Raw genomic sequence first — 190,234 nt, 5'->3', positions numbered from 1 at the left:
TTTCAACCGAATACAAAGATTCAAGGAGGTGGTCGGCAACACTCTATCTACAAATTTAAGTATCTCATAAAAATAGATACTCTTGGGTTTATAGGTACATCCCGTCCCTAAAAAACCTAACTTAATCATACGAGGAGGTGTAATCGTATGGAATTTCTTTTGCAAATTTTGTTGGAAATTACAAAAACTATAGCTAGAGAAGGTATAGTTTTTGGATTTAAGAAATTAACGGCAAAAAAGCGCAAAAAGAAGACCACCCGTCTGCCTGCGAAGCGTGGGAAGTCTTCTAAGCGCAAATAAGCTTTAGTTGCAACCTTCCACCTTGCGGTAATTAGTTGCAGTGACGGGGTGTTGGAAGCACCTCGTCTACTTCATTTTATGCAAAACTTAGTTAGTTTATACTTCTATTTATAGTATAACAGTTTAGAAATGTATTTGTTAATAGTTTTATTTTTACTTTTACTTTTACTTTGTATAGTAGGGAAGTAGGTTAGTTTTGTCGGTAAGTCGATATATCTAGAAAATCGCTGATATAATTCGAGTTGCGCTGATATATTCAAAAAATCGCTGATATAATTTGAGTTGCACCGATATATTCAAAAAATCGCCGATATAATTTCATATACCGCTAAAACACCTCAAAAAAAACGATCCACACAATTTCAATTACCGAAAAACTCTCCCAGAAAAGAAAAAAAGACGCCACATAGCGTCTTTCCTACGAACGAAACGGAAATACAAGAATAATCGTCGTTCCTTTTCCGAGTGCACTATCAACGGAAATTGTCCCGTTATGAGCATGAACGAGCTGTTTTGTAATGGCTAGGCCAAGTCCAGTTCCGATGTTGCTTTCTTCTGTGTTTGTTCCGCGGTAATATCGTTCAAATAGAAGTTCTTTCGTTTTTTCATCCATTCCTTTTCCGTCATCTGAAATGGAGAGTGTAAAGGAATTAGCGTTTTGTGATAATTTTACGATGACAGTAGTTGTTTCGTTATTATGTTTTACAGCATTTACTAGTAAGTTTTCGATAATACGCTGGAACCATTTTTCTTCAATGAAATATTGAATTTTATTTGAGCTCGGTACGAATTCAATATTTTGATTTTGGAGTGTTGGATTGTTAATAAATTGCAATAACACTTTTTGAACGAACTGATTGATTTCAACGTTTACGTGTTGGGCAGGAAGGCTGTTATTTTTTAATTGATACGTTAAGCTTAAATCATCAATTAATGTCGTCATATATTGAGATTTCTCTTTCATAACACTACCAAATTGCTGAATATCACGATCAGTCCAGTTATATTGATTCGATTCGAGTAATAATGCGTAGCCATATATAGAGCTAAGTGGTGTTTTTAAATCATGCGTTAGACCGGTAATCCATTCTTCTCGTGTTTGCTGAAGTACTTGCCTCATCGCATCATTTTTTTTGAGTGTAATAGAAAGGTGTTCTAGTGAACTTGTTACATCTCTAAACAAACGGAATGACCATTTTTCTTTACCAGATCGCCGGAACCTGACAGGTTTTCCTTTTTTACTAATAGGTTCTTCATACTTTCCACCAGCAATATTTTTAAGCCAGCGCATCGCATGTAATAACGGTTTCCCGAATTTATTACCGTACCAAATAGAAAGAATGACTAAATAAACAAATACGATAAGAAGGATTAATCCGCATCCGATGAGAAACTTCTTAGTAAATACATCTTCAATTTCGTCATCTGGATAGTAGTGCTCATTTTTTGCAGTTACAACGAGAAGGTTGCCACTATTTGCATCGTAAAAGCTAGACGTGTTTTCTTTATGATTCCACGGTTCTTTTTCATTAAGGGCAATTTGTATTGCTGAAAATGTTTTTTTCTTTCCAGTTGGATAGGAAAAAACCTCTTTGCCATTTTGATTAAATATTTGAATTGTTGCTTTTTCTTTAGACAGTAACTGTTTTTCTTGATCTGTTAATGTGAACGAATCCGTCGTTAAAGAGGAGTGCTCCTTTTGAATTGCTGTCAGTAACGCATTGCTTTTTAACATACCACCATAAATAACAAGTACTTTCTTTTCTTCTAATTCAATTTCCCAATATGTAAATTTATAATTACTTTCGATATGATGTTGTATATATGCGACTAAAGATGTCTTTGTATAAGTATTCGGAACATCATTTGGTGTATTAAAGTGGTAGAGGATTTTTCCGTTTTCATCTACAACTTGGAGCCAATCATTTTTCTCCTTAATTAAATCTTGCACTTCAGATTGTAACGAAATATGCCCATCTTCTGAAGAGATGTATCTTGAAATTGTAAAACTATCAGAATCTGGAATGTTAGGTTCGTATAAAGTACTAGTAAGAAGAAAAATTAAATAAGTAAAAGCAGCAACTACAGCGATAAGTAATGTAACTAAAACAAAAACGTGTTGCATGATAAATTGAATAATAAGTCGTTTATTAAAATTCATATCGTCACCCTACTTTGTAACGAACTTATAACCAAGCCCGCGAACGGTTTTTATATATTCTGGTTTACTTGGATCGTGTTCAATTTTTTCACGTAGTTTTCGAATGTGGACCATAACAGTGTTGTCATCGCCATTATAGGCAGGTGCTCCCCAAACTTTTTCATATATTTCCTCTTTCGAAAATACGTAGTTCGGATTCTCGCAAAAGAAGAGTAGTAGTTGAAAGAGTTGAGCAGAACATTCGACAATGTGCCCATCTACTGTTAGTTCTGCAGAGTGCTGATCAATTTCAAATCTTCCAAATGAAATTGAGTGTGGTTTTTGTTCGTGTGGTACGGTTTGTTTCATATGTCTCCGAAGCTGTGCTTTCATACGTGCTACTACTTCTAATGGATTAAATGGTTTCGTAATATAATCATCTGCACCGTATGAAAATCCGGATATTTTATCTAAATCAGATGCTTTTGCTGATAGGAAGAAAATTGGACAATCTGTTTGTTGGCGAATGATTGGACAAATATCAAAACCAGATTGTCCAGGAAGCATTACATCTAAAATAATTAAATCGTAATTGTTTTGCTTAATTAGAGATAAAGCTATTTCAGCTGATGTTGCAGTTGTAATATGAGAAAAGCCTTCTTTTTCAAGAATGGTAGTTAGTAATTGTAAAATTGCTGTTTCATCATCAACGAGTAAAATATTTGCTTGGTACATAAATATCCCTCCTAATTTTCTCGAATATCATATCATCATTTTGTAACTTATGGAATTTTTAAGGAAATTTTAAGGTTTTCTTTCGCAAAAAATTAAGAATCAAATGATATGATAAAAGTAACATAGGGGAGGAGATGAGTGTGAACCCGTTTCAAGTGATGCGAGCTAGATATTTTTTAATTGTATTTGCACTATTAATTTTAATAGCGAGAAGTAGTGGCGATTTGCTAACAAGTATATTTCATATACAAAATTCTTCTTTTATAAATATCCTTATATTCTATATCCTTCCGATCGTATGGATTTCTTATGAGTATAGAAAGCACCACATTTCATTTTCATTATTTGTTAATAAAAATGAAACATTTAACTTGGTACAAGTTTTATACATTACGGTTATGTTATGCATGTTTAGTTACGGGTATCTTATTTTGTATATGTATAGTTTTGCATGGATTACACCGGACTTTATTATGAACGCCCTGCATGAACCGATTATAGATAGTACTGGGGGATATGTATATCAAGTCATTATGGTTGTATTCATCGCACCAATTATCGGGGAGTTTGTTTTTCGCGGATTTTTACTTCAACGCTTTGCAACAAAATGGGGAACGAGCATAGCAATCATCGCTGTAGCAATATTGTTTGCGTTGTTACATGTTGATTTCCTCGGTGCAGCCATATTCAGCATCGTACTGTCAATCGTATATATTCGTACGAAAAGTTTACTCATGCCAATTGCAATACATATGTTAAACAATGCATTTGTAATAGGTGCGTCTTTTCTAATAAGTAGAGAAAAAATTATGAGTTTTGCCGATTTCTCAAATTATACGACATTCTTTCCTGGACTTATTATTTTTATAACAGGATTAAACTTAGTACTTATCTTTTTATTTGTTAATCGTAAATATTGGAGTAAAGAAGTGCCAGTTATATATGCAGAGCAGGAAAAGAGCTTTTCAGATGTAGTCGGGAATAAATGAGATGAAGAAGACGGTTGAAAAAATATTAAAAGCCATTATAGATGCTACGTCTATTACAGATATGTGTGATAAAAGCGTTTTTCATTGGCTTCAACCGGTAGTAGATACGATTGTGTTTCCAGAGTATTACTTATTTTCTAGTACTCATTTAAAAGGAAATATTATTTCTCTTCTTATTGTGTTCGGGGTTTTACTAATATTTGGTCTAATTGTAGAAGAAATGATGAAGCGCATCTTCAGAAAGAATGAAGAGAAGTATATGTGGATTCATAAAGTATTCGAGAAAGTAATGGTGGCTTTCCTTTTGTTTTATGGTATAAAAACAATCATTTACTTTATAGCTTTGAAACATCATTAATTCGAAATTTGAAAGGGGTGTATAAAATTATATGAATGAAATGATATCATCAAATAAGTTTTTTTATTTGATTTTACTTAGTCTAGTGTTAATAACGACAGTGAATGTTATTTTGCGCTGGGAGGAAGCTTATTTTTTCATGTATTTAGCGCTCCATTTGTTGGGGATTTTATGTATAAGTGGTGGAGTCGTTACTGAAAAAAAGAATGAAGAAAGCGTTAACTATATGTGTGTGATCGGTCTTGTTTTACTTTTAGCTGTACAGGGTATTATGAAATATAGTTCTTTCTCTTTACAAGATTTTAGTTTATTAATAGATGTACTTCCTTAAAGAGGTTTTTTATGTTATCTAAAAAGCAAGTAGGGTACGTGTGTTGGTTTGTACGTGCGATCTTTATTCCGGATTATGAACTAAAGAAAGTGTTTAAAGATAGGGAAAACTCTTCTTATGTAGAAGAGTTTTTTTATGTAAATAAAAGGATCTCGAGCAATTCGCATAATAAGCTTGTTCTAATTTAGCGTGTACGAACTTACAATAATAATAGACAGGCAGCATAGAGGAGGGAATAGCGTGAGGAAGGTTATTGGTTGGTCGCTTTTTTTGTACGTTGGATTTGCGTTACTTATATATTGGTATTTATTTGGATGGAATCATGAACTTATTCCGGACATGTATAAGGGAACGAGTGCAGATCCAGAAACGTTTATGAGTGCGAGAGAGCTTACGCTAAGCCAAGATTATTCGCGCGTGAAAAATTTACTATACTTTTTAGCGACGCCTCTTGAATGGATTATTTTATTATTTGTACTTGTGCTAGGTATTTCAAGAAAGTTTGAGAAATGGTCGAAGGAAACGACTAAAATAAGTGTTTTGCAAGTTGCGATTTATTTCTTTTATTTATCATTACTGACAACAGTGCTTGCCTTACCGATGCAATGGATTGGCCGGAAAGTGTCCGTTGATTACGGCATTTCAACGCAAAGCACACAAAGCTGGATAAAAGATCATGTTATCGGTTTTTGGGAAAGTTATGCGACTATGTTAATCGTAGTTACCGTTCTATTATGGCTTATCCGTAAATTTCCGAAGAGATGGTGGCTAGCAGGGTGGGCGCTCTCTGTTCCATTTACAATCTTTTTAACATTCATACAGCCTGTCGTTATTGATCCACTGTATAACGACTTCTCGACGCTGAAAAATAAAGAATTAGAAACGAAAATTTTAGCGATAGCAGACAAAGCGGACATTCCTGCTAAACACGTATATGAAGTAAATATGTCAGAAAAAACGAATGCATTAAATGCTTACGTAACAGGAAGTGGCCCTAACGCCCGTATTGTAATGTGGGATACAACGCTTAAGCAGTTAAAAGATAAAGAGATTTTATTTATCATGGCCCATGAAATGGGGCATTATGTTATGAAGCATATATATTTTGGCGTTGCAAGTTATGTATTGCTATCGTTTATAGGTATGTTTTTAATTAGTCGTATTATAAATATGTGTATTCGCAAATGGGGAGATACATTGCAAATTTCAAAAGTAGCATGTTTCTCCATTTTACCTTTATTTTTCTTAATTTCTTCTGTACTCTCTTTTGCAGCACAACCAGCAACAAACTACGTTTCACGTATAGAAGAAAGAGCGGCAGATCAATATGCTTTAAATATGACGAAGGATGGGAAATCTGGTGTGAAAACTTTTCAATATTTATCAAAAACAAGTTTAAGCCAAGTAAATCCGCCTGCGTTAGTGAAATTTTTCTTATACACGCACCCGCCAATTTTTGAAAGAATTCATGCGTTTGAACAATATGAGAAACAAAGAAAAAAGGAGTAGCTATTATGCTACTTTTTTTTATAGAGATATAAGTTTCATATTGGGAATATTTATCATTGCTTTTTATTGCGATTTTGTAAATAATAAGCTATAAAATTCTAAAAATCTATATATAAAGGAATAAAGGTGAAAAAATGTATTTTTTACAAAATTTAAAAGTGAAATATAAATTATTAGCGCTTATTTCATTAGCAGTTTTAGGTATGATAATTATGAGCAGTGTAGCAATTAATTCTATTAATAAGATTAAGCACGATACAGAGGTTGTAGTAGATGATTATCAATATTCTGCAATTTTATTAGAAGGAATGCTTCGCACACAAAATTCACTAGAATATAACTTATTAGAGTTAATTACGGCATCACAAAATGAAGTGGCAAATAAAGAGGGAATAATTAATAATATTGAAAAGGATCTTAAAAAATATGATTCTTTATTAAAAGAATATGATGATGGTTTTAATTTAAGTAAGCAAGAGGATGAACTGTTTCAGAAGATGAAGAAATCTTTACCAAGTTATAAAGATACATATAAGAAATTATTTGAAAAGGCGAAGGCAACAAACGAGCCGCAAATGGTAAATGAATTTCAGAAGGAATTAAAACCGAAGGGAATAGAGTTAGCTGGTTATGCAGTGGATCTAGAATCGTATGTTTCAAATTTAGCTGACCAAGTATTTAAAGATTCGCAAAAAATGATTGATCGTTCCGTTATTACCTTTATCATTCTTGTAGTAGTTACTACAATCGTTATATGTATAGTAAGTTATATTATTAGCAAGCTTATAGTTGCTCCTTTACAAACGGTTAGTCGTATGATGGAAAGAGCGAAAGAAGGAGATTTAACTGTACATGGTGATTATACTGCTAAGGATGAATTAGGTGTATTAGTAAGTAATTTTAATGAGATGATTGCAGGGCTAAGAACAAATATGCAAGAAGTAGAGAATAATATTCAGCTTCTATTCCAATATGCAGACGGAGTAGCATCTGCGTCAGAAGTATCTAGTAGTGCAGCAAAAAAAATCACTATGGATATTGAAGAAGTCGCAAATGGTGCAGAGAGTCAAATGCAAGCAATGGAACAAACTGCGGGTGCGATGGAAGAGTTGACACAAGGAATGCAGAGTATAGTCAATACATCATCCTCTGTAAATGAATTATCTGCTCAATCAGCATTAGATGCAGAGAGTGGTAACAAATTAATGAAACAAATGATTCAACAGATGGATACAATCCAAAATTCGGTACATAGCGGTGTGAAACAAGTAGAGACTATGAAAGAACAATCAGAAGAAATTGTTAAAATCATTGATGTAATGCAAGGTATTACCTCTCAGATTAACTTATTAGCATTAAACGCCGCAATTGAGGCTGCACGTGCTGGTGAAAGTGGTAGAGGATTTGCAATTGTGGCAGATGAAGTGCGGAAATTAGCAGAACAATCTAGTGATTCTGCAAAACAAATTGAGAATCTTATTACTCAAGTTATGGGAACAACGAACCATACGGTACATATGATGGGGAAAGTAGATAATGAGGTACAGGCAGGTACACAAGTAGTAATGCACACAGAAAAAGTATTTGGAACAATTACAGAAAAAGTACAACAAGTATCTGAGCAAATTCAAACGGTATCTATGTCTACAGATGAAATTGCAGCGAGTAGTGAGGAAATCTCGGCTTCTGCAGAAGACATGGCTCAAATTTCCCAAAGATCATCTGACCGAACTGATAGGGTAAAAGAGTCTATTCAACAGCAAGAAAAATCTGTTCAAGAGATTTCGGTTTCAATTGAACATATGCATAACGCAGCAGGAAAATTAAAACAAATAGTTGCCCAATTTACTCTTCAAAAGTAGTAGCATATTTGAGTGTTAATAAATATAAAAAAAGCATCCTCTTTTAATAAAAAAGGATGCTTTTTTTATTGCTACTATTCATAGACTTCGGGCATTTTCAAGGCGATGATTTATACATACTAGATTTGTATATTACTTGTTTTTTGACAGTGTAAGAGGTTTATCGACGAGAATTATTTCTGTATTAGTGTTTTTAGATCCTGCTGTTGCCAAACTATTAGACCGGATTTAGATGCAAGTAATAAGGATTATCCTTATATTTGTAGGGATGGCACTAACTTTTCGCAAGGGAAGAGAAGGCGAGTTATCAGTGAAGGGGAATGCTAACTCTGAAATATAAATCATGAATATAGTAACCTCCATTAGGTATTTCCTTTACGCGCCAATAAAGGGAAGTTGTAAAGTGAAAAGGAGTTTATAAAGAGATTGTAGAATGTTTTAGTACATAACACCTTAGAGGTGACAACTTCCTTTTTGAAAAAGAAAGAAGGAGGCATAAAGCAGAAAGGAAGTGGAAATATTTCTTCTAGAAGATTTGCATTTTATCTTACATTCACCAAAAAAGAGTACTCCTGAAACAATGAAATTCATTTTATTTGAATGAAATAGGGAGAGAGGATAATGAAGAAAAAAATATTGGGTGTAATGATGATTGCGACAATGGCAGGAGGTATATTTGCAGGGACGAATGTGACGCCTGTAAAAGCGGAAGAGTATCCACAAATGATTGTGTTTGAAGATGTTCCATACGGATTTTGGGCATATGATGCTATTATGGATTTAGCATATCATAAAATTATATTAGGGTATGGAAACGGGAAGTATGGTGTTGGTGATCTTATAACACGTGAACAAGTAGCTGGGACTATTTACAGAACACTTGAGATAAAAGAAGAAGGATCAGTAGCGAATCCATATAAAGATGTTTCTGATAGTACAACAACTTTTAAAAAGGAAATTTTGGCGTTAACAAAACGTGGTGTTTTTACAGGGGATGGCCAAGGGAATTTTAGGCCGAAAGCACCAATCTCTAGAGCGGAAATGGCTGTCATTTTAAAACGAGCATTTAATTTTGAAACGAAACAAAAACATACATTTAAAGATATTCCAAAAGGCCACTGGGCAGAAGATGCAATTAGTGCGCTACAATCTAATAATGTTGTAAGAGGAACTGGGAATGGCATGTATGAATTAAATCGCCCTGTACCTAGAGAACAATATGCTCAGTTTATTAATAATGCGATTATTAATTATCATTTGAAAGAGGATTGGAAATAGAGTGAAATATGAAAGCACAAATAGAAATATTTGTGCTTTTTTGTTTGTTTAAAAAAGAATTATTATTCGTTTATTTGTATTTTTAATGTTATACATAAGCTTTATAATCAACCCCATAAAAAAGACATGATGTGTAATATGATTCACAAAACCGTCACGAAATGTGTCGAAAAATATATTGTCACTATACCATTTATTCTGTATATTTTTAAAAAAACATATACATATTGGGGAGATAATTTGATGAGCAAAAAATTATTAAAAACAGCTACAGCATTAACAATTATGGGTGGGGTGTTATTCTCAGCAGAGAGTAACAGTGTAAAAGCGGAAAGTGCACCGTTGCAAAAAACAAATACAATTGTATTTAAAGATGTACCAAAAGGACATTGGGCATATGAGGCAATTCATGAATTAGCGGAACAAGAAATTATTTTGGGATATGGCGATGGAATATTCGGTTTTGGGGATAATGTAACACGTGAGCAAGTTGCAGCTTTAATTTACCGTGTGTTTGATATGGAAGAACAAGATGAATATGAAAACCCATATGGAGATATTGATGAAAATTCAACAAGCTTTATCGAGGAGATATTGGCTTTAACGGAAATGGGAATTTTCCAGGGAGACGAGAATGGAAACTTTAGACCGAAGGCGACGTTAACGCGTGCGGAAATGGCACAAGTTCTTACGAATGCTTTTGACTTACAGGCCAAGGGATCTCATAACTTTAATGATGTTTCAGCAAATTCATGGGCAACGAATGCAATTAGTGCAGTACAAACAAATGGTATTACAATGGGAATCGGAGAAGGTAAATTCGGTCCGTCTATGAAGGTAACGAGAGAACAATACGCACAGTTTTTACATAGAGCAATATTGCATGATATGGAACAAGGGCAGTAATAAAGTTTAACTAGTCAAAGTGAAATTTAAAAATAATACAAAAAGGTCGTTGTTGTATAACAGCGGCCTTTTTTGTATGAAATAAAGCACGAAAGAATGGCGTTTTGAAAAAAAATGAAATGAATTTTCGAAAAAAACTTCCTTTTCCGAAGATTTGTTATATAATATAAAACATGAAATCAAATCTGTTATAAAACAGTTTAAGAAGGGGATGCTAATATGTCGACGCAAACTTCACGGGTTACACTCGTTGGAGAAATGTTACCAGCGTACAACGAAATATTGACACCTGAGGTGCTTAGTTTTTTGAAGGAACTACATGAGAATTTCAATGAGCGCCGCATAGAACTTTTACAAAAACGTGTAGAAAAACAAAAGAGAATTGATGCAGGGGAGTTTCCGAAGTTTCTAGAAGAAACAAAACACATACGTGAAGCGGATTGGACAATTGCCAAGCTGCCAAAAGACTTAGAGGATCGCCGCGTAGAGATTACTGGACCGGTAGATAGAAAGATGGTCATTAACGCTTTAAATTCAGGAGCGCATCTTTTTATGGCGGATTTTGAAGATTCGAATTCACCAACTTGGGAAAATGCAGTTGAAGGTCAAATCAACTTACGAGATGCAGTAAAGGGAACGATTTCACATGAAAATGATAAAGGGAAAGAATATAGATTAAATGAGAAAACAGCTGTACTCATTGTACGTCCAAGAGGATGGCATTTAGAGGAAAAGCATATGCAAGTTGATGGGAAAAATATGTCGGGTAGCTTAGTAGATTTCGGCTTGTACTTTTTCCATAATGCGAAAGCTCTTTTAGCAAAAGGGAGCGGTCCATACTTTTACTTACCGAAAATGGAAAGTTATTTAGAAGCGAGATTATGGAATGATGTATTCGTATTTGCTCAAAAATATATCGGCATTCCAAATGGAACGATTAAAGCAACTGTGTTACTGGAAACGATTCACGCTTCGTTTGAAATGGATGAAATTTTGTATGAGCTAAAAGATCATTCTGCTGGCTTAAACTGCGGAAGATGGGATTATATTTTTAGCTTTTTAAAGAGTTTCCGTAATCATAATAAATTCTTACTACCAGATAGAGCACAAGTCACGATGACGGCGCCATTTATGCGTTCGTATTCTTTGAAAGTAATTCAAACATGTCACCGCCGTAATGCACCAGCAATTGGAGGAATGGCGGCACAAATTCCGATTAAAAATAATCCAGAAGCAAATGAAGCAGCTTTTGAAAAAGTGCGTGCTGATAAGGAGCGCGAAGCTTTAGACGGTCATGATGGGACTTGGGTTGCCCACCCTGGACTTGTACCGGTTGCAATGGAAGTATTTAATCACATTATGAAAACACCGAATCAAATTTTTAGAAAACGTGAAGAAATATGTGTAACAGAAAACGATTTACTAGATGTACCAGTGGGAACGATTACAGAAGAGGGCCTTCGCATGAATATTAGCGTAGGTATTCAATATATTGCATCTTGGTTAAGCGGACGGGGAGCAGCACCCATTTATAACTTAATGGAAGATGCGGCAACTGCTGAAATTTCAAGAGCACAAGTATGGCAATGGATTCGTCATGAAGGTGGAAAACTAAATGATGGTCGTAATATTACGTTTGAATTAATGGAAGAGCTAAAAGAAGAAGAATTAGCAAAAATAGAAAGAGAGATTGGTAAGGAAGCCTTTAAGAAAGGGAGATTCCAAGAGGCGACAACTTTGTTTACAAATCTCGTTCGAAATGATGAATTCGTACCATTTTTAACATTACCGGGTTATGAAATTTTATAAAAAATGAAAAGGGGATGGAACAAATGAAAAACGAAAGAATCGAGAAATTACAAGAAAACTGGGAATTAGATGAGCGTTGGAAAGGAATCACACGTCCATATTCGGCAGAAGATGTAATTCGCCTGCGCGGATCGATTGATATTGAACATACATTAGCGCGCCGCGGTGCGGAGAAGCTTTGGACATCGCTTCATACAGAAGACTATATTAACGCACTTGGCGCATTAACAGGAAACCAAGCGATGCAACAAGTAAAAGCTGGGTTAAAAGCGATTTACTTAAGTGGTTGGCAAGTAGCAGCTGATGCAAACCTTTCTGGACATATGTATCCAGACCAAAGTTTATATCCAGCGAACAGCGTACCTGCTGTAGTGAAACGAATTAATCAAACGCTTCAACGTGCGGATCAAATTCAGCATATGGAAGGAAGCGATGATACAGACTATTTCGTACCGATTGTAGCAGATGCAGAAGCTGGATTTGGCGGACAATTAAACGTATTCGAACTGATGAAAGGTATGATTGAAGCAGGTGCATCAGGTGTGCATTTTGAAGATCAATTATCTTCAGAGAAAAAATGTGGCCATTTAGGCGGAAAAGTACTACTACCAACGCAAACAGCAGTACGCAATTTAATTTCTGCACGTCTTGCAGCAGATGTAATGGGAGTGCCGACAATTATCGTTGCAAGAACAGATGCGGATGCAGCTGATTTAATTACGAGCGATATCGATCCTGTTGATAAAGCATTTATTACAGGAGAAAGAACACCAGAAGGATTTTACCGTACGAATGCAGGTCTTGATCAAGCAATTGCGCGTGGTTTAGCGTATGCACCGTATGCAGACCTCGTTTGGTGTGAAACGTCGGAACCAAATTTAGAAGATGCAAAACGATTTGCGGAGGCAATTCATAAGGAGCATCCAGGAAAGCTACTTGCATATAACTGTTCACCTTCATTCAACTGGAAACAAAAACTAGATGAAAAAACAATTGCGAGCTTCCAAAAGGAAATCGCATCTTACGGTTATAAGTTCCAATTCGTAACGCTTGCTGGATTCCATTCATTAAATTACGGTATGTTTGAACTAGCACGTGGCTATAAAGAGCGCGGCATGGCAGCATACTCTGAACTACAACAAGCAGAATTCGCAGCTGAAAAACACGGCTACTCTGCAACACGTCACCAACGCGAAGTAGGAACAGGTTACTTTGATGAAGTGGCACAAGTGATTACAGGCGGAACTTCATCAACGACAGCGTTAAAAGGGTCTACGGAAGAAGCACAGTTTACGAAATAAAAGGAAGGGGCACCTTTTTGAAAGGTGCCCCTTGTTATTTCCTAAACGATTCGAAAAGAGAGATTGAGTTGTCGGCAAAAAACGATACTAACTTTCCTTTATTACTAAATCAACTCCACTCAGCCCTATGATCACGAATAAACTTCATATCTTTCTCATAATGCTCTAGATGTCCTTCATCGATCATTCTTTGGAAATTCAAGTCGCCTTCTTGCGCTTTTCGTTTCATATATGTACATAACCCTTCTAATCGAAGCAACACCATTCCTAAGTAATCTTCATCCATATTTTTATCATAGGACTGAACGAACAAATTCATTCTCTCTTTAATACAATCTGCATGTTGCGATGAGTCATAATGAACGGCTTCACCGGATTCTATATAATACACTCTACTTAAAGGCACACAAGTATAGAGTGTATAAGCGATATCCCATAGTCTTGGACCAGGAGCAGCAACATCGAAATCAATAATCCCTACTGGCTTCTCATTATTAAAAATAATGTTATATATGGCAAAATCATTGTGACATAAAACCTCAATGTTATTTGGGGTATGATCCATCGGTTTCCAATCATCTAATAACGGAAAATCACTTACAGCATCATGGTAAAGGCGAAGCATCTTTGCAATTTCTTTTAATACATCATTAGATCGCATATATTCTTTTAAAGGATAATTGCCAGCTTCTCCTTCAATAAAGGATAAAATCTCTCTATCCTTTTCATCTACACCTAAAAACTTTGGAGCATAATGAAATCCTTTGTTTTCTAAATGTTGCAATAGCTTATGAATCTTTTCACCGCCCGGCTTTAACTCTCGCCGAACAGTATTTTCAGAACGATATACGTTTGAGACGTTTCCCCCTGTTAGCCTTTCTTCTTTAGCGTAGTTTGACATGTGAAAATTCCCCCTGTGATTAAAAAATCCAATTCCAAATAGTAAATAGACCAATAATGGCAGAAAAGAGAAGGCAAGCAAGCGATGCTAGACAGCCAAAAGGAACTAGCTTATCTTGCCATGTTTCTTTATACTCATAAATTAACTCCTCTGCTACTTTCTTCTGCACTGAAGATAAAGATTGATCTTTATACAAACCTTTTATATGGTTAGAATCGCCTTTAAACTTTAAAGCACGTGCAATATGATGAGGATTATTTCCCATTGATTTTTCAAATAATAAACATGATTCATGCATAATATCTGTTTTATGCTCCTCTAGATACCAGTAACGTCCAGCCATTTCTGGATATTGTAATGTATAATAAATATCTCCGAGTTGTTTTCGAAGATGTAATTCATTTGGGTATGTAAAGATGAGGCCGTGCAATCTGTCTCTTGCTTTTCCAAGATTATTATTTTCAATATCCTCTTCGATTCTTTTTAATGTTTTTCTAGGAATTTTGTTGTTCATAAATTCCTCCTTATTTGGAATAGAGATAATTATATTTTATAAGAAATACTAAAAATTAGAAATTCCATTTTAGAAAAAGATTGTACATTTTATTTTAATGTGCTATGATGATGTCAGTTGAATAGTTAAATTAAGCAATCCATATGTTATCAAGTGCTGAAAACGAACGAGAAAAAGTATGTGAGAACTAGTTTATGTTTCGTATTTGATAATGTGTGGATTCTTTTTTTAGACAGGAAGACTAAAAAATTTAAAATTTGTATTTTCTTAGGAGGAAATAATTATGGCAGTAACAGGACAAGTAAAATGGTTTAACAACGAAAAAGGCTTCGGTTTCATCGAAGTTCCAGGTGGAAACGACGTATTCGTACATTTCTCTGCAATCGAAACTGACGGTTTCAAATCTCTAGAAGAAGGTCAAAAAGTTAGCTTCGAAATCGAAGACGGTAACCGTGGACCTCAAGCTAAAAACGTAATCAAACTATAATTTTATAGTTGATGATAAAAAAAAGGATGGCTAATGCCATCCTTTTTTTAGGTTGTGGAGAAAATTTTTCCAGAGCCTGTTTTTATATGTAAATCTCTTTTTTTATGTTAAAACTGGTAAAAAATTATCGGAAATGCGTAGTAGTTTCTGTAGAAGAGTTAGTTCAGCAAGAGTATTTGCTGCGTATGATAGTAAATAACTATAAATTTGTTTTCTCTGTTGAAATGGGGAAATCTTTTCTAGATAGACCTTGAGTAACATCTTTTTTGTTAGCATTGTTGTTGGAATTTTGTACGTTTTGAGATGATGTTTCTAACAGTTGTTCTTGTTCCTTACTAGGGGTATTCAGAGCATCTGAGGGAATGCTATTAACCTGCTGACTTAATAGATTTTCTTTATCCATAGTATACAGCTCCTTTTTGGAATTCGATAAAAAGCAATATAATTATAAATAGCCACTTATATATATTGTGTTTTTGAATGAAATTATATACAAAACTTATATTACAAAGTTAACTAATTAACGAATTGTTAGTGATGGATAAAGATGTACAAATTTGAAGTGTTTAATAAAAATTAAAAGCGGGTAACAAGTACAAATACTCTTTCTCATGTTTTATATAAGGATCATATTACAAATCAAAAAAGATGTAGAGAACCTTGAAAGAAAATATAGTTTTTTTAGGGTGAAGAAGAATAAATAAAATGATACTACAAATGTAAAAAGGCATTCCATAAAGGAAGGCCTTTTATTGTTCTTGCCCTGATTTTTTCTTCTCACGTTTTTTACATTCTGGACATTTTGATTTACGAAACGGTTTAGCAAAGAATAGCAGAATGAAAAATAAACCGAATATAATACTAGCTGAGTTTTTCACGATAATGACGCTGCTATTTTTCATTTGAATCGATGGTTGGATCTCTTTTTCCTTCATAGTGGCCCTCCATATATTGGATTTACATTTTAATTATAGCAAAGTTAATTGTTTTCATGATGTGAAAATAGGAAGGGATAATAAATATTTATAGGTAGTATAAATGCTGTTTTTATAACTTTAAAATTAAATCATTACTATATCGTGATTTTTTTTATTTAACAAATGTTTGATAAATGATAAAAAATTGTAAAAAAGCGGAACTTGTAAGCTATTTCCTTTTCATAGATGCTAAAATTGTATATGCAGCTGCTAATATAAATGGAAAAAAGGAGATAATGGAGTATGGAAAGTAAAGTGGAACGCTATGTCGAAAATTATGTTGTAACGAAAAATACGATGGCCTTACTTCCTGTTATTCTAAGTGAAAAGAAAATTGTTACGCGAGTCGTTGAAATGAATGATTCTTTTTTCGTATTTCAAAAACCTCTAGATATTATAGAAAGAAGTTGCCGCAAGCATGGCTCTAGTTTCTTAGGCAGAAAAGAAGGAACGAAAGAGTTAACTCATATTACACATAAAGCACCGATTGCGATTAGTCCAGCAGATCAACTTTATTTTTTCCCTACCTATTCTTACTCTAGAAAAGAGTGCGCTTGGTTGTCTCATTTTTATATTGAAAGTAATAAAGAATTAAAAGATGGAAATCTTATTATTAGATTTATAAATGGCTTTGCTGTGAAATTAGAAATATCAAAAACTAGTTTTGAAAATCAACAAAATCGTACAGCGAAATTACGTACTGAATATGAAGATCGTAGGAAAAAACAAGGGAGCCCTTGTTTTAAAGAGGTTGATAAAAAAGAGGAATCAACATTAAGACCCGCTTATGAGAGTGTGTATTTTGTGAAAGAAGGCGAGGTGTGAAAGAATGGGGGAATCCCCATTCTTTTTTTGTTTATCCCGTTATTTGTGGGCAGTAAGACCCCCACCTCAAAATTCAGCGAAAGCAAAAAAGTTAGGTGGGGGTCGGGCTGTATAGATAAAGCGATATATTTAGAAAATCACCAGTGTAATTTCATTTACCGATAAAAAATCGGAAAACCATCTAAATAACAAAACGAACGACATGTCCTGTCGAATATTGATAGATTATCATAGCTAAATAATGAAGGAATTCTTATGAAAGATATGGAAACTTTAATAAATGCATCTCCATATGTCGTATCTACCATTTCCTCTTTCATATAAGCGATGATACAGTAGGGATAGTATTTAGAGTAAAGGGGTAAAGTGTAGAATGGATTTTCAGACAATCAAAGAGTATTTTTCACCAGAAAATATGGATCATATTGTTGAGAGTTATAAAGCGTTCGGACCACTTCTTGGTATTGGTTTACCGATGATAGAGGCGTTGATTCCAGCATTACCGCTTATCGTATTTGTACTGGCGAATGCTGTTGCATTTGGCTTTTGGATCGGTTTTCTTTATTCATGGCTTGGATCAGTAATGGGTGCATTACTTGTCTTTTTCATCATCCGCCATTTTGGTCGCAGTCGTTTCTTTTCGTTTGTAAATAAGCATGAGAGAGTACGAAAAGCAATGGGGTGGATTGAAAGGAAAGGATTCGCACCGATTTTTGTTATATTTTGTTTTCCGTTTACACCGTCAGCGCTCATAAATGTTGTCGCTGGTTTATCCCGAATTAGTGTAAAACAGTTTGGTCTAGCGTTAGCATTCGGAAAACTTGTGATGATTTTTATTTTAACGTATATCGGTCATGATTTAATGTCATTTATTCATAACCCGGTGAAATCAGTCATTGTAGCGATTGGTATTTTTATTTTATGGTATGTCGGTAAGAAAATCGAAGTAAAGTTAGAACTACATTAAGAATAGTCTTCTTTGTAAAGGAAAGCTTCAGTATTAAAGGATAAGGGGAGAAGCAGATGAAGAAAACTTTGAAAAAAGAAGGCATAGAGTGGATACGAACAATTTTAATTGGTGTATTATTAGCTGTATTTTTTCGAACGTTTTTCTTTTCAACGTATGTTGTAGAGGGGAAGTCAATGATGCCGACATTGCAAGATGGCAATATGCTCGTTGTAAATAAGGTGAGTTATCAAGTTGGGGACTTGAACAGATTTGATGTTGTGGTGTTTCATGCGAATAAAAAAGAGGACTATGTAAAGCGAATTATCGGTTTACCTGGAGATCATATTGAATATAAGCATGATAAGTTATATATAAATGGACAATTTATTGATGAGCCGTATCTAGAGAAGTATAAGAAAGAGATAAATGGAAGGCAACTAACAGGCGACTTTACATTAGAAGAGTTAACGAAAGAAAAGCTGGTGCCACCCGGGTTTATTTTTGTAGTAGGTGATAACCGGCTCGGGAGCTGGGATAGTAGACACTTTGGCTTTGTAAAAGCTGATACAGTCGTCGGTAAAGTTGATTTGCGATATTGGCCAATTCAAGAGGTACAAACGAATTTTTCAAAAGGTTGATATAATGAAGTAGAAGTATAGAAAAGACAAACAACTCAGTTTGTCTTTTTTCGTGTACTATAATACAATTATAGTAGCAAACTAACGTTCGTTATGTAAGTGAAAGGTGGGGTTACATGTCACTTCGATTTGTGATTGGTAGAGCGGGAAGTGGAAAAAGTACACTTTGTTTACGTGAAGTGCAAGAAGAGTTAAAACAGCGCCCGAGAGGGAAAACAATATTATATCTTGTGCCAGAACAGATGACATTCCAGACGCAGCAGGCGTTAATTGGAAGTGAGGATGTAAGAGGTTCTATTCGGGCACAAGTTTTTAGTTTTTCACGATTAGCGTGGAAGGTGCTGCAAGAAGTTGGCGGAGCGAGTCGTCTTCATATTGATGAAGCTGGTGTACATATGTTACTCCGTAAAATTGTAGAGTCTCGTAAAGATGGATTATCGGTGTTCCAAAAAGCAGCGGAGCAAAATGGTTTCTTTGAACATCTTGGCAGTATGATCGCGGAGTTTAAACGTTACAATGTAACGCCATCTAACGTATATGAAATGTGGCAACAATTAGATGCGCATAGTAGCAGTGCCGAACAAAAGTTACTAGCGAATAAAGTGTATGATTTACAGTTACTATACGATGATTTTGAACGTGCTTTAATTGGAAAATACTTAGATTCAGAAGACTACCTGCAATTGCTAGTGGAAAAGCTTCCGCAGTCTGAATATGTAAATGGTGCGGAAATTTATATAGACGGGTTTCATTCATTTTCCCCGCAAGAGTTAGAGATTGTAAGACAGCTTATGATTTGCGGAGCGAAAGTTACGATCCCGTTAACGATAGATGAAAAAACGTTAGCACAGCCAGTAAATGAACTCGATTTATTTTATGAAACGACGTTAACGTATGAAAAAATAAAACAAGTAGCGCGTGAAGAGAAAATAGAAATTGAAAAAACAATTCCACTTATGGAACAGCCGCGTTTTCATTCTCCAGCATTAGCGCATTTAGAAGCTCATTATGAAGCGCGTCCGAATGAAAAATTTAACGGTGAAGCGAGTGTAACGATTAGTACAGCTGCGAATTTACGAGCGGAGGTAGAAGGTGTTGCTCGTGAAATTCGTAAACTTGTTGCGGATGAAAAATATCGTTACCGAGATATTGCAGTGCTTCTTCGTAATGGGGAAAGTTATTACGATGTGATGCGAACGTTATTTACAGATTACAATATCCCGCACTTCATCGATGAAAAGCGCCCGATGTCACACCACCCATTGGTAGAATGTATTCGTTCTGCACTCGAGATTATTAGTGGGAATTGGCGTTATGATGCGGTGTTCCGTTGCGTGAAAACAGAGCTTTTATATCCATTAGACGTAAGAAAAGAAGTGATGCGTGAAGAAATGGATGAATTTGAAAATTACTGTTTAGCGTACGGTGTACAAGGAAAGAGATGGACTGCTGAAGATCCATGGATGTATCGCCGTTATCGTTCTCTTGATGATACGAACGGGATGATTACAGACAGTGAACGTGAAATGGAAGAGAAAATAAATAGGCTACGTGACGTTGTAAGAACACCTGTTATTCGCATGCAAAAAAGGTTAAAGCGTGCAGGAACAGTTATGCAAATGTGTGAAGCAGTTTACTTGTTTTTAGAAGAACTGGATGTTCCGAAGAAACTAGAAGAATTACGTATACGTGCAGAAGAAAGTGGAGATTTCTTATTTGCGACAGATCATGAACAAGTATGGGAAGAAGTAATGAGCCTTCTTGATACATTTGTAGAGATGCTTGGGGAAGAGAAAATGTCTCTTTCTATGTTTACTGACGTTATGTCGACAGGTCTTGAGGCACTTCAATTTGCTAACATTCCGCCGTCATTAGACCAAGTGTTAATTGCTAATATTGATCACTCCAGGTTATCTGACGTGAAAGCAACGTTTATTATAGGTGTAAATGAGGGTGTCATTCCAGCAGCACCTATGGATGAAGGTATGCTTTCTGATGAGGAAAGAGAAGTTCTTGGTGCGGCAGGGATTGAATTAGCGCCAACGACGAGACAAACTTTGTTAGAAGAACAGTTCGTTATGTATCAAATGGTAACGAGAGCATCTGAGAAGTTATACATTTCATGCCCGCTTGCAGATGAAGAAGGAAAGACGTTACTTGCGTCTAGCTTTATTAAGAAAATAAAAAGAATGTTCCCTAATGTGAAAGATTCATTTATTACGAATGATGTAAATGATTTATCACGTTCAGAACAAATTTCATATGTAGCAACGCCAGAAGTAACGTTATCTTACGTTATGCAGCAACTACAAACGTGGAAGCGATACGGATTTGAAGGAAATTTAGACTTTTGGTGGGACGTATATAATTTCTACGTAACTTCAGATGAATGGAAACAAAAAAGTAGCCGCGTCTTATCAAGTTTATTCTATCGAAATCGTGCGAAGAAACTAAGTACAGCAGTAAGTAGAGATTTATACGGAGATATAATTAAAGGAAGCGTCTCTCGTATGGAACTATTTAATCGTTGTGCATACGCTCATTTTGCGCAGCACGGTTTATCGCTTAGAGAGCGTGATATTTTTAAGCTTGATGCGCCAGACATCGGCGAATTATTCCATGCGGCATTAAAGAAAATTGCGGACAAGTTATTGCGTGAAAACCGTACTTGGGCGGATTTATCTATAAAAGAGTGTGAGCATCTTTCTGTTTTAGTAATAGAAGAAATTGCGCCGTTATTACAACGACAAATTTTATTAAGCTCAAACCGTCATTTCTATTTAAAACAAAAACTACAACAAATCATTTTCCGTACGTCAATCATTCTTCGTGAACATGCGAAGTCAAGCGGATTCGTACCAGTTGATTTAGAAGTGCCGTTCGGTATGGGTGGTACAGGATCACTTCCGCCGATGGAATTCTCATTACCAAATGGTGTGAAGATGGAAGTGGTCGGCCGTATTGACCGTGTTGATAAGGCAGAAGATGAAAACGGGACGTTCTTACGTATTATTGATTATAAATCAAGTTCAAAAGCGTTAGATTTAACGGAAGTGTATTACGGATTAGCACTTCAAATGTTAACGTATTTAGATGTCGTTACTTCGAATGCACAGACGTGGATGAAAAAAGGCCACGCAGCATCACCAGCTGGTGTATTGTATTTCCATATTCATAACCCAATCGTTGAGATGAAAGGTGACGCATCTGAAGCTGAAATTGAAAAAGAAATTTTAAAGAAATTTAAAATGAAAGGACTCGTATTAGGAGATGCTGACGTTGTTCGTTTAATGGATAACAAACTTTCAACAGGAAGCTCAGATATTATTTCTGCTGGCCTGAAAAAAGACGGTAGCTTTAGTGCGCGTTCAAGTATTGCAAGTGAGCAAGAGTTTAACGTACTGCAAAAATATGTACACCATACGTTTGAAAATATCGGAAAAGATATTACAGAAGGTGTTATCGATATTGCTCCTTATAAAATGGGAAATAAAGCAGCATGTACGTTCTGTAACTTCAAATCTGTTTGTCAATTTGATGAGTCACTTGAAGATAATCAGTTCCGATCGTTAAAAGATATGAAAGATAGCGAAGCGATGGAGAAAATAAGAGAGGAGGTTGGCGGAGAATGATAGAAAATTGGCCTAAAAAACCAGAAGGTAGTCAATGGACAGATGACCAGTGGAAAGCTGTTGTAGCGAACGGACGTGATATTTTAGTTGCGGCTGCAGCTGGATCAGGGAAAACAGCAGTATTAGTTGAACGTATTATTAAAAAGATTATTAATGAAGAGAACCCAGTCGATGTCGACCGCCTGCTCGTTGTAACATTTACGAATGCAGCAGCGCAAGAGATGAAAAACCGAATCGGGGAAGCGTTAGAAAAGGTATTAATTGATGAACCAGGCTCTCAACACGTAAGAAAGCAGCTGAGCCTATTAAATAAAGCTTCCATTTCAACAATTCACTCATTCTGTTTACAAGTTATTAGAGGATATTACTACATGCTTGATGTTGATCCTCGTTTCCGTATTGCGAATCAAACAGAAAATGAATTGTTAAAAGAAGAAGTGTTAGATGACATATTAGAAGAAGAGTATGGCATCGAAGATAATACGATATTCTTTGAACTCGTTGATCGTTATACGAGTGACCGTAGTGATGATGACTTACAACGTATGATTTTAGCGCTTCATACAGAATCAAGAGCGCATCCAAATCCGGAAAAATGGCTTGATAAATTAGTAGAAGCATATGACGTAGAAGGAAAGACAATTGAGGATTTAGTATATGCTTCTTATTTATTAGAAGATGTGAAATTCCAGCTTGAAACAGCGGAACAGCATATTCGTAAGGCAACTGAACTCGCGATGCTTCCTGACGGTCCAGCGCCTCGCATTGAAACTCTGCAAGCAGATGTAGTTTTACTTGGAACGCTATCATCAGCTGCTCGTGAGTCGTGGACAAGTTTGTATGAAGCGATGCAAAACGTATCGTGGCAAACGTTAAAGCGTATTAAGAAAAGTGATTACAATGAAGATGTTGTAAAACAAGTAGACTCTCTTCGTAATAAAGCGAAAGATGAAGTGAAGAAATTACAAGAAGAGTTATTTAGCCGCAAACCTGAAAGTTTCTTACGAGATTTTCAAGATATGCACCCAGTATTAGAAAAGCTTGTTCAACTTGTAAAAGTATTTACAGAGCGTTTCCAAGCGATGAAGCGAGATAAAGGAATGGTCGATTTCACAGATTTAGAGCATTTCTGTTTACAAATTTTAAGTGAACAAAGTGAAAATGGTGAAATGAATCCTTCAGCAGTAGCGCTTCAATATCGTAATAAATTTGCTGAAGTGTTAGTCGATGAATATCAAGATACGAACTTTGTACAGGAATCCATTATTAAATTTGTAACGAAAGATTCTGAGAGTGAAGGAAACTTGTTCATGGTTGGCGACGTAAAGCAGTCAATTTATCGTTTTCGACTAGCCGAACCAGGCTTATTCCTAGGAAAGTATAAACGCTTTACGCAAGAAGGATCGGGCGGCGGAATGAAGATTGACTTAGCGAAAAATTTCCGTAGTCGTCATGAAGTGCTAGCAGGAACGAACTTCATCTTCAAACAAATTATGGGCGAAGAAGTTGGGGAAATCGATTACGATGCTGACGCTGAATTAAAGCTAGGTGCTAGCTATCCAGAAGGTGAAGATGTAGCGGCAGAGCTATTATGTATTCAGCAAACGGAAGAAGAAGTAATAGACGGTGAAGAAGGTGCAGAAGTCGAAAAAGCACAGCTAGAAGCTCGTCTTATGGCGCAGCGTATTAAAGCGATGGTTGATTCAGGTTATGAAGTGTATGATCGTAAAACGGATAGTATGCGCCCTGTACAATACCGTGATTTCGTTATTTTACTCCGCTCGATGCCGTGGGCGCCGCAAATTATGGAAGAGTTAAAATTGCAAGGAATTCCAGTATATGCTGACCTTGCGACGGGTTATTTTGAAGCGACAGAAGTAAATATTATGATGAACGTATTCCGCGTTATTGATAATCCGATGCAAGATATTCCGCTTGCAGCTGTACTTCGTTCACCGATTGTGGGACTAAATGATGAAGACCTTGCGACGCTTCGTGCTCATGGGAAGAAAGGGTCATTTTATGAAGTAATGAGCTCGTTCTTAAAAGGAGCACCGCTTGAAGAAGAGCAAGAACTTCATGATAAATTAGAGTGGTTTTATAATTTACTGCAAGGATGGCGTGAATTTGCCCGTCAACAATCCCTTTCTGATTTAATTTGGAAAGTGTACGGTGAGACAGGTTATTACGACTTCGTTGGCGGTTTACCAGCAGGAAAGCAAAGACAAGCAAACTTACGCGTACTATATGACCGTGCAAGACAATATGAAGCAACATCATTTAGAGGATTATTCCGCTTCTTACGTTTTATTGAACGTATTTTAGAACGCGGTGATGATATGGGTACGGCGAGGGCTCTCGGTGAACAAGAAGACGTTGTTCGCATTATGACGATTCATAAAAGTAAAGGGTTAGAGTTCCCAGTTGTATTTGTAGCTGGACTCGGTCGTCGTTTTAATACACAAGACTTAATGAAACGTTTCTTATTGCATAAAGATTTCGGTTTCGGTTCGCAATTTATCGATCCGCGTAAACGAATTAAATATACAACATTATCACAGCTTGCGATTAAGCGTAAAATGAAAATGGAATTAATTGCGGAAGAAATGCGCGTACTATACGTAGCATTGACGCGTGCGAAAGAGAAGTTAATTTTAATCGGCACAGTTAAGGATGCAAATAAGGAAATGGAAAAATGGCTTGATGCGAGGGAACATAGTGAATGGTTATTACCAGATCACATACGTGCTGGAGCGTCTTGTTATTTAGACTGGATTGCACCTTCATTATATAGACACCGTGATAGTGAAATGCTTCTTGAATTAGGACAAGGAAGTATTCCGGATGAAATTTACGGGTATGACACTAGCTGGAAAGTAGAAGTTGTGGACGGTAACACGCTTCTTGCACCAGAGCCAGTTCAAGAAGAGAAACAAGAATTGTTAGAAGCGCTTCGTGAGAAAAAGGCTGTTCCCCTGCAAAGTGAACGGAAAGAAGAAGTGTACGACAGATTACTATGGAAGTACGGATATGAGGATGCGACATCTCATCGTGCGAAGCAATCTGTTACAGAAATAAAGAGAAATTATCAATCTGAAGAAGGTAGCGATAACGCCTTTATTAAAAAACTACGTGTACCAATTAAAACACGTCCGCGCTTTATGGAGAAAAAAGGGTTAACGTACGCAGAGCGTGGAACAGCAGTCCATGCCGTTATGCAGCATGTAGATTTGAAGAAACCGATTACGGCCGAAACGCTACAAGAACAAATCGCGGGAATGGTAAATAAGGAATTATTAACATTCGAGCAGGCGGAAGAAATAGCAATTGAAAAAGTAATTTCATTCTTTGACAGTGACTTAGGTAAAAGGGTATTAGCGGCAAAAAGTGTAGAGCGTGAAGTACCATTTACGATGATGCTTGCAGCAGAAGAAGCATATCAAGATTGGCAAGGGAAGAGTGAAGAAACGATTCTTGTTCAAGGGGTTATCGACTGCATGATTGAAGAGGAAGATGGCATTACGTTAATCGACTTCAAAACAGATACGATTGAAGGGAAATTCCCAGGCGGATTCGAACAAGCAAAACCAATTTTAGAAGATCGATATAAAGTGCAACTTTCGTTATATGCAAAAGCACTCGAAAAAAGCTTACAACATCCTGTGAAAGAGAAATGTTTATACTTCTTTGATGGTAATCACGTTGTAAATATTGAAGAATAGAGGGGCTTGAAAATGGTAACGGAAAAAACGTTAAGAACTTGTGAACAGGGACACGAGTACTATAAAAGTAGCGATTGTCCAACTTGCCCAACCTGTGAGAAAGAGAGAAAGCCAAAAGAGGGCTTTCTCTCTCTTCTTTCAGCGCCAGCAAGAAGGGCATTAGAACACCATGGAATTCAAACTGTAGAAGAACTCTCAAAATATAGTGAAAAAGAAATTTTAAAATTGCATGGTATGGGACCTGCGTCTTTGCCGAAGCTTAGAAAGGCTTTGGAGGAGAGCGGGTTATCATTTAAATAAAACGAAATAGTGTCTCTTCACTACTTACTTGTTTATACTACTATTTGTGGACAGTAAAGCTCAAAATTATTAAAATTTCATTTTAATAATTTTGAATTAGATAAAAGAAAAAAGTAGGAGAATATCTCCTACTTTTTTTAAGCTGTTCCAATCTGATCTTGATCTGCCACATCAGAATCAAACGTATTTGTTGCACTAACACCGCTAAAAGTATTCACAACAAACCCAACATTGGAAGCTCCAGATCCATTATAGGCTTTCGTGTTTTCTTTCGGAGACACGTTATAAAAATCTCCTAAGTTGAAAGAGCCGTTACTGTTTTGAACGACGAGATTTCCTACAACCGAAGGCATACCATCCACCTACTTTACTAAGCTTTTTAATTACTATATGAATTATTGTGCGGAAGGTTCATCTGTAATATATTGGCGGATTTGCATAATACGAGAGTTATTAAAAACATAATCAACATTTCCAATTTGAAAGCAACCAGAATTTAAAAGTGTCCGTAATTCAACGTTATTAACTTCAATAAAAGGGCATTCATTTACAATATTTAATTTTACATCTGTCGTTCGTTTTGGAATTGTAATGTGTTCATCTGTAAAGATTTCAAAAGCATCAAAACGACCTTCTCCCCTTATATAACAAGGAATTTCACGGTGGACGGCAAGAGCTCTACTTTTTAATTCCATTTGGTTTGCATCTCCAACTTGCAATACGGCAGTAATCCCTAAAGAAATAATAGAAACATTTTGGACAATGGACACATGATGCAACATAATTTCTCAGTCTCCTTAACCTGGAGTAGGAGGGACATCTGTTACTAATGGTACAAATGGACCCTCTGTAACTGTTTCAAATGGTGTATCGAGAATAGAAGATAGAATGAGGAGATTTGCATCTCCAATTAAAAAGAGTGCGGACGATGATACACCGTTCATTTTAATCTGTCCGACTTTTAACTCACGGTTTACAACGTTAAGGTTCATACATACTTACTCCTTTCGGAAATTTCCCGGTATGTGCTGAATAAAGGAGAGAAAGGCTTTGTCAATATCTTGTTTCATTGCCTGAATAATGATATCTCGTAAATAATCTGGATCTGTTGAAATACCTTCATATGATTGAACTTGTGATAAATAATAAGGGAGTCGATGCTCCATCTGTTTTTTTATGTCATCCACCATCATTTGTCGATACATTTCATCAAGCGGTGTTCTCTCTTCTTGTTCAAAATGTAGAATACGATTATATGCTTCTTCATCTAAGTATCGATGCATTTCTTGAAGGATACCTTGATAAAAGTCTGGGTTTGTTTCGGTTTCAGGATTTACCTTCAATGTTTCTGTATCAACTTGAAAATCTTCAATTTGTTGTCCTTTTGCTGAAAATGGATTTAAACCAATATTTAAAGTACCATTTAAGTTTTCGACTTTTAATTGATCGAATTTGTATTCCACTTTTCCTACAGAAGAGGAGGGGCGATTTTTTAATTCGTTAAGCTCTTCTTGGAGTTGTCGCACTTGATCTTCTAAATTCAGGATGGCTGCTTGTTGTGTTTGAAGAGCTTGTTGGAGTTGGTGTAAGTAAGTATATATATCTTGATTCATTTGTGAAACCTCCTTTTCAATAGGGAGGGTAAAAATATTCCTGCTATATATTTATGACAAGGATGTCTTAAGAAGAACTAGTTGATGGTTTGATAGAAATAATTTGTCCTTTTGCCTGTAATGGGCGAAGTGGCTCCGTAAATCCGCCTGTATTTGAAAATTTAGATAGGGCTTTAATACTTCCGGCAGTACCAATTTGGAATACAGAAGAGGTTGTGATGCTATCAATTTTAATACTGTTGATGATGATACTTTGGTTTACATAAAAATTCAATTCAATTGCCTCCTTTAAGTTGAGCCAATTATCGCTTGATCGATTACATCTGAATCATTGACAGTCGTTGCACTTTGATAATTGTAGACAGAAACATTATCTCCAACGTTGAAAGAACCGGCCCCGGCGAAAGCACGTGAGTAACTAATAGGCCTAATCGCAAATACATCTCCAATATGAAAAATACCACTTGATCCAATATTGACGATACGAATATGTCCGACCATAGCTGGCATACAAAACACCCTTCGTTTTTAAAATTTTCTTTTCTACTATTGTATGGGCGTTTCCAATAAAATGTGTGTTTTTTTGAAATAAAAGAAACACACGCGTTATTGCGTGTGTGTGTTGAACGTTTGAGTAGGGTGTAAATCCGTATGTACATGACAAATTACATTTAAGAGCCTGTCCAGTTCTTGGCTACAATCCACTGTTCTTTGAGAAGTCATTCCATAGCGTTCAGCAAAATAGATCATTTTTTCACGTTTTTTTTCAATAGCTTGCTCAAACATTGAAATCGGCTCCATCTCTAAATGAAATTTTTAGTATATATGTAGTACATATTATACAAAAAAATCATAAAAAAGAAATGCCTTCGCTAAAAAAAGTAAAATTTCTACATTTTATGCTAAATAATGAATAAGTAACGAATAAGATGCGAGAAGAATATTGTAAAAATTAGCGTGCATGAGAAGGTTTTTTTCTTGCGGATGCGAATACAATTAAAGGGCATGAGTTTTAGGATGGAGAGTGGAAATATTGCGTTTTGTAACGGCGAAGAAAGAAGAAAAGGTATTTGTAGGTATTGTGGATGAAGAAGAAGAAAAGGTATTACACTTAAGAGAAGCGCAAAGACAAAAAGGGGAAAAGGTTACAATCCCTATTACAATGTTAGAGTGTATTGAAAGAGGGACTGAATGTTTTGAGAAAGTATGTGAAATTGTAAATTGGGCAAAAGAGAACGGAGAAGCGGCGTATTATCCGTTAACAGAGGTGAGAATATTAGCGCCGATTCCAAGGCCAAGAAAGAATATTTTGTGCGTTGGAAAAAACTATCGTGAGCATGCGGTAGAAATGGGCGGAGTAGAGTCTATTCCAGAAAATATAATGATCTTTACGAAAGCACCAACAACAGTTATTGGCATAAATGAGCAAATTAATGGTCACCCTCACGCAACGGACGAACTAGATTACGAAGGAGAACTAGCTATCATTATTGGTAAGCGAGGGAAGCAAATTAAAAAAGAAAAAGCGCTTGAGCATGTTTTTGGTTATACGATTATAAATGATGTAACAGCTCGAGACATTCAAAGAAAACATAAACAGTTTTTCCTTGGGAAAAGCTTCGATACATTTTGTCCGATGGGACCGTATTTAATTCATAAATCGGTGGTTGAAACGCCGAATGCATTACACATTGAAACGGTAGTAAATGGAGAAGTAAGGCAAACTTCCAACACAAATAAAATGATTTTTTCAATAGAAGAAATTATTTCAACGATAAGCAAAGGAATGACTTTAGAACCAGGCGATATTATCGCAACAGGAACGCCGGCTGGTGTCGGAAAAGGTTTTACACCACCGAGGTTTTTACATGCTGGTGATGAAGTGGTCATTACAGTGGAAAGAATTGGTACTTTGCGAAATGTAGTGAAATGAGAAAAGAGCTATCTTGTATAAAGATAGCTCTTTTCTATGGTCTCGGATTATAGAGATAATCGATAACGGCAAAAGTGTAAAGACCAATTAATGCAAGTGTACAAATGCCAAATAATATAACCGCAAGTGCGCTTTTTTCTCGTCCAAATCCAATAATAGTAAGAATAACAGCAGTCCAAAATGATGCTTTCAGTAGTGTGAGTGTAGTAGGAGTTGAGTAATGAAGCCATGTTGTGGAAAGTAGGAAACTAAAGAATGTAACTAAAATAAACGCTGTAGCTAAATAGTTAATATGTTTACCATATCTTAGTAGCATATCGCACCTCCTTTATGAATTTAAAATACAGAAAATTGCAATTTTATCTTAATATAATTGAATATAAAAAGAAAGAGGTTGTCCCAACATGTTGGACAACCTCTCTATTATTACGATAATACAGCTTTAATTTTTTGGAATGCCCACTCTAAATCTTCTTCAGAGATTACTAGAGGTGGTGCGATACGAATTACGTTTTCGTGTGTTTCTTTACATAGTAGACCAGCTGCTTTTAGTTGTTCACAGTAAGGACGAGCTGGCTCGTTTAATTCGATACCGATGAATAAACCTTTACCGCGAACTTCAGTGATCATTGGGTTATCAATTTCTTTTAATTGCCCAACTAATTTTTCTCCTAATTGAAGAGAACGCTCTGTTAATTTTTCTTCTTCTAAAACTTCAAGAGCTGCGATAGAAACAGCACATGCAAGTGGGTTACCGCCGAATGTAGAACCATGAGAACCTGGCTCAAATACACCTAAAATGTCGCGGTTTGCTGCAACACAAGAGATCGGGAACACACCGCCACCAAGGGCTTTACCAAGTATGTACATGTCAGGAGTTACATCGTCCCAGTCACAAGCGAATACTTTACCAGTACGGCCTAAGCCTGTTTGGATTTCATCTGCTACGAATAAAACGTTTTCTTTTTTACATACTTCAAGAGCTTCTTTTAAGTAACCAGCTGGTGGGATGTTAATTCCTGCTTCACCTTGAATTGGCTCTAAAATGAATGCTGCTGTGTTTGGTGTAATTGCGGCTTTTAATGCTTCTAAATCACCGTAAGGAATTACAACGATGCCAGGAAGCATTGGACCAAATCCACGCTTGTACTCTTCATTTGAAGACATAGAAACAGAACCCATTGTACGTCCGTGGAAGTTATCTTCACAAACGATGATTTCAGCACGGTTTGCTTCTACTTTCTTCACATCATAAGCCCAGCGACGAACTGTTTTAATTGCAGTTTCAACAGCTTCAGCACCTGTATTCATTGGAAGTACCATTTCTTTATTAGTTAGTTTCGCAACTTTTTCGTACCAAGGACCTAATTGATCGCTATGGAAAGCACGAGAAGTTAACGTAACACGATTAGCTTGGTCAATTAAAGCGTTAATAATTTTCGGGTGACGATGACCTTGGTTTACTGCAGAATATGCACTTAATAAGTCCATATAGCGGTTTCCTTCAGGATCTTCTACCCAAACACCTTCTGCTTTAGAAATAACGATTGGAAGTGGGTGATAGTTATTTGCTCCATATGTGTCTGTAAGTTCGATAATATCCTTAGTTTGAATCATGATTGTTCCCCCTTTTGTTATTACAAGAAGTTTGTAAATACTCTAAATATTATAGCATTTAAATGTAAAAAAGCGAAACATTTCCTGAAAATAAATGAACATGTTATCATATAGAGTGAAAAAGTGTGAAAAGAGGAGGTAAGGGATACGATGGTACATATGCATATTACAGCATGGGCGTTAGGTTTAATTTTATTCTTCGTTGCGTATTCACTTTATTCAGCAGGAAGAAAAGGTAAAGGTGTACATATGGGGCTTCGCCTAATGTATATCATCATTATTGTGACAGGCTTCATGTTGTACATGAGTATTGTGAAGACAGCAACAGGTAGCATGCACATGTGGTATGGCTTAAAAATGTTAGCTGGTATTTTAGTTATCGGTGGAATGGAAATGGTTCTTGTGAAAATGAGCAAAAACAAACCAACAGGGGCGGTTTGGGGCTTATTTATTGTTGCGCTAGTAGCAGTACTATACTTAGGACTGAAATTGCCACTTGGCTGGTACGTATTCAAATAAAAATAAAACCACCTTATAATCTCAAAGACTTGGGAGATAAGGTGGTTTTTATTTTTTATGTCGCATCGATATGCAACTCTTCTCCATTTACTTTCGTAAAACGGAACATGTTTTTATTGGATGTAGTGTGACGGACGAAATGATGCTGTAGTGTACAGATCATCTCTTCGTTATCAAACAAAAGAATATTTACTCCTTCGCGTGACTCCTCTTTCGGTAAGAAAGATAAATAATTATGACAATACATGCAATCATATAAAGAGTAGTGAAGTGATTGCAATGATTCGGTTAATAATGTGAACACAGAGTCAGGTAATTCCTCGAGCCATTCATTATAGCTAAGAAGTAATTTTTTTCGAATACGTATCATTTCACCGTTTTGCAGGTGGTGCTGTTCGTTGGCGATTTGTAATATATCTTGTTCATAGAAACGAGCTGGTAGCCAGTTGTTGTTATATAAAATCTCAAAACCATCTTCGGCAATATCTTCTAATAAAAATGCTTCATCATTTTCATCATCAAAGAATACCCATTCATTGTTTATATATTCTACATTACCGACTGTATGAGCGCGGGGCTGGTTATATAAAATATGGTTACGTTGTATCATACATGATTTCTCCTTTATAAAAAGTAGTTATTCCTGTTATAGACAGTTCGTGCATTCTTTATAACTAGACACATCTAGACATAGGTGGGCATACAATAAAACACGTTTTACTGAGTGAGAATGCTATTCCATATGTGGATAGTAGGTTATCGTCAAGTTTTCCATTTTTTGATCCGCACTCTTAGGGTGGGGATTACTGCACGTTCAAGAAAAGAAATAAGATGGAAGGATGATTTATATGTGCGGGATTACAGGATGGGTGGATTATAAACGCTCATTAGAAGGAGAAAGAGATGTCGTTACGAAGATGGCTGAGACGTTAGCCAAACGTGGGCCGGATGATAATAAAGTTTGGATTAAAGGCAATGTCGCATTTGGGCATAAACGTTTAATCGTTGTGGACCCTGAGGGCGGGAAACAACCGATGACTTGTTTAAAAGATGAAACGAATTACGCCATTTGCTATAACGGTGAACTTTATAACACAGAAGACATTCGAAAGGAATTATTAAGAAGAGGATATACGTTCAAAGGTCATTCTGATACAGAAGTATTATTAGCTTCTTATATTGAATGGAAAGAAGAATGTGTCGATCATTTAAACGGTATATATGCGTTTGCTGTATGGGATGAACAGAAAGAACAAGTATTTATTGCGCGAGATCGACTAGGTGTAAAACCGCTATTTTATAAATATGATAGTGGGCGATTACTATTTGGTTCAGAGTTAAAAGCGATACTGGCTCATCCAGATGTGAAGGCGGAAGTAACGTTAGAAGGGTTATCCGAAATATTCGGCCTCGGACCGTCAAGAACGCCTGGCCATGGTATTTATGCTGGTATAAAAGAATTACGTCCAGGTCATGCGATGACATTTTCAAAGAACGGTTTATGTATATGGAGATATTGGAATGTAGAAAGTAAAAAACATGAAGACTCTTTTGAAGAAACAGTAGAGAAAACGCGCTTTTTATTACAAGATGCCATTACAAGACAGCTTGTTTCTGATGTACCACTATGTACTTTTTTATCAGGTGGTGTAGATTCGAGCGCTATTACAGCTATCGCAGCGAAAGAATACGAGAGATCAGGAAAAGGGCAATTACACACGTATTCTATTGATTACGAAGATAATGACAAATACTTTAAAGCGAATGCGTTCCAGCCAAATTCAGATGCTCCGTTTATTAATTTAATGACTGAGACATTTCAAACAACCCATCATCGCTGCGTCATTTCGAATGAAAAATTAGCAGAGTATTTAACTGAAGCAGTACTCGTTCGTGATTTGCCTGGTATGGCAGATATCGATTCGTCATTATTATGGTTTTGTCGTGAAATTAAACAAGATTTTGTCGTCGGTTTATCTGGGGAATGTGCAGATGAAATATTTGGTGGATATCCGTGGTTTTATAGAGAAGATGATTTACAATCGAGTGCCTTTCCGTGGATGCGCTCTACAGAAGCACGTGAACAACTGCTAAAGAAAGAATGGAGAAATAAATTAAATTTACAACAATATGTACAAAGGCGCTATGAAGAGTCGATTCAAGAAGTTCCTATTTTAGAGGGAGAAAGTCCGCTAGAAGCAAAAAGACGCCAATTATTTTATTTAAATATGGTATGGTTTATGACAACATTATTAGACAGAAAAGACCGCATGAGTATGGGGGCAAGTTTAGAAGTACGTGTTCCATTTGCAGATCATCGCCTTGTCGAATATGCGTGGAATATTCCTTGGGAAATGAAAATGTATAAAAACCGCGAAAAAGGTCTATTACGTAAAGCGTTAGAAGATGTACTTCCACATGACATCTTATATAGAAAGAAGAGTCCTTATCCGAAAACGCACAATCCACACTATACAAAAGCAGTAACAGTATGGCTTCAAAATCTATTAACGGATAAAGGTTCAATTTTACACGAATTGTTTGATAAAGAGCAGTTGAACGGATTAATTCAGTCTGGTGGCAGTGCATTTCAAACACCATGGTTTGGTCAATTGATGACTGGGCCACAGCTTTTAGCTCATTTAGCACAAATTCACGTTTGGTTTAAAGAATATGGGGTAAATATTAAGGAATAAGGGAAAAGCGGCTTACAATTATGTAAGTCGCTTTTTATTAAAGAAATTGTCATATAAAATTCAAAATCACCTTATAAATAATACTTAATTAGAATTATTATTTTGACGTACTTATTATTGCTTGTTATAATTGGAAACAAACGTTCTGAAAAGGATTCTCATTTATAAAATTGAGGTGTTATATAGATGACAAAGAAAAAAATAGGTTTACTCGTAATGGCGTATGGAACACCAGAATCATTAGACGATGTAGAGGCATATTATACACATATCCGTCACGGGCGTAAGCCGTCAGAAGAAGCGCTTGAAGATTTAATTGAGCGCTATAAAGCGATTGGTGGAATTTCGCCGCTTGCAAAAATTACGAAAGAGCAGGCGCATAAATTAACAGATTCAATGAATAACATATTTACAGAGTATGAATTTACTTGTTACTTAGGTTTAAAACATACTGCGCCATTTATAGAAGATGCTGTAGAGGAAATGAAGCGAGATGGAATTGAGCAGGCGATTAGTATCGTATTAGCACCGCACTATTCTACATTTAGCATTAAAGCGTATAATGATCGTGCTATTCATCTTTCAAAAGAAATCGGTGGTCCTGTTATTGAACCAATTGAACAATGGTATGATGAACCGAAATTTATTTCGTATTGGGCAGACCGAATAAAAGAAACGTTTACAGAAATTGATGATAAAGAGAAAGCAGTCGTAATTTTCTCAGCGCATAGTTTGCCAGAAAAGATTATTGCAGCAGGAGACCCATATGTAGAACAACTAAAGCATACGGCAGATTTAATTGCAGAAGCTGCAAATATTCAAAACTATACAATCGGTTGGCAAAGTGCTGGGAATACTCCTGATCCATGGATTGGTCCAGATGTGCAAGATTTAACGAAAGATTTATATGCAGAGCATGGGTACGAATCTTTCATATATTGCCCAGTTGGTTTTGTAGCGGAGCATTTAGAAGTTTTATATGACAACGATTATGAATGTAAAGTTGTAACTGATGAATTAAATGCCAAATATTTTAGACCAAGTATGCCGAATGCACAATCTGCATTTATCGACTGTTTGGCTGAAATTGTTTCAAAAAAAGTGAAGGAAATAGTTGACAAAGGTTTAGTTTTGAATAATAATTAGTTTATAATGATTTTAAATAAATAATAATTACTATGAAAGAAAGAGGAGGATCCCCCTAGATGAATCCAAATAATCGCTTAACAACAAACCAAGGTGCTCCAGTTGGAGATAACCAAAATTCTCGTACAGCTGGTCGTCGTGGACCAGTATTATTAGAAGACTATCATTTAGTAGAAAAACTTGCGCACTTTGATCGTGAACGTATTCCGGAGCGTGTTGTGCATGCACGTGGTGCAGGTGCTCACGGTGTATTCGTAACGAAAAATAGTATGAAGCAATATACGAAAGCGGCATTTTTACAAAATGAAGGAACTGAAACGCCTGTATTTGTTCGTTTTTCAACGGTTATTCATGGTCAAGGTTCTCCTGAAACAGCACGTGACCCACGTGGGTTCGCTGTTAAATTTTATACAGAAGAAGGAAACTACGATATCGTAGGTAATCATTTACCGGTTTTCTTCATTCGTGATGCAATTAAATTCCCTGATATGGTACATTCTTTAAAACCAGCACCTGATACGAATATTCAAACGCCAGATCGTTACTGGGATTTCATGACGTTAACTCCAGAATCTACACACATGATGACATGGGTATTTTCTGATTACGGTACACCAGCAAGTTATCGTGAAATGGAAGGTTTCGGCGTCCATTCATTTAAATGGATTAATGAAGAAGGTAAAATTGTTTATATTAAATACCACTGGAAACCACAGCAAGGTGTACGTAACTTAAATGCGAAAGAAGTGCAAGAAGTACAAGGGAAAGACTTCAATCATGCAACTCGTGACTTGTTCGACGCAATCGAAAAAGGAAATCACCCGAAATGGGATTTACACGTACAAGTTATGCAATTAGATGAAATGGACTCTTTAGACTTTGATCCATTAGATCCAACGAAAGTATGGCCAGAAGATCGCTTCCCATTAATGGAAGTAGGGACGATGACGTTAAATCGTAATCCGAAAAATTTCTTTGCAGAAGTAGAACAAGTAGCGTTCTCTCCAAGTGCAACTGTAAATGGTATTGAGCCATCGGAAGATAAATTATTACAAGGTCGTTTATTCTCTTACCCAGATACACAGCGTTATCGTCTTGGTGCAAATTACTTAAAAATTCCTGTAAACTGCCCATACGCAGCTGTTCATAATCAACAACGTGATGGTGCGATGCAAGTAAATCAAAACCCATCTACAATCAACTACGAACCGAGCCGTCATGCAGAGAATCCGGTTGAAGACAAAGCTTACCGCGATTCAACTATGAAAGTAGAAGGCTATGTATCTCGTGAAAAAATCGAGAAACCAAATGACTTCAAACAAGCAGGCGAGCGTTACCGTTCATTCTCTAAAGAAGAGCAAGATAACTTAATTGCAAACTTAACAAATGATCTAAAAGACGTAAATGAACGCACAAAATTATTAGCTGTTTGTAACTTCTTCCGTGCAGATCAAGAATACGGTATGCGTTTAGCGCAGGCATTAAATGTTGATATTACGCAATATGTAGGAAATGCTCCGAAATAAATAGGAAAAGACGACTGTTATGAAACGGTCGTCTTTTTTATGTGTAAAGTTACACGCGGGTATTCTTCAGTTTCGTTATGTCGGAATTTGTTGGTAAATCGATATCTTGTGTCGAAACGTTGATATATTGAAAGAAACAATCGATATATTTGAAAAATCATTGATATATCCAAAAAACCGTTAATATATTTCCAGTCATACTAGGTGGGGTATGTTGCCCGGTGCGCAAAAAAGAGATGCAATCTATTACTAATAGATTGCATCTCTTTTTTAGTTTGCTCGCTCTGCATGTTCATAAGCTTTCTCACCATGCATCGAAATATCAAGTCCCATATGTTCCTCGTGCTCATCTACCCGAACAGGGAGGAAGAAGTTAATAACTTTAATAATGGCATAAGTCATTATTATTGTGAATGCATATGTTGCTCCAATTGCTACCAGTTGTTTAAACAGTAAAGCGGCATTTCCGTAAAATAATCCGTTTGCACCATCTCCGTTTATGGTAGTGGTTGCAAATAGTCCTGTTGCAATACCGCCCCAAGTTCCTCCGATGCCGTGGCATCCAAAGGCATCAAGTGTATCGTCATACCCGAATTTTGTTTTTAAGAAGAAAACGGCGCCAAAGCATAATATACCACCAATTGCTCCGATAAGAAGAGCGGAGAAAGGTGTAACGAACCCGCAAGCTGGTGTAATAGCGACTAGACCAGAAACAACTCCGCAAGCAGCTCCCATCGCAGTCGGTTTTGATTGGAAGAACCATTCAGAAAGCATCCAAGTTAGAGCGGAGGCAGCAGCGGCTATATTTGTATTAATAAATGCAGTTAAAGCTACGTCGTTTAAGGATAATGCGCTGCCGACGTTAAAACCGAACCAGCCAAACCATAATAAGCCTGCGCCTAACATTGTAAATGGCAAATGGTGAGGAGAAGAACCATTTATGTTTTTTCGTTTTCCAAGGAAAATAGCTAATACAAGACCAGCAACTCCGGAAGTGATGTGAACGACGTTTCCGCCAGCGAAGTCTAGTGCCCCAAGTTCCCTTAGCCACCCGCCGACGCCCCATACCCAATGAGCGACAGGATTGTAAACGATCGTTGTCCATAGAAGGATAAAAATAAGAAAGGCAGAAAATCGCATTCTTTCAGCGAATGCACCTGAAATTAAAGCTGGAGTTAAAATGGCGAACATGAGTTGAAACATCATGAATAAATTGTGAGGAATAGTAGATGAGTAGTCTGGATTTGGTGCGTAGGTAACTCCGTTTAGACCGAACCAATCAAGTGTACCGATAATCCCGTGCCAATCTGGTCCGAATGATAAAGAATAGCCGATAACAATCCATTGAATCGAAACGATAGCCATTGCGCTATAACTATGCATCGTTGTACTGAGTACATTTTTGCTGCGAACCATACCTCCATAAAAAAGTGCCAATCCTGGTGTCATCAACATGACCATTACTGTCGTCACAAACATAAAAACCGTATCTCCCATATTCATGATTTTCCCTCCTATAATGTTAGAAAAAATAACATCATTTTGTTATGTTTCATATCATATTTGAAATTGAACTAAAAATCAACTAAAAATTCAGAAAAATATATACGTGATGTTAGAAAACCTAACATGTATTATTTTGTGAGGGTTGAAATCGACATATGCGTTTCATTCGGAAAATTGGTATAATATTCTTACAATTAAAAAACTTGGGGGATGCGTGTGGGAAAAATACGGACTAGGAAACTATTAATTTGTTTTTGCTTAGCTGTTGTTTTGTTTGTACCAATACATACTTTTGCAGACGAAAAAAGAGAGTGGCGAGACGAAGTTATCTATTCCATTATGATTGATCGCTTCAATAATGGAGAACCGAAAAATGACAAACAGTTAGAAGTTGGTAATTTAGAAGGGTATCAAGGTGGGGATATAAGAGGAATTATAAAAAGGTTGGATTACATAAAAGAAATGGGTTTTACTACCGTTATGCTTTCGCCGCTTTTTGAAAGTGGAAAGTACGATGGAGTAGACGTGCGAAATTTTAAAAAGGTAAATGAACATTTCGGGGCAGACAATGATGTGAAAGAACTTGTAAGAGAAGCTCATGCAAAAGGAATGAAAGTTGTATTTCAATTTCCGCTTGGAGAAAACGAACAACAGGTAATTGATGCAATGAAATGGTGGATAAAAGAAGTTGATTTAGATGGAAGTTATGTTATACATAGTGAAAAAAAGCCGCGTTCCTTTTGGGATAACGCGCAAAAAGATATGCAAGTGATAAAGAAAGATTTTCGTATTATGACAAAGGAGGATAGTGAATACAACGAAAAAATAGTAGAATCGTTTTCCAAAGCGGATGTATCGGTGAAATCGTTATACGATGTGAGTAAAAAAGAAGGGGAATTTGTTACGTTTTTAGATGATCAAGAAACAAAAAGATATGCGCGTATTGCAAAAGAAAATATGTATTATCCGCCATCACGTTTAAAACTGGCGCTTACATATTTGTTAACATCACCTGGAATTCCGAATTTTTATTACGGAACTGAAATTGCATTAGATGGAGGAAGTGTACCTGATAATAGACGATTAATGGATTTTAAGTCAGACGAAAAATTTATGCAGCACATAACAAAACTAGGTGAACTTAGACAGGCTAGACCGTCTTTACGACGCGGTACGTTTGAGCTACTGTATGATAAGAGCGGGATGAGCATACTAAAACGAAAATATAAAAATGAAGTAACTTTAGTAGCAATTAATAATACGAAAGAAACACAAAAAGTCTCCTTACCTGCAAGTACGATTGGTGAAAAACAAGAGTTAAGAGGATTGTTAGAGGATGAAATTATAAGAGAGGAAAATGGGGAATTTTATCTCGTTTTAAAGCGTGAAGAATCAAACGTGTATAAAGTTAACGGAGAAACAGGTGTGAATTGGTTATTTATCTCCTTAATCGTTGGTGTGAATGTATTATTTATTGCGTTTTTAATTGCAGTTAAAAGGAAACGTAGATGAGATGAGAAGTTACGCACTCTATATTCATGTCTTCTTATTGGATTTGTAAGTTTGTTCGGTGGGGCCAGGTTAGGGAGAAAGTCTTCTTCCTAGCCTGTTTTTGTGTCAATACGGATAGAGAAAGACCTTTGAAACAAACAATAATTGCAACTATATTAATTTTACATTACATTAAAAGTTAGAGAATACTCTTATACTAATATAGTACTAAATAGTAGGTGGGAAAATGGAATTTTACGATTTGGGTATTACCATTAAAGAGCTTAGAATTAAAAAAAATATATCACAATCCGAATTATGTCATGGAATATGTTCGCAAAGTCAAATTAGCAAAATAGAAAAAGGTATGATTTATCCATCTAGTATATTGTTATATCAATTATCAGAAAGACTTGGTATTGACCCAAATAATATATTTGCATTAACTCAAAACAAAAAGTTAAAATATGTAGAAAATGTAAAATGTGTAATAAAAGATTGCTTAAAGCAAAAACAATATAAAGAACTTTATGAAATCGTGAAAAAAGAGAAAGATGAAAAAAATTTTCAGGCAAAAGAAGATAAACAATTTCTCCTATGGCATGAAGCAATTGCTGTATTTGAGGTGAACAGATCCATAAAAACTGCTTTAAAGCTTTTAAATAATGCATTAAAACTAACTTTAACCAATGTTGATTTTTTATCAGAAAGAGAAATAGATATTATGCAGACAATGTCTATATTTTATGCGGAAAATAAAGAATATGATAAAAGTATTACTATATTAGGAAGATGTTTAACTAATTTTAATAAGTTAGATTTTCCGAGAGATAAAGCGATTAAATTAAAAATCATTTTTAATTTAGCGAAATGTTTAGGTATGACCTATCAATATGAAGAAGCGGTAAAATACATTGATAAGGGCATCAAATTAGCTATTAATCTAAATACTCTATACTTATTAGGTGAACTTTACTATTTAAAAGGATGGAATTTATTAAGATTTAAACAACAGAATGAAGAAGATATTGCAAATAACATGAAAAAAGCATTATTTATATTTGAACTAACAGAAAAAGAAAATCTGATAAAAATGGTTAAAGAAAAATATTTTGAAAACCAAACTGAAAAAAGCCACTCATAATACATTTGGAAATCACTTGAAATATAATAAAACCTACAGGGGAAATCCCTGTAGGTTTTACACTTATAAACTTGCTTCTAAAATATTAGTGTTTAATATAAATTTTTGAATAAGAGTTTACTTAGTGTACTTTTTATTTTGAAGTCTGCATCTTTATTAACAATTTATGCTTCTTTTTAATCACATCCAAATATTGTTAAGATTGAGATGATTCAAGTCGGAGGAAGGCACTTTGAGGTGTCTTTTTTTTATGACCTTTATCATTAACTATTTAATGTTTTTTTAAATGATTACATGACATATTTTTTTGTACCAAGCTTTGTTGATACAGTTAGACTTATCCGTTAGTGTATTCGTATTATTAGAACATCCTACAGTATTTAGGGAGAATGTGGCCAATAAAAACCATAATATTAATTTCTTCAAATAACCACTTCTAACTCTTTTTTAATTAACATTTTTTAAAATACTTATTAATTTTACATTACATTAAAGGTTGGAAAATATTCTTATACTCATAAATTGTTACGTTTCGGCGAGGAGAGGAATTATGAGTTATAGCAATTTTTAAGATGACTTTGGCCTAGGATGTAATTGCTAAGAAAAGTAATTCAAATCGAAGGGAAAACGTCTTAAGGTGTCTTTTCCTTATTTTCAATTTACTTAGCGATTTTTACCGCACATACCCTTTTTTCTATGGTTTGTTCTTGTAATATTGTCTCTACAAGACAAAAAGAAAACTCCTCTAATTAAGAGGAGTTTTCTTTTTAGCGGTAGTTAATGAACTGTACGTCGATTGGTAAATCAGCGCTACGAACAGCTGCGATTACGGCTTGTAAGTCATCACGGCTTTTCGCTGTAACACGTACTTGATCGTCTTGTACTTGTGTTTTTACTTTTAATTTCATTTCTTTAATGATGTTGTTAATTTTTTTAGCGTTATCTTTATCGATACCTTGTTGAAGTGTTGCACGTTGGCGAACAGTGTTGCCAGTTGCAGCTTCAACTTTTCCGTAATCTAAGTTCTTAATTGGAACGTTACGTTTTACAAGTTTAGAAATTAAAACGTCTTTTACTTGGTCTAATTTGAACTCGTCGTCAGAAGTTAAAACTAGTACTTCTTTTTCTAATTTAATATCACTTTTACTTCCTTTAAAGTCATATCGGTTTTGGATTTCTTTTAATGCGATATTAATTGCGTTTGTTACTTCAGGTAATTCTACTTTCGAAACGATGTCAAAAGAACTATCTTTTGCCATAGTTAGCACCTCCAAATAAATTTCTAATCTTGTTATGTACTGTACATACTAAAGTATAGCTGAAAACGAGTCTAGACTTAAGTGTTTTTGTACTTATATTCATGGAACCTCATTTTATTATAGTGAATTTTGGGCAGTTGGACAAATACAGGAAAAATCATGTTATAATTAACTTTTGTTTGGAATGATAAAAAAGATAATTTTATATATATAGAAGGGAATTAAAAAAATATGTATTTGCAAATAGGATCGATTGAACAGGTAACTGTTTTACGCGAAACGGAAATCGGATATATGGTTGGGAATGAAGAAGAAGAAATTTTCCTACATAAAAACGAAGTAGCTGGAGAAATTGAAGAAGGCGATACGATTGATGTATTTTTATACCTTGATCACCAAAATCGTATTTCAGCAACAATGAAGGAACCGATTATTACAACGTATGATTGGAACTGGGTAAAGGTTGTAGAAGTTATTCCTAGTTTAGGTGTGTTTGTTGATATTGGTGTGTCAAAAGATATACTAATTCCAGCTGATGAGTTCCCAATTTATATGCCGGTATGGCCAGAAGTAGGCGACGAATTATATTGTACGTTAAAATTAACGAATCGTGATCGTTTAATTGCTCTTCCGGCAAGAGACAGTGATATGCAAGAAATTATCGTAGATGCAACGCCATCTATGCGTAATAAAAACGTAAATGGACGTGTATATCGTTCGCTTCAAGTTGGTTCATTCATACTAACTGATGAGCATTTCCGTGCTTTCTTACACCATACAGAAAGAAAAGAACAAGTCCGCATCGGTGAGCGTGTAACGGGCCGTATTATTGACGTGAAAGATGATGGTACAATTAACATTTCACTTCTTCCTCGTAAAGAAGAAGGAATGGAAGACGATGCGGCAGTAATTTATGCATATATGGAAGAACGAGGCGGAGCAATGCCGTTTTGGGATAAGAGCCATCCGGAAGATATTAAAGAACGCTTTAACATGAGTAAAGCTGCATTTAAGCGCGCACTTGGTAAATTGATGAAAGAAGAAAAAGTTTACCAAGAAGAAGGTTGGACTTACTTTAAGAAATAAGATAGAAGATTAAAAAGCACAACCTTATGTAAAAAGATAAGGTTGTGCTTTTTTAATTTCCTTGCGGTGAAACAAGAGTAAATGTATCTTTCAAATCACTATCGTTTATTTTAATATTCGCCTTTTTTAATTCCTCTTGTAATAATTTTTGGCTGAATGCAGGATCAGCAGTACGTTCTTCCTCTAAGTTTTTGCGAATAGAGTTTTTTACCTCATCGTAAGGTTTTAGATCTTTTTTATCAGTTAATTTAATAACGTGATAACCGTTTGATGATTTTACGGGATTGCTAATTTGTCCAACATTTAGTTTGTAGGCAGCGGTTTCGAATTCAGGAGCCATTGTACCTGAATTGAAGTATCCAAGGTCTCCACCTTTATCTTTTGATAGTAGATCTTGTGATTCTTGTTTTGCTAATTCTTCAAATGAAGCACCAGCATCTAATTTACTCTTTATTTCTTTCGCTTCATTTTCGTCACTTACTAAAATGTGACTCGCTTTAATTTCTGGCTTATAGTGATCTTTTACGTCTTTTTCTGTAATGCTTTTCTTAATCGCTTCATTCATAGCAAGTTTGAACTTAATTTGATTTTTGAAATCCTCTTCATCTTTTAAACGATTGTTTTCTAATACTTTTTTGAATTGATCTCCATATTGTTTTTTTACTTTTTCTATTTCTTTATTTACCTCTTCATCAGGTACTTTATATTTTTTTGTGATGACGTCTTGTGCCATCATTTCGTATAGCATGTCTTTTCCGTAACGATCTTTCAATTGTTTTTCGAAGTCGTCCTTCGTAACAGTCGAGTCTGTTGCTGTGGCGACTGTAGCTGATCCGTTTTTTTGTCCGCAAGCAGATAGCATCAATATACTTATTAGTGCAGTAATAATGAAAATATGTTTCCCTCTCATGCCAACACCTCATCCGAATATGTTATCGCTATTGTAGAATATAGAAGTGAACATGAAGTGAATTTTTAATGTTTTTTCCTTTAAAATGTAAAAAAGTACATCAACATAATTGTTGATGTACGATGGAATCAAAGGTGATCGGTCTTTTTAGAGTATGCACGTTTACCTTGCTGAATATTTTTTTGCTCTTGCTCATTTTTTTGTGTGCGTTTTGCATTATTATCGCGTGCTTTTTTGTCGTTATCACTCGTATGTGGCATATGTATCAACTCCATTTCTAAACGTTGTACGTTTATCATTTCCTTTTTCGTAAAGACTATGTATAGCGGTGCATTTATGAAGGGCAAAGGTGGATTCGAAATGGATTTGAAGTTGAATTATACTGAACTTATAAAGAAGTTAATCGTTGTAATCATCGCAGGTTTATTAAACGCGATTGGGATGAATTTATTTTTAACGCCAGCGAAAGTGTATGCGAGCGGCTTTGCTGGATTGTCTCAATTATTATCACAAATATTAGGTGATTTTTTATCGATTCACATATCTACGGGAGTATTGTTTAGCTTATTTAATATTCCTGTCGTTATTTTAGCGTGGAAAAAGGTTGGAAAGGCCTTCACCCTTTTTAGTTTTCTTTGTGTTATATTTATGACTTTGTTTCTAGAAATCATCCCTGTTAGAGCGGTTTCGAATGATATCATATTAAATGCGATTTTTGGCGGGATTATTTCGGCAATTGGAGTAGGGATTGCTTTAAAGTGGGGTGCTTCTACAGGTGGATTAGATATTATCGCCATGATTTTATCAAAAATAAAAGATAAGCCTGTCGGTACATACTTTTTCTTTTTTAATGCAATTATCATTATCGCTGCTGGCTATGTATATGGATGGGAAAAAGCGTTATATACGTTAGTGACTTTATATGTATCAACGAGAATTATTGATGCAATTCATACTCGTCATGTAAAGATTACAGCATTAATTGTTACGAAGAATGGGGCGGACGTAAGAAAGGCGATTCACTCGCGATTAGTAAGAGGAATTACAACGATACCAGCAACAGGTGCTTATACGAATGAAAATAAAGAAATGTTAATGATGGTTATTACCCGTTACGAGTTATACGAATTGGAGAGGATTATTAAACAAGTGGACCCAAGTGCATTTACAAATATACTGCAAACAGTTGGGGTGTTCGGATTGTTTCGGAAAGATTAAAGAGGACCAAAGTTGGTCCTCTTTTTTAATGTACATTCGTAATGTTTTGCAATTGCTCTTGCATTTCACGGAGCTGAACTTTTTCAGCAGTTGAAGAGTTTGCGTAAGCGGATTGCAAAGCATTTTTTGCTCTATAGACGAGATCTTGTTGCTCAGTACCACTTGAACAAGATACGGCATTTTCAACAGCATCTCTAGCTTGTTGGAATAGTAAGTTCCCCATTTAAACCCCTCCAAAAGAAGAGTTACTTCTTGCCTTTTCTGCCTCAGCTAATGTACCTCTGTACGGGAATCTTGCATCATGCTTCATAACAGCATCGGCTCCTTGTTGGATAAAACGCTTTGATTTGTTCTTTTTACCCATTCGAAAAACCCCCTTTATTTAGCTGAAAACAATCGACGCGATGTCTCTTGCGTCTACTTATAGTATGGACATTTGGCAGGAAACTATAAGTAGGGAATTTTTAGATTACAACCCAAGAACCTCTTCTAAATATAAAGCAATACCATCTTCTTCGTTCGTTAACGTCGTATGGTTTGCGAGTGATTTTAATTCAGGGATGGCATTCCCCATTGCGATGCCGTGACCAGCAAATTCAATCATTTCAAAATCATTATCTTCGTCACCGAAAGCGATAATTCGCTCTTGTGGAATGTTGTAATGACTAGAAATTTTTTGTAATCCAACCGCTTTATTTAATCCGCTTTTCACAATCTCAATAATCGGCCAAGGTGCGCCCCATTTTCTATGATCGATTACTTCCGCGTGCATATCCGTTAAATGTTGACGAATTGCAGTGGAATGCTCGTCATGTGCATCAATTAATAAGCAAGTTGGATGATCGTTTAAAATATTTAATAAATCTCCCGTAAAAATCTTAGGAGAGCCGAATTCAAAAATATGTTTTTTATCTTCATCAATTTCACGAACATACACATCGTCCATTACTTCCGCGTATATATTTTTTACGCCGAAATCAAAGCAAGCTCGTACAATTTCTTGCGCTGTTGCTAGCTCAAGAGGAGAGTGGTGTATTCCCCAGCTTGAATCAAGAGGATGATGTACGTAAGCACCGTTAAAGTTTACGATAGGTGTGTTAAGAGCAAGTTCTTTATAGTAATCATAACTAGCACGGAATGGACGTCCTGTTGAAATAACAACAATATGTCCCTGTTCCTTTGCTTTTGCAATTGTATGTTTCGTTCGAGTGGAAATTATTTTGTTGTCTGTTAATAAAGTACCGTCTAAGTCTAATGCGATTAAGTGTTGTTTGTTCATAATTTCACCTCTTATAATAATTTTTTTGTATCTATCTGTATTTCCGTTTTTAATATGCAGAAATAAGAGGTTAGACTCGGTGAAATCACCATAGATGGAAATTTCACTATATATCCATCTTACGTCTCAAAGTGCTGCGGTGTCTACTATTTATCGTTGGAAATTAAGAAAAGTCAACATCTTTTTAGAAAGTTCAAACAATGTTTCTTTCATTATGTACAAATTGTGAAAAGGGTTACATTGCTCGTGTGATGAGACTTATAATGAACATGTAATCTTCTCGTATATGTTTGACTCTCCTTTGAAACTAGCCTAGAGTAGGTTGGTTTCTTTTTTTTTCTACAAGTAGGAAAGAAATCCCTGCTTACGCTTGTATCATTCATATATATGTACAAGGACGAGATGTAGTACTGTTTCCTAAACATGACAGAAAACCTTTCTTTTAAAATGGATATACTAATGAGGCAAAGACGTCATGGAAGGAGAATGAAAATGGGACAAAATCGCAGGTTTCGTTCTGGACAAAAAGCGCCGAATGATGGTATTTATGTAGAAATTGGTGAAACGGGAAGTATGGTGAAAAATCCGCAAATGGTACAATTAACTGCCGGTGAAAAGTTTCCGGATAACACGAATCATAACCGTCAGTGGACATATAAAAGAAAACCGTAACAGAAGCCGCAATCGTTATTGCGGCTTTTTTGTCATTACACATTATAATTTCATTTACCATATTTTTAAAACAGTATAATGAATGCTTCCTTTTTCTTTTTCCAATAATAAGTTTGAAAATACATAGGCAAAATTATTGTATAAAAAAGTCAGTTGGCGTATAATCAAATCAAAGGTCAAAGAAAGTCAAACTTTTGGAGGGCTGTAAAGATGGACTTAAATCAAATGACAACAAAAACACAAGAGGCGATTATGAGTGCCCAATCTTTAGCGGTATCTCATCATCACCAAGAGGTGGATACTGTTCATCTATTACTTGCATTATTAGAAGAGCAAGATGGATTAGCAGTACGTATATTTCAAAAAATGAATGTTGATATAGAAGCATTAAAGCAAAGCGCTGAAAGCTTAATTAAAAAGAAACCTTCTGTAACAGGGAGCGGTGCAGAGGTTGGAAAATTGTATGTAACGAGCGCTCTGCAACAATTGCTTGTAAGAGCAGGGAAAGAAGCAGAAAAACTGCAGGATGATTACATTTCAGTCGAACATGTATTGCTTGCTTTTTCCGAAGAAAAAGGCGATATAAATCAATTATTTGCAAGATTGCATATTACGAAAGATAACTTATTACAGTCTTTAATGACAGTTCGGGGGAATCAAAGAGTGACTAGTCAAAATCCAGAAGCAACTTATGAAGCGTTAGAAAAATATGGCCGTGATTTAGTGGCAGAAGTGAGAGCTGGGAAAATTGATCCTGTTATCGGCCGAGATAGTGAAATTCGACGCGTTATCCGCATTCTTTCACGTAAAACGAAAAACAATCCTGTTTTAATTGGTGAGCCAGGTGTTGGTAAAACAGCAATCGTTGAAGGATTAGCACAGCGTATTGTGAAAAAGGATGTACCTGAAGGATTGAAAGATAGAACGATTTTTGCGTTAGATATGAGTGCGCTCGTAGCAGGTGCGAAATTCCGTGGTGAGTTCGAAGAGCGTCTGCAAGCTGTATTAAATGAAATTAAAAAGAGTGAAGGACGCATTTTATTATTCATTGATGAACTTCATACAATCGTTGGAGCTGGTAAAACAGAAGGTGCGATGGATGCAGGAAATATGTTAAAACCGATGCTTGCTCGTGGTGAACTGCATTGTATCGGGGCGACAACATTAGATGAATATCGTAAATATATTGAAAAAGATCCAGCACTAGAAAGACGTTTCCAACAAGTATTAGCAGAAGAACCAACTGTTGAAGATACGATTTCCATATTACGTGGATTAAAAGAACGCTTTGAAATTTATCACGGTGTAAATATTCATGACCGTGCGATTGTAGCAGCGTCAGTTTTATCAGATCGATATATTTCAGATCGCTTCTTACCGGATAAAGCGATTGACCTTGTTGATGAAGCGTGCGCAACAATTCGTACAGAAATTGATTCTATGCCTACAGAATTAGATGAAGTAACGCGTCGTATTATGCAGCTGGAAATTGAAGAAGCGGCTCTTGGAAAAGAAACGGATCGTGGTAGCCAAGAGCGTCTAAAAACATTGCAACGTGAATTATCGGATTTAAAAGAAGTTGCAAGTGGTATGAGAGCGAAATGGGAGAAAGAAAAAGAAGACATTCACAAAGTTCGTGACTTACGTGAACATTTAGAACGTCTGCGCCGTGAATTAGAAGAAGCAGAAGGTAATTACGATTTAAATAAAGCAGCCGAACTTCGTCACGGGAAAATTCCTGCAATCGAAAAAGAATTAAAAGAAGCGGAAGAAATGGGCGCGCATAATAAACAAGAAAATCGTTTATTACGTGAGGAAGTAAGTGAAGAAGAAATTGCAGATATTGTTTCACGCTGGACTGGTATTCCTGTTGCTAAACTTGTTGAAGGCGAACGTGAGAAATTACTACGCTTAGAGCAAATCTTATCAGAGCGTGTCATCGGACAAGAGGAAGCAGTAAGCCTAGTATCAGACGCGGTTCTTCGTGCACGCGCTGGTATTAAAGACCCGAATCGTCCAATTGGTTCCTTCATTTTCTTAGGCCCTACGGGTGTTGGTAAAACAGAACTTGCAAAAACGTTAGCGCAGTCTTTATTCGATAGTGAAGAGCAAATGATTCGTATTGACATGTCTGAGTATATGGAGAAACACGCTGTGTCACGCTTAATTGGTGCGCCTCCTGGATATGTAGGGTATGAAGAGGGCGGTCAATTAACAGAAGCGGTAAGACGTAAACCGTATTCAGTTATTTTGTTAGACGAAATCGAAAAAGCACATCCAGAAGTATTCAACATTTTATTACAAATGTTAGATGATGGACGTATTACAGATTCACAAGGAAGAACAGTAGACTTTAAAAACACAGTTATTATTATGACTTCAAATATTGGATCTGCTCATTTACTAGAGGGATTAGAAGAAGATGGTTCGATTAAAGAGGAATCAAGAGACCTTGTAATGGGGCAATTAAGAGGACATTTCCGCCCTGAATTTTTAAACCGTGTTGATGAAATTATTTTATTCAAACCTCTTACAACGAATGAAATTAAAGGCATTGTTGATAAAATTGTAAAAGAACTACAAGGCCGTCTAGCTGAACGTCACATTACAGTAGAATTAACAGATGCAGCAAAAGAATTTGTTGTAGAAGCTGGTTTCGACCCAATGTACGGAGCTCGTCCATTAAAACGATACGTACAACGTCAAGTGGAAACGAAATTAGCAAGAGAATTAATTGCAGGAACAATTACAGACAATAGTCACGTAGTTGTTGATGTAGAAAATAACGAATTAGTCGTTCATGTGAAATGAAAATAAAAAAGAGTTCGGATAAAATCCGGACTCTTTTTTTAGTGTTGTTCTACTGGCTCGTTTGGAATTGCAGCTGAAATTGCGAGTACTAATACAGCAAGAACAACTGAGAAAATAGACGCTTGGTTAAAGTCGTATGTACCGCCAGTCATAGAGCCAATTACGTAGCTCATCATATGTACAAGTAAGAACGACCAAATTAATGCCCAAATGAAACGCATATTTTACACCTCTATTCGTTCAATCTGTCCTTATTGTAACACAATTGAAAAAAGAATATAGAAAAATATTTGTAGATTTTTCAACGCAAATTTGCATTCCGTTCATACATTATAAAAGAGTGGTTTTATATGTTTAGAAAATAAGGCGGGGGAAAAATGAGTATTACGGAACGTTTTTTTTACTTAGAAAAAGAACCATGTGTCATTTATTTACCGGAGAAGCCAAATGGATTTTCTGTTATGCTCCTCGGTGATTATAACTACTTTATTGAGAATGGTACAAGTTTATGGACACAACATGCGGGTAAATCTTATTTCTTACATGGTCTTATTGAGCAAGGCTACACGGTCTTTTCCTCTAATTTATACGGAAGACATTGGGGGAACGATCAATCTGTTCGTCTGGCAAAACGTTTATATGATGTTGTTTTGAGAAAAGAGACGTTAAATGCGAAGATGCACATTATGGCAGATGGTATGGGAGCGCTTGTGGCACTTGAAATGATGAACAAATATCCTGAATGTATTCGTTCTGTTGTTATGTTAAATCCGTGTTTAGATTTACCAGAATATGTGGGTTTTGAGAAAGAGCATAAGTTTTTTTACAAGAGACTCGTGAAGGAATTAAGTTTGGCGTATGATGCCAAAGAAGAAGAATTAGATTTAAAAATAAATAAGAAATCATTTACGCTTCTTCCATCTTGTGTACCTGTTAAAATTTTCGTATCAACACAAGAAAAAAGAGGAAGAAAACAGCAGTTGCGGAGATATGAGAAAATGAGGCAATTAAATCAATGTGATACTTCTGTCTTATTCCATCTGCAAGATGTGAAATATAAAATGGTTAGGCAAACGACCGATTTCTTTAAAAAATATGAAGAAGAATTGTGAAGCTCCCATATACATAAATGAGGAGCTATTTGTTTCAAAGGGAAAGGGTTGGTGGTATGGAACGCGTGCTGATAATAGGTGCACTTACGTTTGTAGGTTATCACCTTGTGAATAAAATGATCGCAGAAGAAGTAGAAGTGTATGGTCTTGATTTTGATGAATTCGATAGTATGACCAAAATTAATGAAGAGAAGTTATTGTTAATTGGGCGAAATGCGTTATTTACGTATTATTCGATAAGAGATGAAGATGGATGGAGATCGGTAGAGGAAGAGAGATTCGATACTGTCTACTTTTGCTTATATGAGCCAAATCAGCAATGTGGATTTCGGAATGAAAGAGTCATATTACAATATTTAAAGCGAATTATAAGAATGTGTGAAGAACAAAAAGTGAAGTTAAATTTAATTTCTTCTATTGAAGTAAGTAGTACAGGTGAATCCGAAAATAAGCGACTATTTTTGAAAGTAGAAGAAGGGTTGAAAAAAGGGAATTTAAAATATAGTGTATTTCGAGTTCCTACATTATATGGACCGTGGCAACCATCCTTTATGATGTATCATCAGCTCATTTTATCAGAATTAGACGAGAAAGAGTGCCGTTGTACGAGTGAGGAAAAAGGAAGTGATTTACTTTACATTGAAGATGTATGTGAATACTTATGGGAAAATGGAACGAACGGGGCGCATCTTGGTATATACAATTTACTTAGTGGTAAACAGTCATTATGGGAAAAAGGTATGAATCTTTTACGCGCGGATGATAAAGTAAATAAAAATAATAATGAAATAAGAGATGAGGCTATCGAGGTAATTTCGATAAAAAGAAATACCCCGTTAGAATACGGTTTAAATAAGCAACTGGCACACATGAAAAAATATAAAGAGTTATACGAAGAGTAGCACGCGTGTTACACTATTGTATGTGAAAGTTTTAATGGAGAGGAAGAGTATAATATGAACGAAAAAAGCATGCAGTTTTTACAAATCGCAATGAAGCATTTACCGGAAGCAAAGGCAATTTTAGATGATAATGGAATTGCACTTGATATGGAGAAAGCACAGCCGGTGTTAGAGTTGTTAATGAAAGTTATGAACGAAGCTTATGAGCTTGGGAAAGCAGATAAAGAATAAAATCCTTCATTTTTGATGGAGGAGAGGCTCGAATCGTGAGTAGAAGCGGTTCGGGCCTTTTTATTTGGAATGAAACACGAAAAGGTATGATTCTGTTTCTTTTAATGAAAAATAAAGTGGATAATGCGTTAGCTTTCTGTTTTATGCGAAATATATTCTAGACAAAAATACATTTATGTTTTAAAATTAGTACCAAGTCATAATAATTGATATAAAACGGAGGGCTGCGATGTGAACGTGGGCATTTTAGGGATCGGAAGATATGTGCCAGAAAAAGTAGTCACAAATCACGATTTAGAAAAAATAATGGATACATCCGATGAATGGATTCGTACGAGAACGGGAATTGCAGAAAGACGCATTGCCGATGATACAATAGATACTTCATATATGGCCGTAGAGGCTGCAAAAAAAGCACTTGAAGATGCAGGGGTTAGCGGAGAAGATATCGATCTTATTTTAGTGGCGACAGTAACACCAGATCGTGCGTTTCCAGCAGTAGCTTGTGTCATTCAAGAAGCGATTGGAGCGAAACATGCAGCTGCAATGGATGTAGGTGCAGCATGCGCTGGTTTTATGTACGGAATGATTACAGCGCAGCAATTTATTCAAACGGGGACTTATAAAAACGTATTAGTAGTTGGTAGTGATAAGCTATCTAAAATTGTAGACTGGAATGATCGAAATACAGCGGTATTATTTGGAGACGGAGCCGGTGCTATCGTAATGGGAGCAGTTTCAGAAGGAAGAGGCGTTCTATCTTTCGAATTAGGAGCAGACGGAAGCGGCGGTAAGCATCTATATCAAGACGAGTATGTTATGATGAATGGCAGAGAAGTCTTTAAATTTGCCGTTCGTCAACTTGGTGAATCTTGTCTTCGCGTGCTGGATAAGGCTGGTCTTACAAAAGAGGATGTGGATTTCTTAGTACCGCATCAAGCGAATATTCGTATTATGGAATCTGCAAGAGAGAGGTTAAATTTACCACAAGAAAAAATGAGTATGACAATTGAAAAGTTTGGTAATACATCAGCTTCTTCAATTCCAATTGCAATGGTAGAGGAATTGCAAAATGGACGTATTCAAGATGGTGATTTAATTATACTTGTTGGTTTTGGCGGCGGATTAACATGGGGAGCAGTCGCTCTTCGTTGGGGTAAATAAGGACTGAGAGAAAAAAAGGAGTGTATTTTGTATGGAAAAAAAGAGGGTCGTAATTACAGGACTAGGAGCTGTTACACCGGTCGGAACAGATGTTGAAACAGCATGGGAAAACATTAAAAAGGGTGTATCTGGAATCGGGCGACTTACAAGAATTGATCCAGAACTATTTCCAGCAAAAGTAGCAGCGGAAATTAACGACTTTGAAGTCGAGAAATATATTGATAAAAAAGAAGCGCGCCGTATGGACCGCTTTACACAATATGCAGTAGCAGCAGCGAAAATGGCAGTTGCAGATGCAAAGCTTGAAATTACAGAAGAAAATGGACCTCGAATTGGTGTATGGATTGGATCTGGTATTGGCGGTATGGAAACATACGAAGAACAATTTAAGATTTTTACTGAGAAAGGCCCGCGCCGCGTGAGCCCATTCTTCGTGCCGATGATGATTCCAGATATGGCAGCAGGTCAAGTATCAATCGCAACAGGAGCAAAAGGAATTAACACTTGTTCTGTAACGGCTTGTGCATCTGGTGCAAACTCAATTGGTGATGCATTTAAAGCAATTCAGCGTGGTGATGCTGATGCAATGATTACAGGCGGAGCAGAAGCGCCGCTAACAAGTATGGCATTCGCAGGATTTAGCTCAGCGAAAGCATTAACATTTAATGAAGACCCAGCAACGGCTTGCCGTCCGTTTGATAAAAACCGTAGCGGTTTCGTAATGGGTGAAGGTTCAGGTATTTTAATTCTTGAAGAATTAGAGCACGCATTAGCTCGTGGTGCTCACATTTACGCGGAAATCGCTGGTTACGGTGCAACTGGTGATGCATTCCATATTACAATGCCTGCTCCTGGTGGTGAAGGCGGAGTGCGTGCAATGCGTCAAGCTTTAGCTGATGCAGGCCTACAGCCAGAAGATATTGATTACATTAATGCGCATGGTACAAGTACGGATGCGAATGAAAAATATGAAACGATGGCAATTAAAGAAACTTTCGGTGAGCACGCGTATAAAGTAGCAATTAGCTCAACGAAATCAATGACAGGTCACTTATTAGGAGCAGCTGGTGCTGTTGAAGCGATTTTCTCTATTAAATCAATTACAGACGGAGTAATTCCTCCAACAATTAACTATGAGACACCAGATCCAGAATGTGACTTAGATTACGTACCGAATCAAGCGAGACACCAAGAAGTAAACGCAGTATTAAGTAACTCATTAGGATTCGGTGGTCATAACGCAGTGTTAGTATTTAAATCGTATAAATAATAGATAAAATAAGGAGTTTTTCCGCATTATATTGCGAAAAAACTCCTTATTTATTTTTACGTCTTTTTCTCCTGTAGCATATACATAAGAAAAAGGAGGGATAAAGATGGGGATTGTTGAAACAGCTGAATGGCTACATTTATATTATGGACGGCCAGAAAAACTTTGTGAGAAATTTACGAAGTATATTCCGTTGCCAAAAGAAAGGTTGTATCGCTTTTTAATTTCAAAAGGGATGTATCGCCCGATCATGCGCGGGGAAAAGGAAATTAAAGAATTAGAGGAAAAGGAAATTTGGAAAGAGTTGAGCCTGGAGTATGATAAATTGAAAAATTGGTTGAAAGGTCCGGATGTCCCTGTCTTTATTTTATTATCAGATTCCTATAATCGAACTGTGCAAGAAGAGTATAACGGTAGGGCTGGATTATCTATGCGTCATGTTATTTTCTTATTCGTATGTGGACGGAATTCGGTAGAAGAATTAAAAGTGTTATTGGCGCATGAATACCATCACATATGCAGGTTACATCAAATTGAGACGAAAGAAACAGAATATACATTACTTGATACAATGATTATGGAAGGGCTAGCTGAGCAAGCAGTAACAGAAAGGTATACAGAAAAAAATAATGCACCGTGGACGAAGTATCTTTCAAAAGAAGAGGCTATTTATTATTGGAAAAATGTTGTACATGAAAGAATAAGTATAAAACGAGGAACAAGGGAACATGACATCTTATTAAATGGCTTTCACTCTTATCCGAAGATGCTTGGCTATGCGCTTGGATTTCATATTGTCAAAGATTGTGTAACTTTGGAAGGAGAAGATACACTTTCTTTATTATCTATAGATGCAAAAGAAATATTGAATAAAGCAAATACATTTCATATATAAAAAAACAGGGGCTCTATTTCCTGTTTTTTTTAGTATTAATAGAAGAAAAAATAATAATTAGAATATATTTCCTCAAGTGGAATAAAGTTAAGCAAAAATGAACATAATGATTGGTACAAACAGTAGTGAAGTGAGGGGTAGTGAATGTTATATCTACATGATGTATGGGTAAATTGGTTTGAAGGTGAAGAGAATGGGTATAACGTTTGTCATTTTTACGAATGGCGGAAAGATGATACGATTGAGCTATTAGATCAAGTGCCATTATTAAAAGTAGATGCCACATTATATCATTACATCGAGAACGAATTGTTAGAGCTTCCGCAAAAAATGCTGGAAGACGTACATCATAAGGCTTATATTCGTAAAAATCATGAACGTTTGCAGCAAGAGTATTGCTTTGTTGTTACAGATGGAAAAGGAATTATTGCGATTGACACAATTGGTTACAATGTACCAATTCGCAAAAGCAGACTTATACCACGCCAAGAGCAGATGGTATATGAGATGGTAGAAAACGTACAAGCAGAAAAGTATGAGTTCCAAGTAGAAGAAACAGAAAAAGAACACCACATTTTATCACCATCGCCTTTCATTATGAATGGCTTGACTCGTAAAGAAAGACAGCTGAAACAATTATTATTTATGGCGTTAGATCAATTACATACAACTAAAAATACAGCGGAGATTCGCTATTGGTACACTGAGTGGGATCCATCAGCATATGGAACGGTTCAACATATGGAGTTCGAGGATATTTGGGCTAGACTGTATGATGAAGCGAAAGCTGGCTGGTCTGAGAAACATGAACAATTATGCGAGCGTCTCGTAAAAGGACAGCCATTTTTTGAAAAGTTATGGGAAATGGAAAATGAGCAAAAGGTAAATTAAAAAACCGCCAATTGGCGGTTTTTTTAATTTTGTAGAAATCAAGCTCCAGCGAACATTCTAAACGAGCCGCCTCCGCTTTATATGTTACCTACGTTTTCTACTTAACCCCATTGCATTTTCTACTTTGCGTAGTTGTTTGAATGCAACGCGGTTTGCTTTTTCTGCACCTTTGTCTAGAATTTCGTCTAGTTCTGGTGAGCTGATAAGTTCGTTATATTTGTCTTGGATTGGACGAATTGCTTCTACGACTACTTGCGCTAGGTCGCCTTTGAAGTCGCCGTATCCTTTTCCTTCGTACATTGCTTCAATTTCTTCAACTGTTTTTCCAGAGAATGAAGAGTAGATTGTTAATAAGTTAGAGATACCAGGTTTGTTTTCTTTATCAAATTTCACAATACCTTCAGAGTCAGTAACAGCACTCTTAATTTTCTTTTCAATTGTTTTTGGCTCATCAAGCATACTGATCATTGATTTTGGATTCGGATCAGATTTGCTCATTTTTTTCGTAGGTTCTGTTAATGACATAACGCGAGCTCCTACTTTTGGAATACGAATTTCAGGCATTGTAAAGATTTCACGGTAACGTTTGTTGAAACGCTCTGCTAGGTCACGTGTTAATTCGATATGTTGCTTTTGATCATCACCAACCGGCACGATTTCAGTATTGTAAAGTAAAATATCAGCAGCCATTAATGGTGGATACGTAAGTAATCCAGCTGGAACTGAATCTCTACCAGAAGCTTTATCTTTATATTGCGTCATACGCTCTAATTCTCCAACGTAAGCAACAGATTGCATGATCCAACCTAGTTGAGCGTGTGCTGGTACTTCTGATTGTACAAATAAAGTAGCTTTTTCAGGGTCAATGCCACATGCCACATAAAGTGCAGCAAGACTGCGGATGTTTTTACGAAGTTGTACGGGATCTTGAGGTACTGTAATCGCATGTTGGTTTACAATACAGAAATAACAGTCGTGTTCATTTTGAAGCTCTGTAAACTGCTTCATTGCTCCTAAATAGTTTCCAAGTGTAATCGTTCCACTTGGCTGAATACCAGAAAAGATAACTGACATAAGTAATTCCTCCTAAAATTGAATGCGTGATGGGGGGAAGAGAAGGCAAACAAAAAAGCCCATTCATCCCAAAAACTATAGGGACGAATGGACCGCGGTACCACCCTAATTATTTCACTACTGTGAAATCTCTCTAATCCATAATAACGTTTGGATGTAACGCCAAAGCCTACTACTTTCGGTTCGGTTTGGTGCTCAAAAGCCCATTCCATACTGTACAATTACTTGTTCACACCGACCACAAGCTCTCTGAAATTGCCTCAATATGTACTCTTCTTTATCATCGCATACATATAAATTTATTTATTGTTACTTGAGCTCTTTTAATATGAAAGAACTAAAGTTTTATAACAAAATGTTTTGCTGATTATTATATCATATGGGATAGTGTTTGCAAACTACATCAAAATAGTAAAGCTAATAAGGGTCGAGAACAACCCAAGAACGATACCTGTAATACAAATTGGATATGTCCATTTGAATGAATATGTTTTATAAATACGTTCTTTCTTATCTGTAGGTTCCTCGACTTCTTCAATTAAAGAGTCAATCTTTTTATTCGTACCAAATACTCTTTGAAACGCGTAAATGGTTACATTGAAAAAACCATTTTGAAATATGTATAAAAAACCGCCGATAAGAATAAAAAACAGTGCAATATAAAACAAGATGTTGACAAAATTCAACAAAAATTGCGATGAAATGAGGAATGCGCCAATACTAGAAGCGATTATCGCTATGAAAATTAGTATACAAGTATGAAAAAAAACTTTATTCAAAATGTTCCCCTCCGTCAAAATATTACTAGAATTATTATACTATAAAAGCTATAATATGTACTAGAATTAATTTTTTGAAAATTATACGCAATTAAAGGTCTGATTTCAAGATGATGGTAGCAATGTTAACGTATCCCTTTACAAAAAAATAAAAATATAAACATTTTATTAAAAATTTTAACAAAAAAACAAAAAACTATATTCACAATTGTTATATTATATGTATAATGAAAATTGTAGAAACTTGGAGATTATTCTTTCAATTCTACTTTTTAACAAGTGAGGGTACAGGAAGTGCAATTAGGGGAGGCAACACAACATGAAGAAAAAGATACCGTTATTACTTGCATCGACTTTAACTGCAAGTATGTTGCTGGGTGCGTGTAGCTACCAAAAAGATGACGCAAAAGCAAAAGGGAAAGAAAACACTACGAGTAGTAGTAACGGAAAGCAGGTTCTTAATTTAACAGAGTTATCTGAAATTCCGTCAATGGATGCATCGCTAGCATCTGACTCTGCATCTTCTACAGCATTAAATAATACGATGGAAGGTTTATATCGTATCGGCAAAGATCAAAAGAGAGTGCCTGGAATTGCAGAAGATGTTCAAAAGCTAGATGACGGAAAGAAATACATATTTAAATTAAGAAAAGATGCAAAATGGTCGAATGGGGAGCCTGTAACAGCAAAAGACTTTGTGTATTCATGGAAAAGAGCAGTAAATCCAGATACAAAAGCGACGTATTCGTACATTATGTTTGATATTAAAAATGCAGAGAAAATTCATAAAAAAGAATTACCTGCTGACCAATTAGGTGTAAAAGCGATTGATGATTATACATTAGAAGTGGAATTAGACAATCCAGTTCCTTACTTTGTTGATTTAACAGTTTATCCGGTATTTTACCCACTAAATGAAAACTTTGTAAAAGCACAAGGTGATAAGTTTGGGTTAGAGGCAAATACAACATTATATAATGGGCCATTTGTTATGAGTGATTGGAAACATGAGCAAAGCTTCCAGTTTAAGAAGAACCCATCATATTGGGATAATAAAACGGTTAAAATCGAAGAGATTAACTTTAATATTGTAAAAAATACGTCAACTGATGTAAATTTATATGAGACAAACTCGATTGATCGTGCGGCTCTAACTTCAGAATTTGTTGATAAGTTTAGACAAAGCTCAGAATTCCACACAAGAAAAGAAGCAGGGGTTGCTTACCTAAGATTTAATCAAAGTAATCAATACTTAAGTAATAAAAACTTAAGAAAAGCAATTTCAATGTCCTTTGATCGTGATAACATTGCGAAAGTTATTTTAAATAATGGTGCGATTGGAGCTTATGGATTTGTTGGAAAAGATTTCGCTGAAGGTCCGAATAAAAAAGATTTCCGAGCTGAAAATGGAAAGCTAGTTGAAACGAATCCAAAAGAAGCGAAAAAGCTTTGGGAAACAGCGAAGAAAGAGCTTGGCACTGATAAAATCGAACTAGAATTCTTAAACTTTGATAATGAAGATGCAAAAAAGGTTGGTGAATTCTTAAAAGGTGAGATGGAAAAAAACTTACCTGGTTTATCAATTAAAATTAAACAGCAGCCATTTGCACAAAAAAATAAATTAGAAGATTCTCAGCAATATGATATTGCGTTTGGTATTTGGGGCCCAGATTTCCCAGATCCAATCTCATATTTAGATATGTTTGTTACAAATGGTTCTCAAAATAAAACAGGGTATTCTAATCAGAAATATGATGAGCTAATTCTAAAAGCTAAAACAGATACAAAAGATTTACAAGCACGCTGGAACAACCTTTTAGAAGTAGAGAAGATGTTAATTAAAGAGGATGCAGTTATCACTCCAATCTTCCAAAAAGGTTCAGCATATATAGTAAAAGATGCTGTAAAAGATATTATACCAATCAACTATGGTGGTAGATTAACTTACAAATGGGCATCTGTTGAACAAAAATAATCTTTTTTTCCATCGTTTACAGGGGTATATGCCTATGATGGGCATATGCTCTTATTTTAAAAAAATAAAAGTAAGAATATTTTAAACTATCTTATTGCTTTTGAGAAAAACGGGGAGGTGCTTGACTATGGGACGTTATGTATTAAAACGTTTCGTGTACATGGCTTTGACATTATTTTTAATTACTACGCTGACTTTCTTTTTGATGAAATTACTTCCGGGTTCTCCGCTTAAAAACCAGGAGAAGCTATCACCGGCACAAAAAGAAATCATTCTTGAAAAATACGGATTGAATGATCCGGTACCAGTTCAATACGCACGTTATTTAGGTAACTTAGCAAAAGGTGATTTAGGGGTATCATTCCAATATGATAACCGTCCAGTAACAGATATGATTGTGGATCGTATTGGACCATCAGCACAGCTTGGTTTACAAGCGATTATATTAGGAACATTTATCGGTTTAATTTTAGGAATCGTTGCGGCACTTCGTAACAATACGTGGGTCGATTATGGAGCGACAATTATTTCCGTACTCGGGATGTCGGTACCATCATTCGTATTCGCCGCTTTACTACAATATTTCGTAGGGGTAAAACTTGGTTGGTTCCCAGTAGCGTTCTGGAAAGGACCAGAGTTTACAGTAATGCCTACAATTGCTTTATCGATGGCAGTTATCGCAACAATCGCACGTTTCTCTCGTGCAGAATTAATTGAAGTTATGCAAGCCGATTACATTTTAACAGCAAAAGCGAAAGGGATTAGCCAAGGCGTTATCATTGTCAAACACGCACTTCGTAACGCATTAATTCCAGTAGTAACAATTTTAGGACCAATGGTTGCGGCATTAATTACAGGAACACTTGTTATCGAGCAAATTTATGCTGTACCAGGACTAGGGGAACAGTTCGTTAAATCTATTACAGTGAATGACTATACAGTTATTATGGGAACTACGATTTTCTATAGTGCGATCTTCATTTTAGTTATTTTCATTGTCGATATTTTATACGGAATTATTGATCCTCGTATTCGTTTAGCGGGAGGGAAAAAATGATGAAAGATGTACAAAAATTATCTCCAGATTTATTTCAACAAGCCAATCAAAATAATGTTGATAATGAAGTCATTGCCCGTCCAAGCTTAACGTTTTGGCAAGATGTAAGAAGACGTTTGTTCCAACATAAAGGTGCGATGATTGGTTTCGTATTATTAAGCCTTATTATATTACTAGCGATTTTTGGACCGATGGTAAGTAAACACTCGTATAAAGAGCAAGATTTAGGTCGTGCGAAAATGCCACCGAAAATTCCTGTTATTGAAAATGTTCATTGGTTACCATTTGACGGTACAGATCAATATGGTGTTGACCAATATGAAAAACGTGATATTAAAGAGTACTTCTGGTTTGGTACAGATGATCTTGGTCGTGATTTATGGACAAGAACATGGGAAGGTACACGCGTATCATTATATATCGCTCTTTTAGCAGCAGCAATTGACTTAGTAATTGGGGTTGCATACGGAGGTATTTCAGCCTTTTATGGCGGCAGAGTAGATAATATTATGCAACGTATTATGGAGATTATTAACGGTATTCCATACTTAATCATCGTTATCTTAATGGTAATCATTATGGGATCTGGTATATGGTCAATTACACTCGCAATGGCAATTACAGGTTGGATAGGGATGTCGCGTATCGTTCGTGGACAAATCCTGAAATTAAAAAACCAAGAATATGTATTAGCATCTCGTACATTAGGTGCAACAAATACACAATTAATTGTGAAACATTTAATTCCAAACGTAATGGGACCTATTATCGTAATGACAATGTTTACAATTCCATCAGCGGTGTTTGGTGAAGCGTTCTTAAGTTTCATCGGTTTAGGAATTCAGCCACCATTTGCGTCACTAGGTTCTCTTGTAAATGACGGTTATAAATCTATTCAAACGTATCCGCATATGATGTTCATCCCTGCGGTTGTCATCAGTATATTAATTTTAGCGTTTAACTTAATGGCAGACGGATTACGCGACGCGTTAGATCCAAAAATGCGTAAGTAAAAGAGGGGAGAGGCAAAGATGAAAACATTGTTAGAGGTAAAAGATTTACAAGTCTCCTTTGATACACATGCAGGTGAAGTACAAGCTGTACGCGGCGTTACTTTTGATTTGAAAAAAGGAGAGACATTGGCGATTGTAGGAGAATCTGGTTCAGGGAAATCAGTTACTTCTAAAGCTTTAATGGGATTAATTCCGAATCCTCCTGGACGCATTAAAAATGGTGAGATTGTATTTGAAGGTCGTGACTTAACGAAATTAACAGAAAAAGAAATGCAGCAAGTACGTGGTAAAGATATCGCGATGATTTTCCAAGATCCAATGACATCATTAAACCCAACGATGACAATTGGAAATCAAATTATGGAAGGCCTTATTAAACACCAAGGGATGAGTAAAGCAGATGCACGTAAAGTTGCTTTAGAATTAATCGACCTTGTAGGTATTCCAAATCCAGAAGCTCGTTTAAAACAATATCCTCACCAATTCTCAGGTGGTATGAGACAGCGTGTAGTTATTGCGATGGCGTTAGCTTGTAACCCGAAATTATTAATTGCCGATGAGCCGACAACAGCGCTAGACGTTACGATTCAGGCACAAATTTTAGAACTTATGAAAGACATTCAGCAAAAAACAGAAGCGGCAATTATTTTCATTACGCATGACTTAGGTGTAGTAGCAAACGTTGCTGACCGAGTGGCAGTTATGTACGCTGGTAAAGTTGTTGAAATTGGAACTGTAGATGAAATTTTCTATAATCCGAAACATCCATATACTTGGGGCTTAATCGCATCTATGCCAAGTTTAGATGGCTCAGAGGAAGAGTTATATGCAATTCCTGGAACGCCTCCGGATTTATTAAAGCCGCCAAAGGGTGATGCTTTTGCACCACGTAACCCACAGGCACTAAAAATTGATTTTGAAATGGACCCACCTTTATTTAAAGTAAGTGATACACACTATGCGGCAACTTGGTTACTTCACGAGCAAGCTCCAGAAGTAAAACCGCCGGCAGTCGTTGAAAAACGTATTCTTCAAATGAAAGCAGGTGAACAACATGACTAAACAACGTGAGAAATTAATTGAAGTAAAAAATGTAAAGCAGCACTTCGACGTGAGTGGTGGTGTTGTCAAAGCGGTTAATGATATTTCATTTGATATTTACCGCGGAGAAACATTTGGTCTTGTAGGAGAATCAGGTTGTGGTAAATCAACAACTGGAAGAACGATTATTCGTTTATATGATGCAACTGCTGGTGAAGTATTGTTCGATGGTGAAAACGTACATGGTAAGAAATCACGCGCAGAATTGAAGAAATTTAACCGTAAAATGCAAATGATTTTCCAAGATCCATACGCATCATTAAATCCTCGTATGACAGTAGGGGATATTATCGCAGAAGGTATTGATATTCATGGATTAGCGAAAAGTAAAAAAGAGCGCATGGACCGTGTTCATGAATTATTAAACACAGTTGGTTTAAATAAAGAGCACGCAAACCGTTTCCCGCACGAATTCTCAGGTGGACAACGTCAGCGTATCGGTATCGCTCGAGCGCTTGCTGTAGAACCAGAATTTATCATTGCGGATGAGCCGATCTCAGCACTTGACGTATCGATTCAGGCGCAAGTTGTAAACTTACTGAAAAAGCTACAAAAAGAAAAAGGTCTAACATACTTATTCATTGCCCATGATTTATCAATGGTAAAATACATTAGTGACCGCATCGGTGTAATGTACCGTGGTCAAATCGTTGAGCTAACAACAAGTGAAGAGTTATATGCGAATCCAGTTCATCCATATACGAAATCACTATTATCAGCAATTCCGCTACCAGATCCAGATTATGAGCGCAATCGTAAACGTATCGTATACGATCCATCGCAGCATGATTACGGTAGAGAAGTGCCAACAATGCGTGAAATTCGCCCAGGACATTTCGTACTATGTTCTGAAGCAGAGTATAAGAAATATAAAGAGATTTATCAATAATAAAAAAAGCCATTCTTCCATTAAGGAAGGATGGCTTTTTTCTATACTATATAAATGAGTTGTCGGTAAGTCGATATAAATTGCATTTATTAATAACTACATCATGATCAAACAAGTACTACTGTGCCTGAACAGAACCAATCTCGTCTTGCTCTTCTGGTTTCACAAGTGCGTAACGTTCCCACGCCCTGCTTTTCCAGCGGAAGAACATAATAATGGCACGCGTCCATTCGTCGATGGCGATCGCTAGCCAAATACCAACGAGCCCCATATCTAAATGAAAGGCGAAAAAGTAACCTAGTGGTAAACTCATTAACACCATAGAGAATGCACCGATTAAAACAGGATATTTTGCATCACCAGCTGCACGAAGCGAATTAATGATGACGATATTCATCGTACGTCCCGTTTCAAGTAGTACACTTAGTAAAAGAACACTTGCGCCTAACCCGATAATGTGCGGATTATCTGTAAACAGTCCCATTAATTGTGTACGGAATGTAATAACGAGAGCGACCATACATAGAGTTACACCAATCGCCCATTTTACACTTTTCCATAAGCGTTCGTATGCTTCATCCTTTTCGCCACCACCAACAAGGCGGCCAATAATAATGGCTGTTCCCATACCAATCGCAATTGCAAATAAATAAGTGAACATGGAAATGTTAGTAGCGTATTGTCTAGCAGCTAATGATTCCGTTCCTAAGTACGTTGCGTAATAAAGGAAGACGATTTGACAAGCTTGATACATCACTTGTTCAAATGCAGATGGAATACCGATTTTTAAAATTTTCCCAATGTATTCTTTGGATAAAGTGAAGTAATATTGTAATTTCACGCGATATTCCATAACGCGGTATAGTAACCAGAAGAAAACAATAAGTGCGATCAATCGACTGATAGCGGAAGAAATTGCAGCCCCTTGTACACCGAGCTCAGGGAAACCAAATTTCCCGAAAATGAGTACGTAGTTTCCAGCGATATGAATAATATTCATTCCGAGTGAAATAAACATCGCTTGCTTTGTAAAACCATGTACACGGATGATTGCGGCTAATGAGTTAATGATAGCTTGCAGGAAGATAGCCCCTCCGACGATAGATAAGTAGTTTTGCGCATACGTTAGTACATCGCCTTGTAAGTTCATTGCGAGCATCATATGTTTCGAAAATAAAAGAAAACCAGCGCTTATAACGAGCCCAACTATTAAATTTAATGTGACGGCTAATGCTGATATTTTAGATGCTTCCATAAAGCGTCTGGAACCGAGGTATTGAGATACAACGATAGCAGCGCCGTTCCCGATGACTTCTAATACCAAAATCGCAATATGGAGATATTGATTCGCTGCACCAACCCCAGATACAGCATCGTCTGATAATGCACTTAACATGAAAGTATCAGCGATCCCCATCAACATAAAAAGAAAAACTTCTAGAAAAATAGGCCATGTTAATAAGAATAAACTTAATTTCTCTGTCGGCCCATTTTTTTCCTGAATTGCTGTCATGTCCGTCCCCTCTTTACCGATATCTATTTTTAGCAAAATGTATCGTAACATACTTTCTTATCCTTTGCACTCATTTTAGCCTACATATTTTTAATATGAAGGGACTGCTATTTTATGTTAAAAAGGTTGGGATAATTATACATAAAGTATTATAAAATATAAAATTTATTTTTCCCTGATAATTTAGAAAAATATAAAATTAATTATTTTTGGTACTTTAGTAAAGATAATCAGCAATATAAAACGTTTACAAAGATATATTTTTTTACAGAAAATTTTAATGAAATAGAAATATAAATATACAAAAAATATATTTGTGTGTATAATATGAATTATTAGAACATATATATATTTCTTTCTGTTTGAAAATGAAAGGGCTAACATTTTTTTGGAGGGTGGAAGTATGAAAAAAAAGATACCAGTTTTTGTAGCATCAACAGTAGCGATGAGCATGTTGTTAGGGGCATGTAGCTATCAAAAAGATGAACCGCAAGCAAACGCAAAAGGGGATAGCGGGAAAAGCGGTGCGAAGCAAGTTCTTAATTTAATTGAAACACAAGAAATACCAACAATGGACCCAGCATTATCAGCTGACGCAGTTTCTTCAAAAGTAATGAACAACACGATGGAAGGTCTATACCGCCTTGGAAAAGATGATAAGTTAGTTCCAGGTGTAGCAAAAGAATTTAAAAAGTCAGAAGACGGTAAAAAATATACATTTAAATTACGTGAAGACGCGAAATGGTCAAACGGTGAGCCTTTAACGGCGAAAGATTTTGTATACGCATGGCAAAGAGCGATCAATCCAGACACAGCTGCGAAATCAGCATACATTATGTATGATATAAAAAATGCAGAGAAAATTAATAAAAAAGAGATGAGTCCTGATCAATTAGGTGTAAAAGCAATTGATGATTACACATTAGAAGTAGAATTAGACAATTCTATTCCATATCTTGTAGATTTAATGGTATATCCAATCTTTTATCCTGTGAATGAGAAATTTGTGAAAGAGCAAGGTGCGAAGTTTGGTTTAGAAGCAAATACAACACTTTATAACGGACCGTTTACATTAAGCGATTGGCAGCATGAACGCAGTTTTAAAATGACAAAGAGCTCATCATATTGGGACAATAAAGAAGTGAAGCTTGAAGAAGTAAACTTTAATATTGTAAAAGATACATCTACGCCAATTAACTTATATGAAACAAATGCAATCGATCGAGCGACGTTATTAGCAGAGTTCATCGATAAATATAAAGGAAAACCAGATTTCAAAACAGTAGAAGAGACATCTGTATTTTTCCTACGCTTAAATCAAAAAGATCCAGCTTTAGCAAATAAAAATATTCGTAAAGCAATTTCACTTGCTTTTGATCGTAAGCCGTTCGTTGATACGTTATTAAACAACGGTTCTAAGCCAGCAACAGGATTAATTCCTGATAACTTCATTAAAGGACCAGATAAAAAAGATTTTCGTGCTGTAAATGGGGATATTGTAAAACCGAACGTAAAAGAAGCGAAGAAATATTGGGAAGCTGGTAAAAAAGAACTTGGCAAAAATGAAATCGAATTAGAATTATTAAATGAAGATGTAGAGTTATCAAAGAAAACTGGTGAATATTTAAAAGGTGAATTAGAAAAAAATTTACCAGGTTTAACAGTGAAAATTAAACAACAACCATTCGCACAAAAACTAAAATTAGAAGATGCGGGTGATTATGTCATGTCATTCTCTGGATGGGGGGCAGACTTCCCAGATCCGATTACATATCTTGATATGTTTGTAACAGATGGGTCACAAAATAAGATGAAGTACTCTAATCCGAAATACGATGAAATCATTATGAAAGCGAAAAAAGATGGAAGCGATGTAGATGCTCGCTGGAAAAACTTACTTGAGGCAGAAAAAATGTTACTTGATGACGCTGCGATTGTTCCAGTATACCAACGTGGTAGAGCATACTTACAAAGAGAAACAATTAAAGATATGTACAACCATAAATATGGCCCCGATGTGAGCTTCAAATGGGCATCCCTAGGAAAATAAAAAAAGCAGGCTAACCACCTGCTTTTTTTAATACGTTCGTTTCTTATAAATGCCTTTTCCACCAACTTGGTTCCAGCCGGATTGTACATCCAAACTTTTGTTAACAAACTTCATTTTTTCTTTTCCACCAAAGAGCTTTTCACCGATGCTATTTGTAATGACACCAATCAATGCTGTTATTCCGATGATGAGGGCAGCAACCGTAATAAAATCAATAAAAAAAGCAATCATTTGCAAACTCCCCCTTTGCCTGTCTGTATGTTTATTGTATGAGATAAAAAATAAAAAAGAAAGAAATGTCAGAAAATATTTAATTTACTTTAGAAATCGTGTAGACAGGAGGGAGAATGTTTGTTAAAATGAGAACAAATGTTCCTTTTTATTCTCATTTGTATAGTCTTACATTTCTTAATTGATTTATCAAGAAAAAGTAAGAAAACGTTCTCTTTTTCATAGGGAAGATTATAGATAAATAACTATATATTATATGAAAAATTTAGAGGAAGTGAGTATTAAAGGGGTTGAAAGTTATTGTTCAAGTACAGCTAAATTGAGCGTAATCATGTTACATAGCAGTGGAATACACGGAAGAGTTTTCTCAACTAGCAGGAAATTTGCTGTATATTTCTTGCAAAATCTATTGTATAATGATTATAGAAGTTACTTATTAAAAGTAATTGTTGTTTATTATAAGTTGTTGCTTACATGAAATGCGATTTTTGTACTTTTCAATAAGACAAGTTATCGCGAAAAATTGCTGAAGTTAGAAATTAAAACTGTATTTAGTACAGAATTTGTACTCTTTAAGGAGAGTGAGCTTTGTATGGTAACATTATATAGTTCTCCAAGCTGTACGTCTTGTAGAAAGGCGAAATTATGGCTAGAGGAAAATCATATTCCCTATACAGAACGTAATATTTTCTCAGATCCATTAACGATTGAGGAAATTAAAGAGATTTTACGTATGACAGAAAGCGGAACGGATGAGATTATTTCTACTCGTTCGAAAGTTTTCCAAGAATTGAATGTAAACTTAGAATCTTTACCACTTCAAGATTTATATAAGATGATTCGTGACTATCCGGGGATTTTACGTCGTCCAATTATGATTGACGAGAAACGCCTTCAAGTTGGTTACAACGAAGACGAAATTCGCCGTTTCTTACCACGTACAGTAAGAACGTTCCAATTACGTGAAGCACAACGTCTTGTAAATTAATTATAATAATATGAAAACCTTCTACCTATTATATAGTAGAAGGTTTTTTTTAATGTTTCACATTGCGTAATCGAACTTGTTTTACGATAAAGCCGATGCATAAAATAGTGAAAATGAACAAATAAGGAATGCTTGCAGTGAAACTTGGGTTGTTATGAAAAAAGGTTGCAAGTCTGTCTTCATGTGTAACCATTTTCCCTGCAGTATAGGCAAGAATTGCTGCACCGCAATAAATGAGGAATGGAAATCGTTCCATAAGTATTAAAATAAGTTTACTGCCCCAAATAATAATAGGGATAGAAATGAGTAAGCCGATTATGACGAGTAAAAATCTCCCGTGAGCTGCACCTGCAATGGCAATAACATTATCAAACCCCATAACGAGATCCGCGAAAACAATTGTTCGCACAGCTTGAAATAAAGTTGTTTTTCCTTGAATGGCAGAAAGGTCGTTGCTATCATCAGTTAATAAATTGACTGCAATTAATGTAAGTAAAACCCCGCCAATCAATTGTAGAAATGGAATGTCGAGTAAATAGACAGCTAGTATAGTAAGGACAATTCTTAGTACGATTGCTAAAAGAGTACCGATCAAAATAGCTTTATTTCGTTTCGATTCAGGTAAATTTCGGCTAGCTAGTGCGATGACGATTGCATTGTCACCACCTAATACAACATCGATACCGACAATCATTAGTACGGATGTTAAAAACTCTAAGTCCATTCGTCTGCCTCCATTTATGATGTTTTAATAAGCGAACTGTATGTATGTGATGAAGAAAGTTGTTGTTAAATAATCTCTTCTAATAGAAGTTTCACCTTATTACAGTGTACGGGGGAATGTGGAAATGTATGTCCAAATTTTTTGTAAGTAAGAAATCGCTATAATAATATATTTATGTAGTTGATCGAGTAAAGATAGGCATATAACTATTTTTGTAAAATAAATCGATTTTATTTCCATTCTGGAGAATCTTATCATAAAATGAGAGTACAAGAATCTATTGATTTGTCATATGAGTGGGGAATCCCTTCATAACAATTCTAAGCAGGAAGGGAGAGTTGTATTTTGGATATTGAAAGAATTAATGATCATACGATGAAATTTTTTATTACGTACATTGATATAGAGGATAGAGGATTTAATCGTGAAGAAATTTGGTATGATCGCGAACGAAGTGAAGAGCTCTTTTGGGAGATGATGGACGAAGCTCGTGATCATGACGATTTCTTTATTGATGGGCCGTTATGGATCCAAGTGCAAGCAGTCGATAAAGGGATTGAAGTACTTGTCACGAAAGCAGAGCTTTCAAAGGATGGGCAAAAGCTGGAACTACCGATAGGGGTAGACAAAATTATAGATATTCCTCTAGATGAAGGCATTGAATCATTATTCCAACAAGAGTTAGTCGAAGAGGTAGAAGAACAAACAGGAACAAACTTTAATGAAGATGGTACGTTTGGCTTTTTAATTAAATTTAATGATTTTGAAGATGTCATTTCATTAAGTCATCGTCTTATCTTTGAAGATATAAAAGATGAGCTGTATTCATTTGAGGACCGCTATTATGTATATGTGGAATTCGATGAAGTGCTACATGATGAAGAAGAAATCGATCGTATTTTAAGTATTGTTTTAGAATATGGGGAAGAATCAACTTTAACAATTCATCGTGTAAGTGAGTATGGAAAACAAATTGTGAAAGAGCATGCGCTTGAAACGATTCGCAATAATTTTCCTGCTAAAACGTAGGCCGATTTCTGTAGTATGAAATCGGCTTTTTATATGAAGAATAGGAAAGCTTTCTTAGTTAGGAGGTAAGAGATGAAAAATACGTTAAAGCTGATTTTCTTTATCTTGCTATTGTTCGCATTATTTGTTTCGTTACGTATGTTTATTGATGTAGCATTTTATTCAGATGTGATTGGGATAAAAGATGTTTCGATTTTAGGTATTATTAGTATTTTATTTACAGTATCTGCGTTTTTAATTGGTTGCGTTATTTTCTTAGAAAATCGCCACCCATCTAAAACACTTACATGGTTAATTGTGTTAGGGATTTTTCCTGTATTTGGCTTCTTTGCTTATTTATTATTTGGACAAAATTTTCGGAGAAAAAGAATGTTTCAAAAGAAGGCGTTACTTGATGAACAGGCGTTTTTACAATATAAAGGGCATGAAGATTACGAAGAACGAATTTTACGCAATCATAAGCATCAAGAACTGTTATTTCGTTTAGCGGATCGATTAGGTGCTTTAAATATTTCATTTCAAACTGAAACGAGGACATTAACAAATGGAGATGAAACGTTTCAGGCCATTTTAAATGGGTTAAAACGAGCGAAACATCACATTCATATGGAATATTACATTGTGCGTGATGATAAATTAGGAACAGAAATTAAAGATATTTTAATACAAAAATCAAAAGAGGGCGTTGTTGTTCGCTTTTTATATGATGCGGTTGGAAGTTTTAAGTTATCGAAATCGTATATTGAAGAATTAAACGATGCAGGTGTAGAAATGATTCCGTTCTTTCCTGTGCGCTTTCCGATTTTAAACGATAAGATTAATTATCGAAATCATAGGAAAATTGTTGTGATTGATGGGAACGAAGGGTTTGTAGGTGGATTAAATATCGGTGATGAGTATTTAGGGAAAAGTAAATATTTTGGCTTTTGGCGAGACACTCATTTGTATTTACGTGGTGAAGCGGTTCAAAGTTTACAGCTTATTTTCCTTCAAGATTGGTTTTATATGACTGGAGAGGCTGTGCTAGCTCCTGAATATTTACAAGCAAAAGCAGTTGAGGGTGATCATTGGGGAGGAGTGCAGCTAGTTGCAGGCGGCCCCGATAATAAGTGGGAAACGATTAAGCATTTATATTTCGCAATGATCGCTTCTGCTCGGAAATCTATTTGGATTGCAACGCCGTATTTTATTCCGGATGATGATATTTTATCCGCATTAAAGGTTGCTGCACTTGCTGGTATTGATGTCCGTTTGTTGATGCCGAGTAAACCTGATAAGCGCACTGTCTTTTACGCATCGAGATCGTACTTCCCAGAGCTTTTGGACGCAGGAGTAAAGATATATGAATACGAAAAAGGTTTTCTTCATAGTAAAATTGTCATCGTTGATTCTGATTTAGCTTCAATTGGGACAGCTAATATGGATATGAGAAGTTTTCATTTGAATTTTGAAGTAAATGCCTTTTTATATGATACAGATAGCATTAAAAGACTTGTTCAAGACTTTAAAGACGATTTAGAAGAATCCAGTGAAATTCACGTCGATCGTTTTCATAAAAGGCGTCTGCATAGACGAATTGTTGAATCAACGTACCGGTTATTATCGCCATTATTATAAAAAGAGATGTCCGAAATTGGGACATCTCTTTTTTAAAAGGAATTTGTAATAAATTGTAGAATATAAGGAGCTAAAAGGGTGTGATTCCGATATTTATAGCTAAAAGAGAAAACGGAGAAAAAATTCATTTACTCTATAATTGTAATGAAGAGCTTTTGCGCCGTATGCGCCAACAGGAACGATTCTTTTGTGTAGCTTGTGGAAAGGAAGTGCAAATGAAATTAGGGAAACAAAAAAGTTGGCATTTTGCTCATAAAAAAGTGGATTCATGTCTTGCCTTTTATGAAGCGGAATCAACGTATCATATGCACGGTAAAGAATTGTTATATAGATGGTTCAAACGTCAAAACTTTCAGGTGGATATTGAGTACTACCTTCCGGAAATTAAGCAACGACCAGATATTTTTGTAGAGAGGGCGGGCAGAAAAATTGCAATTGAATACCAATGTGCAAACCTTGCTATAGAGCAGCTGTACAAAAGAACCTATTCATATTGGCGAGCTGGTATACAGGTCATTTGGATCGTTGGTGGAAATCAATTGAAAAAGCAATCGGCATATTGGATGAAATTCTCCTCACTTATGGCTTTCTCCTTACAATCTTATCCTCAACCATTTCTTATTTTCTTCTGTTCGAAAGAGAAATCATTTATGAAATGTGCATTTGTCACTCCATTTTCTACAAACATCTTTTTCGCGCATACTGTATATTTACCAATCGATAAAACTACTTTTGAAATGCTTTTTTCTCCCGTTCCTTTCGAGAAAGAGATACTAAGGGAAGAGTGGAAGAAGAGAAAGAACTACTTCCGCAAAAATGCCCTGCCGATTTGGAATTATAATTATAAGTCATTATTACGCCTCTTATATCAATTTAAATGTACCCCAGCGAGTTTTCCTTCTGAAATTGGTGTTCCACTCCCTTCTGGATTTGCTTTTCAAACAAACCCATTTATATGGCAAGCTTTTCTATATATGAAGTGTATAGGGGGGCTTGCAGTAGGAGAGTGTATTTCTCTTCAATATGTGTGTAGTTATGTAAAAAGGTATACGAAAAGGCGGATACTTCCGTACTTTTCACAGCACACATGGAAAGTGGCAGTTACTGAATATATGACATTTTTATGCTATATAGGTGTATTGCATAAAGCGGGAAGTTATACGTACCGAAAAATAAGGGATGTAGTGATGTTAAAAACAGAGGAGGAAATTATGAAACATGATGAGATTTGCTTAATACATGCGCTATCTTTATTTGAGGCAAATTTTAACATGAGAGGAGGAAAAGGGGATATAATAAAGAATGATTGTGAAGGAATTACATAAGAAAAAACGAATTGTACTTAAGTAGAGATATTTAAAGGAGGGCTTAAAGAATGTCTGAACAAAACAAAGCGAAAGCATTACCAGATCGCAACGAGATTGAAGAAGCAAGTACGTGGCGATTAGAAGATATTTTCCAAACGGATGCAGAATGGGAAAAAGAATTCCAGGCTATTAAAGAGCTATTACCGAAGTTAACTGAATTTAAAGGGAAACTTGGTGACTCTGCGGACAATTTACTTGAGGCATTGCAATATGAAGATGAAATTTCAATGCGATTAGGTAAGCTATATACATATGCTCATATGCGTTACGATCAAGATACAACAAACTCTGTATATCAAGCATTAAATGATCGCGCAACAAATTTATATTCACAAGTATCTAGTAGCACAGCGTATATTGTGCCTGAAATTTTATCGATTTCAGAAGATACAATGCAAACATTCTTGAAGGAAAATAGAGATTTAAGTGTATATGAACATGCATTAGAAGAAATTACACGTCAACGCCCGCACGTATTATCAGAAGCTGAGGAGGCTTTATTAGCGGAAGCATCTGAAGTAATGAGTTCATCAAGCAATACATTCGGTATGTTGAATAACGCGGATTTAAAATTCCCATCTATTAAAGGTGAAGACGGAGAAGAAATAGAAATTACACATGGCCGTTACATTCAGTTTTTAGAAAGTGATAATCCTCGTGTTCGCGAAGATGCATTTAAAGCTGTATATGAAACGTATGGGAAATTTAAAAATACATTCGCAAGTACGTTAAGTGGAGCAGTAAAACGTAATAATTTCAATGCGCGTGTTCGTAAATATGATTCTGCTCGCCAAGCTGCACTGAGCAATAATAATATTCCGGAAGCAGTATACGATCAACTCGTTGAAACGGTAAATGACAACTTACATTTATTACACCGTTACATCGATATTCGTAAGCGTGCATTAGGACTTGATGAGCTTCATATGTATGATTTATATACACCACTTGTACCAGAAGTGAAAATGAATGTGAAATACGAAGAAGCACAAGACCTTTTATTAAAATCTTTAAACGTACTTGGTGATGAATATGTTGATATTTTGAAAGAGGCATATGAAAATCGCTGGGTAGATGTGTATGAGAATAAAGGAAAACGAAGCGGGGCATACTCATCTGGTGCATATGGAACAAATCCGTATATTTTAATGAACTGGCATGATAATGTAAATAACTTATTTACACTTGCTCATGAGTTTGGTCATTCGGTGCATAGTTACTATACAAGAAAAACACAACCGCACGTATATGGTGATTATTCCATCTTTGTAGCAGAAGTGGCATCTACTTGTAATGAAGCGCTTCTAAATGATTATTTATTAAAAACGACAGAAGATAAGAAAGAGCGTCTATATTTATTAAATCATTATTTAGAAGGGTTCCGTGGTACTGTATTCCGTCAAACGATGTTTGCAGAGTTTGAACATATTATTCATAAGAAAGTACAAGAAGGACATGCTGTTACGCCAGATATGCTAACGGAAATCTACTATGATTTAAATAAGAAATATTTCGGTGACGCTTTAGTAATCGACGAAGAGATTGGTTTAGAATGGTCTCGTATTCCACACTTCTACTACAACTATTACGTATATCAATACGCAACAGGATTTAGTGCAGCGACTGCTCTATCTAAACAGATTTTAGAAGAAGGACAACCAGCAGTAGAACGTTATATTAACGAGTTCTTAAAAGCAGGAAGCTCTGATTATCCAATCGAAGTGCTGAAAAAAGCAGGAGTAGATATGGCATCTCCTGAACCAGTAAAAGAGGCACTACAAGTATTTGAAGAGAAATTAAATGAATTAGAAGCATTATTATTTGAAGAAAAGTAATGAAAAAAGACGAGGGATTGTATCCTCGTCTTTTTTTGAATAGATTAAATGTCGATATATGTCGAAAAAACAAGATAGATTTCTTTGTTTTTTCTAACTGAAAGGATAGTTTTACGGCTGATTTTTGAAATTAAAACCCTTTGAATCGTTTTTTATGATTGAAATAAGAGAGAGTGATAACAATGATTACGAATAAAAGAGGTAAGGCAATAATTTTAGGGAAAGCTTGTAGTAGAGAGAGGATGTACAAGAAAAAAGAAACGATGATAGCTAGAAAGAGAAGAGCAATATAAGATTTTTTCATAAATAAACCCCCTAAATGACCTTTTTTATAGCTTATTCAAAAATGAAAACGTTTAGAATGTGACAAAAGTGTGAAATTCGACAAAAGGGGTTGTCATCTGACGTCGAATCTTGTAATATAATAAGCGTGAACGAATTCACATACAAACATATACCCCTTTGTTTGAACGTGAAAATTTCTCCCATCCCCTTTAATATTTTTATAAGCCGTAAAGAAGAAGACCTGGTGTTTACACCAGGTCTTTTTCTTTTGCTATCCATTTCCAATAACGTTGGCATTTTACTTCTATCATTTGTACTTTTCGTTTCAGTTGTAATTTTTTAAGTTCGCGCTCAATTTCTTGTTGCGAACAGTCATAAATAAATGCTACTTCTTTTGAAGATATAAATTGTGTTGCTTCTAGTAGCACTTCTAAAGGTGGTAATGGTTCTGGCTCAATTTCACATTTTACAAGTTCTTTCAATAATTGTACGTATACATCGTAGGAATAATTTCCAGCGATTTTAATACCTTCTTCATCTGAGTTCGCATGAAAAAAGACGAGGGAGGGTATTTCTGTAATATGCATTTCATTCGTGAATTTCAAGTCACATTGGAAAGCTTTTTTTGCACTAGCAGAATGTAGATCTTTTTTAAATTCTTCTACATCAATATTGCTATCTTTCGCACATGCAAGTAATAGTTCGCAGTCAGGGCTTGATACATTTTCAAGGAAAATGTATTCTTGGAGTTTTCGCAAAAACTTCGAACCTGCTTTTCGGCCTTGCAACTCCGCTGCCTTAATTGCCATCGAAACTAAATATGGTGTTGACGATGCTTCTTGCATATGTACCTTTCCATCGCATGAAAAACCTTGTAAACTTGTTGTCTTTTCCCACACAAATCGAATATTAGCAGGTTTATTCCATTTGTGTGAGGAAGCGTTCGTTCCATCCACTTTTCCTGTTACGATATGACGAATAGAGAAGTATTTCCCGTATTCAAGCCATAGTTTAATAATAAAAGGCTCAATTTCCCAGCAATCTTTACAAAGTGGATCAATAAATAAATATGCTTCTACAGACTTATGCTCACATGCGGAAGGAGATGGCATATTTATATGCTTTGCTTCCTGCTTATCCATTACACTTCACCTGTTTCGTTTGGAGTATTAACCATATGCTGAGCGGTTAATGCTAAACGTTCAAAGACAAACTCTCTTATATGACCATGCACTCCAGTATCATCCATTGCTTGCTCCATGCATGATAGCCAAGCCTCTGCTCGTTTTGGAGTAATCTCAAACGGAAGATGGCGTGCTCTTAACATAGGATGACCATGTTCTTCAGTGTACAAATTAGGACCACCTAAATATTGTGTTAAAAATTGCTTCTGCTTCCTAGCGGTTTCTGTTAAATCTTCCGGGAAGATGGGAGATAAGTCAGGGTGTTTACTGACATAGGAATAAAATGTATCTACTAATATTGCAATGCATTGTTCACCGCCAATTGCTTCAAATGGTGTCATCGGTTGCTTGCTCATCCTTTATAAACTCCTTTTTCCATGAAATGTATATCTATTGTAGCAATGGAATGTTCGAGAGGGCAAATAAACAGCCTTCTCAAAGATTCTTTGCTTATTCTACGGGTGTAAACTTTTTTAGTGAGATGTATCCACTAGTGAAACATATTCACTAGTGGAATTTTCACTTTAGCGTGCTTTGTTTTGTTTGGCAAGGAAAAAGCGTTTTACTTTGTTATTTGTATGGCGAACAGGTATGTTATGTTGCGTTAATAAATGAATAAATGCGGCTTTTCCTGTTTCTTCATCTTGTACTTCAAATTCAATTTCATAATCATCGTGATTGTAATAGAAACTATGATCAAAGACAAGCGTTCCGCCTTTAAATAATGTTTCTGCTCTTTCTGTTGTTAAACTACCCATATATGTTAAAGCAGAAACAGGAATTTGTAATTTGTGTAATTGATCTACTACTGCTCCTTGAATGATTGTGTTTGATTCCATCATCATTTTTGCTTCGTCTTCTGTTACGACTTGATGCGTTTCTAATAAACCGATTTCTGCAGGTTGTTTCAACGTTAACGTATAAGTTTCTCCTTTATGACGAATACGAAGTGCAGAGCCAGCTTCTTTTAACGAGAAGTCAGGTGTTTCAAAGTAGTGATTCACTTGTTTTGTAAATGCTTCAATAGAAAACGATTTACATAATGTATCGAATTCTTCTTTTGTAACGATATTTTTGAATTCAATTTCAATTTCTTGTGTCATTGTATAATCTCCTTTTGAAAAATAATTCTTTACACATTATCGCTTTTTCATAAATTTGGTTCAATGTTTTATTTGTTTGCGTCCATGTTATGATACAATAATACTGTTAAGTAAGACAGGAAGTTGAGATGGAGGAGTTAGAGCATGCAAAATAAAATCCAAGTTAAGAGCGTAGAAAAGAGAGAGAATGCTCTTATTTTTTGTGCGGAAAATAGTGAAATAGAGGTAAAGGAGTTAAGTGCACGTAATCACGTACTTGTAGACTCAGACAATTTATCATTTTTATATATCTTAGAAAATGAATCATCTTTCATTTATGTAAGTATTCCGCACACATGCTGGGAAGCAATGCATGAAGCGATGAATAACGATGTGGTTATGTTCGTTAGCGTGAATGACATTGAAATGGAATTAGAAGGATTAAAAGAAGAAGTAGAATATTTAGTTGAAAATATTGAAGGTAATGCAAATTACGGAGAAGAATTAGTAACTGCTGTAGAAAAAGTATTTCTATAAGCAAATGGATTGATTTTGGTGGTGGTTGAAATGAATCGAAATTGGGAAGAATTTTTAGCACCTTACCACCAAGCGGTGGCAGAGCTGAAAGTGAAACTAAAAGGAATGCGTACTCAATTTGCAATGTTAACAGAGCATTCTCCAATTGAGTTTGTAACAGGAAGGGTAAAGTCGGTTGCAAGTATTATTGATAAAGCGGAGAAGAGAAATGTACCGCTAGACCGATTGAGAGAAGATATGCAGGATATTGCTGGGCTTAGAATGATGTGTCAATTTGTTGATGAGATTAAGCCTGTTGTAGAATATCTTCGAAAACGAAATGACTTTGAAATTGTGGAAGAACGTGATTATGTTACGCAAAAGAAAGATAGCGGTTATCGTTCTTATCATGTTGTCATTAGTTATCCTGTTCAAACGATTCAGGGTGAACAAAAAGTATTGGTAGAAATCCAAATACGCACGCTAGCAATGAACTTTTGGGCAACAATTGAGCATTCTTTAAATTATAAATATAGTGGACGTTTTCCTGAAGATATTAAAATACGCTTGCAACGTGCAGCTGAAGCGGCGTTTTTATTAGATGAAGAAATGTCTTCTATTCGTCTTGAAATTCAAGAAGCGCAAAAGGCTTTTTCAAGAAAGCAAGAAACGAAAGATTCCGAATCATAAACTAAAGGGTGTTGGGCGATGAAATTTACAATTATGTCAAAGGGAGATCAATCATCAGATACACTGGCAAGCACGATGAAAGAGTACTTGCTAGATTTTGGATTTATAATGGATGAAAAGGAACCCGATATTGTAATTTCTGTTGGGGGAGATGGAACGCTTTTGTATGCGTTTCATCGTTATTATAATCGATTGGATGAAACAGCATTTGTTGGTGTACATACAGGACATTTAGGTTTCTATGCAGATTGGTTACCGACAGAAGTAGAGAAATTAGTAATTGCGATTGCAAAAACACCATTCCAAGTGGTGGAATATCCGCTTTTAGAAGTTATTATTCGCTATGTGAATGGAAGTAAAGAGTCACAGTATTTAGCGATGAATGAGGCGACTGTAAAAAGTGCAGAAGGTACATTAGTAACAGAAGTAGAAATACGCGGAGAATATTTTGAAACATTCCGCGGGGACGGCCTTTGTATTTCTACTCCTTCAGGAAGTACTGCGTATAATAAAGCGCTTGGCGGAGCAATTATTCACCCATCTATTGAAGCGATTCAAATTGCAGAAATGGCGTCCATTAACAATCGTGTGTTTCGTACTGTAGGATCGCCACTCGTATTGCCGAAGCATCATACATGTGTGTTAAAGCCGGCTGCAGGAATGAACTTACAAATTACAGTGGATCATTTAACAATGGTCCATCAAGATGTGAAATCAATCCAGTATCGCGTAGCAAACGAGAAAGTACGATTTGTTCGTTTCCGCCCGTTCCCGTTCTGGAAACGAGTTCGTGACTCGTTTGTTGCAGATAAATAGAAAGGGTTATATATTTGAACAGATTTACATTGAAATGGGATATAGGGCTGGCTGAAGAGGGAACTTTAGTTAGGGAATTTTTGAAAACGAAAGGTATTTCTAAAGCCGCTTTAACGGATATAAAGTTTCACGGCGGGGCAATTGAAGTAAATAGTCAACATGCGAGTGTTCGTCATCAGTTGCGCGCTGGTGAAGAATTAAGTGTCTTTTTTCCAGTGGAGGAAAGAAGTGAAGGGATGATGGCAGAAGATATCCCTTTATGCATTGTATATGAAGATGATGCGGTTCTTATCATTGATAAAGAGGCGAACATGTCAACGATTCCATCTAGAGAACATCCGACAGGGAGTGTTGCCAATGCGATTTTATCTCATTATGATAAGCAGCATCTGGCAAGTACAGTACACATTGTAACACGGTTAGATCGTGATACTTCAGGGCTTATGCTTATTGCAAAAAATCGTTTCGTGCATCATCTTTTATCTAAGCAGCATCAACAAAAAGCTGTGAAACGAACTTATGAAGCAATTGTTCACGGTGAGATGGTAGAACGAGAAGGAATGATTGATGCACCAATTGGTCGGAAATCTGATAGCATTATTGAGCGAACGGTTTGTGAGGATGGACAAAGGGCGGTTACTCATTTTAAAGTAATTGATAGTACATATGATAAGACACATGTAGCGCTGGAGCTTGAGACAGGAAGAACGCATCAAATTCGTGTGCATATGGCTCATATAGGACATCCATTACTTGGTGATAACTTATATGGAGGAAGAAGGGATGAAATGAAACGGCAAGCACTTCATAGTAAATCTTTGACGTTTTATCATCCTATTTTAGAGAAAGAAATGTCTTTCACTATAAAAATTCCAAGCGATATGCAAGAGCTACTTAGGAATGCTTAAAAAGGGAACAAAATTCTTATATTATAAAGAATTTTGTTCCCTTTTTTCTTAGCGGAATAATATTAAAATTTGGTTTTCACCCGTACGCTTTATAACGAAAAATCCACTTTCGGCTTTTGTAGCAATGCCATTGTCATTTGGACGACAATATCCATGAGTTTCGCAAGTGCTGTCATCACGTACTAACATTTGCCCAATTAATCCGACAGGAAGCCACTCGGCGCGATCTTTTCTTGCTACATATTTGCAAGCTGGATCCCATTCTGTATTTAAAAGAGGTTGTATTTCTTCTGTTTCCGTCCATACATATTGGCGTTTCCCAAAGTTATCTGTTTTATAGCGTTTTTGCCAACTTAAAGCCCCGCTATTTCCTATAAGTGCAGGGGTTGCACTAGATATTCCTAAAATGAACGAATCGTGTGAAGTAGCTACCCGAATTTTTTCTTCGCTACTAAATGTAACGAAATAACCGACATCAATAGGTTTATGACCTTCTGTTTCAAACATTTGCGCAAAATCCGTTCCGCTTGCATTGTAAGACGCGCCCTCAATGTACATTTCTCCATTATGTGCAAGCCATTTAGCACCGATATTATGGTCGGTGTCGTTTACACCATTTGCAATAAACCAAGAATAAGCTTCTTCTGCAGTGCCGAAGCGCCCCATAATATGGCTACCTGCAAAATGAGCTGTTGATGTATGATGACCTTCCGCATGAGAAGAGGAGCCGTTAGCGATAGTTGCGGTTCCTTCTGCGTGTGCTGCTTCGCCTAAAGCAGTCGTCTGTTTACCCTCTGCATGAGAATAAGCACCGCCTGCTGTCGTTTCACTTCCCTCACTATGCGAACTATGTCCAGTTGCTTTTGAGTTTGATCCTTCTGCATGAGAGAAAGAACCTTTTGCGTGCGTTAATAAGCCTTCCGCATGTGCTGCCATGCCTTCCGCATGAGAGTGAAGCCCCTCCGCATATGCATATCGGCCGCCCCTTTTAACTTTTGTATTTTCAGGTGTAGGTGTCTCAATTATGAGTGGTTTTTCAGTTTGTATATCATTCGATGAAGCTAATGCTTCTTTTATTTTTTTTACTTTGTTTATAATAGCAGCTGGAATTTCTGGTACCACTTTTTTATTTATTGCTACAGAAATATTTTCTTCCGCCTTTTCTTCTGTTTGGTTAGAATGTAGTACCTGTTCATCTTGATTTGAGAGCTGTTTATTTTTTTGTTGCATCTTTATTTTTTTACGATCGATTATGCGGCTCATCACAGCATTTTCTAAAGAGACATATGTTGGTTTTACTTTGCTTTTTTTTGATGACTCTTGTTCTTCCAGTTCTTCTATCGCTGCAGCTCGAATACTACACCAGTTGTTAATTCCGTACATGGGCAGATATAAAGGGGGGAATTTTCTTTTTTGTTTAGAAGATTTTTTCTTCATTCTGTCACCTCCTGCGACATTATATGTAGGGTAATTAAAAAAAGATGCACTTTATTGCATCTTTTTTTAATTACTTTACCCAGTTTTATATGAAATCTGCCTAAATAATGCTAAGTAAGGTAGTTATGAAATTGGACGGAATTTCTCAGCGACAAAAGGTAACGAAGAAGGGACAGAGATAGTCTCCATTTCAGGATAACGTAATCCGGTTAATTTGCCACCAAATACAGCACCAGTATCAATATTGACTGTCTGATTGACGAATCGAGGTTCTGCTACTGGTGTATGTCCATATACAATCCAAGCTTGCCCCTTGTATTCTTGCGCCCAATCACGACGGACAGGTGAGCCATCGGCATGCTTTTCTCCTGTAATATCGCCATATAATACAAAGGTTTGTACTTTTTTATCTCGTCTTCCTATGTAATCTTGCCGAATCCCAGCGTGACATACGATTACTCTTTTTTCATCTAGTATGTGGTAGAGCGGTGATTGTTCATAAAGAGTGGTAAACTTTTCTTTTATAATGTTTTGCTTACGAGAAGGAAGTGCTTCATATTCAGCAACAGTTGTTTCAAGTCCGTGAGCGACTGTTACATTACGTCCAAGGAAAAATCGATATAGTTTATTACAGTGATTTCCAGGAGCGTAATAAGCTTCTTTTTTATGTATGACAAGTTCCCATACAATTTCGATCATACGTAATGAATGAGGACCACGGTCTGTAATATCGCCAACGAATGCAAGTTTACGTTGGTCAGGGTGAACCGGTAGACCGCTACTCCAGTTATATCCTAGCTTCTCTGTTAAATTTTGAAACTCTTGGAAGCATCCATGAATATCTCCTATAATGTCATATTTCATATTTAAACCTCCATCGTATTTTTCATTAGTATATCTAAAAAAGGATAGAGATAAAAATATAGCGTTTTTTTGTTGTTCATTTAAACATAAAGATTTTCGTTCTTGAGCGAACATTTAAAATGAATCCAATCGCAATCATGTATGTAAGTAGTGAACTTCCTCCGTAGCTCATAAGAGGTAATGTTATCCCTGTAATGGGAAGTAATCCGATTGTCATCCCGATATTTTGGAATACTTGGAAAGTAAACATTCCGATTGTACCAGCGCAAATGTAACTACCGAAAGGGTCATTACTTTCTAAAGCGATATGAATCATTCGAAAAATGAGTAAGAAAAAAAGTGAAATAATGACACTTGCGCCTAGAAATCCAAATTGTTCAGCGACATTAGTGAAAATAAAATCTGTATGTGGTTCTGGAAAATATACTTGTCCATTTTCCCACCCTTTTCCTTGCATTTCTCCGGATCCAGTCGCTAAGAATGCTTGTCTTAATTGATAGCCTTGTGCATCATATTTGTAAGGTGCTAACCATCCGTAGAAGCGATTTAGTTGATATTCTTTTAAAATGTGTGCTTTAAAGAAATCTGTGTGAGTAAAAAAAATATATATTAATGTAGATCCAGCGACGAAAGTACCTGAAACTAATCCGAAAATAAAACGCCATCGTATGCCAGAAACTAGTATCATTGCTGCAAGCATCGCTGAAATGACCATTGTGTTTCCTAAATCTGGTTCTTTTGCAATAAGTAGTAGTGGTGGCAAACTTGTCGCAAATATTTTTCCAAGTAATAAAAAATCGTCACGCATTGTTCGGGAAAAATATTTCTCATTATGATTTGCTATAATTCTTCCAATGACGATAATTAAAAACAATTTCATAATTTCAGAAGGCTGAAAATTTCCGATGCCTGGGAGCCTGTACCAAGCAGTAGCGCCTTTAATTGTAACGGCACCTGGTACTTGAAGTTCTAGTCCAATAAGTAGTACCATTGCAAAGCTATACAAATACCAAGCAATTTTTTGATAACGATCGAAATCGATAATCATAATAACACCAATGGCTATAAATCCAATGAAGTACCATTGGATTTGCTTTAGTACAAAATTGACGTTTTGTAAAAATGGTGGTAAAGAGGCTTGCGCACTTGCAATAGCACAACAACTAACAATCCCAATGGCAAATAAAATAAATAGTAATACGTAGTCTATTTGATATTGAGAATTTGGATCTTTCAATGTAGGTATTCCTTTCTACTGCTCTTTATAGTAATGGATTTTATAGTATGAGAAAGAATGTATGAACTATAAGAATGATTCACATATAGTCCATACACTTTTGATTTTGCAGAGTAGTTTAATTGTTTAACTCTTTAATAATTATATCCAAACAATGGGAAAGACGTACATGTGCGTCAGGAAAAATATCTAATTGATGAAGATAGTATTTTAAGGAACTTTTACACCATTGGTAAGCACTAAGTAGAGCTGCTCTATAGTCCGTAGTATTTTGTAAAAAGCCATATTCTTTTGCTGTTATAACGAGGTGTGTGAAATCTTCACAACCTTGAAGGAGCTTATTGTGTATTTGTTGTCCAGCATGGTAGCGAAATTGACTTAAAGGCTCAGAAATGTATATTGCATTTCCTTTAGAAAGTAAAGAAATCCATGAGGCCATATCAACACTACAAGAATATTGTCGCTCTTTAAGGGTACCAAAAGGATCAGTGAGCAATTCTTTTCGGAACAAAGTAGTTGTAGGCTCACCGATAATGTTGTGCCCACCTTTTAACATCCAATTACCTAAAAATATCCCGTTTAATGGAGTGTCTTCACTATATAACCTTTGTGTTGGATGGGAATCACCGATTAGATTTCCATGATCATCAATACGTACTCGATAAGAAGTAACAAGAGCAAGATTTTTATTGGGATCTTGCTCAAAATAGGCCATCATTTTTTGTATTTTATGCTTATAAAACACGTCATCGTCCATTAAAAAATTTATATACTCACCATTTGATTTTTCTATGAGCATAAGGTCATTGTGAAATTGTCCTAGAGTAGGGATATTTCGAATGTATGTTATATTTTTATAATTTGGTAAGTATTGTTCGCGTATTAAAGTTTCTGTTTCATCATTTGTGCTGTCATCTCCGATGATGATTTCAATATTTGAATAAGTTTGTGCCAATGCACTTTCTAGAGCGATTTTAAAATAATGAGGCCGATTATAAGTGGGAATAAGGATGGAAACGAGAGGTGGATTTTTTTCATTCATCATACATAACTTCCTTTCAGAAGCTTTTTTTTGTAAGAACAATATCTTGGTAACTTGTATATTCATTTCTGCCGCACCATAAACCGTAATGCGGCTTATTAATTATTTCTAGGCCGTACTTATTCAATAGATTGCAAATATCTGTCTCAGGATAAGCAACTGCAAAATTCGGAATATCTTTATTCACAACGTAGCAATTTTCAATTCGATGATAAAAACCTAATGTACTTTGTCCTGCATTTAAATAATAGGACGATTCAGGATTTATTAGAAAGAATGTAATGAAACATCTCCCATCTTTTTTTAATACACGTACAATTTCAGATACGTAATGTTCTAATTCTTTTGGGAGAAGATGCGTAAATACAGAAGTTAAAAAGATAAAATCGAATGTTCCGTCTTCATAGGGAAAACGATATTGAGAGGCATCTTCTTTTCCTTCTGGATTATAGAATTGATTGTATATGTCAACATGTTCAAAGTGAAAATTATTACGCATAGTTGAAATGTTATTTTGACACCAAATAATTCCATCTTTAAACAAATCAAATCCATAATACGCTCCATCATCATTTAAGTAATTCATTAATGGTACAGCCATTCGGCCGACGCCGCAGCCTACATCTAATACTTTTTCATTTGATTTTAAAGCGCCAATTTGAATAAAATGCTTTAGGAACTCTTTTCCAACCTTTTTGAAGTCGCCACCTACATATTGGACGAGTTCAGGAGGGGGGAGTAAAGTCATTTCTTTGTTAAGTTCGCTCATGAGTATACCCCTTTCTTATGTGAGAATATGCAGTAACTCTATTAATGAAATTTTCAATTTGTAGTGAGAGAACACAGGAAAACAATTGTTATATGTAAGGAGATTCCGAAAAAAATATTTTGTTGGATTAGAAGTGAGAGAAGGATGAGTGAAAATGGGATCTCCTATAGATTAAATCTTTTTTATTCTTTTCTCCAATAAACGCCAAATACATCAATTTTAGTAATAGGGGCTTTTAAATTTCGTTGCTTTCTAAAGTCTGTCACAGCCTCAGCGCATGGTGGTAGCCCGTAGTCATCGATAATTATATAGCCACCTTTAGAAACTTTATCATATAAGTTCACGAGACCATCCATTGTGGATTCGTACATATCACCATCAAGCCGTGCAATTGCTATTTTTTCAATTGGTGCTGTTGGTAAAGTATCTTTAAACCAGCCTTTTAAAAATTTTACTTGATCATTTAGTAAATCATATTTTTTAAAATTCTCTTGTACTTGTTCCAAAGAGACGCGTAAGTAATCGAATGTGTGTAAATAATCACCGTAATCTTTTGGATATTGTTCTAGATTCGGTGCTGGCAAACCTTCAAATGAATCTGCGACCCACACATTACGATTCGTAATGTTGTTTGCTTGTAAAAAACCATTCATAAAAATGCATGATCCTCCGCGCCATACACCTGTTTCAATAAAATCTCCTTCTATATTTTCACGAACAACGGTTTCCATTGCCTCTTGTAATTGGTTCATACGTTCTCGACCAATCATGCTATGTGCTGCTCTTGGCCAATCCATTCCATCATGACGTTCACTTTTTGAAACATTTGGTTTTACAATTTTTAAGTTATGGTTTTCAGCATATTGCTTAATGAATAAAGGGAGGGGGACTGTAACTGGTTCGAATTCTAGTTCTTTCGAAATATGTAGAGATGCGGGTAAGTATGCCTCATATTCCAACCATATTTCAAATAAAATTGTCTTCTTTAGCAATTCGAGATAAAGCTGAACAGCAGATTTACTTTCCATATTTGTGCCTCCTGCAAAATGTCATACAACAATATGATTATGTAGATAGCGAATGTTTCATGATTGAATTTAAAATTGAAAAAGCAGTAAAACTGATAACAGTTCTACTGCTAAGTAAAAAATTAAGCAACTTTTTCAATAATAATAGATGCATTTGTACCAAGAGCTAATGATAGCCCAAGTCCTGTAACGATTACTTCAACTAATGATGGAGTTGTCGTAATTTGCGTAATTGCTTGAACAACGATAGGTGCTCCAACTGAGATTAAAGTAGCCCCAGTACCTGGTACAGATACCCCATTTACTTGGATTGTAAGCCCCCCTAATACACTTATTGCCGCAGTATATACGATAACAGTGATTTTATAGAATCCAGTTTCAGCAATAACGAAAGTATCAGCATCTAATTGAGAAATTGCTGTACCAAACTGAGATCCAACAGTATTAAATGGTACTGGAGCATTAAGTCCAAGATCTAAAGAAATTCCAGCGGAGTTAAATGCATACAATCCTGCTGGAAGTCCTAGTCCGGATGGTCCAGTCGGTCCAGTCGGTCCAGTAGCCCCAGTCGGCCCCGTAGGTCCAGTAGCTCCAGTGTCACCAGTCGGCCCCGTAGGTCCAGTAGCCCCGGTGTCACCAGTCGGCCCCGTAGGTCCAGTAGCCCCAGTGTCACCAGTCGGCCCCGTAGGTCCAGTAGCCCCAGTGTCACCAGTCGGCCCCGTAGGTCCAGTAGTCCCAGTGTCACCAGTCGGTCCAGTCGGTCCAGTCGGTCCAGTCGGCCCAGTCGGTCCAGTTGGCCCAGTCGGCCCAGTCGGTCCAGTTGGCCCGGTAGGTACAGTCGGCCCCGTAGGTCCAGTCGGTCCAGTTGGCCCGGTCGGCCCAGTCGGAAGGGTAAACGGTGGTATCGGTGGTAATGTAGGTCCTACAAGATTAGGGTCAAATGCACTAGCTGATAAAGATTCATCGGGATTTAATCCATTTGAATAATTATTATTTGACATAAATTCACCTCCATAAAGCGTTCATTATATAGTAGATGCAAAACCGAAAGAAAATGACACGGACATTTGAATTATTGAAAAGAAATCTTAAACTACTTGAACAATTTAAAAAAATGGAAAGTTTAGTATATGTATAACATATGATTGATTTGGAAGAGGGTGATTATGTTGAACAAGCAAGGAATTACAATTAGTCTATGTATGATTGTTCGAGATGAGGAGGAGACAATAGCCCGTTGTTTAGACACAGTTGAAAAAATTGTGGATGAAATTATAGTGGTTGATACAGGCTCCGTCGATCGAACGAAAGAAATCGTAGAGAAATACACTTCTAACATATATGATTTCCAGTGGATTGATGATTTTGCAGCAGCAAGAAATTTTTCTTTTTCAAAAGCGACGCAAGAGTATATATTGTGGCTAGATGCAGATGACGTATTATTAGAAGATGCTCAAGAAGCATTGAAACTTTTAAAAAGAGAATTAGATCCTAAAATTGATGCTGTTTCGATGCCTTATCATCTTGCGATGGATTCTAACGGGAAACCTTTATATTGTACAAAAAGAAATCGACTTGTAAAGCGTGAAAAACAATTCCAATGGTTTGGAAAGGTTCATGAGTATTTAGCTATTTCTGGTGAGGTTTTTAGTAGTAATGTTGCTATTACACATAAAAAAGAAAAAAAAGTAACAAATCGTAATTTGAAAATTTTTCAAAATACTGTAGCGGCAGGAGAAGAATTGAGTCCGAGAGATTTATTTTATTACGCAAATGAATCTACGGATAACCAAAAATATGATGATGCAGTTCTTCTATATGAAACATTTCTTAATCAAGACGAAGGATGGTATGAAGAAAAAATTTATGCATGTGGTAAGTTAGGAGATTGCTATGCAAAGCTCGGAATGTGGGAGAAGGCAATCGAATCTTGTGTGAAGTCGTTTCGGTATGGCGTCCCTAGAGGAGAGAATTGTACAAGAATAGGATATATATATATGGAACAAGAAAAATATAATGAAGCGATATTTTGGTTTAAACTTGCAACGGAAGTACCAATGGCAACGGAAAGTCCTTTCCATAGTCCAGCTAGCTACACATGGCTACCCTATTTACAAATGTGTATTTGTTATAGCAGGTTAGGGGAGCAGGATAAAGCGTATTATTACAATGAATTAGCAGCTTCTTATGTTCCGAATAATGCTGCAATTGAATATAACCGTAAATATTTTCGGGGAGTTTTTGATAAACCATATAAAGTGTAATAGGTTTCGTTTTTTAGAAATGATTTATCGTTATTCTAACTCTAATAGATTGGTTATATATTAGAGTATCAGTAACGTAACCAATATAAATAAAAGGTTTTATACTACTATTTGTGGGCTAATAATCAGTGGGGGATGAACAAAATCTGCACTTTATAGAATTCATATGAGATTTATATTTCTAATTCAATTTGCATAAGGAGTGTGTGAAATGAGTCGCGAAAAAAGTTCTTTATATGAAGAAAAATCCGAGCATTATTATAATGCAGCGAATCCGAATTTATTAAAGCATATAAAAAAGGAATGGAAAGAAGTTCTTGATATTGGTTGCTCGAGCGGTGCATTGGGAGCAGCTATTAAAGAAAACGGTACACGTGTATCAGGAATTGAGGCATTTCCAGAGGCGGCAGAAAAAGCGAAGGAAAGACTAGATCATATTATTTTAGGGGATATAGAAAAAATAGATCTTCCTTATGAGGAGGGGCAATTTGATTGCGTCATATTTGGGGATGTATTAGAGCATTTATTTAATCCATGGGCTGTAATAGAAAAAGTAAAGCCATATATAAAGCAAAATGGTGTGATTTTAGCAAGTATACCAAACGTTGCTCATATTTCAGTATTAGCTCCCTTGCTTGCTGGAAATTGGACGTATACAGAATATGGTTTATTAGATAAAACACATATTCGTTTCTTTACATTCAATGAAATGCTAAGAATGTTTTTAAAAGCAGGATATTCAATTAGTAAAGTAGATCGTGTATATGTTGATCATAAAATGTATGAGCCGCTTATTGAGGAGTTATATGGAATTTGTAAAAAATATCGTCTTGGAAGTGGCTTCATGGCTGAGACAGTTGTATTTCAGTATATTATTGAAGCTGAAAAATCACAATTATGAGTGCTGCAGACAAAACAATATTATTTGTTACATGTATAAATGATCGGAAATTGTATGCAAACTGCGTGCGACATATATTGCAATTGTTAGTACCGCCAGGATATATTGTCCAATTTATGCCGATTCGAAATGCGAAAAGTATGACGAGTGGATACAATCAAGCCATTTCGCATCCAGCAAAGTATAAAGTGTATATACATCAAGATGTTTTTATTATAAATAGAGCCTTTTTATACGGATTACTTCAATTATTTGAGGAACATGAACATCTTGGTATGATTGGGATGGTTGGAGCGCAATATGTTCCTCCAACTGGTGTATGGAACGAAGGGCGTGGAATTGTAGGAAAGGTCATTGGTTATATGAATGATTTGTTTTATATGGCAAGTTTAGAACAACCGTATCATGAATCAAAAACATTTATTCCTGTAGAATGTATTGATGGTTTATTAATGGCGACACAATATGATGTTCCGTGGCGAGAAGACTTATTTGACGGATTTGATTTTTATGATGTATCTCAATCGTTTGAATTTAAAAAAGCAGGATATACAGTTGGTGTACCTGTACAGCGCGATGCTTGGTGTATCCATTATCATTTTGATGTGAATATGACGAACTATGAAAAGTATCGAAAAATATTTGTGGAACACTATATGTCAGATATAAATAAGGAAGAATAAAAGGGGGGACAAAAATGAAAGACCATACAATATTAGTCGTTGTTTGTGTAAATAATGAGGAGCTTTTCAAACAATGTGAGAGCCAAATAAGAAACATTTTTGTTCCCCCTGGTTATGTCGTACAAATTTTTCCGATACGAGATGCACAAAGTATGGCGAGTGCATACAACCGAGCCCTTTCATATCCAGCGAAATACAAAGTGTATATACATCAAGATACATATCTTATTAATCGAGACATGTTTTCTACACTTATATCTCTTTTTAAAGAAAATGAAAAGCTTGGTTTAATAGGAGTCGCTGGAGCTCAGTTTTTACCGAATAACGGGATATGGTGGGAAGGAAAAAATTTAGTAGGGAAAGTGATTGAGTATAGAAGACAGAATTATCAATTATTAAATTTAGATCAGGTTTTTTATGGTAATCAACCATTTTTGTCAGTTCAGGCAATTGATGGTTTATTCATGGCAACGCAGTATGATATTCCGTGGCGAGAAGATTTGTTTCAAGGGTTTCACTTTTATGATGTGTCACAGTCTTTAGAGTTTCAAAGGGCTGGTTATTTAATCGGTATCCCAAATCAAGCAAATTTATGGTGTATTCATTACAACGGGGATGAGTTTGATGCGGATACATATGAGAAGTACCGGAAAGTGTTTGTAGAACATTACAAAGATATATTATCTCCATCATAAAGGAGAGATGCAAAGTGAAAGGAATTATTTTAGCAGGTGGTACTGGATCTAGATTATATCCAATAACGAAAGTAACGAATAAACATTTACTTCCTGTTGGTCGGTATCCGATGATTTATCATGCGGTATATAAGCTAAAACAATGTGATATTACAGATATTATGATTATTACAGGTAAAGAGCATATGGGGGATGTTGTTAGCTTTTTAGGAAGTGGTCATGAATTTGGCGTGTCCTTTACGTATCGTGTGCAAGATAAAGCAGGCGGTATTGCACAGGCGTTAGGGCTTTGTGAAGATTTCGTCGGGAATGATCGTATGGTAGTTATATTAGGGGATAATATTTTTTCAGATGATATTCTTCCGTATGTTGAAGAGTTTGCAAATCAAAAAGAAGGTGCGAAAGTGCTATTGCAATCTGTAGAAGATCCCGAAAGATTTGGCGTAGCACATATTCAAAACCGAAAAATAGTTAAAATTGAAGAAAAGCCGAAAGAGCCGAAAAGTTCTTATGCGGTTACGGGAATTTATTTGTATGATTCGAAAGTCTTTTCTTATATTAAAGAATTAAAACCTTCTGCACGGGGAGAACTTGAAATTACAGATATAAATAATTGGTATTTAAAACGAGGGGTACTTACTTATAATGAAATGAGCGGCTGGTGGACTGATGCGGGAACTCATGCTTCGCTTCAAAAGGCGAATACGTTAGCACGGGGTATTAATTTTGGGAAACAGTTTAACGGAGAATAGGTGAGAATATGAAAGTTGTAGAAACAAATTTTACCGATGCAAAATTGTTAGAACCGAGGTTGTTTGGAGACGAGCGTGGCTTTTTTTCAGAGAGCTATAATAAGCAGGTGCTAGAAACATTAGGGATAACGTATTCATTTGTACAGGATAACGTATCTTATTCGGCTAAGGCAGGAACGATTCGGGGACTACACTTTCAAAAAAAACCGAAAGCACAAACGAAACTCATTCAAGTTATGCAAGGGGCAATTTATGATGTTATCGTTGATTTACGAAAAAAATCACCAACATTTAAACAATGGAAAGGATATATTTTAAGTGCAGATAACCATCGGCAGTTACTAGTGCCAAAAGGATTTGCGCATGGATTTTGCACGCTTGTCCCGCATACTATCGTTATGTATAAAGTAGATGAATATTATAGCGCAAAGCACGACTCTGGATTACTTTGGGAAGATAAAGATTTAGCAATTCCTTGGCCAGTAACAGATCCTATATTGTCCGATAAGGATCAGATATTGCCATTACTAGAGGAATATGAAGATAGTTTTTAAGTAGGAGAGTTGTTTATGAATATATTAGTAACAGGTGGGGCTGGATTTATTGGAAGTAATTTCGTTCATTACATGCTACAAAGTTATGAATCATATAAAATTATTAATTACGATGCATTAACATATAGCGGGAATTTAAATAACGTAAAATCTCTTCAGAATCACCCGAATTACTTTTTTGTAAAAGGAGAAATTCAAAATGGAGAGCTATTAGAATACGTTATAAAAGAGCGAGACGTAAAAGTGATTGTAAATTTTGCAGCTGAATCACATGTGGACCGTAGTATTGAAAATCCGATTCCTTTTTATGATACAAATGTAATTGGGACGGTCACTTTATTAGAACTAGTTAAAAAATATTCGCATATAAAACTTGTGCAAGTATCAACGGATGAAGTGTATGGCTCTTTAGGGAAAACAGGGAAGTTCACAGAGACAACGCCGTTAGCTCCAAATAGTCCGTATTCTTCAAGTAAGGCGAGCGCGGACATGATAGCTTTATCTTACTATAAAACATATCAATTACCGGTTATAGTAACGCGTTGTTCTAATAATTATGGGCCGTACCAGTATCCCGAAAAATTAATTCCGTTAATGGTTACGAATGCACTGGAAGGAAAAAAACTACCGTTATATGGTGATGGTTTAAATATAAGAGATTGGTTACATGTAACAGATCATTGCAGTGCGATTGACGTTGTGCTGCATAAGGGACGTGTAGGAGAAGTATATAATATAGGTGGCAATAATGAAAAAACAAATGTAGAAGTTGTGGAACAAATTATCACTCTTTTAGGAAAAACAAAAAAAGACATTGAATATGTTACAGATCGTTTAGGGCACGATCGTCGTTATGCGATTGATGCAGAGAAAATGAAGACTGAATTTGATTGGGAACCGAAATATACGTTTGAACAAGGATTACAAGAGACGGTGAAATGGTATGAAAAGAATAAGGAATGGTGGAAACCACTAAAAGACCAGTAAGGGGCATGTTACATGAAAGAGAGGGTTATCATAACAGGAGCAAACGGTCAATTAGGAAAGCAACTATTTGAAGAGTTAAACTCTGAAGAATATGATATATATCCATTTGATAAAAAGTTATTAGATGTGACAAATATATCCCGAATACAACAAGTAGTACAAGAAATAAAACCACATATAATTATTCATTGTGCTGCCTATACGAAAGTAGATCATGCGGAGAAAGAGCAGGATCTTGCATATAGAATAAATGCAATCGGAGCTCGAAATGTAGCGGTTGCTTCACAATTAGTAGGGGCGAAGCTAGTTTATATTAGTACTGATTATGTATTTCAAGGCGCCAGACCAGATGGATACGGCGAATTTCATAGTCCAGCGCCGATAAATATATATGGAGCCTCTAAGTATGCGGGGGAGCAGTTCGTCAAAGAGTTACATAATAAATATTTTATCGTTCGCACATCGTGGCTATATGGTAAATATGGAAACAATTTCGTGAAAACGATGATGCGATTAGGGAAAGAAAGAGATGAAATATCTGTTGTAGCGGATCAAGTTGGCTCTCCTACGTATGTGGCGGATTTAAATATGGTTATTAATAAGCTCATTCATACTTCTTTATACGGTACATACCACGTATCAAACAGAGGTTCATGCTCTTGGTTTGAATTTGCACAAAAGATATTTTCGTACGCCAATATGAAAGTGAATGTATTACCTGTTTCAACCGAAGAATTCGGGGCTGCGGCTGCGAGGCCAAAATATTCTATTTTTCAACATAACATGCTACGATTAAATGGTTTTTTACAAATGCCGTCTTGGGAAGAAGGATTAGAGCGGTTTTTTATAGAAACCAAAAGTCATTAACAAATTTCTGTTAATGACTTTTTTGTTTGCCTTTAAGCGGTTTTATGGTACTATAATTATAGTATCAGGTACTAATAACAAGTATAAGTATTTCTGGGAGGATATATCATGGAACTATTACAAGGGAAAACATTTGTCGTTATGGGCGTTGCGAACCAAAGAAGTATTGCATGGGGAATTGCTCGCTCTTTGCATAATGCAGGTGCAAAATTAATATTCACATATGCAGGAGAACGTTTAGAAAGAAATGTTCGTGAATTAGCGGACACATTAGAAGGACAAGAATCACTTGTATTACCTTGTGATGTAACGAATGATGAGGAACTTACAGCTTGCTTTGAAACAATTAAACAAGAAGTAGGTACTATTCACGGTGTAGCACATTGTATTGCTTTTGCAAATCGCGATGACTTAAAAGGTGAATTTGTAGATACTTCTCGCGATGGATTTTTACTTGCACAAAATATTAGTGCATTCTCTTTAACAGCTGTAGCAAGAGAAGCGAAGAAAGTAATGACAGAAGGCGGAAATATTTTAACGTTAACATACCTTGGCGGCGAGCGCGTTGTGAAAAATTATAACGTTATGGGTGTTGCGAAAGCTTCATTAGAAGCGAGCGTGAAATATTTAGCGAACGATTTAGGTCAACATGGTATTCGCGTCAACGCTATTTCTGCAGGACCAATTCGTACGTTATCTGCAAAAGGTGTAGGCGATTTCAACTCAATCTTAAGAGAAATTGAGGAGCGCGCACCACTTCGTCGTACAACAACTCCAGAAGAAGTTGGCGATACAGCAGTATTCCTATTCAGTGATTTAGCACGCGGTGTAACAGGAGAAAACATTCACGTTGATTCAGGGTATCATATCCTAGGATAAATATAATATTAATTTTTAAAGGACAATCTCTAAATGCTGAGATTGTCCTTTTTATTTGTTCTGAGAAAGAACGATTTTTAACGAAAGTTCTTACCACGTGATGAATATAACTATAATAGTACACGATTTATTCAGCTACGTATGGAAGTGGGAGGGACGAGTGTGAAGAATAAAAATAAAAGTTCAACAGTTGGAAAACCGTTGTTATATATTGCGCAAGTGAGTTTAGAACTTGCTGCACCGAAAATAAAAAGGATTATCCTGACAAACTTTGAAAATGAAGATCAAAAAGAGCAAAGTAATAGACAAGAAAATATTGTAAGCAGTGCTGTGGAAGAGGTAATAGAGCAAGAACAACAAGAAGAGCAGCAAGTGGAAGAAAAAATAGAAGAAGAGGAAAAAGAAGAACAGACAGAGCAAGAACAGCCAGAACAGCCAGAACAGCCAGAACAGCCAGAACAGCAAGAGCCAGTAAGAACTGTCCCATATAATAAATCATTTAAGGATATGAATAATGATGAAAAAATTCATTTTTTATTAAACCGCCCTCATTACATTCCGAAAGTAAGGTGCAGAATAAAAACAGCTACAGTTTCTTATGTTGGATCGATCATATCGTATCGTAATGGCATTGTATCTATTATGCCGCAAAATAGTATGAGAGATATTAGGTTGTCTATAGATGATATCCAATCGATTAATATGGCCGGCTTTTAAATATGTAAAGGTGGTAGAATGCTTCTACCACCCCAATAGTTTTTTAGTTTACTTTACGATAGAAACGTCGCGTAAGCATTGAATCGCACAGAAACAGCTTAAATCAACAGTAAGGCAAGTAGTTGTCGATATTAATCTTGCATTTGGTACAGCTAAAAACGTACAAATTGGATCGTCACCAGGTGGTACTGGAGTACCGTCACCTAATACTACAGTTAATACACGTAGCACAGCACAGCTATCATCATCTACGCTTTCCACACGGAAAATTGGAGATCGGCAGCTAGTAAGGCTTGCTGATGGTGCAAATGCTTCAAAAGGTTCTCCAGTTTTTGTGTATAAAATAAAAGGGCGTGTATTTGCTACTGATGCAGTATTATGTGCACCTAAGAATGGGATTTCACAACCAGATCCACATGTTGTTGTAGAACAATCTTGTAATTCATTGATGAATTTTACAACGTCAACTACACAATGAGAAGAGCCATGGTGTTTATTTTCGTTACAACTCATTAATGTCACTCCTTATCTTCTTGTTTGTATTTACATTAATAAGATATTGGAGTCGAGGAGATTTGGTCACAATCTCAAGACCTTTTTTTTTAAATAGGCGAAAGAGGATAAGGGAAGGTGGAATTATGCTGTTTACAAGCTGGCTTTTATTTTTTATTTTTGCGTTAGCTGCTTTTAGGCTCACTCGTTTAATTGTATATGATAAAATAACAGCCTTTTTGCGAAGACCATTTATTGATGAATTAGAGATTACGGAGCCGGATGGAAGTGTATCAACGTTTACAAAAGTTAAAGGTAATGGATTAAGAAAGTGGATTGGCGAATTATTAAGCTGTTATTGGTGTACAGGTGTATGGGTTAGTGCTTTTTTATTAGTTTTATATAATTGGATTCCTATCGTTGCGGAGCCGTTACTTGCATTATTAGCCATTGCAGGAGCAGCAGCAATCATTGAAACAATTACAGGATATTTTATGGGAGAATAATATATTTTCATAATACGAGAAAAAGCGGAGTTTAAAAGAATGAGGGAACGGAAATAAAGAGTTGTTCATATAGTAAATAGACAGAATTGACAGTAGAGGAGATGTTTGCTGTGAGCAATAATCCAAGGCAAAATTCATATGACCTGCAGCAGTGGTATCATATACAGCAACAACACCAAGCACAACAACAGGCATATCAAGAACAATTACAACAACAAGGATTTGTGAAGAAAAAGGGATGCAATTGTGGGAAAAAGAAGAACGCAATAAAACAATATGAAGAATGAAACACTCATGCTACTGTGAGTGTTTTTTATTATATATAAAAAGCGGTATTTCTGTATTAGAAATACCGCTTTTTACTAACTAATTTGTGCAACTGTTAATGCTGCTGCGCGGATGTCTACAGTTCCAATTAACTGAACTGGCACAATTTGAATTAAGTCACCAGGATTTAAGTTAATAAGAATAACACCACTGGATACATCTACTTCACCAGTACCAATAACGTTAGAACGAACTGCTGTACCTGATCCAGGAATAATGTTAGCTGGCGTATTTAATGATAAGAAGAAACGACCAGCTTCTGGTGCAACAGGTGAGTTATCAAGACTAATTGTTAATGTATAACTGATTTGATAAATACCAGCTCGTAGAATTCGAATGCCATCTCCGACACTTACTGTATCGTTGATTACAGGAACAGTAATATTTGGATTTGGACTTACGCTAGGTAATAATAGTGGTGTAAATAGTGAAGCAAACTGAGGTGCAGAAGCATTGAAAGCAAAACCAAAGGCAGGTAGTGTACTAGCTGGCTTCGCCTCACAATCGATTTTAGTAAATTCGCAATCAGAAGAGAACATGTTTTTCACTCCTTTATCTGTTTCTACTTTCAGTTAATGAAAAGGACAGGTTCTATGTTCTAGACAAGTTCCCAATTTTAAGAAATTTACATAAGAATACTCTTTAAGCATGGATTGGGTGGCAGAATTATCTGCCACCCAATCCATGCTTAACTCATTATTTAGTTTTAAATAGAAACATCGCGTAAGCATTGAATAGCGCAGAAGCAACTTAAATCAACAGTAATGCAAGTGGAGGTTGATATTAGTCTTGCATTTGGTACAGCTAAAAACGTACAGATTGGGTCGTCACCAGGTGGTACAGCGGTACCATCACCTAAAACTACAGTTAATACACGCAATACAGCACAGTCATCATCATCTATACTTTCTACGCGGAAAATAGGAGATCGGCAACTAGTAAGGCTTGAAGATGGTGCGAATGCTTCAAAAGGTTCTCCAGTTTTTGTGTATAAAATAAAAGGACGTGTATTAGCTACTGATGCATTGTTATGTGCACCTAAAAATGGAACTTCGCAACCAGATCCACATGTTGTCGTTGCACATTCTTGTAGTTCATGTATAAAACGAACAACATTCGATACACAGTTGAAATCACACTCATGTTGATGATCTTCATTACAATTGCAGCTCATTATGTTCACTCCTTCTCGTGAGTTCTGACATACACTATTACAATATGAGTGGGATATGGTTGATATTACGTTAATTCTTATGATAAAAATAAGGAATTTATATAGGAGGGATGTACATAACGCATTATAAAAAAAGACATCCTTATTTAGTGGATGTCTTTTCAGGTAAATCTTTTCGCACAGTATATAAAAAACGAGATATATCTAATTTCTTTCCTCTGAAAAATTGCGGAGAAGAAATGTAAAGTTCTTCTTTCGCACGTGTAATGGCGACATAAAGTAATCGGCGTTCTTCTTCTAATGCTTCAGAAGTTTCCGTAACACGATCATTTGCATCTTTTAAAGAAGAAGTATGCGGCAGGATCCCATCACTCGCTCCAAGTAAAAAGACACATGGAAATTCAAGGCCTTTTGCGTTATGAATTGACATAAGTGAAACGGCATCTTTTTGCGGCATTGTTTTTAATGCTTCCATTTCTTTTTGACCTTGAATCGCTTCGTCAATAAATTGTAAATAAGCTGGAATATCGGTGAAACGAGTTGCAGACTCCATTAATTCTTCCAACATTTCTTCTTGTATGTCTTTATGCATCGTAAAGGAAGAACGATCGTTACTTTGTAAGTACTCTAAATATTTTCCTTTACCATGAATGATTTCTTTTAATGCTTTTTTCGGTTCTAATTCTTTAATAAATTTAATAAAATCAATACGCTCATTTACCTTTTTCACTTGAAAAGGTTTTAAGCTCGGATTTAATAATAAGAAATGAAGAAGAGAAGGAAAACGGCCTTCACCATATTTCCATTGTTCACGCTCAATAAATGAAATACAATCATCACGTCCGATATACATCGTCGGCAATATGTTTGAAAGTGATTCTAGTCGAAACGGCTCAATCACGAGTCTTAAATGATCTAATACAGGCTTAATTAAAGAATGTTCATAAAATGATTGGCTCGCCCCGTGTTTAATAAACGGGATTTTATGAATGGTAAGCTGATCAAGTAACGAACGGCTTACAGAATGTGTGCGATATAGTAAACAAAAATCTTTATAGTTTCGTTCACCGCTATCTACTTTTTCTTGAATGAGCTGTAAAATTTGATTTGCTTCATCAAGAGTCGTAGCAGGTCTTGCATAAAAAGGTTGTACACCTTCCTCACGAACGGAGTATAGCTCTTTATCAAAACGTTCTTGATTTAATTTTATAACTTCATTTCCAAGCCCGACGATAAAGGGATTAGATCGATAATTCGTATTTAGTGCAATGATTGTTGTGTTATCAAATTCTTTTGGAAAAGATAAAATAATTTGGTGACTTGCCCCTCGCCAGCCATAGATAGCTTGATCATCATCACCTGCGATGAACAAATTATTTCTTGGTGTGGCTAACAATTTTACAATTTCATATTGTGCATACGATGTATCTTGAAACTCATCTACTTCAATGTAGTGAAAACGTTGTTGTAATTGAGTTAGTAAAGGAGCATTATTTTCTAACATATAATATGTTTCCAATAAGATGTCATCGAAATCAATATAATTGTATCGTTGTTTTACTTCTTCAAAACGTTCATATACTTCTTTAAATTCTTGTTCCACTGGTGTTTTCGCTTTTACATCTTTCGGACGATTTAATTTGTTTTTTTCAAGTGAAATCATCGCGAGTATCGTTTCCGCATCATAATCGTCTTTTAAACGCAATTCTTTTAAGATTTTCTTTATCATAATTTGTTTATGTTTTTCATTTGCTAAAATTTGCTGATTATACCCTTGACTACGAAGCAATTTTAAGAAAACAGAGTGGAATGTACCAGCAACAACATAGCTACTTGCTGCATGATTCATACCTGGTAACTTCGCAACACGACTTCGGATTTCTTCAGCTGCTTTTTGTGTAAATGTAAGTAATAAAATATTTCGTGGATGGACTTGTTTTACATTTACTAAATAACCAACGCGAGTTGTTAAAACAGATGTTTTCCCGCTTCCAGCACCAGCTAGTGTGAGAACAGGACCTTCTGTTGTGCGCACGGCTTCTAATTGTTTTTCGTTTAAAAAAACATTTTGTTGTTCGAGAGCGCGGAAATAAGCCGCATCTACATCTTCTTCCATAATTAAATGGGTAGATGTTTTCGGAATATGATATGTCGCACGCGGAATATCAGCGTGTGTTAACGATTTTTGTGAAAATTTTTCTTGTGTCATATGTTCACCTTCAAAACTATAGCATCAACATTTAACTTTAGCGGAAGAAAAAGAAAATAGCAATGTAAAAAACAGGAGGGGTCACCTCCTGTTTTCAAATTACAATTCTTTTATCATTACGACGTGCGGGATATTTGCTTCCATAAATACATCAGAACTCGTTACATAGCCAAGTTTTTTATAGAAATCTTCAGCATGTGTTTGAGCATGAAGTTTCAATTTTGGTAGCGAATTTTCTTTTGCATACGCTTCAAGCGCATCCATAACAATTTTTCCGATACCTTTTTTCCGATGGGAACTTAGCACGCAAATGCGTTCCATTTTCCCTATACCATCAAGGGTGCGAAAACGTCCAGCACCAACTGGAACATCATTGTCATATATAACAACGTGTGTTGAAGTTTCTTCAAACTCATCGTACTCTTCTTCAGCAGAGACACGTTGTTCATTTACAAACACTTGTTTACGTACAGAGAATGCATCTCTTAGTTGTTCGTCCGTTTGTACAATCTGTGCGTGCAAATTAGTTGTTCCCCTTTCCAAGGTGGAATGTTTCGTGTACAGTCCATGTTCCATTTTCTAATTGATATAGAAGATGGAAACGATCAATTGGTTGTTCATAATAGAAATCTTTCATACGTAATCGACCCAATACATCAGCATGCTCTGCATCTGATAAGCCTTGTCCGATTGTTAAGTGAGGTACGAAAGCATATTCGCGTTCTTGTGTGAATAACCCGCCATGCATTTCTTCATTTAAGAAAGTAAGTTCAGGTGTTTTTTCTACTTTAAAATAAAGGACGTTATTAACAGGTGCGAATGAACCAACTTTCCCAACATGAAGGGTGAACGGATTCGTTTTACCTGCGATTGTATGTAGCTCGTTTACAATCGATTCTAATTGTTCATCTTGCGTCTCAAAGGGTGTTTTCAATGTAATATGTGGCGGAACTAATGCGTAGTGCGGGTCATAACGCTTACGCAATCCGTTCGCTTTATCTTGAATCATTTTAGATGGAAAAATTACAATGCCTAATTTCATGTTCCAATTCCTCCCTTTGTAAGTCTAGTTAGATTTTGAGATAAATAAATCTCTTTATCTATTATATCAAATTATTCTGAATACTGCTCTCTATTATTTCATTGATAGAATATGAGAGAAGGCTTTCGGTAAATCAGTTTGCCAATATTTCCAAGTATGATTACCTTCAAACTCCTCGTAATGCGTAATGAAATTTCTATCTGTGAGAAGTGTATTTAACTCACGGTTTGGTTCTACGAAATCAGATACTTGTCCATCAGTACGCTTTACAGCCGTTTCTTCTGTACCAATGACGTGATACAGTTCTAATGCTTGTGGATCTTTGAAGTCTTTTGCTAAGTTCATCACTGTCTCATCCACAAATGGTGATTGCATAACGACTTTACCGAATGTATGCGGATACATAAGTGCAGTCATAAAGGAAACTGTTCCGCCAAGAGAATCACCAATTAAAACACGACCTTTTCCCATTTGGTACGTTGGATAATTTTCATCAATATATGGTGCAAGTTCATGAGCAAGGAAACGAATATATGCAGCATTTTTCACTTCACTTGGGAAATATTTTTCTTTACGATCCTGTACATTTTTATATGGAATACCGACAATAATTGTACGGTCAATTTCTTCAGTTTCACGAAGGCGCTCAATTACACGGTGCGCTTTACCAAGCTGAAAATAATCTCTACCATCTTGTGCAATTACAACTGTATGTTTGTGCAGTGGTGTGTAATTTACTGGCAAATAAACGAGAAGCGTAACGTCTTCTTGAAGTGATGCGCTATAAAATGAAATTTCTTCAATTCTCCCTATTGTTTGACTCATGTAGATCCCCCTAAATAAAAATTTACTGTAACGATTGTAAGAGCGATGCTTGTAGTGAAAAAGGAAATAAATATTCACTAATTGGTGCCTTAATTTCTATTTTACCATAATGGTACGAAGAATCTAAAAAATTAGTATTTAAGTTACGAAAGAAAACGGATATAATGAAGTGGGATTTTTGACAGGTGAGAGGGGAGACAGGATTTGAAACAAGAAAAATCAATCGCACTACCATTGGCTATTTCTATAATTGCTATTTCCTTTGCAGCAGTTTTTGTAAAGATGTCCTCAGCACCATCTTCAATATTAAGTATGTACCGCTTATGGATTATCGTACTTATTATGCTGCCTATCGTATGGAAAAAAAGAGAGGAATTTAATAGGATTCAAATGAAAGATTGGGGCTTTTTAATTGGATCTGGTTTCTTTTTAGCACTTCATTTTCTTTTATGGTTTGAATCTTTAAAGCATACAACAGTTGCTAGTTCAACAATTATTTTGGCACTTCAACCGATCGTATCTTTAGTTGGGGGGTTTTTTCTGTTTAAAGAAAGAACAACATATTCAGCCATTGCAACGATGGGAATCGCTATTCTAGGCGTAATGTGCATTGGTTGGGGAGATTTAGGTTTAAGTAAGCAAGCAATTTATGGAGATATATTATCCTTTCTAAGTGTAATAGCAGTTGTCGGTTATTTATTTATCGGGCAAACGACAGTAAAGAAAGTATCACACTGGATTTATAGCTTTACAGTCTTTGCATTCGCAGGTCTTTTTATGGGGATTTATAATGTCATATTGCAAGTACCCTTTACAGGTTATACGAAGTGGGATTGGACCGTTTTTCTTTTACTTGCGGTTGTGCCGTCAGTGTCACATGTAATTAATAACTGGCTATTAAATTATGTAAATGCAACGACAATTTCAATGAGTATTTTAGGAGAACCTGTTGGAGCATCTATACTTGCGTTCTTCTTACTTGGAGAAAAATTAAATGCAATGCAAATTATCGGTAGCATGCTCGTATTGTTTGGTGTATCTGTTTTCTTACTGCAGCAACAAAAGCGAACAGCAAAAAATGTCGTAAACGAGCCGGTGTACACACAGGAATTATAGTGTTAGGGGAGAAAAGAGAAGTTGTGATACTTCTCTTTTTGTTTTATAGAAATATGGGCGTAGAAGGGGAAGGGAAATGGACTTTCCATCAAAAAAAGATACATGGTTATATCCAATTTTTTTTATTGTTTTGGGTGCTTGTTTTGCACCAATTTTTGTAGGGAGAGAATATTTTCTTTTGCTTTTTACAATTCCATTAGCAATGTTGTTTAGCTGGAGTTGTTTTTTGGCAAAATATATTGCCCGGGAAGAAATAATTACGATTAGATCGGGTCTCGTTACAAAACGTATTTTTATACGAGATATAAAACAAATTTCAAATACGAAAAATCCAATAGCAGCCCATGCATTATCATTTGACCGACTTGAAATTGTTTACGATACACATAAAACAGAAAGTATTTCTCCAAGAAATAAAGAACAATTTATTAATCTTGTAAAAAGTAAAAACTCAAATATTGAAATCAAGTAAAAGAGTGGCTACAAAGCCACTCTTTTACTTTGGATTTGTCATATAAGGTTGTACATGAATGACACATAGGTCACGGAATTTGCCTTCAGCAGTTGTGACAATTACGACTGCTCTACCTGCGCTTTTTCCAGTAATTGTCACGGTGTCGCCTTTTGGATATATGGTGATGATATCAGAATTCATATTTGACCAAATAAGCTCTTTATGCGTTGCTTGTATTGGCAAAATGGAAGCTGCTAACACAATGTTTTGTCCCGTTTTTATTTTTAATTTATGTTTTTCCATATGAACACCGATGACTGAAATAACAGAAGGAGCAATTGAAATTTTAGGCGGGTTAGGTTGCATGTTTAAACAAGACGCAGAAGTATTTGTGATAGGTGAAAATTTTCGTGTTTGTTGTTGCTGGAAAGCTGCTAACATGTTGGAGTCCCCTTTCTGTATAAGTGCTGATACTCATACTATAAAGGAGTAGTGTTATGTTAAATTTAACGAAACATAAAGAATTTGTTAAATTTGATAAGAAGATTGTCGAACTGTAAAAAATCTCTGCTGTTACGATAACAGCAGAGATTTTTTTATAAATTATGACGATGTTGTTTTTCGAAATCCTCAAATTGCTCTTCAACTTCTTTTGAAGGTTGTGTTAATAAACTAACAATTACGATGGCTAGTAAACTAATAGCGAAACCTGGAATCATTTCATATAAGAAATCTTTTAAGAATTTGAATTGAGTCCATATAATAACAGTAGCGGCACCAGAAATCATACCAGCAAGCGCGCCCCATTTCGTCATACGTTTCCAATATAAGCTTAATAAAATAGCAGGTCCAAATGAAGAACCAAAACCAGCCCAAGCGTACCCAACAAGAGCTAAAATCGTATCATTTTGTTTGAACGCTAAAGCGCACCCAACTAAGGCAATAACAAGCACAGCCATACGACCGACAAATACAAGTTCTTTATCAGATGCAGAACGTTTGAAGAATGTACGATATAAGTCTTCCGTTACGGCACTAGAAGTAACGAGTAACTGAGATGAGATTGTACTCATGATCGCTGCTAAAATAGCGGCTAATAAAAATCCAGTAATAAGTGGGTGGAATAAAATTTTTCCAAGTTCAAGGAAAATTGTTTCTGGGTTAGATAATGTTAACTCTTGTTGTGAATAGTAAGCAATACCAATAAGACCAGTAAACATAGCTCCAACAACAGAGAAAATCATCCAGCTCATACCAATTCTTCGTGCACTTTTAAGTTCTTTTACAGAAGAAATTGCCATAAAGCGTACGATAATATGAGGTTGTCCGACATAACCAAGGCCCCATGCGAATAGAGAAATCATTCCTAAAGTAGAGGCACCTTTAAAAATATCTAGACGTGTTGGATCTACAGATCGAATTGTATCAAATGCAGGTCCAAGTCCGTTCGAATTCATAATTGTTACGATAGGAACAAGAATAAGAGCGACCACCATAATGATTCCTTGTACGAAGTCTGTCCAACTTACTGCTAAGAAACCACCAAATAATGTGTAAGCGACAACAACGCCTGCAACAATGAATAATCCAACATGATAGTTCATGCCAAATGAATTTTCAAATAATACAGCGCCTGAAACTAATCCTGAAGCTACATAAAAAGTAAAGAAAATCATAATAACAAGTCCGGATACTAAGCGTAGCATATGAGATTTGTCGTGGAAACGGTGTTCCAAAAATTCTGGAATAGTAATAGAGTTGTTTGCAATTTCTGAGTAGGTACGTAAGCGAGGAGCGACATAAAGCCAGTTTGCATATGCGCCTAGTGTTAGGCCGATCGCAATCCAACTACTACTTAATCCAACGCTAAACATTGCACCGGGTAATCCCATTAAAAGCCAACCACTCATATCGGATGCTCCAGCACTTAATGCTGTTACTGCGGGGCCTAGTGTACGCCCGCCAAGCATATAATCTGTTAAGTTGGACGTTCGTTTGTAGGCGAAATAGCCGATTACTAACATCCCGAGCATGTAAATAGAGATAGAAGTTAAAGTTAACATCTGCGTACTCATGTAGTTCCCCTTTCTTTTGTCAGGTCTTTTGATGCGTTATGCATATTTATCCCGCATTAACGGGTAGCAAAACTCCCACCTTAAAATTGGCTGGGCAAGGAAGTTAGGTGGGAGATCAACTGTCCGTAAATGCCCGATTGGTTCAACTAATAATCAGTGGGGATGAACACCCCCCTACTGATTAAAGTTTCACTTTATAATCTATCATGATTATTCTGAAAAATCCATATAGAAATACGAATTTTCAGAAATGTAAGCGTTTTTTGATGTCATTTTACTTTTTTAATATATAATATTCATACAAAAAACCTTATTTTTAATAGAGTATTTATTATATTTACATAAAAAGAGGTTGTTTTGTCAATATAATATTGAAAGGAAAGAAAAATAAAATTTTTAAAAAAGTATTGACTTGTGAAAAAAGTCAGGTCTATAATGAGTGCAACTTAAAAAAATGCAAGCGTTGATGAAGAAGAGTACACATGATGAACATGTCAGAGAGCTGATGGTTGGTGCGAATCAGTATGGAATTGATGTGGAATGGGCTTCGGAGCTTCCAAACCGAAACGAAAGAAGTAGGCTTTGGCGACATGATCTCATCGATACAAGAGACACGTATTGTTTTTGATACGGTAAAGTGCGTTACATTTGTAACGAATTAAGGTGGCACCACGGGAGTACCCGTCCTTTCTATAGGATGAGTACTCCCTTTTTGTGTATAAAAAATTAAATAAATGAAATCGTCTAAGTAAGAAGAGTACGTATATTGGAGACGTTACAGAGAGCCGGGAATAGGTGGGAGCCCGGTACGGTGCCATATACGGAATGGGCTTACGAGAGGTATGCTGAACAATTATTTTTAGTAGGCAACCCGGGTTCCGCCGTTACAAGGATAAGGTATAAAATTTGTACCTGAACAAAGCGGGATGCTTTTGCATCCAACACGAGGTGGTACCGCGGTATATTTATCGTCCTCTACATATTTTCGATATGTAGGGGACTTTTTTATTTTTCAGAGTGAGGTGAAGGACATGATGACGAAAGAAGAATTTATAAAACAAAAAAGAGAGAGAAAGACATTTTTAGTAATTACTGAAGAAGAAGGAGATAGCATTACGCCAATTTCTTTATATAGACGTATGAAAGGAAAGAAGAAATTTTTATTAGAAAGTTCACAGCTTCATCAAGATAAAGGGCGTTATTCTTACTTAGGATGTAATCCTTATGGAGAAGTAAAAAGCGTTGGTACGGAAGTAGAACGAACGATTTTCGGCCGGGCAGAAAAGTTACAAGGTAACGTACTACAAGTGTTAGAAGAAATAATCGCACCATCACAAGTAGACAGCCCATTTCCATTTTGCGGAGGAGCAGTTGGTTATATTGGATATGATGTCATTCGGCAGTATGAAAACATTGGAGCGGATTTACACGACCCATTAAATATTCCGGAAGTACACCTCTTACTATATCGTGAGTTTATCGTTTACGATCATTTACGCCAAAGGTTGTCGTTTGTATATGTATGCAGGGAAGATGATTCAGCAGATTATGAGGAAGTATACGAAAGGCTACGAGTATACAAAGAGGAAGTGCTACAAGGAGAAGAAACTGAAGTAAATGCAATACAATCCACATTATCATTCACTTCTTCTATAACGGAAAAAGAGTTTTGTGGGATGGTAGAAATGGCGAAAGAACATATAAGAGCTGGAGACATATTCCAAGTCGTACTGTCACAGCGTTTACAAAGTGAATGTATTGGTGATCCATTCGCGTTATACCGAAAACTTCGAATTGCAAATCCATCACCATATATGTTCTATATCGATTTTCAAGATTATGTTGTACTCGGTTCTTCACCGGAAAGTTTGCTATCAGTAAGAGAGAATAAAGTGATGACGAATCCAATTGCTGGTACAAGGCCGAGGGGGAAAACGAAAAGGGAAGATGAGGAAATCGAAAAAGAACTGTTAGGCAATGAGAAAGAGCGAGCAGAGCATATGATGCTTGTAGATCTTGGGCGAAACGATATTGGTAGAGTGAGCGAAATCGGCTCGGTTACGATAGATAAATATATGAAAGTAGAAAAATACTCTCATGTTATGCACATTGTATCTGAAGTTTACGGAATATTGCGGAAACAAATGAGAGGATTTGATGCATTAGCGTATTGCCTACCAGCAGGAACAGTGTCGGGAGCTCCGAAAATTAGAGCGATGGAAATTATAAATGAGCTAGAGAATGAAAAAAGAAATGTATACGCCGGAGCAGTTGGATACGTTAGTTTTTCAGGAAATCTTGATATGGCGCTCGCCATTCGAACGATGGTCGTAAAGGATGAAAAAGCATACGTTCAAGCAGGAGCAGGAGTCGTTTACGATTCAGATCCAGTAGCTGAATATGAAGAAACATTAAATAAAGCGAGAGCGCTTTTGGAGGTTATGAAATGATTGTACTTATCGATAATTACGATTCGTTCACATATAACTTGTACCAACTGTTAGGCGAACATGAAGAAGAAATTGTAGTTGTAAGAAATGATGAAATAACGATAGAACAGTTAGAAGAGATGAATCCAAGAGGAATTGTACTTTCACCAGGACCAGGAAAACCAGAGGATGCTGGCATTTGTATCGACGTCATCCGCCATTTTTATAAGAACGTTCCCATATTAGGGATTTGTCTAGGCCACCAAGCGATCATAGCTGCATTTGGAGGAGACATTGTTAGAGCAGAACGTATTAAACACGGAAAAACATCGCGTGTGAAACATAACGGAACGTCAATCTTTTCATACGCTACACAGCCGCTAACGGCGATGCGCTATCATTCCCTTGTTGCAGAGCACACGAGCTTGCCAAAGTGTTTTGACATATTAGCGACAGCGATGGACGATGGAGAAATAATGGCAGTCCGTCACAATTATTATCCGCTCTTCGGATTACAGTTTCATCCGGAATCAATCGCAACAGAAGAAGGCGGAAAGTTAATACGTGCCTTTTTAACAGAAGTAAAAGAGGAGGAAAGAGTATGAATAGCTATCTTCGTAAATTAGTGGAGGGTCAACATTTAACAGAAGAGGAAATGTATAAAGCAGGACTACTTTTATTAAGTGAAAACATATTAGAAAGTGAAATTGCAGCTTTCTTAGTCTTACTGAAAGCGAAAGGTGAAACTGCAGAAGAAATATACGGTCTCGTTCGGGCTCTTCGCGAAAAGGCATTGCCGTTTTCGAACCATATACAAGGAGCAATGGACAATTGCGGAACGGGTGGTGACGGTGCTCAAACGTTTAATATTAGCACAACTTCAGCATTCGTACTGGCAGGAGCTGGCGTAAAGGTTGCAAAACATGGTAATCGTGCTGTTTCTAGTAAAACAGGAAGTGCGGACTTATTAGAAGAATTAGGTGTAAATATTAGCAGTACGCCAAGCGAAATTGATTATTTACTAGAGCATGTGGGCATTGCATTTTTATTTGCACCAGCGATGCATCCAGCACTAAGGCGCATTATGAAAATAAGAAAAGAGTTAAACGTGCCGACGATCTTTAATTTAATTGGCCCTTTAACAAATCCAGTGAATTTAGAAACACAATTTGTCGGTATTTATAAACGAGATATGTTATTACCAGTTGCGCAAGTATTACAAAAGTTAGGCCGGAAACAAGCACTTGTCGTAAATGGAAGTGGTTTTTTAGATGAAGCATCATTACAAGGGGAAAATCACGTAGTCCTTTTAAAAGATAATGAAATAGTGGAAATGATTATTGATCCAGAAAAGTATGGTTTTTCAAGAGTGAAAAATGAAGAAATTAGAGGGGGGAATTCAAAAGAAAATGCAAAGATTACAGTCGGCGTATTGAGCGGAGAAAAGAGTGTTTATCGCGATACAGTTTTATTAAATGCAGGTCTAGCTCTTTTCGCAAATGGAAAAACGGAAACGATTGAAGAAGGAATTAAACTCGCGGCACATAGCATTGACTCTGGAAAAGCATTAGCCAAATTAAACTTATTAATTGTAGCAAGCAACGAAAAATTAGAAAGGGTGAACTAAAGTGGGGACGATTTTAGATAAAATTGTAGAACAGAAGAAAAAGGAAGTTGCGGAGTTATATGAAATATATACACCAGTAAAAACAAAAAGAAAGACACATTCACTTGTAGAAGCGTTACAGCAGTTTACTGTCATTGCAGAAGTAAAGCGAGCATCACCATCAAAAGGAGATATCAATTTACACGTTGACGTACGAAAACAAGTGGGAACATATGAGAAATGTGGTGCAGGAGCAGTATCTGTTTTAACAGATGGTCAATTTTTTAAAGGATCGTTTCACGATTTACAAACAGCAAGAGAAGAAAGTAACATTCCGCTTTTATGTAAAGATTTCATAATCGATAAGATTCAAATCGATAGAGCGTATGAAGCGGGAGCAGATATTATTTTACTAATCGTAGCAGCGTTAACGAAAGAGAAGTTAAAAGAGCTGTATAGCTACGTGTTAGAAAAAGGATTAGAAGCGATTGTTGAAGTTCATGATGAACAGGAATTAGAAACTGCGATTGTATTAAATCCGCACGTTATTGGCATTAATAATCGTAATTTAAAAACGTTCGAAGTAGATTTAAGCCAAACTGAAAAGCTTGGAAAAAGATTGAATGAGGAGAAACTACTTTGGATTAGTGAAAGTGGCATTCATTCAAAAGAAGATATTATTCGTGTTAAAAGAGCTGGAGCCAAAGGTGTATTAGTTGGAGAGGCGCTTATGACATCATCTTCTATTAGTAGTTTTTTTGAAGATTGTAAGGTGAATATATGAAAGTGAAAATTTGCGGCATCACTGATGTGGAAACAGCGAAAAGTGCGTGCGAATATGGCGCAGATGCACTCGGATTTGTTTTTGCAGAAAGTAAGCGGGAAATCACTCCAAAGAGAGCGGAAGAAATCATTCAGGAGCTTCCAGCCAACGTGTTAAAAATCGGTGTTTTCGTAAATGAATCAGTAGAAGTGATCCAGAAAATTGCAGATGAGTGCGGGTTAACACATGTACAACTACATGGGGATGAAGACAATTATCAAATTAGAAGATTGAATATTCCGTCTATAAAGTCACTAGGAGTAACTTCAGAGAGTGATATGAAAAACGCCCAAGGGTATGAAGCGGATTATATATTATTTGATAGCCCGAAAGAAAAGTTTTATGGAGGAAATGGAAAGACATTTTCATGGGAGCTACTTAGAGATATGCCAAAAGAATTGCGAAAGAAAATGATATTAGCTGGTGGATTAAACGCTCTTAATATAGAAGAAGCAATTCGAACTGTTCGGCCTTATATGGTTGATGTGAGCAGCGGAGTAGAGACAGAAGGAAAGAAAGATGTAGAGAAAATAAAACAATTTATTATAAAAGCGAAGGAGTGTTCCAAATGAACTACGCATATCCAGATGAAAAAGGACATTACGGTATATACGGAGGACGATACGTTCCAGAAACGTTAATGCAATCTGTACTAGAACTAGAAGAAGCATATAAAGAAGCGATGCAAGATGAAGCATTTCAAAAGGAATTAAATCATTATTTAAAAACGTACGTCGGAAGAGAAACACCGCTATATTATGCTGAAAATATGACGAAGTATTGCGGTGGTGCAAAGATTTATTTAAAACGTGAAGATTTGAATCATACAGGAGCTCATAAAATTAACAATACAATCGGTCAGGCACTACTTGCAGTGCGAATGGGCAAGAAAAAAGTTGTCGCTGAAACAGGAGCTGGACAACACGGAGTTGCAACAGCTACTGTATGTGCTCTTCTCGGATTAGAATGCGTCATTTTTATGGGAGAAGAAGATGTAAGACGTCAAAAATTAAATGTGTTCCGAATGGAATTACTCGGAGCGAAAGTAGAAAGTGTAGCGGCAGGTAGCGGTACATTAAAAGATGCGGTAAACGAGGCGCTTCGTTACTGGGTTTCACATGTGCATGATACGCACTACATTATGGGATCTGTTCTCGGACCACATCCATTCCCGCAAATTGTCCGTGATTTCCAAAGTGTAATTGGAAATGAAACGAAAAAACAATATGAGGCGTTAGAAGGAAAGTTACCAGAAGCAGTCGTTGCTTGTATTGGCGGTGGTAGTAATGCGATGGGGATGTTTTATCCGTTCGTACACGATGAAGAAGTTGCTCTTTACGGCGTAGAAGCAGCTGGAAAAGGCGTTCATACAGAAAAGCATGCAGCAACTTTAACGAAAGGAAGCGTCGGTGTTTTACACGGATCAATGATGTATCTTCTGCAAAATGAAGAAGGGCAAATTCAAGAAGCACACTCTATTTCAGCAGGACTTGATTATCCAGGTGTTGGTCCAGAACATAGTTTGCTAAAAGATATTGGCCGCGTTTCTTATCAGTCGATAACAGACGAAGAAGCATTAGAAGCATTTCAATTATTAACGAAAAAAGAAGGCATTATCCCGGCGTTAGAAAGTTCACATGCTGTCGCATACGCATTAAAATTAGCGCCGCAAATGAAGACAGACGAAGGGCTTGTCATTTGTTTATCAGGCCGCGGGGATAAAGATGTAGAGAGTATAAAACGTTATATGGAAGAGGTGTAAAAAATGGGAGTAGAAAAAATTAAAGCAGCGTTTGAAAATGGTAAGAAAGCATTTATTCCGTACGTAATGGGCGGAGATGGTGGCTTTGAAAAATTAAAAGAAAGAATTCGTTTTTTAGATGAAGCAGGAGCGAGCATCGTTGAAATCGGCATTCCGTTTTCGGATCCAGTTGCAGACGGTCCAACGATTCAAAGAGCAGGGAAACGAGCGCTAGATAGCGGTGTAACAGTAAAAGGTATTTTTCAAGCATTAATAGAGGTAAGGAAAGAAGTGCAACTTCCGTTTGTACTCATGACATATTTAAATCCAGTACTTGCATTCGGAAAAGAACGATTTGTAGAGAACTGCTTAGAGGCCGGTGTGGATGGTATTATCGTTCCAGACTTACCGTATGAAGAACAAAATATTATTGCGCCGTTACTTCGAGAGGCAAACATTGCGCTCATTCCACTCGTTACCGTAACGAGTCCTATTGAAAGAATTGAAAAAATTACGAGTGAATCAGAAGGGTTCGTTTATGCTGTTACAGTAGCGGGCGTAACGGGAGTACGTCAAAACTTTAAAGAGGAGATTCATAGTTACTTAGAAAAAGTAAAATCACACGTCAACTTACCAGTAGTCGCTGGATTCGGCATTTCAACAAAAGAACATGTAGAAGAAATGGTTACAATATGCGACGGAGTTGTCGTTGGAAGTAAGATCATTGAGCTTTTAGAAACTGAAAAGCGAGAAGAAATATGTGAATTAATATATGCAACAAAACAAAAAGAAGAGGCGTAGTCTCTTCTTTTTGTTTTGCGTAATAAATGTTAAAATATACAGAAAATACATGTAATTTAGAGGGTGAGAAGACATGCTAAGACGGAAATTACTATATCTTCTTTTAACTGTACCACTATACGCTTGGCTCATTAGCATGACGAAAATAGAGTTGATGGCTCTATTTTTAGGATATGTATTTATCTTTTCCAACTTAAATCGCATTCAAGAACAGTCTATTTTAGAAATATGTCTATTTTCGATTAGTATAGAATTATTTAGTATCGTTTCGATTGTATTATTAAACGAATTATTTCTACGGATTCATTCATTTACATTAATGAAATTTTGGAATATTGCATTGCAAGCAATATGTACTTACATTGTGTTTGTTGTGTTGAAAAAAATAATCGGACAGCAGACAGTTTTTCAGGATAATAGAAAATGGGAGTGAATGAAAAGGGGCCGTTTGGCTCCTTTTTTAAATCTGTTTTAAAAACAATTGAAAATCACAACATCTGTTATATAATAGTTAAAAATTGTATTTTAAACGAAATGAGATGATAACATGGCCATATTGTTGGCACTTATCCCAATTATGATGATTTTCATTTGTTTATTTTTATTTAAACAAACGTCATTAAGGTCTGCGTTAATTTCTTATGCTGTATGTGTTGGAATCGTTTTACTCTCGCCAACGTTTCAATTAGGGATAAGTGAAACTGTTCACGCAACGATTAAAGGTTGGTTAATTTGTTTTATTGTTGGGTACGTTTTGTTTTTCGGTATTTTTTTATTTCACCTCATGAACAAAATGGGATACATCGATCAAGTAGCGCGTTTTTTAGAAGAAGTGACGCACGATCGTTTATTACAAATGCTCCTTATGTGTTTTGGTATTTGTCCGCTAATTGAATCAGTAAGTGGATTCGGAATTGGCTTCATGGTTGCAGCACCTATCTTTCTATCATTAGGTTATAAACCGTTTCAAGCTGTACTACTTTCATTTATTGGTTTACTAGCTAGTTCATGGGGCGCAATGGCAACTGGTACGATTATCGGTTCGCAGCTAATAAATATGCCTCTTACAACACTTGGTACAAATACAGCGCTATTAAGTATTCCGATGTTTGCTTACTTTGTTATTCTTTCTTTATACGTTGTTGGCGGCTGGCAAGCAGTTATAGAAAAGTGGAAAGAAGGAGTAGGATTCTTTCTATTATTTTCTCTCGGAATCTATCTTTCTAATGCGTACGTAAGTGTTGAACTAGCCGGGATATTAAGTTCTATCGTTACGATTACATTTGGTTTTCTTATCATTAAATTAAAAGGAAAAAGTGAACAAAATCTAATAACAGAGCATGCGGCTGCAACGGAGAGAGAAGTATCCATTATAAAAATTATTAGCCCTTATATATTTCTAACAGTTTGTATTTTACTTTCTCGCCTCGTTCCAGCATTACATGATTTGTTCAGATCATATGCGGTTCTTGATTTGAAATCATACTCTTACAAACTAGAGTTACTATATTCACCAGGATTTTGGCTCGGTATGACTTGCTTATTTACTATTATTTTCTTCCGCATCCCGTCTAATATTATTAAACAATCACTCTCGCAAACGATCAAACAATGGATTCCTTTTGCGATTACGACGACAATGTTTATCGCCATTTCAGAACTAATGGGTGCATCAGGCATGCATTCATTACTCGCAAAGACAGCTGGTGATACATTTGGAACATTTTTCGTTTTCGTTGCTCCGTTTATTGGCGCTATTGGTGGATTTTTAACAGGTAGTAACGCAGGATCAAATGCAATGTTTATAAAACTACAAATGCAAACCGCACAAAACGTAGCACTCCCGTGGCAATACGTCACAACACTGCAAAACACCGCATCATCAGTAGCGACAATCGCTTGCCCGTCACGGATTACACTAGGTGCTTACTTATGTAATATCCCTTACCGTGAAAATGAACTGTTAAAGAAGACAACGTTAATGATCTTTGGTGCGGTTTTGCTTGTAATGGTAGAAGTTATCGTTTGGTATATGTTGAGAAATTAAAAATCCTCCTAACATAGGAGGATTTTTTTTATGAGTGGATAATGATTTAAATATGAATAGCTTCTACTAAATGAATAGGAGATGAAATGTATGCCCCTAAAAAACTACGGTGTGTTAAAAGGTACAGTTATACAATCAAAGATTGGAAAAGGGAAAACACCTCATTATCAAGTTCATTTACAGGGCGAGACTGGAGTAGATTATCGTATTGCTATTAACGTAAAGTCGCAAAGTTATCCGTCAGAAGTTTTATATTTTGCGAGTAACAATATTAGGTCAGAGGCGATTCATATTTTACCGACATTACCATTTGGTTTTACGGAAGTAAAAAACAATGAACCGAAAGTAGCTTTAGATTATGTAAGAGGAAATCTATTTGACTCAAAACAAATGATTCCTTTGCCTCCCGAAAAAGCAGGAGCAGATAATGATTTAAACGAAAAAATAGAACGTTATATAAAGCGAGCGATGGAAGAAAAAGCAATTATTTATGCGTTTGGCGAAAGATGGGGACCAGAAGAAAACACACCAGATTCCTATTTTCATTTCAAACCAGGAAACGGTATACATGATATTCACATGAATCAAGGGAATGTAGAAAAATGGCAAGGTGATGATGGCATATGGCAAGATGGAGGAATACTTATTCACTTTGAAAAGGAAGAAGAATGGATCGGTATCTTTCTTGCCTTCCAATCACAGTCATGGTGTACCGATGAAGAGGGGCATGCTCGTGTGCCTGTTGAGCATTGTGATTATAAGGGGAATAATTAATAAGAAGAGGGCGTTCAAAAAGAACGCCCTCTTCTTATTTTATAAAACGAAAAACTAACGAGTGTAGAAAGACAAGAGAACAGCAGTGCCACACTAGAAAACGCAATGAGATACATATTATATTTCATAACCTGTCCAATTAGCTGATTACTGTCGTATTGAAACAGTCCTGCTATTATGTTGAATAAAAATAACACGATAAACATGACGACAACACCGTCTATTGATCCTTTAATGTCTGGTTTACTTAAAGCGATATGTGCGGAAATGCAAATGGCGATAAATAAAAATAACCAAAAGGAAGGATTCAATAAATTGCCGATTGTAAATAAGCTTTTCAATAATACAAACGTCGACAAGAGCATGTTTTGAATCATTTCTACATTAATAGAAGTAGAAGCAATCGTTTTTTCGAGAGTTGTATTAAATAAAAAATATGATTCTGGTACGAAATAGCGCATTAAAAGGATTAATGCAGTAATACCAGAAATAATAGGCCCAATGCCGATAAAGAAATTCCCAATTCGTTGATACACACTTTTTTGATTGTATTGATGTTGTATATAACCTAAAGCCCCTTGACTTGTATCTGTTGGGAAGAACTGAGTCGCCACAATTTTATGACGGAACAGTACGCACATAATGGCATGTCCAAGTTCGTGAATCGGAACACCGATCCAAGCCGTTAATAGGAATCCTTTTCTTCCAAAAGCTCTCGACCAATACATGCGTGTGAGAGATTCTAAATAGCCTAATAGAAATCCAATTACAATGATAACGCCAATTAAAGATAATAATTGGATTACGCTTGTAAGGAGTATTTGAAAAATTGAGTTTACCAATTCCATTTTCTTTCATCCAATCTGTTAAAAATATTATTTATTCTGTTTCATAATAGCATTTTTTTTCAAGATTGCTAGCACATATATTTTCTTTCGGAAGAAGGATTTCAGAATCTTTTTCTTGTAGTCATGTTTTATGTACAAATTCATATATTGAACTTGTAACACCCTATAAGGTATATGCTTAAGGAGGGATAAGAGAATGAAATGTCCGTCATGTCATACAAAAAATGCAGTAGAGGCAAAGTTTTGCGGGAATTGTGGACATTCGTTAACGGAAGAAGTAGTGGCAAGTAGTGGCCAAGAAGAAGGGCCGGAACAAGCAAAGGAAGCTCGGCCAAATGAAACGGTAGAGCAAGCGAAGCGGTTTGCGAGCGGCTATTTTCAATTTTTTAAACATGCATTACAAGCACCGACAGCGATTATGAAAAGCGGCGCTATTGAAGTGCGAAATGGAATTGTAAGTCTTGTTCTTATTTGTTTTTTAGGAGCATGTATTTTTTATAGAATGATGAGTGCAGCATCAGCAGTTACGAGAACATTTGCACCAGATATATCTACTCCCACGTTTTTTGGAGAATCTATAACGGTCTTTTTCTTTTTATTAATTTTAACTTTATTTGTCGGATTTATTATTTTTGTAAGTGGTAAGATGATGAAATCATCTTTTTCGTTTCTTGAAGTATTTGGTATATGGGGAACGATAGCAACGCCGGCTATTGTCATATTAGTTCTTTCTTTTCTTTTTAGTTTTTTATTAATCTTTTTCTTACCGATATTATTATCGGTAGTTGCAACTTATATAGGGATTAGTATAACTGTAGCCGTATTAAAACTAGACAATGGCGGATTAGATCTCGTTTACACACTTATTATTGCAAATGTTTTAATTGGAATTGCAACGTTCATTGTACTTTGGTCTTACATTAGCACGATAATTCAAGCCTTAACACAGGGAATAACTGGCTTCTAATGAAAAGGTGGTTGACTGAATGAATGTATGTACAAAGTGCGGAGTTCAGTTTGAAGATGGTGTGCAATTTTGTCAAAACTGCGGGATGAAGAGGGGAAGTCCTGTAGTAAAGAAGAACATGAGCAGTGGTACAAAAGTTGGCATTACACTGTTAGCACTATTTGTTATAGCGATTATTGGATTGTATTTGTACGGATCATCGTATTATACGCAGGTGGCACAAGTAGACCGGATGATTACGATTTTACAAGAGCGGGACGGAGAGAAATTAGCTGAGATCGTTACGGCAGATGATCCATCGGTTATGATAACGAGAGAGAATTTAACGCCTCTATTTTCATATATAAAAGAAAATCCAGCTTACGTAAATGAATTAAAAGAATATTTGAGACAAGGTGAAAAACAACGGGACGGAATAGAAAGAGCTGATTTTTCATTAACGAAAGACGGAAAGTATTTCTTTATATTTGATCGGTATAAATTGAAAGCGAAGACATACTATACAACTTTGCTTACAAATGAAAAAGGCGTAGCGTTAAAAATGAACGGAAAAGAAATTGATAAGACAGATGACAAAAAGTTTGAGAAGCAATATGGGCCATTTCTTCCGGGAAATCAAGTGTTTCAATCAGAATATAAAAATGACTATGTAAAACTATCTCGTGAGGAAAAGGTTGTACTTATGAAACAAAGCCAAAATAACGTAACGATAGATTTAACGTTGCAAGGTCAATATATTACAGTTCAAACGAACGCGCCTGGTGCAACATTGTACGTAAATCAAAAACCGGTTACAGCGCTCGCAGGAGAAGCAATTACATGGGGGCCTGTAGCGACTGATGGAAGCGCGAAAATTTATTTAGAACGAAATGGAGAAAATGGACGGGAAACGACAAAATTAGAGACGGTAACGGCACTTTCGTCTTATAATCTTCCATTCCAAACGAAAAGTGCAGAAAAAACAGTTGTTTATAATGTTACTCCAACGCCCGCGACTGGGTATGTATATAATGGTTTCATCTTTCCTGATAGTGATATTCGAAAATTAACGAGCACAGATTTAACCTATTTATCGAAAGAACAGTTGAAAATTGCTAGAAATGAAATATATGCAAGGCATGGACATATTTTTCAAACGAAAGATATGCAAGCGTATTTTGCAAAACAGTCTTGGTATAGAGAAAATCCTTACTTTACAGGAACGTTAACAGATATTGAAACTTATAATATTGAACTGATTAAATCAAGAGAATAGAACACATGAAAAAAGGTACGGTGCATAACTGTACCTTTTTTATGGTTTTTTTTTATCTGAACCAGGATCCCTTGAGAAAAAGATATGAAAGAGGAATGTGACTTTACTTGCTCCTCCTGATGTACTTGCTTGCACGTCAGATAATGCGTTAGATGTTAAAACACCTTCAGAATGAGGGGGTACGACTATTTTGAGAGTATCATCTGATTCTGATGATGCAGTAACTGTTATTGTATCATCAGATAAGTTTAAAATTTTTACAGTACCGATTGGTAAGATGGACTTGCCAGCGTGTGATGCTGAAGCAAAGCGAGAGCCTTTCCAAATCGTTTGTGGAAAAGTTTCATCATTAGATAACCAAGCACGAGCACTATAAATGGTTGCGTTAATAGAAAATTCTTGATCAAGCGACAAGGCGGGTTTTGGTTCTTTCGGTTCCTCTGGAAACTGAGCGAGAAGACCAGCGCACATGTATATTTCACCTACTTTCAATTGGTTACTGTTATAGCATATTAAACATGTTGTTTATAAGACACGACAGTTACCTATTCATACATAAGTTTGTGCACCAAATTTGAAGATGAAATTCTCTTTCTTTACAATGGAAGTAGGTGTTATTTCTATAAAATATGGAAAACGTAAAGAGTATGTAAAAAAGAAGGAGTGGTAAAGTGAACTATGTCATTATTGGCGGAGATGCAGCTGGTATGAGTGCAGCTATGCAAATTGTTAGAAACGATGAAAGTGCAAATGTTGTAACTTTAGAAAAAGGTGAAATTTATTCATACGCTCAGTGTGGATTACCGTATTTCATTAGTGGTGCTATCGCTTCAACTGAAAAGTTAATCGCGCGCAACGTAAAGACGTTTCGTGAGAAATATGGAATTGATGCGAAAGTGCGTCATGAAGTAACGAAAGTAGATACGGAAAAGAAAATGGTGTACGCAGAGCATACGAAGACGAAGGATGTCTTTGAATTTCCATATGATCGATTATTAATTGCGACTGGAGTGCGTCCTGTTATGCCAGAATGGGAAGGACGGGAATTACAAGGCATTCATCTTTTAAAAACAATTCCTGATGCTGAGCGCATATTAAAAACGTTAGAAACGAATAAAGTTGAAGATGTAACGATTATTGGCGGTGGTGCAATCGGACTAGAGATGGCAGAAACATTCGTCGAACTTGGTAAGAAAGTAAGAATGATTGAGCGAAATGATCATATCGGTACGATTTATGATGCAGATATGGCTGAATATATACATAAAGAAGCAGATAAACACAATATTGAAATTTTAACGAATGAAAATGTAAAAGCATTTAAAGGAAATGAACGAGTAGAAGCAATCGAAACGGATAAAGGTACGTATAAAGCAGATCTTGTTTTAGTGTCGGTTGGAGTGAAGCCAAATACTGATTTTCTTGAAGGGACAAATATACGTAAGAATCATAAAGGAGCAATCGAAGTAAATGCATATATGCAAACGAATGTGCAAGACGTATATGCAGCCGGTGATTGCGCAACACATTACCACGTTATAAAGGAAATTCATGATCATATCCCGCTCGGAACGACAGCCAATAAGCAAGGGCGACTTGCTGGACTGAATATGCTGGATAAACGAAGAGCTTTTAAAGGTACGTTAGGCACAGGCATTATTAAATTTATGGATTTGACGCTCGCAAGAACAGGGTTAAATGAAAAAGAAGCAAAAGGGCTACACATTCCGTATAAAACGGTCAAAGTAGATTCTACAAATATGGCGGGCTATTATCCAAATGCAAAACCACTTTACTTGAAATTACTATATCGCTCCGATACGAAACAATTATTGGGCGGGCAAGTAATTGGAGAAGAAGGCGTAGATAAACGTATTGATGTGATCGCGATGGCACTTTTCAATAAAATGAGCATTCATGATTTAGAAGATGTCGATTTAAGTTATGCACCACCATATAACAGCGTTTGGGATCCAATTCAGCAAGCGGCAAGGAGAGCAGAATAGCACTTTTTAAAGTGCTATTTTTTTGTTAAAGGGGAATTATCATTTTTGTCGAATGAAGAGGATCGGGAAATAGTTACATATGTGGAAGGGGAGTTTTTTATGATTGTAGCACTTCAAAAAGTTCAAGAATCAGAAAAAGAAATATTACGTAATTTGTATGCATTATATCTTCATGACCTTTCTAAGTTCACTATGAATATAACTATCGGAGCGAACGGTTTTTTTTGAATACGAAGATTTACACATGTTTTGGAAACATGACGGAATCACTCCGTATTTTATAAAGATTGATCATAGTATTGTAGGGTTCTTATTACTACTGGAACGTCCGTTTTTGAAGAAGGAAAATGATTTTGGTATTAATGATATTTTCATATTGAATCAATATAAAGGAAAAGGAATCGGTAAACAAGTTGTTGAGAATTTACTAGAAGAGAAACGAGGACAATATTTCGTTATCGAACTTCTAAAAAATGTACCAGCAGTTTCGTTTTGGAAGAAAGTATATAAAGAACTGAACATTGAATTTGATGAGAGAGAGCAGCTAATTGATGCTGAAGAATGCCTCGTTCAAACGTTTAAAATATAATGAAATTGGTGCTCCTTTTATATTACTTTGAAATTTAACTTTATCCCGCTATTTGCGGACAGTAAGACCCCCACCTCAAAATCCAGTGAAAGCAAAGAAGTTAGGTGGGGGATCAACTGCCCGTAAAAGCCCGATTGGTTCAACTAATAATCAGTGGGGATGAAGACCCCTATTGATTAAAGTTTCACTTTATTTTGAATATACCGTTCCCCCTTGAAAACATATTACTAATCGCTTATATTTTCATATAGTATTTATTTTTTAAACGAAGCAATGAACGAACCAGGGGGCGCAGTATGGCAATTAATATGAAAACAATCGAAGAATGGATTGTTGAATCAAATACAAGACATGAAGAAGACTTTGGACACGTTGTGGAAGAAATGAAAGAAGTATGTGTCGGACTTGATAACGCGACATTAATTTATACGAAAAATGTATTTTGTTTCGGTAAAAAAGTAGAAGTATTTTTCTTCTTCCAAGACCATGTCGTGATCGGACAAGAAAAAGACGAATATATTGAGATTGAAAAATTAAAGTATGATGATATTACAAATAGTAATTTAAAAACAAATGACAAAAATACAACGTTAGAATTAAAGTTTGCTAACGGACAATCTATTAATTTAGATAGTTTAAATGATAACTACGGTACGAAAAATTGGTTATTTGCTAGACAAATTAAGAGTATTTTTAAGTTAATTTAGTAAAAAGCAGGCCCATAAAGGTCTGCTTTTTTACTTATTTCCTATTACACAAAGGCACCCTTTTTCTTCATAACATTGCACTTTTGTAAATCCTGTCTTATAAAATAGGTTTATTAATTCTTCATTTGTTTTAAATTTCTCCATATGGTATTGAATTTTGAAAGTTTCAGCCACTAATAAAAAGGAGCCGTCTGGTTTTAAGACGCGAAATACTTCTTTTATATCTTGTTCAATATCAGGCCAAAAATAATGAGTTTGAAAGGCGGTAATGAGATCGAAGAAGTTCGTATGATGTGGAATAGAAGAAACGCTTGCTTGTTGAACAATTACTTTTTGTTTTTGAACATCTTTTGCATTTGTCTGTATAGAATTTTTCACAGCTTGATCGGAGTAATCAATCCCATATATTCCCCCAAGTGGAGTTCGTTTTGAAAGAGTGTGTATGGTTTTGCCTCCACCACAGCCGATGTCTAATACGACTGCATCTGTCTTTATATGTACTTTCTGTAATGCCCAATTTATTAATCTCGTATGTGCAGCGTTCATAATACAAAGCATGGAGGAACCAATTGTTCCGCTAGGATTTTTTGCTTGCTGAATTAATCGTTGTAAAATGCTCAAGTCAAACTCTCCTTTTATGTAAGAATATATACTCATTTCGCTTTTTATAAATTAAATCCTTTAAAAAAGCACGCCGATAGACGGCGTGCTTTTAATTATGCAAAGCCCCTTTTAACCAATTCCGCGCCCGATATGCCCCAACTGGAACTTGAATAAGAGACGTTTCATTCCCAGCATCAATTCCGTACAATTGATCACATGAATTTGTATCAAAACTTAGTAACGGATGCCCGCCCATCCCCATAGCAGTTGCAGCAAAAACGAGTTTATGAACGAGTATACCAGCTTCCATTTGATGAATACGGTATCCTCTATAGCCTAATGCACGTGTATAGTAATCTTTCTTTCCAACTACATGTAGGCAAAGTGGTACTTGAAAAAGGTTTACGTTATCCATCGTCATACTAGACTGAAGGGGATAACGAAGGTCTCCATAACGAATGGGTTGTATGGAATGTGTTTTACTGTTATAAGCGTAAGCCCCGTTTTTAATATTTTTCACGTTATAAAAACATCCATATAAGGAGACGCGTGCATTTTCATTTATATACTTGCCATCAAGGTCGTTGTAATAGAGGAAGGAGAGGCTCGCTTCTTGTAGTAAAGTAGCGAGCTCAGCTGCATCCCATTTCGTTAAAATAAAGTCCGCATCAGGAGAATATCGTTTTTTACAAAGTTGTAGGAAATCATACGATAACCGTTCTACTTTCGGTAGCTGTACAGCGTACGTATTATGTTGATAGTGCTCTTCATGATGTAGTGTTTGGAAGTGTTCTGTCGATTCAATCATAGAAGCTTCATTTATTTTTGTTATCATCGGATGTTCATTTACATGTTTTGAGCGAACGAAATGTTCATGTGCTAACGGCGGAATTTGTTGCAACAACTCATGAGAAGTAACTGTTTTATTTTCACGGTAATCATTGTGAAACCAATTAGTTTCTGATTCTGTACTTAAAGGAATAACGGCATACACACTTTCTTCACCTTCTGACAATCCGAGTAAATGGTTCAGTGCACGGTCTAGAAATTGAAAGTATACGCCGTTCGTATAACCGAACTGTTTTGCACATTCTAGTAATTGTCCAATGAGAACTCCGCTATCTAATCCTTGAAGTCGATATGAAAAATTATTGTATTTAAAGAAATTTTTCCAAAACATAGTGGATACGAATGCAGCACCGAAACAATCATGTATATTACAGCGATTACCGAGTGCGTCTGCTAAATAAGAATCGAAATTTCCTTCGCGAAGTAAAATAAGTCGGTGATGTGCGACGTCATAATGGTAAATGCCGTCTGGATAATCGTCAATTTTTAAATAGATATACAATTCATTCGGATATAAAGCGCCGCCTGAAGGAATGGATCTGCGTAATACATTTCTCTCGCTATTTAGCTGACATAATTGTGTTACACCAAATGAATACCAAAGGTAGTGACCAATCTCATCTAAAGTAGGTGTAGTAGAAGAGTTCGGCAAAGATAACGGGATTTCTAAGGAGAGCGGGATGGTAGGTACATTTCGATATAATTTATAAGGAAGCGGTGCGTCTTTCCAGTCCACCTCATGATTCGGCATAATTTCATCAATAGAGAAATGGAGATGATGTAAAAAAGTATCTAGCTGCATGAAATCCCTCCTTTACTATGGAAACGGATGTGGATGTGGATTTAACCTTTCATTCGTTAAAGGTTCGTCTGTATATCCAAGTGTCATTGGTACAGTATATACCCGGTCCAGTCCTGTAACCCGAGTAAGATGGTGACCGAACGTCATCGGTAGCATGCCTGGAATAATGACTTTTACACAGTGTAGTCCGTTCTTTTCTATAAGGGGGACGGTTTGATCTACAACGATTACTTCAAGTTCTGATTGATGCAAACGATTTAAAAGTTGGTGAAGATCGGATGTTAAATCCATATCAAATGATTGTGATACATTCATTTCTTGGAACGTTTGTACCGGTGCATTTTCTCGTAAAAGGAAGTGAAGACGTTCTTCCGTTTCTTTCAATCCGTACAGCATACTATGGTCTTCCATTTTATTAACGAAATAAGGATCTTGTAAGCATTTTTCGTAGTACTCTCTTTTGTGCTCGAGCTCATCGTCTGTTATAAGTAACATGCCTGCTATTTCTTGAATGGCACTTTTTAAAGCTCGAATAGGATCTAAATGAGCGCCTCCAGCACAAACAACGTTCATTCCATTTTCACGCGTATTTTTTGCAATTACCCATAAGCTCGGGATGCCGTGTTCCATCGTCGCGTTAAAAGCGTGTAATTCATACCCGGTAATCATACGTAACCGCTGGATCATTAATTGTAATTCCGTATCATTTGCTGAACTAAGATCAAGGCGGGGAAGAGGTAATTCGGCATACCAAGTGAGTAAGAAGGCATCACGCTCTACAATTTCTAAAATACCGTGAAAAATTGCTTCTTCTAAACTACCACCAATTGCACATCCATTTGATGTTTCATACACGAAAGCATCTCGATGACCGAGGCTGTAATAAGCAATTGATTCAGGAACTAAAAGCGGTCTGTTTTGTGATAAAGAATATCCCCATACCCAGTTTTGCTCATAATCAGGATCAAACGGCTTAAATGGAAAACTATCGCGATTGTAATGTTCATTTGTATGTACACCGAGTGTGAGGGGATTCAGTGCATGTTCCTCTAAATCATGAAAACTACCATGCACATTTGTCTTTTTCCCACGAGGCGACATACCGCAATATCGTTCTAAACCTTCTAAAATAGCAGTTGCTTCACTCACTGCAAATGAATGAGTTCGTCCCGCAACACCTTCATTTCCGAACATTAATGGCATGTTTATAATGACATCAGCAAATGGTAATAAAGAATGCTGCATTTTGCCGTTTAACATACCGACCCGATAATCTAAATAGTCTCTCGTTAAAAATGTGTTTAACTCATGAATGGAACGACAGCGATACGTTTCAGTACTTACTTTTAAGCTCGGTTGTAAAGAAAGTTCCGCCGCATCCGCAGTATCATCAGGTAAATTACTACATATAGGACAGAGAGGATCTGGAAGAAAAGAATGCCGCGTACATTGTAATGTTTGTAAGTTGAGTAAAATAAGTTCATTTTCTAAAGAAGAATGGTTATGAGTTAATATTTTCTCTGTTTCTACGCGAATAAGATGGCACATTTGTAACATTCCATTTTGGGTGGCGCGTACATCACGCCTCGTTACATTGTCGGCTTTAAAGGCGTATTTCCGCTGTAGTTCCCACATTTCTTGTTGATCGAAGCCAGCGATAAATCGGCGTCCATCAGAACAATGAGAACAGCCAGATGAAAGAGGATGAATGTAAGGACCGATAATACCTTCGCCAAATGAAGTGAAACCGCGAAGCCACGGAATATGATTTGAGCGAAAAATAAGTTCAGCATCATGATGAATAGTAGAAGGAGATCCGTCATGTAATACGAGAGCGAGGTGAATATTTTCAGGGAGTTCTTCTGTAATGGTATGTTGGCGAATGATGGAATATTGTTCGCATAATTGATCATGTACATAGTCTGCAAGTAGGCCATCTCCTATAAGCAATATATTTCGAGTCATAGACCATCCTCCTTTGCAATTAATACCCCATACACACCGTCTAAGTTTTCTTTCAAAAATGGTTCGATTGCTAAATCAAACACGAAAGGATAAAAATTATGTTCTTCTAAATGCTGTAAGGCAAGCTGTAAAGATTGCACATTTGGAATTTCTTCTTCTGGTTGTATTTCCACTCTAAAAGAATCAGTGTCATATAAAATAATAGATGAGTCATACAAAATATTAGCTCTGTAAGGAATCTCTTCATTTTGAATGTGAAAGAGTGCCAGTTGTAGTGCGTTTCGTAACGCTAACGTCATATTTATATTAGATGCACCGTACCATCTATCATTTATACCAATCCAAACGACAGGAAAACTAAGAATCTCTTCACTCATTGCTATTGTAGGTGTTTCATGGATTGTAGAGAGAGCATCGTAATAAAATCTACAATGCTTATCGTGAATGTCAGTTAAATCAATTGTTGTAAGTTCTTCTAGCGTATGTGACTGCCGTTCATACAGTTTATTGTTTAAATGTTGTTGTAGTGCGCGGTAAAAACCTTCTGTCATCGTTTCTCCAGCACCGATACCGATATCGTTATGTTCAGGAATAAGGCGGTGAATGATTTCTGCTACATATGTTTCAATTCCTGTTAAACCAGCTTCTCGGCGTGCCTCATTATGGGTCAATCCACTGCAAGTCATAAGAGGCAGGAGGGGAGCTGGGCCATCTGATAGTGGATTGGCTACTTGAATATAGCATTGTGATAACGGTAATTGATATGAATCTTGTTCATCCCATACATGGAATATACCGGCTTCTTTAGAAGTTAATGAATCGAAAAATTGGAATACATCAGTTGAAGTATGTTGGTTAGACCGATGCTCAAGTTTTTCAGAAAGATTCTCTATCGTATCAATTGTAAAACTTTCATCAGTTGCAAGAGGGTGTTTTATAAAAGGATGCCACGTTCCTTCGAGTGTTTCATAGTTTAATAAAAAGAATTGTGATCCTTTTTCCCGATGTGAATCATCCGCGACATGCTTAAATAATTCAAAAACGATTACATTTGCTAACATTGCAGATGTAATGGGTGAGAAGGAATCAGATGAATTTTCATTTTGCAAAGTCGTTTCATGTAGACGATGCCATGCAGATTCCCAGCATTCATCACGATTTTCCGTTACGACAGGTCCAGCTATACCGAGTGTTGATAAACAAATAGCTGGTATGAAATTCTTTTTCGCTTCTCTACAAATAGTGTGAACTGTCTTTAAACCGTCAATGTCTCCATTTTGAGAAACATATAAAATCCAATCAAAAGGTTCGAATACTTCATGCAAAGGACGGTCAATTGTAGTATCGATTTCTTGAAGGAGTACAGTGTTATCAACTTCATATGCACGTTCTATTAGCTCATGTATTCTGTCATAGTTTGTTTCATCCCGATCTGTAACGAGGTAATGAAATGTAGGTAAACCAGATTCTAATAAAGAAGAAACTAAGGAAGTAAGCATATCCCCAGAACCAAGTACAAGGACATTTGCCCCACGGTACGTTTCGAATTTTAAAGCACCCGAATGAGAATCAGCTTCTAAAAATTCAATTTGTGAAGCATATCTGTCGAGTAATGTACTGTTTAATTCATGAGGTTCATCTTGATTTGTATCGCGAACGAAACCATTTTCATATAAAATCTCTCCAATTTCAAATACGCGATTTTGATAGGGGAGAGGGAGACCATCGGTTATTTCTGCTAAAGAATAATTCCCGTTAAACATTGGCATTAGTTTTTCAATCCAGTCATAAATTCCAGCACCGTCCATGCGAAATGAACTGGCGTTATTTCGAAAATAGACACCCCCGTTTGAGTCGGGGAGGAAGAAAGTATCCTTATTTACTTTAAGTTTTGCATGAATTGGAAGGTTATTCATTTTAATCCTCCTTACGTTTAGGCATACATTATTACTTTATGTCATGAAATTTGTCCCGTATGAACAAAATAAAAAAAGGCTGTAGAATGATTCATTCTACAGCCTTTAATAGGTTAAAAATCTATCAACCTTCTAATAATAATGATTTTGGATCTTCAAGCATATCTTTAACAGCAACAAGGAAGCTAACTGCTTCTTTACCATCAACAATACGGTGATCGTAAGATAGTGCAAGGTACATCATCGGACGGTTTTCCATACGTTCTGCATCAATTGCAACTGGGCGTACTTGAATTTTATGCATTCCTAAAATACCTACTTGTGGGCTATTTAGGATTGGTGTTGACATTAGAGAACCGAATACACCACCGTTTGTAATTGTAAATGTACCACCTTGTAGTTCTTTTAATGAAAGTTTGTTATCGCGTGCTTTCATACCTAAATTACGAATTTCACTTTCGATTTCAGCGAAGTTTAATTGGTTAGCATCGCGTACAACTGGAACAACTAATCCATCTGGAGCTGCTACTGCAATACCGATATCATAGAATTTTTTGATGATAAGCTCGTCACCTTGAATTTCAGCATTTAATAATGGGAATTGTTTTAATGCTGCAACAACTGCTTTTGTGAAGAATGACATGAAGCCAAGACGTACATCATGTTTTTTCTCGAAAGCATCTTTGCGTTCTTTACGTAATTCCATGATCGCACTCATATCAACTTCGTTAAATGTTGTTAACATTGCAGATGTTTGTTGAACTTCTACAAGACGTTTTGCAATTGTTTGACGGCGGCGGGACATTTTCACACGCTCAACTGGTTTTTCGAATTCAGTTTTTGCAACTGGAGCAGGAGCTGGACTCTTTGGAGCAGCTGGTGCTTCTTTTGGTGCTGCAGCATGAGCTTGTACATCATGTGGTCTCACGCGTCCAAGTGGATCTGTGCTACGTACGTCGTTTAAGTCGATTCCTAATTCACGAGCCATTTTTCTAGCAGCTGGTGATGCAATAGGACGGTTCGTATTTGGTAAGCCTTGTAGACCCGTAGTTTGTTCAGCATTTGGAGCTGCAGCTTTCGGTGCTTCAGCTGTTTCTTGTTTTGGTTGCTCAGCAGCTGGAGCAGGTGTACTTACTGCAACTGGTGCTCCATTAGCATCTAAAATTGCGATAGTTGCGCCAACTTCAACTGTATCCCCAGGTTCGCCTAGTAACTTCGATACAATACCTGAATCTTCTGCAATGATTTCTACATTGACTTTATCAGTTTCAAGCTCAACAACGCTGCCACCTTTCTCAACTTTGTCGCCTACGTTGATAAGCCATTGTGAAATAGTTCCTTCGGTAATAGATTCTGCAAGCTCAGGTACTTTAATTTCGATCATTTTAAATGTCCTCCCCTTATTTGCCTAACGGTGTGTTTTTTCTTCTTTTGTCTTCGGTAATCTCCATTTGTTAGCCTGACCCTGGGCAGAATATCTGCCCGGGATCAAGCTAGAAACCGTCATTGTTACTTTTTAATTGCTGAAAACTTCAATTTCTAGTTTATCTTGACGGAAGTTATACTTCACATCTAAAGCGTGTGCAACAATTAGTTCTTGCTCAGCTTTGTGAGCGAATGGATCGCCGCCAGATGGGCTAGAGCGATCTGGGCGTCCAATGTAACCCGTTTTCACTTTATCTCCAGCTAGTTCGAACAGAATTGGAGCCATGTAATGCCATGCGCCCATATTACGAGGTTCTTCTTGAACCCAAATAATTTCTTCTAAGTTTTTAAAGCGTTTAATAATAGATTGAACTTTCTCAGCAGGGAATGGGTACAACTGCTCAATGCGAACGACATGAACCTCATCTAAGTTGTACTCATGTTTACCAGACTCAATTTCTGCTGCTAAGTCAATCGCCATTTTACCTGTACTTAAAACAAGACGTTTTACTTTGTTTGGTTTTGTGCCAAGGTTTTCTTGTTCTAAAGCAGGTTGGAAACGTCCTTCGCTTAACTGACTAGCAGTTGAAAGCGTAAGTGGGTGACGTAATAAACTCTTTGGCGTCATTAGTACTAATGGTCGAACAGCTTCGGTTCCTAAGATAGATGCTTGACGACGTAAAATATGGAAGTATTGTGCCGCGCTCGTTAAGTTTGCAACTGTCCAGTTGTTCTCAGCAGCTAACTGTAAGAAACGTTCAGGACGTGCACTAGAGTGCTCTGGTCCTTGACCTTCATAACCGTGTGGTAATAGAAGAACTAAACCAGATTTTTGACCCCATTTTGCTCTTCCAGCTGAAACATATTGATCAAATAATGCTTGCGCAGTATTTGAGAAGTCACCATATTGCGCTTCCCACATAACAAGAGTTTCTGGAGCGAATACGTTATAACCATACTCGTAACCAACAACAGCAGCTTCTGATAACGGACTGTTATGAACAGAGAAGGATGCATTAATGTTTGGTAAGCGGTGTAATGGTGAATATGTTTCATTTGTATCAGTATCGTGTAATACGATATGACGGTGCGCGAATGTACCACGCTGTGAATCTTGACCAGTTAAGCGAATTGGCGTACCTTCTTGTAAAATAGAAGCGAATGCTAATGACTCAGCAAGTGCCCATTCAATTTTACCGTTCTCTTCAAGAGCATCTTTACGGCGCTCAAGAATTTTCTTCACTTTCGGATATACGTTAAAGCCTTCTGGCCAAGATAATAGACCTTCATTAATTGCACGAAGTGAGTCAAGCTCAACACCAGTATCAATTGGCTGAATACCTTTTGCAACAACATCTGGCACTTTAACGTGAATTGTTGCATCGCTCGTATCAGCTGGTGGTACTTGTGCATAGTCAGATTTTAATTGCTCTTGTGTAAACTGTGTAATTGTTTCAATTTCATCTGCATTTAGAACACCAGCAGCTTGTAATTGATCTGCATAAATTGCTCTTACAGTTGGGTGATTTTTAATCTTTTTGTACACTTGTGGTTGTGTAACTGCTGGGTCATCCATTTCGTTATGACCATAGCGACGGTAACCAATTAAATCGATTAAGAAATCTTTTTTGAACAATGTACGATATTGAATTGCAAGGTTTGCAGCAGCAAGACAAGCTTCTGGATCATCAGCGTTCACGTGAACAATCGGAATATCGAAACCTTTTGCAAGGTCACTTGAATATTTCGTAGAACGAGAATCATAGCTGTCAGTTGTAAAACCAACTGCATTGTTTGCGATAACATGAATCGTTCCGCCTGTTTGGTACGCATTCAATCTGCTTAAGTTCAACGTTTCAGATACAATACCTTGACCAGGGAATGCAGCATCACCATGAACTAAAATTACGAATGATTTTGAAGTATCTTGTTCTGGAAGACCAGATTTTTTACGATTCTCTTGAGCTGCACGTGCGAAACCTTCTACTACAGGATTCACGAACTCAAGATGACTCGGGTTATTTGCTAAAGTAACGCGAGTGCTAACTTCTTCATTACTAACGACTTGTTCTCTACCTAAGTGGTATTTCACGTCGCCAGTCCAGCCAGCATTGGCTACTGCGCCTTCTATTTTTGCATGTTTGAATTCAGCAAACATGTGAGTATATGGTTTTTCTAATACGTGAGCAAGTACGCTTAGGCGACCGCGGTGAGCCATACCAATCATGACATCCTCTACGCCGTTCTTAGCACCTTCTAGAACAATTTCATCTAAAACAGGTACAAGCATATCAACGCCCTCGATAGAGAAACGTTTTTGCCCAACGAATGTTTTATGCAAGAATTGCTCGAAACCTTCAACAGCTGTTAAACGTTTTAAAAGAGCAGTTCGTTTTTTATTTGATAGTGGTTGACGCAATGAATTTGATTCCACCATTTGATGCAACCACGCGCGTTCTTCACTATCTTGTATATGAGAAAATTCATAAGCTAAAGATTTTGTATAAACGTCTTTTAATCTATGAATTACATCAAGTGCAGTGTGAATACCTTCTGGTGCATCTTGCCATACTGTTTTCGCTGGAATCGCTTTCAAGTCTGCATCGCTCAGTTCGTTCATTGCTTTCTCAAGAAGAGATTGTCCGTTTGCAGCATCTTCCATCGGGTTGATGTGAGCCAACGTATGCCCGAAAGAACGAATCTGTTCAACAAGTTGAACGACCTTAAGAATTTTTTCAATGTTACCTGTGTTTTGAGGAGAAAAATGTGTTGCTGTGTTGTCCCCTGTTACGACATCATCTTGAAACGAAGGAGCTCCAAAAATTTCAAAAAGCTCTTGTAATTCCGGATCAACAGAACCTGCTCCAGTTACGTAAAGATCATACTGTTCAATAACATAACCAAGGTTCGGACCGTGGAACTTGGCCCAAGGGTTTGTCGTTGTATTCTTCCTCGTCATTTGTTTAAACCTCCCAATGCATATAATCCTTTTTCCATACAAAGGTGCATTTTGCTCTTTTTCAATAAGTAATGAATCAATAATCAATGTAAATGTTTTCTTTACTCTTATGTTATTACAATAATTTACATAATACCAAACACTATTACTTATCTGTTTTGTAAAAAAACATTCACAATAACTTATCACCCAAGTTAATCTTTCACTTTATAAAGTAATTTTACAGAAAAATGGGGTGGATATATTTGGTATACCTACATTAAAAACTAGAATTGTTACATGTAAATATAAGTATAATCGTTGGAATGTTTTGATAAAAGTTGATTAGAATTATGTATATTGAAATAATAAGCGCTTTCATAGATATTATACAACAATATAACGGAATATAGTATAAAAAATAAAAAATTATGAATTTAGCGTAAACTTTATTTCGATAGTGTTAACTATCGAAAGGAAAATGAAGGATTTCCACAAAAAAAGTGGCTAAACATAAAAATTGCTTCATAACCCGTTAGTTTCTATAAATATGCCAAAAAACACCGTAAAACCAATAACGCATTTCATCTAATAAAGAAGAGAATGAAATATTTTAAAAGGATAAAACAAATATGAAGATATTAAATTTTAAAAAAGGTGAGGAGGAAATATAGTAACGATTACATACAGTGTTCCAGGTTTTATTACAAAATAGACGTGTTGAAATCGAACAAGTTTCTTCTATATAAATAGAGTGAAAAATGATTAAAAGGAATGTAAAGGAACCTTGACGTAAAGTTTACTTTACATATATACTCGATATATGGGAGGAGGGAGAAATTTCCTTGGAAAATAAAATGGTCGAATACCGAAAAAAATTTGGACTATCTCAAGAAAAATTAGCTGAGAAACTTGGCGTTTCAAGACAAACCATTATCTCAATTGAAAAAGGAAAATACGATCCGTCACTTCCGTTAGCATTTGAAATAGCAAAAACATTTCAAACAACGATAGAACATGTATTTATTTATGAAGGAAAAGAAGAGGGGGAATAGGGATGAATTATTCACAAAAGTACTTTGTAATTATGGGGATTATTTTTCTATTTATGAGTGGATTTATGATATTAACAGGTATAATGACGCATTCTGCACCGCCAAGTCCTACTTATACGTTACTTGCAATGATGGTTATGTGTTTCTGCCTTAGTTACTTACACCCGCAATTTAAAGAAAAAGATGAGCGAATGAAACTCATTCGTTATAAAGGAATGTTCTTCAGTTTTTTTGCGTTAACGGCATATTATCTTCTTTTCTCTATCGGCTTAAACTTAAAAATACTTACACTATCTGCTACTGAATTATTGAATATACTTATGGCACTTACGATGAGTACCGTCTTTATCTCATTTGTTGTTTTGGCAAAAAGATATTAAGATGGAAGAGAGAAAGGAAGATTAACATATGCAAATGATGTATGCTTTTGGCATTGGGCTTGTATTATTTTTAGCAGTATTCTTATTTATTCGTAAAGACGTTCAAGGCGGGACGTTAACGAAACGAGGATTTTATAAAATGATCGGCTGTTTAGTTATTATGTTTATTGCGATTATTGTAATGATTGTTTTAATAAGTCGGTCACTATAGAATGTAAAAACGGAACCTTACTTCGGTAAGGTTTTTTCTTTATTGTTCAACCTAAAAATTACCACTAAATCCATTTACTATAAATGACTTGTATTATATAATCCAATGAAATGATAGATAAGGAGTGTAGTATATGAATAAAAAAACTATCTTCTATTTATTAACTTGTCTACTACTTGTAGCTAGTACTACTTATATAATATGTAACAAACGAGAACAAGTGCCACCTATGTTAGTATGGGACGAACAAGAATACTATGTTACGAATGAATCTGCCAAAATAGAAGAAGTTGGGCAAAAACTTGGCGAAGTAACAAAGAAAATTAAAACAAGTAAAAAACCTACTAAAAATAAAGAATCTAATAAATTACAAGAGAAAACAGAAGTATTCACAATGATTGAGGAAGAAAAAAAGTGATTACCCGCCTTTAATCATAAAGGAAGCTTATAGTGATAAATATAGGGTAGTGAGGCCGATGTTGAAGCAAGTATTATGATGAAAAGGAGATTCATATGCAGACAGTAATTTCGTATCCGTGGGTGTTAAGAAAAACTTTTTCCTTTGTTTTATTTTGTCCCCTATCGGTGCCGCTTGCATTTTGATGAATAGAGGAGCAATACAAAAGAGAGATTTCATTTTATATTTATTATTTGCTGCTATGAATATATCACTTTGGTTATTGCTTATGATTTTTGATTGGAGTATGTGGATGGTAGTAGGGCATTATTTGTTTGGAGCAGTTGTTATTGTTTTTTCGAATATGAATAAGAGCTAAGCCAGCAACCTTAAAGTTGCTGGTTTTTATTTTGCTATTTATAATGAAGAAACAAATAAATCAATATGTAAAGAAGGAATGGTATAGATAAAAGTAACGCCTGAACGGTTAGAACAGACTGCAAAGACAGTAAATAACATCAGGCACTTCTTAGAATACTTACATAATGACTTATACAATCAAATTAAGAATATCGCTATACAATGGAATGGAGCGAGTAGAGAACAATTTTAACAGAGATTTAACGAAGTAAAACCAAAAATGTTTAATGTTTTAATAGAAGTTAAAAACTACAATGTTTATTAATGAAATCTAGTGGTAGACTTTCATTAATAAACATTGTAGTAAAACAGTTGGAAGATAGATTGAAATATTTGCCCGAAGGTTCACATCAGACTGTCGTGATAGATGTGAGAGGACCAGATGGAACGAGAGAAACATTGAAGTAAATAAGAGAAGAAATAAATCAAAGAACATTTGGACAGGCAGAAATTATCATTAAAAAGATACAAAAAAGTAGGTTATATTACAGAGTTAGCACAAATGCATAAGTTATAATTTCAAGTGCCATAAGGATAACCCTGAGGAGAAAAAAGACTTCTGATTTTTAAGATTATATAAAATATTCATAGTTGCAAAAACTCTATTGTGGTAAAATATTCTATATAAATATTTAAAAGGGGAATGGCTATGGGGGATATAAAAGTTACTCCTGAACAGTTGCGAAAAGTGGCAGGGACTATTAGATCAACTATCACGAATGCAACTGCAACACAGGAGCGACTAAAACGAGATATTGATATGATTTCTAGTAATTGGTTGGGCTCAACCTATATGAAATTTAATACGGATTTCCGTGATTCATCCTTTAAGATGGCACAATTTATAATCATATTGGAGCCACTTGAGAAGTTTCTTCTTGATTCTGCTAATAAATTTGAACAAGTAGATAACATGGATGTTGCTATTGCGTTGGCTTCCAGTATTTTAACTGGGAAACCTTTTAAAGGGGATTACGAAACTTTAACAGGTGATTTTAAATTAGCAGAAGGAAATCGAGTGGGAATGAAAGCAGAAGGTTCATTGATAAAAGGTGAATATGAGATTTCGAAAGGAACAAAGCTTACTTTTAAAGGGGGAAATGGCTCCTTAGAGACCAGTGTTCCAATGGATGAAAAGACATTTATTAGTGATGTTGCAGGAGGGGGGTTAGTAGGCTTTAAAGTTGGTGCTTCTCTTTTTGAGGACTCAATAGAAAAAGAAATAAATAGCGGTTTTGCAGAAAAAGCAACAGTTACACAAAAGTTTGCAGATGCATCTGCTGTTGTTGGAATAGATGAGTATACTTTTCAGTTAGGAGCGGAAGTTACAGCACAGAAATATGAAGTTTTATTTGAAAAAATTGATATTCCAGACTTTATCCCATTTTTTAAGGATCATGATTTAACAGTTCGTTTAGAATATGGGTTTGGTACTGGAGGGGCTAAAATACACCTCGGTCAAGAGATGGGTGCATACTTTGGTAAAGCTCATGGCGGAGGTTTTTTTGCTAAATTTGAGAAGAATACAAAGGAGTAGTATGATGATAAAAATTGCGAGAATCGTAATGATGATAGCAATTGTAATTGTAATCATTGCAGGGCTAATAGCTCCATTTTCATTAAAAGAAAAGATGGTACATACATTCGGCATGCTTGTTTATGGTGCAATCGGGTTAGGTGGACTTACTTTAATAGACTACATTATTAAAAAGAAAAGAAAAGGAGAATAACTATGAAACTTTTACCAATCGGAACAGTAGTTAAGCTAGAAGATATAGAACAAATTGTAATGATTATTGGAAGAATGGTTGTATCAGCAGATAAACGTGATTTTGATTACGTAGGTGTTCCTTACCCAGTTGGCTATCTTGGGGATGAAAAAGTATTATGTTTTAATCACGATAAGATTGTAGAGGAAATGCATAGAGGGTATATGACTGAGAGTGAATTGATTCTACGTGAGAAATTAGTAGAATTATAGGTTAGTTGGAAAATACATATAGATTTTAAAAATACGATAGGGGAAACAAAATGGGAAAGATAATGAGAGCTATTGTAATCATTGGCATACTTGTTCCTCCAGTGCTGCTGTGGAGTGCACCTGATATTCCGCTAAATGATAAGTTGCTATTTACAAGCATACAACTAACTGTTGGATTCATCACAGTAGTAGCGTTAGAGATTATATTTAGAAATCGGAAAAAGAAGAGGGCGAAATAGATATAAATTGTATAGAATGGCAGATAAGAATATTGGTGGCTAATCTTCTCAATAAAAGCAATTAACAGAAGCAGGGAGAAATCCCTGCTTGATTTTTGTATAGAAGTACTAATTAGGGTATCATTAAATTAGGATGTTCGAGTCGGCCCGGCAGGTATTATCTATTAAACGTATCGTTGTTTACCTCCTCAGTTAATTCGTCTAGATTAAAACTAAGAGTTTCAGAGATTTTTCCAGCTCGTATGCTAACTACAATTGTACGAGGGGGACAGATTAGCGAACTCTTTTTCCTCCTTGAAATTCTTCATAGCAAACTTAAGTAGCATTTTCTTTTCAGTCCTTTCTCAGTTTTATGGAAACAAAAAGAGGACTACCCCTGAGTCAGCTGGTTTGCTGACTAGAAGTAGTCCTCTTTTAACTTGTGGTGTCTGATGGAGACCTCCACAGTTTTAGCTTTTGAGAATACTCTCTCAAGCCTTGATACTATTAGGTTTTATGACCCCGGAGAGGCTCGAACTCACGACCTCCACCCTGTCAAGGTGGCGCTCTCCCTGCTGAGCTACGGGATCCCAACTATAAATATTACGATCAGCAATGTGTTTTCATTTCATTCATGTAATCGAAGGATTTGTATAATTTATTGAATATTTTAACATTTAATGTATTCCTATAATAACAACAAACTTTAATGGTGTAAAGATTTAATTTTCTGGATATTACCATTCCAATTTTTATATAAAAAATAAGCCCCGAAGAGCTTATTTTAATAATAATATCACCGCGATTATCAATGATATTTTCAAAAATACAATCATAAATAATGGGGCTCGTTCATGAGCTATCGTCCTGTAACTGTCATTCCTGCTGTGTAAATTGTATCTACAGAACCGTCAGCACTTACAACTTCAACTTTATAGCGATATGTTCCATTGTCTGAAATGTTTTCGCCATATCCTGTGAAAGTAGAAATTTCATCATTACTTCTAGCTGGAATCCATTGATTTTGCCAATGGAAGAAAGTATCATATTCTCTCCAGTTATCGCCATATTTTTTCTCGATGCTGACATTGTAATGAATATCTTCAGCTCGTTCATTTGTAATTCTTGCAATTACGTTTTGACCAAAGCTATATTCTGTAGCGTGTACTTGAACTGTAACACCATTCAACGTTTCGCTAGGACCACAAATATAACGACAGAACTCGCTTGCTCCGTCAGCATGTGCCTTTGGTGTATCAATGTTCATAGCTGTTAAACCGCCTAAAGCTAAAGCTCCTGTTAATAATACTTTACTAAATGTTTTCACTTGAAATTCCCCCTAAGTATATTCTCAATTCGTTCCATAGATATCACATTAAGTAGTTTTATAACATTAATCTAATCGAACGCTTTTTTCCTCGAGTGTATTCGCTATGAATCTTTCATCTTGTAGTAGTCTAACCTCTACATATAATTTCATAGTTTTGATTCCATTTATTGGCAAAACATTGATTTTATTATATACCATTATTATCTATTTACAAGAGAAAATAATACTGTATGCAAAAATGCATAATAAAAAACACTGCTTGTATTCTGAATTACAGAATACAAGCAGTGTTGAGTTTCAATTAATATTTGATTGGAACCTAATGCTTATTTTTTATGTTTAATAGTATACATATATCATCGTTTATTAAAGTCATAATTGATAAACCTTGTCCAGGGGACGCCCTTCCTGCTGAGCTACGGGATCTTCAAAAGGGAAAGTATAAGCGATTATGAGAGTAATGTATAAAGGGATAATGATGAGAAGCGAATTTAGTAGAAAGTAGTCTTTGGATGTAGAGGTTATATTATTTCCGATACCAATCCAAAGGACCTTCATCACTCAAATCAACAAGAAAAGGGAACAAGAAGTGTAAAGGTAAGCTTATAAGTTCTGGCATAGCATTCACTGTTTTCTTTGATAGATATTGCCTCCCAAAACAATACGGACAATCTTTTTCAAATGCCAAGAGTATCGACCATACGTCTTTTACTTTCCATTTCGTTTTACAATACGTACAACGCGCCATTGAGTTCCTCCTCAGTTTAAGGTTTTTTCTAATATATTCTACTTTATTGTACGAAAGTCATTTGAATTTGATGTGGTAAAATGCAAAACAAGCCTAACCCCATTCTACATTCAGGAAGGGGCTAGGCTTGTTTTAATTTCGATCAAAGTCCCTTTGTATCAGGCTGTTTATACATTGCCTAGATAACTTCGCGTTAAATTCGGGAGGATAATTTTTCTATTTTTACTGTGTTTTTCAAATAGCTCTGATAGGAGAAAAATAAAATTTTTATACTGTTCATCATTTTCTTTCGGAGCATAAGATGCTGATAAATTCCTTCCCAAAAACCCTTCATAATCAAAAAGTAAATCATTTTGATATTCTTTAAACTCATACTTTCCATCCTTAAAAAAGCTATTAAATATTTCTGGAGTTTCATCTATTCCACCGCTAAATCCTTTAAAGTTTGGACAGGTTTTCTGGCAAATTTCTGCGTTCTCTTTAATAAGTGGACTAGTTAAATCTCTACTATTCCAAACAAGAGCAACATTTGCTTTTTGTTTTAAAATTCGTTGGCATTCGATTTTGAAAGCCTCTTTATTAAACCAATGAAATGCTTGGGCAACAGTTACTAAATCTACACTATTTTCTTTTAAAGTGGTATGTTCAGCAGTTGCTTTTATGGATTGAAAACGAGAATATAGTTTTAACGATTGCTCAGCGATCTTCCTCATATCATCATTTGGTTCAACTCCAATAACATGTAAACCACTTTCAAGCAGCTGGTGGCTAAATATCCCCGTACCTGAACCAATATCAGCCACAATCCGATTCCCTTTCAGTTGGTTAGCTGAAAGCAAGTAATCAATATATTCATTAGGATAACTAGGGCGATATTTTGCATATATATCGGCCCTGTCAGTAAAATTTTCTGTTGTTTTCACAGTACTACCTTCTTTCTTACGATATTATGTACAGAAATAGAAATTAAATATGAATTCCGGCATCAGTCTCTAAGTCTACAATTTAAGAGTCCAGCTAAATAGAAAGCCTCAGTTTCTTTATTCAAATATCCTTTATCCGTTTAGTATACTATTTTAGATAATATCTTCCAAAAGACTAGAATGGCTTACTCAATTATGTTTTAAAGTGTATATTTTTATGGATTTATTTAATAATTTATGAGCGATTGTATGTCGTATTACGTTTACGTAGGTAAGAGATTTTCATTTTTGCTATTTAAATTGGCCAATATATCCTTTTTACAATTTACTGAAAATCATGTATAACAGAGATACATGATTATTTTATCTCGCTATTTGCGGGCAGTAAGATCCCTTACCTCGAAATTTAGCAAAAGTAAAGAAGTTAGGTTGGGGTCGGGATGGCCGTAAAAGTCCGATTGGTGAGGGTTGATGAAAGTTTCACTTTATAAATATTCAGAAGTAGAGGGAGAAAAGTTGTAATGGTAAGAAAAACGTTCAAGATGCGCGTGTCTAAAAATAGAACGATTTCGATTAATGGATCGATTCTTGATGTGGATGTTACACATGATGAATTTTTACAAGAGTTTGTTGAGTGGGTCGATTCTAAAGGTTGGTCGTTTATGGGGATAACCGATGAGATTACGCCCGAGGAAGCTAGTCAAAAGTTAATAGATTCGTTGATAGATGAGAAGGATAAGAAAGAGTAATTCCTTCTTATTTTTATTGTATATTTATGTTCTTTATCGTAAAAATATGATATAGTAAAAAATAGTGAAAATTCTTCCAGTTTAATACAAATTACATATGATTGGTAGATTTCTTATTTTGTTAGAGGAGTAAATGGAAAAGGGAGAGTCATATGGTAAATTTTAAGAAAATTTTGGTTTTTATTACAGTTATTTGTTTGTTTTTGTTGACACCTATGACATTGCGTGCTGAGACGAATATTGGAGTAAATCCAGAACAAGTTGCACCACCACCTGCAGAAGGACCGAATGTTTTTAGTCAGTTTGCAACGACAATTGATGCGAAAACAGGAGATGTTATGTATGACAAAAACGCATATCACCGAGCATATCCTGCTAGTACGACGAAGGTGTTAACAGCGATTTTACTCATGGAGCATACAAAGCCAGAGGATCAATTTACATTTTCACAATTAGCATTAGATCAAGAGAAGAGTAATTATCAAATTGAGTTTCAACCTGGAGAGACAATTAATAGAAATACTGCGCTTATGATTTTAATGGTGCTGAGTGCGAATGATGTGTCGTATGCGATTGCGGAGCGGATTGGCGGGAGTGTTGAGAATTTCGCTAATATGATGAATGAGAAAGCGAAGCAATTAGGGGCGAAAGATAGCCACTTTGTAACACCGAATGGACTGCATGATCCGAACCATTATACGACGCCGTATGATATGGCTATGATTACGAAGGGTGTGCAAAAGTATCCTGAAATTTTACAAGCGATGAATACGAAAAGAACGACAGTTACGACGTCTAGGCAGACGGTGTCTATTTTTAATAAATCTAATTTTTTTGAAAATCCATATAGCATTGGCGGTAAGACAGGGTTTACGAATGAAGCGCGTAATACACTTGTTTTATTAAATGAGAAAGATGGAAATCGTATTATAAGTGTAGTAATGGCTTCTCAAAGACCTGAAATTTATGAAGATTTGAAGCAGATGGCGGACTATTCTTTCGGTCAATTTACGAAGCAAACAGTGCTCGATAAACATAATTGGCATCAAAAAACAACATATTTAAATAAAGATGTTAGTTCTGAGTTGGAAAAAAGTGCAGAACTGATGCTTAAGAAAGATGAAGGGAAAAATGTGAAAACTATTTTCCGGGCAGCTTCATTAGATAAAGAATCTTTGTATCATAAAGGAATACATCGTGGTGAGGTAGTTGGTGCAGTTGATATTACGAAAAATAATCAAACAATTGCGACGGTAAATGTTCTTTCAACAGAAGATGTCACTTTTGCGATGCCTAAGAAAGATACAGTTGCATCTGAGGAAAAAGAGTCAAATGTGAAAGTAATAAGTGTTGGGATAGGCGCAATTGTATTATTTGGAGCCATTTTATATGTAGTGTTACGCCGTAATACAAAAGGGATGAAAACAGAAGAAAAATAACGTAGTAGTAAAAAGACTGTGGAGAGATTTTGTCACAGTCTTTTTTATATGCTAAAAAGATATTTAACTAATAATTGTAAATTTTCTTATTGCAATAACTTAAAGTTCGTTATATCATTTACTTGTGTTCTTGTTAAAGAACGTAATGGATATTGCATACTTCAAATAATATAAAACAACGGAGAGGGAGAGAGACGATGAAATTAATTTGGAAGGTAATTAGCAACGCGATCTCATTTGTTTTATTTGCATTGATGGTTTTTTTAGCTTTTGTAGTTATTTCTTCAAAAGCGAGCGGTGGTGATCCGACAGTGATGGGATATCAATTTAAGAGCGTTCTTTCAGGATCAATGGAGCCGACGTTTTTAACAGGATCAATCATTGCAATAGAACCAAACAAAGATGGTTCTAAATATCAAAAAGGTGATGTTATTACCTTTAAAGAGAAAGATCAAAAAATTATCACTCACCGTATTATCGGTGTGAAAGATACAAATGGAAAAGTAATGTATGAAACAAAAGGGGATAACAACAACGGACCAGATTTAGAGCCAGTACTTGCAGAAAATGTAGTTGGAAAGTATGCAGATATTACAGTTCCGTACGTTGGTTATTTACTGAATTATGCGAATTCAAAAGCGGGAGCAGCATTACTTCTTATTATTCCAGGAGTCTTTTTACTTGGATATTCCGCGATTTCTATTTTGGGGGCTATTCGTAGCATTGACGGAGAAAAGAAAGATAAAAAAGTAGAACAATCCGTCTAGTTCGTTTGGTTATACTTTCCGTTTAGGAAGTTAACAAATATATATATTAAGGGGATATGGACATGACTTTAAAGAAAAAATTAGGAATGGGTATTACATCAGCAGTACTAGGAGCAGCGTTAGTTGGTGGAGGAACATTTGCATTTTTCAGTGATAAAGAAGTGTCAAACAATACATTTGCGGCTGGGACACTGGATTTAGCATTAAATCCATCAACAGTTGTTAACGTATCGAATTTAAAACCTGGGGATACAATTGAAAAAGAATTTAAACTAGAAAATAAAGGCTCTTTAGATATTAAAAAGGTTTTACTGAAAACAGATTATAATGTAGAAGATGTAAAGAAAGATAATAAAGATGATTTTGGTAAACATATTAAAGTAACATTCTTAAAAAATGTAGATAAGCATGAGACAATTGTGAAACAAACTACTTTAGATAAATTAAAAGGTGACACACTTACAGCTGTAGATAATGATTTATCGGCTTGGTTCTGGGATGAAAAAGGTATTTCAGCAGGTAAATCTGATAAATTCAAAGTGAAATTTGAGTTCGTTGATAATGGAAAAGATCAAAATCAATTCCAAGGCGATAAGTTACAATTAAATTGGACGTTTGATGCACAACAAACAGCAGGTGAAGAAAGATAATAACAAAAAGGGCTATCACATGGATAGCCCTTTTTCTATTTTTCTAGTATTTGTCTATCAATTTTAATAGTTCTTTACTATAATATAGATAATGTTCTGTATAAAGAACGTAATGTTCGATGGGAGAGATTAAGATGCTGAAAAGACCGCGTAATTTTAAAAAGATGCTTATATTGCCGTGTATGTGTTCTATTACGTTTTATTTAGGATCTCAAATTATGACTCATACAGAAGCGGCGTTCATTCATGAAACGAAAGTAGAAGCGACGCTTTCTACAGCAATTATATTTCCGAAAACAGTTAATACGTTAAAAGAGCAATCTGAGAAACATAAACAGTTTATTGAGCGTGAGTATGGAACGATGAAGGGAAAATCGAAAGCAACTTCTATTGAAGAAATAAAACAGGCGATTTCTGTATGGCAACAAGGGCGTGAGAAAATTGTTGCTGAGAAGGAAGCTCTGCAAAATGTATATACTGAAATAGAAGCTCCTTATAATCAAATACAAGAAGAATTAAAGGTAAATAAAGATGAGTCGATGCAGCAAGTGTCCGTATATGTAAATGAAGGCTTTCGCAGTATCAAAGAGAAACGTGACTATATTGAGAAAGAAATTAGCTTGAAAGCTATTGATGAGCAAATTCAGGCTCTTCAGCAACAATTAAACGTTGCAATTGAAGCGGAAGGACAAAAGAAAGTAGAAGAACAGAAGAAAGTAGAAGAACAGAAGAAAGTAGAAGAACAGAAGAAAGCAGAAGAACAGAAGAAAGCAGAAGAACAAAAGAAAGCGGAGTAACTGCTTTAGTGAAACAGCCGGAAAACAAGAATGTGGTGTAAGAGAGTGTGAACGAATAAGCAAGACTAGTAATATTTATACGAGTGTGAGGGAAAGTTAGCCCTCACCTCTTTGTTTTGCTTTTTCTTATAGTATTAAATGATTTGAGTGTGAAAAAAGATATAAATTATCATTCGTTTTTCTGAAAAGTCTAAATAATATTGAGAAATAAAAATAACTGAAAATATTAATAAATATGTGTTGTGTTTATATAGGTTTGTTCGTTATAATGAACATAAGGTTTTTAAAAAAGAACACATATTAGCTAAGCTAATATAGTTTTCTTTACATCTCTTATTGAAAAATAAGTGATAAAAATATAAAAAAAAGCTAGGGGGAATTGATTGTGAGTCTGAAAAAGAAATTAGGTATGGGAGTTGCATCAGCAGCATTGGGGTTAGCTTTAATTGGTGGAGGAACATTTGCATTCTTTAGCGATAAAGAAGTATCAAACAATACATTTGCAGCTGGGACGTTAGACCTTACATTAAACCCTAAGACGCTTGTAGATATTAAAGATTTAAAACCAGGGGATTCTGTTAAGAAAGAGTTCTTATTACAAAACAGCGGTTCGTTAACTATTAAAGACGTTAAATTAGCAACAAAGTATACTGTTAAAGATGCAAAAGGTGATAATGCTGGTGAAGACTTTGGTAAGCACGTTAAAGTAAAATTCCTTTGGAACTGGGATAAACAAAGTGAGCCTGTATACGAAACAACTTTAGCAGACTTACAAAAAGTTGATCCAGATCTTTTAGCTAAAGACATCTTTGCTCCTGAGTGGGGAGAAAAGGGTGGATTAGCAGCTGGTACAGAGGATTATCTATGGGTACAATTTGAATTTGTAGATAATGGAAAAGATCAAAATATCTTCCAAGGTGATACATTGAATTTAGAATGGACATTCAATGCTAACCAAGAAGCTGGGGAAGAAAAATAATAAAAAAGCGGGTATCCCCCGCTTTTTTTATAAAGAAAAAGAAGTGCTACTTGTAAGCACTTCTTTCTATTTATTATTTTGCTTCCACTTTGTAAATTCAAGAAATTCACGAAATTGTTCTTTGGAGACACCAGAGTTCATTGCATCTTTAACGAGTTGTGTCCATTCGGAGTCTAGGTTAGTTTCCTTTGTTGTTTCATCATGAAGTAAAGTATCAACTGGAATTTGTAGAACTGCTGCGATCTTTTCAAGAAACTGAATGGAAGGGTTTTTTTGTAAATTTCGTTCTATAGAACTAATGTAAGATTTAGCAACGCCAGCTTTTTCGGCAAGTTCAGTTAATGAAATCCCTTTTTGTAAACGAAGGCGTTTTATACGTTCTCCAATCATATTTGCGCACCTTTCTATCAATATGTAGTTGTCTTATGATGTCATTATTATAACATAAACTTCGTTAAAAAGAACAAACCTATTGAGCCTGACTGGATGGCTTCATACGTTGGAAAAATTGCTCGATGTCTTGCATGGCGATACCAGCATCTAGAGCTTCAAGTATTAAATCAATCCATTCTTGATCCAGTGCGTCTGTCTTATCTTTGTACAAATGTAATTCCTCCCTAATTATCGGTCATAATTGCTGCTACAGAATACATGATAATGCAATCCGATTTTGTGTTTTATATAGTGAATTATCAAATATTGTGTAGATGAAACAAAGATAAAATCCCCATTAAACTCCCTCTATGGAAATTATAAATTGTTCGATAAAAACTTTCAATATTTTCAGAAAACATTGTTGAATTGTGATATATTCGTATGCTAACTATGAAATTTTTACAAATATATTAAAAATATTACATGATATGACTAAATATTGAAAAAATATTGAATTTTTAATAAAATTCAATTTGTAATACATATTATTTATTAGGGGAGGAAATATGGGATGAACAAGAAACCGTTCAAAGTTTTGTCATCAATCGCTTTAACAGCTGTATTAGGCCTTTCATTCGGAGCTGGCACTCAATCTGCATATGCTGAAACGCCTGTGAATAAAACAGCTACGAGCCCAGTTGATGATCATTTAATTCCGGAAGAACGTTTAGCAGATGCGCTAAAAAAACGTGGGGTAATTGATTCGAAGGCTTCAGAGACAGAAACAAAGAAAGCAGTCGAAAAGTATGTAGAGAACAAAAAGGGTGAAAATCCTGGAAAAGAAGCAGCAAATGGGGACCAGCTTACGAAAGATGCATCCGACTTTTTAAAGAAAGTAAAAGATGCGAAAGCAGACACGAAAGAAAAATTAAATGAACCAGCAACAGGGACACCTGCAGCGACAGGCCCAGTTAAAGGCGGACTAAATGGTAAAGTGCCAACTTCTCCAGCAAAACAAAAAGACTATAACGGTGAAGTTCGTAAAGACAAAGTACTCGTTTTACTTGTAGAGTACGCTGACTTTAAACATAATAATATCGACAAAGAGCCTGGATATATGTATTCTAACGATTTTAATAAAGAACATTATGAAAAAATGTTATTCGGCAACGAGCCATTCACATTAGATGATGGAAGCAAAATCGAAACATTTAAACAATATTACGAAGAGCAATCTGGTGGTAGTTACACAGTGGACGGAACAGTTACAAAATGGTTAACAGTTCCTGGTAAAGCTGCTGATTACGGTGCAGATGCTGCTACAGGTCATGATAATAAAGGACCAAAAGGGCCACGTGATTTAGTAAAAGATGCATTAAAAGCAGCTGTAGATAGTGGTATTGATTTATCAGAGTTCGATCAATTTGATCAATACGATGTAAATGGTGATGGAAATAAAAATCAACCAGATGGTTTAATCGATCACTTAATGATTATTCATGCGGGTGTTGGACAAGAAGCAGGCGGTGGTAAATTAGGCGATGATGCAATTTGGTCGCACCGTTGGACAGTTGGACCAAAGCCATTCCCAATTGAAGGTACACAAGCGAAAGTTCCATATTGGGGCGGAAAGATGGCAGCATTTGACTACACAATTGAACCAGAAGATGGAGCGGTTGGTGTATTCGCACATGAATATGGTCACGATTTAGGTCTTCCAGATGAGTACGATACACAATATAGTGGTCAAGGTGAGCCGATTGAAGCTTGGTCTATTATGAGTGGCGGAAGCTGGGCTGGTAAAATCGCTGGAACGACGCCAACGAGTTTCTCACCACAAAATAAAGAGTTTTTCCAAAAAACAATTGGTGGTAACTGGGCAAATATCGTAGAAGTAGATTACGAGAAATTAAATAAAGGTATCGGTCTAGCGACATATTTGGATCAAAGTGTTACGAAATCAGATCGACCAGGTATGATTCGTGTTAACTTACCAGATAAAGATGTTAAAACAATTGAGCCAGCATTTGGTAAACAATATTATTACAGCACAAAAGGTGACGATCTTCATACGAAGATGGAAACACCGTTGTTTGATTTAACGAATGCAACGAATGCAAAATTTGATTTCAAGTCATTATATGAGATTGAAGCAGGTTATGATTTCCTTGAAGTACACGCTGTAACAGAAGATGGTAAACAAACGTTAATTGAAAGACTTGGCGAGAAAGCAACTAGTGGAAATGCAGATTCGACAAATGGAAAATGGATTGACAAATCATATGATTTAAGTCAATTCAAAGGCAAGAAAGTAAAATTAACATTTGATTACATTACTGATGGTGGTTTAGCATTAAATGGATTCGCTCTTGATAATGCTTCATTAACAGTAGATGGTAAAGTAGTATTCTCTGATGATGCAGAAGGTACACCACAATTAAAATTAGATGGTTTCGTTGTATCTAACGGAACAGAAAAGAAAAAACATAACTACTATGTTGAGTGGAGAAACTATGCTGGGGCAGATAACGCGTTGAAATTTGCTCGCGGTCCAGTATTTAACACTGGTATGGTTGTATGGTATGCAGATTCAGCTTATACAGATAACTGGGTTGGTGTACATCCAGGACACGGTTTCCTTGGTGTTGTTGATTCTCATCCAGAAGCAATTGTTGGTACTTTAAATGGTAAACCAACAGTTAAGAGCAGTACACGATTCCAAATCGCTGATGCTGCGTTCTCATTCGACAAAACGCCAGCTTGGAAAGTTGTATCTCCAACGCGTGGAACATTTACGTATGATGGCTTAGCAGGCGTACCGAAGTTTGATGATTCGAAAACGTATATTAATCAACAGATTCCAGATGCAGGACGTATTTTACCGAAGCTTGGTTTAAAATTTGAAGTAGTAGGACAAGCTGATGATAATTCTGCAGGTGCTGTTCGTTTATATCGTTAATACAGTAAAACTACCGAGAGATTTTCTTTCGGTAGTTTTTTTGTGAGCAATGAATTTTATATAGCTGAAAAAGTCATATATAATGTAACTTTAAGAATAGAAATTTGTTATATATGAAGTCTATATAAATAATGAAAGAATTGGATAAAAATAGTGGGAGAAGGTGAGTGAATGAGTATTACCTCTATTGTAAGTAGGCAAAAGGAATATTTTTTAAAAGGGTGTACGAGAAGCATCGAAATGAGAAAGAATAATTTGAAGAAGCTTTATGAAGGCATTCAGCGTTTTGAAGAAGAAATATTTCAGGCATTGAAATTAGATTTAAATAAGTCAGTTCACGAGTCGTTTACAACGGAAGTTGGATATGTATTAAAAGAAATTTCCTTTCAATTGAAACATATGTCATCGTGGAGTAAACCGAAGCGAGTTCGAACAGCACTCACTCATTTTGGATCAAAAGGAAAAGTAGTGCCAGAGCCGTATGGTGTGACGCTTATTATTGCACCGTGGAACTATCCTTTTCAATTAGCAATTGCACCACTTGTAGGAGCACTTGCAGCTGGAAATACAATCGTTTTAAAGCCGTCAGAGTTAACGCCAAGCGTTTCAAAAGTGCTTAAGAGAATGTTAGGTGAATTATTCCCAGAAGAGCTTGTAGCGGTAGTAGAAGGTGGCGTTGAAGAGAGTACATCTTTGCTGAGGGAACCAATTGATTATATTTTCTTTACTGGTAGTGTTGGCGTTGGAAAAGTTGTAATGGAAGCAGCAGCGAAACAGTTGACGCCGCTTACGTTAGAACTTGGCGGGAAAAGTCCTTGTATTGTACATAAAGATGCAAAGATAGAGATGACAGCAAGAAGAATTGTTTGGGGTAAGTTTTTAAATGCAGGGCAGACATGTGTAGCGCCTGATTATATGTACGTGCATTCTTCCGTGAAAGAACAGCTAGTTGAGGCACTGCGACATGAAATCACAGAGCAGTATAGTAAAGAACCTTTGCAAAATGAAAATTACGTGCGTATTGTAAGTGAGCGCCATTTTGAACGATTATGTGGATTTTTACAAGATGGTCAAGTCGTAATTGGTGGAAACTATAAGAAAGATACATTACATATTGAACCGACAGTGCTAGCGGATATTACATGGCAAGATGCTGTTATGGAAGATGAAATTTTTGGTCCGATTTTACCAATCATAGAGTACGACAATATAGAAGATGTAATTGGCACAATCCAGCAACATCCGAAGCCGTTAGCGTTATATGTATTTTCGGAAGATAAAGAAGTACAAAAGAAAGTGACGAGTAATATTTCATATGGTGGAGGCTGTATTAATGATGTTGTCTATCATCTTGCCACGCCATATTTACCTTTTGGGGGTGTTGGAAGTAGTGGATTAGGGGGTTATCATGGGGAAGAAAGTTTTCGGACTTTTTCACATTATAAAAGCATTTTAGCCCAATCTACAGCATTCGACATGAAAATTCGTTACTCTTCTACAAAAAGTGCTTTAAAATTCATACGAAAGTTGTTAAAATGATGATGGTGTTTATCAGTAGGCGTAGCCGTATGATAATAGCCCCTTCGCGATGGAAGGGGTTTTTCTGTTCGACGTTATGTATCATGCGAAAATGAATCAAACATACTACATAAAGAATAGAAACGAACGCTTGCTAAATAACCATTTTTGTTTGGATCGAAACAAAAAATAGTCTATAGAACATAAATATTTATTCATGAATATAAAAATTTAAAATTTAAGGTAGATAGGACGGGAAAATGAAAAAGATTATTAAAGTTGAAGCAGTTGAAAAACATTTTGGAAATCAAGTGATTATCCCACCTCTTTCTTTAGATATTAAAGAGGGAGAGTTTTTAACAATTTTAGGGCCGAGTGGCTGCGGGAAAACGACTTTACTTCGTATGATCGCAGGATTTGAAACTCCAACTAAAGGGAATCTTTTATTAGATGATGAAAGAATTAACGATTTGCCGCCATATAAGCGTCATATGAACCTAGTGTTCCAACATTACGCACTATTCCCACATATGACAGTAGAGAAGAATATTTGTTTTGGTATGAAAATGCAGAAAGTATCAGCAGCAGAGCAGAAAGAGCGTGCTGAAGAGGCAATGCGTTTAACGCAGTTACTTGAGTTCCGTAATCGTAAACCTGCTAAGCTTTCTGGTGGACAACAGCAGCGTGTTGCAATTGCAAGAGCGATTGTAAATAATCCGCGTGTATTACTATTAGATGAGCCACTTGGAGCGCTTGACTTTAAGTTACGAAAAGACTTGCAACGTGAATTGAAAAACTTACAACGTAATTTAGGAATTACGTTTATATACGTAACGCACGATCAAGAAGAAGCAATGAGCATGAGCGATCGTATCGTCGTTATGAATAAAGGACATATCGAACAAATTGGAACGCCGAAAGAAATTTATAATAAGCCGAAAACATTGTTCGTTGCGACATTCATCGGTGAAAATAATATTGTGAAAAATGGGGAAGGCTATGTAGCAATTCGCCCTGAAAATGTGAAAGTACGTTCGGTTGAAGAACCAATTTTAAAAGAATACCATCTTGGACATATTGAAGATATCGAGTTTGTCGGAAATATGGAGAAGCTTTATGTACGTGATGAGAAAACATCAGAATTACTAATGGCATATCAAACTGCTGAAGAGGCAGTGCAGTGGAGCATTGGAGATAATGTATATGTAGGCTGGGAGCAAGAGGACGAGGTGACCTTAAATTGAAAAAAGGGAAATTACTCGCACTACCTACAGTCGCGTGGCTGTTAATTTTCTTCCTAATCCCGCTCGTATTCGTATTAGGATTCGCCTTCATGCAGCGCGGAGCTTACGGGACAGTAGAAATGCAATTTACGCTGGAGAATATATCCCGTGTGTTTGATCCATTGTACTTAGGAACGTTATGGGAAACTGTTAAGATTGCAGTTATTACTACAGTAATATGTTTATTAATTGGTTATCCATTTGCGTATACAATTACAATTGTTGACCGCAAATATCGTTCTATTCTTTTATTATTGGCAACGATCCCGTTTTGGATTAACTTTCTTGTTCGTTCATACGCATGGATTGTTATTTTACGTTCACAAGGTCTTGTGAATACGTTGTTATTAAAACTCGGCATTATTAGTGAACCGTTAAATTTATTATATAATACGCCTTCTGTAATACTCGGAATGGTCTATTCTTTATTACCATTTATGATTTTACCAGTGTATGCAGCAATTGAGCAGCTGGATAAGCGTAAGCTAGAAGCGGCTTATGATTTAGGAGCAACACCAATAAAGGCATTTTGGAATATAACAGTGCCGATGACAATGTCAGGAATTGCGACTGGTTCTATTTTAGTATTCGTTTCTTCTATCGGAATGTTTGTTGTATCAGACGTGATGGGCGGATCGAAAGTAGCATTAATCGGAAACGTTATTCAAAACCAATTCTTAGGTGCACGTGACTGGCCGTTTGGATCTGCGTTATCGATTATCGTTGTTCTATTCTCTGTTCTGTTAATTTACTTATATTATCGTGCAACGAAAGTATATAAATATAATGAGAACGGAGGGGAATAGGCAAAGATGAAGAAGTTTTTAGTTTCTTATTCTTGGTTAATTTTGTTATTCTTGTATTTTCCAATGATGGTTTTAATGGTCTATTCTTTCAACGACTCTCGCATTAATGCGGAGTGGGAAGGTTTTACATTCCATTGGTATACAGATTTATTTCAAAAACAAGATGTTATTGATGCATTTGTAAATAGTATTACGATTGCAGTTATAACAACGATTGTGACAACGGTACTTGGTGTATTCTTTGCGATTGCTTTACATCGTTATAAATATCGTTTCGAAGGGGCTATTAATGGCCTTGTATATTTACCAATTTTAATTCCTGATATTTTAATGGGATTATCTTTACTAATTCTTTTCAGTCAGCTAGGAATGGAACTTGGACAAACAACGATTATTATTGCACATATTACATTTAGTATTTCGTTTGTTGTTGTTATTTTAGCTGCGCGTCTTTCAAGTATGGGACGTGACTTAGAAGAAGCTGCAAATGATTTAGGAGCAACGCCTTGGCAAACGTTTCGTTTTGTAACGTTCCCAGCAATTGCACCGGGAGTTATTTCAGCAGCATTATTAACATTCACATTATCAATTGATGATTTTGTAATTAGTTTCTTCGTATCAGGACCAGGATCAACAACATTGCCATTATACATTTACAGTATGGTTAAGCGCGGAGTATCACCAGAAATTAATGCTCTTTCTACAATTTTAATTGTTTCTATCGTAGGATTAATGGTTCTATCTGAAATCTTCCGTAACAAAGGTGCAGATGGTGAAGAAAACTCTGGAGGACACCTTCCTTTATAATACGAACGATATAGAAAGTACGAGGGGGTAATAAACCGATGAAATTAATGAAAAGAATAGCTGGCGCAGCAATTAGCTTTAGCCTTGTTGCTGGTGTGCTTGCTGGTTGTGGTGAAAAGAAAGAAGAATTAAATATTTATAGCTGGGCTGACAATTTTGATGAGCAAGTGCTAAGAGATTTTGAAAAGAAGTATAATGTGAAAATTAACTATGATAAGTACGCAAGTAACGAAGAAATGCTTGCGAAATTACAAGCTGGTGGCGCAAAGTATGATTTAATTCAACCATCTGATTACATGGTTAAAACAATGGCAAAAATGGATTTATTAGCGCCGTTAGATAAAAAGAATATCCCAAATATCGAAAACATGGTTTCTAATTTCAAAACACCTGCGTTTGATCCAGAGAATAAATATTCTTTAGTGTACACTTGGGGTGTAACAGGGATTGCATACAATAAAAAGTATGTGAAAGAAGCACCTACAAGCTGGGCTGACTTATGGAATGAGAAATATAAAGGACATGTAACGTTATTAAACGATTCTCGTGAAGTATTAGGAGTGGGTCTTAAGAAGCACGGGTTCTCAAACAGTACAAAAGAAGATGCAGAGTTAAAGACAGCAGCAGATGATTTAAAGAAGCTGCTTCCAAACTTATTAGCATTTGATACAGATAACATTAAACAAAAATTCATTACAGAAGATGCTTGGATCGGAACAGTTTGGTCTGGAGATGCAGCATTTATCGCAAAAGATAATAAAGATGTAGAATACGTTGTACCAAAAGAAGGCGGCACAATTTGGGCTGATACGTTAGCAATTCCAAAGGGTGCAAAACATAAAGAGCTTGCTGAGAAGTTTATGAACTACTTACTTGATGAAAAAGTAAGTGTGAAAAACTACGAGTCAATTGGTTACAGTAATCCAAATGAAAAAGCTCATCCTCTTCATAGTAAAGAATACCGTGATAATCACATGATTTTCTTAACGAAAGAAGAGTTAGATCGTACAGAATGGCTTGTTGATGTAGACGATAAGTTAAAAGACTATGATCGTTACTGGACAGAGCTAAAAACAAAAGGTAAATAAGTAAGAAAATGCGGTTTCTAAAGTAGAAATCGCATTTTTTCATAGTAGGAGGAAATCGTTTGAAGAAGAAGTTACATCAGTATGAGGTAATATGTATCGGTTTATTATTTGCTGTATTTAGTATTGTTGCTTGGCGCGTACATGCAGGTGGCGTTACAGTAATGGATACATATGTCCGCGGATTAGTAAAAGGGCTACAAACGGAAAGTTCCCTTACATTTTTCTCGTACTTTACAAAATTGGGGTCAGCAATTGGGATAGCTGCTACGCTCGTTATAAGTTTGCTTGTTTTTTGGAAGAAGCGTTATTATGCTGCGATGATTGTGTATCCAATGGGAATTTTAATAACACATCTTGTGAATAAAGGGATAAAAGAGATTGTAAAGAGAGAACGTCCGTCATTAAATGAAGCGTTAGATGCACTTGGATATAGTTTTCCTAGTGGACATGCAATGCTATCGATTATGACATTTGGATTTCTTGCTTATATCATTGCTGCTAATTTGAAAAGCATAGCTGGGAAATGTGTCATAACGATTTTGATGGGTATAGTAATCCTATCGATTGGATTAAGTAGAGTCATTTTAGATGTACATTACCCAACTGATATTTTAGCTGGTTACTGCGTAGGTGGTATTTTGTTAGTTATCGCTATTTACTATCATCGTTTACTTACTGAGAGATTGGGGCTTAATAAAGAGAGATAGAAAAAACGCCTGGAAAAACTATCATTATAGTGTTCCTAGGCGTTTTTTGTTTGTATAAAGATATGATACAGTATAAGTGACAATTGAATTATTTAAAGTAGGTGAAAATGTGTGAAGACAAATGTTCATAAAGTTGATAAGTGGGGGAAGTTAGGAGCTTTTTTGTATCAATTTCGTTATACAGTAATTGTAGCGTTACTGTTGCTTGCAATCGCACTTGGGATTTTTGCTCCAAAGCTACCGGGAGTATTAGGTGGTGACGGTTTCCAAACGGAAGGAGACTATCAAAAAACAAAAGAAATTTTAGATAAAGATTTTAAGAAGTCTCAAGATACGCTTCTGCTCGTTTTTGAGAAAAATAAAGATGCTTCGCATGAGGAATTTAAAAAGCGAATAGATGAAATTGTAAAGAATGTTCAAGAGAAAGAGAACTATGAATCTTTCCATCACCCAATCCAAAATAAAGAAATGCTACAAGATGACATCGGTTATGCAACAATTTTATTTTCCGGGAAAACAAATAAAGAAAGAATGGAAAAGACATTACAATTTGCTAATGAGATTGAGAAAGAAAGTAATGTAGCATTAAAAGTAACACCTACAGGATTTCCGAAAATTAATCAAGAGATTAATGAAAGAACGCAAAATGATTTAAAAGTAGCAGAAATGATTGGATTACCAATTGCGTTTCTTGTATTACTATTTTCGTTTGGTAGCCTTTTGGCATCAATTTTACCGATTTTGAATGGAGCGCTTAGTGTTATTAGCACGATGGGTATATTGTATTTCATCGGTGTGGATAAAGAACTATCTATTTTCGTGTTAAACGTTGCACCGATGATTGGACTTGCACTATCTATTGATTTTGCGCTATTATTTGTGAACCGTTTTCGAGAGGAAGTTGCTAAACGAACGGTAAAAGAAGCGATAGCAATTACATATCAGACGGCAGGACGTGCAATTGTATTTTCAGGATTATGCGTATTTGTTGGGTTATCCGGTTTGTTTTTCTTTAAGATAGATTATATTCAATCTGTCGCAATTAGCGGAATGATTGTTGTGATTATGAGTATTTTATTCTCACTCACACTTCTTCCAGCGTTATTATCGTTAATCGGTAAAAAAATATTAAAAAAGAATCAAGTAGCACATACGCCGGCAAAAGCATGGCGTAAATTTGCACAATTTGTGATGAAACATCCAATTGCAATGATTGTTGTTGTTACAACATTTATTGTTATTTGCTTATTACCGTTACGTACAGCTAATTTGCAGTTCCCTAGTGTTGAAGCTTTACCTGAAAAGAGTGATACAAGGATTGCATATGAAAAGTATGAAGAAGCATTTAATAAAACTGTCAAAACACACGCTGATGTTACGTTAGTTGTAGAGACGAAAAAAGATATGAAAGAAAAAGAAAGTCTACAAAAGATAGAAGAAGTCGTTCAAACGTTAAAAGATGATAAAAAAGTACATGAAGTAAGAAGTTTATACGACGGGTTAACTGGAATGAAAGCAGATCAAGTTGCTGGAATATTGCAGTCGCCAGAAGCAGCAAAACTAACTCCTGTATTTGAAGCATACACAAAAGGGAATAAGACGACGATAGAAGTTTTTTTGAAAACAAAACCACGTACAGAGACTGCAAAACAGTGGGTGCGTGACTTTAAAAAGAACTATAAAGAAACGAATGTTACGTATTATCTAGGCGGAATGACGACGTTTCAACAAGAATTAGAAGATGAAATTAAAGATAAAGTTGTAATTGGTATGTCTGTTATATTTGGATCGACCTTTGTTATATTATTATTTGCATTCCGATCTATACTCATTCCAATTAAGGCAATTATTATGAATATACTTAGTTTGAGTGCAACCATTGGAATTGTTGTTTGGTTATTTGAAGGTGGTCATTTCGGTTTAGAAGCGAGTCCGGTTCTGTTTGTCTTACCAATCTTCATTTTTGGCCTCGTATTTGGGCTTAGTATGGATTATGAAGTATTTCTTATTTCACGTATTCACGAGCTCTATGAAGAAACAGGAGATAACGATCAAGCAACGTTAGAAGGGCTCGTTTCAACAAGTAGAATCATTACATCAGCTGCATTAATTATGATTGTTGTAACGGGTGCATTCGCATTTACTGATATTTTACCAGTAAAGCAGATGGGGCTTGGCGTGGCATTAGCAATATTTCTTGATGCAACAATTATTCGTCTTATGCTCGTTCCAAGCTTAATGAAGTTATTTGGAGACTGGAATTGGTGGTTACCATTTCGAAAAAAACGAGAAAAATCATCGTAAAAAAATGCTCATCATATTGATGAGCATTTTTTTATGAATAGCAAGACCTACATTTTGCAAATAGTATGTGATAAGAACATTACATACAAGTAGGTGAAGGCAATGTTTCGTTATTTTAAGTTTAAGTTAAATGATACAGTACAGTTTGCAGAAAACGATGGGCATATGTATCGCATTGTCGGTTATCGGTTAGAAAAGGGATTTTATCCAAAAGATGAATGGACTCATATCATTTATGAACTACTTAGAGAATTTGACGGGTATACGATGGATGCAGAGGAGGAAGAACTTGTAAAGGTCGTTCAAGTAGAGGATGAGTATTACAAAATACAAGAAGTATCAGGTTATCGTTATCCAGTAAAAATGAAACAAAAACAACAAGTGATGAAAATAGAAAGGATGGACGATTTATTAGATGCTTACAATGACTATAAAAGGTTGGCGGATTTCTTTAAAGATTTATCGTATGAACAAAAAGCTGAAGAAGTATTGTTAGAAATGAAAAGACTTAGAGCTTGAGGGGCAGTCTATTATAAGACTGTCCTCTATTTTTGACGGTGCAACAAAGTGTGTTTTCCGTTACAATGAGAGAATCAATAGAAATAAGGTGATAAACAGTATGGAAACAAAGAAAAAGGGCGAATGGTGTGAAATTACCGTTCCAGCTAAATGGAATGGTATAAGTATTGAATCGGTATTAAAAGTAGAATGGGAAATACCGAAAAAGCTATTACATCAGCTTCGTATGGAAAAAGGTGTTACGGTTAACGGAGAACAAAGAAGATGGAATGAGCTTTTAAAAGAGAACGATAAGTTACAAGTTCATATGTTTGCGGAGGAAGAGTACGGTGTGGATCCAGAATATGGTGAATTGCATGTAGTATACGAAGATGATCACGTACTCATCGTAAATAAACCAGAGAAAATGGACACACATCCTGCTGAAAAAGGTGGAACCGGGACGCTTGCAAATCTTGTTGCTTTTCATTTTCAAATGCAAGGTTTAGAGGCGAAGGTGCGTCATATTCATCGTTTAGATAAAGATACGACAGGTGGTGTCGTATTTGCTAAGCATAGAATTGCTGGTGCAATTATGGATCGTTTATTAATGGAACGAAAAATTAAAAGGACGTACGCAGCGCTCGTTGAAGGGAAAGTAAAGGGGAAACAAGGAACGATTGATGCTGCTATTGGAAGGGATCGCCATCATGCTACAAGGCGTCGTATTTCTCCAAAAGGTAACCAAGCTATCACATATTATAAAGTAGAAAAGTATTTTAAGAAGCAAAACACGACTTTCGTAACGTTACAATTAGAAACGGGTAGAACGCATCAAATTCGTGTTCATATGAGCCATAATGGTAATCCACTAGTTGGGGATGTATTATATGGTGGACAAACAAAATATATGTCCAGTCAAGCATTGCATGCGATGAAGATAAATTTCTTGCATCCAATTACGAAAGAAGCGATTGAAGTTGATGTGCCGTTTCCTACAAAGTTAGATAATAAAATAAGAGAATTTCAAAAAGAAAATGCGTAAAGTATAAGTTTTAATTTGAAAAAAGTAGATTTTTGCAGGGATTTCTCTAAAAGGAGCGAAGCCGTTAAGAGAAAAGAGAGGTGAGAATCACTTGATCAAATATAAGTATGTACTTGGAATATTTTTCGCTTGTCTTTTAGTTACTCTATGTCTCTATCCCTATTTACCAACTCGTATGGCAGTACATTGGAATGTAAATGGTGAGCCAAACGAGTTTATGAGTAAACAAGTTGTTGTAGCATTTATTCCTTGTTTTATTATTTTTTCATATGGATTTTTGTATATTATTTCACATAATATATTTAAGTTTAATGAAAGAGAGCATGGTATTATAGACGGATTTATAAAGAAAATTACGTTATTTATGTTGTTTATTCATATGCTTATCCTCTTTATTAATTTTGAGGATTTGATATCCTTTCAAACAGGATTAACGATTGGGATTAGTATGTTTCTTTTTATGCTGAGTAAAGAATTTAAGAAAATAAAAGGCAAAGAAAAAGACCCAATTAAATTACAAAAAATTCGTTTAGTAAGTAGACGGATTTTTCAAGTGATGGCATGTGGCATATTGTTTTCATTGTTTTTGAACTTAGAGTGGGGATTTTATGTATTGCTTAGTGTAATAAGCTGTGGATCTATGCTATTTATGTTATATATTTTCTATTCATACATAATAGAAAGTTATGAAACTTAAAAAAGAGTCTTCTCATTATGAGAAGACTCTTTTAATCTATTTACTTTGTAATAAATTGTTGTGTCCAGTAGTTGCCGCTTTCTACATAACCAACACCGATGTGAGTGAAGCCGTTATTTAAGATGTTTGCACGGTGTCCAGCGCTGTTCATCCAAGCTTGTACCACTTCTTCAGGTGTACGTTGGCCTTGAGCGATGTTTTCACCTGCAGATGTATAAGAAATACCAAATTTCTTCATCATGTCAAACGGAGACCCGTATGTAGGGCTGTTATGATCAAAGTAGTTGTTTTTTTGCATGTCTTCAGACTTAATACGTGCTACTTTGCTTAATTCAGTATCGATTTTTAGTGCTGGTAAACCTTGTTTTGCACGCTCAGCGTTTGTTAATTCAACAACACGTTGTTCGAATTCGCTTAAAGATTTTGCTTCTTCAGCAGGCTTTTGCTCAGCTGGTTTTTGTTCAGCAGGTTTTTGCGTATTGTTGTTTTCAGCAGGCTTTTGAGCTTCTGGTTTTTGAACTTCTTCAGCAGGCTTTTGAGTTTCTGGCTTAGCTGTTGGTTGCTCAGTTACAACATTTTCAGTAGGTTGTTGACCAGGAATGAAGCAGTTTGGTTGGAAGTTTCCTTGTTGCCATTGTGCTAATGATTCAACTCCCATAGATTGTAAGAATGCTTGTAGTTCTTGTTGGCTCATTTGCTTCATCATCACTTTTGAATGCTGAATATTTTGAACCTTTATGTTAGATGGTTGTACTGTTGCAGCTTGTGCATCTAGAGAAGATACTCCTAAAGTAAGAGCTGTTGCAGCAGCTACAGATAATAAAACACGCTTTTTCATGATGTGTGTCCCCCTATATAAAGTTTTAATTTGTTTTCACACGATTTGTTTTTGACAGCCTGTCTGACTGACAAATTCATCGTAGCATATAATTTGCGAGAAAAAAGATGGAAAAAAATTCATAGACTTTAAAATTACCTAATTTATCCTAAGAGAAGAAGGGAGCAAAAATAAGAGAAATATAGAGTATAAAAGGAATTTATAGTGTTTTTATACTTGGTTTTAAGAGGGGGTTTTTGGATAAAGTTACCTAAATAGAAAATGAAGAATCCTATTGTATCAATGGTTTGAGCGATTTTTTGAGGAATATAATGGATTGATTTTTACAAAACTGTAATGTTTCTGTTGTTCTTTTTTATAATAAAGTAACATATTTTTAATGTTGTAGCAGACAAAAAAGCGGCTATCTCTTTACATAGACGAAGGAGATAGCCGTTTTCCTATTATTACGTATGTTACGAGTTATTACGAGTTAGTTTCAATTGCTTCTAATAATAAATCCACAATGTGAATTCCTCTCATTTTATGAGAAAGCCCTTCTCGCTCAATGCCCAATTTCATTTGTAATAAACAACCTGGATTTGCAGTAACAATGGTTGCTGCGTCTGTTTCATGCACACGGTCCATTTTGTAATCTAGAAATTCCATTGATAACTCTGAATGAACAATATTGTAAATACCAGCAGAGCCACAGCAGCGGTCCGCATCTTTCATTTCTCGATATGTTGCACCTTGGATAGCCTCTAGTAACATACGAGGTTCAGAAGATGTGCGCATAACATTGCGTAAATGACAAGAGTCTTGATACGTAATAACCTGCGGCGTGAGTCGTAAGTCAGTTCGCTTATGGAAGTCTAGTTCTACTAGTATAGCAGTAATATCTTTAATCTTAGAAACAAACTGCTTAGCACGTTCAGCCCAATCCGGATCATCCTTTAAAAGATAATCATAGTCTACGAGGTAAGCTCCGCAACCTCCTGCATTCGTAATAATATAGTCGATGTTTAAATCTTCGAATGCTTTTATATTTCGCTTTGCTAATTCTTTTGCTCCACTCTTTTCACCAGCATGTCCATGCAATGCACCGCAACAACTTTGTGTTTTCGGAATAACAATATCACAACCAGCTAATTGAAGAAGTTTCATCGTTGCGTTATTTGTTTCTAAAAACATCGTATCCATTAAACAGCCTGCGAAGAATGCAACTTGTTTTTTCTTTGTACTTTCTGCAGGTAAAAATGAAGGACGATCTTTCATTGCTTTCATTTTAGGGACTTTTGGTAAAACGAGATCCATCGTTGCAAGTGTTTCAGGGAATAACTTCATAATACCTGTTTTATGTGTTAGCGTTTGTAAACCAGAACGTTGATAAAATCCGATTAGTCCGGTTAATGTTCGCATTCGATTTTGATGGGGGAATAATCCTTCAAAAACGACTTTTCGAACAGCTTTCACTGGCATTGAGAATTTTTTATTTTGATTAATAATATCTCGAGCCTCTTCTAATAAATGTCCATAATTTACACCAGATGGACAAACAGGCTCACAAGCACGGCAACCAAGACAAACGTTTAATGTATTTTCAACATCTTCATCTGGTTCGATTAAACCATCAACGACTGCTTTCATTAATGCGATACGTCCGCGCGGTGAATGTGACTCTTTGTATCCGGATTGAATGTAGGTAGGACAAGTAGGTAAACAAAAACCGCATCGCATACAGTTAAGTAGCTCATCTTCACTTAATCGTTCTTTAAATTCTTTTTGAATATTTTCTTTATTTAATGTGGTCATCGCTCAACCACCACTCTTTTTCGAGTGTCTTTCGCGAACATTTTTCCAGGGTTCATAATGTTGTTTGGATCGAAAGCCTGCTTTATTCCTTGCATAGCTGCAATACCTTCTTTACCTAATTTCATTTCTAAATATGGAGCTTTCATTGCACCAACACCATGTTCACCAGTAATTGTGCCACCAAGTTCAATTGCTTTCGCAAATATTTCAGCAAAAGCTTGTTCAGCTCGGTGCATTTCTTCTGCATTACGAGCATCTGTCATACAAGTTGGATGTAAGTTACCATCACCAGCGTGTCCAAACGTACAAATAGGAATATTATATTTTTTTGCAATGGCATTAATAGCTTCAACCATTGGAGCGATTTGTGAACGTGGTACAGTCGCATCTTCTAATATTGTAGTAGGTTTTAATCGTGCGAGCGCTGATAGAGCACTACGGCGAGCAGTACGAAGCGCATCTGCTTCTGTTTCATCTTTTGCAATGCGAACATCAACTGCATTCATAGAGCGGCAAACGTTAGCCATGTTTTCAATATCTCGATTGACTACTTCGGGCGGGCCGTCTTGTTCGATTAATAAAATTGCTTTTACGTCAGTTGGTAAACCGATTTGTGCAAACTCTTCTACAACTTCAATTGTCGGTTGGTCTAAAAACTCAAGGGTTGCTGGAATAATTTTATTTGCAATAATAGAAGAAACAGCACGTGCAGCTTCATTAATATCTTCATATAATGCAAGCATTGTTTTCTTTGTTTCAGGCATAGGAACAAGTTTTAATATAGCTTCTGTTACCACGCCAAGTGTTCCTTCAGAACCGATAAATAAACGAGTTAAATCGTAACCAGCTACATCTTTTGCTAATTTACCACCAGTGCGAATAATATCGCCATTTGGTAAGACAAGTTCAAGCCCCATTACATAATCACGTGTTACGCCGTATTTCAAACCGCGTAATCCACCTGAGTTTTCATTAATATTACCGCCGATTGTAGAAATTTTCATCGAGCTTGGATCTGGTGGATAAAATAAACCTTTTTCTTCTACCGCTTTAATAATATCAAGTGTAATGACACCAGCTTGTACAGTAATTGTTAAGTTTTCTTCATCAATTTCTAAAATATTGTTCATATGGCGGAAAATAAGGACGATACCGCCTTCAAGTGGACATGTTCCTGCGCAAAGATTTGTTCCAGACCCGCGCACATACACAGGAATTTTGTGAGTGTTACATACTTTTAACACTTCAGCTACTTCATTTGTATTACGAGGAGCAATGACTGCATCAGGCATTGCTTGGAAGTTTGGAGTGGCATCATAACTATAAGTTAAACGCCCCATATTGGATGTATCTACATTATCTTCGCCAACAATAGATACGAATGAATGAATAATTTGTTTTTCTAACATTGGAAATCCTCCTCAAACTGTTAACGTGCTTAGTTATAATAAACAACGTGGTAACAGTGCTTTCATTATAATGATAAAAAAGTCGAGGGATTCTTTCTATGTGTAATCATCTGAAGATTAATCTGTTTTATCGTTCTTTTTTGTATGATCATCTAATAGGAGGAGTGCGAAGTATAAAACGTTTAAGTCTTTGAATTGTTTTGGATCAAGTCCTGTATGTTCTTCAATCTTTTTTAGCCTGTAATGTAATGTGTTAATGTGTATATGTAATTGTTTAGCCGTCTGTTTATAAGATTGGTTATAATCGATAAATAAGCGCAAAGTATGCATAAGCTCAGGAAATGATAATAAGTTTTCGATGGTACGCTCTAGAAATTGTTCACGCGTTTCGGCAGAAATATCTTGTAAACACATTTCTAAACGTAAATCTTCATTAAATACAATTTTTTTCGTTTCCAATGATACAGAAAGAGCGCGTAATGCTTGTTCGTAACATATGTTCATATTGTTTGAGGTAACTGTTTGTCCAATCCCGATATATAAAGGAATAGAAAATAAAGTTTCGCAGTCTTGTTTTAACCGTTTTAAAAATTGATAAGTTTGCTCTTTGGAGCTCGTTGCTGTAAATAAAATAAAACGATCATTTCCCCAACGAACAAATAGATGCTCTTTTGTTAAAATATTACGTATGTGTTGCCATATTTTACGCTGGAGCATCGTGTCATTTTTGCCAATAGAAAACAAAATAAGTTGTTTTTTCTTATATAAATCAATGCCAAGTGTTTTGGCGCGATCAAGAAAACTCGGGGACCACTCTGTATTTTGAAGCCAATCAAAGACAAAAGCTTCATAAGAACGGTGCTCAAGTTCTAGTTGCTCTAAAAAGTAGTTTTCATGAATTAATAATTCGGTCATCTTACGCAATATTTCGCCGTAGCGTGAAATATTTTCAGGTTCTCCTGTAATTCCAATGACACCAATTACTTCATCATGAAATAATAAAGGAAGATTCATCCCAGCCTTTACACCTTGCAATCGCCTTTCATCTTCTTTTGTAATGATGACGGTTTTCTTTTGTTTGGCGCAGCGGAGTGCACCTTCATGAAATTGACCAATTCTTTCTGTATCTGTACTTGCGATAATAACGCCTTCTATATTAATGATAATAATATTTTCTGTAATTAGTCTGCGTACTTCTCGTACAATTTTATTCGCTAAATCAGGAAATAGCATAATTGACACACCTCAAATTCTATTTGTTGTACATTATATATGTAAATTGAGTAAGAAAGGAAAATTTCACACTTTCCACACATTTATTTGTTATTTTACAATTATAACGAAATCATCCGAAGATGGAGGGAATCTTTTGAGAAAGTATGTTTTTCTTCTCTGTTTTTTATTTCTATTAGTAGGGTGTCAAGGAAGTTCGTATACACCAATTGCTAAAGATAAAAATGTTATTATAACAACGAATATAAAAGAAGGCAGTATTAGTTTTATTGATAAAAAAGATAAAAAGTTAATCACGACATGGGAACTAAATGAGCCAATGGCCGGAATCACACTGCTTCCAAATGGTGAGGAAATACTTGTATACGGTAAGCAATTAGAATATATGTATGTATATTCACTAACGGAAGGAAGGCAAGTGGGAAAATATAAAACTGGAAAGGGCATTGTAAATGTGGTCGTATCAGAAGATAAAAAACAATTATTTGCTGCCGATCAAAATGTTCAAAAGGTAAGGTTCTTTACGATAAATGGGAAAGAGACAGGAAATGTTTCAACAGGCAAAGGACCTATAACGATGGTAGAGTATCATAATCGGTTATCTGTATTAAACTTTTATGATACGAAACTAACGACAATTGATACGAAGAAAAAAGAAGTTGTTCAATCCTTTATGATTCCACCAGCATCAACAGGAGCAACGATTAGTCCTGATGGGAAAGAAATATGGATTGGCGGACATGGTGATGGAAATCAAGTAAATGAGAAAGTGTTAGTATATTCTTTGCAGGATGGAGAAATGGTACGTTCTTTACATGCTCCATTTATGCCTGTGAATATAACGAAGGATAGTAAGTACGTATATGCATTAAGTCATGGGTCGAATACACTTAGAAAGTTTGATATTAGCACATATAAAGAAATAGCTTCTGTAGAAGTAGGATCAAATCCATTTGCATTTTTGGAGAGCGGAGCAGAAGGATATGTAGCCAGTTATGATAGTGATGAAGTGTGCGTTATGGATATGAAGAATTTGAAAATAAAACAAACAATTAAAGTCGGAAAAGGACCGTTTCAACTCATAGAGAGGGAAGGGAAGGACAATGAATAAATATAGAGTACTAGTTGTAGATGATGAAAGTGATATGAGGCAGCTTGTTGGAATGTATTTGGATAACTTTGGATATGAGTGGGGAGAAGCTGAGAATGGAAAAGAGGCTCTTAAAAAACTAGAAACGGATCATTATGATTTCGTTGTATTAGATATTATGATGCCAGAAATGGATGGACTTTCAGTTTGTAAAGAAATTAGAAAAACGTCAGATGTACCGATTATATTTTTAACCGCAAAAGGTGAAGAGTGGAATAGGGTGAACGGTTTACGTATGGGAGCAGATGACTATATTGTAAAACCGTTTAGTCCTGGTGAATTAGTTGCCCGTATGGAAGCTGTGTTAAGAAGATATACAAAACAAGAACAGCAAGAAGAGATTCAATTTGGACCAATTCTTATCAATGAAAAAAGTAGAAGAATCGAGGCGGATGGTGAGTCGATTTCTCTTACTGTAAAAGAGTTTGATTTACTATATTTTCTTTGCCAGCATACAGGACAAGTATTTAGCCGGGAGCAATTACTTGAAAAGGTATGGGGATATGATTATGCCGGAAGTACAAGAACAGTAGATACGCACGTGAAAACGATGCGCTTGAAGCTTGGAGAAAGTGGAAACTACATTCAAACTGTTTGGGGTGTAGGCTATAAATTCGAGGTGTAACGTATGTTTACAATGGTACAAAAACTTTGGCTTACAGTAGTATGTGCAGTATGTGTAACAGTGTCCTTTCTTTATTTCGTATCTTTATACTCGTATGAAAAACTATACGTTGATAATTTAAAAGGTTCATTAGTAATGGAAGGAAAAAATCTTGCTGCCCAATATGATAAGCACGAAGGAATATCAACTTTTGAAGAGAAAGTAAGATCGTTTGATCAAATATCTAGTTCAGACGTTATTTTCGTGTCTAATCCGCGTGATTTAAGTGCATGTTTGCCTTTTGATGTGCATCATCATTCCCTTATAAGTGAAGGAGATAGGCAAACGCTATTAGATGGGAAAACTGTGACAAAAATAGGATATGAAGAACATTTTGACCGTAATATTATGGGGGTTGTCATCCCTGTATTGGAAAATAAAAAATTAGTCGGAATTGTCTATTCGTATATTCCTTTAAAAAGTATAAAAGATTTAATCTATGATATGGGTCTTATTTTAGCACCGTTAGCAATTGCTATGATTTTAATTACTATATGGGTTGGAAGAAAAATTATAATTGCAATTACGAAGCCACTTTCGCAAATGGAACGGGTTGCAAATCATTTGGCTACGGGAGATTTCTCGGAGCGGATTACAGTTTCTTCAGAGGATGAGATTGGACGACTAGGAAAAGCATTTAATAAAATGGCCAATTCATTAGAAACAGAAGATGTAAAGCGTAAGGAATTTTTAGCAAATGTTTCGCATGAACTTAGAACACCACTTAGTTATATAAAAGGGTATAGCGAGGCTATTTTAGATGGCGTTGCCAAGGGACCGCAGCAGGAAAAAGTAACGCAGCTAATTCATAAAGAAGCAGGTCGTATGCAGCGTCTCGTTCATGACTTGTTAGACTTAGCACAATTAGAAGGTGAGCACTTTCCGTTAAAGAAGCAACCTATCGTTTTTTCACAGCTGATTGAAGACGTATTAGATACGTATGAGATTAAGTTTATAGAAAAGGAACTTCATATTTCAACCAATTTAAATCCAGAGATCATTGTCATGATTGATGAGGATCGTATGCAACAAGTGCTTCATAATGTGTTAGATAATGCGATACGGTATACAAATCAAAACGGAAATATCGTTATAACTTTAGAGCAAATCGATGATTACTGTGAATTGAAAATAAAAGATACAGGAATTGGCATTGATATAGAGCATTTGGAGAATCTTGGGGAACGCTTTTACCGAGTTGATAAAGCGAGAAGTCGTCAACACGGTGGAACAGGTTTAGGCCTTGCTATTGTGAAACAAATTGTTCATATACATGGTGGACATTGGAAAATTGAAAGTGAAAAAGATAAGGGAACAACGGTTATTATTAAACTGAATGTACAGGATGAGGGGGGCATGTTCTAATTTTTAGGACATGTTCTTTATATTGAAGAAAATATTTATCCCGCTATTTGCCGGACAGTAAGACCCTCACCTCAAAATTCAACGGAAGCAAAGAAGTTAGGTGGAGGCCCTGCTGTCCGTAAAAGCCCGATTGGTGAGGGCTAATAATCAGTGGGGGATGAACAAAACCCCTACTGATTAAAGTTTCACTTTATACGTAAAAATATAAATTAATATGTAATAAATATCGAAAATTTGACTATTTTATGAACAAAACATTTGTACTTCTTATCAATTCGGTCTAAAATAGTTATGATGCAAAGTTCTTATAAATCGTTTCAATTGTTGTTTGGAAGATACTGAGGTGATTTAACTGGAGTACAAATCTATTAAACCGAAAAAAATTTACGAAGAAGTATCTGAAGCTATTTTAACAATGATTAAAAATGGTACGTTAAAACCTGGTGACAAACTACTCCCTGTGCATCAATTAGCTGAGCAGTTTCAAGTTGGTAGATCTGCTGTTCGTGAAGCGCTAAGTGCGCTAAGAGCGATGGGCTTAATTGAGATGAAACAAGGAGAAGGTACATATGTGAAGAACTTCGATTCTTCTTCATTAACGAAATCATTAAACAATAGATTATTAATGAAGAAAGAAGATATTTTGAATTTATTAGAAGTACGAAAGGTGCTTGAAGTGGGGGCAGTTCGAGTAGCGGCGGCAAAACGTACGGAAGATAATTTACAAAATATGAAACATTGGTTAGATGAAATGGCAAAGAGCATTGGAGATGAAAAGGCTGGCGAAAAAGCCGATTTTCAATTCCATATGGGAATTGCAGAGTCTTCGCATAATAACATTTTGCTTGAACTCATGAATCATGTTTCAGAGATGATTGCTGAAACGATTGGTGAATCAAGACGCATTATTTTATATGGTGAACAAACGACATCAGAACGACTTATAGAAGAGCATCAAGTTATATATGATGCGGTGTTAAAACAAGATGTAGAATTAGCGCAGCAAGCAATGCTAGATCATTTAACAAATGTAGAACATATTGTCACAGGTAAAAACGATATAAATTCGTAATTTAATCTTTTAAAAATTTAATTTTCTGATAAAATAGAGAAAGATTAAGTAAGCGTTTTCTTTAGAAGAGGGAGAGGATAGGCCATGGTTGAGCCTATTTCTTCTCTACTCAGTCATCTGATGACCATATGTTTGTTGGCGAAGTTGTAAAAAGGGGGAGTAATAGTTATGAAAGTTACTTTATTTGTTACTTGTTTAGTCGATATGTTCGAAACAAATGTCGGCAAAGCAACAGTTGAAGTGTTGGAGCGTTTAGGTTGTGAAATTGAATTTCCAGAAGCACAAGTTTGTTGTGGCCAGCCTGCTTATAATAGTGGCCATGTAGAAGCAGCAAAAGAAGCGATGAAACATATGATTGAAACTTTCGAAGATGCAGAATATATCGTTACGCCATCTGGTTCGTGTGCGACAATGTTTCATGAGTATCCGCATGTTTTCAAAGATGATCCAAAGTGGGCTAAACGTGCACAAAAAGTTGCTGATAAAACCTATGAATTTACACAGTTTATTGTAGATGTTTTAAAAGTTACAGATGTTGGTGCAAGTTTACCAGGGATAGCTACTATTCATAAATCATGTCATATGACACGTATGCTCGGAATAAAAGAAGCACCAGGAATTTTATTATCAAATGTAAAAGGATTAACTGTGAGAGATTTACCAAACGTGCAAAATTGTTGCGGGTTTGGGGGAACGTTTTCAGTTAAGATGACTCCAATTTCTGAGCAAATGGTAGACGAAAAAGTAGATAGTGTAATGGAAACAGGTGCAGATTATTTAATCGGTGCAGATTGTGGGTGTTTGTTAAACATTGGCGGACGTATTGAGCGTTTAGGAAAAGAAGTAAAAGTAATGCATATTGCTGAGGTACTGAATAGTCGCTCATGAAGGGGGAACATAAGCTATGTCTATGAAAATCAGTGAGAAAAAATTTAATGATCGCGTTGGTGATGGAATTCAAGATTCGTTTATGCGCGGAGCAGTTTCTTCTGCACAAACGCGTTTATATACGAATCGCTTAAAAGCCGCAGATGAATTAGGAAACTGGGAAGAGTGGCGAGAACTAGGTGAACAAATTCGTCAACATACGTTAGAAAATCTTGATTATTATTTAATGCAGTTAAGTGAAAATGTATCAAAAAGAGGCGGACACGTGTACTTTGCGAAGACGAAAGAGGAAGCAGCAAAGTATATTCAAGACGTTGCCAAAAAGAAACAAGCGAAAAAAGTAGTAAAATCAAAGTCGATGGTAACAGAAGAAATCAGTATGAATCATGCGCTTGAAGAGATTGGCTGTGAAGTGTTAGAGAGTGACTTAGGAGAGTATATCTTGCAAGTAGATAACGATCCACCTTCACATATTATTGCACCTGCACTTCATAAAAATAGAACGCAAATTCGCGATGTATTTAAAGAAAAGCTAGGCTATGAAAATTCTGATGACCCGTATGAAATGACAAAGTTTGTTCGTAAACAACTTCGTGAGAAATTTATGGATGCAGAAATTGGTGTAACTGGTTGTAATTTTGCTGTTGCAAATACTGGCTCTCTTTGTTTAGTAACGAATGAAGGTAATGCAGATCTTGTTATGTCAATTCCGAAAACACAAATTGCGGTAATGGGTATGGAACGTATGGTTCCGACAATGGAAGAATTAGATGTTTTAGTTGGTTTACTATGTCGTAGTGCAGTAGGTCAAAAATTAACAAGTTATGTAACAGTAGCAGGACCAATTCAAGAAGAGGAAGTTGATGGACCTGAAGAATTCCACTTAGTTGTTGTTGATAATGGTCGCTCTCAAATTCTGGGATCTGAATTCCGTTCAGTATTACAATGTATTCGTTGCGCTGCTTGTGTTAATGTATGTCCTGTATATCGTCACGTTGGTGGACATTCATATGGATCGATTTACTCAGGACCAATCGGTGCGGTATTAACACCGCTTCTAGGTGGATATGATGATTACAAAGAGCTTCCTTATGCATCTAGTTTATGCGGAGCATGTACAGAAGCTTGTCCAGTAAAAATTCCATTGCATGATTTATTATTAAAACATCGTCAAGTTATTGTTGAGCAAGAAGGTCGTGCACCACTTGCAGAAAAACTAGCGATGAAAATGTTTAGTATGGGTGCTTCTTCAGCTGCTTTATATAAAATGGGATCAAAAATGGCACCAGCGGCAATGAGTCCATTTACATCTGGTAATCGTGTATCAAAAGGTGTTGGACCACTTAAAAACTGGACGGATATTCGGGAATTCCCAGCTCCAAGTAAAGAGCGATTCCGTGATTGGTATAAAGATCATAAGAAAGGCGGGGATAAATAATGACAGGATTAATTCAAAACCGTGATGCCTTTCTAGATAACATTGCAAAAGAACTTGGGCGCGCGCGTAAAACAGAAGGTGTAGAGCGACCAGTATGGAAAAGTAATGTGAATATAGAAACGTTAAAAGATTGTTCACAAGAAGAATTACTAGAAGTGTTTAAAAAGCAATGTACAAACATTCATACAACTGTAGTAGAAACGACAAATGACCGATTAGGTGAAGACCTTCAAAAAGTAATCATGGAAAACGGCGGTGGACCTATTTTATTATCAGCAGATGAGCGTTTTGATGCATATGGTTTAACATCTTTATTTAAAGAAGAACTTCCAAAGCGAGACGTTGAAGTAAACGTATGGGATCCAGAGAGAAAAGACGAAAATATGCGTTTAGCTGAAAAAGCGAATATTGGTATTGCATTTAGTGATTATACATTAGCTGAATCTGGTACAATTGTTGTACAAAGTCATAAAGGGCAAGGACGTTCTTTACACTTTTTACCGACTGTATATTTTGCTATTATTCCACGTGAAACACTTGTGCCTCGTATTACACAAGCAGTTCAGGATATGAACTTACGCGTAGAAAATGGGGAGACAGCGGCATCTTGTATTAACTTTATTACAGGGCCAAGTAACTCGGCTGACATTGAGATGAATCTTGTTGTCGGAGTACATGGACCATTAAAAGCAGTATATTTTATCGTATAAAAGAGGGGAAAGCAGGCCAGAAAATGGCCTGCTTTTTAGTAGAATAAAGGATAATATGAAGTAGAAGTTCTCTCCTTTTTTTGCTATGTTTTTTGGGAAAGGAGAGGAAGGGATGTTCACTTATTTATATGCACTGTTAGCAGGGATGGTGTTTGGTTCTTTTTTTATGCTAGTTGCGATGAGGGTTCCATTAGGTGCGTCTATTATTACCCCGCGTTCACATTGTTATTATTGCAAATATGTGCTAAGGCCAAAAGAACTAATCCCCATCATTTCATTTTATATACAAAGAGGCTGTTGTACGAATTGTAAGAGGAAAATTCCAATTATGTATGTAGCATTTGAATGTATAACAGGAAGTATATTTCTTCTTACCGTGTATATGATTGGAATAGAACGAGAGCTTATTATCATTTTATCCCTTTTTTCGCTACTTCTTATTATTTCAGTTACAGATTACTTATATATGTTAATTCCTGATTGTATTTTAATTTCGTTTGCCGTTTTACTCATTCTTGAAAGTGTTTTTGTACAATTAGTTACTTGGACAGATAGTATAGTTGGTAGTGGTGTTATATTCATTTTGTTATATTGCATGCAAAAGATATATCCAGAAGGGCTTGGCGGAGGTGATATAAAACTACTTTCATTACTTGGGTTTATAGTAGGAGTGAAAGGCGTTTTTATCATTTTATTTTTAGCATCTTGTTTCAGTCTTTGTTTCTTTGGGGTGGGTATCGTATTAAAACGTATAGAAGTACGAAAACCAATTCCATTTGGTCCTTTTATTAGTCTTGGGGCAATATGTTATGTATTGGCCGCATATTCAAATTAGAGAGGGAATAGAAAATGAACGTATATATGGATGATCAAAGAAGTTGCCCGTTCGGGTATGTGCCCGCAACTACAGTAGAATGTGCTTTGCAAATGGTTCGGGATTATGATGTGAATATTCTTTCCCTTGATTTTAATATGGGGTGGGGAGCAAAAAATGGACTGGATTTTGTAGAAGCTTTTTGTACAGATGGGTTATATGTAAATGAAATTCACCTTCATACGAATGATGTCATCGGTATGCACAAGATGAAACAGAGAATGGATAAGGGAAAGGAAGAAGGAGAAATTAATCCTCACTTTGTTGTTAAATACGTGGGAAGCTAAAAACTCCAAAGTAAAACTTTGGAGTTTTTAATGTTTCATATGTGCTTGTAAAGGAATAATCTCTTCTTGTTGAGCTGCTGCGATTTCAGTTTCTTCCTGTTGAACTTCAGGTGTTTTTTTTGTTAAGTAGTGGTATACCATACCGACAAATACTGATCCGCCAATAATGTTACCGATTGTAACAGGAATTAAGTTATGAATAGCACCTGAAAAAGAAATTGTCTCAGGATGTGGTGAAACTAAAGATAAAGCAAAGAGTGACAAGTTTGCAATACTATGTTCGTAACCAGATAAGAAGAATGTGAAAACAAGTAGCATCATGACCATTATTTTTGCCGTGTCGCCTTTAACCTGAGATGGTAAGAAGCAAGCAAGACATACGAGCCAGTTACATAAAATGGCTTTAAAGAATAACTGCATTGTAGGTGTGTTCATCTTTCCTTCAACGACTTTATTCATTAGGTGACCGTGATCAATTGCTTCAAAAATTCCAGTTGCGTAAAATAGTAAGGCAAAGAATAACGCGCCGGCTAAGTTACCTGCATAACAAGCAACCCAGTTACGAAGTGTATCAGAAATCGTTGTTTCTTTTCTTAAAGTTGCTACAGTAAAGTACATTGTGTTTCCAGTAAACAATTCAGCACCGCCATATATAATAAGTACGAGAGCAATCCCGAAAAACATAGAAGCAGCTAAATAAGTTGCTGGTGAATCTGCAATGTGAAAAAAGTTACCTAATTTAAAACATAGTACAATAATAAAACCGATATAAATACCCGCAAGTGCAGCACGAATGAAATATTGCATTGGGTTTGTATCTAGCATTTTCTTTTTGCTTTTAGCCAATTTGACAACATAATCTAGTCCTTGTTCTAGCATGAGTAATACGCTCCTTTAGTAAATCTTCTATAAATACTCCTTATATGAATAAAGTACATGGAATTGTTCTCACTTTCAATAAGTTTGTGCAATGTTTCACAAAAAGGACATACATACGTTAAGAAAACGTTTACAAAAGGTAGTATAATGGAATTTTTTCTGGACATTGAGAGGAAGAAAGGAAAAAGAAAAAGCGCTGTAATTACAGCGCTTTTTCGTCTAAATTCTTTTCTACTTTTACTTCTACTTCTTTTGAGAAGAACCAACCACCAACTGCGATTCCGACTAATACAATCCAGAATGTAAGCTTCCACGGAGTGGATTCTGGGAATGAATGTGGAATTACATTTAATGCAGGGTGTGCTAATGTATAAACTGCTAGCTTCACACCAACCCAACCTACAATTAAGAATGCTGCAGTTTCAAGTCCTGGTTTACGTTTTAAGATTTGCACGAATGCAGTTGCTGCAAATCGCATAATGATTAATCCGATAAGTCCACCTACAAAGATAACAACGAATTGCCCAGTATCTAGACTACCAATTGTACCTAATCCTGTTTTTGGTAAAGTCATTGCTAGTGCAACCGCAGCTAAAATTGAATCAACTGCGAAGGCGATATCAGCAACTTCAACTTTAAATACAGTCCACCAGAAGTTCTCTTGTTTTTTCTTTGCTTCTTTTTCTTCTGTTTCTTCATCTGTATTCTTTTTAACATATGTTTTAAATAAGTGATTACCAGCGATAAACATAAGGTAGATGGCACCGATTGCTTGCACTTGCCATACATCGACTAAGAACGAAATCATAAATAACGATCCAAATCGGAAAACAAATGCCCCCGCTAATCCGTAAAATAGTGCTTTCTTTCGTTTTTCTTCTGGTAAATGTTTTACCATAATTGCAAGAACAAGAGCGTTATCAGCCGCTAAAATCCCTTCAAGTGCAATTAGGATGAGTAATACCCAACCATACTCCAATAATAATGATACATCCATGTACATTCTCCTCTCATCTCTATAAGTTCTAAATAAGTGAAGAATTTCCCCACTATTTAGTTTCCCCATACTCCTGCCTATTAACTTTGGAAGAATTTGGAAATGAATACAAAAAAGACCTCTGCCGTTAATAGGCAAAGGTCTTGCTAGACATATGTAATAAAAATGCCAACAAAGCCGGAAGAACTAAGTTCTACGTAATGACGACTTTGTTTCCAAGAAATATTCTTGGACGCTACTCCCCTTTGGAGATATGTTATTGTATTCTCATTATATGGATAATTGATACGGTTGTCAACCTGTTAAAATATCTTCATTAGGATATTTTATTTTCCGGTTCTTTTTACGAGCAAATGAAAAAGCCAATGTTAAAGGCCCCATTTTCCCAAAAAACATCATAAAGATAATAATAGCTTTTCCGATTATAGTTAAGTGGGGCGTTAAGTTCATACTGAGGCCAACAGTCCCGAATGCTGAAAATACTTCGAAAGCACTCATCAATAGAGGAACTCGCTCAGTAATACTCAAAATTAAAATAGCAAAAAAGATAAATGAAATGGAAATAATAGTAATGGTTAATGATTTGACAATGAGAGTATCTTTAATGGATTTTTTAAATACGACAATATCCTCTTGTTCTTGTAAAAATTTAAATACGCCAAAAAATATGATTAAAAATGTTGTTAACTTAATCCCACCACCCGTTGAAGCACTACCAGCACCAATAAACATAAGGAGCATCATTAATAGGAGGGAAGGTTTTGACAATGTAGAAATATCAACAGTATTAAACCCGGCAGTTCGTGTTGAAATTGCTTGAAAATAAGAGGCCATTCCTTCTTCAAATGGGGTAAAACCTCTCATAGAAAGGGAGTTATGGAACTCGAATATAAAAATAAAAAGGGTAGCAATAATGTTGACGATTAGAGTAGAAGTGAGCATAAGTTTTGAATGTAGTGTAAGGTTTTTAAAGTTTTTCTTTCTTTTTATGTCTACAATTACTGTAAAACCAATTCCACCTAAAATGATGAGAGAGGAAATGACGAAATTGACAAGAATGCTATGAGAATGGGACATTAAATTATCGATCCACACAGAAAAACCAGCATTGTTAAAGGCTGAGATTGAATGGAAAAAACTATAATAGATCCCTTTGGCAACCCCATATTTGGGTACCCATTCAAAAGAAAGAATTAAAGTAGCGATACATTCGACTGTAAAAGAGAATAAAAATAATGCTTTGGCAAGACGGATAACGCCGCCGATATTCGTTTGATTTAATGCTTGTTGTAATAAAATACGGTTTTGAAGACCGATTTTTCTTCCGAGCATAATAGCAATTAAGACCGCAAAGCTCATAATGCCAAGCCCGCCAACTTGTATAAGCGTTAAAATGACACATTGTCCAAATAAAGTAAACACTTTTCCAGTATCCACAACACCAAGCCCAGTAACAGTACAAGCGGAAACGGTTGTAAATAAGGCATCGAGCCATGAAATGGACGTTGTCGTAGCAATTGGCAGTTTTAATAAGCATGTGCCGACAACTGATAATACAATAAAAGATAAAGTAAGAACGCGGGGAGGGCTCATGCTAATATTAATCCGTTTCATGTCACATATTGCTCCTTTCGTTTTGCTTTGATTAGTATGTGAAAAAGCACTATTATGTATGTTGAAAATAGAAAGAGGCAGATAATATCTGCCTCTAAGCCATATGTTATATAATTATCCACGTAATTGTTGTTGAGCTAAAGCAACAAGACGTTTTGTTACTTCACCGCCAACTGAACCGTTAGAACGAGATGCTGTATTAGAACCTAAGCTTACACCAAATTCTTGTGCAATTTCATATTTAAATTGTTCAAGCGCTTGTTCTGCACCTGGAACTAATAATTTGTTTGTTTTTACCATGTTGATACACATCCTTATGAGTAGTCCAGTTCAGCTAAGTTCTTATCTAAACTGGTAACGTTATTTTATGTGGAAATGACATACTCATACGCGGAAGTAATCGGTGCGATTAGAAGTTCTTGGATAGAAAAAAAGAGTAGCAACTTTGCTACTCTTTTTTTAGTATTGTCGCTGTTCCTTCCACGACAATATCATCTGATTGATTATATATGTTTGTTTGCAACGTAATGATTTTTTTATCGTCACGCTTCTTAATAACCTCTGCCACAACGCGAAGTGTATCACCGATTTTGACAGGGGCACGGAATGAAACATTTTGGGATAAATAAATCGTATTTTTGCCTGGGAGTTTCGTTCCAAGGATAGTAGAAATAAAACTCGAAACGAGCATACCGTGAGCAATACGTTCTTTAAACATTGTCGTTTTTGCAAAAGAATCTAAAATGTGAATAGGATTCACATCTCCAGTCAATTTTGCAAAATTAATAACATCTTCATCTGTAATTGTTTTTGTAAGGGATGCTTGATCACCGACTTGAATCTCATCATAACGAAGCTCCGGAACAGTTTGTGCTTCTTGAAATGGATTCATTTTGTCCTCCTTCTTTTCCATATCGAAAAATGTTAGCCATCTTGATGTAGTAGGAGGAAGAAAGAGTTTTGTTTGTGCTGCAGTTAGCTCCCACATTTTTCTTACTTGATGGAAGTAAATAGATTTTTTGAGTTTTCCTCGAACTTTTTTGCGAGTTCCAACTGTTTTGACTTGAACTCTTCCAAAAAACCCTCTAACTGTTTTTGAGCCTCTTCACGTTGTAATTGTTGTTGCTCAATAAATTGTTTTGTTGTTTCTTCAAATTGACCGCTTGTTTGTGTAAGAATTGACAAAGATGTTTTTGTAGGAGAAACAGTCAGCTGCTGCATATGAGCAGAAAGTTCTTTCCACTTGTCTTGCCACTCGTTAATTTGATCATTTAAGGAGTTACCAGTTAATTGTTTCACGTAATCTGTATATTGGTTATTGAACTGAGCAGTGATTTGTTGTAGTTCTTTTTCTAGTTCATCTACTCCTGATGTTAATTTATGCAAAGCGTCTTGTTGTTGTTTTAATGTTTCTAAAGTAAGTTGCTCTAATTGTTTCCCAGCTGAAGAAAAAAGGGAAAGTGATTGAGACCAGTTTTTCCAAAATGCATCGACTAATTCGTATGGTTTAGTTTCCATTGTTTGACCCCCAAATGTTTTTTTGCATATTGTGAACGCAGATTACTCTGCTGTACCACCAGGTGAAGATGAAGAATCCTTTTCATCCTTTTCTGGAGAAGTAGAAAATGGAAAGAATGCATTGGTGTATAACGTGAAAAACGTCCGCAACATATTTTGATAATGTTCAAAAGAAGTCGCACATGTTGTTAAATATTGCTCTCCATATTCAGTTAAAGAATAAATTCTTTTTGCCGGCCCTCCATCGCTTGTATCCCAAGTAGAAGAAATAAGGTTTTCTTTTTCTAATTTGCGTAGTGTTCTATAAACATTACCTTGGTCAACAGAAGAAAAGCCGATATCCATTAGCATTTGAATAAGTTTGTAACCATGAAGACTCCAGTCTTTTAGACAGAGAAGTAAGAAGGGAACTAAGAAGTTTTTTGGCATGGAGTTTGGTTGTTTCGCTTGGTTGTTCTCCAAACTTTCGCGTTGTTCTGGTTCATTTTGTAGCATGATTGTGCATCACCTCATGAATCAGTTAGATGGAATTTTTTGCTTATAAGTGCAATTTACACCTATCTGTTTTTAAAGTCAACACATTTGTTAGAAAATAGAAAAAAATAAAATATAGACTTGAAGTTTTATTCAGAATATTAGAAAATAGTGAATAGGTTGAATTGTTTCAAAAAAGAAAAAGGGAGTGTAGGTAAAGTGATTGATCAAAAATTCGATCCACTACAAGCATGGAAAAATGCTTATGAACAAACCGAAACATTTTGGGGAAAAGCGCTCAATGAAACAATTAAAACAGAAGAATATTCTGCTTGGATGGGCAGCGTTCTAGATTTGAATTTGTTTTATCAAAAAGCATTAAATGATACGACAAAAAACTATTTAGAACAAGTAAATGTGCCGACGAAAGAGGATATCGCAAGAGTGGCTACGCTTGTTATTAACTTAGAAAATAAAGTAGATAACATTGAGGAGTTTCTAGAGGAGAAAGTAGATTCTTTAGGACAAGCTCCTACATTAAAGCGTGATGTGACAAAAGTGAAACAAGATATTCGTACGCTTGAAACAAAAGTAGATCAAATTTTAGAATTGCTAGAAAAGCAAAATGCAGTACTAGCTAAACTACAAGTACCTGTAAAAGAAGAGATAAAGCCTGCGAATAAGCCGGAAAATAAAAAATGATAAAAGCGCTTGTTTATAACAGGAAAAAGAGAGAGGGAGAATCTCTTTTCACATGTAAACGGCGAAACATAATTATATAGGGACTCTACAGTATGAGTACCAAAATGATTCATAACAATCGTTCACAAATTCATTTAAGGGGGAAAAGAAATGGTTCAATTAAATGGCAAAGTAGCAATCGTAACAGGTGGAGCAAAAGGGATTGGAAAAGCAATTACAGTAGCTTTAGCACAAGAGGGCGCTAAAGTTGTTATTAACTATAATAGCAGTAAAGAAGCAGCTGAAAACTTAGTAAATGAACTAGGAAAAGACGGACATGACGTTTATGCAGTGCAAGCGGATGTTTCAAAAGTAGAAGATGCAAACCGACTTGTAGAAGAAGCTGTGAATCATTTTGGTAAAGTTGATATTCTTGTTAATAATGCTGGTATTACAAGAGATCGTACATTCAAAAAGTTAAATCGTGAAGATTGGGAGCGCGTAATTGACGTGAATTTAAGTAGCGTATTTAATACGACAAGCGCGGTTCTTCCATACATAACGGAAGCGGAAGAAGGAAGAATTATTAGCATTTCTTCTATTATTGGTCAAGCAGGTGGATTTGGCCAAACAAACTACTCAGCAGCAAAAGCGGGTATGTTAGGATTTACAAAATCATTAGCGTTAGAACTTGCAAAAACAAATGTCACTGTAAATGCAATTTGCCCAGGATTTATTGATACTGAAATGGTAGCAGAAGTGCCAGAAGAAGTACGTCAAAAAATCGTTGCAAAAATCCCGAAAAAACGTTTTGGTCAAGCTGATGAAATTGCAAAAGGTGTAGTATACCTATGCCGTGACGGTGCGTATATCACAGGTCAGCAATTAAACATTAACGGCGGATTATATATGTAATGAAGTAAGAAAAAAGTGCATATCCATAGCAGGAATGCACTTCTTTTTTAAGAAGGAAATCGACCAAAAAGGAGATAAAAAAATGACTACATTCGCAACAGAATGGGAAAAGCAATTAGAGCTATACCCAGAAGAGTACCGAAAAGCATACCGCCGAGTGAAAAGGGCGAGTGAAATTTTATTACGTGAACCAGAGCCGCAAGTAGGATTAACGCCGAAAGAGGTTATTTGGACGAAGAATAAGACGAAGCTTTATCGCTACATTCCAAAACAAGAAAAAACACAAAGAGTTCCAATTCTGTTAATATATGCTCTTATTAATAAACCATATATTATGGATTTAACTCCTGGAAATAGTTTAGTGGAATATCTAGTGGATCGTGGTTTTGATGTGTATATGCTTGATTGGGGCACATTTGGTTTAGAAGATAGTCATTTGAAATTTGATGATTTCGTGTTTGATTATATTGCAAAAGCAGTAAAAAAAGTAATGCGAACTGCAAAATCGGACGAGATTTCTTTACTTGGTTATTGCATGGGTGGAACGCTAACTTCTATTTATGCAGCACTTCATCCGCACATGCCAATTCGTAATTTAATTTTCATGACAAGTCCTTTTGATTTCTCTGAAACAGGATTGTATGGTCCTTTGTTAGATGAGAAATACTTCAATTTAGATAAAGCGGTTGATACATTTGGAAATATTCCGCCAGAAATGATTGATTTCGGAAACAAAATGTTAAAACCAATTACGAACTTTGTCGGTCCATATGTTGCTTTAGTAGATCGTTCAGAGAATGAGCGCTTCGTCGAAAGCTGGAGATTGGTTCAAAAGTGGGTTGGTGATGGTATTCCGTTCCCAGGTGAATCATACAGACAGTGGATTCGTGATTTTTATCAAAATAATAAACTGGTTAAGGGTGAACTCGTTATTCGCGGACAAAAGGTAGACCTTGCAAATATTAAGGCGAATGTCTTAAATATTTCCGGGAAACGTGATCATATCGCTTTGCCATGTCAAGTAGAAGCATTACTAGACCATATTTCTAGCACAGATAAACAATATGTATGTTTACCGACAGGGCATATGTCTATCGTTTACGGTGGAACAGCTGTAAAACAAACATATCCGACGATTGGAAATTGGCTTGAAGAGCGTTCTAATTAAAAATAAAAAATCCAACTAGCCTATGTTAGTTGGATTTTTTTATGGAAAATAACAAAACATAGAAAGGAGAAACTTATATTTTAGGAGTATAATTATGAAACTTATGAACGGTAAGTTGTTTTGGAATACAGGAGTTTCTGTACCTTGTTATCCACTGTTAGAAAATGATATGATATGTGATGTGCTAGTAGTCGGAAGCGGCGAAGCTGGTGCTCATATAGCGCATTCGTTAGCGAAAATTGGCATGAGTGTTACGCTTATTGAAAAAAGAGCAATTGGGTGTGGTAGCACAGCTGCTAATACAGGTTTACTACAATTCCTTCATGATAAATCGTTAACCTCCCTTATCCATACATTTGGTAAAGAAAAAGGGGTACGAGCATATAAGCTTTGTTATGAAGCGCTAAGAACAATGGAAGAGGTTATACCGACTCTTGATATTGATCCCCATTTTATTCCGCGAAATAGTTTATATTATGCAAGTAAAAGTGAGGATGTCTCATTTTTACAAGAGGAATATAATACGTTACAGAATTATGGATTTCCAGTTGAATATTTTACAGAAGCTGATATTAAGAAACGTTATTCTTTTGCAAAACAAGCAGCGTTATATACGCAAGGTGATGCTGAGGTGAATCCGTATTTATTAGTGCATAGTTTTTTGCATAAAGCAAACCAAATAGGAGCTAATATATATGAACATACAGAGGCAATACATATAAAAAAACGCCAAAATGATTTAATTTGTTACACGAAAACAGGAAATCAAATTGTAGCAAAGAATATTATTATGGCGACAGGTTATGAAGCGCTTTTTGGAAAGAAAGAAAAAAATACAACAGTAGAAACTTCTTATGCAATTGTAACAAATGAAATAGATCAGTTTGAAGGCTGGCATGAGCGATCGTTAATTTGGGAAACGGAACGGCCTTACTTATATTTTCGAACGTATCGAAACCGCATTATTGTAGGCGGATTAGATGAAGCGATGCAAATTCAAACAATCGGTGATACGAAATTATTGCATAAGCGTGATATCCTTATTAATATTGTAAAAGAGATGTTCCCGCAGTATAAAAATATACAGGCAGACTACTATTGGGCAGCCGCATTTGGTGGTACTCATGATGGTCTCCCCATTTTAAAAGAAGACGAAAAGATACATAATTTATTTTACGCATTGCCGTATGGAGGTAATGGAACTGTATATGGAATGGTCTTTGCCAAATTATTTGAACAGTTATTTACAAATAAAGAAAGGGAAGATTTTTCTTTATTTAATCGATAGAAAAAAGGTAGCGAAGTGATGGAATGAGAGATATAAAAAAGTTTTTACAAAAATTACGTCCAGTACAACTCATTGTTTTATTTTATTTATTAGCAGTAGTTGTATCGGTAATCTTGCTTAGTTTACCGTTTGTTACGAAACCTGGTGTGAAATGGACATTTATAGATGCCCTTTTTACATCGGTTAGTGCGGTAAGTGTTACGGGGCTGTCTGTTATTACGATTTCAGATACGTTTACTACAGCAGGAATTATTGTTTTAGCCCTTATTTTACAATTAGGCGGCTTAGGAATTATGGCGCTTGGTACATTTGTTTGGATCATTACGGGGAAAAAGATTGGTTTGCAAAGAAGAAGATTAATTATGGCAGACCATAATCAAGGAAATTTATCGGGTCTTGTAGAATTGATGCGTTCTATTTTAATTGTAATTATTTCGATAGAACTTATTGGAGCAATCCTATTAGGTACAAGATTTTTACTTTACTTTCCGACTTGGCAAGAAGCTTATTTTCACGGTTTCTTTGCAGCAGTTAGTGCGACTACGAACGGTGGATTTGATTTAACAGGACAATCGTTAATTCCGTATAAAAAAGATTATATTGTTCAAATGATTCATATGTTACTAATTATTTTAGGAGCGATTGGTTTCCCTGTGCTAATGGAAGTGAAACAATTCCTTAGTAAAAGAGGACAACAATTATTTCGTTTTTCATTATTTACAAAATTGACGACAACAACATTTTTTGCACTCGTTGTTGTTGGTACAATTATGATTTTTTTACTGGAGAGAAATCACTTTTTAGTAGGAAAGTCATGGCATGAAACGGTATTTTATACATTATTCCAATCTGTGACGACGCGAAGTGGTGGACTTGCTACGATGGATATACGTGAATTGTCACAACCGACGCTTTTATTTATGAGTATATTAATGTTTATAGGGGCATCTCCCAGTTCGGTTGGGGGCGGAATACGTACAACTACATTTGCTGTTAGTATATTGTCACTATACACCTTTGCAAGGGGCGGTAGAACAGTTAGAGTCTTCAAACGTCAGCTACATGAAGAGGATGTACTAAAAGCATCTGTCGTTATGACGATGGGGATTTTGTTATGTGCTACTGCGCTATTCATTTTATCTATTACGGAAAATGTACCGCTTATGAGCTTAATTGTTGAAGTTTGTTCTGCTTTCGGAACGACGGGACTATCAACAGGTGTTACGCCTGATTTAACAACTGTTGGGAAACTTGTACTCATTGTGCTTATGTTTATCGGACGCGTTGGTATTTTAACATTTATTTTAGCTAGTGGTGGAAGGGAACAACCACCTCGCTATAAATACCCGAAAGAGCGGATTATTATTGGATAGTATGAAACCATTCTACCTACGTTAGGTAGAATGGTTTTTTAGTCGTTAATGCCAAATTGTGGATGCATAAAAGCTTCATTTTTATTATCCACTTCGTTTTTTAGTAACTCTTGATTTTCTTCTGAAATCCACCCAATATCATTTGTCGGATGGATCCACTCATCGCCAGCCATAATGGCAGGATCTACTTCATCACTCCAATTGTTAAGCGGACTGTTCTCGGAATTATATTTACTGTCTCCAATTACAACATTATATTGATTCACAAAAGGTTGTTGCATCGTTTTTCCTGTTCCTTTAAAAGATGGAAAATTCATTTGATGCGGGAGCGTTTCGTCTAAAATTGGTGATTGAATCTTTTCTTTTTTCTTCAAAATTATCGCTCCTTTTTATAATGATTTCTTCATATGTAGTATTTCCATCTAACGCCCCTTATGTACTTGTTAACACTTGCCAGTAATAATTATTTTAAGTTGTTTCAAACTAGAGTAGAAAGTGATTTCTTGAGAGCAGGTGAATGTATTGGTAAAAAGAAAAGTGAAACAAAATGCGGCAATCAATAATAATAAAACTCCGAAAGAAAGCTTACCAGATGCAGAATTTGCATTAGAGTATGAAGGAGAAAATAGCGCAAAGTATGCTAATCGTAATTCAAAAAAAGGGAAACAAAAATGAGGCGTTTTTTACAAACGCCTCATTTTTTTGTGGGATTATAAAGGTTTTTTTAATTATTTGTAAATTTAGTGTTTTCTATTAGCAGAAAAATGCGAAAAAACATAGAAGTAGCAACGTATTACACAAAAACAAACAACAAACAAAAGATTAATGTTGGTTTAATACTGCTTTTACACTAGTTGTTTATATTTGAGTTGTACATAAGATTTGTAAAAGGAGAGAGAAACAGTGAAAAAAACAATCTTTAAAGCTGTAGCGACTGGAATGGTATTTTCGTTATTAATGGGGTGTGGTGCAAAGAAGGAAGAAAGTGCTGGAGCGAAAGTGAAAGATGACAAATTATCTGGATCATTAACTGTTTACACAGCAATTGAAGAAGAGCTTGTACCAATTTATCTTGATTCCTTTAAAAAGAAATATCCTGATGTGAAATTGAACATTGTACGTGATTCAACAGGAGTTATTACTGCGAAATTGCTAGCTGAAGGGAAAAATACACAAGCAGATGTTGTATGGGGAACTGCGGCATCAAGTCTATTAGCTTTAGATAAAAAAGATATGTTAAAAGGATACTCTCCAAAAGGAGCAGATCGTGTTCTTCCACAATTTAAAGATGATAAGCAACCTGAAAAATGGGTAGGAAATACTGCATTTATGACGGGGATTGCTGTAAATAAAGAAGAGTTAAAGAAGAAAAATTTACTGATGCCAGAATCATATGAAGATTTAACGAAACCAGAGTATAAAGGAACACTTGTTATGCCACATCCAGCATCATCTGGAACAGGATTTTTAACAGTTTCTGCATGGCTACAAATCATGGGTGAAGATAAAGGCTGGGATTACATGAAGAAACTTCATGATAATATGGCAAGTTATACGCATTCAGGATCAAAACCAGCGAAATTAGCAGGAGCAGGTGAATATCCAGTCGGTGTATCAATGGTTTATAGTGCTTTAAAAGAGAAACAAAAAGGTGCACCAGTTGAAGTTGTACTGCCGAAAGAAGGATTAGGGTGGGAAGTAGAAGCGAACGCACTTATTAAGAAAGATAATGCGAAAAATGATAAATTAGCACAAGCATTTTTAGATTGGGCAATTACTGATGATGTAATGAAGTTATACTTTGAGAAAAATGGATTTGCGACAATTAAAAATGATTATAAACTTCCAGAGGGATTCCCGAAAGATGTTACTGAAAAATTATATAAAAAGAATGACTTTAAATGGGCAGCAGAAAATCGTGACAAAATTTTAGAAAAATGGGAAAAAGAGTTTGGCCAAAAAGCAGAACCGAAAAAGTAAGTGAGTGGGAGAGAGAAAAATGAGCGAATATTTATCAATTCAACACATTCAAAAACAGTTTGATGCATTTACAGCGTTAAAAGATATTTCTTTTACTGTGAACAAAAATGAGTTTGTTTGTTTATTAGGCCCGAGTGGCTGTGGGAAAACGACGTTGCTTCGCATTTTAGCGGGACTAGAGGAACCAACGACTGGCAGTATAGCTGTGAATGGAAAAGATATTACAGCATTGCCTCCTGGGAAGAGAAACTTCGGAATGGTTTTCCAATCGTATGCTTTATTTCCGAATTTAACAGCACTTGAAAATATTGAATACGGCTTAAAGACAAAAAAATATGGGAAAGCAGAAGTGAAAGAGAAAGCGCTAGATGCGTTAAAACTTGTAGATTTGCTGAATGTAAAAGATAAATATCCTGCTCAAATGTCTGGTGGACAACAGCAGCGAGTAGCACTTGCACGTGCGCTCGCTCTGTCTCCAGATATTTTGTTACTCGATGAGCCGTTATCAGCTTTAGATGCAAAAGTGCGTGAAAAATTACGTAGGGAAATGCGTGATTTGCAAGAGAAAATAGGAATAACGACGATTATGGTAACGCATGATCAAGAAGAGGCATTAACGATGGCTGATAAAATTGTTGTAATGAATCATGCGGAAATTATGCAGATTGGAACACCAGAGGAGATTTATCAAAGACCAGCCAATCCGTTTGTGGCAGATTTTATTGGTTCTATTAATTTCTTTTCGAAAAATAACGAAGAACATGCAATTCGTCCTGAACATGTAACAATTGTACAAAAGGACGGTATTAAAACAGTTGTGGAAAGTATGGAATTTCGCGGATCTGTATATCGGACGGAAGTGCGAGTCGTAGAAGAAAACACACACCTTTATAATGAGAAAATTGTAGTGGATATATTAGCATCAGAAGTAGAAGCAACGGCTATTAGAAAAGGAAAGCCGATTCAAATCTCTTTCTCAGAAAATCATATGTTGTCATATGGAAAGAAGGTCATTGTATAGATGGAGATGTTAGAAAACTATAAGGTAGAAAGTACGAAAAAAAAGATTAAGAGAAGTATAGGGAAAGAGGAATGGATCCAAAGGCTCGTAATTATCGGTATGATTCTTTCCTTCCTTATCATACTTGTATTACCGCTATTACAACTATTTACACAAGCTTTTTATAATAAAGATGGAGTTTTCATTGGTTTAGCGAATTTCAGTAAATATTTCACAACACCAACTTTAGTGCAGTCTTTACAAAATACAGTATGGATTTCGGGCGCAACAACAATTATTTCAGTTGCAATCGCATTCGTTTACGCATATGCAATTGCCCGTACGAATGTTTTTGGAAAGCGCGTATTTCAGTATGTAGCGTTATTACCATTGTTTGCACCAACGATGATGCACGGTATAGCACTTACAT

196 protein-coding genes, 1 tRNA gene, 5 pseudogenes, 1 riboswitch and 3 other annotated features (1 of these 206 only partly in view) are annotated in these 190,234 nt (G+C 35.9%); of the genes and pseudogenes, 127 read left to right on the top strand and 75 right to left on the bottom strand.

Features of this window, described 5'->3' with window-relative positions:
* The first annotated feature begins 147 nt into the window (after window positions 1-147).
* On the top strand, window positions 148-300 hold the full coding sequence (locus tag CQ064_RS33325) for a hypothetical protein (RefSeq protein WP_000394943.1): 153 nt from the start codon (window positions 148-150) through the stop codon (window positions 298-300).
* Window positions 301-718: 418 nt separating this feature from the next.
* On the opposite strand, the gene CQ064_RS03830 is transcribed toward CQ064_RS33325, so the two are convergent.
* Window positions 719-2,461 carry a sensor histidine kinase gene (locus CQ064_RS03830; RefSeq protein WP_001010456.1) on the bottom strand — a complete coding sequence of 581 codons (1,743 nt, stop codon included), beginning with the start codon at window positions 2,459-2,461 and terminating at the stop codon, window positions 719-721.
* A 9-nt stretch (window positions 2,462-2,470) separates the two neighbouring features.
* Entirely contained in the window at window positions 2,471-3,175 is a 705-nt protein-coding gene (locus CQ064_RS03825) for a response regulator transcription factor (RefSeq protein WP_000283855.1), read from the bottom strand.
* A gap of 140 nt (window positions 3,176-3,315) precedes the next feature.
* Between CQ064_RS03825 and CQ064_RS03820 the strand changes: the two genes are divergently transcribed.
* The 11 genes and pseudogenes from CQ064_RS03820 (at window position 3,316) to aceA (ending at window position 13,518) form a co-directional block, all read left to right on the top strand.
* A complete protein-coding gene (locus CQ064_RS03820) occupies window positions 3,316-4,164 on the top strand; it encodes a CPBP family intramembrane glutamic endopeptidase (RefSeq protein ID WP_001067980.1) in 849 nt (282 codons plus the stop codon).
* A 1-nt stretch (window position 4,165) separates the two neighbouring features.
* On the top strand, window positions 4,166-4,522 hold the full coding sequence (locus CQ064_RS03815) for a hypothetical protein (RefSeq protein WP_000754327.1): 357 nt from the start codon (window positions 4,166-4,168) through the stop codon (window positions 4,520-4,522).
* Window positions 4,523-4,553: 31 nt separating this feature from the next.
* Window positions 4,554-4,853 (top strand): DUF2101 family protein, encoded by a 300-nt coding sequence (locus CQ064_RS03810; protein ID WP_001004552.1) that lies wholly within the window; start codon window positions 4,554-4,556, stop codon window positions 4,851-4,853.
* 240 nt (window positions 4,854-5,093) lie between these two features.
* Window positions 5,094-6,362, top strand: coding sequence for a M48 family metallopeptidase (locus CQ064_RS03805; RefSeq protein ID WP_001233322.1), 1,269 nt, complete (start codon window positions 5,094-5,096; stop codon window positions 6,360-6,362).
* 134 nt (window positions 6,363-6,496) lie between these two features.
* Window positions 6,497-7,276: pseudogene (locus CQ064_RS34500) on the top strand (MCP four helix bundle domain-containing protein); the annotation flags it as partial.
* Complete coding sequence (locus tag CQ064_RS34495; RefSeq protein WP_404978304.1) at window positions 7,271-8,224, top strand: methyl-accepting chemotaxis protein; 954 nt, start codon at window positions 7,271-7,273, stop codon at window positions 8,222-8,224. The pseudogene CQ064_RS34500 and the gene CQ064_RS34495, both read left to right, overlap by 6 nt.
* A 59-nt stretch (window positions 8,225-8,283) precedes the next feature.
* Window positions 8,284-8,564 (top strand): annotated as a pseudogene (locus tag CQ064_RS33980) (EamA family transporter); the annotation flags it as partial.
* A gap of 281 nt (window positions 8,565-8,845) precedes the next feature.
* Window positions 8,846-9,502 (top strand): S-layer homology domain-containing protein, encoded by a 657-nt coding sequence (locus CQ064_RS03790; protein WP_000727104.1) that lies wholly within the window; start codon window positions 8,846-8,848, stop codon window positions 9,500-9,502.
* A gap of 138 nt (window positions 9,503-9,640) precedes the next feature.
* On the top strand, window positions 9,641-10,408 hold the full coding sequence (locus tag CQ064_RS03785; protein WP_113304420.1) for an S-layer homology domain-containing protein: 768 nt from the start codon (window positions 9,641-9,643) through the stop codon (window positions 10,406-10,408).
* A 219-nt stretch (window positions 10,409-10,627) separates the two neighbouring features.
* Entirely contained in the window at window positions 10,628-12,217 is a 1,590-nt protein-coding gene (gene aceB / locus CQ064_RS03780; protein ID WP_000107344.1) for a malate synthase A, read from the top strand.
* Between the two features lie 23 nt (window positions 12,218-12,240).
* Entirely contained in the window at window positions 12,241-13,518 is a 1,278-nt protein-coding gene (gene aceA / locus CQ064_RS03775) for an isocitrate lyase (RefSeq protein WP_000787341.1), read from the top strand.
* Window positions 13,519-13,627: 109 nt separating this feature from the next.
* Here the strand turns inward: aceA and CQ064_RS03770 are convergent, their stop codons facing one another.
* Together CQ064_RS03770 and CQ064_RS03765 are read right to left on the bottom strand one after the other, a co-directional pair.
* A complete protein-coding gene (locus CQ064_RS03770; RefSeq protein ID WP_000073784.1) occupies window positions 13,628-14,419 on the bottom strand; it encodes a phosphotransferase in 792 nt (263 codons plus the stop codon).
* 19 nt (window positions 14,420-14,438) lie between these two features.
* A complete protein-coding gene (locus tag CQ064_RS03765) occupies window positions 14,439-14,933 on the bottom strand; it encodes a DUF6584 family protein (protein WP_001060338.1) in 495 nt (164 codons plus the stop codon).
* 283 nt (window positions 14,934-15,216) lie between these two features.
* Here CQ064_RS03765 and cspA point away from each other — a divergent pair, with 283 nt between their 5' ends.
* Entirely contained in the window at window positions 15,217-15,420 is a 204-nt protein-coding gene (cspA, locus tag CQ064_RS03760; protein WP_000301523.1) for an RNA chaperone/antiterminator CspA, read from the top strand.
* 199 nt (window positions 15,421-15,619) lie between these two features.
* Here the strand turns inward: cspA and CQ064_RS03755 are convergent, their stop codons facing one another.
* Together CQ064_RS03755 and CQ064_RS03750 are read right to left on the bottom strand one after the other, a co-directional pair.
* Entirely contained in the window at window positions 15,620-15,823 is a 204-nt protein-coding gene (locus CQ064_RS03755; RefSeq protein WP_000356914.1) for a hypothetical protein, read from the bottom strand.
* 346 nt (window positions 15,824-16,169) lie between these two features.
* A complete protein-coding gene (locus CQ064_RS03750) occupies window positions 16,170-16,355 on the bottom strand; it encodes a hypothetical protein (protein WP_000659558.1) in 186 nt (61 codons plus the stop codon).
* Between the two features lie 285 nt (window positions 16,356-16,640).
* On the opposite strand from CQ064_RS03750, the gene CQ064_RS03745 reads away from it, so the two are divergent.
* The 6 genes from CQ064_RS03745 to CQ064_RS03720 all read left to right on the top strand — a co-directional run bounded on the left by CQ064_RS03745 (window position 16,641) and on the right by CQ064_RS03720 (window position 26,463).
* Window positions 16,641-17,222: a competence protein ComK gene (locus tag CQ064_RS03745; protein ID WP_000444444.1), complete on the top strand. Its 582-nt coding sequence runs from the start codon at window positions 16,641-16,643 to the stop codon at window positions 17,220-17,222.
* A 373-nt stretch (window positions 17,223-17,595) separates the two neighbouring features.
* Complete coding sequence (locus tag CQ064_RS03740) at window positions 17,596-18,189, top strand: TVP38/TMEM64 family protein (RefSeq protein ID WP_000347515.1); 594 nt, start codon at window positions 17,596-17,598, stop codon at window positions 18,187-18,189.
* Between the two features lie 56 nt (window positions 18,190-18,245).
* Window positions 18,246-18,809 carry a signal peptidase I gene (gene lepB, locus CQ064_RS03735; protein WP_000751897.1) on the top strand — a complete coding sequence of 188 codons (564 nt, stop codon included), beginning with the start codon at window positions 18,246-18,248 and terminating at the stop codon, window positions 18,807-18,809.
* Between the two features lie 116 nt (window positions 18,810-18,925).
* Entirely contained in the window at window positions 18,926-22,441 is a 3,516-nt protein-coding gene (addB, locus tag CQ064_RS03730; protein WP_000058585.1) for a helicase-exonuclease AddAB subunit AddB, read from the top strand.
* Window positions 22,438-26,163 (top strand): helicase-exonuclease AddAB subunit AddA, encoded by a 3,726-nt coding sequence (addA, locus tag CQ064_RS03725; protein WP_000572301.1) that lies wholly within the window; start codon window positions 22,438-22,440, stop codon window positions 26,161-26,163. Before addB ends, addA begins: the two co-directional genes overlap by 4 nt.
* Before the next feature lie 12 nt (window positions 26,164-26,175).
* Complete coding sequence (locus CQ064_RS03720) at window positions 26,176-26,463, top strand: RNA polymerase alpha subunit C-terminal domain-containing protein (RefSeq protein ID WP_000255723.1); 288 nt, start codon at window positions 26,176-26,178, stop codon at window positions 26,461-26,463.
* A 137-nt stretch (window positions 26,464-26,600) separates the two neighbouring features.
* Here CQ064_RS03720 and gerPF read toward each other — a convergent pair whose 3' ends face one another.
* The 7 genes from gerPF to CQ064_RS03685 form a co-directional block, all read right to left on the bottom strand.
* On the bottom strand, window positions 26,601-26,816 hold the full coding sequence (gene gerPF / locus CQ064_RS03715; protein ID WP_001141570.1) for a spore germination protein GerPF: 216 nt from the start codon (window positions 26,814-26,816) through the stop codon (window positions 26,601-26,603).
* 42 nt (window positions 26,817-26,858) lie between these two features.
* The gene (locus tag CQ064_RS03710; protein ID WP_000902329.1) at window positions 26,859-27,245 is read right to left on the bottom strand and encodes a spore germination protein GerPE; all 387 of its coding nucleotides are present in this window, start codon (window positions 27,243-27,245) and stop codon (window positions 26,859-26,861) included.
* 15 nt (window positions 27,246-27,260) lie between these two features.
* Window positions 27,261-27,455 carry a spore germination protein GerPD gene (gene gerPD / locus CQ064_RS03705; protein ID WP_001052807.1) on the bottom strand — a complete coding sequence of 65 codons (195 nt, stop codon included), beginning with the start codon at window positions 27,453-27,455 and terminating at the stop codon, window positions 27,261-27,263.
* A gap of 6 nt (window positions 27,456-27,461) precedes the next feature.
* Entirely contained in the window at window positions 27,462-28,076 is a 615-nt protein-coding gene (gene gerPC / locus CQ064_RS03700) for a spore germination protein GerPC (RefSeq protein ID WP_001070761.1), read from the bottom strand.
* A gap of 67 nt (window positions 28,077-28,143) precedes the next feature.
* A complete protein-coding gene (gerPB, locus tag CQ064_RS03695; RefSeq protein ID WP_001012508.1) occupies window positions 28,144-28,350 on the bottom strand; it encodes a spore germination protein GerPB in 207 nt (68 codons plus the stop codon).
* A gap of 14 nt (window positions 28,351-28,364) precedes the next feature.
* The gene (gene gerPA, locus CQ064_RS03690) at window positions 28,365-28,586 is read right to left on the bottom strand and encodes a spore germination protein GerPA (protein WP_001111187.1); all 222 of its coding nucleotides are present in this window, start codon (window positions 28,584-28,586) and stop codon (window positions 28,365-28,367) included.
* A gap of 96 nt (window positions 28,587-28,682) precedes the next feature.
* Window positions 28,683-28,862, bottom strand: a complete 180-nt coding sequence (locus CQ064_RS03685; RefSeq protein WP_000462857.1) for an aspartyl-phosphate phosphatase Spo0E family protein — start codon at window positions 28,860-28,862, stop codon at window positions 28,683-28,685.
* A gap of 247 nt (window positions 28,863-29,109) precedes the next feature.
* Between CQ064_RS03685 and CQ064_RS03680 the strand changes: the two genes are divergently transcribed.
* Window positions 29,110-30,009 (top strand): fumarylacetoacetate hydrolase family protein, encoded by a 900-nt coding sequence (locus tag CQ064_RS03680; protein WP_001213080.1) that lies wholly within the window; start codon window positions 29,110-29,112, stop codon window positions 30,007-30,009.
* 34 nt (window positions 30,010-30,043) lie between these two features.
* On the opposite strand, the gene CQ064_RS03675 is transcribed toward CQ064_RS03680, so the two are convergent.
* Both CQ064_RS03675 and rocD read right to left on the bottom strand, forming a co-directional pair.
* On the bottom strand, window positions 30,044-30,325 hold the full coding sequence (locus CQ064_RS03675; RefSeq protein WP_000926859.1) for a hypothetical protein: 282 nt from the start codon (window positions 30,323-30,325) through the stop codon (window positions 30,044-30,046).
* Window positions 30,326-30,435: 110 nt separating this feature from the next.
* Window positions 30,436-31,626, bottom strand: coding sequence for an ornithine aminotransferase (gene rocD, locus CQ064_RS03670; RefSeq protein WP_000616660.1), 1,191 nt, complete (start codon window positions 31,624-31,626; stop codon window positions 30,436-30,438).
* A gap of 150 nt (window positions 31,627-31,776) precedes the next feature.
* Here rocD and CQ064_RS03665 point away from each other — a divergent pair, with 150 nt between their 5' ends.
* A complete protein-coding gene (locus tag CQ064_RS03665; protein WP_000233495.1) occupies window positions 31,777-32,145 on the top strand; it encodes a YisL family protein in 369 nt (122 codons plus the stop codon).
* A gap of 55 nt (window positions 32,146-32,200) precedes the next feature.
* On the opposite strand, the gene CQ064_RS03660 is transcribed toward CQ064_RS03665, so the two are convergent.
* Window positions 32,201-32,755, bottom strand: a complete 555-nt coding sequence (locus tag CQ064_RS03660) for a DUF2777 domain-containing protein (RefSeq protein ID WP_000616066.1) — start codon at window positions 32,753-32,755, stop codon at window positions 32,201-32,203.
* A gap of 238 nt (window positions 32,756-32,993) precedes the next feature.
* On the opposite strand from CQ064_RS03660, the gene asnB reads away from it, so the two are divergent.
* The 3 genes from asnB to katB all read left to right on the top strand — a co-directional run bounded on the left by asnB (window position 32,994) and on the right by katB (window position 37,513).
* Window positions 32,994-34,841, top strand: coding sequence for an asparagine synthase (glutamine-hydrolyzing) (gene asnB / locus CQ064_RS03655; protein WP_000333991.1), 1,848 nt, complete (start codon window positions 32,994-32,996; stop codon window positions 34,839-34,841).
* A 186-nt stretch (window positions 34,842-35,027) separates the two neighbouring features.
* Entirely contained in the window at window positions 35,028-35,987 is a 960-nt protein-coding gene (hemH, locus tag CQ064_RS03650) for a ferrochelatase (RefSeq protein ID WP_000162620.1), read from the top strand.
* 59 nt (window positions 35,988-36,046) lie between these two features.
* Complete coding sequence (gene katB / locus CQ064_RS03645) at window positions 36,047-37,513, top strand: catalase KatB (RefSeq protein ID WP_001069183.1); 1,467 nt, start codon at window positions 36,047-36,049, stop codon at window positions 37,511-37,513.
* Window positions 37,514-37,783: 270 nt separating this feature from the next.
* On the opposite strand, the gene CQ064_RS03640 is transcribed toward katB, so the two are convergent.
* A complete protein-coding gene (locus CQ064_RS03640; RefSeq protein ID WP_001055850.1) occupies window positions 37,784-39,016 on the bottom strand; it encodes an ammonium transporter in 1,233 nt (410 codons plus the stop codon).
* Window positions 39,017-39,229: 213 nt separating this feature from the next.
* On the opposite strand from CQ064_RS03640, the gene CQ064_RS03635 reads away from it, so the two are divergent.
* A complete protein-coding gene (locus CQ064_RS03635; protein ID WP_049800791.1) occupies window positions 39,230-40,531 on the top strand; it encodes an alpha-amylase family glycosyl hydrolase in 1,302 nt (433 codons plus the stop codon).
* 226 nt (window positions 40,532-40,757) lie between these two features.
* On the top strand, window positions 40,758-41,654 hold the full coding sequence (locus CQ064_RS03630; protein ID WP_000397875.1) for a helix-turn-helix domain-containing protein: 897 nt from the start codon (window positions 40,758-40,760) through the stop codon (window positions 41,652-41,654).
* A 767-nt stretch (window positions 41,655-42,421) separates the two neighbouring features.
* Here CQ064_RS03630 and CQ064_RS03620 read toward each other — a convergent pair.
* Entirely contained in the window at window positions 42,422-42,913 is a 492-nt protein-coding gene (locus CQ064_RS03620; protein WP_001040146.1) for a YajQ family cyclic di-GMP-binding protein, read from the bottom strand.
* A 231-nt stretch (window positions 42,914-43,144) separates the two neighbouring features.
* Here CQ064_RS03620 and CQ064_RS03615 point away from each other — a divergent pair, with 231 nt between their 5' ends.
* Complete coding sequence (locus CQ064_RS03615) at window positions 43,145-43,999, top strand: CvfB family protein (RefSeq protein ID WP_000281259.1); 855 nt, start codon at window positions 43,145-43,147, stop codon at window positions 43,997-43,999.
* A gap of 52 nt (window positions 44,000-44,051) precedes the next feature.
* Here the strand turns inward: CQ064_RS03615 and prsA are convergent, their stop codons facing one another.
* Together prsA and CQ064_RS03605 are read right to left on the bottom strand one after the other, a co-directional pair.
* A complete protein-coding gene (gene prsA / locus CQ064_RS03610) occupies window positions 44,052-44,909 on the bottom strand; it encodes a peptidylprolyl isomerase PrsA (RefSeq protein ID WP_001214221.1) in 858 nt (285 codons plus the stop codon).
* A gap of 128 nt (window positions 44,910-45,037) precedes the next feature.
* Window positions 45,038-45,169 (bottom strand): DUF3941 domain-containing protein, encoded by a 132-nt coding sequence (locus tag CQ064_RS03605; protein WP_001120851.1) that lies wholly within the window; start codon window positions 45,167-45,169, stop codon window positions 45,038-45,040.
* A 100-nt stretch (window positions 45,170-45,269) separates the two neighbouring features.
* Between CQ064_RS03605 and CQ064_RS03600 the strand changes: the two genes are divergently transcribed.
* Window positions 45,270-46,127, top strand: a complete 858-nt coding sequence (locus CQ064_RS03600) for a YitT family protein (RefSeq protein WP_000364446.1) — start codon at window positions 45,270-45,272, stop codon at window positions 46,125-46,127.
* A 25-nt stretch (window positions 46,128-46,152) separates the two neighbouring features.
* Here CQ064_RS03600 and CQ064_RS03595 read toward each other — a convergent pair whose 3' ends face one another.
* The 3 genes from CQ064_RS03595 to CQ064_RS03585 form a co-directional block, all read right to left on the bottom strand.
* Complete coding sequence (locus CQ064_RS03595; RefSeq protein WP_000527408.1) at window positions 46,153-46,350, bottom strand: DUF3813 domain-containing protein; 198 nt, start codon at window positions 46,348-46,350, stop codon at window positions 46,153-46,155.
* Window positions 46,351-46,491 (bottom strand): hypothetical protein, encoded by a 141-nt coding sequence (locus CQ064_RS03590; RefSeq protein ID WP_000516816.1) that lies wholly within the window; start codon window positions 46,489-46,491, stop codon window positions 46,351-46,353.
* 105 nt (window positions 46,492-46,596) lie between these two features.
* Window positions 46,597-47,406, bottom strand: a complete 810-nt coding sequence (locus CQ064_RS03585) for a Cof-type HAD-IIB family hydrolase (RefSeq protein WP_001041229.1) — start codon at window positions 47,404-47,406, stop codon at window positions 46,597-46,599.
* A gap of 492 nt (window positions 47,407-47,898) precedes the next feature.
* On the opposite strand from CQ064_RS03585, the gene CQ064_RS03575 reads away from it, so the two are divergent.
* Entirely contained in the window at window positions 47,899-48,078 is a 180-nt protein-coding gene (locus tag CQ064_RS03575; RefSeq protein WP_000531422.1) for a YjzC family protein, read from the top strand.
* 210 nt (window positions 48,079-48,288) lie between these two features.
* A complete protein-coding gene (clpB, locus tag CQ064_RS03570; RefSeq protein ID WP_000365411.1) occupies window positions 48,289-50,889 on the top strand; it encodes an ATP-dependent chaperone ClpB in 2,601 nt (866 codons plus the stop codon).
* A 38-nt stretch (window positions 50,890-50,927) separates the two neighbouring features.
* Here clpB and CQ064_RS03565 read toward each other — a convergent pair whose 3' ends face one another.
* Window positions 50,928-51,110 (bottom strand): YjzD family protein, encoded by a 183-nt coding sequence (locus tag CQ064_RS03565; protein WP_001211116.1) that lies wholly within the window; start codon window positions 51,108-51,110, stop codon window positions 50,928-50,930.
* Between the two features lie 156 nt (window positions 51,111-51,266).
* On the opposite strand from CQ064_RS03565, the gene CQ064_RS03560 reads away from it, so the two are divergent.
* The 7 genes from CQ064_RS03560 to CQ064_RS03530 all read left to right on the top strand — a co-directional run bounded on the left by CQ064_RS03560 (window position 51,267) and on the right by CQ064_RS03530 (window position 57,354).
* The gene (locus CQ064_RS03560; protein WP_000028688.1) at window positions 51,267-52,001 is read left to right on the top strand and encodes a lipase family protein; all 735 of its coding nucleotides are present in this window, start codon (window positions 51,267-51,269) and stop codon (window positions 51,999-52,001) included.
* A 29-nt stretch (window positions 52,002-52,030) separates the two neighbouring features.
* On the top strand, window positions 52,031-52,903 hold the full coding sequence (locus CQ064_RS03555; protein ID WP_000487723.1) for an NAD-dependent epimerase/dehydratase family protein: 873 nt from the start codon (window positions 52,031-52,033) through the stop codon (window positions 52,901-52,903).
* A 54-nt stretch (window positions 52,904-52,957) separates the two neighbouring features.
* Window positions 52,958-53,134 (top strand): ComZ family protein, encoded by a 177-nt coding sequence (locus CQ064_RS03550; protein WP_001986215.1) that lies wholly within the window; start codon window positions 52,958-52,960, stop codon window positions 53,132-53,134.
* Window positions 53,135-53,365: 231 nt separating this feature from the next.
* Window positions 53,366-54,298, top strand: coding sequence for a beta-ketoacyl-ACP synthase III (gene fabH / locus CQ064_RS03545; protein WP_001100533.1), 933 nt, complete (start codon window positions 53,366-53,368; stop codon window positions 54,296-54,298).
* A 31-nt stretch (window positions 54,299-54,329) separates the two neighbouring features.
* The gene (fabF, locus tag CQ064_RS03540) at window positions 54,330-55,568 is read left to right on the top strand and encodes a beta-ketoacyl-ACP synthase II (protein ID WP_000412656.1); all 1,239 of its coding nucleotides are present in this window, start codon (window positions 54,330-54,332) and stop codon (window positions 55,566-55,568) included.
* Window positions 55,569-55,674: 106 nt separating this feature from the next.
* Complete coding sequence (locus tag CQ064_RS03535) at window positions 55,675-56,463, top strand: DUF2268 domain-containing putative Zn-dependent protease (protein ID WP_000513281.1); 789 nt, start codon at window positions 55,675-55,677, stop codon at window positions 56,461-56,463.
* 144 nt (window positions 56,464-56,607) lie between these two features.
* On the top strand, window positions 56,608-57,354 hold the full coding sequence (locus tag CQ064_RS03530) for a YjbA family protein (protein ID WP_000966129.1): 747 nt from the start codon (window positions 56,608-56,610) through the stop codon (window positions 57,352-57,354).
* Window positions 57,355-57,438: 84 nt separating this feature from the next.
* Here the strand turns inward: CQ064_RS03530 and trpS are convergent, their stop codons facing one another.
* Window positions 57,439-58,428: a tryptophan--tRNA ligase gene (trpS, locus tag CQ064_RS03525; RefSeq protein ID WP_000110990.1), complete on the bottom strand. Its 990-nt coding sequence runs from the start codon at window positions 58,426-58,428 to the stop codon at window positions 57,439-57,441.
* A gap of 76 nt (window positions 58,429-58,504) precedes the next feature.
* Window positions 58,505-58,721, bottom strand: a binding site (T-box leader).
* Between the two features lie 105 nt (window positions 58,722-58,826).
* On the bottom strand, window positions 58,827-59,207 hold the full coding sequence (locus tag CQ064_RS03520) for a DUF3899 domain-containing protein (protein ID WP_001044985.1): 381 nt from the start codon (window positions 59,205-59,207) through the stop codon (window positions 58,827-58,829).
* Between the two features lie 319 nt (window positions 59,208-59,526).
* Between CQ064_RS03520 and CQ064_RS03510 the strand changes: the two genes are divergently transcribed.
* The 5 genes from CQ064_RS03510 to CQ064_RS03490 all read left to right on the top strand — a co-directional run bounded on the left by CQ064_RS03510 (window position 59,527) and on the right by CQ064_RS03490 (window position 65,242).
* Window positions 59,527-61,182: a peptide ABC transporter substrate-binding protein gene (locus CQ064_RS03510; protein WP_000727213.1), complete on the top strand. Its 1,656-nt coding sequence runs from the start codon at window positions 59,527-59,529 to the stop codon at window positions 61,180-61,182.
* A 127-nt stretch (window positions 61,183-61,309) separates the two neighbouring features.
* On the top strand, window positions 61,310-62,239 hold the full coding sequence (gene opp3b, locus CQ064_RS03505; RefSeq protein ID WP_000534166.1) for an oligopeptide ABC transporter permease: 930 nt from the start codon (window positions 61,310-61,312) through the stop codon (window positions 62,237-62,239).
* Window positions 62,236-63,252, top strand: a complete 1,017-nt coding sequence (gene opp3C / locus CQ064_RS03500; protein WP_000974103.1) for an oligopeptide ABC transporter permease — start codon at window positions 62,236-62,238, stop codon at window positions 63,250-63,252. Before opp3b ends, opp3C begins: the two co-directional genes overlap by 4 nt.
* An 18-nt stretch (window positions 63,253-63,270) precedes the next feature.
* Window positions 63,271-64,314 carry an ABC transporter ATP-binding protein gene (locus tag CQ064_RS03495; RefSeq protein ID WP_000854346.1) on the top strand — a complete coding sequence of 348 codons (1,044 nt, stop codon included), beginning with the start codon at window positions 63,271-63,273 and terminating at the stop codon, window positions 64,312-64,314.
* The gene (locus tag CQ064_RS03490) at window positions 64,307-65,242 is read left to right on the top strand and encodes an ABC transporter ATP-binding protein (RefSeq protein WP_000166350.1); all 936 of its coding nucleotides are present in this window, start codon (window positions 64,307-64,309) and stop codon (window positions 65,240-65,242) included. Before CQ064_RS03495 ends, CQ064_RS03490 begins: the two co-directional genes overlap by 8 nt.
* A 118-nt stretch (window positions 65,243-65,360) precedes the next feature.
* Here CQ064_RS03490 and CQ064_RS03485 read toward each other — a convergent pair whose 3' ends face one another.
* Window positions 65,361-66,806, bottom strand: a complete 1,446-nt coding sequence (locus CQ064_RS03485; protein ID WP_003291568.1) for an MATE family efflux transporter — start codon at window positions 66,804-66,806, stop codon at window positions 65,361-65,363.
* 352 nt (window positions 66,807-67,158) lie between these two features.
* Here CQ064_RS03485 and CQ064_RS03480 point away from each other — a divergent pair, with 352 nt between their 5' ends.
* A complete protein-coding gene (locus CQ064_RS03480; RefSeq protein ID WP_000727243.1) occupies window positions 67,159-68,805 on the top strand; it encodes a peptide ABC transporter substrate-binding protein in 1,647 nt (548 codons plus the stop codon).
* Window positions 68,806-68,832: 27 nt separating this feature from the next.
* On the opposite strand, the gene CQ064_RS03475 is transcribed toward CQ064_RS03480, so the two are convergent.
* On the bottom strand, window positions 68,833-69,036 hold the full coding sequence (locus CQ064_RS03475; protein WP_000559971.1) for a hypothetical protein: 204 nt from the start codon (window positions 69,034-69,036) through the stop codon (window positions 68,833-68,835).
* On the opposite strand from CQ064_RS03475, the gene CQ064_RS33975 reads away from it, so the two are divergent.
* Both CQ064_RS33975 and spx read left to right on the top strand, forming a co-directional pair.
* Window positions 68,963-69,163, top strand: coding sequence for a dithiol-disulfide isomerase (locus CQ064_RS33975; RefSeq protein ID WP_080546091.1), 201 nt, complete (start codon window positions 68,963-68,965; stop codon window positions 69,161-69,163). The genes CQ064_RS03475 and CQ064_RS33975 overlap by 74 nt on opposite strands.
* Before the next feature lie 465 nt (window positions 69,164-69,628).
* Complete coding sequence (gene spx / locus CQ064_RS03460; protein WP_000258267.1) at window positions 69,629-70,024, top strand: transcriptional regulator Spx; 396 nt, start codon at window positions 69,629-69,631, stop codon at window positions 70,022-70,024.
* 49 nt (window positions 70,025-70,073) lie between these two features.
* Here the strand turns inward: spx and CQ064_RS03455 are convergent, their stop codons facing one another.
* Window positions 70,074-70,748: a TerC family protein gene (locus tag CQ064_RS03455; protein ID WP_000362612.1), complete on the bottom strand. Its 675-nt coding sequence runs from the start codon at window positions 70,746-70,748 to the stop codon at window positions 70,074-70,076.
* A 345-nt stretch (window positions 70,749-71,093) separates the two neighbouring features.
* Here CQ064_RS03455 and mecA point away from each other — a divergent pair, with 345 nt between their 5' ends.
* The 4 genes from mecA to pepF all read left to right on the top strand — a co-directional run bounded on the left by mecA (window position 71,094) and on the right by pepF (window position 76,596).
* Complete coding sequence (gene mecA, locus CQ064_RS03450) at window positions 71,094-71,777, top strand: adaptor protein MecA (protein WP_000350715.1); 684 nt, start codon at window positions 71,094-71,096, stop codon at window positions 71,775-71,777.
* Window positions 71,778-71,849: 72 nt separating this feature from the next.
* Window positions 71,850-73,394, top strand: coding sequence for a cardiolipin synthase (locus tag CQ064_RS03445; protein WP_000799191.1), 1,545 nt, complete (start codon window positions 71,850-71,852; stop codon window positions 73,392-73,394).
* A gap of 80 nt (window positions 73,395-73,474) precedes the next feature.
* Complete coding sequence (locus tag CQ064_RS03440; RefSeq protein WP_000612280.1) at window positions 73,475-74,719, top strand: competence protein CoiA; 1,245 nt, start codon at window positions 73,475-73,477, stop codon at window positions 74,717-74,719.
* A gap of 50 nt (window positions 74,720-74,769) precedes the next feature.
* Complete coding sequence (gene pepF, locus CQ064_RS03435) at window positions 74,770-76,596, top strand: oligoendopeptidase F (RefSeq protein WP_000003352.1); 1,827 nt, start codon at window positions 74,770-74,772, stop codon at window positions 76,594-76,596.
* Window positions 76,597-76,726: 130 nt separating this feature from the next.
* Here the strand turns inward: pepF and CQ064_RS33320 are convergent, their stop codons facing one another.
* The 4 genes from CQ064_RS33320 to CQ064_RS03415 all read right to left on the bottom strand — a co-directional run bounded on the left by CQ064_RS33320 (window position 76,727) and on the right by CQ064_RS03415 (window position 79,168).
* Window positions 76,727-76,900, bottom strand: a complete 174-nt coding sequence (locus CQ064_RS33320) for a hypothetical protein (RefSeq protein WP_000750351.1) — start codon at window positions 76,898-76,900, stop codon at window positions 76,727-76,729.
* A 229-nt stretch (window positions 76,901-77,129) separates the two neighbouring features.
* Entirely contained in the window at window positions 77,130-78,023 is an 894-nt protein-coding gene (locus CQ064_RS03425) for a ClpXP adapter SpxH family protein (RefSeq protein ID WP_000360658.1), read from the bottom strand.
* The gene (locus CQ064_RS03420; RefSeq protein ID WP_000043386.1) at window positions 78,023-78,421 is read right to left on the bottom strand and encodes a globin domain-containing protein; all 399 of its coding nucleotides are present in this window, start codon (window positions 78,419-78,421) and stop codon (window positions 78,023-78,025) included. The genes CQ064_RS03425 and CQ064_RS03420 overlap by 1 nt, the downstream gene beginning before the upstream one ends.
* Before the next feature lie 168 nt (window positions 78,422-78,589).
* Complete coding sequence (locus CQ064_RS03415; RefSeq protein ID WP_000191118.1) at window positions 78,590-79,168, bottom strand: CYTH domain-containing protein; 579 nt, start codon at window positions 79,166-79,168, stop codon at window positions 78,590-78,592.
* A gap of 144 nt (window positions 79,169-79,312) precedes the next feature.
* Between CQ064_RS03415 and CQ064_RS03410 the strand changes: the two genes are divergently transcribed.
* From CQ064_RS03410 to CQ064_RS03395, 4 genes are read left to right on the top strand one after another with little or no spacing between them, the layout of a single operon-like run.
* The gene (locus CQ064_RS03410) at window positions 79,313-79,684 is read left to right on the top strand and encodes a UPF0738 family protein (protein WP_001180005.1); all 372 of its coding nucleotides are present in this window, start codon (window positions 79,313-79,315) and stop codon (window positions 79,682-79,684) included.
* 30 nt (window positions 79,685-79,714) lie between these two features.
* The gene (yjbM, locus tag CQ064_RS03405; RefSeq protein WP_001081482.1) at window positions 79,715-80,353 is read left to right on the top strand and encodes a GTP diphosphokinase; all 639 of its coding nucleotides are present in this window, start codon (window positions 79,715-79,717) and stop codon (window positions 80,351-80,353) included.
* Window positions 80,354-80,371: 18 nt separating this feature from the next.
* The gene (locus tag CQ064_RS03400; protein ID WP_000673190.1) at window positions 80,372-81,169 is read left to right on the top strand and encodes an NAD kinase; all 798 of its coding nucleotides are present in this window, start codon (window positions 80,372-80,374) and stop codon (window positions 81,167-81,169) included.
* Window positions 81,170-81,183: 14 nt separating this feature from the next.
* Window positions 81,184-82,077 (top strand): RluA family pseudouridine synthase, encoded by an 894-nt coding sequence (locus tag CQ064_RS03395; protein ID WP_001079126.1) that lies wholly within the window; start codon window positions 81,184-81,186, stop codon window positions 82,075-82,077.
* A 48-nt stretch (window positions 82,078-82,125) separates the two neighbouring features.
* Here the strand turns inward: CQ064_RS03395 and CQ064_RS03390 are convergent, their stop codons facing one another.
* From CQ064_RS03390 to CQ064_RS03360, 7 genes are all read right to left on the bottom strand, one after another.
* The gene (locus CQ064_RS03390; RefSeq protein ID WP_000730511.1) at window positions 82,126-83,514 is read right to left on the bottom strand and encodes a peptidase G2 autoproteolytic cleavage domain-containing protein; all 1,389 of its coding nucleotides are present in this window, start codon (window positions 83,512-83,514) and stop codon (window positions 82,126-82,128) included.
* A gap of 123 nt (window positions 83,515-83,637) precedes the next feature.
* On the bottom strand, window positions 83,638-84,378 hold the full coding sequence (gene prpE / locus CQ064_RS03385) for a bis(5'-nucleosyl)-tetraphosphatase PrpE (protein ID WP_000872701.1): 741 nt from the start codon (window positions 84,376-84,378) through the stop codon (window positions 83,638-83,640).
* A 76-nt stretch (window positions 84,379-84,454) separates the two neighbouring features.
* A complete protein-coding gene (locus CQ064_RS03380; RefSeq protein WP_000654703.1) occupies window positions 84,455-85,615 on the bottom strand; it encodes an FtsW/RodA/SpoVE family cell cycle protein in 1,161 nt (386 codons plus the stop codon).
* A 118-nt stretch (window positions 85,616-85,733) separates the two neighbouring features.
* Window positions 85,734-86,660, bottom strand: a complete 927-nt coding sequence (locus CQ064_RS03375) for a glycosyltransferase family 2 protein (protein WP_003269828.1) — start codon at window positions 86,658-86,660, stop codon at window positions 85,734-85,736.
* Window positions 86,661-86,673: 13 nt separating this feature from the next.
* Entirely contained in the window at window positions 86,674-87,426 is a 753-nt protein-coding gene (locus tag CQ064_RS03370) for a class I SAM-dependent methyltransferase (RefSeq protein WP_001292840.1), read from the bottom strand.
* A gap of 182 nt (window positions 87,427-87,608) precedes the next feature.
* Window positions 87,609-88,454, bottom strand: coding sequence for a TylF/MycF family methyltransferase (locus CQ064_RS03365; protein WP_000444385.1), 846 nt, complete (start codon window positions 88,452-88,454; stop codon window positions 87,609-87,611).
* A gap of 122 nt (window positions 88,455-88,576) precedes the next feature.
* The gene (locus CQ064_RS03360; protein WP_000069732.1) at window positions 88,577-89,455 is read right to left on the bottom strand and encodes a BclA C-terminal domain-containing protein; all 879 of its coding nucleotides are present in this window, start codon (window positions 89,453-89,455) and stop codon (window positions 88,577-88,579) included.
* Between the two features lie 165 nt (window positions 89,456-89,620).
* Between CQ064_RS03360 and CQ064_RS03355 the strand changes: the two genes are divergently transcribed.
* The 10 genes from CQ064_RS03355 (at window position 89,621) to CQ064_RS03310 (ending at window position 97,753) form a co-directional block, all read left to right on the top strand.
* Complete coding sequence (locus tag CQ064_RS03355) at window positions 89,621-90,718, top strand: glycosyltransferase (RefSeq protein WP_000932908.1); 1,098 nt, start codon at window positions 89,621-89,623, stop codon at window positions 90,716-90,718.
* Window positions 90,719-90,929: 211 nt separating this feature from the next.
* The gene (locus tag CQ064_RS03350; RefSeq protein ID WP_000085804.1) at window positions 90,930-91,619 is read left to right on the top strand and encodes a class I SAM-dependent methyltransferase; all 690 of its coding nucleotides are present in this window, start codon (window positions 90,930-90,932) and stop codon (window positions 91,617-91,619) included.
* The gene (locus CQ064_RS03345; RefSeq protein WP_001271180.1) at window positions 91,616-92,302 is read left to right on the top strand and encodes a glycosyltransferase family protein; all 687 of its coding nucleotides are present in this window, start codon (window positions 91,616-91,618) and stop codon (window positions 92,300-92,302) included. The genes CQ064_RS03350 and CQ064_RS03345 overlap by 4 nt, the downstream gene beginning before the upstream one ends.
* A gap of 14 nt (window positions 92,303-92,316) precedes the next feature.
* On the top strand, window positions 92,317-92,997 hold the full coding sequence (locus tag CQ064_RS03340) for a glycosyltransferase family protein (protein WP_000651524.1): 681 nt from the start codon (window positions 92,317-92,319) through the stop codon (window positions 92,995-92,997).
* A 14-nt stretch (window positions 92,998-93,011) separates the two neighbouring features.
* Window positions 93,012-93,749: a sugar phosphate nucleotidyltransferase gene (locus tag CQ064_RS03335; RefSeq protein ID WP_000676162.1), complete on the top strand. Its 738-nt coding sequence runs from the start codon at window positions 93,012-93,014 to the stop codon at window positions 93,747-93,749.
* 8 nt (window positions 93,750-93,757) lie between these two features.
* Entirely contained in the window at window positions 93,758-94,303 is a 546-nt protein-coding gene (gene rfbC / locus CQ064_RS03330; RefSeq protein ID WP_000869417.1) for a dTDP-4-dehydrorhamnose 3,5-epimerase, read from the top strand.
* 15 nt (window positions 94,304-94,318) lie between these two features.
* Window positions 94,319-95,290, top strand: a complete 972-nt coding sequence (rfbB, locus tag CQ064_RS03325; RefSeq protein WP_001024134.1) for a dTDP-glucose 4,6-dehydratase — start codon at window positions 94,319-94,321, stop codon at window positions 95,288-95,290.
* A gap of 12 nt (window positions 95,291-95,302) precedes the next feature.
* On the top strand, window positions 95,303-96,157 hold the full coding sequence (gene rfbD / locus CQ064_RS03320; RefSeq protein ID WP_000664660.1) for a dTDP-4-dehydrorhamnose reductase: 855 nt from the start codon (window positions 95,303-95,305) through the stop codon (window positions 96,155-96,157).
* A 108-nt stretch (window positions 96,158-96,265) separates the two neighbouring features.
* Window positions 96,266-97,036, top strand: coding sequence for an enoyl-ACP reductase FabI (fabI, locus tag CQ064_RS03315; RefSeq protein WP_000421885.1), 771 nt, complete (start codon window positions 96,266-96,268; stop codon window positions 97,034-97,036).
* A 141-nt stretch (window positions 97,037-97,177) separates the two neighbouring features.
* Window positions 97,178-97,753, top strand: coding sequence for a spore coat CotO family protein (locus CQ064_RS03310; RefSeq protein WP_003269836.1), 576 nt, complete (start codon window positions 97,178-97,180; stop codon window positions 97,751-97,753).
* 48 nt (window positions 97,754-97,801) lie between these two features.
* On the opposite strand, the gene exsY is transcribed toward CQ064_RS03310, so the two are convergent.
* Window positions 97,802-98,266, bottom strand: a complete 465-nt coding sequence (exsY, locus tag CQ064_RS03305) for an exosporium assembly protein ExsY (RefSeq protein ID WP_001277739.1) — start codon at window positions 98,264-98,266, stop codon at window positions 97,802-97,804.
* Between the two features lie 125 nt (window positions 98,267-98,391).
* Here exsY and CQ064_RS03300 point away from each other — a divergent pair, with 125 nt between their 5' ends.
* Window positions 98,392-98,751, top strand: a complete 360-nt coding sequence (locus CQ064_RS03300) for a DUF1360 domain-containing protein (protein WP_000899664.1) — start codon at window positions 98,392-98,394, stop codon at window positions 98,749-98,751.
* A gap of 101 nt (window positions 98,752-98,852) precedes the next feature.
* On the top strand, window positions 98,853-99,038 hold the full coding sequence (locus CQ064_RS03295; RefSeq protein ID WP_023521433.1) for a hypothetical protein: 186 nt from the start codon (window positions 98,853-98,855) through the stop codon (window positions 99,036-99,038).
* Window positions 99,039-99,113: 75 nt separating this feature from the next.
* Here the strand turns inward: CQ064_RS03295 and exsF are convergent, their stop codons facing one another.
* The 6 genes from exsF to CQ064_RS03265 all read right to left on the bottom strand — a co-directional run bounded on the left by exsF (window position 99,114) and on the right by CQ064_RS03265 (window position 104,328).
* The gene (gene exsF, locus CQ064_RS03290; protein ID WP_000492939.1) at window positions 99,114-99,617 is read right to left on the bottom strand and encodes an exosporium protein ExsF; all 504 of its coding nucleotides are present in this window, start codon (window positions 99,615-99,617) and stop codon (window positions 99,114-99,116) included.
* Between the two features lie 167 nt (window positions 99,618-99,784).
* Window positions 99,785-100,252 carry a spore coat protein CotY gene (cotY, locus tag CQ064_RS03285; RefSeq protein WP_001277719.1) on the bottom strand — a complete coding sequence of 156 codons (468 nt, stop codon included), beginning with the start codon at window positions 100,250-100,252 and terminating at the stop codon, window positions 99,785-99,787.
* Between the two features lie 142 nt (window positions 100,253-100,394).
* Window positions 100,395-102,461, bottom strand: coding sequence for an ATP-dependent helicase (locus CQ064_RS03280; protein ID WP_000191194.1), 2,067 nt, complete (start codon window positions 102,459-102,461; stop codon window positions 100,395-100,397).
* Between the two features lie 99 nt (window positions 102,462-102,560).
* Window positions 102,561-102,983 carry a GNAT family N-acetyltransferase gene (locus CQ064_RS03275; RefSeq protein WP_000543308.1) on the bottom strand — a complete coding sequence of 141 codons (423 nt, stop codon included), beginning with the start codon at window positions 102,981-102,983 and terminating at the stop codon, window positions 102,561-102,563.
* Window position 102,984: 1 nt separating this feature from the next.
* On the bottom strand, window positions 102,985-103,503 hold the full coding sequence (locus CQ064_RS03270; protein WP_000765871.1) for a YjcG family protein: 519 nt from the start codon (window positions 103,501-103,503) through the stop codon (window positions 102,985-102,987).
* 93 nt (window positions 103,504-103,596) lie between these two features.
* A complete protein-coding gene (locus CQ064_RS03265; RefSeq protein WP_000084015.1) occupies window positions 103,597-104,328 on the bottom strand; it encodes an alpha/beta hydrolase in 732 nt (243 codons plus the stop codon).
* 204 nt (window positions 104,329-104,532) lie between these two features.
* On the opposite strand from CQ064_RS03265, the gene CQ064_RS03260 reads away from it, so the two are divergent.
* Both CQ064_RS03260 and CQ064_RS03255 read left to right on the top strand, forming a co-directional pair.
* The gene (locus CQ064_RS03260; protein WP_000806936.1) at window positions 104,533-105,444 is read left to right on the top strand and encodes a DMT family transporter; all 912 of its coding nucleotides are present in this window, start codon (window positions 104,533-104,535) and stop codon (window positions 105,442-105,444) included.
* Window positions 105,445-105,520: 76 nt separating this feature from the next.
* Window positions 105,521-105,916 (top strand): PH domain-containing protein, encoded by a 396-nt coding sequence (locus CQ064_RS03255; RefSeq protein WP_000347283.1) that lies wholly within the window; start codon window positions 105,521-105,523, stop codon window positions 105,914-105,916.
* A gap of 24 nt (window positions 105,917-105,940) precedes the next feature.
* Here CQ064_RS03255 and CQ064_RS03250 read toward each other — a convergent pair whose 3' ends face one another.
* Both CQ064_RS03250 and putP read right to left on the bottom strand, forming a co-directional pair.
* Window positions 105,941-106,339, bottom strand: a complete 399-nt coding sequence (locus CQ064_RS03250; RefSeq protein WP_000878729.1) for an Ig-like domain-containing protein — start codon at window positions 106,337-106,339, stop codon at window positions 105,941-105,943.
* A gap of 155 nt (window positions 106,340-106,494) precedes the next feature.
* On the bottom strand, window positions 106,495-107,973 hold the full coding sequence (gene putP, locus CQ064_RS03245; protein WP_000107210.1) for a sodium/proline symporter PutP: 1,479 nt from the start codon (window positions 107,971-107,973) through the stop codon (window positions 106,495-106,497).
* 454 nt (window positions 107,974-108,427) lie between these two features.
* Window positions 108,428-108,665, top strand: a binding site (T-box leader).
* Between the two features lie 42 nt (window positions 108,666-108,707).
* Window positions 108,708-108,952, top strand: a binding site (T-box leader).
* 52 nt (window positions 108,953-109,004) lie between these two features.
* Between putP and trpE the strand changes: the two genes are divergently transcribed.
* The 10 genes from trpE to CQ064_RS03190 all read left to right on the top strand — a co-directional run bounded on the left by trpE (window position 109,005) and on the right by CQ064_RS03190 (window position 118,194).
* Window positions 109,005-110,423 carry an anthranilate synthase component I gene (gene trpE, locus CQ064_RS03235; protein WP_003269846.1) on the top strand — a complete coding sequence of 473 codons (1,419 nt, stop codon included), beginning with the start codon at window positions 109,005-109,007 and terminating at the stop codon, window positions 110,421-110,423.
* The gene (locus CQ064_RS03230; RefSeq protein ID WP_000636319.1) at window positions 110,420-111,007 is read left to right on the top strand and encodes an aminodeoxychorismate/anthranilate synthase component II; all 588 of its coding nucleotides are present in this window, start codon (window positions 110,420-110,422) and stop codon (window positions 111,005-111,007) included. Before trpE ends, CQ064_RS03230 begins: the two co-directional genes overlap by 4 nt.
* Window positions 111,004-112,029 (top strand): anthranilate phosphoribosyltransferase, encoded by a 1,026-nt coding sequence (trpD, locus tag CQ064_RS03225; RefSeq protein ID WP_001089856.1) that lies wholly within the window; start codon window positions 111,004-111,006, stop codon window positions 112,027-112,029. Before CQ064_RS03230 ends, trpD begins: the two co-directional genes overlap by 4 nt.
* Window position 112,030: 1 nt before the next feature.
* The gene (gene trpC, locus CQ064_RS03220; RefSeq protein WP_000536699.1) at window positions 112,031-112,792 is read left to right on the top strand and encodes an indole-3-glycerol phosphate synthase TrpC; all 762 of its coding nucleotides are present in this window, start codon (window positions 112,031-112,033) and stop codon (window positions 112,790-112,792) included.
* Complete coding sequence (locus CQ064_RS03215; protein ID WP_000865142.1) at window positions 112,789-113,403, top strand: phosphoribosylanthranilate isomerase; 615 nt, start codon at window positions 112,789-112,791, stop codon at window positions 113,401-113,403. Before trpC ends, CQ064_RS03215 begins: the two co-directional genes overlap by 4 nt.
* Entirely contained in the window at window positions 113,400-114,593 is a 1,194-nt protein-coding gene (gene trpB / locus CQ064_RS03210; RefSeq protein WP_001105036.1) for a tryptophan synthase subunit beta, read from the top strand. The genes CQ064_RS03215 and trpB overlap by 4 nt, the downstream gene beginning before the upstream one ends.
* A 3-nt stretch (window positions 114,594-114,596) precedes the next feature.
* A complete protein-coding gene (gene trpA / locus CQ064_RS03205) occupies window positions 114,597-115,373 on the top strand; it encodes a tryptophan synthase subunit alpha (RefSeq protein ID WP_000537817.1) in 777 nt (258 codons plus the stop codon).
* Between the two features lie 73 nt (window positions 115,374-115,446).
* Window positions 115,447-115,806 (top strand): DUF4029 domain-containing protein, encoded by a 360-nt coding sequence (locus CQ064_RS03200; RefSeq protein WP_000946150.1) that lies wholly within the window; start codon window positions 115,447-115,449, stop codon window positions 115,804-115,806.
* A gap of 114 nt (window positions 115,807-115,920) precedes the next feature.
* Complete coding sequence (locus CQ064_RS03195) at window positions 115,921-117,420, top strand: L-lactate permease (protein ID WP_000996212.1); 1,500 nt, start codon at window positions 115,921-115,923, stop codon at window positions 117,418-117,420.
* A gap of 90 nt (window positions 117,421-117,510) precedes the next feature.
* The gene (locus CQ064_RS03190; RefSeq protein ID WP_001128611.1) at window positions 117,511-118,194 is read left to right on the top strand and encodes a DUF2278 family protein; all 684 of its coding nucleotides are present in this window, start codon (window positions 117,511-117,513) and stop codon (window positions 118,192-118,194) included.
* Window positions 118,195-118,208: 14 nt separating this feature from the next.
* Here the strand turns inward: CQ064_RS03190 and CQ064_RS03185 are convergent, their stop codons facing one another.
* On the bottom strand, window positions 118,209-119,042 hold the full coding sequence (locus CQ064_RS03185; protein ID WP_000424522.1) for a hypothetical protein: 834 nt from the start codon (window positions 119,040-119,042) through the stop codon (window positions 118,209-118,211).
* A 196-nt stretch (window positions 119,043-119,238) separates the two neighbouring features.
* Between CQ064_RS03185 and CQ064_RS03180 the strand changes: the two genes are divergently transcribed.
* Window positions 119,239-120,009: a zinc ribbon domain-containing protein gene (locus tag CQ064_RS03180; RefSeq protein ID WP_000650105.1), complete on the top strand. Its 771-nt coding sequence runs from the start codon at window positions 119,239-119,241 to the stop codon at window positions 120,007-120,009.
* A 19-nt stretch (window positions 120,010-120,028) separates the two neighbouring features.
* The gene (locus CQ064_RS03175) at window positions 120,029-121,264 is read left to right on the top strand and encodes a TcaA 3rd/4th domain-containing protein (protein ID WP_001099935.1); all 1,236 of its coding nucleotides are present in this window, start codon (window positions 120,029-120,031) and stop codon (window positions 121,262-121,264) included.
* A gap of 39 nt (window positions 121,265-121,303) precedes the next feature.
* Here CQ064_RS03175 and CQ064_RS03170 read toward each other — a convergent pair whose 3' ends face one another.
* Complete coding sequence (locus CQ064_RS03170) at window positions 121,304-121,735, bottom strand: hypothetical protein (protein WP_000332399.1); 432 nt, start codon at window positions 121,733-121,735, stop codon at window positions 121,304-121,306.
* 200 nt (window positions 121,736-121,935) lie between these two features.
* Here CQ064_RS03170 and CQ064_RS03160 point away from each other — a divergent pair, with 200 nt between their 5' ends.
* From CQ064_RS03160 to CQ064_RS03150, 3 genes and pseudogenes are all read left to right on the top strand, one after another.
* Entirely contained in the window at window positions 121,936-123,270 is a 1,335-nt protein-coding gene (locus CQ064_RS03160) for a CoA-disulfide reductase (protein WP_001110244.1), read from the top strand.
* Window positions 123,271-123,369: 99 nt separating this feature from the next.
* Window positions 123,370-123,859 (top strand): annotated as a pseudogene (locus CQ064_RS03155) (GNAT family N-acetyltransferase).
* A gap of 296 nt (window positions 123,860-124,155) precedes the next feature.
* The gene (locus CQ064_RS03150; protein WP_000996808.1) at window positions 124,156-124,566 is read left to right on the top strand and encodes a DUF3908 family protein; all 411 of its coding nucleotides are present in this window, start codon (window positions 124,156-124,158) and stop codon (window positions 124,564-124,566) included.
* Between the two features lie 30 nt (window positions 124,567-124,596).
* On the opposite strand, the gene CQ064_RS03145 is transcribed toward CQ064_RS03150, so the two are convergent.
* The 6 genes from CQ064_RS03145 to odhA form a co-directional block, all read right to left on the bottom strand.
* Window positions 124,597-125,187, bottom strand: a complete 591-nt coding sequence (locus CQ064_RS03145) for a class I SAM-dependent methyltransferase (protein WP_000025748.1) — start codon at window positions 125,185-125,187, stop codon at window positions 124,597-124,599.
* A 91-nt stretch (window positions 125,188-125,278) separates the two neighbouring features.
* Window positions 125,279-126,820, bottom strand: a complete 1,542-nt coding sequence (locus CQ064_RS03140; protein ID WP_001175539.1) for a SagB family peptide dehydrogenase — start codon at window positions 126,818-126,820, stop codon at window positions 125,279-125,281.
* 15 nt (window positions 126,821-126,835) lie between these two features.
* Window positions 126,836-128,785, bottom strand: a complete 1,950-nt coding sequence (locus CQ064_RS03135; RefSeq protein WP_000197742.1) for a TOMM precursor leader peptide-binding protein — start codon at window positions 128,783-128,785, stop codon at window positions 126,836-126,838.
* Window positions 128,782-130,701, bottom strand: a complete 1,920-nt coding sequence (locus CQ064_RS03130) for a putative thiazole-containing bacteriocin maturation protein (RefSeq protein WP_001061546.1) — start codon at window positions 130,699-130,701, stop codon at window positions 128,782-128,784. The genes CQ064_RS03135 and CQ064_RS03130 overlap by 4 nt, the downstream gene beginning before the upstream one ends.
* Before the next feature lie 124 nt (window positions 130,702-130,825).
* Window positions 130,826-132,085, bottom strand: a complete 1,260-nt coding sequence (odhB, locus tag CQ064_RS03125) for a 2-oxoglutarate dehydrogenase complex dihydrolipoyllysine-residue succinyltransferase (protein WP_000569892.1) — start codon at window positions 132,083-132,085, stop codon at window positions 130,826-130,828.
* Between the two features lie 132 nt (window positions 132,086-132,217).
* Complete coding sequence (gene odhA / locus CQ064_RS03120; RefSeq protein WP_000197138.1) at window positions 132,218-135,085, bottom strand: 2-oxoglutarate dehydrogenase E1 component; 2,868 nt, start codon at window positions 135,083-135,085, stop codon at window positions 132,218-132,220.
* Between the two features lie 824 nt (window positions 135,086-135,909).
* Here odhA and CQ064_RS03115 point away from each other — a divergent pair.
* The 10 genes and pseudogenes from CQ064_RS03115 to CQ064_RS03070 all read left to right on the top strand — a co-directional run bounded on the left by CQ064_RS03115 (window position 135,910) and on the right by CQ064_RS03070 (window position 139,747).
* Complete coding sequence (locus tag CQ064_RS03115; RefSeq protein ID WP_000428506.1) at window positions 135,910-136,119, top strand: helix-turn-helix transcriptional regulator; 210 nt, start codon at window positions 135,910-135,912, stop codon at window positions 136,117-136,119.
* Between the two features lie 2 nt (window positions 136,120-136,121).
* The gene (locus CQ064_RS03110) at window positions 136,122-136,499 is read left to right on the top strand and encodes a hypothetical protein (RefSeq protein ID WP_001109912.1); all 378 of its coding nucleotides are present in this window, start codon (window positions 136,122-136,124) and stop codon (window positions 136,497-136,499) included.
* Window positions 136,500-136,527: 28 nt separating this feature from the next.
* The gene (locus CQ064_RS03105; RefSeq protein WP_001178297.1) at window positions 136,528-136,710 is read left to right on the top strand and encodes a DUF3976 domain-containing protein; all 183 of its coding nucleotides are present in this window, start codon (window positions 136,528-136,530) and stop codon (window positions 136,708-136,710) included.
* A gap of 133 nt (window positions 136,711-136,843) precedes the next feature.
* A pseudogene (locus CQ064_RS03100) lies at window positions 136,844-137,207 on the top strand (hypothetical protein).
* Between the two features lie 102 nt (window positions 137,208-137,309).
* Window positions 137,310-137,486 carry a hypothetical protein gene (locus tag CQ064_RS33315; RefSeq protein ID WP_153596402.1) on the top strand — a complete coding sequence of 59 codons (177 nt, stop codon included), beginning with the start codon at window positions 137,310-137,312 and terminating at the stop codon, window positions 137,484-137,486.
* Window positions 137,487-137,573: 87 nt separating this feature from the next.
* Window positions 137,574-137,720, top strand: coding sequence for a WXG100 family type VII secretion target (locus CQ064_RS03090; protein ID WP_080546092.1), 147 nt, complete (start codon window positions 137,574-137,576; stop codon window positions 137,718-137,720).
* A gap of 456 nt (window positions 137,721-138,176) precedes the next feature.
* Window positions 138,177-139,064 (top strand): WXG100 family type VII secretion target, encoded by an 888-nt coding sequence (locus tag CQ064_RS03085; RefSeq protein WP_000502309.1) that lies wholly within the window; start codon window positions 138,177-138,179, stop codon window positions 139,062-139,064.
* Between the two features lie 4 nt (window positions 139,065-139,068).
* Entirely contained in the window at window positions 139,069-139,257 is a 189-nt protein-coding gene (locus CQ064_RS03080; RefSeq protein WP_000589990.1) for a hypothetical protein, read from the top strand.
* 2 nt (window positions 139,258-139,259) lie between these two features.
* Window positions 139,260-139,508, top strand: a complete 249-nt coding sequence (locus CQ064_RS03075; RefSeq protein WP_000771619.1) for a DUF4176 domain-containing protein — start codon at window positions 139,260-139,262, stop codon at window positions 139,506-139,508.
* A gap of 50 nt (window positions 139,509-139,558) precedes the next feature.
* The gene (locus CQ064_RS03070; RefSeq protein WP_000516409.1) at window positions 139,559-139,747 is read left to right on the top strand and encodes a hypothetical protein; all 189 of its coding nucleotides are present in this window, start codon (window positions 139,559-139,561) and stop codon (window positions 139,745-139,747) included.
* Between the two features lie 496 nt (window positions 139,748-140,243).
* On the opposite strand, the gene CQ064_RS03065 is transcribed toward CQ064_RS03070, so the two are convergent.
* From CQ064_RS03065 to CQ064_RS03050, 4 genes are all read right to left on the bottom strand, one after another.
* Window positions 140,244-140,316, bottom strand: a tRNA-Val gene (locus CQ064_RS03065).
* Between the two features lie 269 nt (window positions 140,317-140,585).
* Window positions 140,586-141,053, bottom strand: coding sequence for a hypothetical protein (locus CQ064_RS03060; protein ID WP_000847514.1), 468 nt, complete (start codon window positions 141,051-141,053; stop codon window positions 140,586-140,588).
* Between the two features lie 529 nt (window positions 141,054-141,582).
* Window positions 141,583-141,804: a hypothetical protein gene (locus CQ064_RS03055; protein WP_000090211.1), complete on the bottom strand. Its 222-nt coding sequence runs from the start codon at window positions 141,802-141,804 to the stop codon at window positions 141,583-141,585.
* Between the two features lie 167 nt (window positions 141,805-141,971).
* Window positions 141,972-142,727, bottom strand: a complete 756-nt coding sequence (locus CQ064_RS03050; protein ID WP_000858656.1) for a class I SAM-dependent methyltransferase — start codon at window positions 142,725-142,727, stop codon at window positions 141,972-141,974.
* A 521-nt stretch (window positions 142,728-143,248) separates the two neighbouring features.
* Between CQ064_RS03050 and CQ064_RS03045 the strand changes: the two genes are divergently transcribed.
* From CQ064_RS03045 to calY, 6 genes and pseudogenes are all read left to right on the top strand, one after another.
* Window positions 143,249-143,476 carry a hypothetical protein gene (locus tag CQ064_RS03045; RefSeq protein WP_000251856.1) on the top strand — a complete coding sequence of 76 codons (228 nt, stop codon included), beginning with the start codon at window positions 143,249-143,251 and terminating at the stop codon, window positions 143,474-143,476.
* Window positions 143,477-143,628: 152 nt separating this feature from the next.
* Entirely contained in the window at window positions 143,629-144,915 is a 1,287-nt protein-coding gene (locus CQ064_RS03040; RefSeq protein WP_000247026.1) for a D-alanyl-D-alanine carboxypeptidase family protein, read from the top strand.
* A 197-nt stretch (window positions 144,916-145,112) separates the two neighbouring features.
* Window positions 145,113-145,682: a signal peptidase I SipW gene (sipW, locus tag CQ064_RS03035; RefSeq protein ID WP_000767803.1), complete on the top strand. Its 570-nt coding sequence runs from the start codon at window positions 145,113-145,115 to the stop codon at window positions 145,680-145,682.
* Between the two features lie 62 nt (window positions 145,683-145,744).
* The gene (locus CQ064_RS03030) at window positions 145,745-146,332 is read left to right on the top strand and encodes a CalY family protein (protein ID WP_000172852.1); all 588 of its coding nucleotides are present in this window, start codon (window positions 145,745-145,747) and stop codon (window positions 146,330-146,332) included.
* A 119-nt stretch (window positions 146,333-146,451) separates the two neighbouring features.
* Window positions 146,452-147,126 (top strand): annotated as a pseudogene (locus CQ064_RS03025) (DUF4047 domain-containing protein); the annotation flags it as partial.
* A 388-nt stretch (window positions 147,127-147,514) separates the two neighbouring features.
* On the top strand, window positions 147,515-148,108 hold the full coding sequence (calY, locus tag CQ064_RS03020; RefSeq protein ID WP_000053714.1) for a biofilm matrix protein CalY: 594 nt from the start codon (window positions 147,515-147,517) through the stop codon (window positions 148,106-148,108).
* A gap of 66 nt (window positions 148,109-148,174) precedes the next feature.
* Here the strand turns inward: calY and CQ064_RS03015 are convergent, their stop codons facing one another.
* Both CQ064_RS03015 and CQ064_RS03010 read right to left on the bottom strand, forming a co-directional pair.
* Window positions 148,175-148,498, bottom strand: coding sequence for a helix-turn-helix domain-containing protein (locus tag CQ064_RS03015; protein ID WP_000578884.1), 324 nt, complete (start codon window positions 148,496-148,498; stop codon window positions 148,175-148,177).
* 79 nt (window positions 148,499-148,577) lie between these two features.
* Complete coding sequence (locus tag CQ064_RS03010; protein WP_000276219.1) at window positions 148,578-148,712, bottom strand: anti-repressor SinI family protein; 135 nt, start codon at window positions 148,710-148,712, stop codon at window positions 148,578-148,580.
* A gap of 342 nt (window positions 148,713-149,054) precedes the next feature.
* On the opposite strand from CQ064_RS03010, the gene inhA1 reads away from it, so the two are divergent.
* The 11 genes from inhA1 (at window position 149,055) to CQ064_RS02955 (ending at window position 162,195) form a co-directional block, all read left to right on the top strand.
* A complete protein-coding gene (gene inhA1 / locus CQ064_RS03005) occupies window positions 149,055-151,442 on the top strand; it encodes a M6 family metalloprotease immune inhibitor InhA1 (RefSeq protein ID WP_001035941.1) in 2,388 nt (795 codons plus the stop codon).
* Between the two features lie 171 nt (window positions 151,443-151,613).
* Complete coding sequence (locus tag CQ064_RS03000) at window positions 151,614-152,981, top strand: aldehyde dehydrogenase (RefSeq protein WP_000029061.1); 1,368 nt, start codon at window positions 151,614-151,616, stop codon at window positions 152,979-152,981.
* A gap of 239 nt (window positions 152,982-153,220) precedes the next feature.
* Window positions 153,221-154,204: a spermidine/putrescine ABC transporter ATP-binding protein PotA gene (gene potA / locus CQ064_RS02995; protein WP_000720334.1), complete on the top strand. Its 984-nt coding sequence runs from the start codon at window positions 153,221-153,223 to the stop codon at window positions 154,202-154,204.
* Window positions 154,201-155,049, top strand: a complete 849-nt coding sequence (gene potB / locus CQ064_RS02990; RefSeq protein WP_000715500.1) for a spermidine/putrescine ABC transporter permease PotB — start codon at window positions 154,201-154,203, stop codon at window positions 155,047-155,049. The genes potA and potB overlap by 4 nt, the downstream gene beginning before the upstream one ends.
* Before the next feature lie 6 nt (window positions 155,050-155,055).
* Entirely contained in the window at window positions 155,056-155,856 is an 801-nt protein-coding gene (gene potC, locus CQ064_RS02985) for a spermidine/putrescine ABC transporter permease PotC (protein WP_000714191.1), read from the top strand.
* Window positions 155,857-155,894: 38 nt separating this feature from the next.
* Complete coding sequence (gene potD, locus CQ064_RS02980) at window positions 155,895-156,944, top strand: spermidine/putrescine ABC transporter substrate-binding protein PotD (RefSeq protein ID WP_000772490.1); 1,050 nt, start codon at window positions 155,895-155,897, stop codon at window positions 156,942-156,944.
* A 59-nt stretch (window positions 156,945-157,003) separates the two neighbouring features.
* Window positions 157,004-157,651, top strand: coding sequence for a phosphatase PAP2 family protein (locus tag CQ064_RS02975; RefSeq protein ID WP_000727783.1), 648 nt, complete (start codon window positions 157,004-157,006; stop codon window positions 157,649-157,651).
* Between the two features lie 111 nt (window positions 157,652-157,762).
* Complete coding sequence (locus CQ064_RS02970; protein ID WP_000856402.1) at window positions 157,763-159,955, top strand: MMPL family transporter; 2,193 nt, start codon at window positions 157,763-157,765, stop codon at window positions 159,953-159,955.
* 102 nt (window positions 159,956-160,057) lie between these two features.
* Window positions 160,058-160,474 (top strand): hypothetical protein, encoded by a 417-nt coding sequence (locus tag CQ064_RS02965; RefSeq protein WP_000490302.1) that lies wholly within the window; start codon window positions 160,058-160,060, stop codon window positions 160,472-160,474.
* 100 nt (window positions 160,475-160,574) lie between these two features.
* Entirely contained in the window at window positions 160,575-161,498 is a 924-nt protein-coding gene (locus CQ064_RS02960; protein ID WP_000448346.1) for an RluA family pseudouridine synthase, read from the top strand.
* 91 nt (window positions 161,499-161,589) lie between these two features.
* Window positions 161,590-162,195 (top strand): DUF1648 domain-containing protein, encoded by a 606-nt coding sequence (locus tag CQ064_RS02955; protein ID WP_000599010.1) that lies wholly within the window; start codon window positions 161,590-161,592, stop codon window positions 162,193-162,195.
* A gap of 40 nt (window positions 162,196-162,235) precedes the next feature.
* Here CQ064_RS02955 and CQ064_RS02950 read toward each other — a convergent pair whose 3' ends face one another.
* The 4 genes from CQ064_RS02950 to CQ064_RS02935 form a co-directional block, all read right to left on the bottom strand.
* Window positions 162,236-163,033 (bottom strand): CAP domain-containing protein, encoded by a 798-nt coding sequence (locus tag CQ064_RS02950; RefSeq protein ID WP_000747576.1) that lies wholly within the window; start codon window positions 163,031-163,033, stop codon window positions 162,236-162,238.
* 465 nt (window positions 163,034-163,498) lie between these two features.
* On the bottom strand, window positions 163,499-164,827 hold the full coding sequence (locus CQ064_RS02945; RefSeq protein WP_000209624.1) for a (Fe-S)-binding protein: 1,329 nt from the start codon (window positions 164,825-164,827) through the stop codon (window positions 163,499-163,501).
* Window positions 164,824-166,236, bottom strand: a complete 1,413-nt coding sequence (gene glcD / locus CQ064_RS02940; RefSeq protein ID WP_000890756.1) for a glycolate oxidase subunit GlcD — start codon at window positions 166,234-166,236, stop codon at window positions 164,824-164,826. Before glcD ends, CQ064_RS02945 begins: the two co-directional genes overlap by 4 nt.
* Before the next feature lie 117 nt (window positions 166,237-166,353).
* On the bottom strand, window positions 166,354-167,469 hold the full coding sequence (locus CQ064_RS02935; RefSeq protein ID WP_000898640.1) for a CdaR family transcriptional regulator: 1,116 nt from the start codon (window positions 167,467-167,469) through the stop codon (window positions 166,354-166,356).
* Window positions 167,470-167,605: 136 nt separating this feature from the next.
* Between CQ064_RS02935 and CQ064_RS02930 the strand changes: the two genes are divergently transcribed.
* The 9 genes from CQ064_RS02930 to CQ064_RS02890 all read left to right on the top strand — a co-directional run bounded on the left by CQ064_RS02930 (window position 167,606) and on the right by CQ064_RS02890 (window position 175,917).
* Window positions 167,606-168,580 (top strand): YncE family protein, encoded by a 975-nt coding sequence (locus CQ064_RS02930; protein ID WP_001234156.1) that lies wholly within the window; start codon window positions 167,606-167,608, stop codon window positions 168,578-168,580.
* Entirely contained in the window at window positions 168,573-169,244 is a 672-nt protein-coding gene (locus CQ064_RS02925; protein WP_001046397.1) for a response regulator transcription factor, read from the top strand. Before CQ064_RS02930 ends, CQ064_RS02925 begins: the two co-directional genes overlap by 8 nt.
* 3 nt (window positions 169,245-169,247) lie before the next feature.
* Window positions 169,248-170,648, top strand: a complete 1,401-nt coding sequence (locus CQ064_RS02920) for a sensor histidine kinase (RefSeq protein ID WP_000494810.1) — start codon at window positions 169,248-169,250, stop codon at window positions 170,646-170,648.
* Window positions 170,649-171,030: 382 nt separating this feature from the next.
* The gene (locus CQ064_RS02915; RefSeq protein ID WP_254904515.1) at window positions 171,031-171,720 is read left to right on the top strand and encodes a FadR/GntR family transcriptional regulator; all 690 of its coding nucleotides are present in this window, start codon (window positions 171,031-171,033) and stop codon (window positions 171,718-171,720) included.
* Between the two features lie 168 nt (window positions 171,721-171,888).
* Window positions 171,889-172,608, top strand: coding sequence for a (Fe-S)-binding protein (locus CQ064_RS02910; RefSeq protein WP_000869147.1), 720 nt, complete (start codon window positions 171,889-171,891; stop codon window positions 172,606-172,608).
* A 16-nt stretch (window positions 172,609-172,624) separates the two neighbouring features.
* The gene (locus CQ064_RS02905) at window positions 172,625-174,046 is read left to right on the top strand and encodes a LutB/LldF family L-lactate oxidation iron-sulfur protein (protein ID WP_000061930.1); all 1,422 of its coding nucleotides are present in this window, start codon (window positions 172,625-172,627) and stop codon (window positions 174,044-174,046) included.
* Window positions 174,046-174,756, top strand: coding sequence for a LutC/YkgG family protein (locus tag CQ064_RS02900; RefSeq protein WP_000147182.1), 711 nt, complete (start codon window positions 174,046-174,048; stop codon window positions 174,754-174,756). The genes CQ064_RS02905 and CQ064_RS02900 overlap by 1 nt, the downstream gene beginning before the upstream one ends.
* Before the next feature lie 112 nt (window positions 174,757-174,868).
* Window positions 174,869-175,591: a prepilin peptidase gene (locus CQ064_RS02895; RefSeq protein WP_000495719.1), complete on the top strand. Its 723-nt coding sequence runs from the start codon at window positions 174,869-174,871 to the stop codon at window positions 175,589-175,591.
* Window positions 175,592-175,605: 14 nt separating this feature from the next.
* Window positions 175,606-175,917 (top strand): cyclic-phosphate processing receiver domain-containing protein, encoded by a 312-nt coding sequence (locus CQ064_RS02890; protein WP_001103759.1) that lies wholly within the window; start codon window positions 175,606-175,608, stop codon window positions 175,915-175,917.
* A gap of 27 nt (window positions 175,918-175,944) precedes the next feature.
* Here the strand turns inward: CQ064_RS02890 and CQ064_RS02885 are convergent, their stop codons facing one another.
* The 7 genes from CQ064_RS02885 to phaQ form a co-directional block, all read right to left on the bottom strand.
* Window positions 175,945-176,796 carry a formate/nitrite transporter family protein gene (locus tag CQ064_RS02885; RefSeq protein ID WP_000893034.1) on the bottom strand — a complete coding sequence of 284 codons (852 nt, stop codon included), beginning with the start codon at window positions 176,794-176,796 and terminating at the stop codon, window positions 175,945-175,947.
* Between the two features lie 202 nt (window positions 176,797-176,998).
* Window positions 176,999-177,793 carry a TerC family protein gene (locus CQ064_RS02880; protein WP_000383326.1) on the bottom strand — a complete coding sequence of 265 codons (795 nt, stop codon included), beginning with the start codon at window positions 177,791-177,793 and terminating at the stop codon, window positions 176,999-177,001.
* 90 nt (window positions 177,794-177,883) lie between these two features.
* A riboswitch (yybP-ykoY riboswitch) is annotated at window positions 177,884-178,049 on the bottom strand.
* A gap of 38 nt (window positions 178,050-178,087) precedes the next feature.
* A complete protein-coding gene (locus CQ064_RS02875) occupies window positions 178,088-179,407 on the bottom strand; it encodes a TrkH family potassium uptake protein (RefSeq protein WP_000822355.1) in 1,320 nt (439 codons plus the stop codon).
* 114 nt (window positions 179,408-179,521) lie between these two features.
* The gene (locus CQ064_RS02870) at window positions 179,522-179,707 is read right to left on the bottom strand and encodes an alpha/beta-type small acid-soluble spore protein (protein ID WP_000241212.1); all 186 of its coding nucleotides are present in this window, start codon (window positions 179,705-179,707) and stop codon (window positions 179,522-179,524) included.
* A gap of 148 nt (window positions 179,708-179,855) precedes the next feature.
* A complete protein-coding gene (locus CQ064_RS02865; RefSeq protein WP_001067916.1) occupies window positions 179,856-180,299 on the bottom strand; it encodes a MaoC family dehydratase in 444 nt (147 codons plus the stop codon).
* A 101-nt stretch (window positions 180,300-180,400) separates the two neighbouring features.
* The gene (gene phaP / locus CQ064_RS02860) at window positions 180,401-180,925 is read right to left on the bottom strand and encodes a polyhydroxyalkanoic acid inclusion protein PhaP (protein ID WP_000448592.1); all 525 of its coding nucleotides are present in this window, start codon (window positions 180,923-180,925) and stop codon (window positions 180,401-180,403) included.
* 42 nt (window positions 180,926-180,967) lie between these two features.
* The gene (phaQ, locus tag CQ064_RS02855) at window positions 180,968-181,420 is read right to left on the bottom strand and encodes a poly-beta-hydroxybutyrate-responsive repressor (protein ID WP_000939954.1); all 453 of its coding nucleotides are present in this window, start codon (window positions 181,418-181,420) and stop codon (window positions 180,968-180,970) included.
* Window positions 181,421-181,618: 198 nt separating this feature from the next.
* Here phaQ and phaR point away from each other — a divergent pair, with 198 nt between their 5' ends.
* From phaR to CQ064_RS02830, 5 genes are all read left to right on the top strand, one after another.
* Window positions 181,619-182,101 (top strand): polyhydroxyalkanoic acid synthase subunit PhaR, encoded by a 483-nt coding sequence (gene phaR, locus CQ064_RS02850; RefSeq protein WP_000566941.1) that lies wholly within the window; start codon window positions 181,619-181,621, stop codon window positions 182,099-182,101.
* Window positions 182,102-182,251: 150 nt separating this feature from the next.
* A complete protein-coding gene (locus tag CQ064_RS02845; RefSeq protein WP_000250407.1) occupies window positions 182,252-182,995 on the top strand; it encodes an acetoacetyl-CoA reductase in 744 nt (247 codons plus the stop codon).
* Window positions 182,996-183,077: 82 nt separating this feature from the next.
* Complete coding sequence (gene phaC, locus CQ064_RS02840) at window positions 183,078-184,163, top strand: class III poly(R)-hydroxyalkanoic acid synthase subunit PhaC (protein WP_000206336.1); 1,086 nt, start codon at window positions 183,078-183,080, stop codon at window positions 184,161-184,163.
* A 94-nt stretch (window positions 184,164-184,257) separates the two neighbouring features.
* Window positions 184,258-185,451, top strand: a complete 1,194-nt coding sequence (locus CQ064_RS02835) for an NAD(P)/FAD-dependent oxidoreductase (RefSeq protein ID WP_000772527.1) — start codon at window positions 184,258-184,260, stop codon at window positions 185,449-185,451.
* Window positions 185,452-185,474: 23 nt separating this feature from the next.
* Entirely contained in the window at window positions 185,475-186,824 is a 1,350-nt protein-coding gene (locus CQ064_RS02830) for a TrkH family potassium uptake protein (protein WP_001204706.1), read from the top strand.
* Window positions 186,825-186,862: 38 nt separating this feature from the next.
* On the opposite strand, the gene CQ064_RS02825 is transcribed toward CQ064_RS02830, so the two are convergent.
* Window positions 186,863-187,198: a DUF3905 domain-containing protein gene (locus tag CQ064_RS02825; RefSeq protein ID WP_000726028.1), complete on the bottom strand. Its 336-nt coding sequence runs from the start codon at window positions 187,196-187,198 to the stop codon at window positions 186,863-186,865.
* A gap of 148 nt (window positions 187,199-187,346) precedes the next feature.
* Here CQ064_RS02825 and CQ064_RS33310 point away from each other — a divergent pair, with 148 nt between their 5' ends.
* The 4 genes from CQ064_RS33310 to CQ064_RS02800 form a co-directional block, all read left to right on the top strand.
* Entirely contained in the window at window positions 187,347-187,499 is a 153-nt protein-coding gene (locus tag CQ064_RS33310) for a hypothetical protein (RefSeq protein WP_000240799.1), read from the top strand.
* Window positions 187,500-187,727: 228 nt separating this feature from the next.
* The gene (locus CQ064_RS02810) at window positions 187,728-188,804 is read left to right on the top strand and encodes a putative 2-aminoethylphosphonate ABC transporter substrate-binding protein (RefSeq protein ID WP_000750891.1); all 1,077 of its coding nucleotides are present in this window, start codon (window positions 187,728-187,730) and stop codon (window positions 188,802-188,804) included.
* 19 nt (window positions 188,805-188,823) lie between these two features.
* Window positions 188,824-189,825 carry a putative 2-aminoethylphosphonate ABC transporter ATP-binding protein gene (locus CQ064_RS02805; protein WP_000006196.1) on the top strand — a complete coding sequence of 334 codons (1,002 nt, stop codon included), beginning with the start codon at window positions 188,824-188,826 and terminating at the stop codon, window positions 189,823-189,825.
* A protein-coding gene (locus tag CQ064_RS02800; protein ID WP_000425530.1) for a putative 2-aminoethylphosphonate ABC transporter permease subunit crosses the window boundary here: on the top strand, window positions 189,826-190,234 show its 5' portion. The gene runs 1,349 nt beyond the window's last position; only the first 409 of its 1,758 coding nucleotides appear in the window; its start codon is at window positions 189,826-189,828; its stop codon lies beyond the right edge, outside the window.

This window comes from Bacillus sp. MYb78 (genome assembly GCF_002975115.1).
In the GTDB taxonomy this organism is placed as follows: Bacteria; Bacillota; Bacilli; order Bacillales; family Bacillaceae_G; genus Bacillus_A; species Bacillus_A cereus.
This window is presented reverse-complemented; position numbering and strand designations above follow the sequence as displayed.

What these genes read in the sequence shown, in the direction of transcription:
- CQ064_RS03105 (WP_001178297.1), top strand. Translation starts at nt 136,528, where the DNA reads ATGCAAATGATGTATGCTTTTGGCATTGGGCTTGTATTATTTTTAGCA.
- CQ064_RS02905 (WP_000061930.1), top strand. Translation starts at nt 172,625, where the DNA reads ATGTCTATGAAAATCAGTGAGAAAAAATTTAATGATCGCGTTGGTGAT.
- CQ064_RS03200 (WP_000946150.1), top strand. Translation starts at nt 115,447, where the DNA reads ATGCTAAGACGGAAATTACTATATCTTCTTTTAACTGTACCACTATAC.
- CQ064_RS02925 (WP_001046397.1), top strand. Translation starts at nt 168,573, where the DNA reads ATGAATAAATATAGAGTACTAGTTGTAGATGATGAAAGTGATATGAGG.
- CQ064_RS03215 (WP_000865142.1), top strand. Translation starts at nt 112,789, where the DNA reads ATGAAAGTGAAAATTTGCGGCATCACTGATGTGGAAACAGCGAAAAGT.
- CQ064_RS03615 (WP_000281259.1), top strand. Translation starts at nt 43,145, where the DNA reads ATGTATTTGCAAATAGGATCGATTGAACAGGTAACTGTTTTACGCGAA.
- CQ064_RS03765 (WP_001060338.1), bottom strand. Translation starts at nt 14,933, where the DNA reads ATGAACAACAAAATTCCTAGAAAAACATTAAAAAGAATCGAAGAGGAT.
- putP (WP_000107210.1), bottom strand. Translation starts at nt 107,973, where the DNA reads ATGAGTACGCAGATGTTAACTTTAACTTCTATCTCTATTTACATGCTC.
- CQ064_RS03195 (WP_000996212.1), top strand. Translation starts at nt 115,921, where the DNA reads ATGGCCATATTGTTGGCACTTATCCCAATTATGATGATTTTCATTTGT.
- CQ064_RS02910 (WP_000869147.1), top strand. Translation starts at nt 171,889, where the DNA reads ATGAAAGTTACTTTATTTGTTACTTGTTTAGTCGATATGTTCGAAACA.
- CQ064_RS03170 (WP_000332399.1), bottom strand. Translation starts at nt 121,735, where the DNA reads ATGTGCGCTGGTCTTCTCGCTCAGTTTCCAGAGGAACCGAAAGAACCA.
- exsY (WP_001277739.1), bottom strand. Translation starts at nt 98,266, where the DNA reads ATGAGTTGTAACGAAAATAAACACCATGGCTCTTCTCATTGTGTAGTT.
- aceB (WP_000107344.1), top strand. Translation starts at nt 10,628, where the DNA reads ATGTCGACGCAAACTTCACGGGTTACACTCGTTGGAGAAATGTTACCA.
- CQ064_RS03640 (WP_001055850.1), bottom strand. Translation starts at nt 39,016, where the DNA reads ATGAATATGGGAGATACGGTTTTTATGTTTGTGACGACAGTAATGGTC.
- CQ064_RS03490 (WP_000166350.1), top strand. Translation starts at nt 64,307, where the DNA reads ATGACTAAACAACGTGAGAAATTAATTGAAGTAAAAAATGTAAAGCAG.
- CQ064_RS03135 (WP_000197742.1), bottom strand. Translation starts at nt 128,785, where the DNA reads ATGACTCGAAATATATTGCTTATAGGAGATGGCCTACTTGCAGACTAT.
- CQ064_RS03425 (WP_000360658.1), bottom strand. Translation starts at nt 78,023, where the DNA reads ATGGATAAGCAGGAAGCAAAGCATATAAATATGCCATCTCCTTCCGCA.
- CQ064_RS02935 (WP_000898640.1), bottom strand. Translation starts at nt 167,469, where the DNA reads ATGCTATTTCCTGATTTAGCGAATAAAATTGTACGAGAAGTACGCAGA.
- trpE (WP_003269846.1), top strand. Translation starts at nt 109,005, where the DNA reads ATGATGACGAAAGAAGAATTTATAAAACAAAAAAGAGAGAGAAAGACA.
- CQ064_RS03560 (WP_000028688.1), top strand. Translation starts at nt 51,267, where the DNA reads ATGAGTATTACGGAACGTTTTTTTTACTTAGAAAAAGAACCATGTGTC.
- CQ064_RS03360 (WP_000069732.1), bottom strand. Translation starts at nt 89,455, where the DNA reads ATGTCAAATAATAATTATTCAAATGGATTAAATCCCGATGAATCTTTA.
- CQ064_RS03590 (WP_000516816.1), bottom strand. Translation starts at nt 46,491, where the DNA reads ATGGGTAAAAAGAACAAATCAAAGCGTTTTATCCAACAAGGAGCCGAT.
- CQ064_RS03755 (WP_000356914.1), bottom strand. Translation starts at nt 15,823, where the DNA reads ATGGATAAAGAAAATCTATTAAGTCAGCAGGTTAATAGCATTCCCTCA.
- CQ064_RS03635 (WP_049800791.1), top strand. Translation starts at nt 39,230, where the DNA reads ATGCGTGTGGGAAAAATACGGACTAGGAAACTATTAATTTGTTTTTGC.
- exsF (WP_000492939.1), bottom strand. Translation starts at nt 99,617, where the DNA reads ATGTTCTCTTCTGATTGCGAATTTACTAAAATCGATTGTGAGGCGAAG.
- fabF (WP_000412656.1), top strand. Translation starts at nt 54,330, where the DNA reads ATGGAAAAAAAGAGGGTCGTAATTACAGGACTAGGAGCTGTTACACCG.
- CQ064_RS03415 (WP_000191118.1), bottom strand. Translation starts at nt 79,168, where the DNA reads ATGACACAAGAAATTGAAATTGAATTCAAAAATATCGTTACAAAAGAA.
- CQ064_RS03575 (WP_000531422.1), top strand. Translation starts at nt 47,899, where the DNA reads ATGGGACAAAATCGCAGGTTTCGTTCTGGACAAAAAGCGCCGAATGAT.
- aceA (WP_000787341.1), top strand. Translation starts at nt 12,241, where the DNA reads ATGAAAAACGAAAGAATCGAGAAATTACAAGAAAACTGGGAATTAGAT.
- CQ064_RS03720 (WP_000255723.1), top strand. Translation starts at nt 26,176, where the DNA reads ATGGTAACGGAAAAAACGTTAAGAACTTGTGAACAGGGACACGAGTAC.
- CQ064_RS03270 (WP_000765871.1), bottom strand. Translation starts at nt 103,503, where the DNA reads ATGAAATTAGGCATTGTAATTTTTCCATCTAAAATGATTCAAGATAAA.
- CQ064_RS02865 (WP_001067916.1), bottom strand. Translation starts at nt 180,299, where the DNA reads ATGAATCCATTTCAAGAAGCACAAACTGTTCCGGAGCTTCGTTATGAT.
- CQ064_RS02875 (WP_000822355.1), bottom strand. Translation starts at nt 179,407, where the DNA reads ATGAAACGGATTAATATTAGCATGAGCCCTCCCCGCGTTCTTACTTTA.
- clpB (WP_000365411.1), top strand. Translation starts at nt 48,289, where the DNA reads ATGGACTTAAATCAAATGACAACAAAAACACAAGAGGCGATTATGAGT.
- gerPA (WP_001111187.1), bottom strand. Translation starts at nt 28,586, where the DNA reads ATGCCAGCTATGGTCGGACATATTCGTATCGTCAATATTGGATCAAGT.
- opp3C (WP_000974103.1), top strand. Translation starts at nt 62,236, where the DNA reads ATGATGAAAGATGTACAAAAATTATCTCCAGATTTATTTCAACAAGCC.
- CQ064_RS02960 (WP_000448346.1), top strand. Translation starts at nt 160,575, where the DNA reads ATGGAAACAAAGAAAAAGGGCGAATGGTGTGAAATTACCGTTCCAGCT.
- prsA (WP_001214221.1), bottom strand. Translation starts at nt 44,909, where the DNA reads ATGAGAGGGAAACATATTTTCATTATTACTGCACTAATAAGTATATTG.
- asnB (WP_000333991.1), top strand. Translation starts at nt 32,994, where the DNA reads ATGTGCGGGATTACAGGATGGGTGGATTATAAACGCTCATTAGAAGGA.
- CQ064_RS02965 (WP_000490302.1), top strand. Translation starts at nt 160,058, where the DNA reads ATGTTTCGTTATTTTAAGTTTAAGTTAAATGATACAGTACAGTTTGCA.
- CQ064_RS03080 (WP_000589990.1), top strand. Translation starts at nt 139,069, where the DNA reads ATGATAAAAATTGCGAGAATCGTAATGATGATAGCAATTGTAATTGTA.
- CQ064_RS03620 (WP_001040146.1), bottom strand. Translation starts at nt 42,913, where the DNA reads ATGGCAAAAGATAGTTCTTTTGACATCGTTTCGAAAGTAGAATTACCT.
- CQ064_RS03685 (WP_000462857.1), bottom strand. Translation starts at nt 28,862, where the DNA reads ATGTTTGAGCAAGCTATTGAAAAAAAACGTGAAAAAATGATCTATTTT.
- CQ064_RS03785 (WP_113304420.1), top strand. Translation starts at nt 9,641, where the DNA reads ATGATTCACAAAACCGTCACGAAATGTGTCGAAAAATATATTGTCACT.
- gerPF (WP_001141570.1), bottom strand. Translation starts at nt 26,816, where the DNA reads ATGCCTTCGGTTGTAGGAAATCTCGTCGTTCAAAACAGTAACGGCTCT.
- CQ064_RS03265 (WP_000084015.1), bottom strand. Translation starts at nt 104,328, where the DNA reads ATGAGTCAAACAATAGGGAGAATTGAAGAAATTTCATTTTATAGCGCA.
- odhA (WP_000197138.1), bottom strand. Translation starts at nt 135,085, where the DNA reads ATGACGAGGAAGAATACAACGACAAACCCTTGGGCCAAGTTCCACGGT.
- pepF (WP_000003352.1), top strand. Translation starts at nt 74,770, where the DNA reads ATGTCTGAACAAAACAAAGCGAAAGCATTACCAGATCGCAACGAGATT.
- CQ064_RS03110 (WP_001109912.1), top strand. Translation starts at nt 136,122, where the DNA reads ATGAATTATTCACAAAAGTACTTTGTAATTATGGGGATTATTTTTCTA.
- phaQ (WP_000939954.1), bottom strand. Translation starts at nt 181,420, where the DNA reads ATGCTACAAAATGAACCAGAACAACGCGAAAGTTTGGAGAACAACCAA.
- CQ064_RS02845 (WP_000250407.1), top strand. Translation starts at nt 182,252, where the DNA reads ATGGTTCAATTAAATGGCAAAGTAGCAATCGTAACAGGTGGAGCAAAA.
- CQ064_RS03280 (WP_000191194.1), bottom strand. Translation starts at nt 102,461, where the DNA reads ATGACACAAGAAAAATTTTCACAAAAATCGTTAACACACGCTGATATT.
- CQ064_RS03375 (WP_003269828.1), bottom strand. Translation starts at nt 86,660, where the DNA reads ATGATGAATGAAAAAAATCCACCTCTCGTTTCCATCCTTATTCCCACT.
- CQ064_RS03790 (WP_000727104.1), top strand. Translation starts at nt 8,846, where the DNA reads ATGAAGAAAAAAATATTGGGTGTAATGATGATTGCGACAATGGCAGGA.
- CQ064_RS34495 (WP_404978304.1), top strand. Translation starts at nt 7,271, where the DNA reads ATGATTGCAGGGCTAAGAACAAATATGCAAGAAGTAGAGAATAATATT.
- CQ064_RS03770 (WP_000073784.1), bottom strand. Translation starts at nt 14,419, where the DNA reads ATGTCAAACTACGCTAAAGAAGAAAGGCTAACAGGGGGAAACGTCTCA.
- CQ064_RS03040 (WP_000247026.1), top strand. Translation starts at nt 143,629, where the DNA reads ATGGTAAATTTTAAGAAAATTTTGGTTTTTATTACAGTTATTTGTTTG.
- CQ064_RS33975 (WP_080546091.1), top strand. Translation starts at nt 68,963, where the DNA reads ATGACACCAATCAATGCTGTTATTCCGATGATGAGGGCAGCAACCGTA.
- CQ064_RS33325 (WP_000394943.1), top strand. Translation starts at nt 148, where the DNA reads ATGGAATTTCTTTTGCAAATTTTGTTGGAAATTACAAAAACTATAGCT.
- CQ064_RS03410 (WP_001180005.1), top strand. Translation starts at nt 79,313, where the DNA reads ATGCAAAATAAAATCCAAGTTAAGAGCGTAGAAAAGAGAGAGAATGCT.
- CQ064_RS03175 (WP_001099935.1), top strand. Translation starts at nt 120,029, where the DNA reads ATGAATGTATGTACAAAGTGCGGAGTTCAGTTTGAAGATGGTGTGCAA.
- CQ064_RS03495 (WP_000854346.1), top strand. Translation starts at nt 63,271, where the DNA reads ATGAAAACATTGTTAGAGGTAAAAGATTTACAAGTCTCCTTTGATACA.
- CQ064_RS02895 (WP_000495719.1), top strand. Translation starts at nt 174,869, where the DNA reads ATGTTCACTTATTTATATGCACTGTTAGCAGGGATGGTGTTTGGTTCT.
- CQ064_RS03585 (WP_001041229.1), bottom strand. Translation starts at nt 47,406, where the DNA reads ATGAACAAACAACACTTAATCGCATTAGACTTAGACGGTACTTTATTA.
- CQ064_RS03390 (WP_000730511.1), bottom strand. Translation starts at nt 83,514, where the DNA reads ATGAAGAAAAAATCTTCTAAACAAAAAAGAAAATTCCCCCCTTTATAT.
- CQ064_RS03420 (WP_000043386.1), bottom strand. Translation starts at nt 78,421, where the DNA reads ATGAGCAAGCAACCGATGACACCATTTGAAGCAATTGGCGGTGAACAA.
- CQ064_RS03830 (WP_001010456.1), bottom strand. Translation starts at nt 2,461, where the DNA reads ATGAATTTTAATAAACGACTTATTATTCAATTTATCATGCAACACGTT.
- inhA1 (WP_001035941.1), top strand. Translation starts at nt 149,055, where the DNA reads ATGAACAAGAAACCGTTCAAAGTTTTGTCATCAATCGCTTTAACAGCT.
- CQ064_RS03485 (WP_003291568.1), bottom strand. Translation starts at nt 66,806, where the DNA reads ATGTTACGATACATTTTGCTAAAAATAGATATCGGTAAAGAGGGGACG.
- CQ064_RS03475 (WP_000559971.1), bottom strand. Translation starts at nt 69,036, where the DNA reads ATGATTGCTTTTTTTATTGATTTTATTACGGTTGCTGCCCTCATCATC.
- CQ064_RS03365 (WP_000444385.1), bottom strand. Translation starts at nt 88,454, where the DNA reads ATGGAAAGTAAATCTGCTGTTCAGCTTTATCTCGAATTGCTAAAGAAG.
- CQ064_RS03665 (WP_000233495.1), top strand. Translation starts at nt 31,777, where the DNA reads ATGGTACATATGCATATTACAGCATGGGCGTTAGGTTTAATTTTATTC.
- trpD (WP_001089856.1), top strand. Translation starts at nt 111,004, where the DNA reads ATGAATAGCTATCTTCGTAAATTAGTGGAGGGTCAACATTTAACAGAA.
- CQ064_RS02805 (WP_000006196.1), top strand. Translation starts at nt 188,824, where the DNA reads ATGAGCGAATATTTATCAATTCAACACATTCAAAAACAGTTTGATGCA.
- CQ064_RS03345 (WP_001271180.1), top strand. Translation starts at nt 91,616, where the DNA reads ATGAGTGCTGCAGACAAAACAATATTATTTGTTACATGTATAAATGAT.
- CQ064_RS03350 (WP_000085804.1), top strand. Translation starts at nt 90,930, where the DNA reads ATGAGTCGCGAAAAAAGTTCTTTATATGAAGAAAAATCCGAGCATTAT.
- CQ064_RS03600 (WP_000364446.1), top strand. Translation starts at nt 45,270, where the DNA reads ATGGATTTGAAGTTGAATTATACTGAACTTATAAAGAAGTTAATCGTT.
- CQ064_RS03370 (WP_001292840.1), bottom strand. Translation starts at nt 87,426, where the DNA reads ATGAGCGAACTTAACAAAGAAATGACTTTACTCCCCCCTCCTGAACTC.
- addA (WP_000572301.1), top strand. Translation starts at nt 22,438, where the DNA reads ATGATAGAAAATTGGCCTAAAAAACCAGAAGGTAGTCAATGGACAGAT.
- addB (WP_000058585.1), top strand. Translation starts at nt 18,926, where the DNA reads ATGTCACTTCGATTTGTGATTGGTAGAGCGGGAAGTGGAAAAAGTACA.
- CQ064_RS03150 (WP_000996808.1), top strand. Translation starts at nt 124,156, where the DNA reads ATGGCAATTAATATGAAAACAATCGAAGAATGGATTGTTGAATCAAAT.
- rfbD (WP_000664660.1), top strand. Translation starts at nt 95,303, where the DNA reads ATGAAAGAGAGGGTTATCATAACAGGAGCAAACGGTCAATTAGGAAAG.
- CQ064_RS33320 (WP_000750351.1), bottom strand. Translation starts at nt 76,900, where the DNA reads ATGAAAAAATCTTATATTGCTCTTCTCTTTCTAGCTATCATCGTTTCT.
- CQ064_RS03810 (WP_001004552.1), top strand. Translation starts at nt 4,554, where the DNA reads ATGAATGAAATGATATCATCAAATAAGTTTTTTTATTTGATTTTACTT.
- CQ064_RS03255 (WP_000347283.1), top strand. Translation starts at nt 105,521, where the DNA reads ATGGACTTTCCATCAAAAAAAGATACATGGTTATATCCAATTTTTTTT.
- CQ064_RS03630 (WP_000397875.1), top strand. Translation starts at nt 40,758, where the DNA reads ATGGAATTTTACGATTTGGGTATTACCATTAAAGAGCTTAGAATTAAA.
- CQ064_RS03190 (WP_001128611.1), top strand. Translation starts at nt 117,511, where the DNA reads ATGCCCCTAAAAAACTACGGTGTGTTAAAAGGTACAGTTATACAATCA.
- potC (WP_000714191.1), top strand. Translation starts at nt 155,056, where the DNA reads ATGAAGAAGTTTTTAGTTTCTTATTCTTGGTTAATTTTGTTATTCTTG.
- CQ064_RS02830 (WP_001204706.1), top strand. Translation starts at nt 185,475, where the DNA reads ATGAGAGATATAAAAAAGTTTTTACAAAAATTACGTCCAGTACAACTC.
- CQ064_RS03250 (WP_000878729.1), bottom strand. Translation starts at nt 106,339, where the DNA reads ATGTTAGCAGCTTTCCAGCAACAACAAACACGAAAATTTTCACCTATC.
- CQ064_RS03355 (WP_000932908.1), top strand. Translation starts at nt 89,621, where the DNA reads ATGTTGAACAAGCAAGGAATTACAATTAGTCTATGTATGATTGTTCGA.
- hemH (WP_000162620.1), top strand. Translation starts at nt 35,028, where the DNA reads ATGACAAAGAAAAAAATAGGTTTACTCGTAATGGCGTATGGAACACCA.
- CQ064_RS03710 (WP_000902329.1), bottom strand. Translation starts at nt 27,245, where the DNA reads ATGTTGCATCATGTGTCCATTGTCCAAAATGTTTCTATTATTTCTTTA.
- rocD (WP_000616660.1), bottom strand. Translation starts at nt 31,626, where the DNA reads ATGATTCAAACTAAGGATATTATCGAACTTACAGACACATATGGAGCA.
- CQ064_RS02835 (WP_000772527.1), top strand. Translation starts at nt 184,258, where the DNA reads ATGAAACTTATGAACGGTAAGTTGTTTTGGAATACAGGAGTTTCTGTA.
- gerPD (WP_001052807.1), bottom strand. Translation starts at nt 27,455, where the DNA reads ATGAACCTTAACGTTGTAAACCGTGAGTTAAAAGTCGGACAGATTAAA.
- phaP (WP_000448592.1), bottom strand. Translation starts at nt 180,925, where the DNA reads ATGGAAACTAAACCATACGAATTAGTCGATGCATTTTGGAAAAACTGG.
- CQ064_RS03310 (WP_003269836.1), top strand. Translation starts at nt 97,178, where the DNA reads ATGGAAGTGGGAGGGACGAGTGTGAAGAATAAAAATAAAAGTTCAACA.
- CQ064_RS03030 (WP_000172852.1), top strand. Translation starts at nt 145,745, where the DNA reads ATGACTTTAAAGAAAAAATTAGGAATGGGTATTACATCAGCAGTACTA.
- rfbB (WP_001024134.1), top strand. Translation starts at nt 94,319, where the DNA reads ATGAATATATTAGTAACAGGTGGGGCTGGATTTATTGGAAGTAATTTC.
- prpE (WP_000872701.1), bottom strand. Translation starts at nt 84,378, where the DNA reads ATGAAATATGACATTATAGGAGATATTCATGGATGCTTCCAAGAGTTT.
- spx (WP_000258267.1), top strand. Translation starts at nt 69,629, where the DNA reads ATGGTAACATTATATAGTTCTCCAAGCTGTACGTCTTGTAGAAAGGCG.
- CQ064_RS03480 (WP_000727243.1), top strand. Translation starts at nt 67,159, where the DNA reads ATGAAAAAAAAGATACCAGTTTTTGTAGCATCAACAGTAGCGATGAGC.
- CQ064_RS03185 (WP_000424522.1), bottom strand. Translation starts at nt 119,042, where the DNA reads ATGGAATTGGTAAACTCAATTTTTCAAATACTCCTTACAAGCGTAATC.
- CQ064_RS03660 (WP_000616066.1), bottom strand. Translation starts at nt 32,755, where the DNA reads ATGATACAACGTAACCATATTTTATATAACCAGCCCCGCGCTCATACA.
- CQ064_RS03595 (WP_000527408.1), bottom strand. Translation starts at nt 46,350, where the DNA reads ATGGGGAACTTACTATTCCAACAAGCTAGAGATGCTGTTGAAAATGCC.
- CQ064_RS03745 (WP_000444444.1), top strand. Translation starts at nt 16,641, where the DNA reads ATGGAAAGTAAAGTGGAACGCTATGTCGAAAATTATGTTGTAACGAAA.
- CQ064_RS03565 (WP_001211116.1), bottom strand. Translation starts at nt 51,110, where the DNA reads ATGCGTTTCATTTGGGCATTAATTTGGTCGTTCTTACTTGTACATATG.
- trpB (WP_001105036.1), top strand. Translation starts at nt 113,400, where the DNA reads ATGAACTACGCATATCCAGATGAAAAAGGACATTACGGTATATACGGA.
- CQ064_RS03055 (WP_000090211.1), bottom strand. Translation starts at nt 141,804, where the DNA reads ATGGCGCGTTGTACGTATTGTAAAACGAAATGGAAAGTAAAAGACGTA.
- CQ064_RS03535 (WP_000513281.1), top strand. Translation starts at nt 55,675, where the DNA reads ATGGGGATTGTTGAAACAGCTGAATGGCTACATTTATATTATGGACGG.
- CQ064_RS03340 (WP_000651524.1), top strand. Translation starts at nt 92,317, where the DNA reads ATGAAAGACCATACAATATTAGTCGTTGTTTGTGTAAATAATGAGGAG.
- trpA (WP_000537817.1), top strand. Translation starts at nt 114,597, where the DNA reads ATGGGAGTAGAAAAAATTAAAGCAGCGTTTGAAAATGGTAAGAAAGCA.
- CQ064_RS02890 (WP_001103759.1), top strand. Translation starts at nt 175,606, where the DNA reads ATGAACGTATATATGGATGATCAAAGAAGTTGCCCGTTCGGGTATGTG.
- rfbC (WP_000869417.1), top strand. Translation starts at nt 93,758, where the DNA reads ATGAAAGTTGTAGAAACAAATTTTACCGATGCAAAATTGTTAGAACCG.
- CQ064_RS02920 (WP_000494810.1), top strand. Translation starts at nt 169,248, where the DNA reads ATGTTTACAATGGTACAAAAACTTTGGCTTACAGTAGTATGTGCAGTA.
- CQ064_RS03675 (WP_000926859.1), bottom strand. Translation starts at nt 30,325, where the DNA reads ATGCTACTAAGATATGGTAAACATATTAACTATTTAGCTACAGCGTTT.
- CQ064_RS02945 (WP_000209624.1), bottom strand. Translation starts at nt 164,827, where the DNA reads ATGACCACATTAAATAAAGAAAATATTCAAAAAGAATTTAAAGAACGA.
- cspA (WP_000301523.1), top strand. Translation starts at nt 15,217, where the DNA reads ATGGCAGTAACAGGACAAGTAAAATGGTTTAACAACGAAAAAGGCTTC.
- CQ064_RS03740 (WP_000347515.1), top strand. Translation starts at nt 17,596, where the DNA reads ATGGATTTTCAGACAATCAAAGAGTATTTTTCACCAGAAAATATGGAT.
- CQ064_RS03000 (WP_000029061.1), top strand. Translation starts at nt 151,614, where the DNA reads ATGAGTATTACCTCTATTGTAAGTAGGCAAAAGGAATATTTTTTAAAA.
- glcD (WP_000890756.1), bottom strand. Translation starts at nt 166,236, where the DNA reads ATGTTAGAAAAACAAATTATTCATTCATTCGTATCTATTGTTGGCGAA.
- CQ064_RS02900 (WP_000147182.1), top strand. Translation starts at nt 174,046, where the DNA reads ATGACAGGATTAATTCAAAACCGTGATGCCTTTCTAGATAACATTGCA.
- CQ064_RS03180 (WP_000650105.1), top strand. Translation starts at nt 119,239, where the DNA reads ATGAAATGTCCGTCATGTCATACAAAAAATGCAGTAGAGGCAAAGTTT.
- CQ064_RS03510 (WP_000727213.1), top strand. Translation starts at nt 59,527, where the DNA reads ATGAAGAAAAAGATACCGTTATTACTTGCATCGACTTTAACTGCAAGT.
- lepB (WP_000751897.1), top strand. Translation starts at nt 18,246, where the DNA reads ATGAAGAAAACTTTGAAAAAAGAAGGCATAGAGTGGATACGAACAATT.
- CQ064_RS03750 (WP_000659558.1), bottom strand. Translation starts at nt 16,355, where the DNA reads ATGAAGGAAAAAGAGATCCAACCATCGATTCAAATGAAAAATAGCAGC.
- fabI (WP_000421885.1), top strand. Translation starts at nt 96,266, where the DNA reads ATGGAACTATTACAAGGGAAAACATTTGTCGTTATGGGCGTTGCGAAC.
- CQ064_RS02885 (WP_000893034.1), bottom strand. Translation starts at nt 176,796, where the DNA reads ATGCTAGAACAAGGACTAGATTATGTTGTCAAATTGGCTAAAAGCAAA.
- CQ064_RS03070 (WP_000516409.1), top strand. Translation starts at nt 139,559, where the DNA reads ATGGGAAAGATAATGAGAGCTATTGTAATCATTGGCATACTTGTTCCT.
- sipW (WP_000767803.1), top strand. Translation starts at nt 145,113, where the DNA reads ATGAAATTAATTTGGAAGGTAATTAGCAACGCGATCTCATTTGTTTTA.
- CQ064_RS03230 (WP_000636319.1), top strand. Translation starts at nt 110,420, where the DNA reads ATGATTGTACTTATCGATAATTACGATTCGTTCACATATAACTTGTAC.
- CQ064_RS03075 (WP_000771619.1), top strand. Translation starts at nt 139,260, where the DNA reads ATGAAACTTTTACCAATCGGAACAGTAGTTAAGCTAGAAGATATAGAA.
- opp3b (WP_000534166.1), top strand. Translation starts at nt 61,310, where the DNA reads ATGGGACGTTATGTATTAAAACGTTTCGTGTACATGGCTTTGACATTA.
- trpS (WP_000110990.1), bottom strand. Translation starts at nt 58,428, where the DNA reads ATGTCAGTTATCTTTTCTGGTATTCAGCCAAGTGGAACGATTACACTT.
- CQ064_RS03085 (WP_000502309.1), top strand. Translation starts at nt 138,177, where the DNA reads ATGGGGGATATAAAAGTTACTCCTGAACAGTTGCGAAAAGTGGCAGGG.
- CQ064_RS03445 (WP_000799191.1), top strand. Translation starts at nt 71,850, where the DNA reads ATGAAAAATACGTTAAAGCTGATTTTCTTTATCTTGCTATTGTTCGCA.
- potA (WP_000720334.1), top strand. Translation starts at nt 153,221, where the DNA reads ATGAAAAAGATTATTAAAGTTGAAGCAGTTGAAAAACATTTTGGAAAT.
- CQ064_RS03815 (WP_000754327.1), top strand. Translation starts at nt 4,166, where the DNA reads ATGAAGAAGACGGTTGAAAAAATATTAAAAGCCATTATAGATGCTACG.
- CQ064_RS03015 (WP_000578884.1), bottom strand. Translation starts at nt 148,498, where the DNA reads ATGATTGGAGAACGTATAAAACGCCTTCGTTTACAAAAAGGGATTTCA.
- CQ064_RS03455 (WP_000362612.1), bottom strand. Translation starts at nt 70,748, where the DNA reads ATGGACTTAGAGTTTTTAACATCCGTACTAATGATTGTCGGTATCGAT.
- CQ064_RS03605 (WP_001120851.1), bottom strand. Translation starts at nt 45,169, where the DNA reads ATGCCACATACGAGTGATAACGACAAAAAAGCACGCGATAATAATGCA.
- CQ064_RS02880 (WP_000383326.1), bottom strand. Translation starts at nt 177,793, where the DNA reads ATGGATGTATCATTATTATTGGAGTATGGTTGGGTATTACTCATCCTA.
- katB (WP_001069183.1), top strand. Translation starts at nt 36,047, where the DNA reads ATGAATCCAAATAATCGCTTAACAACAAACCAAGGTGCTCCAGTTGGA.
- CQ064_RS03300 (WP_000899664.1), top strand. Translation starts at nt 98,392, where the DNA reads ATGCTGTTTACAAGCTGGCTTTTATTTTTTATTTTTGCGTTAGCTGCT.
- CQ064_RS03530 (WP_000966129.1), top strand. Translation starts at nt 56,608, where the DNA reads ATGTTATATCTACATGATGTATGGGTAAATTGGTTTGAAGGTGAAGAG.
- CQ064_RS03295 (WP_023521433.1), top strand. Translation starts at nt 98,853, where the DNA reads ATGTTTGCTGTGAGCAATAATCCAAGGCAAAATTCATATGACCTGCAG.
- potD (WP_000772490.1), top strand. Translation starts at nt 155,895, where the DNA reads ATGAAATTAATGAAAAGAATAGCTGGCGCAGCAATTAGCTTTAGCCTT.
- CQ064_RS02870 (WP_000241212.1), bottom strand. Translation starts at nt 179,707, where the DNA reads ATGGTAAAAACAAACAAATTATTAGTTCCAGGTGCAGAACAAGCGCTT.
- phaC (WP_000206336.1), top strand. Translation starts at nt 183,078, where the DNA reads ATGACTACATTCGCAACAGAATGGGAAAAGCAATTAGAGCTATACCCA.
- CQ064_RS03825 (WP_000283855.1), bottom strand. Translation starts at nt 3,175, where the DNA reads ATGTACCAAGCAAATATTTTACTCGTTGATGATGAAACAGCAATTTTA.
- yjbM (WP_001081482.1), top strand. Translation starts at nt 79,715, where the DNA reads ATGAATCGAAATTGGGAAGAATTTTTAGCACCTTACCACCAAGCGGTG.
- cotY (WP_001277719.1), bottom strand. Translation starts at nt 100,252, where the DNA reads ATGAGCTGCAATTGTAATGAAGATCATCAACATGAGTGTGATTTCAAC.
- CQ064_RS03400 (WP_000673190.1), top strand. Translation starts at nt 80,372, where the DNA reads ATGAAATTTACAATTATGTCAAAGGGAGATCAATCATCAGATACACTG.
- CQ064_RS02950 (WP_000747576.1), bottom strand. Translation starts at nt 163,033, where the DNA reads ATGAAAAAGCGTGTTTTATTATCTGTAGCTGCTGCAACAGCTCTTACT.
- CQ064_RS03130 (WP_001061546.1), bottom strand. Translation starts at nt 130,701, where the DNA reads ATGAATAACCTTCCAATTCATGCAAAACTTAAAGTAAATAAGGATACT.
- CQ064_RS03140 (WP_001175539.1), bottom strand. Translation starts at nt 126,820, where the DNA reads ATGCAGCTAGATACTTTTTTACATCATCTCCATTTCTCTATTGATGAA.
- gerPC (WP_001070761.1), bottom strand. Translation starts at nt 28,076, where the DNA reads ATGAATCAAGATATATATACTTACTTACACCAACTCCAACAAGCTCTT.
- CQ064_RS03550 (WP_001986215.1), top strand. Translation starts at nt 52,958, where the DNA reads ATGAACGAAAAAAGCATGCAGTTTTTACAAATCGCAATGAAGCATTTA.
- CQ064_RS03045 (WP_000251856.1), top strand. Translation starts at nt 143,249, where the DNA reads ATGGTAAGAAAAACGTTCAAGATGCGCGTGTCTAAAAATAGAACGATT.
- odhB (WP_000569892.1), bottom strand. Translation starts at nt 132,085, where the DNA reads ATGATCGAAATTAAAGTACCTGAGCTTGCAGAATCTATTACCGAAGGA.